We start from the raw sequence: 225,498 nt of genomic DNA, 5'->3' as shown, positions 1-225,498 counted from the left end.
TCCGGTTGCGCGGCGCGACCGGCTGGCGGGTCGGCATCCTGCTGCCCTACGCGGCGAGCCTGGTCGCGCTGGGGATCATTTTCGCGAACCTTTTCGGGCCGCGCTACGGTCTCGTCAACGGCGTGCTCCAGACGTTCGGGCTGTCCCCGGTGGACTGGCAGGCCAATCGGTTCGCCAGCCATGTCGCCATCGCGATCATGGTGAACTGGCGGTGGACCGGGTACAACGCGCTGATCGTTCTCGCTGCCATGCAAGCGATTCCGAAGGAATTGCACGAGGCCGCGCTGATCGACGGCGCGGGCACCGTGCGCCGGTTCACCCACGTGACGCTGCCGCTGCTCAAACCCACGCTGATCTTCGTCACCATCACCTCGACGATCGGCGGGCTGCAGATCTTCACCGAGCCCAAGCTGTTCGACGCGATGCCCGGGTCGAACAACGGCGGCTCCACGCATCAGTTCCAGACGGTGACGCTGTATCTGTACCAAAGCGCTTTCGAGAACTTCAATCTCGGCTACGCGTCCGCGATCGCCTGGGTGCTTTTCCTGATCATCATCGTGATCGCGCTCGTCAACTACTTCGTCACCGGACGGCTCGCGGGGAGGCGAAAATGACCGGGCTCGGCAAACCGCGCAGGGCGACCTACGGCGTGCTGATCGTGTTCGTGCTCGGCTCGCTCTTCCCGTTCTACTGGTCGTTTCTCGTCGCCAGCCGCGACAACGGAATGCTCACCGAACGGATCCCGCCGCTGCTGCCGGGCGGCAACTTCTTCGCCAACGCGGCGCGGGTGTTCGACACCGTGCCGTTCTGGCGGGCGCTGGCCAACAGCGTCATTGTGTCCGGCACGGTCACGCTCACCACGGTGTTGTTCTCGTCGCTGGCCGGGTTCGCCTTCGCCAAACTGCGCTTCCGCGGCCGCAACGGCTTGTTCGTATTCATCGTGGTGACGCTCGCGGTGCCGACCCAGCTCGGCATCATCCCGTTGTTCATCGCGATGTCGAAACTCGGCTGGGCGGGCGGACTGCAGTCGGTGATCGTGCCGAACCTGGTCACCGCGTTCGGCGTGTTCTGGATGCGGCAGTACACAGTGGACGCTCTGCCGTACGAACTGATCGAGGCCGCGCGCATGGACGGCTGCAGCATGATCCGGGTCTTCTGGAACGTGTGCCTGCCCGCGGTCCGCCCGGCCGCGGCGATCCTCGCGATGTTCACGTTCATGACGTCCTGGAACGATTTCCTGTGGCCGCTGGTGGTGCTCGACGCGGGCAATCCGACCGTGCAGGTGGCGCTGGAGAAACTGCAAAGCGGTTACTACGTCGACTATTCACTGGTGCTCGCGGGCACCACGCTGGCCACGATTCCGATCCTCATCGTCTTCCTCCTGCTCGGCCGCCAGATCGTGGCCGGGATCATGCAAGGCGCCGTGAAAGGGTGACCATGTCCGCACAGCCGATCCCCGACGTGCTCGCGTTCCCGGACGCGTTCGTCTGGGGCGCCGCCACGGCGGCCTTCCAGGTCGAAGGATCGACCACAGTGGACGGACGCGAGACGTCCGTCTGGGATACCTTCGCCGCGCGCCCGGGCGCGGTGGCCCGCGGCGACACCGGCGACCCGGCGGCCGACCATTACCGCCGCTACGCCGACGACGTGGCGCTGATGCAGTCGCTCGGGCTCACCGCGTACCGGTTTTCCCTGTCCTGGCCGAGAATCCTCCCGCACGGCACGCCGGAGCCGCGCGGACTGGACTTCTACGACCGGCTCGTGGACCGGCTGCTGGCCGCGGGCATCCAGCCGTGGGCGACGCTGTATCACTGGGATCTTCCGCAATCGCTGGAGGATCGAGGCGGCTGGACCACACGCGACACCGCGTACCGGTTCGCTGAATACGCCGAGGTCATCGCGGCCCGGCTCGGCGACCGGGTGGCCAGCTGGTCGACGCTCAACGAACCGTGGTGCGCGGCGATGCTCGGCTACGGTTCCGGCGTTCACGCGCCCGGCCGGACGTCCCCGGAAGCTGCTGTGGCGGCGGCGCATCACCTGCTGCTGGCGCACGGGCTGGCGATGGACGTGCTCCGGCAGCACACGAGCTCCCCGTCCGGGATCACGCTGAACCTGTACCCGGTCGTCGCGGACTCATCCGACGATGCCGACGCCGACGCCGCCCGGCGGATCGACGGACTGCAGAACCGGTTGTACCTCGACCCGTTGCTGCGCGGCGGCTACCCCGCTGACCTGCGCGAAGACCTGGCCCGGTTCGGCTTCGACGCCGTGGTGCAGGACGGCGACGAGGCGGTGCTCGGCAAGCCGATCGACTGGCTTGGCGTGAACTACTACCGCGGCTACCGGGTGGCCGGATCGGCGCGGCCGGGAAGCATCCCGGCGGGCCGGGAGTGGCCGGGAGCCGACCAGGTGCACTTCGTCCCGGACCCGGCCGCGCCGCGCACGGATTCCGGCTGGGAGGTGCGTCCCGGCGGGCTGGCCGAATCCCTGCTGCAAGTGCATCGGGACTATCCGCCGGTGCCGTTGTACGTCACGGAGAACGGCGCGGCGTATCCAGACCCGATCCGCGACGGCGAGGTCACCGACGACGACCGCATCGCTTTCCTCGACGCACATCTGCGGGCCGCACACGACGCACTGGCCCACGGAGTTGATCTCCGCGGGTACTTCTACTGGTCGCTGCTGGACAACTTCGAATGGGCCGAGGGGTACGCGAAACGCTTCGGCCTCGTGCACGTCGACTACCGCACTCAGCAGCGCACGCCGAAGCGCAGCGCACGGTGGTACGCGGAGGTGATCGCGCGCAACGCGTTGCGGTGACCTACTCCCGGGTTCACTAGCACCGCCGGGAAAGACTTTCTCTTCGGGTTTCGCGTCACGGGTTCCGGGCGCGGCCGTCGGACCAGTGCCGGGGCCGCCCCGAACGGCCCCGCGAGCGGAGACTGGAGTGTCCGATGACGGTGCGAAGCCGGGTGACCGACGAGGTCACCACGTGGCTGACCGGGGAATTCGCGGGCCGGGTGCCCGCCGAGGCGATCAAGGTGGTGGTGCGGGCGGCGGGCCGGGACCTCGACGGCAGGGTCGTCCCCGATGAGCACGGCGACCTGCTCTACCGCGTGGCGCGGGCCCGGCTGGTGCGGATGCTCTCCGCGCCGGACGAGCCGCACATCCCGCGTTCTCGCCGGTAAGGCGTTTGTTCCCCGGATCCGCACGGGTCCGGGGAACAGCTGTGTCCGGGCCCTTCGGTGGCCCGAGGTAACCGAGCGCGCGCCGACCGTGTTCGACGCGCGCCGGGGGCTGCTACGAGCCCGGCACCCGGCTGCTCAGCGGCGCGTGCGAACGCTCCGGCGGCCACCAGACCTGCGCGGGCGGCGGGGGAACGTCGTCGTCTGGAAGTTCGAGTGCGTCCGCGCCGCTCTGCCAGCGGTTCCAATGCACGGAGCACAGTCCGCGCCACAAGGAATCCTCCGTGCAGTCCCGCCGGCGACACCTGCGTACCTGCTGCCCGCTATCAATCACGTCCACGACTCCAAACCGCGCTCAACCTCCCCGCCGGCTCCAGTCTGCCTCGGCTCCGGCGGGAACGCCCCGTACTCGCGCCAACACAACCCTTGTGCAGCAACGGAACGAGAGATCTCACCCTACTCCAGGCACCTGCGCGCGCGCCGCGCGACCACAGTGCACTCTTTCAGCGGTTGACGCGTTCGCCGCCCGGCCTCAACGGTGAATCTCCTGTGCTGCAACGGAGAGTGCGCGCCCGACGGCGCACGGTAGGTATGTCCACAATGGATGATCAACGCCGCGGATGCTGAGCGTCGTACTCGTGCGCGGCGGTGCGCTGGGTGCGGGTGCGCAGAAGCTGCTCGTCCGGGGACTCGTCCACATCGGCCAGTCCGAGCGCGACCGCGCGGCGGATCTGCTCGCGGTTGTCGCGGACGACGGAGGAGAAGAAGTCGTCGATGCGCGGGTCCAGAAGGACTTCCAGCAGGACCCGGAAGGACGTGTCGACGGTGGCGCGGACGATCTCGTCGTGGAACGGCAGCCTGCGCAGTCTGCCCAACTGCGGGTCCTCGGAGATCTTTTCGGTGATGATGGCGCGGAGTTCGGTCTTGTTTTCGCTCAGGGACTTCGCGAGGTTCTCCGGGTAGTTCCCGGTTTCCAGCACCTTGACCACCTCGTCGAGGACGGCGATGGTGACGGGTTTTTTGATGGCGCGGACTATGGGCTCGGAGAGTTTGTCCACCAGGCGGTAGGTGAACTGCTCCCCCACCGCGCGGTCGGCGCCCCTTCCCAGGCGGATGATCAGCAGGATTACGCCGATGACGTGATGATTCGCGGTGAAGACCGGGTGGGCGACCGGGATCATCGCGAAGATTTCGTACCAGGTGCGGGCCAGGAAGGCGGCGCGCCAGCCTTGTTTGCGCCAGCGGTGGAGGAGTTCAAGGAAGAAGATGCCGCAGATGATGCAGTCGGCGAGGAAGAACCACTGGCTGATGTTGGGCGGGGGCGGGCCGATGAGGAGCCAGGCCAGCATGCCGGTGGAGACGACTGCCAGGGCGAGCATGATCCAGTCGTCGGCCCGGACGTTGCCGGGGAGGACGCCGCTGTTGAGTTCGGCTTGGGCCGGACGGCCGGTGGTCATGCTGGCTCCCTGGTGCTGGGGTGTTGCTGGGGGTGATGATTCCATGGGTCTTGGGTTGGGGCAGGGAGCGTGGGGGCGTTTTCGACTGCTCGTGCTTCGCACATCGCTCGATCTGTAGTGCGGTGGGGCACCCCGAAGCTTGATTGTGCTGACGGTCTGGGGTGGCTTGTCAAGGCGAGAAAGATGCCTTGACAAGCCACCCCAGACCGCAGGAGAGCTTCGTATCGGGGTGCGGGGGTGGTGTGGGTGCACCGACAGTTGCGTACACCGGCGGCGGTTTGCTTGGGGTGGAGGCTTGCGCCCCAATGTGGCATTGGGTGCATGCGACGCACCCAATGTGGCGTTCGGTGCATCTGACGCACCCAATGCCACATTGGGGCGGCATCCCGAGCAGGCGCGAGGCTGGGAGGCAGGCGAGCGGAGGGTCGTGAGGGGAACCCTCACGGAATCAGATTCCCTCAGGGCGACCCTCACGTACGCCAAAAGCCGTGAAGGGCTCCTTCAGGGAATCTAAGTCCCTCAAGGAGCCCCTCACGGACCGGCCGCGGGGAATCAGCGGCTGTGAGGGTGGCCCTCACGGAACGCTACGGAACCGGTTCACCTTCGAGTTCGGGGCCGGACATCTTGACACCAAACACCCGGTACAGCAGGCTTTTCTCACGCCGCCTAGTTAGGAAAGTTTACTAACAAGGAGACCCCGAAAATGCCCGCTTCCCGGAAGGTGGCGTTGTTCGCCGCCGCTTCCGTTTCGCTTACTGCTGCGTTGGCTGGTGCTGGGCCTGCCACTGCGGCGTCCGTCGCGCGTCCGTTTCCGGCGCACGTCACCTATCAGACTGGTGTTCGGCCTTCCGTCAGTCAGGCTGAGCAGGACAGCGCGGTCAAGAGACAGTACGACTCCTGGAAGAAAACTTACCTCCGCCAGGCTTGCGGCGGTTACCTCGTCTGGGCGACCGACGACGCGCCCAACAAGGGCACGGTTTCCGAGGCCCAGGGCTACGGGATGAACATCGTCCCGTTGATGGCGGGCTACGACGACCAGGCCAAGACGATTTTCGACGGGATGTGGAAGTTCGTCCAGGACCACCGGGACAGCAAGGGGCTCTTCCAGTGGGTGATCGACGGCAAGACCTGCAAGTACGCCGACGACGGCACCCCTGACTCGGCCACCGACGGCGATCTCGACGTCGGCTACGGGCTGATTCTCGCGGACAAGCAGTGGGGCGGCTACAGCACCGCCGCCAAGGACTGGCTTGCCAAGATTTACAAGTACGACGTCGCGTCTGACGGGCATCTCAAGATCGCCGACGACGCGGGCAACGACGACACCCGGCCCTCCGACTTCATGCTCGACCACCTGCGGGCGTTCGCGAAATACGACACCGCGCACGACTGGAACAAGGTCGTCACCCGGACCGAGCAGCTGATCACCCAGTTCACCAGCAAGTACTCGCCGAACGCGAATCTGCTGTCCGACTTCGTGGTCGGTGCGAACACCAACAGTCCGAAGCCCGCGCCTGCGGATCATCTGGAGAACCAGCCGGACAACATCGTCGGCTACAACTCCGTTCGGGTGCCTTGGCACATGGGCACCGACGCGCTGCTGTACGGCGGCAAGGTCGCGACCGAGGTCGCCAAGAAGGAATCGGCCAGCTACAAGAGCCACTCCGGCGCCAACCCGGCCAAGATTTATCCGCACACCAAATTGGACGGGACGCCGACCAAAACCAGTGACCAGTCCGAGGTCGCGGCGAATCCGGTGGGGGTCGCGGCGATGGTCGCGGGCGACCAGGCGTGGGCCGATTCGCTGTGGAAATACATGGCGGGCAACCCGTACGACGACACTTACTACGGCGAGACCATCAAACTGCTGGTCTACCTGGTGATGTCCGGCAACTACTGGGCCCCGTGACCCCAGCCGCCCGTACGGACGTCAACCGGCGGCGTCCGTACGGGTGGGCGGGCATTTACCGCCCGGGGTGGTCAGCAGTTCGAAGTGCCACATCTCGTTCGCGTACACCTGGCACAGGCCGTATTTCGCGCCGTGCTGGATGAGCCAGTCGTCGGCCCGGGTGGGGGCGACGTCGACCGCCTTGCCGGACACGTGCGTCGATTGTTCCGGCGTGTTCACATACTTCCGCGCCTTCTCCAGGCTGCCGTACTTTTCGATGCCCGCGTCGAGCAGTTTCTGCTGGTACTCCTTCGTCCGCCAGCCCGACGCGATCTGAATGTCCACATTGCGGCGACGCGCGTCCGTTGCCGCCTCCTGCAACGCTTTCCGCAACGCCGGATCGAGATTTCCGACGGCCGGGTAACTCGTGTCGGACGGCCTCAGCGTGACGCCTTCGGGAGCACCGCCTTGAGCCGGGTCGTGGTCCGGATCGCCGTCGAGCACCGGGAGGCCGGAGCACCCGGCGACGACGATCGCGGGCAGCACGAGCAGCACGATTTTGATCTTGTTCCGCAGCACGCCGCAACTATCGCGAGCGGGTATCCCCGGAAGGTTCGGCGAATGTCCGCGCTGCGTAACAAGACCGCATGATCAGGTAACGCCTCAGGCGGTCAGCCCGATCCCCGCCTCGGCGGTGTTGACCAGGAAGGTCAGCGTCTCGTAGAAGTACAGCTCCACAGTGGACGCGTCGTGGCTGGAGTACCCGATGGACAGATCCTGTCCGAAGTGGAGCTCGTAGTCGCCGCCGCGGGTGGACAGGACGCAGGCGCCGCTGATCGCGGGCGTGCGGATGAGTTCGCCGTCCACGATCTGCTTCAGGTGTTCCAGCACCGGATAACCGTGGTTCGCCGCCTCGTACGCAGCGGTGAACTCGTCGTCGCTCAGCAGAACGGTGTATGGACCGGCCACGCCCGCGTCGCGCAGTTCGGCGATCGCGTCGCCGATTGCCTTCGGGTAGCGCGGGGCCTCGGGCGGCAGCGCGATCGGCGAAAGCGACGAAGCCGGGCGGATGCCGGTGATGCCCGCTTCGGCGAAACCGTCGACCACGATCCGGTCCTCGGCGTACGCGATCTGCTGCGCGGCGTCCTTCACCGGCTGCCAGTCCGCGTCTTTCGCGCCCCACTCGACCGAATCGACTTCCTCGCGCGACACCGTGAACGGCACCCGCAGTTCCACGATCCGCTGTGCCGTGCGCAGGCTCGTCGCGACGCCGTCGAACTTGTCGCCGACGCGCTCGCGGCGTCCGGTCCCGATCGCGGCGAGCGCCGGGTCTCCGGTGACGACGACGTCGACCACCCGGCGCGCCGCGGCGAACTCGGCGAAGGTGCGCTTCGCCTCTTCCTCCAGGTCCGCCCACGCGGCGGCGGAGATCGGGGCGAGTTCGCGATGCAGGTTGTTCATGACCGAGTGCTCCTTCGCAGGCTTCCGATGCCCAGCGACGACCCGGCGGGCGTCGCGGCAGCCGGCGGTTCCGGCTCGGGCGGGGCGTCCGGCGGATCTTCGAGGAAGTCCGCGGTCGGCACGTAGAACAGCGCGCCGGTGTGAGGCGTGGAGAAGTCGAGAATCCGGTCGTAGGTGCCCGGCGGCGACCCGACGAACATGTTCTCCAGCATTTTCTCGATCACCGCCGGAGATTTGGTGTAGCCGATGAAATAGGTGCCGAACTCGTCGTGCCCCGGACGGCCGAACGGCATGTTGTCGCGCAGGATGTCGAGTTCGTTGCCCTCGTCGTCGGTGATCACGTTGAGCGCGATGTGCGCGTCGGCGGGCTTTTCCTCGTCCGACATCTCCACATCGGACAGTTTGCGCCGTCCGATCACCAGTTCCTGCTGCTCAGTGGTGAGCGCGTTCCACGCCGCCATGTCGTGCAGGTACTTCTGCACGACCACGTAGCTGCCGCGGTTGAACGGTTCGTCGTCGTCCACCAGCACCGCCTGGTTGACGCCGTTGCCGGTCGGGTTCTCCGTGCCGTCGACGAAGCCGAGCACGTCGCGCGCGTCGAAGTACCGGAAGCCCTGCACCTCGTCGAGCACCTTCACCGAACCGCGCAGCCGGTCCATGATCAGCGATTCCAGCTCGAAGCACAGGTCGAGCCGCTCGGCGCGGAGGTGGAACAGCAGGTCGGCCTCGGCGGTGAGGACGCTCGTGTGCTTGTCGCCGGAGAAAACCGGCAGCTCGTGCAGTTCCGCGGGCCGCGGACCGCCGTAGATCCGGTCCCACGCCGCCGACGAGATCCCGGCGACGCAGGTCAGCCCGGCCCCGGCGTCGCGGAAGCCGACCGCGCGCTGCAGCCCGGCGAGATCGGCGAGGAGGTCTTTCGCGACCTGCTCTGCACCGGCGTCGACCTGCACCATCAGGAAGATCGCCGCCCTGGTCAACGGTGCGGAAACGGCCTGCGGCTCAGGCGGTTCAAGGTCCCCCGCTTGCACGCTCGCGCACCCCTTCTCGCCCGGTGACCGTCCGAGCGCATCCTAACCACGGACGGGCGGGCGCACCCGGCATCGCCACTCCGGAGGGGTAACCGTCAGACGAAGTGCGTGAGCAGAGCCGCGACATCGGCCTCCAAGCCGTCCGCGGCCGCGTCCTGACCGGCGAGCCGCCGCAGCAAAGCGCGCTGGAACAGGCCGTCGAAGGCCGCGTACGCGACTTCTGGCGACACCTGGGCCGGCCGGCCGGTGAACTCGGCGTAGCGCCGCACGACGCGCCACACCATGTCCTGGCGCTGTTCGTCGATGTCGAGCACATCGTCGCGGAAAGACTCTTCGAACAGGCTCTGGTTGCGCAGGTCGTACCAGAGACGGTGCATCGCCGCGTCGGTCCGCAGCGTGCCTGCCATCGCCGCGCCGAAGCCGTGTTTCAGCTCCTCGGCCGAGCCCGCCTCCGCCACTACGTCGTCGTAGCGGGTCACGCAGACCTCTTCGAACTTGCGGACCGCGTAAGTGAGCAGCTCGACCTTGTCCGCGAAGTAGTAGTGCAGGACGCCGTGCGAGAAGTCGGATTTCTGGGCGATTTCGCGCAGGCTCGTGCGGGCATAGCCCAGCTCGGCCAGTGCCTGCAGCGCGGACTCGGCCAGCTGCTCGCGGCGCTGGGCGAACTTGTCCACGGCGCGGCGGGAGATGCGCTCCTTCGCCTGTGTCACACCCGGCAGTCTAGCGCGCCACGGTTTCTTGACGAGCGTCCAAGAAAATCTTGACGACTGTCCAGAATTAGCTACGGTGTGACCTACACCGCACTCGCGGCACGTCTCAAGGAGGAGATGTCGATGGGTTCGTACGACCTGACCGGGCGCACCGCGCTGGTCACCGGCGGCGCGCAGGGCCTTGGCCAGGGCATGGCCGAGGCGCTCGCGAAGGCAGGCGCGGCGGTGGTCGTCGCCGACGTCCAGGAGGACCTCGGCCGCCAGACCGCCGACGCGATCAAGCAGAGCGGGGCCAGCAGCGGATTCGTCCGGCTGGACGTCACCGACGACGACAACTGGGCGCGGGCTGTCGAGGCCGTGGTCGGCGAGCACGGCGGGCTCGACATCGTCGTGAACAACGCGGGCGTGGAAATCACCGGGCTCGTCGCCGACCTCGACCCGGCCGACGTGCGGAAGATGCTCGAAGTCAACGTGCTCGGCACCTCGCTCGGCGTGAAGCACGCGTTCCGCGCCATGCGTCCCGGCGGCGTCGCCGGACGCGGCGGCGCGGTCGTGAACATCGCCTCGGTGGCCGCGACCATCGCTTTCCCCGGCATCGCTGGCTATTCGGCGACGAAATCGGCGGTCGACCGGCTCACCCGCGTCGCGGCGATGGAGTCCGGGAAACTCGGCTACGGCGTACGAGTCAACTGCGTGTACCCGGGCCTGGTTCCGACGCAGATGGGCAACCAGCTCGCGGCCGACGTGGTCGACGTCGGGCTGTTCCCGAGCATCGAGGACGCGATCGGCGCGGTGGTCGCGCAGACCCCGGCCGGACGGCTCGGCGAGGTCGCGGACATGGCCGACGCCGTGGTGTTCCTCGCCTCCGACGCCGCCCGCTTCATCACCGGCGCTGGCCTCCCGGTCGACGGCGGCATGGGCATGTGAATCCCCTCCAGCGAAAGGAACACCAGTCGTGACCAAGCCCGTCGTCGTTTACGGCGCGTCCGGCTACACCGGCCGCCTGATCTGCGAATACCTCCGCGAGTACAACGTGGCATTCACCGCCGCCGGCCGGGACAAGGCCCGGGTCCAGGCCGCGCTCGACCACATTCCCGGCCTCGACACCGTGGACCACGAGGTGGTCGAGGTATCGCACGAAACCGGCCCGCTCACCGAGCTTTTCCAGGACGCGTCAGTCGTGTGCAACACCGTCGGCCCGTTCAGCGAGTACGGCCACGAGGTCGTCCAGGCTTGCCTCGAATCCGGGACGCACTATCTCGACACCACCGGCGAGCAGGATTGGCTGATCTCCGCCGAAGAGCGCTACGGCGCGGACATGGCCGCCAAGGGCCTGCTGCTCTCCCCCGGCATCGCGCAGATGTACACCACCGGCGAGATCGCGGCGAACCTCTGCCTCGAGACTCCCGGACTGGACACTTTGGACATCCTGGTGTTCTGGAAGGGTTACCCCACAGTCGCTTCCACGCAGACCATCCTGGTGAACGCCGCGCTGTCCGCCGCGTATTACCTGGAGCAGAACGAATACGCGGCCTGGCCTGCCGACGGCGGGCTGCAAGAGGTCACCGTGCCGGGGCACCACGAGATCGGGCTCGCGCTGCCGTGGGGCGGCACGTCGCATCCGGTGTGGTTCAAGAACGATCCGCGCGTGGCCAACGTGAAAGCGGTCGGCGGCGTGTTCGACCGGGCACTGATGCAAGGTGTGCCGCAGATTGTCGCGGCCGTCCTGGAGCAGGTGAAAGACCTGCAGCTGGAAGAAAAGCTCAAGGTGCTGCACGAGCAGGCGGCCGCGGTCCGGGACGAAATGCCGCCGAGGGAAAACCAGCGGATCAATACGTCGCTGGACTCGGTGCACGCGTCCGGCCCGCTCGGTCGCGCGCACTGCGTGATCTACGGGACCTGCAACTACAAGCAGACCGGGCTGATGCAGGCGTACGCGGCGTATTCGCTTCTGCAGCAACCCCCGCGGCGGGCCGGGTTCGCGTCGGCGTGCCAGGCGTTCGGGCACCGCGAACTGCTCGGCGTGCTGCGGTCGTTCGGGCTGGTCTCGAATCCGGTTCTGACGGTGCAGTCCTGAGACGGGGAGACGAGCGGTGCGACTGACCGACTATCTCGACAAGGGCGCCTCGCTGGGCCCGTCGGCCCCGTGTTTGACCACGGACGGCGGATCGCTCAGCTACGGCGAGGTCCAGCAGCTGTCCTGGCAGGTCGCCAGGGCGCTCGCCCGTTCCGGCGTGCGACCGGGCGACAAGGTGGCGATCCTCTCCGCCAACGACCCGGTGTCGTTCGGGTGCGTCTTCGGCATCAGCCGGGCAGGGGCGGTGTGGTGCCCGGTCAACCCGCGCAACGAAGCGGCGGAGAACCGGGAGCTGCTGGACCTGTTCGACTGCACGTGCCTGCTCGTGCAGGAGTCGTTCGCACCGCTCGTCTCCCGGATCGCCGATCAGCTGCCGAAGCTGACCACGGTGGTGTGCCTCGACGGCTCGTTCCCCGGCGCGATCCCGCTGGCCGAATGGCTCGACGGGCTTCCCGGCACGCCGTGGCAGGCCGGTCCGCCGGACGACACGGTGATGCTCGTGGGCACCGGCGGCACCACCGGGCGGCCGAAAGGCGTGGTGCTGACCGGGCACAACGTCGAAACCATGTCGGCGCTGACGTTGATGAGCTACCCGTTCCAGCCGCGCCCGCGCTACCTCGCGCTGGCTCCGCTCACGCACGCCGCCGGGGTGCTGTGTTTCCCAGTTCTGGCACTGGGCGGCGAAATCGTGGTCATGCCGTCGCCGGATCTCGGCCGGTTCCTCGAACTGATCGAGCGGCACCGGATTACCCACACCTTCCTGCCGCCGACGCTGATTTACCTGCTGCTGGACCATCCGGAACTGTCTGCGACGGACTTCAGTTCGCTGGAATGCCTGTGGTACGGGGCCGCGCCGATGTCCGCTGCCCGGCTGGAGGAAGCGATCGCCCGGATCGGGCCGGTGCTCGGACAGCTGTTCGGGCAAAGCGAAGCGCCGATGATGATCTCGACCCTGGCTCCCGCCGACCATTTCCATCCGGACGGTTCCCTGGCACGCGAACGCTTCACCTCAGCGGGTCGTCCGACGCCGCTGACGCAGGTGGCGATCATGGCCGAAGACGGAACCCTCCTGCCGCGCGGCGAACGCGGCGAGATCGTGGTGCGCGGACCGCTCGTAATGCCGGGGTACTACCGGAACCCCGACGCCACCGCGGAAGTCAGCAGGCACGGCTGGCACCACACCGGCGACATCGGCTACCTCGACGAGGAGAACTTCCTGTACGTCGTGGACCGGGCGAAAGACATGATCATCACCGGCGGGTTCAACGTCTACTCGGCCGAGGTGGAGCAGGCACTGATGACGCATCCGGCGGTGCAGGACTGCGCGGTGGTGGGCTTGCCGCACGAAAAGTGGGGCGAGCAGGTGACCGCGGTCGTCCAGCTGCACCAAGGACGTACCGCTGCCGCTGATGAACTGCGGGCCACGGTGAAGGAGCTGCTCGGCAGCGTGAAGACTCCGAAGGAGGTCTTGCTCTGGCCGGACCTGCCGCGGTCGAAGGTCGGAAAGGTACTGAAGACCGACGTGCGGACGCAACTGCTGGCCGAACGGCCGGGCGATTAGAACTGCCCGCCGCCGGCGTGCAGCGTCTGGCCGGTGACCCAGCGGGCCTGGTCCGACGCCAGGAACCCCACGATGTCCGCGATGTCGCCGGGTTCGGCGATCCGGCCGAGCGGCGTCTGCTTCGCGCTGTACTCGACCACGCCCGGCGGCCCGTCGGCGAGGAGCGCGTCCGTGCGGACCGCGCCCGGAAGCACGCTGTTCACCGTCACTCCGCGCGGGCCGAGTTCCTTCGCCAGCACGCGCACGAACTGGTCTCCGGCGGCCTTCGCGGCACCGTAGATCCCGGTGCCGGGCCGGGCTGTCTGGACCACTCCGCTCGACATCACGACGATCCGGCCGCCGTCGCGCACCCGCCGGGCCGCCTCGCGCAAAGCGACGAAGGTGGGTCGCAGGTTGGTGCCGAAGATCAGGTCGTAGATCTCGTCGGTAGCCTCGGCGAGCGGCACGAACCGGGCGATCCCCACGTTCGCGACGACCACGTCGAGACCGCCGAATTCCTGTTCCGTGCGGTCGAAAAGGCCACGCAGCTGGGCGTCGTCGGTGACGTCCGCGCGCAGGGCGACCGCCTGGCCGCCGTCCGCGCGGATCTTGGCGACGACAGCCTCTGCCGAGTCTTGATCGGAGCGATAGTTGACCGCGACCGAGAACCCGTCGGCACCCAGCCGTTCCGCGACCGCCCTGCCGATCCCGCGCGAACTCCCGGTGACCAACGCGACGCCCGTTCCCCTCTGCATGGCGCCAGTTTAGCGGTGCCCGAAGTGCTCGCCTTCGTCCGCGAAACCATGCATGGCAAGGAAAACCATCGCCGCTACGGCGAACATCAGCAGAATTCCGACCGCCAGCTTCCGCCGCGGCGGCGCGGCTCCGAAGTCTGTGACCAACTGGTGTCCGGCCAGCAGAAGCAGTGGCTGCCAGCTGGGCCTCGGCGCAGGTGCGGGCAGGTCCGCGACCACCGCGTCCAGCTCGTGCCGGTACTGCGCCGCGTAGACGACCGTGACCCGTTCCTCAACCTCGGCCAGGCTCAGCCGTCCTTCGCCCGCCGCGTTGTTCAGGGCTTTCGTCGTCTGCTCGCGTTCGGCGTCGGAGCAGCGGACGGGTCGATCGTCAGTCATGTTTTCCTCCCGGATACGACTGGAATCAGCCGAACCGCCACCTTCGCCAGCGGTTCGCGGACCACGAGCCCAAGCGCCCCGATTCCGGCCCCGACCACGAACCCGGCGAGCACGTCGTGCGGGTAATGCGCCCCGACGTACACCCGCGAAATCCCCATCAGCACCGCGAAAACGAGCGCCCAGAGTCCCCATTTGCGGTTGACCAGCAGCAACGCCACCGCGAACGCGGCGACGATGACCGTGTGGTTGCTGGGAAACGCGTAGTCGGCCGGCGGATCGCACGGCAGCAGCGTGTGCACGCCCGGAACCACGCGACACGGCCGGATCTCGGCGAAGACCGACTTCAGCACGGTGTCCACGGCGAGCGCCGCCGCGATCGCGGTCGGCACCCACGCCGCGGCCGCCAGCGCCGCCGGTCCCCTGGTCCGCGCTCGCCAGAGCAGCGCGAGGATCACCGGTGCCACCAGGAAAACCCCGTACTCGCTGAAGGTCGTCGCGATGCCCGCCAGCCAGTGTTGTGACCAGGCGAAATCCGTGACGTCGCGATACAGGCCAGCGTCGATCATCGCGTCACGCTCCGGCGGGCTCGGACGAGTTCGACCAGCAGCGGGCTCAGCGAAAGCAGCACCACCACGGCGATGATCGGCAGCAGGTACGTGTCGATATTGGGTACCGACGCCCCCAGCGCGTACCCGGCGAGCGTGACCCCGACCGTCCACAGCAGACCGCCGATCACCTGCCACAACGCGAATTTCGCGGCGGGCATCCCGGCGATGCCGACGAGCGGGTTCAGCACGGTCCGGACCACCGGGATGAACCGCGCCAGCACGACCGCCTTGCCCAGCCCGTACCGGCTGAGCAGCGCCGATCCGCGCGCGACGCCCTCGTGCAGGTGCTTGCTGCGCACGCGGACGAGCAGCGCGCCTCCCCCGCGCCGGCCGAGGACGAATCCGGCCTGCGCGCCGAGCAGTGCGCCGGCCGCCGCGGCGACGATGACGGCCGCGAGCGACAGGTGCAGTTTCGACGAGGCCGCCAGCACCCCGGCGGTGAACAACAGCGAATCGCCCGGCAGGAAGAAGCCCACGAGCAGGCCGGTCTCGGCGAACATCACCGCGAAGACGCCGAGCGGGCCGAACGCGGCCAGCAGCCACTTCGGGTCGAGCATGCCCACCTCCAACTACTACACAACTGTCGAAATTCTACATGAACGTAGTAGCGGGCTGGGCTGCTTCGACAAACCGGTAGAATTTGGGCCATGCGCAACGGACGGGGCGAGAGCGCCCGGCGGGCTCCCGGCGAGCTGGAGGCCGAGGTGCTCGCGGTGCTGTGGGAATCCGACGAGCCGATGTCGGCCGCCGGCGTGCAGGAACGGATTGGCGGCGGACTGGCCTACACCACCGTCGTGACGATCCTGTCCCGGTTGTTCGAGAAGGGCGTCGCGACGCGCGAGAAGCAGGGGCGCTCGTTCACCTACCGCGCCGCCGACGACGAACCCGGGCTCGCCGCCCGCCGGATGAGCAAGGTGCTCGACGCCGAAGCCGACCGGTCCAGCGTGCTGGCGAAATTCGTGTCGAACCTGTCCGAATCGGACGAGGCCGTGCTGCGCGACCTGCTGCACCAGAACGGCGGTTGACCGTGAACCTCGACCTGCTCGTTCCGCTGCTGCTGCCGCTGGCGTCCTGGCCGGTGGCGCGCTGGGTCGCGCCCCGGTTGTCGCCGCGGCTGGGCAGCTGGCTGCTCGCCGGTTCCGCGCTGGTGCTCGCCGTCGGCAGCACGGCGACGCTCGCGGTCCTCGCGGCGGCGGGGCTCGCGCAGCTGCCGTTCGTCGGCGAGCTGGGCGATTTCTCCGCGGTCGCGTTCCGCGGGGCCGACGCGGTGAACCTGCCGCTGGCGATCGCCAGCGGGGTCGCGCTCGTCGTCGCCGGGGTCGCGTTGACGCGGGCGGCGACGCAGCACGTGCGCTGGCACCGGAAGGTGCATGCCGAACTGAACGCGCACACCCGCGAGGCTGGCTTCGTGCTGCTGCCGGGCGAGGAACCGGTCGCGTTCGCGGTGGCTGGCGGGGGCGGCCGGATCGCGGTGTCCAGCGGGATGCTCGCGGCGCTGGAACCGCAGGAACGCCGCGCGTTGCTTGCCCACGAACGCGCGCATTTGCGGCTGCGGCACCACGTTTTCGCGGCGATCGTGACGGTGGCGACCACGGTCAACCCCGTGCTGCGCCCGCTCGGCGCGGCGGCCCGGTTCGCGCTGGAACGCTGGGCGGACGAGGCGGCCGCGGACCGCGTCGGCGACCGGAAACTGGTGGCCACGGCGGTCGCGAAGGCCGCGCTGGCCAGCCGGTCCCAGCCGTCGCTCGCGCTGGCCGCGACCGGCGGGCCGGTGCCGCAACGCGTGCGTGCGCTGCTTTCCGTCCCGTCGTCCGGTTCGCGGCGGAATCCGTTGGCGGCAGTGGCCGTGGCGGTCGTGCTGGGTGCGTGCGCCTGGTCAGCGGCCAGCACGCTCGACGCGGCGACCGATCTCCACTCCGGACTCGAGACCGCGCAGCACGCCGCTTGCGTGCTCGCGCAGGGGACCCACGGCGAACCCGCGCTCCCGGCATTCCGACACCAGCACCGGGACTGCGCCGAGCGCTGACCGCCACGCTCCCGGCGCGGCGGCGACGTCGGAGTCGTGCAGCAGAATCGTGCCGCCGCCGGTCAGCCTTCGGCACACGGTGCGCACGACCGAGCGCGGAGTGGCGCAACTGGTCCAGTCAAATCCCCAGGTGCTCCACAAAACGGGCTGAAGTCCGAGCACGCGCGCCGAGAGCAGGGCGCTCGCGCTGAACACTCCGTACGGCGCGCGCAACCACTGCGGTCTCGTGCCGGTGATGAGTTCGATCAGGTCGACGGTGTGCGCCAGTTCGTCGTGCAGGGCCTTCGGGGAGCGGCGCAGGAAGCAGCGGTGATCCCAGCCGTGGACTGCGACCTCATGCCCGGCGGCGGCGATCTCCCGGCCTAGTTCCGGTGCGGCGGCCAGTTCCCGGCCCAGTACGAAGAAGGTCGCGCGGATGTCCAGTTTTTCGAGGGTTCGGAGGAATTGCGGCGTGGACTCCGGGTTGGGGCCGTCGTCGAAAGTCAGCACCACGTGGCTGGGGTCGCCTCGTCCGGCGAGTTTTGCCGTCCGCAGCTGCGGTACGAACAATGCGGCTGGCGCTGCGTGTGCGACGGCTGCCGCGGCGAGTCCGCGGATCATCCCGCTGCCTTGACCGGTCGGCGCAGCAACCACTCGATCGCCTCGGTCAGTTCGCTCGGCGAATGGACCCACGGGACGATGCCGTCGTTGTGCAGCACGGCAGCGTTGGCTCGGCCGTGGCCGGGCAGGCAGCGGTAGGTCAGCACCGGGAGGCCGGTCGCGAGCGCCTCCGACGTCGTCAGCCCGCCCGCGTTCTGCACCACGACGTCGCACGCGCGCATCAGTTCCGGCATCCGGTCGACCCAGCCGAAAACGTGCCGATGTCCGGTTTTCCGTAATCGTTCCGCCAGCGCTCCGTTGCGGCCGCACACTACGACCGGTTCGACCAGGCCGGTCGCGAGGAGGTCGTCGGCGGTCTGTCCGATTTGGCCTACGCCCCAGGATCCGGCCACGACCAACGCGAGCGGGCCGTCGTGCGGAAGACCGAAGGTGAGCCGGAGCCGCAGCCGTTCGGTGATCCCGGCGGCGGGTCGGAAGGCGGGTGCGACCAGCGGACGCGAGACGAGCGTGCGACCGGCCCCGAGCGCTCGGGCTTGGCGGGCGGCGGTTTCGTTGGGAGCGACGGTGAGCGTCGCGTGCGGGCTCACGCACAGGCGGTGCACTGACGGGTCGGTGAGGTAGACGACCAGCGGCGCGGTCAGTTCGTTGGACCGCCGCAGCCGGGCGACCGCGTGCGTCGCAAGCGGATAGGTCGAGACGACGACGTCGGTGTTCTCCCCCAGCAGCTCACGCAGTCGCGGCGTAGCGAGGCCGGCGAACCGACGGGCGGCTCCGGCCAGCGCGGGGGTGCCCAGTGCGCTGAGCAGCCAGTCCCAGCTGCGCGGCACGGTGTTGAGCTGCCGGTAGTAGGCGCCGCAGAGCAGTTCGCCGAGTCTTCCCGGCAGCAGGTCCAGGAAATCGGCGCGGACGACGTGTGCGCCGCGGCTGGAAAACCACCGGTCCAGCTCCCTGGCGGCACCGTCGTGTCCCGCTCCGATCCGGGCGGACACGATCACCACGCGGGCCATCGGGCACCTCTTTCTGCTTCTACACGGCTGTAGTAAAACTACATCCCTGTAGAATGAGAGTCGAGGCCGGACCGCCCGCGGCGATACACCCTCGGTCCGACATTCCGGGCGCCCTCTCCGCAATTTGGGGTAAGCGGTAACCCGTCCAGGTGAGACGCCCGCTACCGTGGGTCTTTCGACCACCGGATGTGGCAGGAAGAGGAACCCCGATGCGTCGCAAGACTTCCAGCGCGCTCCGCGTCGCCCAGGTGCTCCTGGCCGTCGTCTCGCTGCTGGTCCTCGGCGGCACCGCGTTCGCGTGGTCGAAGCTGAACCAGATCACCGACGGCCTGACCAGGTCCGATGTGATCGGTTCCGGGTCGAACTCGCCGATGGACGAGCAGAACATCCTGATGGTCGGCCTCGACACGCGCACCGACGCGGAGGGCAATCCGCTGCCCGATGACGTACTCGACCAACTGCACGCGGGCGGCGCCGAGGACGGCGGCGACACGACGGACACGATGATCGTCGTGCACATCCCGGCGGGCGGCGGGAACGCCACGGCCATCTCGATCCCGCGTGACTCGTATGTCCAGCTTGCCGGGAAGTTCGGGAAGCACAAGATCAACTCGGCTTATACGTATGGGCAGACTGCTCGGAAGAACGAGCTGAAGGCTCAGGGGGAGTCTGGGCCTCAGCTGGAGACGGACTCGGCGCAGGCTGGGGCCAAGACGGCGATCGAGACTGTGCAGCAGTTGACCGGGCTGACCATTACGCACTATGCGGCGGTCAATCTGGCTGGGTTCTACTACGTGAGCCAGGCTGTGGGCGGAGTTCCGGTTTGCCTTAAGGCCCCGGTTCGGGATTCTTACTCTGGGGCTAATTTCCCTGCTGGGCCGCAGAATGTTGCCGGAGCGCAGGCGTTGCAGTTCGTGCGGCAGCGGCATGGGTTGCCCAATGGGGACTTGGATCGGATCAAGCGGCAGCAGGTCTTCATGGCGAGTATGGCTAAGACTATTCTTTCCGCTGGCACGTTGACGGATCCGGGTAAGTTGGATGCGTTGATCGGGGCGGTCAAGAAGGCTGTCGTTGTTGATACCAACTGGGATTTGCTCGGGTTTGCTCAGCAACTGCATGGGATGAGTGCTGGGAGTATCAACTTTGTCACCGTGCCGGTGGTTAGCATTACTTTGAAGACGCCTAATGACGGGGATGCCGTGCAGGTGGATCCTCAGCAGGTGCAGAAGTTTGTCCGGGAGCAGACCGGGGCTGCTACTTCTGCTCCGTCTTCTTCTGCGCCGCCGTCTTCGGCTGCTGGGGATCCTGCGTTGGCTTCTTATGTGGTGGATGTGCGGAACTCGTCTGGGGTGGACGGGTTGGCCAACCGGGTTGCGGACAAGCTTGCTGCTGCTGGGTATCAGCGGGGGTCTGTGACTAATAGTGCTACTCGGCGGACTTCTACCGTCTATTACGGGCGGGGGCAGCGTAGTCAGGCTGAGAGTATCGCGGCGAAGCTCGGTGGGGTTGCGGTGGCTTCGGATAGTTCTTTGGACAAGGATCATTTCCGGGTTTATTTAGGGCAGAAGTATTCGGATGATTCTGGGGTGCATCCGGCTTCTGCTCCGGCGGTTATGGAGCCTCCTGCCGGGGGTGCTCCGGAGATTACTGCTGATGGGGTTACTTGTGTGAACTGATCCGGCTCGTGCTTCGCACATCGCGGGTCGGGAGTGCGGTGGGACACCCCGAAGCTTGATTGTGATGACGGTCTGGGGTGGTGTGGGTGCACCGATCGTTGGGTGCATCGGCTGCGGGTTGGTGAGCAGGGTGCTTGGCTTGGGTGCGCCGGTTGCGAGCTGGTGGGTGGGGTGCGCGGCCTGAGCACATCGGCTGCGAATTGGCGGGCAGGGCGCATGGCTTGGGTGCACCGGTTGCGAGCTGGTCGGTGAGGCGCGCAGCTTGAGTGCACCGGCAGGGATTGGCGGGCGGGGCACGCGGCTTGAGCGCTTGGTGAGGATGAGTTCGCGACCGCCGGTTGTGGGGGTCGTGGAGCGCCCCAATGTGGCATTGGGTGCATCTGACGCACCCAATGTGGCGTTCGGTGCATGCGATGCAACCAATGCCACATTGGGGCGCATCCCGCGCGCTGGCGAACTGAGGAAAACGGGCGGTGCGTGAAGGGGCCCCTCACGGACGGCGGTGGGTCGTGAGGGGAACCCTGACGGAATCAGCGGACGTGAGGGTGGCCCTCACGGCACCTTGTCGTCCGTGAAGGGCTCCTTGAGGGAACCCAAGTCGGTGAAGGGGTCCCTCACGGACCGGACGCGCGTCGTGAGGGTGGCCCTCACGCACCGGCCGCGGGGGCGTGAAGGGCTCCCTGAGGGAATTAGATTCCCCCAAGGAGCCCTTCACGGACTTCCCAGGCGGGGAAGCAAAACGGGCCGGTCCTAATAGGACCGGCCCGTTGCTAAAGCAGGGTCAAGCAGAGTAAATCAGGCGTTGCTGCGACGACGGCGAACCACCAGGATCATCGCGCCGCCCGCGATGACCAGGGCTGCGCCGATTCCGATGGGCAGGGCGGCGTTCACGCCGGTGTTCGCCAGCGGGGTCTGGCCCGAGTTGTTGCCGGCCGCGGGGGCGGTCGTGGCGGGTGCGGTGGTGACCGGGCCCGTTTCGGTCCAGGTGCCGGTTGCGGCGGCCTCGACCGCGCTCTTCTGCGACTGTGCCACGATCAGCGACTGCGCCGGGTTGCTGTCGTAGTTCTTGGCCACGAACAGGCGGCCCGTGTTGACGTCGCCGGTGGCCTTGATCGCGAGTTCGGCCGTGCCGGGCTTCGCGTCCTTCGGGACGTCCAGGAACAGCTTCGTGCCGTTCTTGATCGCCGAGGACTTGATCTCCTCGCCGTTTTCGCCAACGACCTTCACACCCTCGGGGAGCTTGCTCGTGAAGTCGGTGACGCTGCCGGTGGTGGCGATGGTGAACGGGCCGATCTTGGTGCCCGCTTCGCCGGTCGCCTTCGCCGGGGTGATGCTCAGCGCCGGCTTCTTCTCCTCGACGCCGGTGTTGGCGTCGCCGGTGAGGTACTTGTACAGCGCGAGAACGTCGGCCGCTTCGTCCGGGGAGCCGTTGGCCAGCGGGTTCTCGGCGTCGAGGTCCTTCGCGTCGCTGTAGTGCCACACCGCGGCCTGGGTCGCGGTCAGCGCTTCCTTCGTGGACAGACCGTCGTGGAGCTCGACGCCCTTGCCGCTCAGCGCCTTCTCGATGGAGGCGACGTCCTGCGACGGGTAGCTGTGGTGCAGCACCCAGTTGATGTTCTTGTTGTTCTTGCGGAACGGCGACTTCGCGTCGGGGTAGTCGTTCCAGGCGTGCTCGACCATGGTCTCGCCGAAGCGTGCGCCGACCTCGATCTGCACGCAGTACATCTTCGAGATGGCGCCGTCGGACAGCTTGAAGTTGAACAGCGTCGTCTGGACCTTGCCCTTGTCGGCGATGTTGACGTCGAAGCCCGACGTGCCGCCGTACACCAGCTCGCCCGAGGCCGCGCCGCTGCGCGCCGTGGGGGCGTTGTCGTCCGCGAGGGCGACCGGCGCGGCGATCATGAGCGCCGCTGCCGCGGAAGCCGCCGCGGCCCCTCCCCGGACCAGAATTGACCTGCCGTGCATGCTTTCTCCCATCGAGTCCCGAACCACGAACGACGGACCGCGTGAGACCACATCTCCCCGACCACGGCGGCCACCAATTCGGGTGAAGAATCCACCCAGTCAAGCGATGGCGAAGCATACACAGGGCTCACATGTGCACTGTGGGTGGTCCCCTGAATGCGCTTCTGTACCTTCAGGGGGAGTCGTTCCTCCCCTTGCGTTGCTCTGGGTAGATATGCGAAGAGCTGCGGAAACCGAGAGAAAAGGCGCAGAACGTTGAACAAGCAACCATCGGCGGACGTGCTGGACGCGTTCGGCTGCGCCGAGGACCCGGTTCGGTTGGAGGGCGGGAAAGGCGAGACCTGGCGCGCCGGGGACGTCGTGCTGAAACCGGTGGAGTTCGCTCCGGAAACGCGATGGCGGGCGGCGGCGCTCGCCGAGGTGGCGGAATCGGCGGAGTTCCGGATCGCTCGTCCGCTTCAGGCTCGCGACGGGGAATGGATCGCGGGAACATCCGTCGGCCAGAATTCATCCGGCGGTCATCCGTCGCTCGGCTGGGAGGCGAGCCGGCTCGTCCCCGGCCGTCCGGACACTTCCCGGCCCGACGACGCGATTCGGGCCGGGATCGCGTTCCATCAAGCGATCGCGCACCTGCCGCGGCCGGATTTCCTCGATTTCCGCACTGACCCCTGGGCTATCGGAGACCGCGTCGCCTGGGCGGAATTGCCGCCCGAAGGCACGGCGCTCGCTCGTGACCTCCTCCGCCCGTTGCTCGAGGCGCGCCGTCCGGTCGAGCCGGCCGCGCAGGCGGTGCACGGCGACCTTCCCGGCAACGTCCTGTTCGCTCCGGGACAGCCGCCCGCGGTGATCGACTGGGCGGTCTACTGGCGTCCCCCGGCCTGGGCCGCCGCGGTGGCGGTCGCCGACGCGTTGTGCTGGTACGGCGCGACTCCCGGGCTGATCGACCGCTGGGCGCATCTGCTGGAATGGCGGCAGATGCTGATCCGCGCGCTCGTCTACCGGATCGTCACGCACGACATCTCCGGCTCCTGGACGCCCGACCAGATCGCCGCCTACCAGCCCGCGGTCGAGTCCGTGCTCAGTTGACGAGGTTCTCCAGCGGCTCGCCCTTCGCGTAGTGCGCGAGCTGGCGTTCAGCCAGCCGCTTCGCGCGCGGGTAGAACGAGTCCGAACCGCCGGCGATGTGCGGGGTGATGATCGCGCCGTCGAGGGTCCACAGAGGATGGTCGGCGGGCAGTGGTTCCGGGTCCACGACGTCGAGCGCGGCGCGCAGGCGACCGGCGGAAACCTCGGCGGTGAGCGCGTCGGTGTCCACAGCAGTGCCGCGGCCGACGTTCACGACCAGCGCGGTGTCCGGCAGCAGCGCCAGTTCCTTGGCCCCGAAGAGGCCGCGCGTCTGCGCAGTGTCGGGCAGGACCAGGACCACGATGTCCGCGGTCGGCAGGAGCTCCGGCAGTTCGTCGATGCCGTGCACGCCGGAGCGCGCGGTGCTGGCGACCCGGCCCACCTCGGCCTCGCCGGCCTCCAGGTACCGCTCGATGGCTTGTCCGATCGAGCCGTAGCCGACCAGCAGGACGCGGCAGTCGGCGAGCGAGCGCGTGTGCACCCGGTCCCACGAGCCCTTCTGCTGCTGCGCGAACCAGCGCGGGAAATACCGTTGCGCGGCAAGGATCAGCGCGAGCGTGTGCTCGGCGACGCTGAGGTCGTGCAGGCCCCGGCCGTTCGCCAGCTGCACGCCGGACGGGACGAGCGGCAGCAGATTGTCGTACCCGGCGGAAAGCGTCTGGACCGCGCGCAGCGACGGAAGTTCCGGGATGAGCTTCGCCGCCGCCGGGCCCTGGTCGTAGGGCAGGACGTAGAACTCGACGTCGTCGAGGCCGTCCGGCGGGGTGCCGCGGCCGTCCCAGACGACCGCGTTCAGTTCGGCCGGAACGGAAATGTCGGACCAGGGCACCAGTACACGCGCGGTCATGCTCGCCTTTCCTTCGTCTTCACCGGAACCGCGAGCACCAGCACCGCGGCTGCGGCCATTGTCCCCGCCAGCATCAGGAACGCGGCAGCCGTGCTGCCGGTGGCGGATTCGAGCCAGCCGACCAGGTAGGTCCCGAGGAACCCGCCGAGCGCGCCGGCGGCGTTGACCACGGCTACCGCCACCCCGGCGGTCCGCTGCGGCAGGAGTTCGGAAATCATCGCGAAGAACGGGCCGTACGGCGCGTACAAGGCGACCGCGGCGATCGCCAGCAGCACGAACGCCCACCAAAACTGCTGCTTGCCCAAGAGATACGAGCCGTAGAACGCGACCGCGCCGGCGAGCAGCCACGGCCACACGAACCGCCGCCGCGCCCCGGTCCGGTCCGAACCGCGCGAGTTGATCAGCATCGCCACCACGGCGAACGCGTACGGGATCGCCGACAGCAAACCGGTCGCGCCGATCCCGGCCGACGAGCCCGCCTTGACGATCGACGGCAGCCAGAACACGAAGCCGTACACGCCGATGCTCCACAACAGATACTGCGCGGCCAGCAGCAGAACCGCCTTGGACCGCAACACTTCCCGCACGGGCCGCTCAGCCGGTTCCGGCAGCTGCGCCTGCTCCGCGGCGATCGCGCTTTCGACCGCGGCACGGCCGGCCGGGTCGAGCCACGAAGTGTCGGCGGGCCGGTCGCGGACCTGCGCGCGGAAGACGAAAGCCCAGATCAGCGCCGGAATTCCCTCGATGATGAACATGCCGCGCCAGGACGTCGCCTCGATCAGATACCCGGACGCCGCCGACAGCCACATCACCGTCACCGGGTTGCCCAGGATCAGGAAAGCGTTGGCCCGGCCGCGTTCGGCCTTCGTGAACCACCGGGCGAGCAGCACGACGAGCGCGGGCAGCACCGCCGCTTCCACCGCGCCGAGCAGGAACCGGACCACGATCAGCACCGGCACCGAACTGAGCAGGCCCTGCGCGGTCGCCAGGACTCCCCACGCGAGCACCGACCAGAAGATCAGGCTCCGCACGCTGCGGCGGTCGGCGTAGAGCACGCCCGGGACCTGCAGCAGGAAGTAGCCGAGGAAGAACGACGCGGCGATCAGGCCGGACGTCGTGCTCGTGAGGTGCAGTTCCTCCGCCATGCCGCCCGCGGTCGCGATCGAGAAGTTCGACCGGTCGAGGTAGGCGAGGCTGTAGGTGACGAAGACGATCGGGATCAGCCGCAGCCAGCGCTGCCTCCCGAGCGTGCCCGCCTGCTCGACGGTGTTCATCCGGTACTCCTGTCGCCGCTGACCCAAGTCCTTGACGAGCTTTCCGTCATATGGAAAGCTATTCCGCAATGCGGTGAGAGGCAGTGTGCGTCGCCGCGCGCGGGACGTCAAGGGGGTCCGATGACGGACATGGTCGGCAAGGCTTTGCGGGTGCTGTCCCTGCTCGGCGGCTACCCCGAGGGCGTGCCGCTGTCCGAGCTCGCGCGCGCCGCCGGGTATCCGGTGAGCACCACGCATCGATTGCTCAGCTCCTTGCAGAGCGAGGGATTCGCGCGCAATGACCCGGTGTCGAAGCGGTATTCGCTGGGGCTGCGGCTGTTCGAGCTGGGCCAGTCGGTGTCGCAGGCGCGCGGGTTCGCCGGTGTCGCGCTGCCGGTGATGCAGAAGCTGTCCGCGGAGACCGGCGAGCCGACGCTGCTGGCCGTGCTGGACGGGCACAACCAGGTTTACGTGCACTCGGTGCAGGGGTCGCAGCGGCTGCAGATCCGCGGCGAACCGGGCGCGCGCGGGCCGTTGCACTGCACGTCGATGGGGAAATGCCTGGTCGCGTTCGCGCCGAACCGGGATGAACTGGTCGCTTCGCTTGGACTGCCCGCGCTGGGCCCGCGCACGATCACTTCGCGCGAGGCGTTCGCGGCGGAGATCGCGGCGGTGCGCGAACGTGGTTACGCGATCGCTGACGAGGAGCACGAGGAAGGCATCCGCGCGGTCGGCGTTCCGATCCGGACTCCGGACGGGACTGCGATCGCCGCGTTGTCCACCGCGGCACCGGCTTACCGGCTAAGCGTGGCTCAACTTGAGGAGTTCGTGCCCGCTTTGCGTGCTGCCGCGCGGGAATTGGCGGCGCTGTTGCCCCGGTGAGCGCTTACGCGCCGATCTCGCCCCGGATCCACGAGACGAGCTGGTCGACGCGCGCCGCGGTTTCGATGCCGGGCTGAGGACAGTCCGGTCCGAAGTTCTCGACCGCGATCAGCGTGTTCTTGCCCTTCACCGGCACGAAGAACGGCGAACCCGAGTCGTCCGGGCACGGGCTGTTCTCGACGGTGCGCTTCTTCAGCGGTTCGAGGGTGATCTCGTTCTTGCGCACTTCGTCGACCTGGAAGTCGCCGCGTTTGATGTGGTCGGTCTGCACGATGACCTTCGAGGACAGCGAACCCCAGCCGACGAACGTCGTGTGCTGCCCCGGATCCGGCGGGCCGTCCGGCAGCGCGAGCGGTTCGATGTCGGTGACCGGCTCGGACAGCTTGGCGAGCGCGAGGTCGTTCACCGCGGACTGGCGCGTGTCCACGATCTTCAGCACGTGCCCGCGCGGATCGGAGTCGGTGAGCTTCCCGATCGCGGCGGTCATCGTGTAGTCGGGTTTGCCGCTGACGCGCGTGCCGTCGAGGTCGTGGAAGCAGTGCCCCGCGGTGACGATCCACTGCGGGGCGATCAGCGACCCGCTGCACCCGCCGGTGCGGACGCCGCCGCCCTTCTCCGGAATGTCCTTTGAGGACAGTTTGACGCTGAACGGGGTCGGATGATCAGGCAGCGCGGGCGGCTGCGCGGAGGACTTGCCGCCGGTGTTGCCGGTGCCGCCGCTGACTGTGCTGCTGGCGTTGCCCGCGTTGCCGCCGGCGCTGCGCGCGACGGCGACGTTCGACACCGGTTTGGCCGTCTCCGCCTCCGCCGTCCGGTGCAGGCCGACGTAGGCCCCGGCGAGCCCGGCCCCCAGCACCGTGGCAGCCGCCACGGCGCCCAGCCGAAGGCTCGCCCGCTGAGCGGAACGTGACTTTGCGTGCACCACGGGGTCCAAGATAGCGAAGTTGTTAACCCGAATGAGTGAGAGTGCCCGATTAATCCGGTGACCAGGGTAGAAACTGACGGCCTCGATACGCCGGGTTCGGTGTTGGTCACGGAATGCTAACGGCGGCGGGGTGTTTTGCCTGGAGGCTGGGCCGTTTGGCGGCACGGGAGCGGATTGTGGGGGTTGCTCCCGATCAGCGGGACATCTGCGGGGCTGGCTCGGGCGGGCTCGGTTCGGGCGGGCTCAAGTGGGGCGGGCCCGGCTCAGGGAGGCCCGGGGCGGGCAAGGTCGGGCCGGGCGGGCTCGGCTCAGGCGGGCGCGGGTTGGGCGGGCCCGGCTCGGCGGGCTCGGGGCGGGTCGGGCAGGTTCGGGCCGACTCGGGTCGGGCGGGCTCGGCTCAGGCGGGCGCGGGTTGGGCGGTCTCGTCCGAGCGGCGTCGGGTTGGGCCGCCTCGATCGGGTTGCTCGGGTGCGCGGAGGGTGAGCAGGTGGCGGTGTCGGCCAGGGCGCTGCGGAGGACCGGCCGACGAAACGTGCCGGACGGCCCTCGCTCTCGCCGAAGTCCGTGAAGGGCTCCTTGAAGGAATCTGGTTCCCTCAAGGAGCCCTTCACGGACCACTGGCATCACGCGCCTGGTCCGCCGCGGCTGGGGCGCGCGCCGGATCTCGGCCGCTGCTGCACGATCTCCTCCCGCAGCCGGGAGCCCGGCGGCTAAGCAGCGGGCAAGTACCGCGGAGCATGCCGAGCGTGTGCCGCCTGCTCGTACGCGTAGGCGAAGTTGAGCAGCTGCGCATCGTGATACTTCGTGCCGAGGAACGAGACCCCGACCGGCAATGGACCCGCGAAGCCGGCTGGCACGGTGATGTTCGGGTAGCCCGCGACGGAAGTGTTCCGGGTGCTGCTCATGAACTTCGGGTCGCCTGGGCGGTCCAGCGGCGAAGCGGGCAAGCCGCTCAGGGTGATGATTGCGTCGAGGCTCTTCGAGGCAAGGACGTCGTCGATCGACCGTTGTGCGATGCCCGTCGCGGCGGCGCGCTGGCGGCGGTAGGTCTGGTCGGCCAGGTTGCCGTCCGCCTTGTTCGCTTCGATCAGCAGGCTTTGGTCGAACAGCGGCATTTCGACGTCGCGGTGCTGGTCGTTGTAGGCGATCAGCTCGGACAGGTTCCGCGGGTGGTTGCCGGGGGTCGCGCCGAGGTAGGCGTTCAGGTCGTGTTTGAACTCGGTCAGCAACGCCGGGAAGAGATCTGGTTTGACTGACCAGGAAATGTCCTCGACGTCCGCGCCCTCGACGACCGTCGCGCCCAGTGAGCGCAGAGTGTGCACTGTGGACTCGAAGACGCGGTCGGCCTGCTGATCGATGCCGGTATGGCCCTTTCGCCAGATGCCGATTCGCTTGCCGCGCAGGGCGTTTCGATCCAAATGCAGGTCCTTGGGAATCGCGGGCGCGGCGGCGACTGAGGCGGGATCAGCGGGGTCGGCACCGGTGATTACGGCGAGGATGAGTGCGGCGTCGGTGACGTTGCGGGCGATCGGGCCGGGGGTGTCGTGCTGGGTGGTGATCGGCACGACGCCGCTGCGGCTCACGACGCCTAGGCTGGTTTTCACGCCGACGGTCGAGGTCGCGGCCGCTGGGCACACGATCGAACCGTCGGTCTCGGTGCCGATGGCGACTGTCGCCAGACCGGCTGCGGCGGCGACTGCCGAGCCGCTCGAGGAGCCGCACGGGCTGCGGTCCAGTGCGTAGGGATTGCGGGTCTGGCCCGCGACTCCGCTCCAGCCTGGGATTTGCCCGCCTGAGCGGAAATTCGACCATTCCGACAGGTTCGCTTTGCCGAGCACGATCGCTCCGGCGGCACGCAGGCGCTGGACCAGGAACGCGTCTTTGGCGGGGCGTGAACCGAGCATCGCGGTGGATCCGGCGGTGGTGGTTTGCCGGTCTGCGGTATCGGTGTTTTCCTTCAGCAGAACCGGAATTCCTTCCAGAGCGCTGCGGGAGGAGTGGGTACGGCGGCGGGCGTCGCTTTCCTTCGCCGCTGCCAGTGCGTCCGGATTGGTTTGCACGACGGCGTGCAGTTTGGGGTTCAGTTCTTCGATCCGGCGCAGGTAACTGCGCGTCAGCTGTTCCGACGTCAGTTGCTTGCGGTCCATGGCGCGCTGCAAATCGGGAATGGTGGTCTGGTCGAGGAAACGAGCCGGCGAGGCGTCCGCCGCGGCGGGCAGGAGCAGGCCCGCCGCGGTGAGGGCCGCCACCGAAAGCCGTTTCAGCGAGGTGGTGCGCATGGGTTCTTCTTTCTTATTCGCGGAGGCCGATGGCGTCGATGGGCTTGGCGCGCAAGGTGACCCGAGTGGACAGTCCGAGCGAGACCAGGCTGAGCAGGAAGGCTCCGGCGATGATTCCGCCGAATACCGCGGGGGTTCCGGACGGGAGCGGAGTGTCGCGCAGGGCAAGATTGAGAATTGCCAACGGAATCGCCGCCACCACGGTGCCGATCAGCGCCGCGATGCCCGCGGTCGTCAACGCTTCCAGGCGCATCATCCGCACGACCTGCCCCCGGGTGGTGCCGATCAGCCGCAGCAGGGCGAATTCCCGCGAACGCTGCGCGGTGGTCATCACCAGCGTGTTGGCCACCGAGATCACCACGTAGCCGAGGATCACGCCGACCGCGACGAGGTTCAGGTAGAACTGCTGCTGGGCCGAAGCGCTTTCCAGCGCGGAAACCGTGGAACTCGGGGTCACAGTGAGGCCTGGGTAGCGAGCGCTGAGGTCGCGCAACGCGGCGGTCACCGCGGCCGGGTCCGCGTTCGGGTCTTGGCGCACCAGAACGGAACTGTCCATCCGGTCGCCCGTGTGCGCGCGGGCGAGATCGGCGGGCAGCACGTACTCGCCGAACGCCTGGTTGTGCGTGTAGACCGCGACCAGTTTCACCTTCGCGGGGCTGCCGTCACCGAACCAGAAGTCGACCTCGTCGCCGATTTTCTTGTCGTACCAATCGGCTTCGCTCTTGCTCATCGCGACGGTGTCGCCGCGCAGGTCGGCCAGATTCCCGGACACGACGCCGAGGTCGAGCACGCCGCGGACCTGGTCGCCGTTCAGCCCCTGCGCCGGGTACTTCATGACGCGCAGCCGCTGGTCCTCCTTGACCGTGGTGACGACGTCGGTGCGGATCACCGAGGTAGCGGCCGCGACTCCGGGGATGGCCCGCGCCGCCGCGGCGACCTCCGGGGACAGCGCGCCGGTCGTGCTCGTCAGGACGTGGTCCGCGGTCGTCGACCGGACCGCCTGCTCCCGCGTGGCGGCAGCGGACGACGTCTGGCTGTAGAACATCGAGATCGCGAACGCGACCGCCAGCATCACCGGGGTCACCGCCGAGGCGAGCCGCCGGGCGTTGGCCTGGTTGTTCGCCGCGGCGAGGTAGCCGCTGATCCGCGAGAAGCCGGAGTACAGCGGGCCGATGATCCGCGTCATGAAGGCGACCACCTTCGGCCCGAGCACCGAAAGCCCGATCACGACCACCAGCGCGGACATCGAGGAGGCGGCGAGCGCGCCCGGCCCGGTCACGTACATCGGGACGGTCGCGCCGCCGAAGCCGAGCGCCACCAGCACCCAGCCGACCACGAGGCGGGCCCGGCCGAGTTCGCGGCGTTCGACGGCCGCCTCGCCGAGCGCTTCGATCGGGCGGATCGACGACGGACGCCGTGCCGCCGACCACGCGGCCAGCCGGGCCGCGCCCAAGCCGAGCAGGAACGCGACGACGAGCGGGAGCGGGCCGATCGCGAGGCCGAAGTCCTGCGGGATCACGCCGACCGCGGCGAAGGAGTTGCGCAATCCGTAGCCGACGGCCACGCCGAGACCCGCGCCGAGCACCCCGGCGATCGTCGCGACCAGCATGGTTTCGGCACTGATCAGCTTGCGGATCTGCTTCGGGGTGGCGGCGATCGCCCGCAGCAGCGCGAATTCCCGCCGCCGCTGGTTGATCACCAGCGCCAGCGTGCTCGCCACGACGAACACCGCGACCAGGATCGCGTACCCGCCGAACGCGCCCGCGAGGATGAACAGCAGCATCCGGGTCTGGCTCACGTCGAGGAATTCGACCGTGCTGCGTTCCATCCCCGCGGTCACCGTGACCGGCTCGCCCTTGACCGCCGCGTTGACGCGGTCTTCCAGATCGCCCGCCGCGACCCCGGGAGCGGCGAGCACGCCGATCGCGTGGACCTGCCCGGGCTTCCCGGAAAGATCAGCGGCGCGCGCGGCGGAGAAGTACAGGGCCGACTGCCTGCTCAGCCCGCTGGCGGACTGGGGCGTGGCGATGCCGCTGACCCGGAACTCCATCGGCGTGGACCGGGTCGAGATCCGCACTGTGCCGCCGACCGAAACTCCGGCGCGGGCGGCGAGTTCCGCGTCGAGAACGACCTCGTTCGCAGCCTCGGGCGCGTGCCCGTCCCGGATGGAGAGCGGGGCCAGCACGGCCGCGTCCCAGTTGTGCCCGCGCGACTGGGTGCCGTTCGGGCCGGTGAGCACCTTGCCGCCGGACGTCACGACGTTCGCCGGGAAGTCCTGCTCCGGCACCGCCTGGCGCACCCCTGGCACCGACGCGATCCGGTTGACCAGCGTCTCCGGCACCGTGGTCTGTTCGGTGACCTGCTCGGACTCGCCGAAATCCGATCCCGGCGGTTTCGTGGTCTGCACCCCGCCGACCACCACGGACGCGTCGGCGTAGCGCTCGGTCGGGACTCCGGCCCGGAGACCGGATTCCATGAGGATGCCGCAGCCCGCGACGAGCGCGGTGCCGCAGAGAATCGCGATGAACGCGCCGACGAACCCGCTCAGCCGGGCCCTCGTCGTCTGCCAAGCCAACGACCACATGGCGGTCACCACTCCCCGAGGTGCGTCAGCCGCTGCGCGACCCGCTCGGGGGTCGGCTGCGCGAGGTGGCCGGCGAGCTTGCCGTCGGCGAGGAACAGCACTCCGTGCGCGGCGGACGCGGCGACCGGGTCGTGGGTGACCATCAACACGGTCTGGCCCATCTGGTCGACCACGGTGCGCAACAGGTCGAGCACCTGGCGCGCGGTGCGGGTGTCGAGCGCGCCGGTCGGTTCGTCGGCGAGCACGACCTCGGGCCGGGTGATCAGCGCGCGGGCGATCGCGACGCGCTGCTGCTGCCCGCCGGACAGTTCCGCCGGGCGGTGCTCGAGCCGCTTCGCGATGCCGACGCTGTCGACGATCTCGCGCAGCCAGCGCGCGTCGGGCTTCTTGCCCTCCAGGCGCATCGGCAGGGTGATGTTCTGCAGCACGTTCAGCGACGGCAGCAGGTTGTAGGCCTGGAAAATGAACCCGATCCGGGTCCGGCGCAATTCGGTGAGCGCGCGCTCGCGGAGTCCGCCGAGCTCGGTTTCGCCGAGCAGCACCTTTCCCGAACTCGGCCGGTCGAGCCCGGCCGCGCAGTGCAGGAAGGTGCTCTTGCCGGACCCGGACGGCCCCATCACCGCGGTGAACGAGCCTCGCTGGATCCCGACCGACACCCCGTCCAGCGCGGTGACCGCGCCGTCGCCGGAGCCGTAGATCTTGCGCACCGCTTCCAGCCTCAGGGCGTGTGTTCCGCCTGTGTTCATGTTCGTGTCGCTCCTCGGACCAGCAGATTTCTGTCTCTACGAAGCTATGGCGGCGGGGACGCGGAAACGATCCCGAGCGCGAGAGTCTTGGGGGTAGCGCAGGCACCACCACGCCCGGTGGGGAGGTCCTAATGGGACACTGTGCGGGTGAAAAGGTGGCTGCGCTCGTGGTGGTCCGGACTCCGCTATTTGCTGGTGGGAGCCGCGACCGCGTTTCTCGCGATGCTGCTCTTTTTCGCGATGGCCATCGTGCTCGCGACGTGTTTGATCGGCGTCGGGATTCCGGCGCTCCCGGTCGCGCTGAAACTGATCCGCTACCCGCTGCGATTCGAACGCCGCCGTGCCGGGCGCAGGCTCGGCGAGCCGATCGCGGAGCCGTACGCCAACGTTTCGCCCATTCGTGACCCAGCGAGCCTGCGCGACCTCGCGTGGCTCGCGGTGCACGCGGTGGTCGGCTTCCTCGTCGGGGTGCTCGCGTTCGGCTTGCCGCTCGGCGGACTGCGGCAGATCCTCACCGGCGTGTTCTGGTGGCTGGTGCCCGGCGGGATCCAGAGCTCGCTGGAGTTCATGGTGAACTCGTGGCCGTCGGCCGCGCTCTGCATCTTCAGCGGGATCGTCATGATCGCGCTCACCTTTTGGGCCGCGCCGCTGGCTCGCTGGCAAGCCCTGGCGACGCGGGCGCTTCTCGGCCCGCGGCCCGGCGCCTCGCTGACCGACCGGGTCGTCGAGCTGACCGCGACCCGCGCCGCCGCGCTGGAGGCACACGGCGCCGAACTCCGCCGTCTCGAACGCGATCTGCACGACGGGACGCAGGCGCGGCTGTCCGCGGTCGTGCTGCAACTCGGGATCGCCGATCAGCTTTTCGAGGGAAATCCGGCCAAGGCAAGGGAATTGCTCGGCAAGGCGCAGGACGCGGCGACCGAAGCGCTCGCCGAATTGCGCACGGTCGTACGGAGCATCCACCCGCCGCTGCTGACCGACCGCGGGCTCGACGGCGCGATCACCGCACTCGCCGACCGATGCGCGGTTCCGTGCACTGTGGACGTTCGCAGCTCCGCGCGCCGCCCGGCCGCGGTCGAGGCGGCGGTGTACTTCATCGTCGCCGAAACGCTCGCGAACGTGACCAAGCATTCGGGCGCGGAACACGCGTCGATTACGCTCGACGGCACCGTCGACACCGTGCGGATCGAAATCCGCGACGACGGCCGCGGCGGCGCGGACGAATCCCAGGGCAGCGGACTGGCCGGGATCCGGAAACGCGCCGAAGCTTTCGACGGGACGGTCACGCTGACGAGTCCGCCCGGTGGACCGACTGTTCTGGAAGTGGAGTTGCCATGCGGGTCGTGATCGTCGAGGACGACGCCCTGCTGCGAGAAGGTTTGGTGCTGCTGCTCGACACCTCGGGCATCGAGGTGGCCGCCGCTTTCGACCACACCGACGACTTCCTCGCGTTCGTCCGCGAGGACCGCCCGGACGCGGTGATCACCGACGTCCGGCTGCCTCCCACGCACACCGACGAGGGCCTGCGCGCGGCCGTGCAGGCGCGGCAGCTTCACCCCGGGCTGCCGGTGCTGGTGCTCTCCGCGCACGTCGAAACCCGCTACGCGGCGGAACTGCTCGCGGACGGCAAGGGCGCGGTCGGGTACCTGCTCAAGGAACGCGTCGGCAAGGTCGCCAAGTTCCTCGATTCGCTCCAACGGGTGGTCGAGGGCGGCACGGCGATGGACCCGGAGGTGGTGACCCAGCTGCTGGCCCACCGCCGCGACCCGCTCGACGCGCTGACCGCACGCGAACGCGAGGTGCTCGGGCTGATGGCGGAGGGCTACAACAACGCCACGATCGCGGAACTGCTGGTGGTCAGCGACGGAACGGTGCTCAAGCACATCCGCAACATCTTCGCGAAACTGGGACTGCCGGAGGACAACGGGCACCGGCGGGTGCTCGCTGTGCTGGCTTACCTGAACGGGAAGAGGTAGCGCAGGCGCTACCGTGAAGTTGGGTGCTTACGGCCTGTTTGCGCCCTTCGCCGCTGCATAGTGTTCTCGGCATGGAGACTTCCCGAAGCCGCACCGCCGGCGGCCCTGTTGTGACTACCTTGCTGTGGCTGGTTTTTCTCGTCGGCGCCGCTGCTAACTCGATCGGCCAGTTCGCTGGGTTGGAGGCGACTTACCGGTATATCGGCGGTGGGATAGCGGTGGCGTGTCTGGTGTTGCTGCTGGTGCGTTACCTGGCGCGCCGCAAGGACTGACCAGGGTTGAGGGGCCGGACGGCGAATGCCCGGCCCCTCAAGCCTCAGGACACCTTCGGCGTCGCCCGCGCGCCAAAGTGCATGTACGGCTCCCCCGTCGGCAGCGTGTAGAACAGCACCGGCGTCCAGAACTGTCCACCCGGCATGCGGAGCAGGAACAGCGTGTCCGAGACCGCCACCAGGTCGAACTCCTGGACCTTCTCCGGCATCAGTTCCGCCAGCGGTCCGGTCGTCGTGTACACGACGCGCAAACCACCTTCGCGCTCCACAACCTCGACATGCGCGCCAGCCCGTTCGTACACCCCGACGTGGCGGCTCGCGTCCACCGTGACCGGCGTGGCCGGGGGTTCGAGCGGGCGCGGCATGGCGACGTCGGCGAGTTCGGCGAAGATTTCCCGGTACAGCTCGGTGTACAGGTCCCGAGCGTGGCCGCCGTTCGTCAGCAGGGTGACCGCGAGGCCCGCGTCGGGCAGCAGGCGCAGGAACGCCGACTGGCCGATCGTGTTGCCGTCGTGGCCGATGATGCGGCGGCCGCCCCACTCGTCGCGGATCCAGCCGAGGCCCCACGAATCGCCGAGGGTGTGCTTGTCCGGGACGTCGGCCTGCTTGTCCGCCATGGCCGCGGCCGATTCCGCCGACAGGATCCGCGTGCCGTCCTCGGTCAGGCCGCCGGTGAGGTGCAGGCGGGCGAAGGCGAGGACGTCCTTCGTGCGCGAGGTGATCAGACCGGCCGGTCCGGCCGAACGGGGCAGCTGCCAGACCGGAGCCGGAGCCAGTTCTTCGCCGTCCGGCGCGTCGTGGCCGACGGCGGCGCGGAACAGCAGCGCCTCCTCCGGCAGCGTGACGGTGTGCGTGAGGCCGAGCGGCATGTACAGCTTGTCCCGCATCGCGGCGTCCCAGGTTTTCCCGGTGAGCTTCTCGATCACCCGGCCCATGAGGACGAAACCTGAGTTGCAGTAGGAGAAAGTCGCGCCGAGAGGATGGTTCTGCGCGGCGTCCTCCAGCAGGTCGACGAACTTCTCGACGCAGTCGTCGCCGCGGCCGGTGTCGGTGAAGATGTCGCCGTCGATGCCGCTGGTGTGCGTCAGCAGATGCCGCATGGTGACGCTCTTGGTCACCTCCGGATCGGACAGCCGCAGTTCGGGCAGCACGTCGACGATCGGGGCGTCGAGGTCGAGCAGCCCCTCGTCCACGAGCTGCATCACCACGGTCGACGTCCACACCTTGGAGATCGAGCCGATCTGGAACAGCGAATCCTCGGTGACCTCGACCTCGGTCGTCTTGCTCAGCACGCCGTGGGTCGCGAATACCTCCTCGCCGGTGTCGACGCGCAGGATTCCCAGCGACGCACCGGGAACGTCGTGCTTGCGCGCCAGTTCCGCCAGGCGGCGGCTCCAGTGCGCGGCCTCGATCGGCACCCGCGAACCCGCGTACTGCTCGACCCAGTCGACCACGCGCCGGTTGTAGTCGACGCGGTGCGACGGCGGACCGTCCAAAATGAACAGATGCGCGCCGCCTGGGTACAGCACCAGCCGGGACGGCACGTCGCGCTCGCGCAGTGCGGTGAACCACTGCTCGGCCTGCCCGACCGGGCACCGCACGTCCTCGCCGCCGTGCAGGATCAGCGTCGGGGTACGGACGTTCTCGACCTGCGCGTGCGGGGAGGAGTTCTCGTATTGTCCCGACGAGAGTCCGGCGAATTCGTTGACAGCCATGAAGTGTCCGCCGTCGGACGTCCCGGCAAGGCTGGTCAGGTCGCTGACCACGCCACCGGCCACCGCGGCGGCGAAACGGTCGTCACGGCTGGTCAGGTAGCAGGTCATGAAGCCGCCGTAGCTGTAACCCGTCACGGCGAGCCGGTCCGGGTCGGCGAGGCCTTCGGCGACGAGCTGGTCGATCGGTTCGAGGAAGTCCGGTGCGTCCGCCTGGCCCCACGCGCCGATCGCCGCGGTGTAGAACGCTTCGCCGTAACCGTCGCTGGCTCGCGGGTTGATCAGCAGCACTGCCCAGCCGCGTGCGGCGAGGGTCTGGTGGTACAGGTGAATCGAGTCCGCGGCACCGTTCCAGGCGTTGTGCGGACCGCCGTGGATGTCGATCAGCAGCGGCTGTGCGCCGGTGCGTTCGGTGTCGCGGATGAGCCAGCCCTGCACGACGGTGCCGTCGCTGATGGTGAATTCGCGCGATTCACGGGAGAACAATTCCGCTTCGGACACTGCGTCGCCGTGCTTCGTGCGCACGTCGACCTTGCCCGTGGTGCGGTCGACAACGGCGACCTCGCCGAAGGAATCGTTGGTAGCCAGCACAATCGCGGCCCGGTCGCCGACCAAGTCCATTCCGGACACTACGTTGCCGTCGCCGGTCAGCACCGCGCGAGGCTCGCCACCGGCAAGGTCCACTTCGTACAGATGCGTGCAGCCGCGGTCGCGGATCGCGAACACCACGACGTCGCCCGACTCGGTCAGCTGCGGCAGCGCGCCCGGGTAGCCGGGGCCGCCGGGCATCACGTTGCGGTCGAGACCGGCGGCCAGGTCGACCGTCTCGCCGCCGTCCAGCGGGACGCGCAGCAGGCCGAGGTGCCCGGTGGCGGTGTCGGTGCGGCCGACCACCAGGAGCGCCTTGCCGTCCTTGGTCCAGCCGACCGTGCCCGCCATGCCCTTGTCGGTGCCGACCAGGCGCGGTTCGGCGTTCCGCTCGGTGACGTCGAGAACGTAAGCTGCGGAACGGAAAGTGAGGTCGGCGTCGGCGTCCAGGGCCGCGGTGAACGCGACGTGCTTGCTGTCGGGCGACCAGGCGGGCTGGCCCGCGTGCCAGTCGCCGGAGGTGCGCTGCTGGACTTCGCCGGTCGCGACGTCGAGGACGTGCACGTGGCTGCGGAGCGTCTTCAGCAGGCCGGGGCCGTCGGACTTGTAGTCCAGCCGCTCGGCGACGATCGGCGTGTTCGCCGGCGGCGCTTCGACGACCGCGGCGAGATCGATCGCCGCGGAGAACGCGATCTTGCTGCCGTCCGGGCTCCACACCGGTGCGCCCGCGCCGAGCGGCAGCTTGGTGAGCTGCTCGGCCTCGCCGCCGTCCGCCGGGAGGATCCAGATCTGCGGCGGGCCGTCCTGGGCGCGCAGGAACGCGAGCCGGGAACCGTCCGGGGACCATTTCGGAGCCGCGTCCGCGTTGCCGCGCGTGAGCTGACGGGCTTCGCCGGAGGAGGCGCCGACCGTCCACAGCGCGTCGACGTTCCGGTCCTCCTCCCGGTCCGCGGTCCGGACCACGTAGGCGATCCGGCTGCCGTCCGGCGAAAGCGCGGGCTGGCTGGGCGCGGCGAGGTCGTAGAGGTCATCGATGCCGAGACGGCGGGTCATACGCTGGCTCCTTGGGAGATCGCGGGCTCGTGGCCCTCGGATTCGGCACTGTGCTGATCGTTCCTAATCCGGCCACAGCCACGGCCTAATGGCTTCTCAGCAACGGTTACGTGCCGAGTGGGGGGCGGCCTTCTTTTGGCCGGATTAGGAAATGGCAGGCCGATGCGTGCCGCCGGGGCGCGGCGTCCTCCGCCGGATCGGCCCGGAGGCAGATCTCGCGGTCGCTGCGCACCAGCGGGCCGACCGGGCAGCGCGGGTGGTACCGGCAGCCGGCGGGCGGATGGTGCGGATCCGGCGGTTCCGCGTCCGCGGTCGCGCCGGGTTCCTGGTCGAACAGCGACTTGTGCGCCGACGGGGCGGCGTCGAGCAGGTCGCGGGTGTAGGGATGCTGCGGATCGGTGAGCACCTGCTCGGCCGGTCCGGCTTCGACGATCCGGCCGAGGTACATCACCGCGACGAAATCGCTGAGATACCGGATCACGGCGAGGTTGTGCGAGATGAACAGCATCGACAGGCCGAGCTGCCGCTGCACGGAACGCACGAGGTTGAGCACCGCGCCCTGCACCGAAACGTCGAGCGCGGAGGTGATCTCGTCGGCGATCAGCGCCTGCGGCTGCCCCGCGAGCGCCCGGGCGAGCGCGACGCGTTGCCGCTGCCCGCCGGACAACTGCCCCGGCAGATGCGCGGCCCGCTCGGGATCGAGATTGACCAGTTCGAGCAACCGGGCGACCTCGGCCGAGCGGTCCGTCCCGCGCGGCATCGCTTCGGCGATCGATTCGCCGATGGTCATCCTCGGGTTGAGCGAGGAATACGGATCCTGGAACACCATCTGCAGCGGACGCCGACGTGGCAGCTTCCGCACGTCCACGCCGCCGAGCAGCACCCGGCCCGCACTCACCGGCGACAATCCGACGGCCGCCTTCGCGAGCGTCGACTTGCCCGAACCCGATTCGCCGACGAGCCCGACGACCTTGCCCGCCGGGACGGTCAGCGACACGCCGTCCACCGCGGTGAGCCCGCGCCGCCCGCCGTACCGGACGCTGACCGAATCGAAAACCAGCTCGCTCATTCCGCCCCTCCCGCCACTGCTTCGTTCCGCCCGGCGCGATGGTCCGTGAAGGACCTTGGCCAGCGGAGGTCAAGGTCGGTCATTTCGTGCCTCCCGAGGCGGCGGCAACTGCTTCTTCCGACAGTGCCGCATCCGGATGCCAGCACGCCACCCGGTGTTCCGGCGCGAGCACGGTCAGTTCCGGGTCCTCCTCGCGGCACCGGTCGGTCGCCACCGGGCAGCGGCTCGCGAACGCGCAGCCGGACGGCATCTGGTCCGGTTCCGGCGGACGGCCGGGGATCACCGCGAGCGGCGCGTCCGGGTCCGTCTCCAGGTCGAGTGTCGTGGCCAGCAGCGCCCGCGTGTACGGATGCCGCGGCGTGATGTCCGGTCCGGCAGCGGGCAGATCCTCCACGATCCGTCCGGCGTACATCACCAGGATTCGTTCGCACGTCTGGGAAACGACCGCGATGTCGTGACTGATCAGGATGATCGCGGTGTCCCGTTCGGCGCGGGTTTGGGCCAGCAACCGCAACAGCTGCCGTTGCACGGTCACGTCCAGTGCGGTCGTCGGTTCGTCGGCGATGATCAACCGCGGGTCGCCCATCAGGCCCATGCCGATCATCGCGCGTTGCCGCATGCCGCCGGAAAACTCGTGCGGGTACTGCTTCGCGCGCCGTTCCGCGGCCGGAATCCGTACCGCGCGCAGCCGGTCGATCGCCCGCTCGAACGCCTTCACCCGCGAAAGCCCTTGGTGCTGCTGCGAAACCTCGGCGAGCTGACGACCGATTCGCCGGGTCGGGTTGAACGACGTCATCGGGTCCTGGAACACCATCGCCAGCGACGTCCCGAGCAGCGTCCGCAATTCGCGTTCCGGTGTGGTGAGCACCGGGGTTCCGGCGAAGTCCAGCCGGTCCGCGGTCACCGAACCGGGCGATTCGATCAGCCGCGACACCGCGAGTCCGGTCAAGCTCTTGCCCGAACCGGATTCGCCGACGACCCCGATCGCCTCGCCCGCTCGCACGGTGAAGCTCACGCCGCGCACCGGAACCGTCCAGCCCGTCGGCCGCGGGAACGCGACTTCCAGGTTTTCGACCACCAGCACGGCATCGTCCGCGGAAATCGGGTCCACTTTGGACTTTCGCAGCACCCGAGGAGTCAACCGCGGCAACCGGGTCCGCACCCCGATCACTCCGGCGACGGTCTCCCCGAACAGGTTGAACGCGAGCCCCGCGAGGACCACCGCCACGCCGGGCGCGAGCGCCGCCGCCGGGTTGACGTAAATGCCGTTGAGACCTTCGTTGAGCAGCCGTCCCCAGTCGTAATCCGGGGCCTGCACGCCGATCCCGAGGAACGACAGGCCGGAGAACGCCAGGAGCGAACCACCGGCACCGATGGTGGCGTTGACCGCCAGCGGCTCGCCGATGTTCGGCAGGATGTGCCGGAACAGCAACCGGATCCGGCCCACTCCGGCGACGCGGGCGGCGGACACGAAGTCCCGTCCAGCCACCGAGGCCGACAACGTCTGGGTCAGCCGGGCGAACTGCGGGGCCACCGCGAACCCGATCGCCATCACCGCGCCTTGGGTGCCCACGCCGAAAATCACCGCGAAGAACAACACCAGCAGCAGCCCGGGGAACGCGACCGCGATGTTGATCGCCGCCGTCAGCAGTCTGCCGAGCGGACGCGGCAGCACCGCGGGCAGCATGCCGAGCACCAGGCCGGTCGCGACGCCGAGCGCCGCGGCGATCAGCGCCAGCAGCACCGAAAGCCGGGTCGCCACCAGCACGCGGTAGAAAATGTCGCGGCCCAGTTCGTCGGTGCCGACCAGATGGCCGGCCGACGGGCCCTGGCCGATCGCGTTCGTGTCGATCGCCGAAGCCGCGTCCTGCCACAGGATCGGGCCCAGCACCGCCACCGCGATCACCAGCACGAGCAGACCGGCCGAGAACGCGCCGAGCGGGGTGCGCACGGCGGCCAGCCACTGTTGTCCGCGCCGTTTCGCCATCTCAGTTCTCCCGGATCGTCGAACGCGGATCGAGGACCGCCAGCAGCAGGTCCACGATGAGGTTCACCAGCAGCACGCCGATGCCGTACACGAGCACGATTCCCTGCACCAGCGGGTAGTCCTTCTGCAGAATCGATTGCGAGATCGTCGAGCCGAGGCCGGGCCAGGCGAAGACGTTCTCCACCAGCACAGTGCCCGCGACGAGGCTGGTGAGCATCAGCCCGCCGAGCGTCAGGGTCGCGGTCAGCGCGTTCGGCAGCGCGTGCCGCAGGTAGACGATCCGCGCGGGAAGCCGTTTCGCCCGTGCGGTGCGGACGAAATCGTTGCCCAGCACGGAAAGCGTCTCCACCCGGACGATCCGGGAGAGCGTCGAGGCCGGGCCGAGCGCCAGCGCGATGACCGGCAGCACGAGCGAACCCGCGCCGTCGTGGCCTGCCACCGGGAACCAGCCGAGCTGCACCGCGAAGAACGCCACCAGCGCCACCGCGACCAGGAACTCCGGGATGGCGGCGAACAGCACGGTGGTCGAGGTGAACCCGAGTTCGGCGCCGCGATGCCGTCCGCCGCGGGTCAGCACCGCGAATGTCAGGCCGAGCGGGATCGCGAGCCCGATGACCACCGCGAACGCGGGCAGCGCCAGCTGCAGCGTCGCCGGGAGCCGGTCGGAGATGACGTCGCCGACCGGCTGCCCGGTCAGCATCGACGTGCCGAAATCGCCGCGGAACAGCCCGCCGAAATAGTCGAGGTACTGCTGCCACAGCGGATGGTCCAGGCCGAGCGCGGCGCGCCGGGCGTTGATCAGCTCGATCGGCGCGGTCAGGCCGAGCGCCGAGCGCACCGGGTCGCCGGGGATCAGCTGGATCATCAGGAACGCCATGGTGACCAGCACCCACAGCGACACCACGAACCGCCCGAGGCGGCGGGCGCCGAAGGCCAGCCAGGGGCTGACCTTCGGGCCCGCGACGGCGATCGCGCCGGTCATCAGGCGTACATCCGGATGGTGGCCGGCTTGAGGTAGCCGTTGACGATCTCGAACTTCGCGTTGCTGCCGAAGGTCGGGAGCACCGAGTTCGCGAACTGCACGACGTCCTGCTTCTCGTACAGCGCCGATTCCGCGGCCAGCCAGTCCGCGCAACCCGCTTGCCCGGCCTGGGTGGCCGCCTTGGTGACCAGCGCGTCGTACCGCGGGTTCTTGATGTGCGCGAAGTTCGTGCCCTCCGGCGGCTGCGCACCGGAGATGAACGGCACCAGCTCGCTGGGCACGGTGAGGCCGAGCGGAGCCAACGAGATGTCCCACTCGCCGGTGGCGAACAGCGCCTGGCTGATCCCCGGGCTGTCGAGGCCCTTGAGCTGGACGTCGACGCCGGCTGCCTTCCAGCCCTGCTGCATCAGCTCCGCGCCGGGAGCCATCGTCGGACCGGCCTGTGTTCCATAGATCGCGGTCAGCGACAGCCGCTTCCCGTCCTTGACGCGGATGCCGTCCGGTCCCGGTTTCCAGCCCGCCTGCTCCAGCGCCGCCTTGGCCGCGGCGACGTCGAAGCCGGGCATCTTCCCGGTGGCCGAATCGCCCTGGCAGGGCCGGGGTTCCATGGTGACCATGCCCCTGACCGGAGCACTGCCGTCGCGGGTCAGCACCTTCGCGACCTGCGGGAGGTCGATCGCCTGGGTCAGCGCGCGGCGCATCGCCTGGTCCGCGCCGAACCGGCCGGGCGCCTGGTTGAAGAACATTTCGCCGAACGGGGCGACGATGTCGGCGTGGTACAGCCGCTGTGCCTTGAGCCGCTGCTGGTCCTGCCCGAGCACCTGGGCGGCGTTGACCTCGCCGGACAGCAGCAGATTGGTCGTCGTCGTCATGTTCGGGACGACCCGGACGACGATCTTGTCCGGCAGGCCCTTCTGCTTCGGGTCGAACTGGCCGGGGCCCCAGGTGTAGTCCTTGCGCCGGGTCAGCGTGTAGTGGTCGTTCGGGACGATCTCGGACATGGCGAACATGCCGGTGCCGTTCTCGCCCTTGGCGAGCGTTTTCCGGTCGGCCAGCCCCTTGGCGCAGACGATCGGCAGACCGGCGATGTTGCGGAGCAGGAACGCGTCCGGCGCACCGCTGGTGATCTTGACCGTGCCCTCGCCGGCGACCGCTTTGGTGCCGCTCTTCACCGTGACGCCCGCCAGCGGTGACTTGTTCGCCGGGTCGCCGATGAAGTTGATGTTCGCCGCCACGTCGGCCGCGGTCAGCGGGCTGCCGTCGGAGCAGGTGACGCCCTTGCGCAGAGTGAAGGACGCCGTCGTCGTGGCGGCTTCCCACTTCTCCGCGAGCGCCGCCTCCGGCTCACCCTTGGAGTCGAGATTGATCAGGGCGTCGTAGAGGAACCCGTCGAGATTGCGAGCGGCCGACAACACGGTGATCGCCGGGTCGAGCGTTCCCGGATCGGTCGGCAGGGCAAAGGTGAAAGTCTTGCCGTCGACCAGTTTCTGGTTCGCGGTCCGGTCCGTCCCGGATTGCGCTGATCCCCCGCACGCGCTCACGGTCAAGGCCACCACGCCCGCCATCGCGGCGGTGAGCCGGGCAGTTTTCATGGGATTTCTCCTACGGGGTCGCGCTCTGGAGGTGGTCGACAGCCAGCCGGGCGGCGGCACCGATGGACGCGTCGACCGCGGGAACGCGGTCTTCGAGAGAATGCGCGCGAGTGAACACCGCGACCGCGAACCGGCGGCCGTCCCCCAAGGTCACCACGCCTGCTTCGTTGCGGATTCCGGGCAGCGTCCCGGTTTTCGCCGCGATCGCGACGCCGGACGGGAAGCCCGACGACAGCCGGTGCGGCCAGATCTGCTGCGCCATGATCGTGCGGACCCGTTCGCACGCTTCGGGTTCGCCCGCGCGCTCGGTCCAGATCGCGTCGAGCAATTCGGTGATCTCGCGCGGCGTGGACGACGTGGTGCGTTCCGGATCCCGGACCGCCAGTTTGTCCAACTGCTCCGGCGTGGCCCCGCCGAGCAGCGCCTCGAGATCGGACTCCGGCGTGCCGCCGAGATCGGAGACGACCGACGCGAACAGGTCCTCACAGCAGCCGATCAGCCGGGTGCGTTCGAGGCCGAGGTCGCTCAGCACCCGGTCCACCGTTTCCTGGCCGAGCCGGTGGTAGAGCACGTCGGTCGCGGCGTTGTCGCTCATCGTGAGCATGAAGTGCGCGAGGTCGCGCCAGCTCATCTCGACGTCGTCGGCGCAGCCCGCGGTGCCGATGCCGCCGATCCGGTACCGCGCGGTCACCTTCGTCCGTTCGGTGTCGTCCAGCCGTCCGGCGGCGACCTCGCGGGCGTAGGCGAGCGCCACCGGGATCTTGAACACCGACGCGAGGACGACCGGATCGTCCCCGCCCGCCGACACCTCCGGGCCCGGCACGCCGATTTCCCGGGCGTGCAGGAACCCTTCCGCGCCGGCGTCGGCGAAGACGGCCTCGATCCGCTCGCGGATCCCGCTCACTGGGAGACCCGTCGGTCCGCGCGTCCAGTGTGGAGGAACTGCGCGCGGCCGTTGCCGTCGTCGCCGACGAACGCGTGTGCCATGTAGACACCCGGCATCTGCTCGGTTTTCGCGACGAACGTGTCGCCCTGGCACGGCAGCAGTTCTTCCTTCCCCGAAGGCGCGCCGATCTCGGCGAAGATTCCCTTCGGGGTGCGCTTCATCCAGAGCTTGCCGTCTTCCTCGCTGACGACGGTGTCGGCGACCATGGACGAGTACTCGCCCACGTAGCGGGAAAAGTCGGCCGGGGCGGCCGCCGGGTTCGGCACGGGCAGCGGCGGGACCGTGACCCCGGCGAGCTCGTCGAGCAGCTTGCTGTAGATCTCGTGGTACACGTGCAGCGGGGCGCCGCCGTTGGTCAGCAGTGCGACCGCGACGCCGCGCTCGGGCACCACGCGCAGGAAGGCCGACTGGCCGATGGTGCCGCCGTCGTGGCCGATCACCTTGCCGCCGTCCCAGTCGAAGAGCATCCAGCCGAGGCCCCAGTGCGCGGCCATGATGCCGAGGTAGGGCACGTCGACCTGCGGTTCGCGCATCGCGAGCAGCGACTCCGGCTGCAGGACCTGGGTGCCGTCGTCGGCCTTGCCGTCGTTCAGGTGCATCCGGACGAAGGTCAGCAGGTCGCGCGGGCGCATCGCGAGCGTCGAGCCGGCGGGCGAGTTCGAGCGGGTGAGCGCCCAGACCGGCGCGGGCACCGGGTCGTCGCCCGGCTTCGGGGTGACGTGACCGATCGCGGCGCGGTAGCGGATCGCGTCGTACGGACCGGACGCCGCGTGGGTCAGGCCGAGCGGCGCGAAGAGGTGGTCGCGCACGCAGTCGTCCCAGCACTTGCCGCGCAGCACCTCGATGACGCGGCCGAGGACGCAGTAACCGGCGTTGTTGTAGGAGAACCGCTCAGCCGGCGGGAAGAGCTGCGGCACGTCGGACAGCGTCGCGACGAGCTTCTCCACACAGTCGTCGCCGGGTCCGGTGTCGGTGAAGATGTCGCCCTCGAAACCGGCGGTGTGACAGGTCAGCTGGCGGACGGTGATCGCCGCCGCGGCCTCGTCGTCGCCGAGCACGAACTCCGGCAGGTAATCCCGCACCGGCCGGTCGAGGTCCAGCTTGCCCTCGTCGACCAGCTGCATGGCCAGCGTGGTCGTCCACACCTTGGTGATCGACCCGATCTGGAATACCGAGTCCACAGTGGACTCCACGCCGGTGCCCTTGTTCACGACGCCCGCCGCGTGGTCGATCACCTCGCCGTCGGCGAGCACCGCGATCGCGGCTCCGGGAACCTGATGCTTGGCCAGCAAAGCGGCGAAATTCTCCTGAAGCCAGGTCTCGATTTCGGAAATTTTCGACATGTGCACCTTCTGTCCGAGGGATGGTGGACCGGCGTTTCGGAAATGCTAGGTCGGTGGCGGACGTCACTTGTTCGTCCGGACCGAGGAGAGCGCGAGGAAAGTTCCTCCGCTCCGACGAATCAGGCCGTGCGCAGCGACTCCACCGCCGTCGCGGCGGCGAAACCGATGAACGCGTCGCGCTCGGGCACCCGGGAGCGGGAGTCCTCGGCGCGGGTGAACACGGCGACGGAGTACCGGCCGCCGTCCGGGTACTCGACCACGCCGACCTCGTTGCGCACGGCGGGCAACGTGCCGGTTTTGCCGCTCGTGCGGATCCCGTCGTCCGGGAATCCGGAACGCAGGCGATGCGGCCACACCTGCAGTTCCATCCAGCGGCGGACGTCCGCGCACGCCTCCGGCGCGGCCGCTTCGCCGCGCCAGATCAGTCCCAGCAAGCGGGTCATTTCGGCGGCGGTGGTGCGGCAGGATTTTTCCGGTTGCAGCGCGCGCAACCCGGAAACCTGTTCGTAGGTCAGTTCGGCGAGCGCCCGTTCGTCGTCCTCGTAAGAGACGCCGAGATCTTCGCCGATCGTGGCGAGCAGTTCGCCGCAGTCCTGCGGCACAACGGTCTGCGTGAATCCCAGGCGGCGCAACGTGCTATTCACCGCGTCTTTGCCGACCTCGGCGAGAATCAGGTCGGTGGCGACGTTGTCGCTGATTCCGATCATCAGGATCGCCAAATCGTGCCAGGACATCCGGACTTCGTGGCGGAAGGTGGCGAGACCGTACGGACTCGGCGTCGGGTGCCCGGGTTCGACGGTGACGGGGGCGCCCAGATCGAGCGTTCCTTCGGCGGCCTGACGCGCCAGCTCCAGCGCGATCGGGACCTTGAACACCGACGCGGGGACGACCGGGACGTCCTCGCCGATGCCGAGACTTCGGGTCCCGTCGACCTCGGCGGCGTGCAGCCGGACCTCGACGCCGACCTCCTCGGCGCGGCGGGCGATCGTTTCGGATGCGGTAGCCATGACCCTCCTGTCTACAGTGGACACTTCGGGCAGGAAGTTCTTGGCGTGAACCGGGAATCGCCGCCTGCCGGTCTCCCATTGTCTCGGCGGGGCCGGGGCCGGGGTTGCTGCGTTCGCGGGAAGGTCGCGGTCCGTTTCCCGTCAGGAGAGCAAGACTCAGGCCTCTTCGGGCTTCTCGATGCGCGGCAGCAAGTGCAGTTGCACCATCGCCGCGAACCGGTCCCCCGGATCGTCGAGGTCGATCCCGCCGACCTCGGCGAGCCGGCGCAACCGGTACCGGAACGTGCTCGGATGCACGTACGCCGCCGCCGAAGCCGCGCTGATGTCCCCGAACGAATCGAGCCAGCACCGCAACGTGTGCACGAGCTGGGACTGATGTTTGGTGTCGTACTCCAGCAACCGCGCGATCGGCCCCGTCGCGACGTCGCCGCGCGCCGCGGAAAGGTCGGCCAGCTCCAGCATCAGCGCCTCGATGTGCGCGTCCTCGGCGGCGATCACCCGCTTCGAGCCGCCGTTGGTGAGCAGCACGCGCAACGCCCGGTCGGCCCCGTCGCGAGACGCGCGCAACCCGGATCCGTCGAGAGCCAGCGGGCCGATGCCGATCGCCGCCGCGACCCGGCGGCCGGTGCGTTCCAGGAAGGTCGACGCGACGCGTACCGAGCGTTCGCGGCAATCGCCGTGGTTCCCGGGCATCGGGACGATGCCGTAGGCGACGTCGCCGACGAGCGCTACCGCCGATCGGGGCTGGACCGCGCTGAGGTGCATGGCGAACGCGTCGGCGACCCGCTGGCGTTCCGCGACCAGCCGGAGGTCGTCGTCGGGCGCCTCGAGCAAGCCCATGGCGAGCACGATCGTCGGCTGCCCCAGCAACCCGAGCCGCGCGATGGCTTCCTGCGCGCCCGAGCCGCCTTCGAGCGCGGTGCTGACCAGATCGGCCCGCAACCGGCGTTCGACGTCGGCGCCCGCGCGGAGCCGAAGCATATGCAGCGCAACGATTTTCGAAGCGTCGATCAACGCCGCGGTACGTTCTTCGCTTAGCTCTTTGTCGACAGCGGCCCAAATCGACCCGAGGACTTCGTCACCGGCCCGGACCGCGAGCGCCGCGCGCGGCATGACGATCTTCTTGTCGTAGCCGTCTCCCGGATAGACGTAAACCGGGCCCTGATCGCGGTAGAGCCGCTCGAAAACGCCGTCCTTCTCCAGCTCGCGAGTGAACCGTTCGGGCACCTGGCGGCCGAGGATCGTCTCGACGCGCGAGGGGTCGGCCTCGTCCTGACGGCCGGAGAACGCGAGCACGCGCGAGTTGCGGTCCTCGATGGTGACCGGTGCGTCGAGCAGGGCGGCGATGGCGTTGGCGAGGGCGAAAAGGTCGCCGGACGGCATCCCGCCGAGCGTCTGCGGGGAAACATCGCCGACATCGCCCTCGGCGAGCAGCGTGCGGAGCATGGCGGCCAGCTGTGCCCAGGACGCGCCGCTGGCGAGCCCGAGCAGCGCGACCCCGGAGGAATTAGCCGCCCGCACGAGTTCCGTCGAGGCGGCGACCGGCGACCGCACGACCAGCGCGGTCGCCCCGCGCGCGGCGACGGCGTGCACGAGCTGCACGATCTCGTCGGATTCGCGGACCCCGACGCCGAGGACCACCGCCTGCGCCGGGAACTCCGCGTCGTCGTGCGGGTCGTGGATCACCACCCCGCCGAGGTGGCGGCGCGTGTCGCGGCCGACCGCGACCGGTTCGAGGAGCACGTCCCCGAGCGCTTCGAGGACGCGTCCCAGACTCGTGTGCGGCTTGCTCGGCACCGGTGTCAGCACCCCCCGAAGGTAGATCCGGCCTCGCCCGGACCGGCTGGTCCGATCCGACCAAATCTACCTCCGGAATTCGTAGCGGGCTACGAACCGATCCACACCTTTGCCGTGGTCACCTCGTCGAGCAGGTCCGGAATCGGCGCCACGCCGAGTCCCGGTCCGGTCGGCACCGGCAGGTGCCCGCCGTCCAGCACGAAGGGCTCGGTGATGTCGGTCCGGTAGAACCGGCCGGACGCCGAGGTGTCGCCGGGCAGGGTGAAGTTCGGCAGCGAGGCGAGCGCGACGTTCGCCGCCCGGCCGAGGCCGGTCTCGATCATCCCGCCGCACCACACCGGGATCCCGTGCGCCGCGCACACGTCGTGCACCCGCCGCGCTTCCAGGTAACCGCCGACGCGGCCCGGTTTGATGTTCACGATCTGGACCGCGCCCAGTTTGATCGCGTCCGCCGCCGCGCGCGCCGACACGATCGACTCGTCGAGGCAGATCGGCGTCTGGATCCGCCGGGCGAGTTCGGCGTGGCCGAGCACGTCCTCCTCCTCCAGCGGCTGCTCGATCAGCAGCAGGCCGAACGGGTCGAGCTTGGCCAGCTGCGGCGCGTCGCCGAGGGTGTAGGCGGTGTTCGCGTCGACCTGCAGCAGCACGTCGTCGCCGAAGCGTTCGCGGACCGCGCGCACCGGCTCGACGTCCCAGCCGGGTTCGATCTTGAGCTTGATCCGCACGTAGCCCTCGTCGAGGTACCCGCCCACGACGTCGATAAGCTGCGGAATGGTGTCCATGATCCCGACGGAAACGCCGCAGGGCACGGAATCGCGCACCGACCCGAGTTCGGCGGCGAACGACCGCTCGTGCGCGCGGAGTTCGGCGTCGAGTACCGCCATTTCCAACGCGCCCTTGGCCATCCGGTGACCCTTGAACTTCGCCAGCAACGGCGTCACCTTCGCCGCGGTGATGTCTTCCGCGGCCAGCAGCGCCGGGATCAAGTGGTGCCGCAGGACGTGTTCCGCGCCGTCGTTGTACTCCGACGAGTACACCGGCCCGGCCATCGTCACGCATTCGCCCCAGCCCTCGCCGGCCGGCGTGACCGCGCGCAGCAGCAACAGCTCGCGCACGGACTGGGTGCCGAACGAAGTCCGGAACGGGGCGACGAGCGGCATCTGCACCCGGCGCAGTTCCACACCGCTGAGTTTCACTGCTCCTCCTTGGAGATCACGTAGAAGCCGGCTCGGTCGAAGCCGGTCACCCGGCCGCCGTCGGCCATCAGCCCGCCGAGAGATTCGCGCAGCGCGGCCCGCCACGCGTCCGCCCGGCCGGGATCGGTGCTGCGCAAGCCTTCGATGTCCGGCGGGACGGCGACGAGCACCACCGGGGCGTCCGCTTTGCCGTCGGCCGGACCGCCGTCCGCGGCCACTTCGAGCGCTACTGCCGCGCCTTGGTCGAGCAAAACCTTCGCGTCCGTGCGGATCGGTTCGCCGAACGCGGCGGTCCGCACGGACGGACTGGCCAGGTCCCAGGACACCATCAGCCGGTCGGTGTCGCCGGAACCGTTGATGCCGTCCGCCATCGGCCCGTAGAAGTCCCGCAGATAACGCACCGGGAGCGCGCCGAGTTTGCCGAGGTTGAAATAGGCGTTGCGGCGCACCAGCGGATCGAAGGTCCATTTGATCGCCGAGACGTCCTGCGCCAGCGCCCAGCCGCGCTGATGCAATTTCAGCGCGTACCCGATTCCGCGACCGGCGCCTGCCTTGGAAACTCCGGCGATGTGACTGTGCAGGCTGCCTTTTCCGGGGTTTCCGAAAAAGCCGACGCAGGCGCCGAGCATTTCCCCGTCGGCGAACGCACCTGCCACGTAATTCCCCGCCGACGACAGCGCGCGCAGCAGTTCCGTGGTCACCGGCCGGGTTCCTGGCGCGGACCGCCAGATCGTCTCGAACAGCACCCCCACCGCGGTCATTTCCGCGATCTCGGTGATTTCCCGGACTTCGACCCCCGAAGCGGCGGCCGCCGCCTGAGCGGCCGCGACCGCCTCGTCGCACGTTTCCGCCGCGACGGGTCTTTCCGTGTTCATCGCAAGATTCGTCACGGGATGATCCTTTCCCGGCTTCCCCCGAAGAGTCACCGTCGTGCTCGACCAGAATCGTCCGCCGGATTCGTCGGAACCGACGGACTCCCCTTCGTCAGCACGTTCTCCACCAGCGCGGCCAGTAACGCCGTCCGCCGCGGCAATTCCTCGACCAGGACATGTTCGTGATCGGCGTGCGCGCCGCCGCCGACCGCGCCGAGACCGTCGAGCGTCGGCACGCCCAGTCCGGCGGTGTAATTGCCGTCCGATGCACCGCCGACGGCCGCTTCGGTCAATTCCGGCAAGCCCAGTTCCGCGGCCAACTCCTTGGCCAGGCCGTACAACGCGGCCGACGAGACCGCGTCCAGCGGCGGACGGTTGATCCCGCCGGTGACCCGAACTTGTGCGTCTTCCAACACCGGTTGCAACGCACGAACCGCACGGTCGACGCGGAGCTGCTCTTCCTCGTCCCACACGCGTACGTCGACCTCAACCGCGGCTGCGGCGGGAACGGTATTCACTGTGGTACCAGCCGAAAGCACCGTCGGCACGACGCTGGTTCCCCGCTCCGGGCTGGCGAGCGCGGCGACCGCGAGCACCTGATGCGCGATCTCGATCCCAGCGTTGATCCCCTTCTCCGGCTCGAGACCGGCGTGCGAGGCGCGTCCGATCACCTCGATCCGGTAGTGGGACACGCCTTTGCGCCGGGTCTTGATCGCGCCGCCGTCCGCCGAGGCCTCCAGCACGAACGCCGCCGCGCAGCCCTGCGCCTCTTCCTCGATCAATCCCCGCGACGACGGCGAACCCAGCTCCTCGTCACCGGTGACCAAAATGGACAGTCCACTTCGGTCTGCCAGCGAAGCCGCGACGTGCAGCGCCATCACGACGCCGGTCTTCATGTCGAAGCACCCCGGACCGCGCAAGACCCCGTCCTGCACGGAAAACGGATGCGTCTCCAGCGAGCCCATCGGCCAGACCGTGTCGTGGTGACCGAGCAGCAGCACCCGCGGCGGACCGTCACCGAACCGCCAGCGCAGATGCGTCCGTCCATCCAGGACAATTCGCTCCGGCGCCACGCCAAGCAATGTCTTGCCAACGCCGGTCAGCACGTCCGCGCTGTGCGCCACCGCGTCGAGGTCGGACGATGGGGATTCACAGCACACCAACGTTTCGATGTCGGCGAGCAGAGCGTCCACGTTGAACTCGGTCATCGCGGCTCACCTCGCAGCGGCTGGCCGGGGAACGCGTCGGTGAGCAGCTGCCCGTCACGCACCACCGGGGTGCCCGCGACGAACAGGTGCCGCACGCCGACCGCGGGCCGGGTCGCGTCGAAATACGTTGCGGTGTCGGTGATCGTGGCCGGATCGAGGACGACGATGTCCGCGTCCGCACCCACGTCCAACCGGCCCTTGGTCCGCGCACCGGGCGCGACCTCGTCAAGCACCCGCGCCGGCAGGTAGGAGCAGCGCCGGAACGCCTCCAGCCAGGTCCAGGCCCCAGCCTCGCGCACCATCAGCCGCAGCGACTTCGAGAACGTCCCCGCTGTCCGCGGATGCGTCGCCCCTCCCGGCGGCAACGGCCATTCAGTGGATTCGTTCGCCCCGTTCTGCCAGTACACCGGCATGGCGTCGCTCGCGACGATCGAGTCCGGGAAGGCCAGCGCCTGGTGCAGCAGAGTGCGGTCGACCGGGTCCTGCTCGTCGAGGAACTCGAGGATGCACGGCGCACCCGGCGTTTCGGCGCGAACCTGCAGCAACCGGCCCTCGTCCGCGATCCGCTCGCCGGTCTCCAGCAGGATCACCCGCGACGGGTTGAGGCCCTTCATCTTCAGCCGCTCCGGCGAGATGAAAGCCGCGCCGACCGCGGTGCTGCCCGCGCCGTACGGATAGGCCTCGACCGTCACCCGAGACCCGGCGGAGCGGCCCGACTCCAGCGCGGCGAGCACGCGGTCGATGTGCCGTCCGGAAGTGCTGTTGACGTGGCAGTGGTGCATCGCCGCACCGGTCTCGGCCGCGACGATCGCGATCTCCTCCGACCCGTCGGCAGGCGTGCCCGGATCGACCTCGACCAGCTCGCGGACGTGCGTGTACGTCGGTGCCTCGGCCTGTTTGGCGAGCTTCGCCAAGGCCAGGAACTCCGCCGGATCGCTGGCCGGCGCGTACCCGAGCAGCACGCCGACGCCGAGCGCGCCCGCCGCCAGCTCACCCTCCACAAGGGACAACCACGCGGCCAGCTCGGTCTTCGACGACGACCGCTGCCAGGCCGGATTGCCGAGCACGGAAAGCCCGGTGTTGATGTTCGCGTCCGGCTCGATGCCCGCGAGCACCTTCGCCCGCGCGGAACCCCACGAAGCCGAGAAGCCGTAGTGCAGCGGACGCCCCGCCGCGGCGGCCTCGGCGTAGGCCCGTTCGACCGGCATCAGCCCGGCCTCGAGGTCGAGCGCCGTCGTGACGCCGTCCATCGCCTGCAGCCGCTGTCCCGCGATCGAATGCACGTGGCTGTGCAGATCGATGAACCCCGGTCCCACGATGTACCCGGCGACGTCGATCTCGACCTGGTCGTCCGCGCTCGGCAGTCCCGGTCCGACCGCGACCACCTCGCCGTCGGATACCAGCACGTCAGCCGTACCGTCGAAGCCCGTAGCCGGGTCGATGACGCGACCGCCACGCAGCAGTGTCCGCATGCTTGCCTCCTCGCCTCGCTGCTGGCGACCCTAGGAGGTTTCCCGGGCAGTACGTTCGTGCGCGCGGACGAATCCGGGGCGGCAGATCTATCCGCGCGCACAAACCGGAATTCGCTGGGCCGGGGTGCGCGCGGGCCCTAAGCTCGCGCACATGGCCTGCCGGATCACCGAACTCGTCCTCGACTGCGCCGACCCGCAACGGATGGGTGATTTCTGGTGCGAAGTCCTCGGCTACGTCGAACTCGGCTGGGACGGCGAAGACCTCGAGATCGGCCCGCCCGAAGCCGGCTTCGGCGGCCCGCAGCCCACCTTGATCCTCAGCCGCAGCACCGACCCGAAACCGGCGAAACTGCCGCTGCACCTGGACGTGAACCCGACCGACCGGGACCAGGACGCCGAACTGGAACGCCTGCTCGCGGCCGGTGCGCGGCCCGCCGACGTCGGGCAGACCGGCGAGGAGTCGTGGCACGTGCTGGCGGACCCGGAGGGGAACGTGTTCTGCCTGCTCCGCCGCCGGGTCGACCCGGTACCCACCTGAGCGGCTACTCCCGGTAGCGGAGCTGCCCGGACCGGAGCAGATCGGCGGCGAACTCGAAGCCGTACCCGTCCCGGCCGCGCCGGACCCGCCCCGCCGAGGGGGCCGGGAAGTGCGTCGGGAGCAGGACCAAACCCTCTGCCTCCGCAAGCAGGCGGCTCCGGACCCGTGCCGCCTCCCCCGCATCAACGCAGTACCTCGTGCTCAGCTCCGGATGCCGGATCTGCACCCCGTGGTGCATCGTGTCGCCGGCAAGCAGCACAGTCCCGGCACTGCCGCGCACCCGCACGCACACGTTCCCCGGCGTATGCCCAGCAGCGGGTACGAGTTCGGCGTGCTTGCCGACCACCGCGTCCGGGGCGACAAAACTGAGCTGTCCAGCCTGCTCGATCGGCAGCACGCTGTCGGTCAGGTAGTCCCCAGTCCGGCGCATCGCCGCCCCGCCGGCTTCACTCGACCAGTACCGGAACTCCTCCTCGACCACGAAGTGCGGGGCGTCCGGAAACACCGGTTCCCGCTGCACAGTGACGGCCCCGACGTGATCGGTGTGCAAGTGGGTGAACACCACCGCGTCGACGTCCGCGGGCCGCAGCCCGGTCGCGAGGAACTGTCGCATCCACCGGTCCGGCAGCTGGTCGAACTCCGCGCGCTGACGGTCCTTCCCCGCCCCGACGCACGCGTCGACCACCAGCACCTCGTCCGCCGAGCAGACGAGGAACGACTGGATGACGAAGACCAGCTTCCCCGCCGCCCGGTCGAACCACGGCTCCTGGGCGTACCAGTCGGACAGGTCCGGTTCGAGTCCTGGGAAGAACTCCCCGGGCTCGATCAGCAGCCGCTCGTCCTCGACGAGGGGAACGACCGCGACGTCACCGAGATCGAACCAGTGCGCCATCGCGTTCCCTCCTCGCCTTCGTCCGCACCCGGCTCAACCCGACCGCGCAAGCGATTGCGACCAGCACCGGAACGGCGGTCACCAGGACGATCGTCTGCGCCGACAACGCCAGCGCGAGCAGCAACCCCGCGACGCCCGGTCCGACGATCGACCCGATCCGCCCCAGCGCCGCGGCCCAGCCGACGCCGGTGGTGCGAGTGTGGGCGGGGTAGATCGAAACCGCGAGGGTCAGCTGGCCGATCTGCCCGGCCGTGACCCCGAAACCGGCACCGGCCAGCAGCACGAACAGCAGCGTCTCGCCGACCGGCACAGTCGCGACGAGAACCATGCACACCGCCCCGATCGCGGGCATCAGGATCAGCGCGCGGGCGATCCCGATCCGTGCGGCCAGCGGAATGAGCACCAGGCCGCCCGCGATCCCGCCCAGGGTGAGGAACGCGAGTCCCAGCGGGGCCTTGCCAGCCGCGAAGCCGTATCCGGTGAGCAGCGTCGGAACCCAGGAAATCAGCACGTACGCGGTGATGAAGATGAGGAACGAGAACGCCCAGATGAGCGACGTCGGCAGGCGCAGTCCCGGGCCGAACAGCCTGCTCACCTTGGCTTCTTGCTTCGCGCTGCTCTCCACCGACGGCTCGCGGGCGGGCAGCACCACGGCCATGACCGCGGCCAGCACCAACGGAGCCAGCCCGGCGACGTAGAAGACCCCGGCGGACCCGACGCTGTGCAGCAGTTTCCCGCCGAAGAACCCGCCGAGGCTGCTCCCGGAAGCGAGCCCGAGGGTCACCGCCACCGAGACCAGTTCCCGGCGGCCTTCCGCGCTGTGTTTCGTCGCGAGCGACACCCCGGCGGGCAGCACCAGTCCGAGGCCCAGCCCCGTGACCAGGCGTGCCGCCGCGAAGACCGGCATGGACTTCAGGTGCAGGATCGCGGCGGTCAGCACGGTCGCGCCCGCGAAGATCAGGACGCCGGTGAGCACGACGGACCGCGCCTTCATCCGGGCACCGATGTAACCCGCGGCCAGGTATCCCATGACGACCCCGATGTTGGTCAGCACCAACGGCAGGGTGAAGGCGGCGGGAACCGCACCCCATTCATGCGACAGCGTCGGGATCGTGAACGACAGTGCGGCGGTGTCGAAGCCGTCCAACAGGACAGCGAGGAAGCAGAGCAGGACGACAGGCCAATGAATGCTCTTGCTCATGGCGTGTTCTCCAGTGTCTGAAGGGAATTCCCGATCCGGACGCCGCTCCGCGGTCCTGACGAGCCCGATCGCGCGAATTCCGTCCACCACAAGCGCATTTGGGCACCGAGGCGTTCGACCTCGGCCCAGCTGGTGTCGCCCAGCATCGGGCTCCCCTGCCAGGATTCCGGAGTGCCCAGCAGGAACGGCAGTTCGAGACAGTGGATCGCGCCGTAGCCGCCGTGTTCCGGAGCCCAGTCGAATTCGTAGGAGTACGCGCCGTACTGCTGTGCCAGCTCACGCGCCGGACGACCGAAAAGCGGATCGGTCTGGTCCAGGATCGCTTGCCGGATCCCCTCGTCCGGCAGCCCGATCGCGAACGCCGCGCACTCCCGCGTGGTGTATCCGATCATCAAGTCCGGCAACGGATCGGACAGTCGCACGTCCAGATCGACCAGCCCGAACGGCGGCCGGGTCGACGTCGGATCCTTCGCGGCGTTCCATCGGAGAGTGCGCAGCTGCGCGGCCAGCAATTGGTCCACTGAAGCGGTGGCCGGGTCGCCGTCGACCGCGTCGGCGAAATACTGGCCGATCTCCAGCGCCGTCGCACGTTTCTGAATGATCCCGGGGTCCGGAGAACTCTGGACGATCGCCCTGCGGATCAGCGGACGACTGTCCGGTTTGGACAACAAGGCGAGCGTCGACAGCGCGCCGGCGGACTGCCCGAAGAGGGTGACATTACCCGGGTCACCACCGAAGGCCGCGATGTTGTCGCGCACCCATTCAAGCGCGAGCGCCTGGTCCGCCAGGCCGAGATTGCCCTCGCTGACGCCGTCGCAGACCAGATAGCCGAACGCCCCGAGCCGGTAGTTGACCGACACGACCACCACGTCGCCGTCCGCGGCGAGCCGTCCCCCGTCGTACCAGGGAAGGGTGCCGCCTCCGCTCAGGAAACCGCCGCCGTGCAGCCACACCAGCACCGGACGTGAGCCGGTCAGCGCAGGCGTCACGACGGCAAGGTTGAGACAGTCCTCGGACTGCGGCGGTTCATCCCGCGGCGGCCCCATCGCGGCTTCCAGACGCGAGCCGAGCTGCGGGCAGATCGGCCCGGGCAGGCTGGCGTCGGAGCGAGGCGCGGCCGGCAGCGGCGGCTGGAACCGCTCGGCGGTGCCGTACCGCACGCCGCGGAACCGCAACAGACCGTCGTCGCTGTGCTCGCCGATGACCGGACCGGACGGCGGCTGGGCAGTGACAGGCTGGCATTCGGTCATCTCGGCTCTCCTTTGAGCGGGTGTCCGGCACCTTCGACCCGCTGTCAGGCTAAGAAAGTCCGGAATGCCTGACCAATGCTCTTTGCCGCCCGAGACATGTTTGCCCGGCTATACCTCACCGCCCCACGCGGCTCCCCGCCTCGGCCCGCGCCACCCGCGGCGCGGGCTCGACCCGCCTGCCGCCGCCGGAGAAGGCGTCCGAGAGCTTCCCGATCAGCATTCCGAGCAGCGGAAGCCAGATCGGGCACAGCATCAGCACCAGCAGTGGTCCCATGATCTTGAAAATCTCGAGGAATCCGTGCATGCCCTCACGCCTTCTCGGTCTCGGCCAGCAGCGTCGCGAGCGTGCGCACCGCGCGGTGCTGCAGCGCCCGGATGCTGTTGGGGTTCTTGTTCATCGTTTCGGCGACCTCGGCGACGGACAGTCCGGCGAAAAACCGGAGCCGCACGCACTCGCGCTGCGGTTCGCTGAGGTCGGCCAGGCACCGCCGCAGCGCCGCCGCTTCGATGCGGGCCAGCGCGAGCCGGTCGGCTCCGCCGCAGAGGTCCGGTCCGTCGTGGTCTTTTCCGTCGAGGAGTTCACGCCGGTAGCGGGCCGACTTGCGGTGGTCGCGCAGCAGGTTGTCGGCGATCGTGTACAGCCACCCGGTGAACGAGCCGACGTCCGGTCGGAAGTCCGGCAGTTTCCGCCACGCGCGCAGGAAAGCTTCGCTCGTCAGGTCTTCGGCGACCGTCGCCGTCGGCACCCGCAGCCGCAGGTAGCGGAAGACCGGCGGCGCGTGTTCCTGGTAGATGACGGCGAACGCGGCCTGGTCGCCAGACCGCGCCCGCCCGAGCAGCTCCGTCTCCACCGGGCCTCAATCCTGCAGCCGCAACGCCGCGACCGGACACGCGCGCACCGCCGCGTCGACGAAGTGCCGCTCCGCCTCGGGCGGGGTCTCGTCGAGGACCTGCACCACTCCGTCGTCGCCGACCTCGAAGAACTGGTCGGCCATCGCTTCGCACATGCCGAGGCCTTCGCATTTGCCGTGGTCCGCGAAGATCTTCATCACGCCGCCTCCCGCACCACGGGCACGAAGTCGACCTTGTCGCGCACGCCGCAATCGGGGCACGTCCAGTCGTCCGGGATCTCCGACCACGCGGTTCCCGCGGCGAAGCCCTCCAGCTCGTTGCCCTCCGCGACGCGGTAGATGTAGCCGCAGCCAGGGCACCGCGCGGCGTCCACGTCGTCGGCCAGCTTCGCCCGGGTGTCCGCGACGGGTTCGTCCGTGGCAGCGGCGACGACCGGGTATTTCTTCAGCAGCGACGGGAGTTTGCCCGGCTGCACGTTCGCCTGCCGGATGTCGCCGTCGAAGTGCCGGTAGACCCGCGGATCCATCACCTTGCGGAACCACGCCGGGACCAGCGCGACGACCATCATCCCGGTGTAGCCGGTCGGCAGAACCGGGCTTTCCTTGAAGTCGCGCAAAGTCTGGAACCGGCGCGTCGGGTTCGCGTGGTGATCGCTGTGCCGTTGCAGGTGGTACAGCAGCACATTCGTCGCGACGTTGTTGGAGTTCCAGGAATGCGCCGGAGTGACCCGCTCGTACCGGGTCTTGGCGCCGTGGGTCACCTGCTTGCGCAGCATCCCATAGTGCTCCATGTAATTCACGATCTCCAGCAGTGAGAACCCGAACACCGCCTGAATCACCAGATACGGCAGGATCCCGACGCCGAGCCAGGCGATCAGCACACCCCACAGCACCACGCTCATCAGCCACGCGTTGAGCACGTCATTGCCGAGGCGGAACGGGTGAGTTTGCTTGCGGGCGTACCGTTTCCGCTCGACACCCCAGGCGCTGCGCAGCGAACCGAAAACCGTGCGCGGCCAGAACCGGTAGAAGCTTTCGCCCAGCCGGCTCGACGCCGGATCCTCCGGAGTGGCGACGCGGACGTGGTGCCCGCGGTTGTGCTCGATGTAGAAATGCCCGTAGAAACACTGCGCCAGCGCGATTTTCGCGGCCCAGCGCTCGGTGCTTTCCCGTTTGTGGCCGAGTTCGTGCGCGGTGTTGATCGCGATTCCGGCGACCGTGCCCAGCGTGATCGCGAGGCCGATTTTGCCGCCGACGGACAGTTCGCCGCGCGCGAGCATCCACGCGCCCGCCACGAAACCGGCGTATTGCAACGGCAGGAACAGGTAGGTGATCCAGCGGTAATAGCGGTCTTCCTCCAGCGCCTCCATCACCTCGTCCGGCGGGTTGGTGTGGTCGTATCCGGCGACGAGGTCGATCAGCGGCACGAGGACCAGCACCACGAGCGGACCGAGCCACAGCACGGCGTCGGATCCGGTCGCGGCGTGCAGTCCGATCGCGCCGAACGGCAGCAGCGGCACCACGAGCCCGAGCAGCCACAGGTGCCGCTTCCGGTCGTGCCAGGCGGTTTCGCCGTTCGGTCCGGCGAGGCGGTACTTCTTCATGGCGGCCTCCACGCGGGTCTGTCGTTTTCCTGAAGGTAGGAATTCGCGAGCGGCGGGACACTGTGCGCGAAACCGAAACGCTCGGCTGCGTTGGGTCTCGGGCACGAACCGGGCGTACGGTGCTGCCTGTGACGTCGACGGCTGCCGCCACGCTGGCCAAGGTCGCGGACTCGGTCCTGGCCGAGCTCGCGCTGCTCCGCGCGCGGATCGTGGCGGAGGTCTCCGCCGAACTGCCCTCGCTGGCACCGGACGCGCAGGCCGCCGAGCTGCTGGACAGCACGGTGCGAGAGAACCTGGTCGCCGCGCTGAGCGTGCTGGGCGGCGCGACCGAACCGGTCGACGTCGGGGCGCCGCCGGTCGCGTTGGAGTTCGCCCGGCGGCTGGCCCAGCGGCGGGTGCCGATCACCGCGATGCTGCGCGCGTACCGCCTCGGCCAGGCGGCCTTCCAGCAGGAGATGATCGCCCGGATCGCCGCCGAGCCGGTGGAGGCCGCGGACGTCGCGGTCGCCGCCACCGAGCTGTCGCAGGTCGCCTTCACCTACATCGACAAGATCTCCGAGGAGGTCGTCGAGGCCTACCAGCTGGAACGCGACACCTGGCTGCGCCACCGCAACGCGGCCCGGCTCGCGAAGGTGCAGGCAGCGCTGTCCGGCAAGCCTGTCGACGTCGCCGACGTCGAGAAAACCCTCGGCTACGCGCTCTCGGACCGCCACGTCGGCGCGGTGCTGTGGTGCGGCCCTGAGCTGGACGAAAGCACCCGGCTGACCACCCTCGAACGGCATGCGGCCCTGCTCGCGAACGCCCTCGGCGCCACGCCCCTGGTCGTCGCCCCGGACGCCTCGACCGTGTGGGCCTGGTTCCCGGTCTCGACGCTCGACCTCGACGCGGTGTCCGCCGCGCTCGCCGGCTCACCCGATCCGGTGCGCGTCGCGCTGGGCGACCCCGGCGAGCGGGCTGGCCGGGTTCCGCACCACCCACCAGCAGGCCCGGCAAGCCGAAGCCGTCGCGCAGATGACCGAGCGAACCCAGCCACGCCCGGTCACCGCGGCGGCGCAACTCGGACCGTTGGCGCTGGTCGCGGCGGATCCGTCGGCGGTCGCCGGCTGGGTCCAGTCTGTGCTCGGCGCGCTGGCCGACGACGACGAGGGGCACCACCGGATGCGCGAGACGGTGTGGGCGTACCTGTCGAGCGGGAGCAGCCTGATGGTCGCCGCGCAGGAGCTCCACCTGCACAAGAACACCATCCAGTACCGGCTGCGCAAGGCCGAGCAGGAACGCGGCCGTCCCCTGTCCGAGGGACGGATCGACGTCGAAGTGGCACTGCTGGCGTGCCGGCTGCTCGGTCCGGCAGTGCTCCGGCCGGTCGACTGATTTTTGTGCCGCGGGACCAGTCGGGTCCCGGCCTCCCGGTCCGCGGACCGATGCCAGCACGCGACCTGGCGGGAAGACTCCCGGGCAACGAGTTCGCCACCGCGTCTGCGAGGACAACGATGAACGACCCCCGCGAAGAAACCGACGTCCTCGTGATCGGCTCCGGCTTCGGCGGCTCGGTAGCCGCACTGCGACTGTCCGAAAAGGACTACCGAGTCACCGTACTGGAAGCCGGACCTCGCCGTACCGAGGAGACGCTGCCCAAAACCTCTTGGGACGTCCGGAATTTCCTGTGGGCGCCGAGACTCGGCTGCTACGGAATCCAGCGCATCCACCTGCTCCGAGACGTCGTCATCCTCGGCGGCGCAGGCGTCGGCGGAGGTTCCCTGAACTACGCCAACACCCTCTACGAACCGCCCGCGCCGTTTTTCGAGGACCCGCAATGGGCGCACGTCACCGACTGGCAAGCCGAACTGAAACCGCACTACGACCAGGCCCGCCGAATGCTCGGCGTCACCCAGAACCCCACTGTCACCAAAGCTGACGAGATACTCCGCGAAGTCGCCGACGACCTGGGCGTCGGGTCGTCCTTCCGGCTCACCCCAGTCGGCGTTTTCTTCGGCGACAAGAACACCCCCGCCGGAACCGCCGTACCAGACCCATTCTTCGGCGGCGCCGGACCAGCCCGCAAAACCTGCACCGAATGCGGTTCCTGCATGACCGGCTGCCGCGTCGGCGCGAAGAACACGCTAGACCGCAATTACCTCTACCTAGCCGAAAAACGCGGCGCGAACATCATCCCCATGACCACAGTGCTCGACGTCCGCCCCACAGACGGCGGCTACCTCGTCACCGCAGTCCGCACCGGAAAATCGCCGCGCCGCCGCAAAAACGTGCGCACCTTCTTCGCCCGCGACGTGATCTTCAGCGCAGGCACCTACAACACGCAGAAACTACTCCACCAAGCTCGCGAAACCGGCGCACTGCCCCGGATCTCCGCCAGCCTAGGCCGATTGACCAGGACGAACTCGGAATCCATCCTGGGCGCGAAATCGAAACGCAAGGACGTCGACTTCACCCACGGCGTCGCGATCACCTCGTCCATCCACCCCGACGAGCACACGCACATCGAACCGTGCCGCTACGGCAAAGGCAGCAACGCGATGTCGCTGCTGCAAACCGCCCTCACCGACGGCGGCAAACCAGTCCCGCGCTGGCTCACCTGGCTCGGCACGTTCGCCAAAAACCCGCGCAACCTCACCTGGTTCTCGCCGCGCCGCTGGTCCGAACGCACCATCATCCTGCTGGTGATGCAAACCCTCGACAATTCCATCACGGTCTCGAACAAACGCACCCGCACCGGACGGCGCAAACTGACGTCGAGCCCCGGCCACGGAGAACCAAACCCCACCTGGATCCCCGCCGGAAACGATGCCGCCCGCCGCGTCGCGGAGAAAATCGACGGCATCGCCGGCGGCACCACCGGAGAAATCCTGAACATCCCCATGACCGCCCACTTCATCGGCGGCTGCGCCATCTCCACCGACCCGGCAACCGGTGTCCTCGACCCATACCACCGCATCCACGGCCACCCAGGCCTCCACGTCGTCGACGGCTCGGCAATCTCCGCGAACCTGGGCGTCAACCCATCCCTGACGATCACCGCCCAAGCCGAACGCGCGATGTCCCTGTGGCCCAACCACGGCGAGGAGGACCGGCGGCCTCCGTTGGGCGCACCGTATGTATGCGTCGAGCCGGTGGTGCCACGGAATCCGGTGGTTCCGGCTGGTGCTCCCGGTGCACTGATTCCATCCCGAAATGCGCGAAGCAGCAAGGAATCCCACGACAGGGCAACTCGTTGAGGGGCGCACGCTGAGTCTCTCTATCGGCGCTGGGCAGCAGCGTTAGGAAACTTCGGCCGCCAACGGTTCGACCGGCGGGTCGGCACCCGATTCTGCACAGCAGAAGTTCCTGTCCGAGGCGATGGCGGCGGGCGACAGTACCCGGCATGCCGGACAGCCGGCATCCTGCCCTCCCCGCGACTGATCGGGAGCCGATGAACCAGCCGCACGATCTCGCCCCGGCCGCGAGACCCTCGACGCCGAGCGACCCCTCGGCACCGGGCACCACCGCCCGCACCTCCGCACTGGTCGCCGTCCTCTGCTGGACCATGGTGGTCATCGAGGGCTACGACGTGATCGCCTTCAGCACCGTCGTTCCCGACCTGCTGCACGGAGCGGTCAGCGGCTTCACCGCGGCCAACACCGGCTGGGTCGCGGCGGCGGTGTTCGCCGGGTCGCTGGTCGGTGCGCTGTCGTCCGGCTGGCTGGCAGACCGGTTCGGGCGGCGACCGGTCGCGCTCGGATCGGTGGCCGTGTTCACCGTGTTCACCGTCGCGTGCGGGTTCGCCGCGGGGCCGGTTTCGTTCGCGGTCCTGCGATTCCTCGCCGGAATCGGGATCGGGGCGATCGTGCCTGCGGCGTCGGCGCTCACGCTCGAGTACGCCGTGCCCCGCCATCGCACGATCGTCTACACGCTGACGCTTTCCGGCGTCCCGTTCGGCGGTCTGCTGGCCGCGCTGGTCGCGATCCCGGTGCTGCCGCATCTCGGCTGGTCGTGGATGTTCTTCTTCGGCGGCATCCCCGGCCTGCTGTGCCTGCCGGTGATCGCCGCGCGCCTGCCCGAATCGACGGTCGTGCGGCAGCGCGTGACCAGCACGGCCACCGGGATTTTCGCGAAGGGCTACCGGCTGGTGTCAGCCCTGTTCGCACTCGCGACCTTCTGCGGCCTGTTCGCCTGGTTCGGGCTCGCCACGTGGGTTCCCGGCATCATGACCGGCGCGGGCTACGCCCTGAACTCCTCGCTCGTGTTCCTGCTCGTACTGACCCTCGGCGCGGTCGCCGGCTCGCTGATCATCGCCGCAGCCACGGACCGGTGGAAGAGCAAACCGGTCGTCGTGCTGACCTATCTGGCGATGGCCGCCGCGCTGGTCGCGCTCTCGGTCCGGATGCCGCAAACCGCTCTGCTGGCCGGAATCGCACTCGCCGGCGCGGGCGGACACGGCGGGCAGATCCTGGTGAACGCCTTCGTAGGCCGCTCGTATCCAGCGGAAACCCGCGCGAGAGCCCTCGGCTGGACACTCGGCATCGGCAGACTGGGCACGATCGCAGGCCCAGTGGTAATCGGCGAAGTCGCGACGGGCCGCGACCCGCTGCTCGGTTTCCTGGTCTTCGCCGCGATCGCCCTCACAGCGGCGGGACTGCTGGCGATCATGCCGCGCACCGCGGCGTTTCGCGCACAGGAGGGGCGCTAGGAGCCGGGCCGACGAAAGGCCGGGCCGGGCGTGTTCGCCGACCGCGCGGCGCTCGTACAGCACCCTCCAAAGCGAAAGCTCTCCGCCGTCGCCAGGGCTCCCAGACCCGATGATGTGACCACAATGCTCACCCGGCACTGCCAGCCAGAGCGTGCTGCGCGCGACTCTGCTGGCAGCTAGACTTCCGAACACGTTCCGAATACTATGGAGCCATGAGCCGCACAGCAGACCTCTCCGTGGCCACTCGGCGCTCCTCGGATCTGAGCAAGCACTCGGCCGAGGTCTTCGCTGAGGCCGAAGACCACCCCGTGACGGTGACTCGCCGCGACGGCGAGGCGCTGGTCTTGATGTCGAAGCGGGAGGCTGAAGGCCGCTCGCGGCTGCTCGACTTCGCAGCTCAGCTCATCACCGTCACTCTTGACGACCAGGGCACACTGGCTGACCGTATGGCCAAGGTTTTTCCGTGGATGCTGGCGCTCTCGCCTGCGGACCGGGCATCGTGCGCTCAGGACCTTGTCGACGCGGCGCGAGCATCCTTTTCGACCGATCAGCCGCATCTGGCGATCGCCGAGCTGACGTCCTGGAAGGAAACGGCTACGGCCGTCGCTGCAGGGCTCGGCCGCGCTGACCTCGAGTGGCTCGACGAGGATGAAACCGTGGAGCGTCCCTGACCGTGGCCGCCGCCAAGAAGGGGGAACTGGTCCCGCGCCCGCCCAAGAAGATCGAGTACGAGATCCGCTTCGCCACCACTGACGCGCTCAAGGGCTGGCGGGATCTCGTGGCCACCATTCGCAATGCGATGGCGGACACCTGGGACTTTCTGACGCGAACACCAGAGGCCACGACGCCAGCGAATTACCGCCTGAAGGGCGAACTGGGTACCGTCCAGCGTGGCGGTAAATCCTATGAGCGCTGGCAGCACAAGCCAACGGTAGGAGGGTCAGCTCGAATCTGGTTCTATATCTCAGAGCACACTGTCTATCTCGAGCAAGTGCATACGCATCATCCGAACGAGACCAAGTAACCGCACCTTCGCCAAGCCACAAGTTCGAGTCGGTCTGCTCGATCATCACTGATCGCCTCCTTGCCGACCGGCATGGTGCGCAGTACCGCGTACCGGCGGCCGCACTCGGCGGCTCGGCCATCGGTTGTCCTTGGGCATCCTCTACCCAGGCGTGTATCCGGACGGGGTCATCGGGCGGTCTAGTCGACCGCGCAAGACCGACCAATGCACTTTCGTTCCCCTGAACAACGCACCCGCCCGCTGCGGCAATGGCCCCTTACCCGGCCCTCAGGACGCGCCCGGACCTAGCGAAATCTTGTGACCTCACCGCCCTCGCGGCGACGTCGAGCAATCCGAACAGTCGCGAAAAGCCGCAGCTCACAACCGGAGCCGTCTTGTGAGGATGCTGGATGTGCCCCCGACGGGGTTCGAACCCGCACTGGGTCGATTTTAAGTCGACTGCCTCTGCCAATTGGGCTACGGGGGCCCACCCACCCTAGCGAACCCGCCCCCGCACACGACAAAGCCGGGCCGCCCGAAGACGACCCGGCTTCATCGGAAAACCGCTCAGCCCTTGCTGGCCCGGTTGAACTCTTCCTTCGGGTTGTTGATCTGCCCCAGCGAGATGACCTCGCGCCGGAACAGGCCGCCCAGCATCCAGTCGAACAGGATGCGGATCTTGCGGTTCCACGTGGGCATCGCCTTGAGGTGGTAGGCGCGGTGGAAGAGCCACGCCGGGAAGCCCTTGATCTTCAGGTTCAGCGCGTCCGCCACGCCCTTGTGCAGGCCGAGGCTCGCGACCGCGCCCAGGTTCTTGTGGAAGTAGTCCTTCGGCTGTCCGCCGCGGATCACCTTGATGATGTTCTTCGCCAGCAGGCGGGCCTGGCGGACCGCGTGCTGGGCGTTCGGCGGGCAGGTCGCCGTCGGGTCCTGTTCGGTGCGCGACAGGTCCGGGATGGCCGCGTTGTCGCCCGCGGTCCAGACGTCCGGGTGGCCGACCACCTGCATCGCTGCGGTGGCCTCGACGCGGCCGCGCTTGTCGAGCGGCAGGTCCGAGCCGGCGAGGACCGGGTTGGCCTTCACGCCCGCGGTCCAGATGATCGTGTCGGTGTCGAACTCGGTGCCGTCCGAGAGCACGACGTGGCCGTTTTCGAACGACTTCGCCGCGGTCGACAGGTAGACCTCGATGCCGCGCTTCTCCAGCTGCTGCACCGTGTACACGCCCAGCGTCTCGCGCACCTCGGGCAGGATCCGCCCGGCCGCCTCGACCATCACCCAGCGGATGTCCTCCGGCTTGATGTTCGGGTAGTAGTTCTCGACCGCGAAGCGGGTCATGTCCTCGAGCTCGGCCAGCGCCTCGATGCCCGCGAACCCGCCGCCGACCACGGTGAACGTGAGCAGGCGCTTGCGCAGCTCGGGGTCGAGCGTGCTGGCGGCCTCGTCCAGCTTGGTCATGATGTGGTTGCGCAGGTAGATCGCTTCGCCGATGGTCTTGAAGGCGATGCCCTCCTCGGCGAGGCCGGGGATCGGCAGGATCCGCGCGACGGCGCCGAGCGCGACCACGAGCACGTCGTAGTTCAGCGTCTCGATGTGGCCGTCGGCCGCTTCGACCGTGACGGCCTTGCGCTCGTTCTCGATCTTCGTGACCCGCGCGGTCAGCACGTGGCAGCGCTTCAGCACGCGGCGCAGCGGCACGACCACGTGCCGCGGCTCGATCGCGCCGGCCGCCGCCTCGGGCAGGAACGGGGCATAGGTCATGTGCGGCTGCGGGTCAACGACGGTCACGGAGGCCTCGTTGGCGCGCAGCATCTTCTGAAGCCCGTACGCGGTGTACAGGCCGACGTATCCACCACCGAGGACGAGGATCCGAGTCGGTTCCGACTTCGCAGCAGCCATGTACCTATAGTCGCACTTCCGAAGCGGCTCCGCTCGGGTACCCCACCCCGCTGTGACCAGCATCGCCACGCTGGTTGTCACGATTCAGATGAGCCCAGCCGCCGAGGCCGCGGCGGTGAACGCGCTCACCACCATGGGCTGTGTCACACGACCGGTCTGGACATTGCGCGGTGACACGTGGTAGCAGCCGAACACCGCAAGGTCGCCGACCTGCATCCGGGCGCCATGCGCGAAGGCCGGACGCGGTTTCGGCACCGGCCAGCCGGCGGCGGAAAGCACGGGCAGCAGCGCCTGCCAGCCGAACGCGCCGAGCACGACGATCGAGCGCAGGGTCGGGCGCAGCAGGTCCAGCTCGTCGGCCAGCCAGTGCCGACAGTTGTCCCGCTCAGCGGGGGTCGGCCGGTTCTCCGGCGGCGCGCAGCGGACCGGCGACACGAGCCGGGTGCCGCGCAGCGTGAGGCCGTCGCCGATGGCGGCGGACACCGGCTGGGACGCCAGACCGACCTCGTACAGCACGCGGAAGAGGAAGTCGCCGGACGGATCGCCGGTGAACATCCGGCCGGTGCGGTTGGCCCCGTGCGCGGACGGCGCGAGCCCGACGACGGCCAGCGCGGCGTCCTCCGCGCCGAAACCGGGCACCGGCCGCGCCCAGTACTCCTGCCCGGCGAACGCGGCCTTCGTCCCCGCCACGCCCTCGCGCCATTCGACGAGCCGCGGGCACGCGCGGCACCGCACCAGCTCCGCGTCGAGCTCGGCGAACGTGCGCATCGATCTCCTCCGCTTGGTGTGCTGCCACGGTAACGCGGGATAGGTTGGGGCCATGGCCGACACCACCGCGGACGAGACCGCCGAGAAGACCAAGGACGAGGAGACGAAGGCGGCGGAGCCCGTCGACGACCTCGTCACGACGCAGCACACGCTCACCGTCAAGCGGCGCAAGCTCGCATACACCGCCCAGACCGGCCGGATCGTGCTCCGCCAAGAGGTCAAGAAGGACGGCAAGTCCGAGGGCCACCAGGCCAAGGCCGAGGTTTTCCTCACCGCCTACACCCTCGACGACGCCGACCCCGGCACGCGACCGGTCACCTTCGCCTTCAACGGCGGCCCCGGTTCCTCCAGCATCTGGCTCCACATGGGCCTGCTCGGACCGCGCCGGGTGCTGTCCGGCGACGTCAACGACCCGGTGCCGCCGCCGTACGGGCTCGAGGACAACCCGGAAAGCCTGCTCGCGCACAGCGACCTGGTGTTCATCGACCCGGTCCAGACCGGCTACTCGCGGGTGACCGAGGGCGGCGAATCCCAGCCGTACACCGGTTTCCAGGGCGACGTCGAATCGGTCGCGGAGATCATCCGGCTGTGGGTTTCGCGCAACCAGCGCTGGCTGTCGCCGAAGTTCCTGGCCGGCGAGTCGTACGGCACGCTGCGCGCGGCCGCGCTGGCCGGGCATCTGCAGGAGCGCTACGGCCTGTACCTCAACGGCCTGATGCTCATCTCGTCCGTTTTGGACCTCGGGACGCTGCGGTTCCACGAGGGCAACGACCTGCCGTACTCGCTGTTCCTGCCCACGTACGCGGCGATCGCGCACTACCACGGCAGGCACGGCGAACGGCCCCTCGACGACGTGCTCGCCGACGCCGAGGACTTCGCCTCGAAGGAACTGCCGTGGGCGCTTTCCCGCGGCGCGCGGCTGTCCACTCAGGACCGCACCGAGGCGGTGCAGACGCTGGCGTCGCTCACCGGGCTCAGCGAGTCCTATGTGGACCGGGTGAACCTGCGGATCGAGCACGTCCGGTTCTTCACCGAACTGCTGCGCGACCAGGGCAAGACCGTCGGCCGGATGGACGGCCGGTTCACCACGTGGGAACCGGACGGCGGCGTCGAGCACATGAGCGACGACCCCTCGGTGTCGCGGATCATCGGCGCCTACTCCGCCGGGTTCAACCACTACGTGCGCGCCGAACTCGGCTACGAGAACGACCTGCCGTACGAGATCCTGTCCACCGAGGTGTTCAAGGCCTGGTCCTACAAGGAGTTCGAAGGCCGTTCGGTGTCCGTTGTGGACACCTTGAGCGCGGCGATGCGGGCGAACCCGCACCTGCAGGTCCATGTCGCGTTCGGACACTACGACGGCGCGACGGCGTACTACGCGTCCGAGTACGTGCTTTCGCAGCTGAAGATCCCGGAGGAACTGCGGGAGAACATCGACACGGCTTACTACCCGGCCGGGCACATGATGTACGTGCACGAACCGTCGCGGGTGCAGCAGTCGAAGGACCTGGGCAAGTTCGTGAAGAAGGCGTCCAACCGCTGACCTGGTGAAGTGCCTATGCCGGTGCTCACCGGCATAGGCACTCACAACCAGTCGTGCTCCCGCGCATACCGCGCCGCCTCGTGCCGCGTTCGCGTCTGCGTCTTCTGCATCGCGTTCGACAGGTAATTCCGCACCGTCCCCTCCGCCAGGTGCAGCTGCGTCGCGATGTCCGCGACCGAATACCCTTCCCGCGTCGCCCGCAGCACGTCGATTTCCCGCACGGTCAACGGACAATCGTCCACCACCGCGAGCGCCGAGACGTCCGGGTCGATCCAGCGTTTGCCCTCGTCCAGCGTCCGGATCACCGCCGCGATGTGCGCCGGCTCCGCCGATTTGCTGACGAACCCCTGCACACCGAGCTTCAACGCCTTGCGCAGCACACCCGGCCGCGCGTGCCGGGTCAGCATCAGGATCACCTGCTCCGGCCGTTCCCGCCGGATCCGCGCGACCGCGCCCAGACCGTCCACATTGGGCATCTCCAGGTCGATCACCAGCACGTCCGGCCGATGCTCCACAGTGGCCCGCACCGCCGCATCGCCGTCTTCCGCCTCGGCGAGCACGGTGATCTCGTCCTCCATCGGCAGCAACGCGGCCATCGCCTTGCGGAGCAGGGCTTCGTCGTCAGCTAGCACTACCGTCGTCATCGCTTCTCCGGGAAGGCCGCGGCCGTCACGAATCGGCCGTCCTTCTGCTCCACGGTCAATTCTCCGCCCTCGTCCGCCAGCCGGTCCGCCAAAGTGGACAGTCCACTCAGTACCGGCTCCTCGCGGTCCGGAACGCCGTCGTTGACGATGCTGATCCCCGTTTCGGTCAACGTGATCCGCACCTGCCGGGCTTGCGCGTGCCGGAGGATGTTCGTGGCGGTCTCGCGCAACACCTGGCCGAGCAGTTCGTCCGCCCCCGAACCGACCTCCGCGAGCCGTTCGACCCGCACGTGGATTCCCGCCGCCTCGAAGAGATTCTTCGCGTTCTCCAGTTCCGCGGACAGATTGAGCCTGCGCTGGGCGTAAGCGAGTTCCTTGGTCTGCACGATGGTTTCGCCGACCAGGGTGTGCACTTCGCGCAATTCCTCTTGCGCGCGTCCGAGATCCCGGTGCAGCAGCTTCTCCGCGAGCGCGACCTTCAGCTTGACCACGTGCAGCGTGTGCCCCTGGATGTCGTGCAGCTCGCTGGCGAACCGGACGCGCTCCCGGACCACCGCCAGCTCGGCTTCCTTCTCCCGGGACTCCTCCAGTTCCACGACGAGGTCGTAGAGCTTCTGGCTGGCGAACATGAACACGGTCGACAGCGCCGCGGCCAGGGCCGGGGCGACGACAAAAGCGAGCAGCCGCCCGCCGACCTTGTCGTCGTACACCAGCAGGTTCGTCGCGCCGATCGCGCCGGTCAGCACCGCGAGGCCGACCAGTGCCGCGAACCGGTGCCGCACCAGCGGCGGGATCAGGAACGACCCGACCATGGTCAGTCCGTAGAACGCCGCGCTCTTGTCGCTGAGCGCGCCGGCGAGCCAGACGAACGCGGTGAGCACCAGACACGGACGCGCGACGCGGAGGAAGTCGCCGGCGGTCCAGCGTTCCGCGGTCACCACGGCGGCCAGCAGCCCGATCACCTGGATGACGACGTGCCACCAGGTCTTCGACGCGAACACCACCAGCAGCAGCCCGACGAACACCAGCGGCGGCATCACCGTGATGAGGTTGAGCCGTCGCAGCCGGTCCTGGACCACGCTGCTGGCCCAGGCCGTGCGGCGAGTCCACGGAGGACGGATCTCGATCATGGTGCTCCAGCTTCGGCCACGGGATTCGGCCCCAGCATGCCGCAGCCGCCGAGGGCCCACCAGTGACGCAGTGTCATGTCTTCGGCTGACGTGGCCGCACTACTCCCGACCAGCGGATCCGGCTGGAATCGGAGCATGTCCACGACCCCAGTCATCGCAGTCGACCGGCTGAACCTCACTTACGGCGACTTCCAGGCCGTGCGCGATCTGTCGTTCCAGGTCGCCCGCGGCGAACTGTACGCGTTGCTCGGCACGAACGGCGCCGGGAAGACCTCGACGCTGGAGACCGTCGAAGGCCACCGCAAACCCAGCTCCGGCTCCGTGCGAGTGTTCGGCAAAGACCCGCGCGACCGCGCTTCGGTGCGTCCCCGGATGGGGATCATGCTGCAGGAAAGCGGCTTCTCACCGGACCTGACCGTGCGCGAGTCGATCCGGCTGATCGGCAGCCTGACCCAGCGCGACGACAACGTCGAGCGGCTGCTCGGCATTACCGACCTCACCCGCAAAGCCACCACCAGGGTGTCGCAGCTGTCCGGCGGCGAGAAGCGACGGCTCGACTTCGCGACCGCTGTGTACGGGACACCGGACCTGGTCTTCCTCGACGAGCCGACCACTGGTCTGGACATCCAGTCGCGCGACGCGCTCTGGGACGCCGTGGACCGGCTCCGCGAGGAAGGCACCACCATCGTCCTGACCACGCACTACCTCGAGGAAGCACAGCAGCGCGCCGACCGCATCGGCCTCATGCACCTGGGCACGCTCAACCGCGAAGGCACCGTCGCCGAACTGACCCGGACGCTGCCCGCGACCATCCGCTTTGGACTTCCGTCGCACGCTCCGGTACCGCCGCTGCAAGCGACCCGCGAAGAGGACGGCCGGTTCCTCATCGAGACCTTCGGACTGCAGAAAGACCTGCACACCCTGCTCGGCTGGGCAGCGGACTACGCCGTGGAACTAGCCGAACTAGAAGCCGGACCGACCCGGCTGGACGACGTCTTCCGCGCCATCAGCAACGCGTAATCACCGAAAGGCTTTCCCATGCTCTCGATCGCCCGCGGCGAACTGATCCAGCTCTTCCGGAATCGGCTGGTACTGGTCACTTCGTTGATCCTGCCCGTCGCCTTCAGCGCTTTCTTCATCTCTCGACACGAAATCTTCGCAAAACTCGGCAGCCTCGGCTACATCGCGGCACTGACGCTTTTCTTCATTACCGCGATCGGCCTGTACACCACCACCGTCACCACTCTCGCCGCCCGACGGCAGAACCTCTTCCTCAAACGCCTCCGCTCCACCGCAGCGAGCGACTCCGGCATTCTCGTCGGCCTGCTCCTGCCGATCACCGCGATCACCACGATCCAGGTCGGCGTCATCCTCGCCGTGCTCGCCGCGGTCACCGGCGCGCCGAAGAACCCGCTGCTGCTGGTCGTCGCGGTCGTCGCCACCATCGGCATGATGGTCGCGCTCGGCCTGGCCACCGCCGGTCTCACCAACTCCCCGGAGCACGCCCAGGTCACCACGCTGCCCATCACGATCGCGGTTCTCGCGGTAGCAAGTTGGATCGGAATCACCGGAACCGAACAGCTGCCCCTGCTGAAACGCCTTCTGCCCGGCGGCGCGGCCACCGAACTCGTATTGAATTCCTGGAATGGCGGAACCTCGGCAACCGGCTCGCTAGTCCTGCTCGGCCCGATCGCGGCGTGGCTGATTCTCAGCGTTACGCTGGCGACCCGGCTATTCCGCTGGGAACCGCGCCGCTGACCCCTTCCGGTGCCGAGGAGATCGGAGTAACGTCGGCGGCGTTCTGGATCATCGACGCGGCCGGGGGTCGGCCTGACCAGCGGTCGAACGTCCGCGAACACAGCTTTCGTGCATTTCCCTTCAGTTTCCTGAGTTCGCTTGTTCTCAGCAAAGGACGGAAACCCGTGCGAAAACAATTGCTCGCCGTACTGGCGGCCGCCGCGCTGACGGCGACCGCCGTTCCCGCCCACGCCTCCCCGGCGAAATCCACGGTGAACTGGGGCGCGTGCCCGGCCGACGTCGCGTCTCCCGGCTTGCAGTGCGCGTCGCTGGAAGTGCCGCTGGACTACCGGCATCCCGACGGGAAGAAGATCAGCCTCGCGATTTCCCGCCTGCCGAGCACCGACCCGGCCAAACGGCGCGGAATCCTGCTGTTCAACCCGGGCGTACCCGGCGAACCCGGGCTCGCCTTCCCGCCGACCTGGGCGCGGATCGGAGTGCCCGCGAGCCTGCTCGCCGAGTACGACCTGATCGGCTTCGATCCGCGCGGGGTCGCCCACAGCACGCCGGTGAGCTGCGATCTCGCTCCGGAGCAACTCGCCTTCACCCCGAAATACGCGCACAACCGCGAAGAAGTCGTGCAGGCCTCGACGGCCGCGAAGCAGATCGCCCGGCAATGCGCCGCTTCGGCGTCCGCGGCGATCCTGCCCTACGTCACCACCGCGAACACCGCCCGCGACATGGACCGGATCCGCGCCGCGCTCGGCGAGCAGAAGATCTCCTACTTCGGCCTGTCGTACGGCACCTACCTCGGCGGGGTCTACGCCTCGCTGTTCCCGGGCCAGACCGACCGCGTCGTGCTCGACAGCGTCGCCGGGCCGACCGGCGTCGACCTCACCACCGCCCGCCGGTTCGCCGAGGGAATGCAGGACCGCTTCCCGGACTTCGCGAAATGGGCCGCGGTGCGCGCTTCGACCTACGGCCTCGGCAGCACTCCCGCCGAGGTCACCGCGACCTTCTTCAAACTCGCGGACAAACTCGACCAGCACCCGGCCGCCGGCCTCGACGGCTCGCTCTTCCGGCTGGGCACGCACAGCCTCACCTACCAGACGCTGACCTTCCCCAGACTGGCCCAGACGTGGCAAGCCCTCCTCAACGACCAGCCCCCGCCCGGCTCGCTGCTGCCGCCCGCCACGGGGCAGGAACAGAGCGAGCGGGCGACCATGCTGTCGGTCCTGTGCGGCGACAACTCCTGGCCCCGGACGATTTCGACCTACCAGCGGAATGTCGTGGCGGACCGGGCCGCTTATCCGATGCTCGGCGGCGCGACCGCGAACGTCTGGCCGTGCGCGGCCTGGCCATACCAGCCCGTCGAACCAGCCGTGCAATTCAGCGACCAGGGACCGTCGAACCTATTGCTGGTCCAGAACATGCGCGACCCGGCGACCCCACTGTCCGGTGCCCTCGAGACCCGTGAGGCGTTCGGCGACCGGGCCCGAATGGTCACTGTGGACCAAGGCGGCCACGGCGTCGGACTCCCGTACCTGAACGGCTGCGGTTTCAACGCCGTCGCTGACTACCTGGTAAACGGAATCCGCCCGGCGACGGACAAATTATGCGGTGCCGAAGTGGGTGTCGAGTCGCTTACTCCGCAGCAACAGGAGGTCGCGAGCAAGCTGGCAGAGCGGCTGCGGCAGTACTGAACCGCCGTTCACCGGCGCACGACAGGGAGGAAGGAAAACGTGGGAAAACAATTGCTCGCCGTACTGGCGGCCGCCGCGCTCGCGGCAACTTCCGTTCCGGCGCACGCCTCCCCGGCGAAATCCACGGTGAACTGGGGCGCGTGCCCGGCCGACGTCGCTTCTCCGGGATTGCAATGCGCGGCCGTCGAAGTACCGCTGGACTACCGTAATCCGGACGGTAAGAAAATCAGCGTCGAAATCTCCCGGCTGCCGAGCACCGACCCGGCGAAACGGCGCGGAGTGCTGCTGTTCAACGCAGGCGGCCCCGGCAATCCGGGCTTGGCCTTCCCGCTCCAGCTCACCCAGCTCGGACTTCCGGCCAGCCTCCTCGCCGAATACGACCTCATCGGCTTCGACCCGCGCGGCGTCGACCACAGCAACCCGGTCACCTGCGACCTCGACCCTCAACTGTCGATCGGGCCGAAGTACGCGCACAACGCCGCCGAGGTCAGCGAGGCCGCGGCGCATGCGAAGCAGGTCGCGCAGCAGTGCGCCGCCTCGGGATCCGCGGCGGTTCTGCCGTACATCACCACCGCGAACACCGCGCGGGACATGGATCAGATCCGCGCCGCGCTCGGCGAGTCGAAGATCTCTTACTTCGGCCTGTCCTACGGCACCTATCTCGGCGGAGTGTACGCGTCGCTGTTCCCGGAACGCACCGATCGCGTGGTGCTCGACAGCATTCTCCGGCCCGGCGGCTACGACATCACCGCAGCCCGGCGGTTCGCCCAAGGATTGCAGGATCGCTTCCCGGACTTCGCGAAATGGGCGGCAGCACGCAATTCTTCCTACGGCCTTGGCAGCACTCCCGCCGAGGTCACCGCGACCTTCTTCAAACTCGCGGGCAAACTCGACCAGCATCCGATCGGGACCCTGGACGGATCGGCCTTCCGATACGTGACACACGGCCTGACCTATCAGACCACGGCCTTCCCGAGACTGGCGCAGCTGTGGCAATCAGCCCTCGCGGACCAGGCGCCCGATTCACTCCCGAGCACGGCCGGTTCGGAACAAAGCGAGATCGCCACCATGCTTTCGGTGATCTGCGGCGACAACGCGTGGCCCCGGCAGATCTCGACCTACCGGCGGAACGTCGCGCATGACCGGGTCACGTACCCGATGCTCGGCGGCGCGACCGCGAACGTCTGGCCGTGCGCAGCCTGGCCCTACCAACCACTGGAACCGGCCGTGCAATTCAGCGACCAGGGACCGTCAAACCTGTTGCTGGTCCAGAACATGCGCGACCCGGCGACCCCGCTGTCCGGCGCGCTGGACACCCGCGAAGCGTTCGGCGACCGGGCTCGAATGGTCACTGTGGACCAAGGCGGCCACGGCGTCGGACTCCCGTACCTGAACAGCTGCGGCTTCAACGCCGTCATCGATTACCTGGTAAACGGAATCCGCCCGGCGACGGACAAATTCTGCGGTGCCGAAGCGACCGTCAAGTCGCTTACCCCGCAACAACAACAGGCAGCCGACAAGATCATGGACCGGCTGCGGCAATACTGAAACAGGCGGTGGGGCGGAACACCCGCCCCACCGCCGCTCGTTCAGCGCAGGTACGCCGAACCCCGCGTCACCGAGGAATAGGCGTCCACCGAACCATGTCCGTAGAAACCGTTGAACGACGCGTCACCCAGGCAGGTCGCCGTGAACGAAGCGTCCCGGCCCTCCTTCAGGTAATCGACCGTCCGCGGCACGGGGCACGCGATCGGCGCGGCCGTGCCTTCCAGCACCCGCTGCACCGCGTCCGGATCCATCGACGCGGAATGCCCGGTCTTCTTGCCGTACTGTGAAACGATCAGCGCCGCGACACCAGTCGCATGGGGAGCTGCCATCGAAGTCCCTTGCAGCCACTGGTAATAGCCGACCCGGCCGTCCGCCGCCGTCGCCTTCTGCACGCCAAGCGCGACGCCAGCCGGAGTCACATTGCCCGCTGCGTCAATGTTTCCTTCCGCGACACCCACATTGCGCGGGTACGTCGACAGGATCTCGTTCTCCACCGTCCGGTACCACGGCGTGCCGTAACCGTCGCGGAAATACCCGCCCGGCGCGGAAACGGAGATCTGCTCGGTCCCGTAGTTGGAGTAGTCCGCCTTCGCCTGCGTCGGACCGAACGAACCGACACCGATGGTGTGCGGGCCTTCGACCGGCAGCGAGAAGCACGAAGAATTGTCGATCTTGCGCGGATGCGTCCCGTTCGCCGGATAGTCCGGGCTCGTGACGTCGTCGTGCGGCGCGGCCATTTCGTCGTGCTGGTTGCCGAGCGCGACCACCATCGTCACGCCCTTGCGGTGCGCGTAGTTCAACGCCCGCGTGGCCGCTTCGATGATCGTGCGCTGTTCTGCCTGCTCGGCAGAAGAATCCGCCGGGTTCGAACGGCAGTTGTAGAGCCACGGGTCCACGTAGAAGCTCATGTTGACGACGTCGAGTCCGGCGTCGCCGGAATACGTCAGCGCGTCGACCATCGGCTGGAGGAAGAAGTACCCGGAATCCTGCCCGGCACGGACGTTCACCAGCGTTACGTTCGGCGCCACCCCGGACACGCCGAATCCGTTGGCCGCCGCGGCGATCGTGCCGGCGACGTGCGTGCCGTGGCCGTTGTCGTCGTGGTCCGCCGGGTCGACGCAGCCCCGGTATTCGCACGGGCCGTCGACGACCGTGCCGTTGACGTCCGCGACGATGTCCTTGGTGAAGTTGCGCGAATCGGCTTTGTCGAAGTTCGGCGCGATGTCCGGGTGACTGCCGTCGACGCCGGTGTCGATGATGCCGACCTTCACCCGCTTGTCGCCAGCCTGCTTGGAGCGCGCGAGGTCGGAGCGAGTGGACTTGAGGCCCCAGAGCTGGTCGTCCAGCGGATCGGTGCCGACCGCCTTCTTCGCCGCGGCCTTGCGCGAAACGCTGCCGCGACCTTCCTTCTCGACCGCGTCCGGCTTCTCCTTCTTGCCCGCCTTCGGCGCGCTGCCGATCGCTTTCGCCTTCGCCGCACCGAATACCGCGCGGCTCGCCGAGACCCGCTCAGTGAAGCCGGCAGCGGGCGCGGTGGCGGTGATGAGCCCGACCGCCGTGTTGGTCGCGACGATCGTGCCGCCGGCGTCGCGCACCGCCTGCTGCGCGGCGGCGACGCTCTGGCCGTCCCGCGCCAGCACGCTGAATTCCGTTACCGGTCCGGCCGGTTGGGCCGACGCCGCTCCAACGGCGACGCCGGACACCGCACCGAACAATGGCACCGCGAGTGCCACAGCGAGCAATCTTGGTCTTTTCACGAGTCCTCCTGACCGAAACCGACAATGCAACGTACATAGCGGACACTGCGCACGGCAATCGGCAAACCGGAGGAATCGCCAGGTTACGGAACCACCGACTTCTCCTCGGCGAAGTGACAAGCCGACAGATGCCCGTCCGTCCTCGGTTCCAGCTTCGGCACCTCGGTCGCGCAAATATCCGCGGCCTTCCAGCAACGCGTGCGAAAACGGCAGCCCGACGGCGGGTCGATCGGGCTCGGCACGTCGCCCTCCAGCCGGATCACCTGCCGCTGCCCGCGCACCGCGGGGTCCGCGACCGGCACCGCGGACAGCAACGCCTGGGTGTACGGATGGGACGGTCGCTCGTAGATCTCGTCCTCAGTACCGATTTCGACGATCTTGCCCAGGTACATCACCGCGACCCGGGTCGACAGATGCCGCACCACCGAGAGGTCGTGCGCGATGAACACATAGGACAGTCCGAACTCGCCCTGGAGTTCCCCGAGCAGGTTCATCACCTGCGCCTGGATCGAAACGTCCAAAGCGGACACCGGCTCGTCGCAGATGATCACCTTGGGCCGCAACGCCAGCGCCCGCGCGATGCCGATGCGCTGCCGCTGCCCGCCGGAGAACTGGTGCGGATACCGGTTCACGTGCTCGGGGTTGAGCCCGACCACCTCCAGCAGTTCCTGCACCTTCTTCGCCCGCGACCCCTTCGGCGCGACGTCGGTGTGGATCTCGAACGGCTCGCCGACGATGTCGCCGACGGTCATCCGCGGATTCAGCGACGTGTACGGATCCTGCAGCACGATCTGGATTTCCCGGCGCATTCGCCGCAGTTCCGCACCGCGCAGCTTGAACAGGTCGCGGCCCTCGAAGGTCGCGCTGCCGCTGGTCGGCTCCTCCAGGCGCATCAGCACCTGGGCGAGCGTCGACTTGCCGCAGCCGGATTCCCCGACCACGCCGAGAGTTTCACCCGGCTGCAGGTCGAACGAAACGCCGTCGACGGCCTTCACCTGTCCGATGGTCCGTTTGAACAGCACACCGGTGCGCACCGGGAAATGCTTCACCAGTTCGCGCACGCTGAGAATCGGCTCACCCACGGCTCTCCACCACCTCCTCGGCGAAGTGACACGCACTGACCCGCCCGAACCCGAGCGCGTGCGACGACGGCCTCTCGTCGCGGCACCGTTGCTCGGCCCGCTTGCAACGCGGGTGGAACGGGCAGCCGGACGGAATGTCGAGCAGGCTCGGCGGCAGGCCCTTGATGGTTTCCAGGGTCTGTCCTTTGAGGTCCAGCCGGGGCAGCGAATCCATCAGCGCCGCGGTGTAGGGATGCCCCGGCGAACTGAACAATTCCCGTACGTCGGCCTGTTCCACGATCCGCCCGGCGTACATCACCGCGATCCGGTCCGCGACCTCTGCGACCACGCCGAGGTCGTGCGTGATGAGCACGAGCCCCATCCGCCGCTCCCGCTGGATGTCCGCGAGCAGGTCCATGATCTGCGCCTGCACGGTCACGTCCAGCGCGGTCGTCGGCTCGTCCGCGATGAGCAGATCCGGGTCGAGCGCGAGCGACATCGCGATCATCGCGCGCTGCCGCATCCCGCCGGAGAACTGGTGCGGGTAATCCTTCACCCGCCGTTCCGCGGCCGGTATCCGCACCAGGTCGAGCAGTTCGACCGCCCGCTTGCGCGCGTCCTTTTTGGACATGCCCAGCCGGACGCGCAGCTGCTCTTCGATCTGGAACCCGACGGTGAACACCGGGTTCAGCGCCGAGAGCGCGTCCTGGAAGATCATTGCGATCTCCGCGCCGCGCACCTGTCGGCGACGGTCCGCCGACGCGGTGAGCAGGTCCTCGCCGCGATACCGGATCGACCCTCCGGTGATCACGCCCGGCGGGGTGTCGAGGATTCCCATGATGGTTTGCGCGGTGACGCTCTTGCCGGAGCCCGATTCGCCGAGCACGGCAAGGGTTTCCCCGGCGTGCACCGAATAGCCGACGCCGTTGAGCACGTTGGCCACGCCGTCGGAGGTGCGGAACTCCACGTGCAGGTCTTCGACCTCGAGCAGCAGCTCGTGCTCCGTCGTCGGACCAGGTGAACTGGACACTGTGGACATTGCGGCTACCTCGACTTCGGGTCGAGCGCGTCGCGGATACCGTCGCCGAGCATCACGAACGCGAGCACGGTGATGGTGACGAACGCACCGGGGAACAGGAGCATGTGCGGGACCGCGCGGAAGTAGTCGCGCGCGTCGCTGATCATGACGCCCCACGACACCACCGGCGGCCGCACGCCGATGCCGAGGTACGCCAGCGTCGCCTCGGCGCCGATGGCCGCGCCGAGCGCGATCGTGGCGTACACGAGCACCGGCGCGAGCGTGTTCGGCAACAGGTGCCGGAACACGATCCGCGGCGTGCTCGCGCCGAGCGCACGGGCCGCCTTCACGTAGTCCAGCTGCTTGGCCACCAGCGTCGCGGACCGCATGATCCGCATCGCCACCGGCCAGGTCAGCACCGCGATCGAGCACACCACCTGAACGATGATGGTGACCTGTCCGGGATTCGTGCCGGGAGCGTTGAACGTGGTGAGAATGACGATCGCGCCCAGCACGAACGGCAGACCGGCGAAGATGTCGCCGAGCCGGGACAGCAGGCTGTCGACGATCCGGCCGTAGTAGCCCGCGACGATGCCGATCAACGATCCGAAAAGGACAGTCAGCAGCGTCGCGAAAACGCCGACCAGGAGCGATGCCCTGGCTCCGTAGATGGTCCGCGCGTACACGTCGTAGCCCTGGTTGTCGTAACCGAACCAGGCGTCCGCGGACGGGCCTTCGTTGGCGTGGGTCAGATCGTTGTATCCGGCGGGGCGGTGCGAGAACAATCCCGGCGCGATCGCGATGAGCACGATCAGCAGGATGATCACCGCGGAGATGACGAACGTCGGCTTGCGGCGCAGTTGCCGCCACGCGTCGCCCCACAGACTGCGCGGCTTCTTCGGGCCGGCGTCGGCCGAGCTGTCCACATGCGACAGCTGTGCCGCGTCGACCCCTCCGCCGCCGACGAGATTCGGGTCAGTCATAACGGATCCTCGGGTCGAGAACGGCGTAGAGCAGGTCCACGATCAGGCTCATCAGCAGATACACCAGCACCAGCAGCACGACGACGCCGACGACGGTCGCGCTTTCCCGGTTCTGGAGGCCGCGGAAGATCAGCCCGCCGAGACCGTTGATGTTGAACACGCCCTCGGTCACGATCGCACCGCCCATCAGGGCGCCGAGGTCGGTGCCGAGGAAGGTCAGCACCGGGATCACCGAGTTGCGCAGCAGGTGAATGCCGATGACGCGGCTGTTGGGCTGCCCTTTGGCGATGGCGGTGCGGATGTAGTCGGCGTGCCGGTTCTCCGCGATCGACGTTCTCGTCAACCTCGCGACGTAAGCCATCGAGAGGCTGCCGAGCGCGATGCCCGGCACGATCAGCTCGCCGAAGCTCGGATCGTCCGAAACGCTGGCGTCGATGATGCCCAGGTTCACGCCGAGCACGATCTGCAGCACGATCGCGGTGACGAACACCGGAAGCGAGATCAGGAACGTGGTCGAGACCAGCACCAGGTTGTCGAGGAAACCCTTGCCGCGCAAGCCGGTCAGTACGCCGGCACTCAGGCCGATGACCGCCTCGATGAGCACCGCGACGATCGCGAGGCGCAGCGTGATCGGGTAGGAGGTGGAGATCAGCTCGCCGACCGAGGAGCCGTTGAACGTCTCGCCCCAGTCGCCGCTGAACAGGCTCCCGAGGTATTTGAAGTACTGGACGAACAGGTTGTCGTTGAGGTGGAACTTCTCGGTCATCAAGTCGATATAGGCCTGCGGGCAGGCTTGCTGACCGCATTTGCCGGAGAACGGGTCCCCGGGCACGGCCCACACCAGTGCGTAGATCAGGAAGGTGGTGCCGAAGAACACCGGGATCAACTGGAGCAGGCGGCGCAGGACGTAGCGAATCATGCGTGGTTCCTAGGAGTGCGCGCCGGGCTCGTGAGCGCCGCGCCTGCTTGTGGCGGGCGCGGACGCTCACGAGCCGCGTGGTGGGAACGGACGAGTCAGCGCATCACTTCTTGAGGACCTCGACCGACGAGTAGTCCGCGCGGCGGCGGAAGTCGAGGACCACGGTCTTCGTGTGCTTCGACTTGGCCGCGACGCCCTTCTCGTCCCACACCGGGATCGAGGGCAGGTCCTTCGCGATCAAGTCCTCGGCCTGCTGGTACAGCTTGACCGCGGCGTCCTTGTCCGCCGTCGAGTCGGCCTGCTTCAGCAGAGCGTCGACCTGCGGGTTGGAGTACGTCGAGTCGTTCGACGAGGCCCCGGTCCGGTAGAGCGGGTTGAGGAAGTCCTCAATGGACGGATAGTCCGCCGACCAGTCCGAACGGCCCATGCCGGTCAGCTTGTGCCCGGTCACGATGCTGCGCCACTGGCCGAAGTCGGTCGCGGGCACGAAATCGCATTCGACGCCGAGCGTGTTCTTGATGCTGTTGCACGCGGCCACCAGCGGTTCCTTGCGGCCGCCGTCGGCGTTCGAGGCGATGGTGAGCTTGCCCTTGAACCCGGACTTCGCGAACAGTTCCTTCGCCTTCGCCGGGTTGAACTTGCAGTACTCGCCGCACACGCCCGGCCGGAAGCCCGCGATGCCTTGGGAGACATAGCTGTCGGCGGGAACGTAGGTGTCGTGCATGACCGTCTTGGTGATCTGCTCGCGGTCGATCGCCATCGAGATCGCCCGGCGCAGGTCGAGGTTGTTGTAGCCGGGCACGTAGTACGGCACCGCGATCGTGCTGATGCCGAGCAGGTGTCCGGTGACCAGGTTGTCCTTGAGATCGGTCTTGTACTTGTCCGCGGTGAGCGCGGACGGCGGCAGCGTCTCGATGAAGTCGAGCTTGTTGCTCAGCAGGTCCTGGTAGGCGGTTTCCTGGCTGGCGTAGATCTTGACGTCCAGGTCCTTGAACTTGACCTTGTCCGGGCCCTGGTAGTCGTCGAACCGGGTCAGCTTGATGTCGACGTTCGGCGTGCGGCTGACGAACTTCATCGGCCCGTTGCCGATCGGGTGCTTCGCGAACGCGGCGGGGTCCTTGAAGAAGGAGTCCGGCAGCGGCGCGAACGCGGTGTAGCCGATCTTGGTGGTGAACACGGAGAACGGCGCGTCCAGGGTCACCTGGAACTCGTAGTCGCCCTTGACCGCCAGACCGGACATCTTGTCCTTGGTCGGCTTCGCCGCCTTGTCGGCCGGGTGGACGTCGGCGTAGCCCGCGATGTTCTCGAAGAACGTGCTGTTGATCTGGCCGTTCGCCGAGTTGGCCCCGTAGTTCCAGGCGTCGACGAAGTTCTTCGCCTTGACCTCGGTGCCGTCGTGGAACTTCCAGCCGTGCTTGATCTTGATGTCGAAGACCTTGGAATCGGTCGTGGTGATCGACTCCGCCATCAGGTTGTACGGTTCGCCGCTGTCGCCCTTGTACGCGACGAGCCCGGAGAACATCGGGTCGACGGCCTTGGAACCGCCGAGCTCGTTGGTGTTCGTGGGGATCAGCGTGTTCTGCGGTTCCGTGCCGTAGACCGTGAAGGTCCCGTTCGGATCCGCTTCTCCCGACGACCCGCTGCTGGATCCGCCGCCCCCACAGGCGGTCAGGAGCAGTGACAAGGTTGTCACGACTGCGGCCGCGCTCCAGAGCCTGGATGAACCCCGCATGTCCCCTCCGTTTCTCGCGTCCGAATAGCGAGATGGAGGCTAGCTGGATCAGCGCTTCGTAACCGGATCACCGGGTTGCACCTGAATAACAACACCGTTCATCACCCGGTCAGCTCACAACTAACTGCGCTTGATGACTTTCGGTGGTTTTGGTACGGGTGCGCGCGGCTGGTGACCCCGGTGTTGCGGAGCGTTCAGGCGAGCGACAAAGCGATGCCGTCCAGGATGTCGTGCTCGCTGACCACCAGCTGGTCCGGACCACCGCGCGCGGCGAGTTCCTCCGCGAGCACCTGGACGACGACCGCGCCGCCGCCGATCACGTCGACCCGGCCGGGGTGGATCACCGGGTTCTCGGCACGGGTCGCGCGGTCGGCCGCGAGCAGCTGTCCGGCGAGCTGGTCGATCTCGCTGTGCGACAGCTTCGACAGGTGCACGCGCTCGGAGTCGTACTCGGGCAGGCCGAGCGAAACCGCTGACAACGTGGTCACGGTGCCGGCGACGCCGATCCACGTGCGGGCCTTCGCGACGTCCACGACGTCGAACGCCTCGGCGAGGATGCCGCGGGCCAATTCGCGGGCAGCGGCGATCTCGTCGGCGGTCGGCGGGTCGCCCTTCAGCGCGCGCTCGGTGATCCGGACGCAGCCGATGTCGACGGATTTCGCGGCGATCACCTCGGCCTCGCGGCCGTTCCAGGTGCCGAGGACCAGTTCGGTGGAGCCGCCGCCGACGTCGACGACCACGAACGGCCCGTCGTCCGGGTCCTGCTCGCCGACCGCGCCGGTGAAGGACAGCCGGGCTTCCTCGTCGCCGCTGATCACCTCGGCCTCGACGCCGAGCGTTTCGCGGGTCATCGCGAAGAACTCGTCGCGGTTGCTCGCGTCGCGGGTCGCGGAGGTGGCGACCATGCGCACCTTCTCGACGCCCTTGCGCCGCGCGGCGACGGTGTAGTCCGCGAGCGCGGCGCGGGTGCGTTCGAGCGCTTCCGGCGCGAGCCTGCCGGTGGCGTCGACGCCCTGGCCGAGCCGCACGATGCGCATCTCGCGGTGCAGGTCGCGCAGGTCGACCGTGCCGTCGTGGCGCGGCGTCAACTCGGCGACGAGCAGACGGATGGAGTTGGTCCCACAGTCGATCGCAGCTACCCGAGGCATGTCCCCGACCTTACTTGGTCTCCGGCGCTTCGCAGGCGCGACGGGCATAGGCGGGCCCTATGCCCCCTCGCCGACATTTGGTCTTTGCCTTTCCCGCTTTTCCGGCCGTACGGTTGACGTGTTCGCCGCATTTCTCTTCACGGCGGTTTTCTTCTTCTTTTATCGAGAGGTTTAGTGGCATGCCCGATTACGGGATTGCGGGAAAGCGCGCGGTAGTCACCGGCGGTTCCCGTGGAATCGGCGCGGCGATCGTGGCGCAATTGCTGGCCGCGGGCGCGACCGTGCTCACCACCGCCCGGTCGGCGGGTCCGGTGCCGGAAGGCGCGTCCTTCATCGAAGCCGACGTCCGCACGCAGGCCGGCGCCCAGACGGTCGCCACCGCTGCCCAGGAGGTCCTCGGCGGCGTCGACCTGCTGGTCCACAACGCGGGCGGCGCGCGTCCGCACCCCGGCGCGCTGGCGATCCCCGACGACGAATGGCAGGACGCGCTGTCGGTCAACCTGCTGGCCGCGGTCCGTCTGGACGCGCTGCTGGCCCCGGGCATGCGCGACCGCCGATCGGGCGCGATCGTGCACGTCTCCACCGCCGCGATCCGTCCGCCGTTCCCGCCGTTCCTGCACTACGTGGCGGCGAAAACGGCGCTGGAGGCCTACAGCCAGGGCCTGGCCGCCGAGCTGGCCCCGTCCGGCGTCCGCGTCAACACCGTGTCCCCCGGCCGGACCGCCACTCCCGGCGGTGTGGCGACGCGCGAGCAGTGGGCAAGCCAGTCGCCCGGCTTCGCTCTCCCCGACGTCCCGCTGGGCCGCGACGGCGAACCCGACGACATCGCCAACGCGGTGCTGTTCCTGCTGTCCGACCAGGCGAACTGGCTGACCGGAAGCGGACTGGCCGTCGACGGAGGCGAATACCCGCGATGAATGCTTATCAGGGCAAAACCGCGGTCATTACCGGCGGCAGCACCGGAATGGGTTTCGCCACCGCGAAATTGTTCGCCGACGGCGGAGCGCGGGTAATCATCACCGGCCGTTCCCAATCCCGCCTCGACGCGGCTTTGGCTCAACTCGGCGAGGACGCGCTGGCCGTCCGCGGCGATGTGGCGTTGCTCTCCGATCTCGACGCGCTGGCCGCCCAGGTGCCCGGCCCGGTCGACGCGCTGTTCGTCAACGCCGGGATGGCCCGGACGGCACCGTTCACGTCGGTCACCGAGGAGCAGTTCGATGCGGACTTCGCGGTGAACGTCAAAGGCGCGTACTTCACCGTGCAGAAGCTCGCGCCGCTGCTGCGCTCGGGAGCGGGCGTCGTGCTGACCACCTCGACGGCGAACGTCATGGGCTTGCCGGAAACGAGCGTCTACTCGGCAGGCAAGGCGGCGTTGCGTTCGATGGCCCGCACGCTCGCCGCCGAACTGCTCCCACGCGGCATCCGGGTCAACGCGATCAGCCCCGGTCCCATCGACACCGAGATCCTGGAAGCCGGGATGTCGGCCGAGGAAGCCGCGCAGTTCAAGGCCGCGCGAGCCGCCGCGAACCCGATGAAACGGCTGGGCACCCCCGAAGAGATCGCCCGCGCCGTCGCGTTCCTGGCCTTCGACGCCACCTTCACCACCGGCATCGAACTGGTCGTGGACGGCGGCGACACGCAGCTCTGAGCTTTCAGGCGGCCGGAGACACCGGCTGATACCAGGTTTCCTGCCGCAGAAACTCGAGCAACGCCATCTCCGCGGGCCCCGCTCCAGGCCGGACCGCCGCGACGACGGGCTGGGACACGACCGGAAACACCGGCCGGACGAGGTGCTCATGCCCTTCGGGCACCGCCGACGCCGGAACGAGCGTCACTCCCAGCCCGTGCGCGGCCCACCGCACCGCCGTCGAGGTCTGCGACACCCGCGCGACCGCGGTCGGCTTCAACCCGTTGTCGCGCAACACTTCGGTCAGGAAGCCTTCGAGCGCGCTGGCCGGGTCGAACCTGATCCACTGCTCTTCTTCCAGCTCCCGCAACGCGATCCGGTCCTTCTTGAGCAACCGGTGGCTGGCGCCGAGGACCACCACGAACTCCTCGTCGCCGAGGTGGTGCCCCTCGTACAGGCCCTCGTCGCACGCCGAGCCGAGCAACGCGAGATCCAGCACCCCGCGCCGGGCAAGCTGCTCCAGCTCAGCCGGATTCGGCTCCTCGAAAACGGTCACGGCCAGCCGCGGATACTTCCGCCGCAACGCGGCCAGCGCCCCCGGCAACTGCCGAGTCCCCAACCCCATCTGCGCCGAAACGAGCAACTCGCCGGCCAACTCGTCCGCCCCCGCCCGCGCGGTAGCCTGCGCCCGCCGCGCGGCCCGCACCGCGACCTCCGCGTCCCGGAGAAACGCCCGCCCGACGACGGTGGGCACGAGCCCGGTGGGCGTACGGGAGAAGAGCTGCACGCCGAGTTCCCGCTCGAGCCCTCAAATCTGCTGCGAAACGGACGGCTGAGCGACGTGCAGCACTTCAGCCGCAGCGGTCACCGACCCCGCCTCGGCGACCGCCAAGGCGTACTCGAACTGACGAAGACTCATCGTCTCCCCTGCGGTGTGGCGAGGTTTGTCATCGAGGCTACCTGTTTGTCAGCCAGGAGCCGTGGCACTGCTCGACGGATTGCCGTTCGACGACGAGGTACAGGTCGAAGTCGTCGACGGCGGTGTCGAGGTTGGCGTGGTCGAGGTACTGGATCCGCAGGTCGGAGTGCTGGAGTCGGTGCTCGGCGCACCGGACGTACTGCCCGGAGGCGTCCCGCTCGGACTGTTCTGCGGCGGCAACCCAGTAGGCGTCACCGACGGACCCCCCGTCGCAACCGGCGGCAAGTCGGTAGTCCTCGGCCGCTCCCCCGGACTCGCAGGCGGCGCGGAACTGGCCGTAGCCGGAACCGGACTGTCCGGCACCTGCTCGACCCCCTTGCGGTAAGCCTCGGCCCAGAGAATGACCGTGGTGACGTAGGCGTCGGAGTTGTTGTAGCGGTAGATCGCGGTCCTGAGCTGATCCGGATTGGCCAGGTCGAGCCCGCCGGAGCAGAGATAACGTGCCGCCGCGAGCGAGGAGTCGAAGAGATTGCCCGGGTCGGCTTTGCCGTCCCCGTTGCCGTCCGCCGCGTAGGTCCGCCAGGTCGCGGGGATGAACTGGAACGGCCCCACCGCGCGATCCCACACCGGGTCCTGGTCGAGAACGCCATGATCGGTATCGGGAATCGCCGCGAACGGCCCCGTACCATTGAGCTGCGGCCCAAGAATCGGCTGAAGCGTGGTCCCAGCGGCGTCGACGTACCCACCACGCGCGTGATCCGACTCGATCCGCCCGATACTCGCGACGAGCGCCCAGTCGATATGACACGCTGGCTGCTCTTTCCCCAAGACGTCCCCCGCATGCCGATACGCAGCAAGCGCAGTAGCCGGAATCCCGAGCGGCCCGTCCGGAAGGTCATACGCAGGCAGTGGAACCGGTGCAGGCGCGTCAGGCAACCGCCCGTCGACGGCTACGCCGCGAATGCCTGGGTCGTACCCCTGATCAGGCATAACGTCCGCCGAGTGCACGACGAGCATCCGCCCGACCCAGCCTACGACCACGCCCGCTCCGACGGTGGCCGGAAGAACTCCCAGCAGCCCGGTGAGTACCGCGACCGCCGTGCGATGCCGCGACGCCACCCGCCGAGCGCGATAACGCCCCCGCCGAGCCCGGATCCTGGCTCGGCCGATCAACCGCGCCTTCTCCGGCGGGGGCCCGATGAGGGGTGGGGTTCTTTTGGTTCGGGCCGGGTTCGCCTGAGCGGCTGCCGCTTCTGCGGTTTCTTCGGCGGTTAGTTCAGTGCTGCTTTCGCCATCCGCCGCATCGGCGATTGCTTCATCCGCGACGTCACCGTCGCTGCGGTCACCCCTTGCATCGGCGGCAACCGCTTCGCCAGCTAGTTCACCGCCGTTGCCCGCGTCGACAGCTCCAGCAGCCACCTCGCCGTCGCTGCTCTCGCCACCTGCAGCACTGCCACCCGCTTCACCAGCTATTTCAGCGCCGCTGCCCACGTCACCTGTATCGTCGGCAACCGCCACGTCGCCGCCATTGCCCGCACTCTCGGCAACCGCTCCACCCGCGACCTCACCGCCAGCGCCATCCACGCCGTCGGCAATCGCTCCGTCAGTCGCCTCGCCACCGATGCCCGCACCGTCGGCAACCGCTCCGCTCGTAGCGTCGCCACCGCCCGCAGCGTCAACTGCTGATTCCGCCGCTACCTCGCCGCCGCCCGCGCCAGCCAATTCGCGACCAGCCGCCTCGTCATCGAGGCTTCTCCCGCCAACTGCCTCGCCATCATCAACACCGCCGCCAACCGATTCGGCGAGACCGACTTCATCACCAGCCACCTCAGCACCAGCAGCCGCCGCACCGTCGGCAACCCGCTCACCCGCGCTACCGGCAACCCGCTCGCCCGCCCCGTCCGCGGCCGGCTCGCCCGCACCCTCCTCGATCGGCCCGTCCGCTACGTGCGCGATCGGCCCGCCCCCACCGTCCGCGACCGGCTCGGCCCGACTCGCTGCAGCAGAAGACCCCTCAGTGCGCACCGATCGCCGAGATCTGCGTGGCACCCGCACTTTCCGCCCCTCCCCGGCCCGCCCGGCGGTGCACTCGGGCTCGCCTGCTCGGTGTGAAGCTCCGGTGCGCGCCGCGAAGCATTCCCACCCAGGCGGGCGCCGGCCTCTGCTGTGCCTATCCGCGCCCGAGACCGGAGCGTTACCCGGCGCAGTCGCCCGTCGGCCAGCCCTGTTCGCGGACCCAGGCGAGGGTCTCGTCGCCGAACGGGTTCACCCCGGGTCCGGCCGCGAGCGTGTGCGCGAGGTGGACGTGCAGGCATTTCACCCGCCCGGGCATCCCGCCCGCGGTCACCTGCGTGCCGAGCGACTCGATGGCATCCCGCTCAGCGAGGTACGTCTCGTGCGTGCGCTGGTAGGTCGCCGCGAGTTCCGGGTCGGTGGTGAGCCGTTCGGTCATCTCCTTCATCACGCCGGACGCTTCCAGCGTGCCCACCATCGACGTCAACCGAGGGCAGGTCAAGTAGTACAACGTCGGGAACGGCGTCCCGTTCTCCAACCGCGGACTGGTCTGGACCACCGAAGGATGCCCGCTGGGACACCGCGCGGCCACCGCCCGCAAAGCCCGCGGCGGGCGTCCAAGCTGCTGCGCGATGACCTCCCGGTCGGCATCGGTGACGGGCTCGAATCGGGGTGTCTCCGTGCTGCTGTTCACGCTCTCCAGGCTAATGCCGCTGTCCGACCACCCCCTCGCGACCTCCGCCGAAACGGCCGAGTTGTCCACAACCGGCACACCGTGTGGACAACTCGCCGCACCGCCCTCCGCCGCCCTTCCGATGTGGTTAGCGTGGAAGGCAGTCGAAGCTTCGCCACGAAATCAAGCCATCGAAGAGAAAAGGAGAATCAGAAACGCCGATCGAAGATCAAAGCCTCAAGCACCGCGCAGATCTGCGCCTCGAGAATGACCGACACCCACGACCGTGAGGAGCGTGCCTAAGGACCCAACCGCCCAAGCCCCGAGAGCTGACTGGCTATCCGCCCGACCAGGAACCGCAACCGGCGAGCTCTCTGCCCAGCGATCTCACCCAGCCGACGATCCGCCTGACTCAGTCGGCAATCCGCCGGGCCAAGAAGCTCGCCAGCCAGCGACCCGCGCCTGATCAGCGAGCACGCCCAGCTCAACTCGGCCCGGCGGCCATCGCGCGCTGGCGGCGATCACATCGAAGCCTCGGCTCGCCCCGACAGTGATCACGCCACGCCAGCAATCACGCCCAAGCCTCAACCCACCGCGACAGCGATCAAGCATCCGGAAGGCGCGGAAGTCGTCCTGCACCTGGCCGAAAACGCCCCCGTCAACGGTCCAGCCCGGTCAACGACCACGCCAGGCCAGTGAGGCCCGCCCAGCCTTCAACCTCACCCAGCCAGTGAAGCCCTCCCACCAACCTCACCTAGCCAGGAAGGCCCGCCCAGCCGCCAACGTCAGCCGATCAGCAGCCTCAACCAACCGCCAGCAAGCACCGCGTGCAAGAACCGCACCCGGCCAGGCACCTCAACCCCCGGAAACCTGCGCCCACAGGTTCTCGTACCAAGGCGCCTGCGGAGCGGGCTGCTGCCCAGGCTGGGCAGCCGTCGGCGAACCGGGCTGGTCCTCGGGCAGCTGGACCATCCACGGGGTCTCGCCTGGTTTCACGTACCGGAGCCGGCGGCGGGCTTCCGCCTCGATCTGGGCCGGGTCGCTCAGCTGGGCTTTGCGGTCGCGCAGCTGAGCGACCTCGTGCTGGAGCTGGGCGAGTTGCGCTTCCTGGTCTCGGACCTCGGAGCGCTGGGAGAGGTAGGTGCGCAACGGGACCGCGACGGTGAACGCCAGTGCGCACACCACGATCGCCACCACGGCGGCGCGCCGGGTGGTGGACATGCCGAGCACTTTGGCCGCACCGGAGGCGCGTTTCGCCGCCAGGCCGCGGCGCAGCCGGGCCCTGGTCGTCTCCGTCGTGCCCGCGCCGGTGCGGCGCCGGGCCGACGCGGGACGGCGGGCCCTGCTGGACCCGCTTCCCGCTGCCCGGCCGCCGCGGCGGCTGCGCGCCCTCCCCCGGTCGGCCATGTGCCCCTCAGGCCTCCGCGCTGAACCGCGGGAAGGCGAGGTCGCCGGCGTAGCGCGCGGCGTCCGCGAGGGTTTCCTCGATGCGCAGGAGCTGGTTGTACTTCGCGATCCGCTCGCCGCGGGCCGGGGCGCCGGTCTTGATCTGGCCGACGCCGGTCGCGACCGCGAGGTCGGCGATGAAGGTGTCCTCGGTCTCGCCGGACCGGTGGCTCATCATCGACTTGTAGCCGTACGACGTGGCCAGCGACACCGCGTCCAGCGTCTCCGACAGCGTGCCGATCTGGTTGACCTTCACCAGCAGCGCGTTCGCCGCGCGGCGGGTGATGCCCTCCTCGAGCCGGTCCGGGTTGGTGACGAACAGGTCGTCGCCGACGAGCTGGACCTTGTCGCCGATCTCGGAGGTCAGCTGGACCCAGCCGTCCCAGTCGTCCTCGCTCAGCGGGTCCTCGATGGACACCAGCGGGTAGTCGCGCAGCAGTTCGCCGTAGTACGCGGACATCTGCTCCGCGCTGCGCTTCGAACCCTCGAAGGTGTAGGCGCCGTCGGAGTAGAACTCGGTCGCGGCGACGTCCAGCGCGAGCGCGACGTCACGGCCCGGCGCGTAGCCGGCCTTCTCGATCGCGGCGAGGATCAGGTCGAGCGCCTCGCGGTTGTTGGAGAGGCTCGGCGCGAAACCGCCCTCGTCGCCGAGGCCGGTGGCCAGGCCGCGGCTCTTCAGCACGCCCTTCAGCGCGTGGTACACCTCGGTGCCCCAGCGCAGCGCCTCGCGGAACGACTCCGCGCCGATCGGCGCGATCATGAATTCCTGGATGTCGACGTCGGTGTCGGCGTGTGCACCGCCGTTGAGGATGTTCAGCATCGGCACCGGCAGCACGTGCGCGTTCGGCCCGCCGAGGTAGCGGAACAGCTCCAGTTCGGACGATTCCGAGGCGGCCTTCGCGACGGCGAGCGAAACGCCGAGGATCGCGTTCGCGCCCAGCCGCGACTTCGCGGGCGTGCCGTCGAGGTCCACCAGCTTCTGGTCGACGATCCGCTGGTCGACCGCGTCGACGCCGACCAGGTCCGGGCCGATCTCGTCGAGCACCGCGGCGACCGCGCGCTCCACGCCCTTGCCGTTGTAGCGGCCGGTGTCCCCGTCGCGCAGTTCGACCGCTTCGTGCTCGCCGGTCGACGCCCCGGACGGCACCGCCGCTCGGGCCAGCGTGCCGTCGTCGAGCGCCACCTCCACCTCGACGGTCGGGTTCCCGCGCGAATCGAGAATCTCGCGCGCGCCTACCTGCTCGATGAGAGCCACGCTCTGCTCCTTGGTGGGTCGTGCCTGCGGTGACGCCGCCCAGAGTAACCGCCAAGCGGGTTCACCCGTTGGAGGCCAGGCCGGTGCGGGGCCGTTCCGCTGCGTGTTCTCCAGCTCAGCCGGGCACTTCGCCGGTCTCCTCGGCCTCCTGGTCCTCCGGCCGGACCTCGCGCCACCCCGACGGCAGCTCGACCTGATCGGTCACCTGCTGCCAGAACGTCCAGCTGTTGCCGCCCGGATCGGCCACGGTGAAGATCCGCGCGCCGTAAGGCTGGTCCTGGGGCGGTTCCGGCGCGGCGTCCTCGCCGAGCGCCGCGGACACGCGCTCGTGCTGCGCGTCGACGTCGGTCACGTACACGACGTTCAACTGCCCGACCGGCCCCTCGACGCCCTTGGCCTCCCAGTATTCGGGACCGACCCCGGCCAGCTGCAGACGCGCGTCGCCGGCGCGCAGCGTCGCCTGGAAAACCTCGCCGGACCCGTCCTCGAAGCGGACTTCCTCGGTGAAGCCGAACACCCTGGTCAGCCACGCGAGCGCGGCGGTCGCATCGCTGTAGTAGAGGTACGGCGCCAGTCCCACGTAATCGGGTTCCTGATCGCTGCTCATGGCGGAACAGTCCATCACGACTCGTCTGACGGTCGTGCAACGCCCTCCGCGCCGGTATCGTGAAGCGACCATGACGGACGCCGCAGCAGCCCCCGAACCCGACGGCGAATCGCGCTTCCGCAGGTTCCGCAACGCCGAGCATCTGGTCGCGCGGCGACGCCCGCTCGACGCGCTCAAAGAGCTGGAACCCCTGCTCGCCGACGAGCCAGACAAGCCGAGCGTGCAACTGCTCGCCGGGCGCGCGTACTTCCACTCCGCCCAGCTGCGCCGCGCCGAACGCGCCTTCACCCGCGTCCTGGAACTGGACCCCACCGATCACTACGCCCGGTTCGTGCTCGGCCGCACCCTCCAGCGCCTCGGCCGTTTGGCCGAGGCGCTCGCACAACTGCGGATGGCGTCGGCGATGAACCCGGTGCCGGAGTATCTCGAGGCGATCAGCGAGGTCAGGGCGAGGATCACGCTGAGCGACCGCTGAGCCCGCGTGTCCCGAACGTGCACCCGCGGAGGCACTCGCGTGCAACCACCGGATCCAGCACGGCCCCGGCGCGTCTTCTGAAGTGAACAGGGCAGCGGGGAAGCCTGGCCATCCGGCGACCCGGCTCGGCCAGTCGGCCGATCCGGGCAGACCGGGCGAAGCACGATCCTTGGTGTCATCACAGAGAGCGATTAGAGGAGGCCGACATGACCGCGCTGACCGTGATCGGAGCGACCGCCGGGCTGCTCGTGCTGGTGCTGATGGCGCTGGCGCCGGCGCTCGTGGAATTCAACGAACGCCACCCGGTCCAGCCGCGCAAGCAGCCCGTGCGCGCCGAGGCTCTGCCGCAGAAACCGGTGCGAGTGAGCGCCGCTCTGTCGACGCACTAACTGCCGATTTTGCCGAGCAGGCCCCGGTTTCGGCCGTTCGCCGGGACCGGATTGTTCTGAGGAAGCACGCGACGGGCCCGGAGGCAGGGCACGCTCGACCGCTAAGCGTGCCAGCACGGAGTGCCGCGCGCAGACAGGCCACGGGCGAGCTGCTTCGGCCGCCGATCAGCGACGGCCAGCCAGACGGCCCGTGCCGAATCGAGGCAGGCTGGCCGAACCGCTACCGACCCAGCCAGCTCAGGGCACCACATTCGCCGCCGCACAGGGAACCGGCCGAAGCGAACAAGCCTCCGCCGACCCACCCAGCCAGCTCAACGCTCCACACTCGCCGCCGCACAGGGAACCGGCCGAAGTGAAACAAGCCTCCGCCGACCGACGCAGGCAGCTCAGGGCGCCACGCTCTCGGCCGCATACGAGTCCGCCGCGGTGAAGACGTCCTGCACGTAGTTGACCGCCGGGTTGTAGAGCAGCATCGCTTTCCACCAGCCCGCTGGCGCACCCAGGTCGTCGTCGCCGGAGCAGAGGTAGCGGGCGGCAGTGAACGCCGCGTCGTCGAGGTTGCGGGGGTCCGCGGCTTTGCCGTCGCCGTTCGCTCGCTGGGCGTGTTTGTGCCAGGCGGCAGGCATGATCCGCAGCGGGCCGACGCGGTGGTCGGCGGTGCGGTCGCCGTCGAGTTTTCCGGTGTCGGTGTCCGGGCCTTCCGCGGGACCGGGGTTCACCGTCAACGTGCCGTCCGGGCCGGGTTTCTCCGCTCCGAAGGCCAGATTTCCGATCGCCGCGAGCGTCGCCCACGACAGGTGGCACGACGGTTTCTGCCGCTGCATCCACATTTCCGCCCGGCCGTACGCAGCGAGCACCCGCGCGTCCAGTCGCGTCTTTCCTGCGACCCGGGTCGCCCACGCGTCCAGTTCCGCTTGGTCGGACACGAGCGGGCGGTCCGGCGGCGCGGCCAAGCCGACTCGCGGGGCTTCGGAGCCGGGTTGCGGGCGCGGTTCCGCCTTGGTCGCCACCGGCGGCGGAGCGGCCGCGGCGGGAGGGGCGGGCGGGTTCGGGTTGCGGATCCCGATGGTCACCACCAGCACGACCCCGGTCAGGACCAGACCCAGCGCGAACGCGATCCGGCTCGGGTAGCGGCGCGGCGGAACCGCCGGAGACGGCGTAATAGTCGGCTGAGTGGTATCGGCCACTCGGACAGGTTACTGATGAACCCGCGCGGGGGACGCTGGACTGGGCGAATGGCAAGCGGATGGTTAACTCCCCGCTTGAGCCGCCCAGGTCACACAATTCGTTACGTGACCTGTCGGCGACGCTCTGACCTGCGGTTACCCTAACCTAACTCCCGCCAGAACGCCGTTTTGCGCATTTTGCCGGACCCACTCAGCGAACTTCCCTCTGGACTTACAGGCAAGCCTTACCTAAAAACATCAGGTCAGGTAGTCGAAGGAGGGCTGAACAGTGGTGTTTTCCAGCGCGCTCATCGGGCTGCGCGAAGGCCTCGAAGCCGCGCTTGTGGTCAGCATCCTGGTCGCTTTCCTGGTGAAGACCGAACGACGGCACGCGCTGCGGTTCGTGTGGCCGGGCGTCGGCGCGGCCGTACTGCTGTCGGTCGGTGTCGGCGCGATCCTCACCTACAGCACCGCGCAGCTGAGTTTCGAGCATCAGGAACTGCTCGGCGGAAGTCTTTCCATCGTCGCGGTCGTCTTCGTCACCGCGATGATCTTCTGGATGCGCAAGGCTTCCCGGCACATCGCGGCCGAGTTGCGCGGCAAGATGGAGGACGCGCTCAAGGTCGGTCCGGCGGCGGTGCTGCTGCTGTCGTTCCTCGCGGTGGGTCGCGAGGGGCTCGAAACCGCCGTGTTCTTCTACTCGGCCGTGCAGACCGCGCAGTCCGACACCCTGCAGCCGCTGATCGGGTTCGTGATCGGGATCGCCGCCGCGGTCGTGCTCGCCTACCTGCTCTACCGCGGCGCGGTGCGGTTCAACCTGGCGAAGTTCTTCACCATCACCGGCGTGCTGCTGGTGTTCGTCGCCGCCGGCGTCCTCGGCTACGGCCTGCACGACCTGCAGGAAGCCGGGTTCATCCCCGGGCTGACCACGCTCGCCTTCGACGCGTCGAGCACGCTGCCGGAAACCTCCTGGTACGGCGCGCTGCTCAAGGGGATCTTCAACTATTCGCAGCAAACCACTGTGCTGCAAGCGATCGCGTGGGTCGCCTACGTGGCGATCGTGCTGCCGCTGTTCCTCAAGCCTGCCCGCAAGAACAAGACCGAGGCGGCTCCGGCCGCCCCGGCCGCCGCCAAGGAGTGATCGTGCCCCAGTTCCGCAAAACCTCGACGGCTGTGCTCACCGGCCTCGGCGCCCTCGTCGCGCTGACCGCCTGCGACAGCACGAACTCCGCGTCCGGTCCCTCCGGCGCGGCCGCGGGCGGGCCGATCAAGGTCGAGGCGTCCGACACCGCCTGTTCGGTGTCGGCGACGACCGCTGCCGCGGGCAACCTGACCTTCGAGATCGCCAACAAGGGCAGCAAGGTCACCGAGTTCTACCTCTACGCCGAGGGCGACCGGATCATGGGCGAGGTCGAGAACATCGCGCCGGGGCTGAACCGGCGGCTCATCGTCGAGGTCCCGGACGCGGGCAAGTACCAGACGGCGTGCAAGCCGGGCATGGTCGGCAACGGCATCCGCGGCGACTTCACCGTCACCGGCGGCGCGCAGAGCCAGAACAGCGCCAGCGCGCAGAAGGCCGCTGCCACCAAGAGCTACGCGACCTACGTCGAGAACAACAGCTCGGCGCTGGAGACCGAAACGGCCAAGTTCGTCGCCGCGGTCAAGGCGGGCAAGGTCGACGAGGCGAAGGCCGAGTACGCGCGCACCCGCGTGTTCTACGAGCGGATCGAGCCGGTCGCGGAGAAGTTCGGCGACCTCGACCCGGCCGTCGACGCGCGCGAGGCCGACCTCGAACCCGGCCAGCAGTTCACCGGCTTCCACCGGCTGGAGAAAGACCTGTGGAGCACCGGGCTGAAGCCGGACAGCCCGCAGATCGCGGACAAGCTGCTCACCGACGTGAAGGCGCTGGTCGCCAAGGCGAAGACGCTGCAGCTGAGCGTGCTGGACCTGGCGAACGGCGCGAAGGGCCTGATGGACGAGGTCGCCACCGGCAAGATCACCGGCGAGGAGGAGACCTTCTCGCACACCGACCTGTGGGACTTCCAGGCCAACCTCGACGGTTCCAAGGGCGCGATCGCCGCGCTGCGGCCGATCATCCAGGAGCGCGACGCGGCCCTGGTGTCCACTTTGGACAAGGAGTTCGCGAACGTGCAGGGGCTGCTGGACAAGACCCGTTCCGGGGACGGTTTCAAGTACTACAACGAACTCTCCCAGGACCAGATCAAGGCGTTCGCCTCGGCGGTCGACGCGCTGAGCGAGCCGCTCAGCAAGGTCGCGGAGGTCGTGTCGAAGTGACCGAGGAGGGAACGCAGGTTTCCCGCCGGAAGCTGTTCGGGCTCGCCGGTGCCGGGGTCGCGCTGGCGGGCGCGGGCGCCGCGGCCGGCGTGGGCTTCGACCGGCTCGGCGGCGACACCCCTGCCGCGGCCGCGACGTCCACTGTGGACTTTCACGGCGAGCACCAGGCCGGGATCGACACGCCGACGCAGCAGAACCTGCACTTCGCCGCGCTCGACGTGACCACCAAGGACGTCAAGAAGCTCCGCGAACTGCTGCGCACCTGGACGGCCGCGGCACGGCGGATGACCGCGGGCCAGGACGTCGGCCCGAACGGCGCGCTCGGCGGGTCCGCGCAGGCCCCGCCGGACGACACCGGCGAGGCGCTCGACCTGCCCGCCTCCGACCTGACGCTGACGATCGGGTTCGGCCCCTCGCTCTTCGACGACCGGTTCGGCCTCGCCGCGAAACGCCCGCCGCAGCTGATCGACCTGCCCGCGTTCCCGAAGGACAAGCTCGACCCGGCCCGCAGCGGCGGCGACCTGTGCATCCAGGCCTGCGCGAACGATCCGCAGGTGGCGGTGCACGCGGTGCGCAACCTGGTGCGGCTGGGCTTCGGCGTCACCGAGGTGCGCTGGTCGCAGCTCGGGTTCGGCCGCAGTTCGTCGACCTCGCGCTCGCAGCAGACGCCGCGCAACCTGTTCGGTTTCAAGGACGGCACCAACAACATCAAGGCCGAGGACACCGACGTGCTCCGCGACCAGGTGTGGGCGCAGGCCGGCGACGGACAGGCGTGGATGGCGGGCGGCACGTACCTCGTCGCCCGCCGGATCCGGATGCACATCGAAACCTGGGACCGCGAAACGCTCGCCGGGCAGGAGCAGATTGTCGGGCGCACCAAGGGAAGCGGTGCCCCGCTCGGGCAGACCGGCGAGTTCGACCAGGTCGATCTGCAGGTCGGCGGCGCGGGCGGGACCCCGTTGATCGCCGAGGACGCGCACATCCGGCTGGCCTCGCGCCAGACCCGCAAGGGCGTGCAGATCCTGCGCCGCGGCTACAACTTCGTCGACGGCTCCGACGGAGTCGGGCACCTCGAGGCGGGGCTGTTCTTCCTCGCGTTCAACCGGGACACCCGCACGCAGTACGTCCCGATGCAGCAGGTGCTGTCGTCGAAGGACGCGATGATGGAGTACCTGCAGCACACCGGTTCCGCGCACTTCGCGATCCCGCCGGGCCTCACCCCGACCAGCAACTGGGGTGACGGGCTCTTCGCCTGACCAGTACAAACCTCCCCGCCCCGCCACTGCGTGGGACCGGTTGCCGGTGCCTTCCGGGCAGGCGACGGTGACCGCGTTCATCCGCGCGAGGTGAGGAGTTCGGTCGTGGTCGCTGTGGCACAGCCGCGGTTCGGGGTGTGGGCGGTCGTCTACGGGTCGTGGGGCCCGTTCGATCATCCGGACGATCCGGTGGACGCCAGCTGGGAGCGCAACCGGCGGCTGATCGTCGAGGCCGACCGGCTCGGCTTCGATTCGACGCTCATCGCGCAGCACGTCGTTAACCCGTTCGGCGACGAACTGGACCAGCTGGAGACGTGGACGTCCGCGGCGGCGCTCGCCGCGCTCACCGAGCGGATCGAGATCATCGCGGCGATCAAGCCGTATCTCGTGCACCCGGTGGTGCTGGCGAAACAGGCCCTGCAGATCCAGGAGATCAGCGGCGGCCGGTTCGGGCTGAACCTCGTCAACGCCTGGTACAAGCCGGAGCTGGCGCGGGCGGGCATTCCCTTCGCCGAGCACGACGAGCGGTACGAGTACGGCCGCGAATGGATCAGCGTCGTGCGCGAGCTGCTGGCCGGCGAGCGGGTTTCGTTCGAGGGCAAGCATTTCCAGGTCGACGGGTATCGGCTGCGACCCGCTGGTTCGGCGCCGACCGTGTACGTCGGCGGCGAATCCGACCCGGCGCGGGCGCTGGTCGCGGACAAGGCCGACGTGTGGTTCATCAACGGGCAGCCGAAGGAGAACGTCGCCGAACTGATCGCGGACGTCGCCGCCCGACCGCGCGCCGGTGCGCCAGTCCGATTTGGACTGTCCGCGTTCGTGGTGGCCCGCGAAACCGACGCCGAGGCGGAAGCGGAACTGGCGGCGCTGTGGGAACTGGCGGAGGCGGGCAAGGCGCGGTGGGAGGCGCTGGTCGCGGACGCCGATCCGAAGGCGGTGATGTTCCAGACGTTCGCGAAGTACCCGCACATCGGCACGAACGGCGGCACCGCAGCCGGTCTGGTCGGCAGCTACGACACCGTCGCCCGGCGGATCCGCGAGTGGGCTGACCTGGGAATCGAGACGTTTATGCTGCAATTTCAGCCCTTCGAAGCGGAGATGCGGCGGTTCGCCGAGCACGTGATTCCCCGCGTGCGCTTGACTTCAAGCAAGCTTGAACTTGCACGGTAGGTGCATGTTCACCGAAGCGGAACTCACCTACCTGGCCACCCAGCCGCTGGCCCGGGTCGCCACTCAGCAGCCGAACGGAACTCTGCAGGTCAGCCCGGTCGCGTTCACCTGGAACCCGGAGACGCAGACCATCGACGTCTCCGGGTACCACCTCACGAAAAGCCGGAAATACCGCAACGTCGAGGACAACGGCCAGGTCGCCATCGTGATCGACGACCAGCCCTCGACGAGCCCCATGCGCATCCGCTGCCTGGAGATCCGCGGCCGGGCGGAAGCGGTGCCGGACGCCTTCGAACCGGACGGCCACCTCGACGGAGCCGTCATCCGCATTCACCCGCAACGCATCATCAGCCTCGGCATCGAAGATCCCGACCGCGAGCCGCTGGAGGTGAAGCCGAACAACCGGAACGTCTGACGCCGCGCCGGTCCGCAGTCCCGCCCCTGCCCGGGGGAGGGACGGGACTGCGCCCGGCTCGACGTTCCGCTGGTTCATCTGCGCGCACCCGCCACCGTGTACGCCGCCGTTCCGACCGCGAACAGCAGGCCGGCCGTCCACCACGCCGTGGCGGAGGCTGCCGTCGCCATCGGCCAAGCCACGAAGTCGTAGGCCTGGCCGACGGCGCTCGGGACGAATATCGCCGTCATCGCCCACCCCAAGGGCAGCGTCCAGCCGAACTGGCCGCCGAACAACGTGGCCGCCAGCCCCGTCAGCCCGATGAGCCCGGCCGCGTTGCGGAGGATCCAGCCGGATTCCATGGGATGGTCGACAAAGCCTTGTGCCGCAATCATTACTCCACCGGCAACCGCACCGATCAGCAGCAGGTGCCCGAGCCGTCGGGGCGGCCAGCGGAAAGAGGCCGTGCGGTCCAGGTCGATGTCCTGTCCGCTGAGACCCACGCCTGCCACCGCGACCGCGGCACCGAGGGTGAAGGTCGCGAAGAGCGTCGCCCAGTTGTCGCCCAGCAGCGGCGGGAGAACGACGGCGCAGAGCAACACCGCCGCCAGCGACGCTGCGAGGTGGCGCGAACGCGCGTACAGCGCTGTCCACCGCATCAGCGGGCACCTTCCATGAGGACCTTCAGCGGGTCACCGGTGCAGGTCAGTTCCAGTTGCCGAGCGGCGGCCACGCGGGCGGTCTGCTCCGGCTCTGGTACTGCTTTGAGGGCTGCCCACGCTGAGTCCGTCCATGCCTGAGGCGCAACGTACGAAGACGGCGGAGAGTACGAGCCGGCCAGCCACTGCGCCATTACCCAGCGCGCAGCGTCCTCCCGGTCGTTTCGCTCACCTCCGTAGGACGCCGCGTGACATTGCGTTGTCCCGGCACCGCTAAGCAGCGTCATGGTGAGGCGGGGGCCGCTTTTGTCGGATAACACGTAGTTGTCCTTCTGCAGCAGCACCCGGGACGGATCTCGCGGGCCCACCTTGTTGTCCCGGTACGGCTCTGTCGATTCCACTACCCGAGTCGGGTGTTGCGGCAGCTTCTCCAGGCGCTGCAAGACTTCCTTGCCTGGACCGACCACAGTGGACAACCAGTCCTCGTGCAAGCGCGTCACGCATACCGGACCGTCGCAGACGAGAGCGGCCGCCGCCTCGTCCGGGACGTAGTTTTCGGCCGACGACGCGGGGAAGAGCGGCAAAGCCACCGCCAGCCCGGCCCCCACTGGGAGCAGCGCGAGCACCCGGATCCGCGCCGAACGGGCCAGCAGCAGCACGATTCCGGCCGCGGCGATCCCGAGCAGCCAGGCCAGCTGCCCGATCTCCACCGCGGGCTTCGGCAGATCGAACGGGCCATGCGGCGCCACTTGCCCGATCCCCAGCAACGCCACCGCGTTCGACGCTACCCCGTTCACCCCCGACACCTGCGTGAAGAGGCCGCCTGCCAGCACGAGCACGGCCAGCGCCGGTGCGGTGATCGGATACGGCAGAAGCCGCCCGACGCCGAGCCCGAGCGCGACACCGGCGAGCACGGACAGCACCCCGAGCACCAGTTGCGTCACCCATGCCGTGGTGAACAGTCCGCCCTTCGCCACGACCTGCCCGACCCCGGCGGCGACGAGCACCAGGTAGCCCACGGCTGCGGCGAGACCGAGGGCCAGGCCGAGCATGGCGGCTCGCTGCCCGGCTGGCCGGGGCGTGGAGCCGAACAGTTCGACGACACCCGCGCGAGCATCTCGCATGCCCTGGATCGCCGCGGCTCCGACGATGATCGGCCACATCAGCACCAGCAGATAGCGAGGCCACCGCACCGCAGTCAGCCAGGTCTCGTTCCAGGCTGCGGAACCGTGGCTCCACGGCCCGCGCGAGAACAGCAGCAGTCCCAGGCTGACCACGAGCATCGCGACGGGAACCCAGGGCGCGACGGTGCGCCGGAGTTCGATCCGGAACACGCTCATCACCAGGACCCCTTTCCCTGTGCGTGGCCGAGCAGCGCCGAATAGCCGCGCTCGATCGGGCTGTCGCCGACGTCCGCCTCGCCGCCCGCCGCGGCCAGATCGGCTGGCGTGCCTTGGAAAACCAGCTTCCCGCCGGCGAACAGGACGACGTCCGAGCACGCCGCGGCGACGTCTTCGACCAGGTGGGTGGACACGACGACGCACGCGTCCCTGCCGATTTCCTGCAGCAGCTCCCGGAAACGCAGCCGTTGCGCCGGATCGAGCCCGGCGGTGGGTTCGTCGAGCAGCAGGACCACCGGGTCGTTCACGATCGCCTGCGCGATGCCGACCCGGCGGATCATGCCGCCGGACAGGGTCTTCATTTTGTCCCCGGCGCGTTCGGCGAGACCGACCCGTTCGATCGCGCGCTGGACCGCGCCCGGCACCTCGCGCTTGGGCATTTCCTTGAGCCACGCCATGTATTCGACGAACTCGCGGACGGTAAACCGCTTGTAGTACCCGAAGGTTTGCGGCAGATAGCCGATCCGGCGGCGCAGGCCGCGCTGGTCGAAGTGCCCCCCGACGGGCTCTCCGAGCAGCGCCAGCTTGCCTTCCGTCGGCCGCAGCACCGTGGCCAGGGTGCGGATCAAGGTGGTCTTGCCCGCACCGTTCGGCCCGAGCAGCCCGTGCACGCCCATACCGAGCGCGAGGTCGAGGCCGTCGACCGCCATCTTTTTGCGGCCGACCCGCACTTTCAGTCCCTGTGCCTGGATTTCCCAGGCGTAGGTCGCCGGAGCGACCTCGGCGGCTTCCACAGCCCGCATCGGTGTCCCCTCTCGTTTCCGTCAGTGATGCGCAGCAAGCTGCGTGAAGGTGTTCCGGCGAAGCACTACGAACACGGTCGCGACGACCGCGGCCGCCAGCCAGCCCGGCCAGGCGACGTCCTGCAGCAGGACCGAACTCCCGAACGCGACGCTCGGCACCACCAGCGCGCCGAGCCACAGGCCGACCAGGATCGACGCCGCCCAGGCGACGCCGATGAACGTGCCGAGCGCGAGAGTCCCCGTGGTGAACGCGAGACTCGGCAGCAGCCCGAATCCCATCCGCGCGCCGACCAGCCAGCCGGCGGCGAGCAGCACCGCCAGCACCGGCACCACGACCGCCGTGGTCCGGCGCAGGATCAGCTCCAGCCCGGCGCGCGGGGTGGCCGCGGTGAGTTCGTACGACGGATCGAGCCCGCGCGTCCACGCCGCCGCCACCCCGAAGACCGGCAGCACCGGGGAAAGCAACTGCACGAACGACAGCCCGTCGTGCAGTGACCGGTCGAGGTAGACCGACAGCGCGCCGACCACGAGGACCATCAACAACCACGGCATCATCACCGGAGTCGCCCAGCAATGCAGCCACGCCGCGGCCCGGCGCGGCATCGGCTGCGGTGCCTGGGCGAGGTCCGGTTCCAGCCCGGCCCACACGGTGTCGAGCAGACCGGTCACCTCGGCGGTGGACGCGCCGGCGAGCCGCGCCCGGCACTGCGCGCAGTTCTCCAGGTGCCCTTCGATCGCCCATGCCTCGTCGCCCGGCAGGTCCTGGCCGGCGACGTAGCCGGCGAGCATCCGGTCGGATACGTGGTTCATGGCTTGACCTCCTTCAGACAGTCCTGGTTTCACGACAACGCCTCCCGCATCGCGATCCGGGCGCGGCGGGCCCGGGTTTTGACCGTGCCCTCGGGCAGGCCGAGCAGGATCGCGGTTTCCCGTACCGACAATCCGTCGAGCGCCATGGCTTGCAGGACCTCGCGCAGTTCGGGCGCGAGATTGCGCAAGGCGTCGCCCACCGAATCGCCGACCGTGCTCGCCAGCGCCTCCTCCTCGGCGGCGGGCGCGGACAGCGACTCGTGCACCCCGGGAGGCGGATGCGCGTGATGCGCCCGCCGCCGGAACGCGTCGATGAGGCGGCGCACCGCGATCGTCCACACCCAGCCCACGGCGGAACCACCGGCGACGACGCCCGCAAACGAACCCGCGGCGCGCCACACGGCGAGGTAGGTCTCCTGCATCACCTCCGCGATGATCTGGTCATCGGAGCAGCGGTGCCGCAGGCGTATCGCGAGCCACGGCGAGGTGCGGCGGTAGAGCTCTTCGAACGCCGCACGATCACCGCGGGCGGTGCGCCGGAGGAGGCGTTCCTCGTCCGGCTCCCTGGGTGGCTTGTGCTTCACACCCGGCAAGACGCCACCTCCGCGCTTACGGTTCTCTGAAATGAGTGATCTGTGTCACATTTCTCATCGGACTGCCGGACATCATCGTGGCGCGGGGGTGGTGGGGGTGTGGGTGGATGGGGCGGGGCTCCGTCGTTCGAGTGAGGGTGGCTATTCGGCGGGGGGGCGGCCGACGTGCGAGAAGCCGGAGTGGCGTGCGGGGTTGAGTGGGGAGCTTTGGCACGGGCGGCGTGGCTGGGGAAAGCCTGGTGGTTGCAACGGCGCAGGTGAGCGCGGGTGCGTGGGATGCGCGCGAGCAGAGGGCGCGCAGGAGTGAGGGGCTGGCAGTGCACGGCTGGGTTCTCGGGAGTGTTGATGCCGGTTGGAAGCCGCGTCGTCATTAGCGGACTCCGGGCAAGGGGCATGAGCAGCTGGTGCACGGCACGGCACGGCACGGCACGGCACGGCACGGCACGGCACGGCACGGCACGGCACGGCACGGCACGGCACGGCACGGCACGGCACGGCACGGCACGGCACGGCACGGCACGGCACGGCACGGCACGGCACGGCACGGCACGGCACGGCACGGCACGGCACGGCACGGCACGGCACGGCACGGCACGGCACGGCACGGCACGGCACGGCACGGCACGGCACGGCACGGCACGGCACGGCACGGCACGGCACGGGCGAGGATCGCAGCGGGCCCCGAGGAAAGCAAGCCGCGCACCAGACGCTCATCAGGCCCAGGAGAAAGCAAGCAGCGCGCGACATTCACGGCAAACCCGCCAGCCGTCGATCACGCTCTCGCCGCAAAACTCAAGCAGTGCAGCGAAACCGGCTCAAGCCGAAGGCCAGAACTTCCGCCAGCCTTCAGCCTCCAGCGTCGTCGGTTCGACCCCGGCTTTCCGGGCGGCCGTCTCCGCCGCGCGGATGTCGCGGGCGAACTGCTTCGCTACCGCCCGCAACTCGCCTTCGGGGTCCAAGCCGCCCCGGCGGGCGGTGGCTGCTGTTCGGAAGAGTTGGGCTGGGGCCGAGGAGTCTTGCGGGAACAGGTCCAGCGGGATGCCTGCCCGGCCGCTGCGCTGGCCCAGTTTTCCGGCCAGGGCGACCGCGGGCTGGCCCAGTGCGACGCCGTCCACAATGGACTTTCGTTGCTTCTCGGCCTGTTTCAGCTCTTCCCACTTCAGTTCCTGGTGCTCCGCCGAGGCGATGCGGGCCGCGTCGGCGAAGACGTTGGGGTGGCGGCCTACCAGTTTGTCCACCAGGTCGCTGGCAACATCGTCGATGGTGAAGGGCGCGCGGCCGTGTTCGGCGGCTACGCGGGCGTGGAACAAGACCTGCAGCAGGACGTCGCCCAGTTCCTCGCGCAGGGCCGTGCGGTCGTTGTCCTCGATGGCTTCCAGCAGTTCGTACGTTTCCTCGACCAGGTACTGGCGGAGGGATTCGTGCGTCTGCCGGGCGTCCCACGGGCAGCCGCCGGGTGAGCGCAGGCGGTCCATGACCTCGACCGCTTCGACGAGCGGGGGCACGGGGGTTTCGATCAACCGGGCACCGGCGGCGAGCATGGCGGCCGCGGTCGGTTCGGTGCGGGAAGCGGCTAGCAGCACGATGTCCGCGAAGGACTCACCGACCGGCGGGACACCGAACTGCGCGGGGTCGACGTCGGTCGCGGCGTACACGGCACTGGTGCGAAGCAGGGGCAGAGCGGCCGCGGGCAGGGTCGCGCCGCGGACCAGGATTACCGTGCCGGTCACTGCTGCGCCGGGGCACCGCCGCGCAGCGGCACGGCCACGCCCGTCACCTCGGCCGCGCTGGGGGCGAGGTTCATGCCGACTGCGTCCCACACGCCGTAGCGCGGGTTGATTTTGAAGTCCACGTTGCCAACGTACGGCTGAAGCATCCGCACGCCGATCGCACCCAGCTGAGCCGCGGTCGGCTGCTGGACCTGGTCGGTGGCGACCTTCGCGTCCGTCGTCCGCTTCCGCACCACGGCGGTGACCCACCAGGTCGGCGCGCTCGCCGGGTTCGGCTGGAACGCGATCGCGGTGTTCGCGGGCACGCCGAACAGCACGGTCGCGGCGTCCTGCGGCGACGACAGCGCGGGAGCCTGCTGGCCCACGTTGCCCTGCGCGCCGCTCTGGATGTCGGCCTGGATCTTGCCCGGGTCGCTCGCGTACTCCTCGGCCTTGGCGATGGCCTGGCTGCGCGCGGCCTTCGGATCGATCGACGGGGCCTGGCTCTCCGAGGTCGGCGCGCCGATGCTGGTGTAGTCGAAGTTCACCGAGAGCGTCGGGAGGTACTTCAGCGCGATCCGCTGCTGCAGGTACTGGTCGGTGATGGCCTCGCGGTGATCGCGCAGCCGCCAGACGAGCTGGGTGACGGCCGCGGACTGGTCCTGCGTGACGGCCTCGGGCACCGGCGACGCGAGCGGATCTTGTTGCATGGCCTCGCTGACGGTGGCCTCGTCGACGGCAATGCCTTCCTTCTGCGCGGCCTTCTCGACGACCTCGTGCAGCAGCGTCTGCCGGACGATCTCGCGCCCGACGAGGTCGAGCTGGTGCCGCGACGCGAGCTGCCGGGCGTACGGCTGCTCCTGCACGGCGCGGTCGAGCAGCGCCTGAATCTGGTCGATGGTGGTGACCTGACCGTCGACGACCGCGGCCATGCCCACCTGACTGGGGCCGGTACCGCATCCGGCGAGGAGGAAAGCTCCGGCGAGAACGGCGCCCAGCGCACGGCGGCGCCCCATGATCCGCATCACAGGCCCTACCCTCTCACATGGCCTCGAAACGCAACACCATCGAGGCATTCAGCGGGCTATTGTCGACATATGGACTCTTGGTTGTCGATCGAAGTCCTCGACGGGGCCTTCGCGGCGAGCGCGTGGCAACGTGCTCACGGCGACCGTCTGACCGAGGCCGCGCTGACCCACGGTGCCGAGCAGTGGACGTGGCACGTCCATCGCTGGGGCGTGACGCTGGAGATCGAGTTCGCGTCGGAGCAGGCACGAGATCGCTTCCGGCACCTGCCCGCGGTGACCGCCGCCCTCGACGCGGTGCCGGATCCGGAACGCGGCTTGCTTGTGTATCCGGGCCGCGGCGGCGGTTCGGGAGCCCGGGTCCCGCGACATCCCCGGCCGTTGCCGATGTCCGGGTGCGGGGCACTGCCTACGCCGCAGGAGGAAGTGGCGCTGCGGCTGGCCACGGCGCAACCGCCGGGGCTCGAGGTCTGCTCCGCCAGCTGACGCCTGGCCACGGAAAGCACGCCGCGGCCAGAGCGGCGGAAGCTCGCCAGGGGGACCGCCGCGCGCGCCGATTTCGTACGGCAGCACGGTGAGCGAGGCCCGCGGCGGCGGTTCGGGAGCCCGGGTGCCGCGACATCCGCGGCCGTTGCCGATGTCCGGACGCGGGGCACTGCCTACGCCGCAGGAGGACGTGGCACTGCGGCTGACCACGGCGCAACCGCCGGGGTTTCGGCTAGCTGACGCTTGGCCACGGAAAGCACGCCGCGGCCAGAGCGGCGGAACCTCGTCCGGCCGAAACCGCTCGGGGTTAGGTCCGCGGTTCGGGAGCCCGAGTGCCGCGGCGGTGCCTCGCCATCGAGACCGCCGCGGGCAGCGGCGGCGGATCAGGCGAGGCACGCCGCAGCGCTCACACCGCGGCTGGAGTTTTCGTCAACTGCGCCAACAGCTTCGTGCACCAGTCGAGCAGTTCCTGGTCCCGCAGCACCGGCGCGCCCATTCGGCCGCCGGCTGCGCCTTCGGTCGGCTTCGGCACCGACACCGTGTTGGTGATCGCCTTGTACAACGCCTTGGGGTACAAGCGTTTCAGCCGCACCAGCTGCGAGTCCATCAACGGCAGCGGTGCGAACCGGATCGTGTTGCCTTGTGCCGCGACCTCGGTGACGCCCGCGGCGCGGCAGGCGTGCCGGAACGCTGCGACTGCGAGCAGCCGGGTGACCGGGGCGGGTGGCTGGCCGTAGCGGTCGACCAGTTCCTCGCGTACCGCGTCGAGGGCCGCAGTGTCCGGAGCTGCGGCGATCTTGCGGTATGCCTCCAGCCGCAGCCGTTCGCCGGGGACGTAGTCGTGCGGGATGTGCGCGTCCACGGGCAGGTCGACGCGGACTTCGGCCAGTTCCTCGTCCTCCGCCGGCTCCGCGCCCGCGTGCCGCCGGAAGGCCTCGACCGCTTCGCCGACTAGCCGGACGTACAGGTCGAATCCGACGCCCGCGATGTGCCCGGACTGTTCCGCGCCCAGGATGTTGCCCGCGCCGCGGATTTCGAGGTCCTTCATCGCGACCGCCATGCCCGCGCCGAGTTCGGTGTTCTGCGCGATGGTGGCGAGCCGGTCGTGCGCGGTTTCGGTGAGCGGCGCTTCCGGCGGGTACAGGAAGTACGCGTACCCGCGTTCGCGGCCGCGCCCGACCCGGCCGCGCAGCTGGTGCAGCTGGGCGAGGCCGAGCATGTCGCCGCGTTCCACGATCAGCGTGTTGGCGTTGGAGATGTCCAAGCCGGTCTCGACGATCGTGGTGCAGACGAGGACGTCGTACTCGTTCTCCCAGAACCCCTGGATGATCTTTTCGAGCTTGTCCTCGTTCATCTGCCCGTGCGCGGTGACGACGCGCGCCTCCGGCACCAGCTCGCGGATCCGCTTCGCCGCCTTCTCGATCGACGACACCCGGTTGTGCACGTAGAACACCTGGCCGTCGCGCAGCAGCTCGCGCCGGACCGCCGCGCCGACCTGTTTGTCGTCGTACGCGCCGACGTAGGTCAGGATCGGGTGCCGGTCTTCCGGCGGGGTGAGGATGGTCGACATCTCGCGGATGCCCGCCAGCGACATCTCGAGCGTGCGCGGGATCGGCGTCGCCGACATCGTCAGCACGTCGACGTGCGTGCGCAGCGCCTTGATGTGTTCCTTGTGCTCCACGCCGAACCGCTGTTCCTCGTCGACGATCACGAGGCCGAGGTCCTTGTAGCGGATGCCGGTCTGCAGCAGCCGGTGCGTGCCGATGACGATGTCGACCTCGCCGTCGGCGAGCTGTTCGAGGATCCGGTCCGATTCGGCCTTGTGCGTGAACCGCGAAAGGCCCTTGATGGTGACCGGGAACGACCGCATGCGCTCGGTGAACGTGTTCAGGTGCTGCTGCGCGAGCAGCGTGGTCGGCACGAGCACGGCCACCTGCTTGCCGTCCTGCACCGCCTTGAACGCCGCGCGCACCGCGATCTCGGTCTTGCCGTAGCCGACGTCGCCGCAGATCACCCGGTCCATCGGGACGCCGCGTTCCATGTCCGACTTGACCTCGTCGATGGCCGCGAGCTGGTCGTTGGTCTCGGTGAACGGGAAGGCGTCTTCCAGCTCGGACTGCCACGGCGTGTCCGCGCCGAACGCGTGCCCGGGCGCGGCCTGCCGGGCGGCGTAGAGCTGCACCAGTTCCGCGGCGATCTCCTTGACCGCCTTTTTGGCCCGTGCCTTGGTGTTCTTCCAGTCCGAGCCGCCGAGCTTGTTGAGCGTGGGCAGTTCGCCGCCGACGTAGCGGGACACCTCGTCGAGCTGGTCGGTGGGCACGAACAGCCTGTCCCCGGGCTGACCGCGCTTGGACGACGCGTACTCCAGCAGCAGGTACTCGCGCGTCGCGCCGGCGACCGTGCGCTGCACCATCTCCACGAACCGGCCGATGCCGTGCTGGTCGTGCACCACGTAGTCGCCCGCCTTGAGCGCCAGCGGGTCGACCGCGCCGCGGCGGCGCGACGGCATCTTGGTGTTCAAGTCCTTTGTGGACGATCCGGCGGTGGCGCCGCGGCCGGTCAGGTCGGCCTCGGACAGCACCACGAGCGCGCGCTCCGGCGAGACGAAGCCCTCCGCGAGCCCGCCGCAGGTGACCGTGACGACGCCGGCCGGCGGGACGTCGGCGAGCACCTCGACGTGTTTCGCCGGGACCTCGGCGGCCATCAGCTGCTCGACCGCGCGGCTGGCGGTGCCCTGCCCGGCGACGACGAGCACGCCGGTGCCGCCGGACGCGAGGTGCGCGCGCAGGTCGGTCATCGCGCGTTCCAGCTCGCCCCGGTAGGCGGGCGCCGGCTCGATGCCGACGCGGTAGACATCCGGGTCTTCGCTGGTCAGCTGGGTGAGCGTCCACCACGGGCGCTTCGTCTCCTGCGCGTGCGACGCGATCTCGGCCAGATCGCGGTACGCCGACGCGCCGAGGTCGATCGGGGCCTGCCCGCCCGCCGCGGCGGTGGTCCAGGAGGCCTCGAGGAACTCCTGCCCGGTGCGGACGAGGTCGGCGGCGCGGGCGCGGATCTTCTCCGGATCGGCCAGCAGCACGTGACTGCCCTGCGGCATCGCGTCGGTGAGCAGCGCCAGCTCGCCTTCGCAGAGCACCGGGATGAGCGCTTCCATGCCCTCGACCGGGATGCCGCCGGACAGCTTGGTGAGCATTTCGGCCAGGTGCGCGTCGGCCTCGTACGTGGTGGCGAGCTCCGCCGCGCGCTCCTTGACGTCCGGCGTGAGCAGCAGCTCGCGGCACGGCGGCGCGGTGACCCGCTGGATCTCGCCGGGCAGCGAGCGCTGGTCGGACACCGCGAACGCGCGGATCTCGCTGACCTCGTCGCCCCAGAACTCGACGCGGACCGGATGCTGCGCGGTGGGCCCGAACAGGTCGAGGATGCCGCCGCGGACCGCGAACTCGCCGCGCTTCTCGACCATGTCCACGCGCGTGTACGCCAGCTCGACAAGCCGTTCGAGCAGGTCCTCGAAGCTCTGTTCCTCGCCGACGACCAGGTCGATCGGCGCGAGCGAGCCGAGCCCGGGCGCCATCGGCTGGATGAGGCTGCGCACGGTCGCGACCACGACCCGCAGTTCGTCGTCTCCGGTGTGCAGCCGGTGCAGCACTTCCAGCCGCCGCCCGACCGTGTCCGCGCGCGGCGAAAGGCGCTCGTGCGGCAGCGTCTCCCAGGACGGGAAGTCGGCCACGCGATCGGGGCCGAGCAGCGCGCCGAGCGACGCGGTGAGCTCGTCGGCCTCGCGTCCGGTGGCGGTGACGGCCAGCACCGGACGGCCCGCGCCGCCGCGCTCGGGGTCTTCGGCCAGCGCGGCGGCCACGAGCTGCCGTACGGCGACAGCGCCTTGCAGTTCGAGCAGTGGGGCCCCGGCGCGCTCGACAACGCCGCGCAGCGCCGGGTCGGGAAGGATGGCTTGGAGGAGTCCGGACAGTACAGCGTCGGTCACCATCCCAGCCTACGTCGCGGCACCGACAAGTTTTCGCTCCCCGGCGATCACCTCCGCCAACAGGGGCAGCTGCTGCTCGACCGCACCGGGTTCGAGGGAGCCGACGCGCAGCAGCACGTGCTCCGCTCCGGCCTCTGCGTAGCGGCGCACCGTCGCCGCGACCTCCGAGATCGGGCCGGTCACGGTCGCCTGGATGGTGCTGGTCTGCGCCAACGGACGCCGGTAGGTCGCCTGCGCGTAGTCCTCCAGAACGCGACGGCCGCGGCGCGGGTCAGGGTCGACGTAGACCGTCAAGAACAGCGACGGCGTGACCGGGCGATCGCTGGCGGCGCGGATCGTCGCGAGGCCCGACGCGTAGTCCGCGGGGTCCGGCGGATACGGGAGCCAGCCGTCGTAATGCAGCGCGGTTCGGCGGAGCGCGGCCGGCGTCGCGCCGCCCAGCCAGATCGGCGGACCACCGGGGCGCGCGGGCCGGACCGCCGACGGCAGCCAGTCGTAATGCAGCACCTTGCCGTGGAACGACTGCGGCTGCCCGGTCCACAGCTCGCGCCAGAGCGTGACGACGTCGTCCAGATGCGAGAACCGCGTCCGGAAATCGACCCCGGCCAGCTCGAACTCCCGCTCGCTGAAGCCGGGAAAGCCCGCTCCGACGCCGACCGCCAGCCGTCCTTCGGAGATGAGGTCGACGGACGCGAGCGTCATCGCGGTCTGCACCGGATTGCGGTGTGCGGGCAGCAGCACGGCAGTGCCGACGGTGACGCGTTCGGTGGCCTGCGCGACCGCGGTGAGCAGGGTGAGCGGTTCGATCCGGGGACGGGAAAGCGAGTCACCGGCCCAGATCGACGCGAATCCGAGCCGTTCGGCTTCGCGGGCCAATGCGACGAGGGCACGCGGGGTGCCGCCTGCTTCGAGCTGTGCCTGTCCGGCAGGAAGAAGAAGTCCGAATTCCACGCCGCCGACGATCCAGCGCGGCCGGGCGTCCCGGCAATTCCCTGCGGGGAATGGCAGGCGGACACGAGCACCGGCCAGAATCGCGCAGTGCCCACTTCGTTCGCCGACGCCTTGCGCGACGCCCGTTCCCACCGTCGGCTCAGCCAGCTCGACCTCGCGCTGAAAGCCGGGACGACCCAGCGCCACGTCAGCTTCATGGAACGCGGCCGTTCCCTTCCCGGCCGGGGCATGGTGGTGCGCGTCGCCGAGGCGCTCGGCCTGCCGCTGCGCGAGCGCAACGCCTTGCTGCTGACCGCCGGATACGCGCCGGTCTACCCCGAAACCCGGATGGACGACCCCGCGCTGACGCCGGTGCTGGAGTCGCTGCGCGCGCTGCTCGCCGGGCACGAGCCGTACCCGGCGCTGGTCGTGAATCGCTACGGGGATCTCGTCGCGGCGAACGACAGCTTCGGCCTGCTCACCGAGGATGTCGCGGCGGACCTGCTGGAACCGCCGGTCAACGTGCTGCGGCTGGCGTTGCACCCGCGCGGGATGGCGCCGCGGATCCAGAACTTCGCCGATTGGGCGCAGCACGTGCTCGAACGTCCGCGCCGAGGTCTGGCGAACGGACCCGACCCGCGCCATCAGGCGTTGCTGGACGAACTCACCGGCTACCTGCCGTCGCCCGGCGAACCGTCCGGCGACCACCTCGGGTTCGCAGTGCCGCTGCAGTTGTCCAGCTCGGCGGGCGAACTGCGCTTGCTCACCGCGATCACGCACTTCGCCACGGCGGTCGACGTGACGGTCGCCGAGCTGAGCCTCGAAACCTTCCTGCCCGCCGACGCTTCCACTGCGGAACTGCTCAAGGCGCGACCCACCCGGTGACCTGCCCCATCGTCAGCTCCACCCCCGCCCACAGCACTGCCGCGCACACGCTTCCGATGAAGAAGCGTCGGTACGACAGTCCGGCGGAACCGGCGACGCGCGGCACGAGAGTGCGTACGCCCGCGAGGCACCGCCCTAGGACGACTGCTGGCACGCCATAACGCGCGACGGTCGCTTCAGCCTTGTCCCACTTCGCTTCGCCGATCCGCTGTCCTACGCGCGACCGTCGCAGCTTCGGACCCCACAGTCGTCCCTCCCAGTACGCGAGCTGGTCCCCCGCTAACGCCGACACAACGCAGACCGTGAGCGCTGGCCACAGCTGTAAAGTCCCGCGCTGCACAAGGAAACCCATGAGCAGCAAGGTGGACAGCGTCGGCAGCACGATGCCGGGCAGCAGCGCCGTCTCGGCCATGATCACCAGCGCGCAGATCAGGTAGACGAGCGGCGCGGGAGCGTCAAGAAGCGGCTGAAGCAGGCTGTCCATAGCGGTCCAGTCCCGACCGCACCGGCAAAGCCGCGCGGTACACGTACGCCGGCGGCAGGTTCCGCCAAACCACACTGGTGCGTTCGACAACCGCGAAGCGGCTTCGCAGCAACCGTGCGAACCGGCGCGCTGGCGGAGTCCGGGCGGTGTGCGCGTACGCGAAGGTGGTGAAGCGGCCTTGTGGCGACAGCACTTCGCAGACGGCATTCAGTACCGCAGCCTGTGGTGCGGCGTGCATGGCTGTCCACGGCAGGCCGGAGACGACCACGTCGACCGGCATGGTCACGTACGCAGCGACGTGTTCCGCGGAGCCTTCCGCAACGTGCAGCGACGGGAAGCGCTCACGAAGCTCCTGTACGAGGTGCCTGTTGATTTCGACCGCGGTGAAATGCGCGTCGCGCTGAAGGATGCGAAGCAGCGCTTCGGTGAACACGCCTGTTCCCGGCCCTAGCTCCACGACGCTGTGCGCGCTTTCGACGCCCAGCCCGGCAGTCATCACTCCGGCCAGCCGTGCCGAGCTGGCGGCGATCGCGCCGGTACGCATCGGATGCCGGAAGAACTCCCTGGTAATCGACATGTTTTGTACGGTAGGAAGCGGCTCGGTCATCGCGGATCGACTCGGTCGGCGGGAAAAGTCGTCCGCTCGGAGGACCACCGCCATCCTCCGGAACGACGCGCGCGACGACGTGCGCGAGTTACGTTCGTTTCGTGCGTGGACTGGTGATGTGGGGACGCAAGCAGCGTTGGCTGCTCGACTTGCCGCTGTACGCCGTCTTCGCCGCCTTCGGTCCCAACATCGCGGATCAGGCGACCTGGCCGATCCGCATGGTTTCGATGCTGTTCCTGCTGCCGCTGTTGGTGCGTCGCCGCTATCCGCGCACTGTCGCGCTCCTGATCCTCATCGGAGTCGCTGTCGTCTATACGAACGAGATCTGGGCGTACGACCGCGGCCGCAGCGACCTCGCGATGGCAGTCATGCTGTACACACTCGTCAAAGCCGGCGACAGATGGTTCATCGGCTTCGCGGTAGCTGTCGTCGGCCTGGACACTTTCTGGGGATTTACCTGGGGCGCCAACACCCTGAACCCGACGCTCACCATCTTCGGCCCACTGCCGCTGTACCTGGCAGCGTGGGCGCTCGGCGCCTTCTTCCGCACGAAGGAGCAACTGTCCGAAGAAGAACGGTTGCGAGCGGAGCTAGCGGCGTCCGAGGAACAAGCCCGCAGTCGCGCTTCAGTCGCCGAAGAGCGCACACGGATCGCGCGCGAGCTTCACGACGTACTCGCACACAGCATGAGCGTGATCGTCCTGAACGCCGAAGGAGCGAAGCTCGCGCGCCATCACGATCCGGACGCTGTCGACCGTACGCTCGACACCATCAGCAAAACCGGCCGTTCCGCGCTCGCCGAACTACGGCGGCTGTTAGAAGTGATGCATGCTGGCGAACCCGCGCGTGCTCCGCAGCCGACGCTCGACCAGTTGCGCACGCTTGTCGCACAGTCCGGCCGCGACATCACGCTCGAAGTCGACGGCGACATCGCCGACCTGCCCGCCGGCGTCGCGCTTCAGGCGTACCGCATCGTTCAGGAGGCCTTGACCAACATGCTCAAACACGCGCCGCCCGACGCGACTGGCCGGGTCCGGGTCGCCTTCGCCGGTCCGGAAATCCGCGTCGAGGTGACCAACTCCGGCGGACGGCAACCGGCCGCGGCGGGACTGCCCGGGTCCGGGCGCGGGCTCACCGGCATGGCGCAGCGCGTCGCGATGTACCACGGCAAGCTCGAAACCGGCGCGCTGCCGGACGGCGGCTACCGCGTGGCGGCGACGCTGCGGACGGACGCCGCATGACGTCCGTGCTGATCTGCGACGACCAGGAACTCGTGCGCGTCGGGCTGCGGATGATCGTCGACAGCCAACCCGACCTGGAGGTGGTCGCCGAGGCGGGCGACGGCGCGGAAGCCGTCGAACTCGCCCGTGCGCGCCGGCCGGACCTCGTGCTGATGGACGTCCGGATGCCGGTGCTCGACGGCGTCGCGGCCACCGCGCAGATCTGCGCTGAACTGCCGGACACCTCGGTCCTGGTGATCACGACCTTCGACCTCGACGAGTACGCCTACTCCGCGCTGCGCGCCGGGGCCAGCGGCTTCCTGGTCAAGGACGCGCCGTCGGACGAGATGCTGGTGGCGATCCGCGGCGTGCTGCGCGGCGACGCGATGGTGTCGCCGTCGGTCACGAAACGCCTGCTCGACCGCTATCTCAGCGCGCACCGGACGCCGCTGGACGAGCAGAAACTGGAGACGCTGACCGAACGCGAGAAGGACGTGCTCGGCCTGATCGCGCGCGGACTGTCGAACACCGAGATCGCCGGGACGCTGTTCATCGGCGAGACGACGGTGAAAACGCACGTCGGCCGGTTGCTGAACAAGCTGGGGCTGCGCGACCGGGTGCACGCGGTCGTATTCGCGTATGAATCCGGATTGGTACGTCCCGGCGGCTGAATCGGGGCATGCTGGACCCATGCGTCTCGTCGCGGTGCTCGCCTCGGTCCTGCTGCTCGCCGCCTGCTCGGCGGCGCCGGCCTCGGCCCCCGCCCCGGCCAAGCCGGAGCAGGGCCGGTTCGCCGTGCAGGAGGTCGCGGACGGCCTCGAACACGCCTGGGACGTCGCCTTCCTGCCCGACGGTTCGCTCCTCGTGCCGCAGCGGCCCGGCAAGCTCGCGCTGGTCCGCGACGGCCGGACGACCGACGTGCGCGCCGATTTCTCCGACGTCCTCGTGCAGGGCGAAGGCGGCCTGATGGGTCTGGTGCTGGCGGCGGACTTCGCGACCTCGCGCGAGTTCACCACCTGCCAGACCCACCAGGAAAACGGCCGCGCGGTGGACGTCCGGCTCGTCACCTGGCGGCTCGCCGACGACGGCGCGAGCGCGGCGAAGGTGCGCGACCTGCTGACCGGGCTGCCGGTGAATCCGAGCGGACGCCATTCCGGCTGCCGCCCGACGCTCGCTCCCGACGGCGCGCTGCTCGTCGGCACCGGCGACACCGCGCGGTCCACGGTCGCGCAGGACCGGCACAGCCTCGGCGGCAAGGTGCTGCGGATCAACGCGAAGACCGGGGAGCCGTTGCCGGGCAACCCCTTCCTGTCCTCCTCCGACCCGAACGAGCGCCGGATCTACACCTACGGGCACCGCAACGTGCAGGGCGTCGCGATCCGGCCGGGCACCGGTCAGGTGATCACCTCCGAACACGGACCGGCATTCGACGACGAGGTGAATCTCCTGCGCCCAGGCGGGAATTACGGCTGGGATCCGTCGAAGGGCGGCACCGACCCCAGCTACGACGAGAGCGTGCCGATGACCGACACCAAGCGGTTCCCGGACGCGGTTCGTCCACTGTGGACAACTGGCCAGATCACCGAGGCGACCAGCGGCGACGCCTTCCTCACCGGCAAACAGTGGGGTGCGAACGAAGGCGCGCTGGTCGTGGTCGCGCTGAAGGGACAGAAACTCCTGCTGCTGCACCTGGACGCGGCCGCGAAGGTCACCGGAGTGACGCTGCCCGCGGAATTCAACGACAAATTCGGCCGATTGCGCGCGGCCCGAAGCGGACCCGACGGCTCGCTGTACGTGACGACCTCCAACGGCAGCAACGACAAAGTGCTGCGCGTGACCCCCGGCTGAGGTCAGCCGACGTACGCGCCGCCGTTCACGTGCACGACCTGGCCGGTGACGTGCCCGGCCTCCGGGGAAGCCAGGAACCGCACCACCTCGGCGACGTCCTCCGGCTTGCCCGCGCGCTTAGTCATCGTGTTCTCGATCAGCCGCTCCTGGCGTTCAGCGGAGAGCTTCCCGCGGAAGAATTCGGTGTCCACGATCAATCCCGGCGCGACGATGTTCGCCGTGATTCCACGCGGCCCGAATTGCCGGGCGGTTTCGGTATTCCACACCTCCACCGCGGCTTTCGCCCAGCCGTACGATTCGGCGCCGGTGTGCCCGGCGATCGAACCGATCGTGACGATGCGGCCGTTGTCGGCGAGCCGGTCCCGCAGCGCCGTCGTCACGAACGCCGCGCTGAACAGATTCGCGCGAAGATTGGCCGTCCAGGCAGCGTCGAGCGCTTTCAAGTCTCGGCTGTCTTCGTGCAGGAAATCCGTGTTGCCGCCAGCGTTGTTCACCAGCACGTCGATCCGTTCGGGCAGCTGGTCGCGCGCCGCCTCGACCGCCTCGGGATCGCTCGCGTCGAAACTCACCGCACGCGCGCCGAGCAGCGCCGCCGCCTCGGTGAGCACGTCCTCGCGCCGCCCGGTGATCGTGACCCGATCGCCCGCCCTGGCAAACGCCGCGGCGATCGCGTACCCAATTCCGGTGCCGCCCCCGGTTACTACCGCTTCCCGATTCATCCCCACGTCCTTTATTGCTAAAGTACCTCTGGTGGACGACGGTACCGGCGGCGGGGAAAACCCGTCAAGCGACGAGGTGGACGAGATTCAGCGGGCGTGGCTGCGGGAGCGGCCGGGCACGCCGGTGTCGTCCATCGGCGTGATCACGCGGATCTGGCACATCGCGAAACTGCTGGAGGACGACCGGCGCGCGACGATGCTCGAACTCGGGATGGACGCCTCCACCCGCACCCTGCTCAGCACGCTGCGCCGGGCCGGGCCGCCGTACCGGCTGAGTCCGGGCGAACTCGCGAAACGCTGCCGGGTCAGTCCCGGCGCGATCTCCCAGCAAACCGCGCGTGCCGAACGCGACGGGCACGTCCGCCGGGTGAAGTCCACTTCGGACCGTCGCGGGGTGTACGTCGAGCTCACCGACGCTGGCCACGAGCTGATCGAGCACACCGTCGGAGATCTGCTGGAGCACGAGGAAACCCTGGTGTCCGCGCTGTCCCCGGCGCAGCGCGATCAGCTCGCCGACCTCCTGCGCATCCTGCTCGCGGACCTCGACCGGCGGGCGCGGAGGTAGGGTGGCGGACATGCCCTCCATCGACAAAGTCGCCTGGCTGCACGTGGTCGACGGCAAGCTGCTCGCCGCGCGCTCGGCGGGCAAGGACACCTGGTACCTGCCCGGCGGGAAACGCGAGGAGGGCGAGTCGGACGTCGAGACGCTGGTCCGGGAGATCGCCGAGGAACTGAGCGTGACGCTGGATCCGGCTTCCGCGCAGCTGGCCGGAACCTGGGAAGCGCAGGCGCACGGCAAGGCGGACGGCGTCGTGGTGCGGATGACCTGCTACACCGCGAAGTACACCGGCGAACTGAAGCCGAGCAGCGAGATCGAATCGTTCGGCTGGCTCGCCCACGCCGATCGCGACCAGGTGTCGGCGACGGTCCAGCTGATCCTGGACGACCTGCACGCGCAAGGAAAACTGGTCTGATGCTGCGACTCGGGACAACGGTGCTCGGAGTCGCCGACGTCGAACGCGCGATGCGGTTCTGGTGCGAAGCGCTCGGGCTAGTCGAGGATCCGGAATGGGCGAGTGCGACGTGGAAGACGCTGGCCCACCCCGGCGGCGCGCACGCGCTCGGCCTCATGCGAAGCGACTCGCCCGCCGAACCCCTGCCGCGGCTGCACCTTGACCTCTACACCGACACCGCGGACGAACAGCGCGCCGAGGTGGAACGGCTCATCGGGCTAGGCGCGCAACGGGTCGACTGGCCGCATTACCCGCCCGAGCCGGACTTCGTCGTCCTCGCCGACCCGGACGGCAACCTGTTCTGCGTCGTGGATTTGAGCAACGCGCCGTCCGGAAGCTGAGGACTCAGCCGAGCAACCGGGGCTTGTTCTCCAAGTGGGACAACCCGTTCCAGGCGAGATTCACCAGATGCGCGGCGACCTCGTCCCGCTTCGGCTTGCGCGCGTCCAGCCACCACTGCCCGGTGAGCGCGACCATGCCGACCAGCGCCTGCGCGTAAAGCGCGGACAGCTTCTCCTCATACCCGCGCGCGGCGAACTGCTGCGCGAGGATGTGCTCGACCTGGCTCGCGATGTCGTTGAGCACCGTCGAGAAGGTGCCGGTGGAACTGGCGACCGGGGAATCGCGGACGAGAATCCGGAAACCGTCGTGGGAATCCTCGACGTAGCTCAGCAACGCGACGGCCGCCTGCTCCAGCATCACCCGCGGATGTCCACCGTGGAGGGTCGAGATCATCCGGTCGAGCAGCAGCTGCGTTTCCCGGTCGACGACGACGGCGTAAATGCCTTCCTTGCCGCCGAAGTGCTCGTAGACAACCGGTTTCGACACGTTCGCCCGCGCGGCGATCTCCTCGACCGAGGTGCCGTCGAACCCTTTTTCGGCGAACAATGCGCGTGCCACGTTGAGCAACTGCTGCCTGCGCTCGCTGCCGGTCATGCGCACCCGGGCGACCGGTGCGGCCGGCCGCGCGCCGGTGACCGCCGCTTCTCGTTTCGCCCGTCGTCTCCCCGCCATTCGCTGCAGGGTAGTCGTGCGGGGCAATGCCGGTTCTCACCGGCACTGACCGGCACTGCCATTCACACCGTTATTTGCTCTCGGCCGCGATCCGGGCCAGCCGCTGCGGGGTCGGCCACCGCACGTCGTGCACCCAGCCGAACTTCTCGAACATCCAGATCAGCCGCGCCGACATGTCGATCTGGCCGCGCTTCACGCCGTGCCGGGCCGAGGTCGGGTCGGCGTGGTGCAGGTTGTGCCAGGACTCGCCGAAGGAGAAGATCGCCAGCGGCCAGAAGTTCGCCGAACGGTCGCGCGCGGCGAACGGGCGCTCGCCGATCATGTGGCAGATCGAGTTGACCGACCAGGTGACGTGGTGCAGCACGCACACGCGGACCAGGCCCGCCCAGAAGAACGCGGTCACCGCGCCCCACAGCGACCACGAGATCAGGCCGCCCAGCAGCGCCGGCCCGAACAGGCTCACCAGCGACCACAGCCAGAACAGGTCGTCGACCTTGCGGATGGCCGGGTCCTTCACCAGATCCGGCGCGAACCGCGCCTGGTTGCTCTGGTCCCGGTCGAACAGCCAGCCCATGTGCGCGTGCCAGAAACCCTTGGCGATGGCCAGCGGCGAGGTGCCGTACGCCCACGGCGAGTGCGGGTCGCCGTCGCGGTCGGAGAACGCGTGGTGGCGCCGGTGGTCGGCCACCCAGGTGATCACCGGGCCCTGCAACGCGATGCTGCCCGCGATCGCCATCACGACGCGCAGCCACGGCTTGGCCTTGAACGAACCGTGGGTGAAGTAGCGGTGGTAGGCGACGGTGATGCCCAGCCCGCTGATCCCGTAGAACACGACGAAGAGCGCGACGTCCGTCCAGGTCAGCCCCCAGCCCCAGGCGAACGGAACCGCGACCAGCAGCGCCACGATCGGCAGCAGCACCCCGAAGTACACCGACAGCTGAACGCCGATCCCGCGCTGTCCGTCGATGATCGGCTTGGGGCCCTTCGGCGGGTCGCCCGCTGACTGAGAACGATCGAGGGTGGCCGTCATGCGCTCACTTCTTTCCTCTCACAACCCCTTGCGAAGGGTGCCCTTACCTACGGTGTCGTAAGTTACGGTACAGGAGGTTTCCGGCGCTGTGGAGGCCCGAAAAGTCCGATTGCCCGATGCCCGGGACGGGCCTGTGGCGCACGCCTCCCCCTCCTGGCGCCCCCGTCCTCGATCATCGCTATCCTGACCTGGACCGATCCGCCGTAGTGTAATCGGCAGCACTTCAGATTTTGGTTCTGACAGTTCAGGTTCGAATCCTGGCGGCGGAGCTGCACATCCGGCGAGGGCGATGGGAGTGGGGGCGGCTGAGCGAGGAACCGAGCGACCCCGCGGGCACCCGTCGCCCGACCCTGGTCGAAATGTCGGACGCGTGGCTGGTCGGGCGCGCGCGGGAACTCATCGCGGCCGTTCAGCGCCAGGAACACGAAAACCAGCTCGAGATCGTCAAGATCATGGACGAGCTGCTCGAGGAAACCCTCCGGCGGGGGGAACCCACGCTCGTCGCCCAGCTGCTGCGCGCCTCCGCGTTCTCCCGGCTCGTCACCCGCGGTCTCGCGGCCGAAGCGGAGCCCCGGCTCGACGAGATGCTCGCGCACACCCGGCGGCACGGCCTTTCGCTGCTGCGCGCGGACGCGCACGCGCTGCGCGGACGCCGGCTGGTGCTCGCCGCGCAGGAGGACGCCGCGCTCACCGAGATCGCCCGCGCGCTCGCGATCCTCGACGACTCCACGATCCCGGACCGCCAGGTCGGCGTCCGCAACTGGAACCGCATGCAGTCGATGGCGCTCATCGACTGCTGGATAGTGCTCAACCAGCTCGGCGTCTACGAGGCCGCCGAAGAGGTGATCGGCCGCGCGCACCAGGCGATCCGGGAAAGCGCGAGCCCGCACGAGATCACCCTGCAGCTGATGAACCGGGTCAAGATGCTGCTCGGCTGGGGTCTCCGGCTCGAGCGGATCGAGCAGTACGACGAATCGGCGGAGAAGTTCCGCACCGCCGCGTCGATGGCGGTCGCCGCCGAGGGCCCGTTCGCCGAATCGCTGTTCCCGCGCAAGATCGGCGTGTCCGCGGTCGACCAGGTCGGCGTGCTGGCCGCGGCGCTCGCGCTGCACGACCCGTCGGCCGAGCACGTCGAACGGTTGCAGGGCATGCATCTCGGCCACCACTACCCGCACGAGCAGGAACTGGTCGCGATCGCGCTGGCCCGCTGCCTCGACGCGGCCGGCCGCCGCTCCGACGCGCTGCAGGTGCTGCGCGAGTCCCGCGACGTGCTGGCCGAGGACGTCTCGCAGCCGTCGATGCGGCTCACCCTCTCCCGCGAGCTCGCCCGGCTCGACCCGGAAGCCGCGAGCCAGTCTTTGATCGACTACGCGACCGCGCTGGAAACCGAAATGTGGGCGCTGCGCGAATCGCAGATCGCCACGCTGAATGCGCGCCGCGAGCATGAACGGCTTTCCGCCGAGCACGGTGCGATCACCCAGCAGGCACTGCAGGATCCGCTGACCGGCCTGCCGAACCGCCGCGCGCTCGACGAACGCCTGCGCGCGCTGGCGTCGTCGGCGGACGCCCAGCCGCTCGCGGTCGCGCTGGTCGACCTCGACGGGTTCAAGGGCGTCAACGACAAGCAGTCGCACGCCGAGGGCGACAACGTTTTGCGTGTTGTCGCAAGCACTCTGCGCGACGCTCTGCGTGGCGACGACGTGGTGGCCCGTTACGGCGGCGACGAATTCATCGTGCTGCTGCCCGGCGCACCGGCGTCGGCGGCGAAGATGGCGCTCGGCCGCGCGGCCAAATCGGTCGCGACACTGCCGCATCACCTATCGCACGGTGTGACGTTGTCCATTGGCTTGGTGTCGCTGCGTCCGCAAGAGCGGGCCGAACAGGTGCTCGCACGCGCAGATGCGGCGATGTACGAAGCGAAACGCGGCGGTGGCAACCAGGTCGCGTCGGCCAACTCGATGGCTGGCGACGGCACGAGCGGCTGGCCAGGGGAAACGGCTCCGACCGACCCCGCGTGGAGCGCTGAGGACCCCACGTAGGATCGTTGGTGCTCGTCAACGCACCGGTGAATCGTTGGGAGACTCGTGAGCGGCCCGCTGAGCACGCTGATCCTCGCTGCGGGTGAGGGCACCCGCATGCGTTCCTCCACTCCTAAGGTGTTGCACCCGATCGCCGGAAGGCCGCTGGTGGAACACGCAGTGCGCGCCGCCGCCGGCCTCGCGCCGCAGCATCTGGTGGTCGTGATCGGACACGGCCGCGACGCCGTGCGCGCCGAACTCGACCGGGTCGGCAAGGCGCTCGGCCGCGAGGTCGCCACCGCCGTGCAGGAAGAGCAGAAGGGCACCGGGCACGCCGTTTCGTGCGCGCTCGCCGAACTGCCGGAAGGACTCACCGGCACCGTGGTCGTCAGCTACGGCGACGTTCCGCTGCTCGACACCGAAACCCTGGAATCCCTGCGGGCCGAGCACGCCAAGGCGGGCAACGCGGTCACCGTGCTCACCGCCGAGGTCGCCGACCCCACCGGCTACGGCCGGATCGTCCGCGGCGCCGACGGTTCGGTCAGCGCGATCGTCGAGCACAAGGACGCGACGCCGGACCAGCGCGCGATCACCGAAATCAACTCCGGCGTCTACGCCTTCGACGCGGCTGTCCTGATCGACGGCTTGTCACGGCTGTCGACGGACAACGCGCAGGGTGAGCTTTACCTCACCGACGTCCTCGGCATCGCCCGCGAGGACGGCAAGGGCGTCGGCGCGCTGGTGGTCGACGACCCGTGGGTCACCGAGGGCGTCAACGACCGCGTGCAGCTTTCGGTGCTCGGCGCCGAGTACAACCGCCGCATCGTGCGCCGCTGGCAGCGCGAGGGCGTCACGGTGATCGACCCGAACACCACCTGGATCGAGGCGGACGTCACGCTCTCCCGCGACGTGCTGATCGAGCCGAACACCCAGCTCAAGGGCCATTGCTCGGTCGGCGAGGGCTCCGTTGTGGGCCCGGACACCACGCTGACCGACGTGCGGATCGGCGCGGGCGCGTCGGTGGTCCGCGTGCACGGTTCGGGCTCTGAGCTGGGCGACGGCGTCAACGTCGGTCCGTACACGTACCTGCGGCCGGGCACGAAGCTCGGCGCGAAGGGCAAGCTGGGCGCGTTCGTCGAGACGAAGAACGCGCAAATCGGCACCGGGACGAAGGTGCCGCATCTCACGTACGTAGGCGACGCGATCGTCGGCGACCACAGCAACATCGGCTGTTCCAGCGTCTTCGTGAACTACGACGGGGTGAGCAAGCACCAGACCGTTGTCGGTTCGCATGTCCGGCTTGGGGCGGACAACACGCTGGTCGCGCCGGTGCGGATCGGGGACGGCGCTTACAGTGGAGCCGGTGCGGTCATCCGCGACGACGTTCCGCCGGGTTCACTGGCGCTGTCGGCCGGTCCGCAGCGCACCATCGAAGGCTGGGCGGTCCGGCGCAGGCCGGGGACGCCCGCGGCGGAGGCAGCGGAAGCTGCTCTCGCCGCCCAGCAGCAGGACACCGTTGTGTCCGAGTCAGCAGCAGGAACCGACGGGGAGTCGCCAGCATGAGTCCGAAGTCAGGTACGCCGAAGAAGAATCTGATGCTCTTCTCCGGCCGTGCGCACCACGAGCTCGCGGAAGAGGTCGCCAAGCACCTCAACGTGACGATCACCCCGCAGACCGCGCACACGTTCGCCAACGGCGAGCTGTTCGTGCGGTTCGAGGAGTCGGTGCGCGGTACCGACGCGTTTGTGATCCAGGCGCACACCACGCCCATCAACGAGTACGTGATGGAGCAGTTGATCATGGTGGACGCGCTCAAGCGCGCGAGCGCCAAGCGGATCACCGTGGTCATGCCGTTCTATCCGTACGCGCGGCAGGACAAGAAGCACAAGGGCCGCGAGCCGATCTCGGCGCGGCTCATCGCGGACCTGTTCAAGACCGCGGGCGCGGACCGGATCATGACGGTCGACCTGCACACCGCGCAGATCCAGGGCTTCTTCGACGGCCCGGTCGACCATCTGCTGGCCCAGTCGGTGCTCGCCGACCACATCAAGTCGACCTACGGCGACGCGGACATCACCGTCGTTTCGCCGGACTCGGGCCGCGTGCGCCTGGCCGAGAAGTGGGCGCAGCAGCTCGGCGACCGGCCGATCGCGTTCATCCACAAGACCCGCGACCCGGACAAGCCGAACCAGGCCGTCGCCAACCGCGTGGTCGGCAAGGTCGAGGGCAAGCTCTGCGTGCTGATCGACGACATGATCGACACCGGCGGCACGATCGTGAAGGCCACCGAGGCACTGCTCGAGGAAGGCGCGGCGGACGTGGTCATCGCGACCACCCACGGCATCCTCTCCGACCCGGCCACCGAGCGGCTCTCGCAGTGCAAGGCCCGCGAGGTCATCGTGACGAACTCGCTGCCGATCCCGGAAGAAAAGCGCTTCCCGGGACTGACAGTGCTGTCCATCGCGCCGATGCTGGCGGAAGCCATCCAGCAGGTCTTCGAGGACGGCTCGGTCACGTCGCTGTTCGACGGCAACGCCTGAGTTACAGCAGCTTCTGACGACGCGGCCCGGGTTGGCGTCGCGGCCTGGATCAGGTCGCAGCGGCTGGCTCGGGTCGCGTCGTTTGCTGACTGTGCCCGGTTGGCGGGGATGCTCGTCGGGCCCACACGCCCGGCACCGCACGCGGCAGAGGGCACGCGCAGCACCCGCACGGACCGCTCCGCACGCGGGCAGGGCCGCGCGCGGACGGCACGTCGTTCGGGCACAGCCGCACGCGCTCACCGCTGCACCCACGCTCGGCACCACGCCCGGGCGAAGAGCACACGGCCGATGCCGCACCAGGCCAGAGGGCACACGCGCTCGACGCCCCAAGCGAACCCACCGCACGCGAAGCAGCGCCGTGCGTGGGCAGCACGCCACTCCGGCAGAGCCACACGCACTTCAGCACCGCACGCGGGCAGCACACCACTCGGGCGCAGCGGCACGCATTTCAGCGCGCCACTTGGACCGACGGCACTCCGGCATAACCGCACGCATTCAGCACCGCACGCGAAGCAGCACCGCACGCGGACAGCACGCCACCCCGGCAGAGCCACACGCACTTCAGCACCGCACGCGGACAGACGGCACATGCGCTCGGCACCGCACGCATTCAGCCCCTCGCCCGCACGCGGCACCCCGCGCTCACCGCAGCACGCAAGCAGTCCCGCGCCGGCTCAGCGCCACCCGTCTCCGGCACGCGCTCCGAGCAGCCACCCCACTGTCGTCAGCCAAAAGCACCCCTCACCCTTCTCTCCTCCCCTCGCACCAGCATGACCTCACACCTCGCCCATATCCGCAGACAGCCACCTCTCCGGCCGCATATGGATCGCCATGTGCTCACCCAGCTGCGTCCGCTCGAACTCCACATACCCCGCCACCTTGTCGGCAGGCAGGTACCGCGCAGCCATCTCCCACGTCAGCTCGTGGCTGCCCGGGCGGGTCCGCACCACCGGGCCTTCCACTGACACGTACCGGACCGTCGGCTCGACTCGCTGCACCATCAGGCTGAACCGTCCCGCCGCCTGGATCGCCTTCGCCTTGCGCGATTCCGGCGGCGTGATCACCCACAACTCGCCGCCCGGCGTGTACTGGTACCAGATCGGCACCGTCAACGGCGCGCGGTCCGGGCGCTCGACCACCGAGAGCGCGCCGATGTGCGGTTCGGCCAGAAACTGTTCCCGTTCTTCACTCGACAACACCATGCCCTCGAAGCTAGCCACCAGGTACGACAAAAACCGGGTTCCGCCGGCGGCGAAAACCGGTGCGTCACCCGTCCGTGAGTGGCTAGCGTCCTAGCCATGGGGAAATTCGAATTCGGCGTCAGCCTGCGGCTCACGGCCAACGGCACTGAGTGGACCGAAAAATGCCGGCGGGCCGAGGAGCTCGGCTACGACCACCTGACCGTTCCCGACCATCTCGGGCCGGGGCGGCTGTCGCCGTTTCCCGCGCTCACGGCTGCCGCGGCGGTGACCGAGCGGGTGCGGGTCGGCACGTTGGTGTCCAATGTGCCTTTCTACAACCTCGCGCTCTTCGCCCGCGATGTCGCCACTACCAACAAACTCACCGAAGGCCGCTTCGAACTCGGTCTCGGCTCGGGCCACATGAAGCACGAGTTCGACGACGCCGGGTTGCCGTGGCGCAAAGCCGCCGACCGGATCACCTACCTCACCGAAGGTCTCGCCGAACTGCGCACGCGCGTCGAGGACGAGGGCGGCATGCCGAAGCTCCTCATCGCGGGCAACAGCGACGGCGTGCTCAAGCTCGCGGCGGAACAGGCGGACATCGTCGGATTCGCTGGTCTTCGCCAGGACCGCGGCCGTCCGCCGGGCACGTTCGTGCTCGACAACGACGTCGCGATGGACGAGCGAGTCGCGTATTTCCGTTCGCTGGCAGGGGATCGCGAGCTCGACTACAACATGCTGATCCAGCGCGTCGTGGTCACCGACGACCGGCGCGAGGCCGCGGCGGAATGGCACGCCGAGACCGAGGAACGCAGTGCGGCCGATGTCGACGAACTGCTCAACGCACCCCAGCTTCTCTTCGGCACGGTGGACGAGATGGTGCAGCAGCTGATCGCGCACCGCGAGCGGTACGGCTTCTCCTACTTCACCGTTTTCGAGGCGATGATGGAGACTTTCGCTCCGGTGGTGGCTGAACTGCGAGGTCGCTAGCCGCCTGCACCTTCGCGACGGCGTCTCCGGCGATGAGCGTGAGCACCCGGCCGAGGAGCCCGTCCGGCACGGCTTCGTCGTCGATTTCGGCTTCCACGGCCAAACCGTTGCTCAACGCGAGCAACACGACGGCGAATTCCTCTGCAGGCAACGGAAGTTCGAGGTCCAATCCCTCGGCGAGCCGGTTCAAGGCACGCGCGATCGTGTCGCGAACCTCCCGGCGGCGTCGGCGCAACGCGTCGCGCCGCCGGTCGTCTTGGTGCGCCATCGCGAAAAATTCGGCCAGCAGCCGGTGCCACACCGCGTCGGCGCGCATTTCGTACATCAGCACCGCGGCGACGTTAGCCAGCCCGGCACCGCCGTCGTCCGCTTCGGCGAAACTCGCCAAACTCGCTTCGAGCCGGTGCGCGGCGTGTTCCTCCATCAACGCCAGCACCAGCTCGTCTTTCGACGCGAAGCTCGAGTAGACCGCGCCTTTCGTCAGCCCGGCCGCCGCGGCCACCTCGGTCAGTTTCGTCGCGGCGATGCCCTGTTCCCCGAACACGGCGAAGGCGGCGTCGAGAATGCGCCGCCGGGTCTCCGCCCGCGTCGGCCGCGTCCGGCCGGTCATCGGCTGCTCCCTCATCCGGGGGTTGACACTGGATCAGCTCGCTCAATACCTTCAAGTATCCAATACCCACGGGTATCCAGTGTCAAGGACTCTGTCAAGGACGACAGGGAAGGACCGCTCCGATGAGGTTGCGCATCGTCCTGGCCGCCGCGGCATTGCTCACCGCCGCGTTCGCCGCCCCAGCCACGGCCGCCCCGACCGGCGGCGTCAACGATCCGGCGTGCCGGCCGAGCAGCGCACACCCGCGTCCGGTGGTGTTCCTGCACGGGCTCGGCGCGACGTCCTATGAGGACTTGAACTACCTGCAGGATCACGTCGCCGCCAAGGGATACTGCACCTTCAGCCGCACCTACGGCGCGTACCCGCAGTTCCCGGTCGTCGGCGGACTGCGCCCGATCGCCGACTCCGCAACGGAAATCAAGCAGTTCATCGGCGAGGTGCTGAACGAAACCGGTGCGGCGCAAGTGGATCTGATCGGCCACTCCGAGGGCGGATTCCAGACCTTGTACGTCACGAAAACCCAAGGCATCGCCGACCGCATCGGCTCCGTCGTCGCCATCGCGCCGCCCACGCACGGCACCACGTTCGCCAATCTGACGAAACTGGCGTACCTGCTGGGAATTCGCGATGAAGTCGGCAAGGCGCTCACCGCGTTCGGCTGCCCGGCTTGCGACAACCTGATCACCGACGGCAGCGCGGTCAAGACGCTCACGAACGGTCCCATCGCGCAGCCCGGCGTCCGCTACACCGTGCTGACGTCGCGGTTCGACGAACTGGTCACGCCCACCGAAACGTCTTTCGTGCGCGAACCGGGCGTCACGAACGAATACGTCCAGGACACCTGCCCGTTCGATCCCGTCGGGCACATCGGCGAGGCCTACGACCTCAACGTCTGGAACCTCGTCACCAACGCGCTCGACCCGGAGCACGCCACGAAATTCCTGTGCACGGCGGGATCTCCCGGCTGACGCGCGAGGCGGACCCGGTGGCGGCACGAGCGCCACCGGGTTCCGCGCTCAGTACGCCAGGGTGAACCGGGCGCGCGAGTGCTTCGGCTCTTCGATCTCGTCCACGAACGCGATCGCCAGGTCCGCGCCGCTGATGTGCGAGCGGCCGTCGGCGTCGCTGACCAGCACGTCGCCGCCGAGACGGAACTTGCCGGTGCGCTCGCCGGGGATCCAGGAACCGAACTCGGCCGCCGGGCTGACGTAGAACCAGTCGACGTCGTCCGGCAGCTCGCGCAGCGCCTCCAGGACGAGGACGTGGCTGCCCGCCTCCGGCTTGTACTCCTCCGGGAACTCCGGCGTGTCGATCACCCGCGGCCCGTCCTCGCTGACCCGCAGCGAACCGGCGCCGCCGACGACCGCCAGCCGCGCGCCGTTCGCGCGGGCCGCTTCCACCAGCGTCGGCAGGGCGTCCACCAGCCGGCGGCCCTGGTCGTCCGCACGGCCCGGCGTCGCGATCACGAGCACGTCCGCGCCCTTGGCCACCGACGCGACGAACTCCGCGTCATGCATGGACCCCGACCGCGCTTCGACCCCCGACGGCAACCCCTCGGCCTTGCGCGCGACCCCGGTCACGGAGTGCCCGCGCCGCAGCGCCTCGTCGGTGATCCGGCCACCGGCGAATCCCGTCGCGCCGAACACCACCAGCTTGCTCATTGCCGCTCCTCGCAAAGAAAATCCGTATCGACGCCACCGATGGTAAGGACCGGTCTTCGGCTACTTCAACGGAAGAAACGCACCTCGAGGTGAGCGTGCAGGTCAGCCGCCGAGCGCGGCGAAAGCGGTGGCCAGCTTCGCCTTCACCGCGTTCGCGTCGACCGGCGAACGCACCTCGGCGACCGCCGTCGGCTTCGCCAGCACCTGGTAGCTCGCGGTGCGGTTGGGCAGGGTGAATTTGACCGAGCAGGACATCGTAATGGTCGCGTCCGCGGCGGCGTCGCCTTCGGTGGCGCAGCTTTGCGAACCGAGCGTGTCCGCGCTGATCTCCACCGAAAGCTTGATGTGCACGGTCGGTTTCGAGCCCGGCTGATTGCCGACGACGCTGTTCGAAACGTCCACAGTGGTCTTGCAGGAACCGACGTAGTCCTGGCAGTCGAGTTTGTCGTTGAGGACCGTGACGCTCGCCTGCGCGAGCCCGTCGAACGGCTGCCCGATCGCGTCGACCGCCGCGTTGAAATCGGTGTGGAACTGCTTGATCTCGGCGTCGGACAGCGGCCGGACCCGGAACGCCGCGCCCAGCTTCGGGCCGCCGCGCGGATCGAGCAGCGCGGGCGCGAACCCGGTGACCCGGTGCGGTTCGGCGGTGGTCACCTGCAGCGCGCCGCCGAGGTCGTACACCTCGGTGCCGTCCGGCAGCTTCTGCTTTTGCGGCGCGCCGGTGCCGAGTCCGCCGAGTGCTTTGCGCAGTTCGCCGGCGAGCTTCGGCGGGGACATCCGCGCGGCCGGGTCGACCGGCAGTTCACTGCCGACGGTGTGCACCCATCCGCTGCCGAACTGGGTGCTGTTCTCCTCCAAGCCGTGCGACTTCCAGTAGTCCGCGTCGGCCGCGAGGTAGAGCTGCCCGTCCGGTTCGGTCAACCGCACCGACTTGCCCTCCAGCGGCAGCGCGCCGAAGCCGTTGCCGTCGCGCGCGACGCGGTACGTCAGCGTCGCCGGGTTGCCGGCGCCGTCCTTCAGCGTCGCGTCGTATTGCAGCGCCGGTGCTTGCTCCAGCGCCTGCAGCGCGGCATCGACCGCCGTCTGCTGCTGCGCACGCTGGGCAGCCAGCTGCCGGTCGGCATCGGACAGTCCCGCCGTGCCGGTCACCGCGACCTGGCAGCCCGCGAGAAGCCCACCAAGCAGCACCAGTGCTGTCGCAGTCCATCGAGCCCGCATGTCGGCCGCCCCTCTTTCCGCGGAAATCATGCCACTCCCACCAGATCGGCGGGCGGGACGGGATTTGTGTCGTCACCCACCCGCGCGGGGGAGACTGCCCGGACCCGGTGCGGGCCCGCGCGGACCGGCTGGTTTACACTTCTCGGGTTGTCTCGGCGAGGCGGGTGCGCCTGTAGGTGCCCGGCGTGATCGACGCGGCGGCTCGAGAAGCCCCGTGGTCCGCTCACGCCCGCAATCTCGCCGCCGTGCCAACCGCCCCGAGCAGAGATCGACGATCCCCGCCGCCCCCTGCCGCACGTCGTGTGATTTGAAGGAGTGCTAAACCGTGTCCGAGGTACGTCTTTCCGTCGAACCGCGCACCGAGTTCGGAAAGGGTGCCGCCCGCCGCACCCGTCGCGCCGGCAAAATCCCCGCGGTGCTCTACGGGCACGGCTCGGACCCGCGGCACTTCGCGCTGCCGGCCATCGAGTTCGCCCGCGTCGTCCGCGAGAACGGCACCAACGCCGTCATCACGCTGGACCTGCAGGGCAACGTCGAGCTGGCGCTGACCAAGACCATCGTGGTCCACCCGCTCAAGAACTACATCGAGCACGTCGACCTGCTGGTCGTCAAGCGCGGCGAGAAGGTCACCGTCGACGTCCCGGTCGTCGTCTCCGGCACCCCCGGCCCGGGCACCCTGGTCGCCCAGGACATCGACACGATCCAGGTCGAGGTCGAGGCGCTGCACATCCCGGAGCAGTTCGAGGTCTCCGTCGAGGGCATCGAGGCCGGCACCCAGATCACCGCGGGCCAGATCGAGCTGCCCGCAGGCGCCGAGCTGGTCACCGACGCCGAGGCGCTGGTCGTCGCCGTCAACGAGGCCCCGCGCGGCTCCGCTGACGAGGACGCCGAAGCCGAGGAAGCCACCACCGAAGCTGCCGAATAAACTCGCATTCGTGAGTGAAGACCTGCCCGGGGCCGGCGAGCTGATCCTGCTCGCCGGCCTTGGCAATCCAGGACCCCAGTACGCCGGGAACCGGCACAACGTGGGGTTCATGGTGCTCGACGAACTGGCCGGCCGGGTCGGTGGGAAGTTCAAGGCCCACCGCAGCGGCGCCGAGGTGCTCGAAGGCAGGCTCGCCGGTTCCCGCGTGGTGCTGGTGAAGCCGCGGTCGTTCATGAACCTCTCGGGCGGGCCGGTCGTCGGCGCGGCCCGGTTCTTCAAGGTGCCGCCGTCCGGCGTCGTGGTGGTGCACGACGAGCTGGACGTCGATTTCGGCGCGCTGAAGCTCAAGCTCGGCGGCGGCGACAACGGGCACAACGGACTCCGGTCCATCACCAAATCGCTCGGCACGCGTGACTACTACCGCGTGCGCTTCGGCATCGGGCGGCCGCCGGGCAGGCAGGATCCGGCGGATTTCGTGCTGAAGGACTTTTCGACGGTCGAGCGCAAGGAGCTCCCGTTCGAGGTCGACCGTTGCGCGGATGCGGTCGAGGCGCTGGTTTCGCGGGGCCTGGCTGCGGCGCAGAACGCGTTTCACGCTGCCTGACCTGCTGGTTTCGCCCCAATGTGGCATTGGGTGCGTCAGATGCACCGAATGCCACATTGGGTGCGTGCGATGCACCCAATGTGGCATTGGGGTTTCTCGGTAGCTGCTTGCGCGGCCTCGCTGCGGCGATGCGGCCGGGTCGCATGGTCCCGCTGACCCAGCCCGGCTGGGCTCCTCGGCCAGGGGCAGCTTCGCGCGGCCGCCCGTCTCTGCTGCGGCGAGTCCGGCGCGGTGGAGAGGTCCGTGAAGGGCTCCTTGAGGGAATCTGATTCCCTCAAGGAGCCCTTCACGGACCTCGACAGTCAGAAGCCGCACGGCGCGTCTCCTCGGCCGGTGCTCCCAGCGCCCTGACCAGCACCGCTAACGCGACCACGCCGCACGCCGCGCCACCGCCAAAACCCCGACATGGCATCCGGTGCCTCCCCGGCCCCCAGTGCGGCATTCGAGCCGATTGGGCCGTTGTGCCTGTGGGTGAGTCGTTGTGGCCCTGCGTGATGGATTTCTCACTCGATGGGCGTCTTCTGGGGCCCTGATCGAGTCGTCCGGGTGGGTGCGGGCTTCCCGGGGTGGCCGGGACCGGTTAGGACGGACTGCAGGAGTTCGCACCACCCCGACCCTGAATCGGAGAATGATCCATGCCGTTTACCGCCGAGGATCTCGCTGAGGTCGCTTTCGGTAACGCCCCGATCGGCCGCCGCGGCTACGCCAAGCAGGAGGTCGACGACTTCGTGCGGCGGATCGCCAAGACGATCGCCGACGAGGACGATCTCACCGCGGCCGAGGTCCACCACGTGCTGTTCTCCAAGCCGTTGATCGGCAAGCGCGGGTACGACGAGCGCGAGGTCGACGAGTTTCTCGACCAGGTGGAGACGCAGCTGGCCGACCGGTCCGGACGGCGGGCTCCGCTGATTCCAGGGAGCCGGGACCACACCGAGGCCACCGCGGGACGCGCCGCGTGGCCCGTCGTCACCGAGGCACCGGCGGAGCGGCTGCCCGGCCGATAATCCCCAGATCTTGCCGCGAAGGCCGCTTCGAGGATTCGAAGCGGCCTTCGTGCGTTCAAGCCCGGATCAATCGGCCGCGTTCTTGGCGATCTTGTCCGCGTACTGCACCGCGGTAGCGGCCCGCTTGACCTTGCCGGACGGGGTCTTGGGCAGGCTTCCAGCCGGAAGCACCACGACCGCGAAGGGGCGCATGTCCACGGCGTCCCGGACGCGCGCGGCGATTTCCTTGGCCAGGCGGTTTTCCTCAGCGGCGTCACCGGCCAGTTTGGACTCCACGACCACGGCGAAGCGCTCGCGGCGGCTGCCCGCGTCCAGGCGGACGGCGACCGCGTTGCCTGCCCGGACGCCCTCGACCGAACCGGCGGCGCGTTCGATGTCGGTCGGGTACAGGTTGCGGCCGCCCATGATGATGACGTCCTTGCGGCGGCCGCAGATCACGATCTGGCCGTCGACCAGGTAGCCGAGGTCGCCGGTCTTCATCCAGCCGTCCGCGTCCTGGGTGTCCAGCGGGCCGTCGACGGTCAGGTAGCCGGGCGTCACGGCCTCACCGCGCAGGCGGATCTCGCCGACCTGCCGTTCGCCCACCACGGAATCGGATTCGTCCACGATGTCCGCTTCCAAACCGTCCAGTGGACGGCCGAGCAGGGCGAACGAGCGGACCTCGTCCGTGCCGCGGCGGGGGTCGCCTTCCGGCACCGGCACCGCGCGGTTGTCGGCTTCCAGCGCGTCGGCTTCGACGACGTCCAGCGTGAGCCCGGTGAACAGCGGCGCGAACGAGACCGCCAGCGTCGCCTCCGCCATGCCGTACGCGGGGAACACGCACTCGGGCGGCATCTTGAACCGCTTGCCGGCGTCCACAAAGGTCTCGACGGCCGTCTCGTCGATCGGCTCCGCGCCATTGAGCGCGATCCGCAGCTTCGACAGGTCGTAGGCGTTGTCGTCCTCGACCCGGGCCATGCGCTTGCCGACGATGGCGTACGCGAAGTTCGGCGCGGCCGTCGTGGTGCCGCCGTACTTGCTGATCAGTTCCGGCCAGATCAGCGGGCCGGTCAAGAACTCGACCGGGGTGATCTTGACCAGTTCGACGCCGAACGTCATCGGCACGGTCAGGAAGCCGACCATGCCCATGTCGTGGAAGGTCGGCAGCCACGACACCATCACGTCGGTGTCGAACTCGAACTCGGCGCGGTCCACCATCGCCTTGACGTTGGTGTACAGGTTGCCGTAGGTGATCCGGACGGCCTTCGGCTCCGCGGTCGATCCGCTGGTGAGCTGCAGCAGCGCGGTGTCGCTCTCGGCCGTCCGCACGATCTCGGCCAGCGGTTCCGCGCCGGCGAGTTCGGAGATCAGCCGGTAGCTGATGCCCTTGCCTTCGAGCACCGGGGCGAGCTGGTCGAACGGTTCGCCCAGCACGACCAGCTCGGCCCCGATCATCTCGAGCACCTTGACCGTGTCCTCGGCCCATTCGGCGAGGTCCGTGCGCGGCGTCGGCTGGTGCAGCATCGTCACGCTGCCGCCGGTGAGCCACACCGCCTGCACGGTCGGCGCGATGAGCACCGGCGCGGCGGCCAGCACCGCCACCGCGCTTCCCGGCTTCAACCCGCCGCTGACCAGCCCGCCCGCGATCCGGCGCGCCTCGTCGTGCACCTGCGCCCAGGTCCGGCGCACCGGCTCCTTGGGCTCGCCGGTCACCATGCCGCGCCGTTGCCCCCGGTCCGCCGCGTTCCCGACGAGTGTGTCCACAAACCGACTCATGTGCGTCAGATTACTGTCCGGTTTTTCCGGCACTGCCCGCGGCGGCGTGAACAGCGGATGTCCGGCGGCAGGCGGGTTGCGGACGCACCCGGTCCTGATAGGCCTGCGGCAGCTCGGCGCGGGTCAGTTTCCGGAATTCCAGCGGTCCGGACGTGTAGGAATCCTCAGCGGTGATCAGGCCGTCCGCGTCGACTGGCCACACGATGAGCTGCCTGCTGACGTACAGGTAGTCCGCGTCCGGATCGGCGGCGGGGAAACCCATCTGCTGTGCGGTCGCGCCGGGGAGCAGCATGTGCAGGTCGCCCTCGGTGACCAGCGCATGATCGTCAACAACGAGCCGGTCCATCCGGTATTCGAGGTGATTCGCCTTGCTCGCCACGAATGCCGCGTAGTACTCGCGGACGCCGTCGTGGCCCTTCGGTCCGGTGTCGCCGCTGGTGCCCCAGAAGTGATATGCGGCATCCTGGCTGACCGTCGCCATCAGCCGGTCGAGATCGGGTTCTGCTTCGGCCTTCATGTGTTCGAGGACGATGCCGAGCACCTGCCGGTGCCGGGGGTTCGCGGTCGTCTCGAGCCGCTGTTCGAGCATCTGCCAGGTGCGGGTGGGGTCGATCATGGGCGTCCCTCCGGAAACGCGCGTCGTTGCGCGTGCTCGATCGTCGCTGGCGAGCCCCGGCGGGTCAGCCGACGCGCGTCGCCGGATCCGGCCGGTCCGGGCGACGGGCGTCGCCTACCCGACGTCGCCCAGCGTGCGATCCGAGGTCACCAACCGGCGCGCCAGCAGCGCGAACGTCGCTTGGAACCGGTCCATCGCGTCCTCGAGCCGCCAGCCGGTCGCCGCTTCGATCCGGTCCAGGCGAGCGGCGACGGTGCTGTGGTGGAGGTTCAGTTCGGTCGCCGTCCGCCGGAGCGCACCGAACACGCAGTACGACTCGAGCGCTTCGACGTCGAGCGCGCCGCCGGGGGTGCGGGCGTGGGCTTCGAGGGCCGCGACGCCGGGGGTCGCCGCGAGCCGGGACGGCGGCAGTTCCGCAAGCAGGACAAGGACTCCGAGCGGTCCGTACGGCACGGCCCGGCGACCGAACACAGTGGACGATGCGAAGCGCAGCGCGGTGCGGGCTTGCTGCCACGACACGGGTGCGTCGGCCGCCGCTGCTGGTTCGCCGAGGCCGATCCAGACGTCCACGGCTCGGTCCAGTCCGGTCGAGGCGGGATGGCGGGCGGCGAGGTCGTCGTGCAGGTGCCCGGCCAGTTCGCGCGGGGCTGGACCGCCTTGGGTCAGTGCGAGGGTCAGGCGGCCTAGGCGGTGGTGTTGCAGCCGTCCGGCACCGGCGCGGGCGAGCGCGTCCAGGCCTTCCTCCGGAGCACCGGCGAGGACGAGCGCGACGACGGGCTGATCCAGGTCGTAGCCGAGCAAATGCAGTGCGCGCAAGCGATCCCGGCGTTGTTCGCGGTCCGAGACGGCGATCTCCAGCAGACCGGGTTCGCCGAGCCGGAGAGGCGAGGTGGGCCGGGTCGCGCGCAGGGCGCGGCGGAGTTGGTCGAGCAGGACGACGTCGAGCGGATGCGGCGCTGGCCGGTCGATCTGGACGTCGTCCAATGGCGGGCCGGAAACCGGCAAACCCGCGCCGTCGAACCACACGCTCTCGCCGTCGATCACGGCACCGACCGAACAGCCCGCGACGAGCGCTGCCAACCGGACCACCGCGTCAGGCGCGAGGCCGGTCAACGCGTCGAAATACGCGATCAGCCGCAGCACCGACGTGGTGTCGGCGGGCAGCGTCGACAGCCGCGGAACGTCGTCGTCCATCCGCCGATTGTCACTCGGCGAGTTCGGACGTCTCCAGCCACCGCGCTTCGACGTCGTCCTTCTCGGCCAGGACGGCCTTCAGGTCGGTGTTCAGCTCGATCAGCTTCTCCGGGTCGGTCGCCGCCTCCGCCAGCGCGGCGTGCAGCTTCTCTTCGCGCTTCGCGAGCTGGTCCAGCTTCCGCTCCAACCGGCCCAATTCCTTTTGCGCCGCACGGGTTTCCGCCGCACTGCGCTTGGCCTCGGTCTTCTCCGCCGGAGGCGCCTCGCGACGCGGCGCGGCCTCCTTCGCGCGGGCGCGGCGCTGCAGGTACTCCTCGATTCCGCCCGGCAGGTGGGTGACCTTGCCGTCGCCGAGAAGCGCGTACGTGGCGTCGCAGACGCGCTCGACCAGGTACCGGTCGTGCGAGACCACCACCATCGTGCCCGGCCAGCCGTCGAGCAGGTCTTCGAGCTGTTGCAGGGTGTCGATGTCCAGGTCGTTCGTCGGCTCGTCCAGCAGTAGCACGTTCGGCTCGGCCATCAGCAACCGGCACAGCTGCAGCCGGCGGCGTTCGCCACCGGACAGGTCGCCGACCGGCGTCCATTGCCGAGCCGCCGGGAACCCGAGCTTCTCGCCGAGCTGCGACGCGGTCATCTCCTGCTTGCCGAACACGACGCGGCCGGAGATCTGCTCGATCGCTTGCAGCACGCGAAGATCGGCGGGCAGGTCGTCGAGTTCCTGGCGCAGGTGCGCGAGCGCGACCGTCTTGCCCTGCACCCGCCGTCCGGTCGGCGATTCGACGTCGCCGCCCAGCAGCTTCAGCAGCGTGGTCTTGCCGGAGCCGTTCACGCCGACGAGACCGATCCGGTCGCCAGGGCCGATCCGCCACGTGACGTGGTCGAGCAAGGTCCGGTCGCCGACCCGCAGCGACGCGTCTTCCAGCTCCAGCACCGTCTTGCCGAGCCGGCGTTTCGCGAACGCCATCAGCTCCACCGAATCGCGCGGCGGCGGCACGTCGGCGATCAGCGCCTCGGCGGCTTCGACGCGGTACCGCGGCTTCGAGGAACGCGCCTGCGGTCCGCGCCGCAGCCACGCCAATTCCTTGCGCGCCAGGTTCTGCCGCTTCTCCTCCGCGGTCGCGGCGAGGCGGGCGCGTTCGGCGCGCGCGAAAATCCAGTCGGCGTAACCGCCTTCGTACTGCTCGACCCGGCCGTTCGCGACCTCCCAGGTGAGGCTCGCGACGGTGTCGAGGAACCACCGGTCGTGGGTCACGACCACGACCGCGATCCGGCGGCCCAGCAGATGGTCGGCGAGCCAGCGCACGCCTTCGACGTCAAGGTGGTTGGTGGGCTCGTCGAGCACCACGAGGTCCAGTTCGCCGGTCAGCGCGGCGGCCAGCGCGACGCGGCGGCGTTCGCCGCCGGACAGGTTCGCGGTCGGGGTCTCGAGGCCGATCGCGGTGATGCCCAGACCGTCCACAATAGACCGGACGCGCGCGTCGGCGGCCCATTCGTGCTCGGCCCCGTAGCGCTGCAGCACCACGTCGCCGACCGTGCTGCCCGCGGGCAGTTCGGTGCGCTGGGTGACCACCGCCATCCGCAGGTCGCGCACCTGGCTCACCCGGCCGGAATCCGGCTCGCTCAGTCCGGAAAGGACTTCGAGCAGCGTCGTCTTGCCGCCGCCGTTGAGCCCGACGACGCCGATGCGCTGCCCCTCGGCGACGCCGAGGGAAACGTTGTCCAGCAACGGCTTCACGCCGTAGGACTTGCTCACCGATTCCAGGTTGACCAGGTTGGCCATCCGGATCCTTTCCACTGTGGACTGTTGATTCGAGCTTTCAGGCGTGCACGCGCGGCGGCGCGTTGCGCGGGGCGTCGTCGCCGCCGACCACCCGGGCCCCCGGCACCGGGCCGTGCGCGACCCGCACCGTCCGGCACACTCCCGCGCCGGACAGCTCAGCGGCCACCTCGACCGCGGTTTCCGCGTCGGAGCACAGGAACGCGCACGTCGGCCCGGAGCCGGACACGCATCCGGCGAGCGCTCCCGCGTTCACCCCGGCGCGCAGCGTGCGGCGCAGGCCGGGCCGCAGCGACACCGCGGCCGCCTGCAAGTCGTTGCCGAGCAACAGGGCTAGTTGGCGAGGATCACCCGACGCGAGCGCCTCCACGACCGGCGTGTGCGACCCGATCCGCGGCGGTTTGCCGTCGGCGCGCAGCCGGTCGAGTTCGCCGAACACCTTGGGCGTGGACAGGCCTTCCTCGTCGAAGGCCAGCACCCAGTGGAACGTGTGGCGCGCGAGCACCGGAACGAGCTGCTCGCCGCGGCCGGTGCCGAGCGCAGTGCCGCCGTACAGCGCGAAGGGCACGTCGCTGCCCAGCCGGCCGGCGATGGTGGCCAGCTCGTCGCGGGTGATGTCGAGCTTCCAGAGCGACGAGAGCCCGACCAGCGCCGCCGCCGCGTCCGCGCTCCCGCCCGCCATGCCGCCGGCGACCGGAATGCCCTTGCGCAGCACGATTCGCACCTTCGGCTCATCCGCGTCCGGCCGTCCGGCGTAGGAGGCCAGCTCGCGTGCCGCTCGCCAGGCGAGGTTGGCGCCGTCGGTGGGCACCGTGCGCTCCCCCTCGCCGTACACCTCGAGCCCTGGCTCGTCGGTGGCGGCGACGGTCACCTCGTCGGTGAGCGAAAGCGCCTGGAAGACGGTGACCAGCTCGTGGAACCCGTCCGCCCGCAGGTCGCCGACGGCCAGGTGCAGGTTGACCTTGGCCGGGACCCGGACGGTGACTGGTGGTGGTACGACGGCGAGCACCCGTCCAGCCTACGTGGCTGGCGCTGACCAGGTGTCGCCAGGAGAAAACGTCGGCACGGAAGTTCCCCCAACCGTCGCTCCGGAGTGGCCATCCGGACTAATTTGGAACTACTTTGGAACTATGCGCGCGCCGGAGGTCAACCTGTCCGAGCTGTCCCTGCACCCGCGCCGGGTCGTCGAGCGGCTCGAAGGTTCGCCGACCCGTTCGGTCCGGATTCGCCGACGGGAGAAGGACAAACCCGATCTGCTGCTCGTGACCGCCGAACGCGCCGAACAGGCGGCGGCCGGGTTTTCGGCGACCGTCACGATCCTCGCGGAACTGATGCGCCGCAGCGCCGAGACCGCCGCGCTCGCCGCCGAGGCGCTGCCCGCCGCGTTCCCGTGGGCGCGGTACCTGTCCGCGGAAGAAGTACGGACATTCGTCGGCGAACTGGCCGAAACCCTGGAGCGAGCCGAATCCCTCGGCAACCCGGTGCCGTTCGCCGCCCTCGTGACGAGGTGGAAACAGACCGCCGAGGCGCACGCGGATCCGGAGCTGGCGGAGATCCTGCGCCGGAACGACCACAATGGACAGAATGCAGGACACTTGTCCTGAAACTTTGACCCGGCGACCTGATTTCTCGGGCGACGCGTCCCGCGAACGCGGCGAGGGCCGCCCCATCGCATGGGACGGCCCTCGGAAAACCGCTCAGTTCAAGGGAAATCAGGCGGCGACGACGCTCTGCGGACCGCGAGCCGGCTGGCTCACGTGCGCGCCCCGGTCGGAGATCCAGGACAGCGCGGCGTCGGCCCGCTCGCCGCGGACGCCGAGGCGGAACCGGGCGATCGGGGTGTCCCCGATGCGGGTGAGGCCGCCGCCGATGGTGGCGAGCTCCACGTCGAACCGGCTGGCCGCCTCAGGCAGCAGGGCGCCCACCGAAGCGAAACCGATCAGCACGACGTCGACCGCGCGGTCGTACTTCGCGGACTGGGCGCGCGAGGTCTCGACTGACGGCAGCACCGCTTGCGCGGTCCAGCTGTCCGGCGTCGAGATGAGGTCGAGCACCGTGCCGCGCTCGACGATCGCGCCGTTGTCGAGCACCGCGACGTCGTCGCAGACCCGGCGGACGACGTCCGCGTCCGGCGTGGTGACGACGACCGTCACGCCCAGCTCGGCCCGCGCGCGGTCGAGCACAGCGAGCACCGCGCCCGCGTCCTCGGCCGCGACCCCGGCGGTCGGGTCGTCGGCGAGCAGCACAGCCGGTCCGGCGGCGAGCGCCCTGGCGACCGCGACCCGGCGGAGCTGGCCGTCGGTGAGTTCTTCCGGCTTCTGCCCGGCGCGGGCGGTGAGGCCGACGAGGTCGAGCAGCGAGCCGACCCGGCTGCGCCGCTGCGGGCCGTCGACGCCGAGCTGCTCCAGCGGGCTGGCGATGTTGCCCGCGATGGTGCGCTCGGCGATCAGCTCCGGCTTGGTCCCGACGACGCCCAGCTGGCGGCGGATCTCCCGCAGCCGCTTGCCGTCGAGCGTCGCGGTGTTGAGGCCGTCGAGCCGCACGACGCCGCGGTCGGGGCGCTCCTGCAGCGCGATGCAACGGGCGAGGGTCGACTTGCCGGAACCGGACGGACCCACGACCCCGAACAGCGAACCGGCTTGCACGTCGACACTCACATCGCGCAGCGCGGCGACCCGATTTCCGTGGAAGGGAAAGGACTTGGACACGTTTTCGACAGTGATCACGAAAGGGCTCCAGGCAAACGAGGCGCGGCGCCGATTCCGGGCGCGCCAGGCGTCATCGAATTACCGTCCACTGTGGACGGCGCAAGAAACTGCGGAAAAAACGATCAGGCGATGACCATGGAGCGTTGACACGCACATACCGAGCGGCGACCTTCGTCGACTACGCGCCGGCGGGTCAGCAGGAGCGGGCGGGTGACCCTCTTCATCGAAAACAGCCTCCATCGGTCCTGGCGGTAGCACCTGCCCTGCGGAGGGTGGTTGCTGCGACTTCGGCGAGCCAGGTCTCTCAGTCGCTCGGGATGGACGCTTTCGAGTAAAGCCGATCCCATTGGCTGAACGCAAGCGCGTTGGTGCAGATCACACGTCTGGTGGTGCCCGCATACCGGAACACCGCGTCCAAAAACCGGAAGCCCGGAACCTCGGCCGCCGAACAGTGCCTCGACCTGCGAAACGCTCGCCACGGGCACCGGCGGCGGACGGGTTTGTTCCACTGTGGACGATCAAGGATCTTTGTGGAACAAGAGTTTTCTCGTTGTCAAGGGGCGATGGTTCGCGGGCCTCGACGCGCGGTGCACCGGGGCCTCGACCGAGCCGAGATAGGTCAGCGAAGCGAAGCACCTCGGGTCAGCCCCGCGGAACAATCCCGGGCGTGGAGCAGTCCGACTCCCCCGAATGCCGAGCTGCTCGTCACAGGTGGGCGGCTGTTTCAGCCGTGCTCGCGTGGTCACCAAGCGTAGCCAAGCAGCAGGGAATGACCCACAATCAGCGACGACACAAGATCATCGGAGAACGCGGCGAAACCAGGGAATACCTGCTCCGACGCCGCCGTTGGAAGTCGCAGGGCGAGCACCCTGGGGGAGGTGGGTCACATTCCGGCAGCCGCGATCCGCGCGAAAGCGTGCACGTCCAACTGCTCCCCGCGCGTCTTCGGGTCGATCCCCGCCTCGGCGAGCAACTCGCCAGCCCGCTCGGCGGAACCAGCCCACCCGGCCAGCGCGGCCCGCAATGTCTTGCGCCGCTGGGAGAACGCCGCGTCGACCACCGCGAACAGCCGGGCCCGATCCACTCCGGAAACCGGGTCGGTCCGGGTGAACGAGACCAGAGCGGAATCGACGTTCGGCACCGGCCAGAACACCGCGCGCGGCACGGCGGCCACCTTGCGCGCGGGCCCGTACCAAGCGAGCTTCACGCTCGGCACGCCGTAAGTGCGGCTCCCTGGCCCGGCCACCATCCGGTCGGCGACCTCGGTCTGGACCATGACGAGCCCGCTGCGCAGCGACGGCAGCTCGGCCAGCAGGTGCAGCACCACCGGCACCGCGACGTTGTACGGCAGGTTCGCGACGATCGACACCGGCTCAGCGGGCAGATCAGCCGCCCGCACCCGGAGCGCGTCGGCGCCGACGACGGTCAGCCGGTCCGCGGCCTCAGGCGCGCGCTCGGCGACTGTGCGGGGCAGGCGGGCGGCCAGCACCGGATCGATCTCCACAGCGACGACCTGAGCGCCCGCGGCCAGCAGGCCGAGCGTCAGCGAGCCGAGACCGGGTCCGACCTCCAGGACGACGTCCCCCGGCTGCACGCCGCCGAGTTCGACGATGCGGCGGACCGTGTTGGGGTCGTGCACGAAGTTCTGCCCGAGTTTCTTCGTGGGCCGGACGTCGAGTTCGTCGGCCAGCCCGCGGATTTCGGCAGGCCCCAGCAGTTCCACCACCGGACGAGCCTACCCAGCGGCGGCGCGGCGGACGAAAACAGGCGGCCGGGAGCGCGAGGCTCCCGGCCGCCTGCCGGAAAATCAGAGCGTGGCTCAGGCCTTGTAGCCGCAGCCCCAGGCGCTGTAGCCGCCGCGGGCGTCGCGCACCTTCTCGGCGATCGCGATCTGCTGCTCGCGGGTCGCCTTGTCGGCGGTGGGGGCGTACTGCTGGCCGCCGTAGGCGTTCCAGGTCTGCCGGTCGAACTGCAGGCCGCCGTAGTAGCCGTTGCCGGTGTTGATCGACCAGTTGCCGCCCGACTCGCACTGCGCGATGCGGTCCCACGCGCCGGTGTCGCCGATGGCCGGGGCCGGCGGCTTCTTGGTGCCGACCTTGATGATCTTGGCCTTGGCCTCGACGAGGACCTTCTCCGAGACGTGCTCGCGCGCGATCTCTTCGCCGTTTTTCTTCGTGACCTTGTAGGTCACCAGCTTCTTGCCCGGCGTGCCCGGGTCCTCGACGCTCTGCTGGCCCTGCAGCTGCGTCGGGTCGTCGACCTTCTGCACCTCGGGGTCGATGGTCTCTTCCTGGTTGACCATCGACACGCCCATGCGGCTGACGTGGACCTCGGCGCCGTTCTTCAGGCTGACGTCGAGACCGCCCTCGATCGCGTCGTCCGGGCCGAGGTTCAGCTTCAGGTCGGAGGCGAGCTCCTTGGTGGTCACCGCGGTGGTGTCCACCTTGCGCGGCGCGTTGGTGCCGTCGAAAAGCGTGATGTGCTTGAGGGTCTTGACCTGGACGGTCGAGCCCTCCAGCGGCAGTTCGCCGGACGACGGCATCGACGTCCACGCGCCCTGGGAAAGCATGCTGCCCATGCCGAGCTGGTTCATGGCCTCGCCGAGCGTGGTCGCGCGGACCCAGGAGGGCCGGGACACGCCGTCCACGACGAGGTTCAGCTGACGGCCGCGCTCGAGCTTGATGACGCCGCCGTCGCCGACCGCCGCCTGCGGCGAGGGCGAAAGCGCGTCGTGCTCGCCGACCGAGAGGCCCGCGTCCTTGAGCACGTCGCCGACGGTGCCGCCGAAGCTGTGCACGGTCTGCTGGTGGCCGTCGACGTCGACGGTGATGCTCTTGTTCATCGCGAGCGCCGCCGCGCCGCCACCGCCGACGGTGACCAGCAGCGAGAGCACGGCGCCCTTGAGGAAGCGGCGCTTCCAGGTCTTGGTCGCCTCGCGCAGCCCTTCCTCGACCGCGGCCTTCTTGGCCTGCGGGGAGGCGGTGCGGTCCTGCTCGACCTCGTCCGGGAGGACGAGCGGCGGAAGCATCGTGGTTTCCGCGTTGATGAGGCGGATCAGCTCGTCGACGTCGACGTCGATTTCCGACATCAACAGGTCGGCGTCCGGGCCGAGCGCGGCGAGCACGTCCTGCTCGGTCACGCGAAGCTCGTCGGAGAAGTCAAGCTGCCCGTAGGCGGTGTCCTCGAGCTCGCGGTCGAGCACGGCCACCGAGGACTCGGAGGAGGAGAAATACGCCGAACCCGCGTCAAGACGCGAATCATCCTGCCGACTACCAGTCACCGGGTCGTTCCCTTTCCCAAGACATCGCGCGTCGTTCGCGCGTCGTCCTTCGTTCGCGACGCACCCTCGGGCGCGCCTCTCAAGTCCGACACCCCCAGCCAGCGCCATCGTCACGGTCCCAGGTCGTACCAACCCCGGTTCCGCTTCCCCGACGTGCACTGACGTGACTGGTGGGCGTATCAGCCGGTTCCGCTGCGCGGTACCGACCGGCACGATCACGGGACAGTAACGGGTGTCGGCAGGTTGCGCAAACACCCCCCGGAGTGTCGTGACTTGCGTCACTCATCAGGTGGACGAATGCGCGGTCTCGAATGTCGCAATCCGTGCAACCCGTTGTGACACTACGGAATCACGCAGGCAGCCGGTATGCGCGTTCGGCAGTGGTCCGGACCGCTTCGGCCACCTCGTGGACCGCTTCGCCGCGCAACTGAGCGAGGAAGCGAACGGTGTAGGCGGTGCAATACGGCTCGTTCGGCCGCCCACGGTAGGGATGAGGCGTCAGAAACGGCGCGTCAGTCTCCGCGAGAAACTGCCCACGCGGCACAAGACGCGCGGCCTCGTGCAGCCCGCGCGCGTTCTTAAAGGTGACCGTGCCCGCGAAGGACAGGATGTAGCCCTTGTCGACACAGCGGCGCGCGATGTGCTCGTCGCCGGAGAAGCAGTGGAAGACGACCGTCTCGGGCGCACCTTCCTCGTCGAGGATGCGAAGCACGTCCTCGTGCGCGTCGCGGTCGTGGATCATCAGCGCCTTGCCAAGCCGCTTCGCAAGGTCGATGTGCCAGCGAAACGCAGCCTGCTGCGCATCGTGCGGCGAGTAGTCCCAGTAGTAATCAAGCCCCGTCTCACCGACCGCGACGACCCGCTCCCCGCGCGCCAGACGCTCCACTTCGGACTGTTCGGCGGGCCCGAATTCCTTGGTACGCGTGGGATGGATAGCCACCGCAGCGAAGACCCGCGAGTCCCAGGTGGACGCTTCGGAAGCCCAGCGAGCAGCCGCGAGATCATCCGCGACAGTGACAACACGCGCAACGCCAGCCCGCTCGGCACGGTCGACCATCGCGGCGACATCAGCCGCAGTCTCGGCCCCGCACGCGTCGAGATGAGTGTGCGCGTCAACCACCGTCACCGGCAGCCGATCAGGAATCGGAGGAAGTTCGCGCTTTTCGGCACCCATGCTTCCAAGCTACTGCGCCCCCGCCTCGCGAATGCCGTGAGGGGAACCCTCACGTACCCAGATTCCCCCAGGGTTCCCCTCACGACCCGCGACGGCCGTGAGGGACCCCTTCACGGACTTAGATTCCCTCGATGAGCCCTTCACGGACCCGCCCCGCCCGCCACCTCAGTCTTGGGCCGGGTTGCCCGCCCCAATGTGGCGTTGGGTGCATCCCACGCACCGAACGCCACATTGGGTGCATCTGACGCACCCAATGCCACATTGGGGTTGTTTCATCGTGGTTTGTGCTGGTGGGGTGGGGTTGAGGGGGTGTGGTAGTGGTCAGGGTTGGTGGGGCTGGGCGGTGTCGCGGGTGCGTTGTTCGTGGTGGGTGAGCACGAGCAGGGCGCGCAGCAGTGTGGTGGCGTGGCGGGTGTGGAGCCGGAGTTTGTCGAGGATGCGCCAGTTTTTGAGGGCGGCGAAGCCGCCCTCGACCGCGCAGCGCATCGCGGCGAACGCCGCGTTCGCCTGTTTCTGGCCTTTCGTCAGCGGCCGGTTGGTTTCGGCTTTGAACGGGGTGAGCACGATCTGCTCGCAGGGCCCGCCGCAGTGCGGGCAGTCGCGGGCGGTGCGGACGTCTTTGTGCCAGCCGTGGAAGCCCTTGTCCCCGGCCGGGGACAGGCCGCGGGCGTGGAGCCGTTCGCGGATCCGCAGCCGGCGGGCGGCGGTGATGTCGGCGGTGCGGCCCGGCAGGACCGCGGAGATCCACAGCAGCCGGCCCGCCTCGTCGGTCAGCCCGAGCACGACCAGCCCGTGCTGTTTGTGCTTGCCGCTGTAATGGGCCCGGTTGGCGCGCCCGGCCCGGCGGCGGGTCCGGATCAGCGTTCCGTCCACCAGCGCCACCGCCGCGCCGCGGGCGGCCAGCCGGTCCAGGACCCGGTCCAGCCGGGCGGCGCGGGCGGCGAGCAGGCCGACGGTTTCCAGCACCCACCGGCGCACCGTGGAGGCCGAGACGCCGTGACCGCCGGCGATGTGCGCCAGCCGCGGATCGTGGCGCAACACCGCCAGCACCACCAAAGCCTGTCCGGCCGGGCCGGCTTTGCGCCAGCGGGACCGCAACCGCCGCCGGCGCCCGCGGATCAACTCGGCGACCAGCTGCAGGGTCTGCTGCGAAAGAGGAAGAACGACCTGGTAGGAAAGAGGGTCGAAGCCCTCGGCGGATGGTTGACTCACATCTCGATCCTGCCGAGGGCTTCACCCATGCCCACGCCGCCACGCCGGGCCCCGACAGCACTTCCCCTTGCCCCACAACCCAACCAACCCGCAACCACCGCCCCCACCAGCCACAACCACGATGAAACAACCCCATTGGGGCGCTAGCCCCTCGCCATCAACCACACCGCTCCGATGCACCCACGCATCGAAGGACCCAGCCGCAGCACCCAACCATCGAGACACCCCGCCGCACCCGGTGCACCCAACGATCAAGACACCCAACCGCAGCCGATGCACCCACGGCATCAACGCACCCAACCGCAGCCGATGCACCCGCTATCGAGGCACCCAGCCCCTCCCCCGCACCCCGATACGAAGCGCATCTGCGGTTCGGGGGTGCTTGTCAAGGCATCTTTCCCGCCTTGACAAGCACCCCCGAACCGTCAGCACAATCAAGCTTCGGGGTGCCCCACGCAACCACCAAACGATGTCGCCGCCAGGCGACGAGCCCCCAGTCAGTCAGTAACAATCGGAGCCCACTCAGGCCCAGTCTCCCCCAACTTCGGGTCCAGCTTCGTAAACAACGGCGTAGGCTTCGCCAACGGCCGCCCGACCTCAACCGGCTTCGACTCCCACCGAGCCTGCTCCCCGGCATAATCCCCGGTCAAAATCGGATTAACCCGATCCGGCACATCAAGATCCGGAACCTCCTGCAGCTCAGGCTGCGCAGCCCAAACCCCAGTCCCGCCAAGCGCCTCGTGCACCTTCTGCGCCGAGTGCGGCAGGAACGGCGTCAGCAACGTATTAGCGTCACTAACCACCTGCAACGCCGTATGCAGCACCGCATCCCGCCGATCCGGATCATCCTTGAGCTTCCAAGGCTCCTGATCCGACAGATACCGGTTAGCCGCCGTAACCACCCGCATCGCCTCAGCCGCAGCCAACTTGAACCGCGACCGAGCAAGATGCCCACCCGCAGTCTCAAACGCCTGCCGAGACAGCGCCTTCAACTCCTCATCCGCCGGAGCAGGCGCAGTCGGGGCAGGGATCGCCCCATTGTTCTTGTGCGCCATCGAGATCGACCGGTTGACGAGGTTCCCCCACTCGTTGGCCAGCTCGAAGTTGGTCCGCCGCACGAACTCGTCCCACGTGAAGTCCGTGTCCTGAGTCTCCGGCCCGGCCACCGAGATGAAGTACCGCAGCGCGTCCGGCCCGAACTCGCGCAGGAAGTCGTGCACGTAGATGACCGTGCCCCGCGAAGTCGAGAACTTCGACCCGCTCATGGTCAGGAACTCGCTGGACACGATCTCGTCCGGCAGGTGCAGCTTGCCGTACTTGCCCGGCTCGCCGCCGCGGTCGCCGTCGCCGTTCTGGCCGAGCAGCAGCGCGGGCCAGATCTGGGCGTGGAAGGTGATGTTGTCCTTGCCCATGAAGTAGTAGGCGCGCGCGTCGGGGTTGGCCCACCACTCCTGCCAGGCGTCCGGCGTGCCGTTGCGGCGCGCCCATTCGACACTGGCGGAGAAGTAGCCGATGACCGCGTCGAACCACACGTAGAACCGCTTGAGCGGCTGGTCGCGCCACCCGTCCAGCGGGATCTTCACGCCCCAGTCGAGGTCACGGGTGATCGGCCGCGGGCGCATGTCGTCGATCAGGTTCTTGGTGAAGTTGAGGACGTTCGGGCGCCAGTCGGTCTTGGTGCCCAGCCAGTCGCCGAGGGTCTGGGTGAACGCGGGCAGGTCAAGAAAGTAGTGCTCGGTCTCGACGAACTTCGGCGTCTCGCCGTTGATCCGCGACTTCGGGTTGATCAGCTCGGCGGCGTCGAGCTGGTTGCCGCAGTTGTCGCACTGGTCGCCGCGCGCGCCGTCGTAGCCGCAGATCGGGCAGGTGCCCTCGATGTAGCGGTCGGGCAGCGTGCGGCCGGTGGACGGGCTGATCGCGCCGCGGGTGGTCTTCGGGACGACGTAGCCGTTGCGGTTGAGCGCGAGGAAGATCTCCTGCGTGACCGCGGCGTGGTTGCCGGTGGTGGTGCGGGTGAACAGGTCGTAGGAGAGGCCGAGGCCACGCAGGTCCTCGTCGATCTGGCGGGTGTACTTGTCCGCGGTCTGCTGCGGGGTCATCCCCTCTTTGTCCGCCTGGACGGTGATCGGCGTGCCGTGTTCGTCGGTCCCGGACACCATGAGCACCCGGTTGCCGGCCATTCGCTGGTAGCGGGAGAAGACGTCGGACGGGACGCCGAATCCGGACACGTGGCCGATGTGGCGGGGGCCGTTGGCGTAGGGCCAGGCCACCGCGGTCAACACAGGGGTGCTCATACCTGTTTAGCCTACGGATGCGCTCCAGGGCGTTTCCTGGCGGTCGGGGAAGGGAGAGCCGGTGTCGGCGACGCGTCTGCTGGTGCTCGGGGTCGTGCGGATGTTCGGCCGCGCGCACGGCTACCAGGTGCGCCGCGAACTGCTGTCGTGGTCGGCGGACAAGTGGGCGAACGTCCAGCCCGGTTCGATCTACCACGCGCTCAAGAAGATGACCGCCGAGGACCTGCTGGAGAAGATCGACGTCGAACCGGGCGACGGCGGTCCGGATCGGGTCGCCTACCGGCTCACCCCGGACGGCGAACAGGAGTTCCAGACGCTGCTGGCGAAGGGCTTGTCCGATCCGAGTGCGAGCAACGCGGAGCTGTGCGCGGCGATCAGCCTGATGCCCGCGCTTCCCCGCAGGAACGTGATCAGCCTGCTCCGGCAGAACCTGATCCACTTCGAGGCCGAGGAACGCCGGTCGCGGCTGGGCCTTGAAGACGACACCTGGAACAAGCCGCCGCACGTGTCCGAGCTGTTCCGGCTGTGGGGCGGGATCGCCAAGGCCAGCCGGGAATGGCTCACCGGGTTGATCACCAGGCTCGAGGCGGGCGAATACGTGATGGCCGACGATCCGGGCTCGGCGTTCGGCCAGCCTGCCCAGTAATCAAATTTGACTAACTCGCTCTCGCTCGGGCACAGTGTGCGCGTCAACTAGTCAAGCTTGACTAGTTGATCTTCTGGGAGGAGAGGGGTTTCCATGATCACGGCACGCGGACTCGAGCGGCGGTTCCGCCGCAAGGGCCGAGCCGGTGGCGAGGTGCACGCGGTGAAGGGGGTCGACCTCGACGTCGAGGCGGGCGAGCTGGTCGGGTTCCTCGGCCCGAACGGGGCGGGCAAGACCACCACGCTGCGCATGCTCACCACCTTGCTGAAACCGACCGCGGGCACGGCGACCGTCGGCGGGCACGACCTGCTCACCGACGCGGCGGGGGTGCGCCGCAACATCGGGTACGTCGCCCAGGGCGGCGGGACCGCGCCCGAATCGCGCGTCGGCGAAGAGCTGGAGCTGCAGGGCAGGCTGTACCGGATGAGCAAGGCCGACGCGATCGCGCGCGGCAAGGTGCTCGCCGGCCAGCTCGACCTGACCGGGCTCGAACAGCGCGCCACGAAGACGCTGTCCGGGGGTCAGCGGCGCAGGCTCGACATCGCGCTGGGGCTGATCCATTCGCCCGGCCTGGTCTTCCTGGACGAACCGTCCACCGGGCTCGACCCGCAGAGCCGGGCGAACCTGTGGGAGCACATCCGGCGGTTGCGCGCCGAGCAGGGCGTCACGATCTTCCTGACCACGCATTACCTCGACGAGGCGGACGCGCTGGCCGACCGGCTGATCGTGATCGACGACGGCCGGATCGTCGCCGACGGGCATCCGGACGCGCTCAAGGAGCAGGTCTCCGGCGACGGCGTCGCGATCGAGGTCGATCCGGAATCCGCCGCGGCCGCCGCGGACCTGGCTCGGCAGCTGCCCGGCGCGCACGAGTTCGCGGTGCGCGAGGGGTCGATCCGGTTCCGGGTGCCGCGCGGCGACACCGCGATGCCGGAGCTGCTGCGCGCGCTCGACGCCAAGGAAATCGCGACGACCTCGATGCAGGTCACGCGACCGACCTTGGACGACGTGTTCCTCGCGCTCACCGGCCGGTCGCTGCGCGAGGCCGAGCAGCCCGCGCCGGCGGAACCGGAGGTGTCCGATGCTGCGTGACACCTGGCTGATCTTCCGTCGCGACATGGCGGCCGCGCTGCGGAATCCGGCGTGGCTGCTGATCGGGCTCGCCCAGCCGCTGCTGTACCTGTTCTTCTTCGGCCCGCTGCTGGTGAAGTCGCTCAGCGCGCAGGGGATGTCCGAGGTCGACGGCTGGATGGTGCTCACGCCCGCGCTGATCGCGCAGCTGGCGTTGTTCGGCAGTTCGTTCGTGGGCTTCGGGCTGCTGGCCGAGTTCCGGTCCGGCGTGGTCGAGCGGCTGCGCGTCACCCCGGTGCACCGGGCCGCGCTGCTGCTCGGGAAGGTGCTGGCGAACGCGTTGCAGGCGACCGTGCAATCGGTGCTGATCATCCTGCTCGCCTACCTGGTGTTCGACCTGAACGCGCCGTTCAGCGGCGTGCTGCTGAGTCTCGCGATCGTGTTCCTGCTCGCGCTCACGCTGGCGTCGTGCTCCTACGCGCTTGCGCTCACGCTCAAGAGCGAGGAGTCGTTCCCGGCGCTGCTCAACGCGGTGCTCATGCCGTTGCTGCTGCTGTCCGGGATCCTCATCCCGATCACCGCCGGACTGGCTCCGAAGTGGCTGTACACGATCTCGCAGATCAACCCGTTCCGGCACGTGGTCGACGTGGAGCGCAACAGCTTCCGCGGCGACTTCTCGATGGACGCGCTGTTCACCGGCAGCGTGGTCGTGCTGGTCATGGCCGTTTTGGCGATTTGGTGGGGAACGCGCACCTTCCAACGGGAAAACGCCTGATCAAAGCCCATCGACACGCCGGGAAAGGTCACCCCGCTCCGGAATTCCGGACGTAGGGTGGCCTTTCACCCGTCGTGGGGCTTGTCAGGGGTGCGAGGTGGCGGAACCGGAGAGTGGGCGCGGACTCACGCTCACTCATCGCGAGCAGGTGCTCGACTGGACGGCGGTGCGCGGCGCCGACGTGCGGTTCGCCTCGGTCACGATCAGTGAAAACGTCAACTGGAGCGATCCGGGCGCGGAGCGGATGCTCGCCGCGGCCCAGCACGCGGGCATCCACACCGGGGCCCGGCACTACGCCCGGCCCGGCGCGGTGCACGACCAGGCCGACCATTTCGTCCGGACGGCGAGCAGGCTCGGCGCGTTCGCGCCCGGATCGCTCGCCCCCGCGCTGGAGGTGGACGCGCAGAGCGTCGACGACCGGTTCGTGAAGGCGTGGATCAAGCACGTGCGGCACGCCGCGAAGATCAGCCGGGTGCTCGTGTACGCCGGGCACGACTGCTGGGCGCACCGGCTGCACCCGGACCGCTGGGCCGATTCCGAGGTCGTGCTGTGGCTCGTGCGGCACAACGGCATCCCCGGGCGGCCCGGGTGGTTCCATTCTCGGCTCGGGCTGCACCAGCACGCCTTCGCGCCGGACGTGCCCGGAGTCGACGGACCGGTGGCGCAGGACGCGGTGGTGTATCCGTTCGCCCTGTCCGATGTGCTGCTCTGATCACCTTTTCCGCTGGTCACCGCCGGTTTCCGGCACAATGGCGCGATGCGTTTCCAGCGGCTGCGGACCGACCTGACCCCTTCGCGGGCGCTCGTTCTGCTGTCCGCGTACGCCCGGGCCCACGGCCTGCCCGAACCCGCCGCGGTGTGCGGGAACTGGTTCGGATCGCGCGCGGTGGTGGCGCCGTTCGTGTCGGTGACTCCGCGACCGTTCCCGTCGGCTTTTTCCGCCTCGGGACCCTCAGGCCGGATCGGCGGCGGGTGGTTCGGATTTCTGGCTTACGACCAGGCCGATCCGTCAGGCCGATCCACCGGGGTTCCGGTGTCGGCCTGGGGCTGGGCGGATCACGTGCTGCGCTGGGACGCGGCGGGCGCGTGCTGGTTCGAGTCGCTCGAAGGCGACGCGGACGCGCAGCTCGCCGTGGTGGAGCGTGCGTTGGCCGGGTCCGCGGAGTTGTCGTGGTCCGCTAGTGCGCTGGACCGGCCGTCCGGGCACGAGCAGGCAGTGAAGGCGTGCGTACACGAGATCGAGGCGGGCGAACTGTTCCAGGCGAACGTCTGCTCGCGGTTCACCGGGACGTTCGAGGGCTCGCCCGCCGCGCTGTTCGCCGAGGGAGTGCGGCGGCTGGCTCCACAGCGGGCGGCTTACGTCACCGGTGAATGGGGTTCGGTGGTTTCGCTGTCGCCGGAGCTGTTTTTGGAACGCCACGGCCGCCGCGTGCGGTCGTCGCCGATCAAGGGCACCCTGCCCCGTCGCGGCCCGGCGGACGACGGCAACGCATCGCGGTTGCGGCAGTCGGCGAAGGACGTCGCGGAGAACGTGATGATCACCGACCTGGTGCGCAACGACCTCGGGCGGGTGTGCGAGGTCGGCAGCGTCGTGGTGCCGGAACTGCTCGCGGTGCACCCGGCTCCCGGAGTGTGGCATCTGGCGTCCACTGTGGAGGGTCTGCTCGCGGACGGGGTCACCGATGCCGGACTGCTGGCGGCGACGTTCCCGCCGGGGTCGGTTACCGGAGCCCCGAAGATCCGGGCGCTGGACCTGATCGCCGAGCTGGAACCGGCCGCGCGCGGCGTGTACACCGGCGCGGTCGGGTTGCTGTCGCCGTTGGCGGGGCTGGAGTTGAACGTGGCGATCCGGACCTTCGAGATCGCCGAAGGCCGGATCGCACTGGGGGTCGGCGGCGGGATCACGGCGGACTCGGACAGCGCCGCCGAGTGGCAGGAGTGCCTGCACAAAGCGGCGCCGTTGGAGTCCCTGCTCGCCAGCCCCCGGGAGTGCTAGCGCCGCGGGTCGAGCAGCAGTTTTCCAGTCGTGCCACGGGAACGCAGCGCTTCGTGGGCCTTCCGGGCGTCCGCCAGCGCGTACTCGCCGCCCGCGATCGCGCGGAGCTTCCCGTCCAGCACCATGGTGAACAGGTCGGCAAGCGCGGTGCCGAAAACGTTGCCCGGCAAGCGGAACACGTGCGGCAGCCACATCCCGGCGACGGTCGTGCTGTGGCCGAGCAGATTGCGCAACTCGATCGGCTTCGGCGAGCGGCGGCCGGCCATCCCGTAGAACACCAGACGGCCGAACGGAGCGAGCGCGGCGATGCTCTGGTCGGTCGTCGTGCCGCCGACCATGTCGAGAACGATGTCGACCCGCTTGCCGCCGTTGGCTTCCCGCAGGACTTCGGTCATGTTCTCGGCACGGGAATCGACCGCAACGTCCGCGCCGAGTTCGATCGCCAGCTCGCGCTTTTCCTCGCTGCTCGCGGTCGCGATGACGCGGCCCGCGCCCCACGCGTTCGCCAGCTGCACCGCGATCGACCCGACCCCGCCGGCCGCGGCGTGCACGACCACGGTCTCGCCGGGCTCGAGGTGGGCGTTCTTGCGCAGCATGATCCACGCGGTCGCGCCCTGGACCAGCATCGAAAGCGCGTTCAGGTCGTCGACGCCGTCCGGCACCGGGAACGTCATGGCTTCGTCGGCCGCGACGCGCTCGGCGTACCCGCCGCCGTCGTTGAGCAGCGCGACCACGCGCTTGCCGTCCGCCGTGCGCCCGACGACCTCGCCGCCCGGCACGAGCGGCAGTTTGCTCGGGGCGAGATACGAGTTCTCCGCCTGATGCGTATCCGCGTAATTCAGCCCGACGCGGTCGACCTCGATCAGCACCTGTCCCGGCCCGGCCACCGGATCGGGCAGCTCGACCGGCTTCAGCACCTCGGGACCGCCGAACTCGGTCACCTGCACAGCACGCATCTTCGCGGCTCCTCTCGCTCTTCGTGAGACATTCTGCCATATGTCTCATCGATGGAACACTTTCTGCTAACGTCTCACTCATCGATACGCCACTGTCCACCCGCACCTCGCGACCCGACGCCGTCGCGGCCTTCCGCCTCGCCCGCGCCCGGTTCCTCGCCGGAGACCGCGTCGACATGCGCGACCTGGCCGCCGACCTCGGCGTCAGCCGCGCGACCCTGCACCGCTGGGTCGGCAGCCGAGACCACCTGCTGAGCGAAATCCTGTGGGCGGAGACGGCCTCGGTGCTGGATAACGTCAGTTATGCAGGCCGCGGCGGCGACGGCATCGCGGAGGCGATCGGGGCGTTCGTGCGGACGGTCAACGCTTCCTCGCCGTTCCGAGCCTTCCTGCGCCGGGAGCCCGAGCGCGCGCTGCGGTTGCTGACGACCAAGGCGAGCTTGGTGCAGTCGCGGACCATCGAGAAGGTGCAGGCGTTGCTGTCCGACGAGGTCACGGCCGGGCGGCTGGAGTCTCCGTTGCCGGTAGCGGATCTGGCGTATCTGCTGGTGCGGGTCGGCGAGTCGTTCATCTACACCGACGCGATCACCGGCGAGGAGCCGGACGCGGAGAAGGCCTTAATAGCGGCCAAAATGCTGTTGCGCAGTCGCTAAAGTCTTCTGGTGACCGCTGTCCAGGCCATCGCCCGGATCCCCGCCGCTTCGATCGGCGAGCTGGTATCCCATCCGAAACTGCCGCTCGTCGCCGGGATCGACCAGGAGCGGCCCGCGGTGCATCTCTACTACGCCGAGAAAGTGCTGCGCGAAATCGGCGCGGTGGGGGCGGATTCCGCGGAGTACGGGAAGTTCGGCCGCTGGCCCGTCGTCGCCTGGCATCCGGAACGGCCGGAACTGGTCGTGCCCGGCAGCGGGGAAACGGTGCGCTGGACCCGGAACGGCACCTCCGTGCTGGATGTCGCCGTCTCTCTCGACGTGGCGTTCAGCCCGGACGGCCAGTCGCTGTGGACGTCGCCGACCCCACCCGAGCGCTACGACCGTTCGGACGTCATCGATCTCGACACCGGGGCCGTCATGCCTGCCCCGATGTGGGACGGCGGCATCGCCGCGCATCCGGCGGGAGGGCTGATCGCCACGAAGCAAAGCGACCAGGGCGCGAGCTTCGTGCTCTTCTCCCGTCCAGGCGACCGGCTGCGGTTCCTGGACCGGGCGCTGATTCTGGAGTCCAACTGCTGGGGCCTTCCGGTCTTCAGCTCCGACGGGCGGTACCTGGCGATTCGCGGCAACACCTACGAACACCAGGTCCTGGTATTCGAGTTCCCTTCGCTGCGCCGAATCCTGAAGACCTCGCTCAAAAGGTATTCCATCTCGTCCCAGCTCACCATCGCCTTCGGTGCACGGCCCGGCGCGCTGTGGATCGGGACGCCGTCCGGCACCTTGCTGGAGGTGGACGTCGAGCGCGACCGAACCAAGAAGCACAAACTGCTCCGCTCGGCAGTGACCGCGCTGGTCGCGACGTCGAACGGCGACCTCGTGGTCGCCGGAGACGGCGAACTCGCACTGGTGCCCGTTCCTTCTCCCCGCACCGTCGCGGATCCGGCCACCGTCGCCGAGTTCCTTGCCAGCACCAAGGAAATTCCCGACGACGGCCTGACGGAAGACCACGTCGTGCACACCGACGGTGTCGGCACTTGGCGGCCGGAGGAACTGGCCACGATCACGAAAACCGCGCCGGGCGACCCGCACTGGCTGCGGCTTCTAGCCGAAGGCAACGCCCGGAGGAGCTGACTCACTTCCGAGCCGCGAGCACCGCCGCGTAAAGCTCCTTCGTAGACACCCCGGCCGCACCAGCCACCTCGGCCGCGACGGTCTTCAGACGCTCCCCCGAGGCGACCCGCTCCGCCACCTCCGGCACCAAATCCGACACCGATGCCTGCCGAGGCGCCGCGCCCTCCAGCACCACCGAGACCTCGCCGCGCACCCCGTCCGCTGCCCACTCGGCAAGTTCCGCGAGCGTGCCGCGTTTGACCTCTTCGTACGTCTTCGTCAACTCCCGGCACACCGCGGCCCGCCGCGAACCGCCCAGTGCGGCGGCAGCGTCCGACAGCAGGGAAGCGATCCGGTGCGGCGATTCGAAGAACACGACAGTCCGGCGTTCGCTCACTAACTCCGCGAACCAATTCGACCGCTCGCCGGGCTTGCGCGGCGCGAAGCCCTCGAAGCAGAACCGGTCGCACGGCAGCCCCGACAACGCGAGTGCCGTCGTCACCGCCGACGGGCCGGGGAGGCAGGTGATCGGCAGGTCCTCCTCGACGCAAGCGGCCACGAGACGGAAGCCCGGATCGGACACGCTCGGCATCCCGGCGTCGGTCACCACCAGCACCGTCTCGCCCCCGTGCAGTGCCTCCAGCAGCTTCGGGAGCCGGGCGGTCTCGACGTCCTCGTAGAAGCTGACCACCCGCCCGGTCGGCGACACGCCGAGCGCGGAAGTGAGCCCGCGCAGGCGCCGGGTGTCCTCGGCCGCGATCACGTCCGCCGAGCCCAGCGCCTCGATCAGCCGGGCGGACGCGTCGCCGGGATCGCCCAGCGGGGTGGCGGCGAGGACGAGCCGTCCGGGCGCAGAAGTCATGGCAGTCAGCCTAACCAGACGCCGCCGGTGGATCAGGCCGTACTATCGGGCCCCGTGACCGCGCTGCTGACCCGTGCCGACGACGAGAGCGTGCGGCCGGACCCGGTCGACGCGCGCCGTCCCCCGACCGACCGCGAAGCCACCCTGCTCGGCCGGGCCATGCCCGCCGACCGGCTGCGCGGCTGGATCGTCACGATCGTGCTGACCGTGATCGGCGGCGTCGTCCGGCTGCAGAACCTTGGCCTGCCCACTGACCACGGCAGTCCCGTCTTCGACGAGAAGCACTACGTGCCCCAGGCCGCGCAGATGCTGCGCAACGGCGGGTACGAGGACAACGCCGGGTACGAGCTGATCGTGCACCCGCCGCTGGCCAAGGACTTCATCGCCTTCGGCGAGTGGCTCTTCGGCTACAACGGCTGGGGCTGGCGGCTGATGTCGGCGGTGGCAGGCACGCTGATCGTGCTGCTCACCGTGCGCGTCGCGCGCCGGCTGACCCGCTCGACGCTGCTCGGCGGCATCGCGGGCGTGCTGGTGATCTGCGACGGCGTGCTGCACCTGCAGTCGCGGATGGGGATGCTGGACATCTTCATCGCGTTCTTCGTGCTCGCCGCGTTCGCCTGCGTGCTCTGCGACCGCGACCAAGTGCGGCAGCGGCTGGCCGTCGCGGTGCGCGAGGGCTGGATCGGCGAATCGCAGTGGGGGCCGAAGCTCGGCTTCCGGTGGTGGCGGTTCGCGGCCGGGCTGATGATCGGCCTGACCTTCGGCGTCAAATGGTCGGCGCTGTACTACATCGCGGCGTTCGGCCTGCTCACCGTGTTCTTCGACGTCGCGGCCCGGCGCGCGGCGGGCGTGCAGCGGCCGTGGGTCGGGACGATCCGGCGCGACGTCGCGCCCGCGCTATGGGCGATCCTGGTCGTGCCGGTGCTGATGTACCTGGCGGCGTACTGGGCGTGGTTCGCCAGCGAGACCGCGACCGACCGGCACTACACCGAGATCAAGAACCTCGACCCGGGCATGTTCGGCTGGATCCCGCCCGCGCTGCGCTCGCTCGGCAGCTACACCGCCAACGTGCTGCATTTCCACGAAACCCTGCTGACGCCCAAGGACAATCCGCATCCGTGGGAGTCGAAGCCGTGGACCTGGCCGATGGGCCTGCGGCCGATGCTCTACTACTACGACGGCGACGTCACCGGCTGCGGCGAATCGCGCTGCCTCGGCGCGACGATGCTGATCGGCACGCCCGCGATGTGGTGGCTGGCCGTCCCGATGCTCGGCTGGGGCCTGTGGCGCTGGTTCTTCCGCGCGGACTGGCGCTACGCCGCCGTGCTCACCGGATACTTCGCCGGCTACCTGCCCTGGTTCACCAACATCGACCGGCAGATGTACTTCTTCTACGCCACGCCGATGGCCCCGTTCCTCGTGCTCGGGCTGGTGCTGGCGCTCGGGCAGATCCTCGGCAGCGCCAAACGCGGATTCGAACGCCGGGGCACCGGTCTGCTCGTCGTCTCGCTCTACGTCGGGCTGGTGGTCGCGAACTTCGCCTGGCTGTGGCCGATCCTCAACGGAATCCCGATCACGAACGCCCATTGGCAGGCGGAAATGTGGCTGCCTTCGTGGCGCTGAAGTAAGCGCCCGGCGGCACCCCCACCGCCCGGCGGAAGGCGGCGACGAACGCGCTGGCCGTCGCGTACCCGACCCGGTGCGCGACGGTCGTCATCGGCGTTCCCCGCGCCAGCAACGGCAACGCCGCGCGCAGCCGGGCTTGCGTGCGCCAGGTCCCGAACGTCATCCGGCAGTCGCGGACGAACGCGCGGGCCAGCGTCCGCTCGCTCGCGCCGACTTCGCGGCCCAGCTCGGCCAGGCTGCGCGAATCCGCGGGATCGGCGAGGACGGCGTCGGCGACGTCCCGCGCTCGCGGATCGGCCGGCGCGGGGACCACGATCGGCGCTACGTCCATCGGCTCCAGCAGATCGAACGCGACGGCTTCGGCACGGCGTCGGGCGGCGTCGCTGATTCCGTCCGCGGACAGGTGCTCCAGCAGCTCCCGCAGCAACGGCCGGACGATGACGATTCGCGGGGACGGCCAGTCGACCGGGCACTGTTCGGGATCGGCGTAGATGCCGCGCAGTTCGACGTTCCCAGCCGCGCCGGTGCGATGCCGGACCCCGGCCGGGATCCAGAGCGCGCGCGTGGACGGCAGCACCCACTGCGCGTCGCCGACCATCACCGCGGCGACCCCGCGCGCGGCCCAGACAAGCTGGTGCGCCGGATGTTCGTGCCAGGGGAACCAGGCTCCGGGCGCGATCGGGAGGTCACCGAGCAGCATCGCGCCGGTTTGACCGTACTGCGACATGAGGTGACAGCCTATCGTCTTCCGGTCAGCCAGGCTCGTCCCTAGCGTCGGGGCCATGCCGATGAACCTGATGCACCGCAAGCTCTGCAGCTCGGAAAAATGGGCCGCCGCGGTCGCCGAGGTGCTGCCGGACTGGCTCGCCCGTTTCGAGTTGGGCGACGACGTGCTCGAAATCGGACCGGGTTTCGGGGCCACCACGAGGGTGTTGATCGACGCTCTCCCACGGCTGACCGCGCTGGAAATCGACCCGGCGTCGACCCGGTTGTTGCGGGAGAAATACGGGAACCGGGCGGACATCGTGGAGGGCAGCGGTGCGGAGATGCCGTTCGAGGACGGCCGGTTCTCCGGGGTCGTGTGCTTCACGATGCTGCATCACGTGCCGACCGACGAACTGCAAGACCGGATCTTCGCGGAGGCGTTCCGGGTGCTGCGGCCCGGCGGCACCTATTGCGGCGTGGACAGCCAGCTCAGCTTCGGATTCCGGCTGCTGCACATTGGGGACACGATGAACGTCCTCGACGCGGGCACGCTGCCGGGACGGCTGGCGGCGGCCGGGTTTGAGCAGGTGCGGGTGGGGATCGAGCGCAAGCGGCTGGAGTTTTCCGCGGTGAAGCCGTCGTGAGCGGCTGCGCCGGTTAGAACCGGCTGCTCAGTCTCAGGACGTCGCGGACACTGACCGGCCTGTCGGCGTGGTGACCATGGTCTTTGTGGTGATCATGCGGCGACGGGCAGAGCAGGGTTTTCGATGGGATCCTGAGTTCGTCGCCGCGGTCGCCCGGGCGGCTTACGGCGAGAAGGTCAACGTGGTGCGGTTCTGCCGCGAGCACGGCCTGTCCCGGGACACGCACCTGGGCCGGACATACCGCCACCGTCTACTGGCAAGGCGACCGCGTCACCGTCATGACCGGTGGTGCCCTCGTCCGCCAGCTCACCGTCGGCAGATCAGTACGCTACCAACGCCTCACCAGCCAAAAACTGTCCGGAAAGTCCTGAGACAGGACAGCCGGTTAGAACCGGCGTAGCCGCTCACGAGACTCAGCGGGACGACCGGCGTGGCACGATCTGCGTGACCGGCCCGTCCAGTGCCTTGCCCTGCCGGCTCAGCCAGCCGTCGACCTCGCGCCGCACCGAGTTCAGCGTCGGGCGGCGGCGGGGCTCCGGGTCCAGCGACGCCGCCAGGATCCGGGCGTGCACCGAACGCTGCGGCAGGTGCGTGACCGGATCGGCCCGCGCCGCGGCCATCAGCGCGGCCATCGGCGTCTCGCGGGTGCCGCGCGGCGGCTGGCCGGACAGCGCGTAGCTGACCGTGGCGGCGAGCTGCCAGGCGTCCGACGCCGGGCTCGCCGGGGAACCCATCGCCTGTTCCGGCGCGACGAAATCGGGCGTGCCGATCATCATCCCGGTGGCGGTCATCTTGGAGTCGCCCTGGCTGCGGGCGATGCCGAAGTCGATGAGGTGCGCGATGCCCGCCGGGTCGAGGATGACGTTGGACGGCTTCACGTCGCGGTGCAGCACGCCCCGCTCGTGTGCCGCGACCAGCGCGCCCGCCATCGTGGACCACAGCCGGCCTGCGGCGACGTCGTCGATCGGGCCCTGTCCGTCGACCACCTCGGCGAGCGGGCGGCCCTGCAGGTACTCCATGACGAGCGCGAGCCCGTCCGGCTCCTCGACCAGGTCGTACACGCGGACGCAGTTGGGGTGGTTCACCACGGCCAGCGCCCGCGCCTCGCGCTGCATGCGCTCCTCGGTGTCGCGGTCGGGCGCGTGCGCGATCTTGAGCGCGACAGTCCGGTTGAGCTGCGTGTCGACGGCTTCCCAGACCGTGCCGAACCCGCCGTGCCCGAGCTGGCGGACGCGCCGGTACCGGCTGCTGCCCGCGTTGCGCGAACCGGGCGGCGGCGGGATCGCGCCGGGCGCGGCGGCCAGCATCCCGGCGGGCGGCGGCTCCGGAGCGGACGCCAGCGCGGTGGCCGGGTACTGCTTGTTCTGCGGCGGCGGGGGCGGCGGCAACTGCTCCCGGCGCGGCGGAGGCGGCGCGGCGGGCGGTTCGTCGCGGCGCGGCTCCGGCCGGTTGATCACCGACCACGGCGGCGGTCCGACCAGCGCGACCGGGATCAGCCCCAGGATGCTGAACGGCAGGAACCCGAGCCAGAAGTGCACGGCGGTGTTGGCCGACATGCCCGAGCTCGCGACCGCCATGACCACGAAGGGAATCCAGAAGAACCGCGACGGCCACTTCGGCCCGCGGCGGAACGCGGTGCGCGCCTGCAGCATCACGAACAGCAGCGAGCCGACCGGCAGCACGGTGAAGGCGAGCAGGTACAGCGCGTAGGACAGCTTGAGGCCGCGCGGGTAGAAGAGCGTCTCGAAGACGTTCGGTCCGCCGCCGAGGTAGGTCTTCTGCACGCCGATGAACGAGCAGTAGTTCGTGCTCAGCTTGGCGGTTTCGGAGGCGGACAGCCCGCTTACGCCGCCCGCGTTGGCCGCGCGGAAGGTCTCCGAGATGCCCGAGGCCATCAGCCACGGCAGCACCAGCACGCTGACCACGCCGATGAGCCCGAACACGGTGAGCGTCGTCGCGTCGTACCGGTTGCCGGTCCCCTTGCGGACGATCGCCACGATCAGCGCCCCGGCCGCCGGGAAGAGCGCGACGAGCGCACCCGCTGTGGTCGTCGCCCACACCCAGTCGCCGGGGCAGAACCCCGGGCCGAACAAGGTGTGCGCGAGCGAGAGCAGCGCGCTCGCGATTCCGCTCACCGGCTGGTTCCCCTCACTGTCAGTGTCGTCTTGGTGCCGCTGCGCGGCTGTTCCCCACGGTCCAGCTTAGGACGCACACGGCCTTCGCGGGGTTGCCGGGTCGCGCCGGGATCGTGATCCACTGCATCGTTCTCGCCTGACCTCGCTGACCTGCGTTCCGCCGGGGGAAAGGCCATCATGAGGGCAGATTCGGCCGTCGGAAGTCAAAGGAGACCTCGTGGGCGCGTACACCGAGACGTATCGACGCAGTCTGGACGACCCCGAGCGGTTCTGGCTCGAAGCGGCCCGGGCGATCGACTGGACGCAGCGGCCCACCCGCGCGCTCGACTCGTCCGCCGCGCCGTTCTACCGCTGGTATCCCGACGGCGAGCTGAACACCTCCTACAACGCGCTCGACCGGCACGCGGACGGCGGCCGCGGCGCGCAGGACGCGCTGATCTGGGATTCGCCGGTCACCGGCCGCAAACGCCGCTACACCTATGCCGAGTTGCGGGACGAGGTCGCGACCTTCGCCGGCGCGCTCGCGTCGCTCGGGGTGACCCGCGGCGACCGCGTGATCCTTTACCTGCCGATGATCCCGCAGGCCGTCATCGCGATGCTCGCCTGCGCGCGGATCGGCGCGGTGCACTCCGTGGTGTTCGGCGGGTTCGCGCCGAAGGAACTGGCCGCGCGGATCGAGGACGCCAAGCCGAAGCTGATCCTCGCCGCGTCGTGCGGGATCGAGCCGACGCGGGTCGTCGAGTACAAGCCGATCATCGACGCCGCTCTCGAGACCACCGAGCACCAGCCGGACCACGTCGTGGTGTTCCAGCGCGAGCAGGCGCGCGCGGAACTGTCCGGCGCCGACCTCGACTGGACCGAACTCGTCGCCGACGCCGACCCGGTCGATCCGGTTCCGGTGAAGGCGACCGACCCGCTGTACATCCTCTACACGTCCGGCACCACCGGGCGGCCGAAGGGCGTGGTCCGCGACGCGGGCGGGCACGCGGTCGCGCTGGCGTGGTCGATGGGCGCGCTGTACGACGTCCACGCCGGGGACGTGTGGTGGACGGCTTCCGACGTCGGCTGGGTCGTCGGGCATTCGTACATCGTCTACGCGCCGCTGCTGGTCGGCGCGACAACCGTGCTGTACGAAGGAAAACCCGTCGGAACCCCGGACGCGGGCGCGTTCTGGCGGGTCATCTCCGAGCACGGCGTGCAGGCGCTGTTCACCGCGCCGACGGCGTTGCGCGCGGTCAAGAAGATGGACCCGGACGCGGACGAGCTCAAAAAGTACGACCTGTCCCGGTTCCGCACCCTGTTCATGGCGGGCGAGCGGCTCGACCCGGAGACCTACCACTGGGCGCACGACATCCTCGGCACGCCGGTCGTCGACCACTGGTGGCAGACCGAAACCGGCTGGCCGATCGCGGCGAACCCGCGCGGGCTCGAACCGATGCCGGTCAAACCCGGGTCGGCGACGAAACCGGTGCCCGGCTGGGACGTGCGCATCCTCGACCAGGCGGGCGAGGAACTCCCGGCGGGCCGCGAGGGCGCGATCACGCTGAAACTGCCGCTGCCGCCGGGTTCGCTGCCGACGCTGTGGGGCGACGACGAGCGCTACCGCGAGGCGTACCTGTCGCGCTACCCCGGCTACTACCTGACCGGCGATTCGGGCTACCTCGACGAGGACGGCTACCTGTTCGTCATGGGCCGCACCGACGACGTGATCAACGTGGCCGGACACCGGCTGTCGACCGGCTCGATGGAAGCCGTGCTGGCCTCGCACCCGGCGGTCGCGGAGTGCGCGGTGATCGGGGTCGCGGACCAGCTGAAGGGGCAGGTACCGCGTGGTTTTGTCGTGCTGAAGTCCGGGGTGGAGGTGCCCGAGGAGCAGTTGCGGGACGAGTTGGTGGCGCTGGTTCGCCGGGACATCGGGCCGGTGGCGGCGTTCCGGGACGTCTCCGTGGTCAGCGCGTTGCCGAAGACACGCTCGGGGAAGATCTTGCGCAAGACGATGCGCGGGATCGCGGACGGACGCGACGAGGTGATTCCGTCGACTATCGAGGACCCGTCGGTGCTCGACGCGTTGCGGGCGATTCTGCGACCCTGAGGACCGACACGGAGAGGTTTTCTCAGCAGCGCGGTGTGTGGCGGGTTCGCGGTGGCGGTGTTTGCCGGGCGCTGCGGGCACCGGCCGCCGAGCCGCGCCGGACGGTTTCACTCCCGCTGAGTCCGTGAAGGGCTCCTTGAGGGAATCTGATTCCCGCAAGGAGCCCTTCACGGACTTCGCCAGCGCGTGCCAGCCCCACGAGCGCGGTGCGTGAAGCTGTCCCTAGCCGATGGGCGGGACCCGCCGCACACCACAGCTGCTGAAAACCCCCAATGCGGCATTGGGTGCATGCGACGCACCCAATGCGGCGTTCGGTGCGTCCAGCGCACCCAATGCGGCATTGGGGCGCCGCAGGCATCCCGGCGAACGGGACATCAGGTGCCAGCCGACCCTTTCGGGCGTTGTCAGCCCGCCCGGAGTGGTCTATACCTCTTGGAGTCCGCCTTCTCCGCGACGCGACCGGAGGTATGCCGTGAGGAAGACCCTGTCCAGGGCCGTGCTTGGGGTGACCGTGCTCGGGCTCGCCGCGGTGGGAGTGCCCGGGCCGGCCGCGGCGAGTCCCGCGCCCAGTGAACGGCAGGTCACCGACCTCGTACCGGTCCCGGTGCATGCCGTGGCGAAGGCGGACGCCACCTTCCGGCTCACTCCGCTGACGGTGATCCGCGCCGGGCACGGCACCGGCGACGTCGCCGGGTACCTGCGCGGCCTGTTGCGGCCCGCGACCGGGTTCCCGCTGCCGGTCGTCCCGGTGAGTCCGGGGCTGTCCGCGATCTCGCTCGACCTCGGCCACGCCGACCCGCGCGTCGGCGACGAGGGGTATCAGCTCGACGTCACGAAGAACGGCGTCCGGCTGCGCGCCAACACCTCCGCCGGGCTGTTCACCGGCGTCCAGTCGCTGCGGCAGCTGCTGCCGTCGGCGATCGAGGCGAAGACCGTGCAGCACCGCGCGTGGACGATCGCCGGCGGCAGCGTCCTCGACTACCCGCGCTTCGCCCACCGCGGCGCGATGCTCGACGTCGCGCGGCATTTCTTCACGCCGACGCAGGTGAAGAAGTACATCGACCAGATCGTCCAGTACAAGATCAACACGCTGCACCTGCACCTCAGCGACGACCAGGGCTGGCGCATCGAGATCAAGAGCTGGCCGCGCCTGGCGACCGAAGGCGGCAAGACCGCGGCCTACGGCGACCCGGGCGGTTACTACACCCAGGAGCAGTACCGCGACATCGTCGCCTACGCCGCGAGCCGGCACGTGACGGTCGTGCCGGAGATCGACATGCCCGGGCACACCAACGCAGCCCAGTCGGTCTACGCGGAGCTGAACTGCGACGGCGTCGCGGTCCCGCCGCGCACCGACATCGAGGTCGGTTACAGCTCGCTGTGCATCAATTCGCCCACCACGTACCGATTCGTGGAGGACGTGATCCGCGAACTCGCCGCGATCACGCCCGGCAAATACATCGGGATCGGCGGCGACGAAGCACATTCGACGCCCGCCGCGGACTACAAAACCTTCTACGAGAAGGTAAGCCCGATGGTCGCGAAGTACGGCAAGCTGATCACCGGCTGGCACGAAATCGCGAAGACTCCGTTGCCGACGTCCGCCGTGCCGCAGTACTGGGACCAGGGCGGCCCGAACGAGGACGTGGCCGCCGCCGCGGCGCGCGGGAACAAGTTCGTCATGTCGCCCGCCAACCACGCGTATCTCGACATGAAGTACACGGAATCGACAAAACTGGGCCAAGATTGGGCCGGCCTGGTCGAAGTCCGCGACGCCTACGAATGGGACCCGGCGACGCTCGTTCCGGGGGTCGAGGAGAAGTCCGTGGCCGGGGTCGAAGCTCCATTGTGGACGGAAACCATCCGGACCAATGACGACATCGAGTACATGGCCTTCCCGCGCCTGCCCGGCGTCGCGGAAATCGGCTGGTCGCCGCGAGCGTCCCGGACCTGGGACGGCTACCGGGACCGCATCGCCAAGCAGGCACCGCGCTGGGAGGCGCAGGGAATCGACTTCTACCGCTCACCCCAGGTCGACTGGAAGTAACCCCTTCGCCCGGTCCACTTTGGACTTAATGCCTTTGCGATAGCTTTCGGGCAGCGCGGTCGACGTCAGCACGCGCTCGGCCAGCTCCAGCATCGGCGCCGGGTCGGGCAACTGCGCGTAATTCGCCGAAGTGACCAGGAAGGTCTCCGCGACGGTCGGTCCCTCGGCCCGCTCCACGACCTCGAGCGGACCGGCCGTCGGGACCGTGCCCGGCCGCAGCACGCGCAGGTACCAGCCGCAGCGATTCGTGCTGATCATCGCGGGAACGACGTCCTTGCGCCCGGTCCGCATCGCGAGCTTGAAACACGGGTGCCGCGGCTGGGCGATCTGCACGAGCGCGTCGCCCCAGGCCCAGACGTCGCCGATCCGCGCGTCGGTCTCGAGCGCGCCTTCGACGGACAGGTTCTCGCCGAAGTCACCGTGCGCCACGGAGAACCCTTCCGCGGTCCACACCGAGTAGTGCTCGATCGGGTAGACGTAGACGGCTTTGTCGGGCCCGCCGTGCACGGAGAGGTCCGCTTGACGGTCCCCGGAGAGGTTGAGTTCGGACAGTGCCAGCTCTGGAGTGGCGACCCGGGTTTTCCGGATGGCGCTCAGAACGGGCTGGTCCCGCTGGTGGCCGAGGACGGTCGGCTCGCCTGCGTAGACGTCTTTCAGCGACAGCATGGGATGAACCTAGCAAGGGGTCCCGACTATTTCGACGGATCCGGGAAGCCAGAGGTCAGACTGCGCGCGTAGACCGTCTCCTCGATGCCCGGCTTCACGAATACCGAAAATTTCGCGTGGTACGGCGTCTCGAGGTGGGTGTACAGGTCAGCCTTCGCCTTGGGATCGTAGGTCCAGCCGAACTGCCGCATCTCGTCCGCGTCGAACGGAGGCCGCGGCTCGGGGTCTCTGACCGGCCACTTGCGGGTCGGGTTCGCCGGATCGTCGCCGTACTGCTTCAGGAACTTGTCCACGCAGGACTTCGACGCGACGAAGGCGAACGCGAGCCGTTCGGTGAGCCGCGGCTGGACGTCGAAATGGAACTCCTTGACCGCGGGTCCCGCTGGCCACCGCATCCGGCGACTACCGCGACGGAAAAGAGAATCGCGGCTATCGATTTCTTTGTCATTTTCCCTGCGACGATTACTAGTTCGGGTAACCGGTCGTCAGACTATAGGCGTACACCGTCTCCTCGGCACCCTGTTTGACGAACACCCAGAACGACGAGCCATTCGGTGTCCGGAAACCGTGGTACAGAGCGGAGCGCTGCTTCAAGTCATAGGTCCAGCCGTATCGCTCCGACTTGTCCGCTCCGAACGGCGGAAAGTTGTCGTCCCGAGGCCATTTCAGCCCCGGGTGAGCAGGGTCCGCACCGTACTTCGTCAAAAAGCCGTCCACGCAGGACTTCGATGCCACGAAAGTGAACACCAGATGGTCCCGAAGCCGGGGCTGCACGTCGAACCGGAAAGCCTTGGTCGGACACGACGGCAACGCGATCGCGTACCGCGCGGCAGCCTCTTCCCAGCTCACTCCGTCCTCGCTGCCGGGATACGCCCGAGGATCCGGCGGCCCGCTACACCCGGCCGCCACCAGGGCGAGAAGAACGACAACAGCACACTTCTTCTCGCAGAAATCAGTCAACCCCCGAACCACAAGGAAGCTTAATGGTGCGCTCAACCAGCCGTCAACAAACAAACGGCGGCACCCGGTGAGCGGGAAACACTCACCGGGTGCCGCCGTAGCGGACCTGTCCGGTTATCCGTTCAGCTCAGCCGACTCCTCGTCGCTGAGCAACCGGGACCGGATCAGGAACCGCACCCCCTCCGGAGCCTCCAAAGAGAACCCGCTCCCCCGTCCCGGCACCACGTCGATCGTCAGGTGCGTATGCCGCCAGTACTCGAATTGCGGACCGGACATCCATACCGGCACCGCGTCGATGCCCTCCACCGTCAGGTCGCCCAGATGGACGTCGCGAGCTCCGACCCGGAATTCGCCGGCCGGGTAGCACATCGGGGCGCTGCCGTCGCAGCATCCGCCGGACTGGTGGAACATCACCGGTCCGTGGACTGGCACCAGCCGCCGCAGGAGGTCGGCGGCGGCTGGGGTCAGGTCCACCCGCTGCGGCATCAGAAGAAGCCCAGCGCCTGGTCGGAGTAGGAGACCAGCATGTTCTTCGTCTGCTGGTAGTGGTCCAGCATCATCTTGTGGTTCTCGCGGCCGATGCCGGACGCCTTGTAGCCGCCGAAGGCCGCGTGTGCCGGGTAGGCGTGGTAGTTGTTCACCCACACGCGGCCGGCCTGGATGTCGCGGCCCGCGCGGTAGGCGGTGTTGCCGTCGCGGGACCAGACGCCGGCGCCGAGGCCGTACAGGGTGTCGTTGGCGATCTTCAGCGCGTCGTCGTAGTCGTCGAACTTCGCCACGGACACCACCGGGCCGAAGATCTCCTCCTGGAAGATGCGCATCTTGTTGTCGCCCTCGAACACCGTCGGCTGGACGTAGTAGCCGCCGGACAGGTCGCCGCCGAGGTCGGACTGCGCGCCGCCGGTCAGGACCTTCGCGCCCTCCTGCTTGCCGATGTCGATGTAGGACAGGATTTTCTCGAGCTGGTCGTTCGAGGCCTGCGCGCCGATCATCGTCTCGGTGTCGAGCGGGTTGCCCTGCTTGATCTTCTTCACGCGCTCGACCGCGTCGCCGAGGAACCGGTCGTAGATGCCGGACTGGATCAGCGCGCGCGACGGGCAGGTGCAGACCTCGCCCTGGTTCAGTGCGAAGAGCGCGAAGCCCTCCTGCGCCTTGTCGTAGAACGCGTCGTTGGCCGCGGCGACGTCGTCGAAGAAGATGTTCGGGCTCTTGCCGCCCAGCTCGACCGTCACCGGGATGATGTTTTCGCTGGCGTACTGCAGGATCAGCCGCCCGGTGGTGGTCTCGCCGGTGAACGCGACCTTGCGCACGCGGTTGCTCGACGCGAGCGGTTTGCCCGCCTCGACGCCGAAGCCGTTGACGATGTTCAGCACGCCCGGCGGGATCAGGTCGCCGATGATCGACAGCAGCAGGTGGATCGACGCCGGGGTCTGCTCGGCGGGCTTCAGCACGATCGCGTTGCCCGCGGCCAGCGCCGGGGCGAGCTTCCAGACCGCCATCAGCAGCGGGAAGTTCCACGGGATGATCTGCGCGACGACGCCCAGCGGCTCGTGGAAGTGGTAGGCGACGGTGTTGTCGTCGATCTGCGAGATGCCGCCCTCCTGGGCGCGCAGCGCGCCGGCGAAGTAGCGGAAGTGGTCGATCGCGAGCGGGATGTCCGCGGCGAGGGTCTCGCGGACCGGCTTGCCGTTCTCCCAGGACTCGGCGACCGCGATCTTCTCGAGGTTCTGCTCCATCCGGTCGGCGATCTTGAGCAGGATGTTCGCGCGCTCCTCGGGCGAGGTGCGGCCCCACGCGGGCGCGGCGCCCTCGGCCGCGTCGAGCGCCCGGTCGATGTCGGCCGCCGTCCCGCGGGCGATCTCGGTGAAGGTCTTCCCGGTCACCGGGGTCGGGTTCTCGAAGTACTGCCCGCCGGCCGGCGCGACGTATTCGCCGCCGATGTAGTGGTCGTAGCGGGTCTCGTAGTCGACGACGGAGCCGTCGGTGTTCGGTGCGGCGTATACGGCCATCTTGCCCTGCCTCGTTGCTGGTCGGTGACGGTCGGCGGCGACCGTAGGCCGGGCAACGTTGCGCCGACGTTGCAGCCTTGTGACCAGGGTCTCTACTCTCGTGGACGTGGCAGAGGCGCCCGAACCCGACCTGTTGCGCGATCCGGAGTCGTACGCGCGGCTGCTCCGGCATGTCCGCGAGGCGGTGCTGTCCGGGTCCACCTCGCCGCGTTCGCCGCGCTCGGTGGTGTCGGCGTCGTGGGAACGCTCGCTGGCCGCGCGCGTCGACCCGGACGCCGGCGAGGCCCCGCTGATCTGCGAGGCGGACGAGCTCTCCGACCTGCGCGCGGAGCATCCGCTGGCCCCGGTGCTGCCGCTGTTGCGCGAGATGCTGGTGAGCATCGCCGACGACGCCGAGCACATGATGATCGTGACCGACGCGAACGGGCTCATCCTGTGGCGGGAGGGCGCGACCGGCGTGCTGCTGCGCGCGGACCAGGTCGCGCTCACCGAGGGCACGCGGTGGAGCGAAGAGGCGATCGGCACGAACGCGATGGGCACCACGCTCGCGACCGGGCAGCCGGTGCAGATCTACTCCGCCGAACACCTCGTCCGCCGCTATCACACGTGGACCTGCGCGGCGGCCCCCGTACGCGATCCGGACACCGGCGCGTTGCTCGGTTCGATCGACGTCAGCGGACCTCTGCGCACGGTGCATCCGGCGATGTTGTCGCTGGTCACGGCCACCGCGCAGCTCGCCGAGGGGCGGTTGCGAGCGCAGCTGGCGGTCCGCGACGAGAAGGTGCGGCGGGCGAACATGCCGCACCTGGCGTCGTTGCGCGGACGCCCCGGCGCGCTCCTTTCAGCGGGCGGACGGGTGCTGGCCGCCGAAGCGTGCACCCTTCCGTCCACTGTGGAGGTACGGAAAGGCGGCGGCACCGTGACGCTCCCGGACGGCCGGATCGCCACCGTCGACCCGCTCGACGACGGCTACCTCCTGCGGATCGCCACGTCCGGCTCCGCGACCCGGCGGAAGTTGTCGCTCGAGTACCTCACCGATGGCCCTGGATCGACCACTGTGGACGGTCGGGACATCCCGTTCACCCTGCGGCACGCCGAATTGCTGACTCTGCTTGCGCTTCAGCCGCGCGGTTTGTCGGCGGAGAAGCTGGCGCTGCAGCTGTACGGCGAGACCGGCAATCCGGTGACCGTGCGCGCCGAGATCCACCGGTTGCGCACCCAGCTCGGCACCGGGGTGTTGCAGACGCGCCCGTACCGCCTCGCGGCCACGGTGGACGCGGATTTCCTGCGCGCCAAAGCAGCTCTGCGCGCCGGGGACGCCGCGGCGGCGGTCCGGTCGTTCCAGGGCCCGCTGCTCGCGGAGTCGGAATCGCCCGCGATCCTGGAGGAACGCGAGTCGATCAGCGCGCAGGTCCGGCAGCTCGCGTTGAACAGCCGGGACGCGGACACGTTGTGGGCGTTCTGGGAAACCTCCTGTGGTGTCGATGATCTGGCGATCCTGGACGCGCTGGCCTCGGTGCTCGAACCGTCGGATCCGCGGTTGGCGGCGGTGCGGACGCATCGGGCCCGGCTGGGTTGATTCTTACCGTGCCACAGCAGTCTCCCTGATCGCCTCGTCCACCGGAGCCGGGTAATTCAGCTCCAAATACAACTCCCGCAGCAACAAGCCGTCCATGTGCTGCACCGTCAGCCCCGGCTGTTTTCCGCTCAGCCCGTTGAGAAATCCGCCGAGCTTGAACGCACCGCGCACCGGCCAGGAGGGCATGGGCCGGACCCGGCGCGGTCGTCCCGCTGCTGCCGCCAGCCGGGCGAACATGTCCGCCCACTGGAGATTTTCCTCTGCTACCGGGACATCCGCGCCGGATGCTTGCTCCAGCGCGTCCACCGTCGCGACGCCAACGCCGCGCGCACTCGTCGCCGCGGTCCCGCCGGGAGGCGCGAAGAGCGGCGAGTTGGAACGGACCCACTTGACGATCGGCACCGACCACTGCGGCACCCGGTCCTCCGCAACGCCGAAGACAAACGGCACCTCGATCACCGCCACCGGCAACCCCGGCCCAGCCGTTTCGCGCGCGACGCGGGCCTGCTCCAGCCGACTACGCACGTACGGATGCTTCGCGGCCAACCCCCACTCAGGGTGTACGCGGTCGAAGTACGTGTAGTACGACCCGAGCACCGCCGCGCGCGTACAGCCTGCTTCGCGCGCCGCGCGCAACAACGCGGCGACAGGCGCGACGTTGCCCGCGCGCAGCCGAGGCTCGACCGGTCCGCGGCCGACCGCACGGTCGTCCATGCCACCGCCGAAGACGACACCGTCGTGTCCGTCGAGCGCCTCGCGCAACTCCGCGTGCGAAGCCTTCGAGACGTCGAGCGTCCGGTCGATGCCTGCACGCGCCGTCCGCGCGACGGCGGTCGTTTCGTGCCCGCGGTTCCGCAGTTCGTCGAGCACATGCTGGCCCAGCAGTCCGCTGCCGCCCACCACCAAGATCTTCATGGTCCGTTCCATTCGGGCTTGTCGTCAGCCGCACTGCATCAAGCAGCGGGCAGCGTCGAACCGGCCTGCCTTCAAATCGTCCGGCCGGATGAGCCAGTACAACATTCCGACGTCGCCCCACATCATGTCGGTTTCCTCGGCGCTGTCGAACTGGGCGAGCAGCACCCAGCGGGCCGCTTCCTCCTTGTGCCGCGGATCTTCCCACCCGCCCTCGAGCACTTCCGCCGCGATCTCGTTCTCCACGGCACCCTGGACTGGTGCGGCAAGGCCGCCGACCTGATGCCGCCGCGTGCCCTGGGCGACTTCCCACGTCATCTCCCCGAACACATCGGTGCCTGACCGCCCAGGACCGAGGACCGTCTTGACCGCTTCGGCCAGAGACTCTCCGCTCGCGATCGTGGTGTGGTCCAGCAGGAAGTGCTCTCGTTCCGGCGCGGTGGCCACGATTTCCGCGAAAACGTCCCGGCGCGGGTACGGATCGAGGCCGGACGGGGGCGTCCGTTCGGCGACGGGAGTGCCTGCGGGCACGAAGAGCACTCGGTACCCGTCGGCATCGCGGGGCAGATCGTGCTGGTAGCGATCGGGGGTGTAGCGGCCGTCGAAGCAGAAGAACAACAGCGTTCCGGCCTCCGGCAGCGGGATGGTCACGAACTCGCGCGGCAGCGTCGCGCAGTCCACCGCGGCGACGAACGTCAGCGGCCCATGGTCCGCCCAGGCAGGCCATTCCACCGCTTCCGGCAACGCCGGGTTTCCGCCGAGCTGCCCCACCCGTGGACCGGTGCCGCGGGACACCAGCCGGATTCCGGGTTGAAACAGCTCGATCCATTTCGCCGCCACCTCAGCGGGCAGCCGATCCTGAGCGAGAGCGCTGAGTCGATCTTTCCATGCCGTCACTCCGTCATGATGGCGCGGCACACCGACAAAAACGCTCGAGCAGCTTGCCCGGCAGAGGTCTTCGCTGCCCCTGCCGGGCCCCGCGATCAGCGGAAGATCACGTCCGAGCAGGAGTAGAAGGCCTCGCCGGAATCGGGCCAATGGCGTTGCCAGATCGAGTAAATCAAGTGCCGGCCGGTGCGCCCGCCGGGGATGTTCGCCTGGAGCTGGTAGGCGTTGCCCGCGATCGGCGGGTTGTCCTGCTTGTAGAACGGGGTGTCTTCGAGGTCGGACCACTTGAGCGGTTTCGTCGGGTCATAGCCCGGCTTGGTGACGTACAGCTCGAAGGTGCCCTCGTGCGCGGCGGTCAGCTGGTACTGGAAGGTGTACGGGCCGCTGCTCGGCAGCGTGGTCGCCGGCCAGTCGTCGCGGGCGAGGTCGAGCCCCTTGTACTTGTCCCGGCCGGCACTGCACAGCTTGCCGTCCGGAATGATCTCGCGGCTGCGGCCGCTGGCGTCGCCGATGTTGACCTCGTCCCAGTCGTAGATCGGCCAGCTGTCGCCGACCGCGATGGCGGCCTTGCACGCGGCGGACTGCGGATTCTCCGGACCCTCCTGGAAACACTGCATGATCCGGCTGATCGGGTTGCCCATCGAACCGTGCGCGAGTGCGGGAACGGCGGTGAACACCGAAACCGTCCCGAGCACGGCGGTCAGTATCCCGACTTTGACGGCGGAGCGGGAAAACTTCATCGCGGGTTCCTCTCATGAGAGGTCTAGACCAAACCCACGGTAAGGGCGCGGCAGCGGCGCGCTGTAGACCCGAAAGTCGGGCGCCCCCGAGGTAGACACCGTCTACCTACTTTGATAGACAGTGTCTACAAGATGAACCAGGGGTTACGGAGAGCGGAATGGGTTTCCACACGTTCGTCGCCGTCGGCGACAGCTGCGCGGAGGGGCTGGACGATCCCTACCCGGATCACAGCCGGTACCGCGGCTGGGCGGATTACGTCGCCGGGCGGCTCGCGCGCGACGAAACCGCGTTTCGCTACGCCAATCTCGCCGTTCGCGGGCGGCGGCTGGACCAGATCGCCGCGGAGCAGTTGCCCGCGGCCGAGCGGCACGAACCGGATCTGATCGCGTTGTTCGGCGGCGGCAATGACGTGATGAGCCGCGGCTGGGACGCTCGCACGGTCGCTCGGCGCGTCGACGCCGCGATCCGGCAGTGCACCCAGATCGCGCCCACCGTCGTCACCTTCACCTTGAGCGACATCGCGCATCGCATGCCGCTCGGCGGGCGGATGCGACAGCGGGTCACCGCGCTCAACGACGCCATCCGCGAGGCTTCGGTCAGCTACGGCGCGAAGCTCGTCGACCTGTGGCCGGACCAGGCCGCGCACGATTCGCGCTACTTCGGGCCGGACCGGCTGCACCTGTCGCAGGCCGGGCATCTGCGCGTCGCCGGGCACGTGCTCGACCGGCTCGGCGTCACGCACGACGGCAGCTGGCTGCGGCCGCTTCCTGGCGCTCCGGCCCAGGGCAGCGCGATCGCCGACCTGCGCTGGCTGTGGCAGGAGGTGCTGCCGGTCGGGATCACGCGGCTGCGCAACCGGCTCACCGGCCGGTCCCCTGGCGACGGCTTCGTGCCGAAGCGTCCGGAGCTGCTGCCGGTGGCCTTCTCCGAAGCTCAGGTATGAGCGCGCGACAGCGGTTGATCCGCACCGCAGCGGATCTCCTCGTCGGCTCCGGCGTCGAGGCCGTGACGTTGCGCGGTATCGCGAAGGCGGCAGGCGTGTCGCACGGTGCGCCGCTTCGCCACTTCTCGGGACGCGCGGAGTTGCTGTCCGCGGTAGCGACGCTTGGCTTCACACAGCTGCTCCATCGCGGCGCACAGTTGCCCGACGGCACCCCGCGCGAACGCGTCACGGCCGCCTGTCACGCGTACGTCGACTTCGCGGTGGCGAACCCCGCCATGTTCGAGCTGATGTTCCGTCGCGACCTCATCGACCCGGAGGAGCCAGGGCTGGTCGCGGCCAGCAGCGCCGTCTTCGACACCTTCGCCGAACTAGTGCGGCTCGACCGCGCCGAAGCGGACGACGATCGACTGCGTCCGGGTACGGATCCTCGGCTGGTCGCGGCGTCGCTGTGGGCAGCGCTGCACGGTCTCGCACAACTGTGGTTGTGGGGCGGGTTGGCCGGAGCCAGCTTCGCGCCTTCGCCGGAATCGGCGTTGGCGGTGACGCTCGACGCGTATCTGGGGTGAAGCTCAGCGGAGAGCCCGGAATCCTCCCCACCCCTGGCTCTCCGCCGAACAGCGGGAATGGATGACCATTCAAAAACGACCGTAACCGCTCGATCGCGTCCGCGGAATCCGCCCTTCGCCGCAGCCTCGGGTAAACCCTGGCGGTAGGCGGCCTGCCGCGATCGCGGTACGGAATTGGGAAACCGCCGGTCAGGCAGGTAGTTTCGGGCGCGTGATGCGGATCCTGCGGGCGCGGCCGCTGTGCACGGATTCGCTGCTGGCGGCTGCGGTCGGACTATTCCTTTTCGCCGGAGCGGCGGTCCACCACGGCTCCCTCGGCGATCGGCCGGGGCTGTTCGGGCTGCTGCTCGCCGCGGCGGGCGCGGTGCCGCTGGTGGTCCGCCGGCGCTACCCGATCACCGTGCTGCTCGCGGTGACCCTGCTGGTCGGCGCGTTCGCGCTGGCCGGGTACCGCGCGACGCTCGGCCGTCCTGACCTGCTGATCGCCGCGTACACCGTGTGGGCGCGCTATCCGGTCCGGCAAGCCTGGCCGCCGTCGCTGTTCGCGGTGGCCGGGTTCGATGTCACGATGCTCGTCGGCGACAGTTCGAATCCGATCGGCGACACGGTGATCGCGGTGCTGCAAGCGTCCGCGACCGTCCTTATTGGACACTCGGTCTACCTCCGCGGGCTCGCCCTGCACGCGACCGCGGAACGGGCCGACCGCGCCGAACTGGCGGTCGTCGAGGAGCGGCTGCGCATCGCCCGCGAGCTGCACGACGTTGTCTCGCACCATCTGTCGGTGATCTCCGTGCAGGCCAACCTCGCGCGGTACGTCTTCGAGTCCGCGCCGGACACCGCACGCGGCGCGCTCGACACGATCACCGGCACGACCACCGAGGCGCTGGACGAACTCCGCCGCCTGCTCAGCGTGCTGCGGCCGCCGCACCACGAGCCGGGCGAATACCGTCCACAGCCGGGTCTCGAAGAGCTTCCCTCGCTGGTCAGCCGGGTCCGCGAGGCCGGGCTGACCGTGCGGCTGCGCGTCGCCGGAACGCCGCGGACGTTGCCGTCGGGGCAGCAGCTGTGCGCGTACCGGGTCGCGCAAGAAGCGCTGACGAACGTCTTGAAGCACGCTCCGGAATCCTTCGCGACGCTGGACGTCGAGTACCTGTCCGACGCACTGCGGCTGAGCGTCGCCGACTCCGGCGGCGGACCGCGCTCCGACGGCAATCCCGCCGGTCACGGCCTCGTCGGCATGCGGGAACGGGCGCGTATGTACGGTGGCGAGATCGAAATCGGGCCTCGCGAACCGGCGGGGTTCGAGGTGGTGCTGACCCTCCCGTACTCGGACCGGACCGGCGGAGAACCGAAGTGACCAGTGTGCTCGTGGTGGACGACCAGGATCTCGTCCGCGCCGGGCTCGTCGCGCTGCTCAACGCCGCGCCGGGCGTCGAGGTCGTCGGCGAGGCGCGCGACGGGATCGAGGCCGTGCACGAGGCGGCGCGACTGCGGCCCGAGGTGATCCTGATGGACATCCGGCTGCCCGGTCTCGACGGCGTGTCGGCCACCGCCCGCATCCTCGCCGGGCCGGACCACCCGCGCGTACTGATCCTGACCGTCTTCGACCTCGACGAATACGTGTACCGCGCGCTGCGGGCCGGTGCGGCCGGATTCCTGCTGAAGGACAGCCCGCCGGAGACGCTGATCTCCGGCATCCAGGCAGTGGCGCGCGGGGACATGCTGTTCGGCCCGACGATCACGCGGCGGCTGGTCGAGGCTTACACGAGCGCGCCGCCCGCGGAGCCCGCGCCGGAACTGAGCGCGCTGACCGAACGCGAACGCGAGGTGCTCCGGCTGGTCGGCACGGGGATGCCGAACGCGGAGATCGCGGCCCGGCTGCTGGTCAGCGAGGCGACGGTGAAGACGCACCTCAACCGGCTGATGCCCAAACTCGGCATCTCCAGCCGAGCGCAGGCGGTCGTCGTCGCTTACGAAACCGGGTTGGTGCGGCCAGGGCGGTAGCCGAATCCACGGCGCAGCACGCGTTCTCCCCGGCTTTCGTCCCTCCAATGTGGACAGTAACCCTCGGCTGACAGCCGCGACCAGGCCGTTCGGACCCGAGCCGACCACGGCTGCGACGAACCGGGCGCCCAGTGTCACTCCCGAACATCTGATCGAATATTGTCGTACCCCACGCCTACCGTGCACCCCATGCCGGTCCGCACGGGCCGCGCCTGCTGGAGAGGGGGGGGGTCATGCCCGACCACGACACGTTGCTGGAGCGCGTGCGGAAGCTGCTGGCCAAGGCCGAGGACCCGGCCGTCACGCCCGCCGAAGCCGAGCTGTACAACACCAAAGCGGCGCAGCTGATCGCGCGGCACGGGATCGACAACGCGATGCTCGCCGCGTCCGGGCAAAGCGGCGACGACATCACGGTGCTGAAGCTGCCGATCTCCAATCCGTACAGCCGTGACAAAGCCAGCCTGCTCACCAGCATCGCGTACCCGTTGCGCTGCCGGACCTTGCTGCACCGGGTCGGCCAAGGGGTCGAAGAGGTCACCGTGTTCGGCTTCCGCACCGACCTCGCGCGGGTCGAGCTGCTGTTCACCAGCCTGTTGCTGCAGGCGAGCACGCAGCTCACGCGGGTGCGGCCGGAGGAACGGGTGTTCCGCGAATCGCTGGCGGCGTACCGGCGGACGTGGCTGCACGGTTTCGCACGTGCGGTGCACGAACGGCTGACCGCGGCGGAAGAGAACGCCGCGCGGACGTACTCCGATGTCGCCGGCGGGAAGTCTGCGGAACTGGTGGTGCGGGACCGGACGGCGCTGGTGCAGCAGGCCTTCGACCGCGAGTACGGCGACCTGCGCTCGGCGGCCCCGCGACGGTTGTCGGGGTCCGGATACCGGGAGGGGCACCGGGCCGGGACCCGGGCGAATCTCGACCCGGCGGCGCTGGGAAGGCGGCGGTCAGCGCTTCCGGTGCGCTGACCTGGAGGGTGTCGTGCTGCGCATCGAAGACCTCGCCGCCCGGCCGGACCTGCGCGTTCCCGCGCTCCAGCTGGGATTCGTCGGCGGGGAGTTCCTCGGCCAGGGCCTCACCGCCGGGCTGGCGAGCTCGAGGCGGATCGCCCCGGAGTTCTTCCTGGTCCTCCTCGACGAGGACGTACCGGTAGCGCGAGCGGCGGCGATTCCCGTCGCCTTCCCCACCCCGGAGCGAACTGAACTGCCTGACCACGGCTGGGACGGTGCTCTCGTCTGGGCCGCCGAAGACCACCTCGACAGACGGGCACCCACCACGCTGGTCGCGCTGGAGGTGTACGTCGCGGAATCCGCGCGCGGGCAAGGGATTGCCGCCCAAGCGCTCGTGGAGTTGCAGAACCGGGCGCGCCGGGCCGGGCTTTCCCGGCTGGTCGTGCCGGTGCGGCCCACCGGCAAACCGCCCTTGGAGTCCATTGTGGACTATCTCGGCCGGGGCACCGATCCGTGGCTGCGCAGTCACGAGCGGCTGGGCGCGAAGTTCCGGAAGATCGCGCCGTTCGCGATGACCGTCACCGGCACGCTCGCGCAGTGGGAGCAGTGGACCGGCATCCGGCTCGAAGACGGACACACCGTCGTGCCCGGCGGAATCGCCCCGGTGCTGGCGTCGACGGAACAGGATCTGGGCGTGTACGTCGAGCCGAACGTCTGGTACGAGCACCCGCTCTGACTACGCCTGCTCCCAGCCAGGCAGCCAAACCCCGTCCCCGGGTTCCTGCCCGGTCACCAGGTGATCGCGCAGTTTCCGCACGTCCGGATGCGCGGGCTCGCGCCGCCACAGCAGCGACATCGGGTACACCGGCGTCGGGTCGACCACCAGCACGCGGCGGAGGTCGTACTCGTCCGGCCAGAAGTAGCGCGAGCCAGCGCCCACGAACGTCGCCAGGTCCGGCGAGGTCGCCAGTTCGTCCAGCATCGTTTCGTTGCCGAAGACCGGGCCGGACACGTCGATGGTCAGGCCGAACGCCTCGGCCAGCTCCGCGTAGTACGCGCCCCATTCCATGCTCGCCGACAGCCCCGGCATCCAGATCCGATGGCCGACGAGTTTCGCGATCGGCACTGACGGCAGGTCGGCGAACGGATGGCGCGGGCCGACGAGCAGCTCGTGCGCGTCGTAGTCCACCACCTCGCTCGTCACGCCGCCCGGCAGGTCGCGCTTCGGCACCCCGCGGAACGCCGCGTCGACCGAACCAGCTGCGACCGCGGCGACGGCGGCGTCAAAGCTCAACTCGGCGCCGGTGGTCACGATCTCCAGCTCCACCTCCGGGAACGCTCGGTGGAAGCTCAGTGCCAGCTGCGCCGACTTGGTCCGCCGGTTGAGCACGTCCACCCGCAACGGCCGCTGCTCCGGGCGCACCGCGGCGAGCGCGCTTTTCTCGGCGTCGAGCAGCACCCGGGCATGCGGCAGGAACGCCTCGCCGTCGCTGCTCAACCGGGCCCCGCGCGCGGTGCGGGTGAACAACTGCACCCCTAGCTCGCGTTCCAGCGCGCCGACGCGTTTGGACACTGCTTGCTGCGTGATCCCCAGCTCCGCGGCCGCTTCCTGGAACTGCCCTCCGTCCACGACGGCGACGAAGGTCCGCACGAATTCCAGCTCCACGGGCCAATCCTAAGCGCTCGCGCCGCCCGCCGCGGCGAGTTGCCCCAACCCCACTACTTGTCTGAGGAGTTGTGCTACGCTCCGCCTCGATGTTCACGCGCTTCCTTCTCCTTCGCCGCCACGGCGGGGCCTGACCGGACCGGCCCCCCGCCGTGGGGCAAGCACGCGCGCCGGTCGGCTCCCGACCACTTGAAGGACCGCAGATGAACACCGTTTGGAACCGGCAGCGACCCTCTCGCATGCCGTCGTACCGCTACCGCGACGTCTACCAGCGCGTCGACGTCCCCAACACCGGCCGCGCCTGGCCCGGCAACCGGATCACCCAAGCCCCGCTCTGGGTGCCGGTCGACCTGCGCGACGGCAACCAGGCGCTGGCCGAACCGATGGACCCGGCGCGCAAACGCCGGTTCTTCGAGCTGATGATCAGCATGGGGTACAAGGAAATTGAGGTCGGCTACCCGTCCGCCTCGCAGACCGACTACGACTTCGTCCGGCTGCTCGCGGACACCGACCTGGCTCCGGAAGACGTCACCATCGTCGTGTTCACCCCGGCACGGCGCGACCTGATCGAGCGCACGGTCGAGTCCGTCCGCGGCATCCGCAACGACGTCGTGATCCACCTGTACACCGCCACCGCGCCGACCTGGCGCACAGTGGTCCTCGGCCACGATCGAGCGTCGCTGAAAGAACTGATCCTCGACGGTGCCCACGACGTTCTGCGCGCGGCCGGCGACCGGCCGAACATCCGCTTCGAGTTCTCCCCCGAGGTCTTCAACCTCACCGAACCCGACTACGTCCTGGAAGTCTGCGACGCGGTCACCGAAACCTGGCAGGCAAGCCCGGACCGTCCGGTGATCCTCAACCTGCCGGCGACCGTCGAGATCGCGACGCCCAACGTGTACGCCGACCAGATCGAGTACATGCACCGCAACCTCGCGCGCCGCGATTCGGTAATCCTCTCCGTGCACCCGCACAACGACCGCGGCACCGGCGTCGCCTGCGCCGAACTCGCCGTGCTGGCCGGGGCCGAGCGCGTCGAGGGCTGCATTTTCGGCAACGGCGAGCGCACCGGGAACGTCGACTTGGCGACGCTCGCGCTGAACCTGCACGCACAGGGCGTCGACCCGATGATCGACTTCTCGGACATCGACGAGATCCGCCGCACCGTCGAGTACTGCAACCGGATCGAGGTCCACGCGCGGCATCCGTACGTCGGCGACCTCGTGCACACCGCGTTCAGCGGCACCCATCAGGACGCGATCAAGAAGGGGTTCGCCGAACATCACGCGCGCGCCGCGGAAACCGGCGTGCCCGCCCACGATCTGGACTGGCGCGTCCCGTACCTGCCGATCGACCCCGCCGACCTCGGCCGCGACTACGCCGCCGTGATCCGGGTGAACTCGCAGTCCGGCAAGGGCGGAATCGCCTATCTGCTGAAAAACGAGTACGGCATCACGCTGCCGCGGCGGCTGCAGATCGACTTCGCGCGCCGCGTCCAAGGCCACACCGACGGCTCCGGACACGAGGTGACCGCGACCGAACTGTGGCAGCTCTTCGAAGCCGCCTACCTGCAGCCGAACCCGACGATCACGTTGTCCCGCTTCGAAAACTCAGCCGACGAGCACACCAGCATCACCCTGCGCGTCGACGGGATCGAGCACACCAGCACGCACACCGGAACCGGGCCGGTCGAAGCGCTCACCGCGGCGCTCGGCGAGCACGGGCGGAAGGTGGACATCGTGGCCTTGCACCAGACGAGCATCGGCTCCGGCAACGACAGCGAAGCGTTGACTCTGCTGGAATATCGCACTGACAGCGGTACACAATGGACAGCCGGGCGCGACCGTTCGGTGCTCGCGGCCAGCCTCACCGCGGTGGTAAACGCGGCCTAAAGCCCAGCGGTGCGAGCGCGACCTGCGCTCGCACCGCTTCAGCCGCCCCCGCGAAGAAAGGCCAGCACTGCCAGCACTCGACGGTTCCCGTCGTCCGTCGGCGGGAGGTCGAGTTTCGACAGGATGCTTCCGACGTGCTTGCCCACCGCGGCGTCGGACACCACCAGCCGCCGGGCGATCGACGCGTTCGAGTGCCCCTCGGCGATCAGCGACAGGACCTCCCTTTCCCGCGCCGACAGCCGGGCGAGCGGGTCGGCCCGGCGGCGCAGCAACTGGCGCACTACCTGCGGATCCACCGCCGTTCCGCCGTCGACGACCTGGCGCAGCGTCGCGACGAATTCCTCGACGTCGACCACCCGGTCCTTCAGCAGGTAGCCGACCCCGCGCCCCTCGGCGGAGTCGAGCAGCTCGGCCGCGTGGTGGTGTTCGACGTATTGGCTCAGCACCACCACAGCCAGCTCCGGCCGCGTGCGTCGCAGCTCGACCGCGGCGCGCAGGCCCTCGTCGGAATGGCCGGGCGGCATCCGGATGTCGGTGAGCACCAGGTCCGGACCGTGCTCGCGCACCGCGGCGTGCAACCCCTCGGCATCACCGACCGCGGCGACGACCTCGAAACCGAACCGCTCCAGCAACCCGCACAATCCCTCGCGCAGCAGCACCTCGTCTTCGGCGAGAACGACCCGCATCGACTCTCCCCTCAGCACGGCAGCTCCACTCGCACGACGGTCGGCCCGCCGACCGGACTGCGCACCCACATCCGGCCGCCCAGCACGGCGACCCGATCGCTCAACCCGGTGATCCCTGTGCCGCGCGACGGCTCAGCACCGCCCGCTCCGTTGTCCCATACCTCAATGGTAAGCACCCGACCGACAATTCCGGCGGTCACCGAGGCGCAACTGGCCGCGGAATGCTTGGCGACATTGGTCAGCGACTCGGCCACCACGAAGTACGCCGTGGACTCCACCGACTCCGGCAACCGCACCGGCACCGCCACGTCCACGGTGACCGGCACCGCGCATCCGTCGGCGAGCTCCTCCAACGCGGCAGGCAAGCCGAGTTCAGCGAGCGCGCGCGGATGGATGCCGTTGATCAGCTCGCGCAACTCGACCATCAGCTTCTTGGCCTGGTCATGCGCGTCCGACACCGCCTTCGCCGCCGCGGAATCCGGTGGCAGATCGACCTTCGCGAGCCCGAGCTGCAGGCTCAGCCCGACCAGCCGCTGCTGCGCGCCGTCGTGCAGATCGCGTTCGATGCGTTTGCGTTCCGCGTCGAACGCCGACAGCAGCCGGGTCCGCGATTGCGACACCTCGGTCAGCTCGCCGCGGAGCTTCTCGGCGGCCCCGTCGGTGAGCAGCGAACGCGCCAGCATCGCGTGCAGGCCAGCGAACCCGGACAGCAGATAGCCGGACAGAACGAGCAGCACCACCCCAGCCAACGCGTACGGCACCGCACCGCCCGGGGTGGAAACCTCAGTGAAGCCAACGGAAATCGTGTCGTTCTCGTTGACGAGCAGCGGACTCGCCACCAGAACGGCCGCGAACAACGCGACCATGCCAGCCACCGAGTACAGCGCGGGAATCGCGGTGCACAACAGCACCGCGTACCCGAGTTCACGCCACGCCGCCGGTTCGGTGTAGCGCGTCCGCATTCGGGGCCACCAGCCCGGTTCACTGATCGGTCCAAACGGGACGGTCACCGGGTTGAGGTCGACCATACGCAACCGCTGCCGTTCGACCCCGGCGACCACCGCCGCCCACGCCGGGCCCGCACTCAGGAACAGCAGCATGCCGAACACCGAGAACGCCGCGACCAGCCCCAGATCGGACGTCTGCCCGTGCACGACCCGGCTGACCAGCACCGCGAGCGGAAGCAGGCAGAACCCGAACGGAAGGCCGAACAGCAGCGCCATCGGGCCGGTGCTGAGCCCGTACAGCAGCGCCCGCCAAGGCCAGGAGGAAATCAGGAATTTCCGATGCGACAAAGCATCCAGCACAGTACGCGGTTTCGCGGTTGTCGAGACGGTAGCCACGAGATCCAGGTTAGCCAGCGTGCTGCCCGGTTTCGATCGGCTTGCCCGTAGTCTCGGAGGTAGGGCTAGGCATACCCGGCACGCGATCTCGGCATTGACTTCAAGTTAAGTTGAAGTTCTACCTTCGGCGTCGTGACCGAAACGACTGACGCCGGAGTGCGGCGCCCACCGAGATCTCTGCTGGCGACGTTGCTCGGCGTCAGCACCATGACCATCATGGCCAGTGCCACGATCACACCCGCGTTGCCAGGCATGCAGCAGCACTTCGCCGCTGAACCGCACGCGGAACTTCTCGTCCGGCTGGTGCTGACATTGCCGGGGCTGGCGATCATGGTCTCCGCGCCGTTGCTCGCCAAGCTGAGCGGCCGGACCGGACGCGTGCCGCTGCTGCTCGCCTGCCTCGCCCTCTACACCGTCGGCGGCGGGTCCGGTCTGCTGCTGGACTCGCTCCCCGCGCTGCTCGTCGGACGGGCCGTGCTCGGGATCGGCATCGCCGGGATCATGACCACGTCCACCGCGCTGATCGCCGACCACCATGACCCCGAGGAACACGGACGCGTGCTCGGATTGCAAGGCGCGGCAATGGGTTTCGGCGGCGTCGTGGCGCTGCTGCTCGGCGGCTTGCTGGCCGCGCTGGACTGGCGCGGGCCGTTCGCCATTTACCTGCTCGCGATTCCGATGCTGGTGCTCGTGCTGCGATTCGTGCCAGACGCGCCCGTTCAGCCGACCGATCCGGCGGACACCACCACGGCCGCGTCGCCGTGGCAACCACGGCTGCTCGGGCTGTACGCGCTGATCTTCATCGGCGTCGTCGTCTTCTACACCGTTCCGACACAGGCACCGTTCTGGCTGGCCGAAGTCGGCGGCGCGGGACCGGCGGTCGCGGGAGCCTTGATCGCCGCGGTCAATCTGGTGATGACCTTGGTGGGCCTGAACTTCCGCCGACTGCGGGCCCGTTGGTCCTTCCCCGCGCTGGCCATCGCGATGTTCGCCGCGTTCGCCGTCGGGCTGGTCGTCCTCGGTACCGCGAGTGCATTGTGGACGGCCGCGCTGGGCATGGTCGTAGTCGGACTTGGCATTGGGCTGCAGAACCCGACCGTGAACGGCTGGCTGGTTTCCACCGCGTCCCCCGGGGTACGGACCAGGGCGCTTGGATTGCTGACCTCCGCGTTGTTCCTCGGCCAGTTCTCCTCGCCGCTGATCGCGCAACCGGTGATCGACGCCGTCGGGATGGGGACGACGTTCGTCCTGGCCGGAGCGTTAGCCGCGGCGATCGGGATTGTCGTGGCTGTCATCCATCGGCGATGACACGTAATCGACGACCTGCGCGTGCGTCGCGAACCAAACCCCGTCGTGCGAAGCGATGTGCTCCAGCAACTCGGCGAGAATCGTGATGCGGGAACGATGCCCGATGATGTGCGGGTGCATCGTGAGCTGGAAGAGACCGCCCTCGGCCAAGGCGAGGTCGAACTCGTCGCGCCAGATCGGCAGCACTTCCCGCGGCGGGGTGTACGGACGCTGCGAGCCGAAGCGGTTCATCGTGAAGTACGGCGCGTCGTCGCGGATCCATTCCACCGGAAGCTCGACGATGCCAGTCGGTTCGCCGTCGGCGAGGATCTCGTAGCAGCCGTTGTCCGCCATCAACGAGGAGTCGTAGGCGAGGCCCAGTTCGCGGATGATCGCGAGGGAACTTTCGGAGAAGTCCCAGGACGGCGTGCGGATGCCGACCGGACGCGTGCCGGTGAGCCGCTCCAGCGTGTCGGCGGCCCGGAAGGTGAGGTCACGTTCAGCGGTGGGCGGCAGTTGGGCGTTGCTTTCGTGGATCCAGCCGTGCAACGCGACTTCGTGCCCAGCATCCACATAGGACTGTGCCTCGCCGTCGTGCAGCAACGCCGACACCGCGGGCATGAAGAACGTCGACGGCACCCCGAACCGCTCAAGCAGCTTCAACACCCGCGGCACGCCGACCCGCGAGCCGTACTCGCCTTGCGAGAGCTTGCCCGGCAGCACGTGGCCGTCGCGCAACGAGATCGTCTCGTGGTCGGAGTCGAACGACAACGCCACGGCCACTCGCGCCCCGCCCGGCCAGGAGTCCGGCCGCAGCGGCCGCCCGGCACGCACGCGCTCGACGTGACCCCGCCAGGTTTGCTCGCTCCACTGCCACGGTTCCGTCATGCTTCCTCCCCCTGCGCCGCGAGGCTTCATCGTATCGCTGTGCCACGATGAGGCACATGCACGACGAAGAGCCCGAGAAGCCAGCCAGCGGGGTCCGGACGATGAACAGCGTCCTCAGCACGCTGCGAGTCTTCGAGGAAGTCGCCCAGCGACAGCCCATCGGCGTCTCGGAGCTGGCGCGGTGCACGGAGATCCCGAAGAGCACCGTGCAGCGCGGGCTGATCACGCTTCAGCAGGCAGGATGGCTGAAAGTCGTGGACGCCGAACGCTCGCGCTGGGGTGTCGCGCCGCGCGTGCTGGCGCTCGGTCTGCGCGACTGCGGGAAGCCGGACCTCAAGGAGCTGGCCGACCCGGTCGTCAAACGGCTCGCCGCGGAGACGAACGAGACCGTCATGCTGGCCGAACGCGACGGCGACAACCTCGTCGTCATCGCCACTCAGCACACCGACCAGGTCGTGCGGGTCGTGCTGGATGTCGGCACGCGTGTCCCGCTGCTGGCCACCTCCGGCGGCACGGCGATCATGGCGCGGCTCGACGAATCCGAGGTCGAGGAGCTGTTCACCCACGAACTTCCCGAGTTCGCCCAGAACCCGGCACCGGATTTCGTCGCCCTCCGCCGCGACATCGCCTTGACCGCGAAACGCGGGTACGCGCTCAACGGGTCCTCGTCGTGGTACCGCCCGCAGGTGTCGTCGATTGGCGCGGCCATCACGGACCCGGCCGGACGGCCAGCTGCGACGATCACCCTCGCGATTCCTGACACGCGCTACACCCGCGCCCAGGAGAAGACCTTCGCGCCGCTGGTCGTGGCGGCAGCGGCCGAGGTCAGCCGCCTGCTCGCCGAAAGCTGACACAACACGTGCCGCATTGCGGAATGACGCGTACCGTGTTGTGGCATGAGTGAGTTCCCGGAGACGACTCCGTTGCGCTTGCGCGACGTCATCTTCCGCAACCGCGTCTGGATGTCCCCGATGGCGCAGTACGCGGCGGGCCCGGACGGGCTGCCGACCGAATGGCATCTGGCGCACTACGGCCCCCGCGCGATCGGCGGCGTCGGGCTAGTCATGGTCGAGGCCACCGCGATCAGCCCCGGCAACCGGTGCACCGCCGCCGACCTCGGACTCTGGAACGAGGAGCAGGCGCTCGCGCACCGGAAGCTGACTTCGTTCGTCGCCGGCCACGGCGCGGTGCCCGCGGTGCAGCTGAACGCCGTCGGCCGCAAGGGATCGCACCAGGTCCCGTGGGTCGGCGACGGGCAGAACGGACCGGTGCCGGTCGCCGACGGCGGCTGGGAGCTGATCGCGCCGTCGGCGATCCCGTTCGGCGACCTGGCGATGCCCCGCCCGGCCACTGCGGCCGACCTGGACCAGGTCGTCGAGGATTTCGCGCACGCGACCCGGATGGCCGAGCTGGCCGGTTACCAGGCTGTCGAAATCCACGCCTCGCACGGCTATCTGCTGCACCAGTTCCTGTCGCCGCTGTCCAATCAGCGCACCGACGAGTACGGCGGGAGCCCGCGGAACCGGATGCGCTTCCCGCTGCGCGTGGCCCGCGCCGTGCGGGAGGCGTTCCCGCAGGACAAACCGGTGTTCGTCCGCATCACCGCCACCGACTGGGTCGAGGACAGCATCGCGCTCGACGACGCCGCGGAGTTCGCCAAGGAACTGGCGGCGATCGGGATCGACCTGCTCGACGTGACCTCCGGCGTGCTCGTGCGCGATCGAGGCGCCCGGCCGCCGAACCGGGAAGGCGTGAACGTCGAGTTCGCCGCCGCGCTCAAGGAAGCGTCCGGGCTGGCGGTCGCGCCGGTCGGACAGATCACGGACTTGGCGGCCGCGGGCCAGATCATCCGCGAGGGCAAGGCCGATGCCGTGCTGATGGGCCGTTCGCTGCTGCGCGACCCGTACCTCGCCCTGCGCAACCAGTCCAAAGACGCCTGGCCCGTCCGCTACCACCGCGCTTTCTGAGGGACTACCCGTGAATCACGAAACCACCCGCCCGGACGGCACGAGAATCCATTACACCGCAACCGGTTCCGCCGACGGGCCCGCACTGACGCTCATCCACGGCTGGGGCTGCGACCGCGGGGACTTCGACGCGATCGTCAAGCACCTCCCGCCCGAGATCCGCGTGCTGGCCGTCGACCTCGCCGAACACGGCGACTCACGGTCGTCTCGCGACACGTGGACCATCGAGGAATTTGCTCGCGACGTAGCCGCTGTGCTGGCCGCCGAGTCAGTCGAATCCACTGTCGTAGCCGGGCATTCGCTTGGCGGAGCGGTCGCGGTCGAGACCGCCCGGCTGCTTCCGGACACGGTCACCCGGGTGCTCGCGCTCGATGCGTTGCACTACTTGGGCTTGTTCCCCGCACAGAGCGAGGAAGACGTCCAAGCGTTGCTGCAGCCGTTCCGCGAGGACTTCACCGGAGCGATGCGAGGAATGGTCGAAGCCGGTTCGCCAGAAGGCACCGATCCGTCCTTAGTGGACTCATATGTCAAGAAGATGGGCTCCGTACGTCAGCCCGCCGGTCTGCACGCGCTCGAAGGCCTCGCACGCTGGGACATGGACGCGGCGCTGCGCGAGATCGCCCCGCCGGTCGTGCTGTACGCCGTGCGCTCGATCATCGCCAAGGAGGCGATCGACCGCTATGGCGACCGGATCCGGATCGAACTGGTCGACCTCGGCAGCCATCACTTCCCCGTCGAATCCCCCGCGGAAACCGCCAAGCTCCTGGCCGACGAACTCTAGGCCCGTCGCCCGCCATCGACCGACAACGTCGTGCCGGTGACGTACGACGCGGCGTCCGAACAAAGCCAGACCACGGCCGCGGCGGCTTCTTCCGGAGTCGCCAGCCTGCCGAGCGGAGTGATCGCTTCCTGCCGGGCGATCATGCCGGGGTCGCCAGCCCACTTGTCGAACCCCGGCGTCCGCGTCGGCCCCGGGCACACCGCGTTGACGCGGATGCCGTGCGCCGCGTAGTCGACCGCCGCGACCTTGGTCAGGCCCACAATCCCGTGCTTCGACGCGACGTAAGCCGGCGCGTTCGGGATCGCGTACAACCCGCCGTTGGACGCGACGTTCACGATCGCGCCGCCCTTCAGGTGCGGCAGCTCGTACTTCATGCAGAGAAAGGTCCCGGACAGATTCACCTGCACGACGCGCTCGAACTCGGCGAGAGTCAGCTGGTCGACGCGCTTGTGCGACGACAACCCGGCGTTGTTCACCGCGAAGTCGAGCCCGCCGTACGCCTCGACCGTCTGCTTCACCCCGGCCTGCACTGAAGACTCGTCGCCGATGTCAACCTGGACCGCCAGCGCTTCCCCACCGTCCTTCTTGATCAACTCGACGGTTTCCGCCGCGGCCGCCGCGTCGATGTCCAGCACGGCCACCGCTGCCCCGGTGCGCGCGAACTCGATCGCCGCCGCGCGGCCGATCCCGCTGCCCGCCCCGGTGACGAGCCCGCGTCGCCGGTTCACGACAGCGACTCGTGGTTCGCCCAGGCCACGCGGTACGAATGCCGCGCCTGCCACTTCTCGATCACCTCGTGCAGTTCAGGTGCGGTGAAGCTCTTGGCCAGCGTGTCGAGGTCGGCGAGGGTGACCTGGACGATCGCCGTCGCGATCAGCGCCGGGATGGCGTCTTCCCCGGGGATCGGCAGGTGGCGGCGAGTTTCGACCGACTCGGCGAACCCGGTCGCCAGCATGGCCTGTTCGATATCGCTGAGGTACTGATCCAGCTCGCCGTCGGGTAGCGGCTGGTCGAACGAAACAATCATCGTGTGCGTGATCATGCTTCAAGTTTTGCCCGGGTTCCGGCTGGACGTCCAAGACCGATTCGCTATTTGGCGATAACCTGGAGGCATGGCTGAACTGGAGACGCGCGAACTCGAGTACTTCCTGGCAGTCGCCAGCGAGCTGCACTTCGGGCGGGCCGCGGTACGGCTGTCGATCGCCCAGCCGGCGCTCTCGAAGGCGATCCAACGCATCGAAACCCGGCTCGGCGTGCAGTTGTTCGCCCGCTCGAGCCGCCACGTCGAACTGACCGCGGCCGGCGAGGCACTCCAGGAACACGGACGGCACGCGCTCAACGCGGTCAGCGCCGCCGCCCGCAACGCCCGCCGCGCCGGTGAAAGCCACCTGCGCCTGGTGCTCAAACCGGGCGGCGACGCCGGACTGCTGTCCGGAATCCTCGCCGAATACTCCCACCATCCCGACGCCCACCAGGTCGACATCCTCTTCAGCGGCCCCGCCGACCGCGCCGACTTCCTCCTCAGCGGCCGCGCGGACGTCGGCCTCCTGTTCGTCCCGTTCGACGACCTGACCGGGCTTGCCCACGAAACCCTGCACGCCGAGGACCGCGTGGCCATCGTCCCCAGCACGCACCGGCTGGCTCAGCAGCCGTCGGTCCGGCTGTCCGATTTGGACGGAGAAACGCTGCCGTCGTGGAAAGGCGTGCCCGGCGTCGAGGGAACCGGCCCGGAGGTGGCTGACGTGGTCCAGCTGCTGCACCTCATCTCGCTGGAACGGATGGTCGGCGTACTGCCGCGGTCGCTCGTCGACCAGGTCCCGCCGGGCGTGGTCTGCGTGCCGATCGCGGACGCTCCGCCCAGCCAGCTGGTGCTCGCGTGGAACGAGCAGGACCGGCGGCCGCAGGTGGCTTCGTTCGTGAACGCGGCGCTGGATTCGGTCCGTTGACCCGCAGTTGAAGACCAGGCGCGCCGCCCCGAACACCGCAACCCCCACGACCGCGGGTGCGGGGACGGCTGCCTGCCCGGTCACCCGCACTACGCTAGGGCGACCGAACCGGCGAAACATCCGTCCGCGGTCGATCGCGGGTAGCCGTTGGTCTAATTGCGTTCAATCCCGCGGCCAGGAATGTCATGCTGGGTTGCGTGGAGGACATCATCGCAGCGGTCGGACCCCGGCTCCGCCACTTCCGGCGGCAACGCAACCGCACCCTGGACGAACTGTCGAACGCGACCGGCATCTCGATCAGCACCCTCTCCCGTCTCGAATCCGGCCAGCGCAAGGCCACCCTCGAACTGCTGCTGCCGATCGCCCGGGCGCACCGGGTCCCGCTGGACGAACTGGTCGGCACCGCCCCGCTGCAGCCGGTCACGCGCAGCGACCGGACCGTCGTGCCGCTCACCCAGCAGCCCGGGCAGTTCCAGTCGCTCAAGATGATCTTCGACGCCGCCCAGTGCGAACCCGATCCGCGCACGCATCCCGGCCACGAGTGGTTCTGCGTGCTCAGCGGCAAGGGCAGGCTCGTGCTCGGCGACCACGACGTCGTCCTCAAAGCTGGCGAGGTCGCCGAATTCGACACCCGGATCCCGCATTGGTTCGGCAGCACCGGCGAGGGCCCGGTCGAAATCCTCAGCATGTTCGGCAAGCAGGGCGAGCGCATCCGCGTCCGCGCCAAGACCCGCTGATTGCTCCACTTGGCGGTATAACCCCGGGCGTACGGGAAAACCTATGCCCGCGCTGAGCTGCGTTTATCGGAACACACCGTCGAAAGTCGGTGCCTAGCACCAAAAATCCCGACTTAATATCCGTGTCCCGCGGACGGACACCCTTTTCCCTCCGCGCGTTTCCTTCGCCCACGACGAGGAGATGCATCGATGCGGAAACTCTTTGCCCTGCTCACTTCCGCCCTGGCGGCCGCGGCCGTCGTCGCCGGCAGCCCGCCGGTTTCCGCGGCAACGGGCAGCGGGGTGGTGCCCGGGCTGACCGGTGCCGCCGCGAAAGCCGCCGCCGGGACCGCCGCGGACAAATTCCTCAAGCTGCGCCGCGAAAAAGCCGGCCGCTCCGTCAAACCGCGGATCGACGCGCAGCAGCACACTTTCTGGGGTCCCGAACCGCAATTGTCCAGCGGCGCGGACGGAATTCTCGTCACGCACAGTGTCGTCCCGGACCTGCGACTCTCGAACAGCGCGGACGTCGTCTACGCCCCGACGGTCAAGCCCACCGGCCATTCCTGTATCGAGGTTGTCACCGCGTACGGACTCGACCAAGGCGGTCAGGTCTGGGCTTGGGACTGGTGCGGAACGGTCGGCCCGGCGAAGGTAGTCCCGCTGGACAGCTCGTTCCTCTCCAACTACACATCCACAGTGGACGGACACCCGGCGTTCACCGTCCAGGAAGTCCAGACCGACGCGAGCGCCAACAGCTGGACGGCTTCGCTCTACAACGTGAAGACCGGCAAGTGGGACGACCTGTTCTCGCAAAGCGGCAGCGACCAGAGCACCCTCAACGAGGGCTGGGACATCTTCGAGCTGTACTCGACCGTCGACCCGTCGACCGGCCAGGCTTACTACTGCTCGGACGCCAAGGGCAAGGTCTTCGAATCCAGCCAGCTGCAGTTGCGCATCGGCGGCCAGTGGACCCCGGCGACGGAGTCGAACTCGCCCTTGCAGCCGACCGCCAACCCGAACCCTAGCGACTACAGCTGTTCGTCGCTGAACTTCGAGGTGCCGACGCCGAACAGCAACTGGCGCGTCACCGTCTAGGCCCCGGCCGGCAGGAGTGCGTGCCACCAGCGGTCGAACGCGGCACTGCACCCCTGCCGGTTGGCGTAATCACGGGCCACCTTCTGAGATATCTCGCCGGCCCGGTCCGCGACCACCGTGCCTGCCCGGTAACACAACCGCAGCTCCTGCCACAGCGGCGCGTCCTCGATCGCCCGCACGACGATCCCGTCCTGCCGGTCCTCCCGAGTCGCCAACGCCGGCGCGACCGCCATGCCCTCGCGCACCAGATCCAGCAAAGTAGCCAGACACTGCGGCCGATGCGGCTGATCCAGCACGACCCCGCGTTGTCGGCAGACCTCCTGCAAGTACGCCGACCACCGGGTCGTCCACGGCGGATCGTCCGCCCAGGGATACCCGGCGAGCTCCGCCAGCGGTATCTCCGCGCGAGAGGCCAGCGGATGCGCTTCGGCCAGAATCACGAAAACCGGCTCCCGCGCCTGCACGACGACACTCTCGACGCCGTCCGGAACAATCCGATCCGGAAGCGGCGCAAGGTAAACCAATGCGAGATCAAGGTCCCCGTCCGCGAGCGCCGCCAACGTCCGGGCCTCGTCCTGCTCCTCGTGCACCCGGACCGCGGGACACCACGGCTGATCCCGCAACCACCTCGCCAACGCGAGATGCAGAAACCCGCTGTACCCGCCGAGGCGAACCGCCCCAGCCGCTTCCCGCCGCGCCCCAGCCCGCTCGGTCAACGCCGACATCCCCGCCAGCACCGCCCGCGCGTCCGCGACGACGTCCTCCCCGAGCGCGGTCGGCACACATCCCGTCGGCGAGCGCGCGAACAAACTCCCGCCGACCGACCTTTCGACCCGCCGCAGCAATCCGGACAACGCCGGTTGAGAAACGTGCAACGCCTTGGCCGCGCGAACGAGACTGTGCGCGTCGGCGATGGCCACGAGCGCGCGCAGGTGGCGCAGTTCCAGCTCCATGACTCCTCCGGCCGCAACCCCTCTCGCCTGGCCACTGTAACGCCGAAGATCGTGGGGAATTACCGACGCGAGTCGGTACTCAGTCGCTCCCGGCGCAGCGCGTACAGCGCGATGCCGAGGCCAACCACGGTGAGGAGAGCGGCCAGCAGATAAATCGACTGCGGCGCACGGGCGATCACCTGCCCGCCCAGCAACCCCGCGACCGCGGCGGCCAGCTGGAACCCGGACGCGTTGACCGCTACCGCCAGCGTCGGAGCGCTGCTGCCCGCGGCGATCACCCGCGCCTGCATTCCCGGGACGATCCCGAAGGCAAGCATCCCGAGCACGAACACCAACCCGATCATCACCGGTTTGACCGGGCTGCCCAGCCACGCCGCTGCCAGCGCGACCACCAGGGCAGCCAGCATCCAGGCCAGCGACGGCAGCAGCGCCCGGTCCGCCCACCGCCCGCCGAGGTAGTTGCCCGCGACCGCGCCGATTCCGTAAAGAACCAGCAGCACCGGAAGCAGCTCGCTGCTGAATCCACTGACGTCGGTGAGCAATGGCGCGATATACGTAAAAACGGTCACCACGCCCACGTTGCCGAGCACGGTCAGGCCGATCGCCTGCCAGACGTTGCGATCAGCCAGTACCCGCAACTCCCCGCGCACCGACCCGGTCGCGGGCTGGGCCGGAACGAACCGCAGCACGAGCAACAACGCGATCCCACTGACCACGGCCACCGCCCCGAACGTCGCCCGCCAGCCAAGATGATGGCCGAGAACCGTGCCGAGCGGACTGCCCGCGACGATGCCCAGGTTCAGCCCCATGGTCACCTTTGCGATGGTCGAAACCGCCTTTCCCGGCGGAGCCATGGACACGACAGTCGCGATCGCGACCGCGAAGAACGTCGCCACCACCAGCCCGGCGACGAACCGCGACACCACCGCGAGCGCGTAGCCCGGAGCGAACGCCGACCCCAGATTGCCGGCCATGGACACCACGATCAGCCCAGCGATGAGCGGCTTGCGCGCCACCCGCGCGGTAGCCAGCGTGACCAGCGGCCCGCCGACGATCATCCCGATCGCGTAGGCGGTGACGAGCAGCCCGGCCGACCCGACCGAGACCGACAGTCCGGCGGCGACGTCGGGCAGGATGCCGGCGATCACGAACTCGCCGGTGGTGAGGCTGAAGACAACGAGCAGCAAGGAAAACACCGAGAGCGGCACGACACCCCACAGTAGTTCTAGTTCGAATGATTCGAACTAGAACTATCACAGCTCGAATCAGTTCCGCTAGACTCGGGCGCATGGCAGGGACTCCGGGCGTGGACCGCGACGTGTGCAAACTGGTCCACCACCTCGCGCACACACTGGACGTCCACGTGCGTCGCGTGGCGGAGCAGATGGGCCTGACGCCAAGCCAGGTGATCGCGTTGCGCGAGCTGTCCGAGCCGATCACCGCTCGTGAACTGGCCGCCCGAATGGTGTGCGAAGCGTCGAACGCCACCTTCGTCCTGGACCGGCTCGAAGAGCAGGACCTCATCCAGCGTCAGCCACACCCCGCGGACCGCCGGGCCAAGCAGATCGTGCTGACCCCGGCAGGCAAACGCCGCCGCACCGAAGCACTGCGCCACCTGGACGCGCGCTCCCCGCTGACGCCGCTCAGCCCGGCCCAGCAGGAATCCCTGCACGAACTGCTCCGCGCACTGATGCCGGACAGCACGGCCTAGTTCACCGGAAAGCCGACTTTCGTCGCCCCAATAGGTCTGGACAACTCCGCGAGTGGTCTAGACAATATGTGCTCAGGGGGTCGCATCGGACCGGAGGAACCGCAATGAAGCGTGCTCGTTTCCTCGTCGCGCTCCTGCTAGCCGCAGCCGGACTGGTCGTCGGCGGGCCAGCGCAGGCGGCGAACCTGCTCGCCAACCCCGGTTTCGAAGCCGGTTCGACCTCCGGCTGGACCTGCCCCGCAGGCGCGGCCGTGAAGACGCCAGTGCACTCGGGCAGCTACGCCCTAGCCGTCACCCCCGGTGCCTCTGACCAGGGCCAATGCACCCAAACAGTCTCCGTGCGCCCGAACACGACCTACACGGTTTCCGCCTGGGTCCAAGGCTCCCCGGTCTACCTGGGCGTCACCGGCGGCTCCTCCACCTGGACGAACGCCTCCGCGTACAGCCAGCTCTCACTGTCCTTCACCACCACCGCGAACCAGACGTCCGCCGAGCTGTACCTGCACGGCTGGTACGGCGCCGGCACGTACTACGCCGACGACGTAGTCCTCGACGGCCCAGACGGCGACACACCGGGTGCCCCCGGCGTCCCAGGCACGCCAACCGTCGGCACCGTCACCAACACGTCAATCGCCCTGAACTGGACCGCGGCCGCAGGCACCGTGACCGGCTACCGCGTCTACGAAGACAACACCCTGCGCGCCACCGTCACCGGAACCACCACGACGCTCTCCGGCCTGCCCCCTTGCACCTCGCACAGCTACTCGATCACCTCCTACAACGACAAGGCCGAATCCGCCCACACCCCAGCGGTTTCCGCCACGACCGGCGGCTGCACCAGCACCGGCCTGCCCAAACACGCACTGATCGGCTACGTCCACGCAAGCTTCGCGAACGGCTCGGGCTACCTGAAACTCGCCGACGTCCCCGCCGCGTGGGACATCATCGACCTGGCCTTCGCCGAACCCACGTCGGTAACTTCCGGCGACATCCGCTTCAACCGCTGCTCGGTTACCGAATGCCCCGGGGTAGAAAGCGACGCAGACTTCATCGCGGCGATCCGCGCGAAGCAGGCACAAGGCAAGAAGGTCCTGATCTCGATCGGCGGCCAAAACGGCGAAGTCCAGCTCACCACCACCGCCGCCCGCGACAACTTCGTCAACTCAGTCGCGGCGATCATCGACAAATACGGCCTCGACGGTCTGGACGTCGACTTCGAAAGCCAGTCCCTGTCCCTGAACTCGGGCGACACGGACTTCCACAACCCGACCACCCCGGTGATCGTCAACCTGATCTCGGCCCTGAAAACGTTGAAAGCCCGCTACGGAGCCAAATTCGTCCTGACGATGGCCCCCGAAACGTTCTTCGTCCAGGTGGGCTACCAGTTCTACGGAGGCGCAGGCGGCGGCGACAGCCGAACCGGCGCGTACCTGCCGGTGATCTACGCCTTGCGCGACTCACTGACGGTGCTGCATGTCCAGGACTACAACTCCGGCCCAGTCATGGGATTGGACAACCAGTACCACACCATGGGCGGCGCGGACTTCCTGATCGCGATGACCGACATGCTGAAGTCCGGCTTCAAGGTCGCGAACACCGGCCAGACCTTCCCGGGCCTCCGAGAAGACCAAATCGCCGTCGGCCTGCCCGCGGCTGTCAGTGCAGGAAACGGATACGTCTCCCCGGCGGAAGTCCAAACCGCCGTGACCTGCCTGGCCCACGGGACTGGCTGCGGGTCGTACACCTTGCGCGGTGGACCGTCGCCAGCGCTGCGGGGGTTGATGACTTGGTCGGTGAACTGGGATCGGTACTACGGCTGGGCTTTCCAGAACGCACACCGACCGTTCTTGGACGGTCTTGGCTGAGCCGTCGGCCAGGGGATCCGGTCTCGGACAGCGCGCCATCGCACTGATCTATACCGCCTATCGTGAAAATTGGCTTCCTTTACCGCGGGTGGAACGCCGAGCATTGACTGCGTGACAGTGCAATGGTGAAAGGCGCTCCATGCCCGGCGAGGTAAGCAGTTCCGTGTTTCCGACCGTGGACGTGCATGCGCACGCCTGGCTGCCGGAAGTCGAAGCGCTCGTGCGGAATCGTCCGGGATACGCGGCGTATGCGGATCTGGAAGAGCTGCGCGCGGGCCGGGAATCGAGCGCGGTGAGCAAGCGTCGTTTCGCTGAGCGGCGGGAGCGGCTGATCGATCCGCGCACCCGGATCGAGGTGATGACCGAGACCCAGGTTGAGGTTCAGGTCGTCTCGGTCTCGCCAACGCAATACCATTCCTGGGCGGATTCCGCGCTGGCGTGGGAGCTGGCCCAGGCCACCAACGAAGGCATCCGTACGCACTGCGCGGTCTATCCGGACCGGTTATGCGGTCTGGGAGTGGCTCCGCTGCGGCATCCCGAGGTCGCCGTGGCCGCCTTGGAGCACGCTGTGCGCAGCGGACTGCGCGGTGTCGAGATTTCCTCCCACGCACCGGATCAGCCGGACGGGACGATCGAGCTGTCCGATCCCAGGCTGGACCCGCTGTGGAAACGCGCCGAAGAGCTCGAAGCCGTCGTCTTCGTTCACCCCTGGGGTTGCACCCTCGACGCGCGCTTGGACCGTTGGTATCTGTCGAATTCCGTCGGGCAACTGGTGGAGCACGCGGTCGCTGTGTCGCACTTGATCTTCGGCGGTGTGCTGGATCGGTTTCCCCGGCTGCGTCTGCTTATCGCACATGGCGGCGGATATCTGCCAGCTTGTCTCGGGCGCAATGACCACGCCTGGCTCAACCGTCCCGAAGCCAGCGGATGTCGTGAGTTGCCGAGCACGTACCTGCGCCGGATGTGGTTCGACTCGCTGGTGTACACCCCGGAGTCGCTGCACGCCCTGATCCGTGCGGCAGGCCCCACCCAGCTCGTGCTCGGCTCCGATTATCCATTCGACATGGGCGTCGACGACCCCGTGCGGCGGGTCGACGAGGCGGTGTCCGACCCCGTCGTCGCCGCGGCCATCAGAGGTAGGAACGCGGCGAACCTCAACCTGCTGCCGCGTTCCGCCGCGTCGCCCGGAAACCCTGCGCCCGGCCACCGGTGACCGGTGGGCAATCACCCGTTGGACAAAGGAGGATTTCGTGTCCATGACATTTGGACCCGGTCAGGTGCTGCGCACCCGGTGGTCGTCGGAGGACGACGCTGATCAGTTCACTGTGGACAATCCGGCCACCGGGAAGCCGGTCGCGGTGATCCAGGGCGCCGGTGTGCACCAGGTGGATCAGGCGGTCCGTGCCGCGGATGAGGCGCAGGGCGCGTGGAAAGCCCGCACACCACGGGAGCGCGGGCGATGGCTCTGGAAAATCGCCCAGGCGGTGCGCGAGCATGGCGACGAGATCGCCGCGCTGGAGTCCAGCGACAATGGCAAGCCGGTGTCCCAGGCGCGCGGGTTCGACGTGGAAGCCGCTGTCGCGATCTTCGAACTGTTCGCCAGTCTCTGTGAAGCCATGCCCAACCAGGTGCGCGACGCGGGCAGCATTCTGGACGTCACCGTGCTGGAACCCTATGGCGTCATCGGTGCCATCGTGCCGTTCAACTGGCCGCCGCTGCACGCCGCCGGCAAGCTCGCCCCCGCGCTCGCGGCAGGAAACGCCGTGGTCATCAAGCCGCCAGAGCAGGCGCCGCTGTCAGTGCTGCGCGTCGTGGAACTGGCGCAGTCCGTACTTCCGGACGACGTCGTGCACGTCGTCCCAGGCACCGGCAAGATCGGTGCCGCATTGGCCGGACACAAGCTGGTCGGCAAGATCTCCTTCACTGGAGCTCCCGCCACCGGGACCGCAGTGATCAAGACGGCGGCGGACAATCTGACGCCCACTCTGATGGAACTCGGCGGCAAGAACGCACTGGTGCTCTTCGACGACGCCGACCTGGATTCGGCGCTGCCCTGGGCCGTGGAGGGTGGCTTTTTCAACCAGGGCGAAGCCTGCACCGCTGCGTCCCGTGTCCTCGTGCATGCCGATCTCTACGACGAGGTCTCCCGACGTTACGCCGCCGCTGTGAAACGGCTGAAAGTCGGCAATGGCGCCGACGCGGGCACCCACGTGGGTCCAATGGTGACACCGGCACAGCGCCAGCGGGTGCTGGACTACCTCGACATCGGTGTGGCCGAAGGCGCGACGATCGCGGCACAGGCGGCGCTGCCCACCGATCCAGGCCTGGCGGACGGGTTTTACGCACCGCCGACCCTGTTCACCGGCGTGACCCCGGACATGCGCATCGCCAAGGAGGAGATCTTCGGCCCGGTCGTGTGCTTGATCCCGTTCCGCGACGAGGCGGAAGCGATCACCATTGCCAACGGCACGGACTTCGGCCTGGTGGCCGGGGTCTTCACCCGTGATTCCGAGCGCGCTCTGCGGGTCAGCCGGGCGATCCGCGCGGGCATGGTGTTCGTCAACCACTACCACCGCGCGTTCACCGGGACCCCGTTCGGCGGGGTGGGCGCCAGCGGCTACGGCCGCGAACACGCTCTGGAAACGCTGCACGAGTTCGGCTACAGCAAGAGCCTCCGGCTGCCCTCCGGCACCGCGGAGATCCCGCGCTGGGCACCGTCCCTGGAAGTCATCGACGCGAACGATTCCTGATTCGCCGCCCGGCAGTCACGTTCAGGTGATCAGGGCGCTCGCCTCCGCGAGGAGGCCACGCAACCAGGCATGACCGGAATCCGGATCGTGCATCGGATGCCACCAGAACGCCTCGACGATGGGTACCGCGTCGAATGGGCAAGGCAGAATCCGCACCCCCGCCGCCTCGGCCATCCCGGCGGCGAGCTTGCGTTGCATCAGCGCGAGACCACCGCTACGGCGAACAAGTTGCAACATAGGCAGGAAGGACTCCGCGGTCGCGCACACGCGGGGCGTCACGCCGAGAAGTTCCATCTGACGCCACGCCGGCGTCCGCCCCAACGGGTCGCCGAAGGTGGTGACCCAGGGCAGGCGGCGCAGATCGTCCATGGTCAGCCGGTCTCCGACTTCCTGGTTGCCGGCAGCGACGACGCAGACCCACTGGTCCTGGAACAGATCCATCGACTGCGGCAGATCGATGTACCCGTGGGGCATGAAAACGCCGTCCACGGTCCGGTAGAAATCCGGGTCCCGGCTCAGCGCTTCCGGGGTCACCGCCTCGAAGCGAACCCCCGCGCCGGGCGCCCGCTTTTCCAGCAATCCCACCAGATACGCACCGGCGACGCTGATTCCGTAGTCCGAGGAAACAATGGTGAAAACCCGGCTGGAATTCGCCGGATCGAATTCCGGCTCCGCCGAGAACACTCGCTCGACCGCGGCCACGGCCACACTGACCAGCGGCCGCAACTGCTCCGCGAACGGGGTGAGCTGGTAGTGATTCCCGACCCGGGTCAGCAGATCATCGGAGAAATGGCGGCGCAACCGGGCCAGCGCGACCGACAACGTCGGCTGGGTACGGCCCAGACGGTGTGCCGCACCGGTGACCGTGCGCTCGGTCAGCAGCGCATGCAATGCGTGCAGGAGATTGTTGTCCAGGCTGTGCAGCTCAGCCGACTCAGAAACCACGATGAACTCCGACGGGCGACGGTGCGTTATCGCTTCACTCTATACTCCACATGGAGAGTATTTGCTTCCTTTGTTGTGAATGAGGGCGGACCATCGATCCCGTGGCCAGTGAGCCACCTCCAAGGCAAAGGATTACTCGTGGCGATGTCCGATTTGATCGATGTGCACGCGCATTTCACCCCGCCCACCACCCCCGAAGAACGGGAAGCACGATGGCGGTCGATGCGGGAGGCGCAATTCCTCGCGCCAGCGCCTTACCACTGGACTGTGGACGGGGCGTTGGACTACATGGATCGCGCCGGCGTCACGATGCAGTTCCTCAGCAACATCCCGAAGACGCCGGACGCCCTTCGCGCGTCTAACGACTACGGCGCGTCCCTCGTGTCGGATCACCCGACGAGGTTCGGTCTGCTCGCCGCACTGCCCACCGACGACCCGCCCGCCGCACTCGCCGAAATCGAGCGCGCCTCCCGCGACCTGTCGGCGGACGGATTCGCAGTGACCTGCGACTACAACGGCATCTCCCTCGGCGACGCAAGCCTGGAACCAGTGTGGGCCGAACTCGATCGCCGGCGCGCGACCGTGTTCGCCCACCCGGACGCCTACGCTCCCGCGTCCCTGGGCCGTCCGAGCCCGCTGCTGGAAGTCGCCTTCGAAACCGCGCGCACCATCGTCGACATGCTCTACGCGGGCATCTTCCGCAGATTCCCGAACATGCGGCTGATCGTCGCCCACTGCGGCGGCGCGCTGCCCGCCCTGTCCGGACGGCTGCGACTGCTGGGCACGGAAGCCTGGGTGCCGAACCTGAACCAGCTCGACCCCCGCGAGATCCGGGAGCACCTTGCCGGCCTGTATCTGGACACCGCCGCCACCGGCACCGCGCACTCTCTCGCCGCGGCTCTGGCCATGACCACCCCAGACCACATCGTCTATGGCTCCGACAGCGGTGTGCCGTGCAGCACGGAGGCAACGCTGGAAGCCAACAGACATGCCCTGGCGCACTTCGACGGACTGCCGCGCGATCAACTCGAAGCCATCGGCGGCAACGCGCTACGCCTATTCCCCGAAGCCGCCGCCCGACTCGGTCGGCAGGTTACGCCCGCCTGATCAGACTCCGTGCACCCGAACACGGCGGAGACCGTATTGCTACTGCAGCACTGACGAATAGGGAGGCGAAAGGCGCTGCCGTACTTTGCTGTACGGGCACGAAAAAGGCCCTTCCCGGTTACCCGGAAAGGGCCTTTGACTTGCTGTGGAGCTGAGGGGAATCGAACCCCTGACCTTCTCGATGCGAACGAGACGCGCTACCAACTGCGCTACAGCCCCTCAGGAGCGTGAGCCCCTGTTGTTCAGTGCTTGGAGAGCTTAGCAGCGCCCTCCAGGCACCGAACAACGGGGGGTCACTCTCCGACCGCCCGGCGGTACGGGCCCGCGGTGGGCTCGGCGAGTTCCTCGAAAGCCGGGTCTTCGTCGTCCAGGTCGACCACGACCGCCTGCCGGCGGATGCGGGACATCGGGGACGGTTTGCGCTCCACGATGTCGCGCGGCACCTCGGGTGCGACGACCTCGACGTCCTCCTCTTCCTCCTCCTCGAAGGAGTCGTACGCCTCGTAGGCAGGAGCGGGAGCCGTCGTCGCGTAGCGGGCCATCCGGCGCTGCCGGATCTCGTTCTCTATGCGGACCTGTCGGCGGAGGTACACGAGGTAGCCGACGAGGGCGACGTCCACCGCGGCGTGCGCCCACCACGCGAGCGAGATGGCGAATCCGGCGATCGCGGCCGTGACGACGGCGGCGATCAGCAGGATCACGACCACCCGCTGACGGAACGCGTACTTCGCCTTGGCCGCGATCTCCGCTGCCTCCGGGTCGAAGCCACCCCGGCCGGGCCGGTAGCTGCGGCGTTCGCGGCGCGGTTCGGCGGCCCGTTCCGCGCGCGAAGGCTGCGGAAGCGGCTCCGGTTCGGGTTCGGGCTCGGCGTCCAGGTCAGCGTCGAGTTCCGCCTCGAGTTCGGCGAGGTCATCCTCCACCGAAGGATTCGCATGGTCGGACATGGCGTCGTCCTCCTGTCCCTCGTTGCGAGCACTGCCCCTTCGCACTACCCGGGCGGCCAGCGCGGAGGTTGGCGTCCGCGCGACTTGCTGGCGTTTGCGAGCCACCATGGGCACGAGAACGACGAGCCATGCCGCGGCGAGCGCGACGATGATCACCGAACTGGGCATCTCCCGTCACCTCCCCCGATCCTCTGCTGTAGTCACGCTAGCCACAACAGTCACACAGGAGGCGCAGACTCGCCGGGTTCGATCACGAAAATGCATCACCGCATTAGGTGAATCTCACATGATGTGGTAACGCGTGATCGCACTGGGACGCGTAGTCACCGTCAGGCCAGCTCGGCGCGTCCGGACGCCACCAGCCGGGACACCAGGCCGTTGCCGGTCTCCTCTTTCGTCACGGCGAAACACAGGTGGTCACGCCAGGCGCCTGCGACATCGAGGTACCGCTCGAACAGCCCTTCCTGCCGATATCCGGCCTTGGTGAGCACGCGGATGCTGGCGTTGTTCTCCGGCCGCACGGTCGCTTCGAGCCGGTGCAGGCCGGCGACATCGAAAGCGTGATCTGTCACGAGCGCGGCGGCCGCGGTGGCCACGCCTCCCCGGACGATCTCGGACGACACCCAATACCCGATCCAGGCCGACCGGAGTGCGGCGCGGATCACATTACCGACAGTGATCTGCCCCGCGAACTTTCCGTCAACCGTGATCGTGAACGGCAGGCACTGCCCGCGCCGCGCGAGCCCGCGCAGCGCCGCCCACTGCGACGGCCACGACCAGAACGCGTTGCGGTCCGCCCACGGCCCGATCCCGGTCGGCTCCCACTCCTCGAGGTGCTCGCGGTCGCGCAGCCGGACGCGGCTCCACTCGCCGGCGTCGCGCAACCGCACCGGGCGCACGGCGAGCACGCCTGCCGGGATCCGCAGAGGGCCGAGCGTGGCGGGCCAGCCGGGGTGCCGGTTTTCGACCGAGTCGGCGAGTGCGGCCACGGATCAGGCGCGCTGGGCGAGGAAGGTGACCTTGACCTGGTCGCCCGCGGCCACCTCGGTGAGATCCTCCTCGACGGTGATGAGGCAGTTGGCCTCGGCCAGCGACGCGAGCAGGTGCGCACCCGACGTCCCGAGCGGCTGCACCAGGTACTCGCCGTTCGCCTCGTCGCGCAGCAGCTGGCCGCGCAGGTAGCCGCGGCGGCCCTTCGTCGAGGTGATCGACGAAAGCAGCCTCGCGCCGACCACCCGGCGGTGCGGGTTGCGCGTGCCGCGCGCGGTGCGGATCAGCGGCCGTACCAGCACCTCGAACACCACGAGCGCGCTCATCGGATTGCCCGGGATGAGGAAGGTCGGCACCGAGTCCGGGCCGAGCCTGCCGAAGCCCTGCACCGAGCCGGGGTGCATCGCGACCCTCGTCAGGTCGATGTGCCCGAGGTCGGACAGCGCGGCGTGCACCTCGTCGCCGGAAGACCCGCCTGCCCCTCCCGCGACGACCACGATCTCGGACATCAGCAGCCGTCCTTCGACGACCTCGCGCAGCCGTTTCGGGTCGCCCGGCACGATGCCGACCCGGCTCACCTCGGCACCCGCGTCGCGCGCAGCCGCAGCAAGCGCGTACGAGTTGACGTCGTAGACCTGGCCGACCGACGGCGTGCGGTCGATGTCCACGAGCTCGTCGCCGACCGACACGATCGAGACCCGCGGCCGGGGGTAGACCAGCACCTTCGCGCGGCCGACCGCGGCCAGCAGCCCGACCTGCGCGGAGCCGATGGTGTCGCCCTTGCGCACCGCGACGTCGCCGATCTGCACGTCCTCGCCGGTCCGGCGCACGTAGCCGGCCGACGGCACGGACCGGGTGATGGTGACCTTGGCCTGGTGGCCGTCGGTGTAAGCGGTCGGGACGACGGCGTCCGCGAGCGTGGGCAGCGGCGCGCCGGTGTCGACCCGCACCGCCTGGCCCGGCTGCAGCCGTCGCGGCTGACGCGAGCCAGCCGGGATCTCGCCGACGACCGGCAGCTGGACCGGTTCCTGTCCGGCGGTCTGCACGTCGACGCTCCGGACCGCGTAGCCGTCGATCGCTGCCTGGTCGAACCCGGGCAGCGCGTGCTCGGCGACGACCTCCTCAGCGCAGAGCAGACCCTGCGCTTCGGAGATCGCGACGCGAACCGGACGCGGGCGCACGGCGGCGTCGAGGGTCAGCGCGATCTGCTCGTCGACCGAGCGGAAATCACCGGTCTCGGCGGATTCTTCCGTCGAGGCAACGATTTCCGCCGATTCCGCCGCGGCGACGGCCTGAACCGTCGGTTCGGGCACGTCTTCGGTCGGGACGGCAGGGGTGGAATCGAGGGAGTCCGTCATGGGCGATCGTTTCCGATCCGTTCGGTCAGCCAGGTGCGCAGCGACGGCCCGTAATCCGGGTCCTCGAGCGCGAAATCGACGGCGGCGCGCAGGAATCCGCCCGGGTTGCCCAGGTCGTGCCGCCCGCCGCGGTGGACGACGATGTGCACGGGGTGCCCCTCCTGGATCAGCAGCGCGACGGCGTCGGTGAGCTGAAGCTCGCCGCCCGCACCGGGCTCGATCCGGCGCAGCGCGTCGAAAATCGCCCGGTCGAGCAGGTACCGCCCAGCCGCGGCGTAGGTCGACGGCGCGTCCTCCGGCTTGGGCTTCTCGACCATGCCGTGGACCTGCTTGACGTCCGGGTCGTCGGTGTCGGTGACGTCGAAGACGCCGTACGGGGAGATCTGCTCCTTCGGGATGTCGAAGGCGCAAAGCACGCTTCCGCCGTACTGGGCGCGGACGGCCGACATCCGGTCGAGGACCCCGGCGGGCAACACGAGGTCATCGGGCAGGAGAACGGCGACAGCGGTGTCCTCGTCGGTGAGGTTCGGCTCGGCCTGCGCGACCGCGTGCCCGAGCCCGAGTGCCTGCTCCTGGATCGCGACCTCGACGTCCAGCAACTCCGGCCCGCGGCGGACCTTCGCCAGCAGCTCGGTCTTGCCCTTGTCCTCGAGCGTCTTCTCCAGGTCCGGCTTCGCCTCGAAGTACCGGACGACAGCTTCCTTGTCCGGCGAGGTGACGATCACCAGCCGCTTCGCCCCCGCACTCGCCGCTTCGCTCGCGACGATCTCGATCCCCGGCGTGTCGACCACTGGCAGCAGCTCTTTGGGCACCGCTTTCGTGGTCGGCAGGAATCGCGTGCCGAGGCCTGCGGCAGGCACGATGGCGGTTCTGAAGGTCTGGGTGGTTGAGGCGCCCGTCATGGGCGCAAAGCCTAACCTGGTCTCATGCACGAGCCGGGCAATGAGACCCCGAGCAAGGCGGAGTGGCGGACACGAATCCTTCGCGCCCGCGCCGAACTGCCCCCCGAAGCCCATGCCCGCGAGGCAGCCGCCCTGGCGACCGCGGCGTCGTCGATCCACGTGGAAACGGTGTGCGCGTACCTCCCTTTCGGCACCGAGCCCGGTCAAATCTCCCTGGTGAATGCCCTGGCCGCGACGGGCGCGCGCGTCCTGCTGCCCGTCATCCCGGACACGCCGGGCCCGCTTGACTGGTCCGAGTACACCGGCCCGGACGCCCTGATCCCCGGACGCCTCCGCGGCGTCCTCGAACCCTCCGGCCCACGCCTGGGCACCGCCGCGGTGGCGTCGGCGCAGGTGCTGCTGATCCCAGCCCTGGCCGTCGACCGCCACGGCACCCGCCTCGGCCGCGGAGCGGGCTACTACGACCGCACCCTGACCGCCGCGCCCGACACCGCCCGCGTGGCCGTGGTGCGCGCAGAGGAAGTCGTCGACCGCCTCCCGGCCGAACCCCACGACGTGCCCATGACCGCCGTCCTGACGCCCTCCGGGCTCATCCAGCTGCCAACGGCTGCCGCTGCCAGGTGAGACACGGCCGCTCGGCGCGGCTCGGCTCGGCGGGACGCAGCGCGGGTTCAGCGCGACACGGCTCCGCTCGGCGCCTCAGCGCGACAGGGCTCGGCTCAGCTCCACGCGACGCCGCTCAAGGGCTCAACGGCGCGACGGCTCCACGCGACGCGGCACAGCTCGGCTCGACGGCTCCGCGCGGGGCGGCCCGCTCGGCGCGGCCCGCTCGGCGGCTCCACGCGGCACGACGCGGCGACGCAGCTCGGCGCGGCGACGCGGCACGGCGCGGCTCGGCCTGCCTCGGCTCGAAGGTGGTCAAGACCACTCAATCGGCCAGCCGTGTCCGTTACCGCCGCCGCCCAGGACGCCCTGACCAGCACTAACCCGCCACCACCCCTTCCTCGCCCGCACTGTGAGCAAGGGGTAATTGCGCTGAGGGAATGCTGTCCAGCACAATTGGGTTAGCACTCTTGTAGGTCGAGTGCCAGTGCATGAAGGAGCTTCAGTGCCCACGTACCAGTACGCCTGCAAGGAATGTGACCACCGCTTCGAGGCGGTGCAGTCCTTCTCCGACCCCAGCCTGACCGTCTGCCCGCAGTGCTCCGGCGCACTGCGCAAGGTCTTCAGTTCGGTCGGCGTGGTCTTCAAGGGCAGCGGGTTCTACCGCACGGATTCGCGTGATTCGAGCAAGTCGAGCACCTCCGCGACCCCGGCCAAGACCGAGAGCGCCAAGTCCGACTCGTCGTCCACCACCTCCTCTTCGTCGACGTCTTCTTCGTCCTCGAACACATCCTCCACGACGAGCACGACAAAAACGGCTTCCACGCCCTCCTGACCCCCGAGTTATCCACAAGGGGCCAGTTGTCCACAGGTTCGCGAATCGGCTCTTCCGGCCGGTTCGCGACGTCCTTAACGTCGGATTCGTGCGGCATCCCGCCGCACCGGAACCGACGAGGGGACAACCGTGAACACCTTGCTCAGCCGCCTTCCCGCGCTGCCTGATGTCCGTCTGCCGCGCGGGCGGCGAGCCCGGATGCTCCGCCGGTGTCTCGCGGCGGCCCTGCTCTTGGCCGGCCTGCTCGTCCTGTTTCTCCCGCCCTCCGCACGGGGCGCACCCGCCACCTCGACGGTGGTCTCCGCACGCGACCTGCCCGCGGGCTCAGTCCTGCGCGCTGCGGACGTGCGGACCGTGGCGCTGCCCGACAACCTCCGCCCGTCCGGCGCGCTCTCGGCGACCGACACGGCGGTGGGCCGGCTTCTGTCCGGCGCGGCGCGAGCCGGCGAGCCCATCACCGACGTCCGGCTTCTGGGCAACAACCTCCCCGTAACGGGTGAACCCGGCGCGGTCACCGTGGCCGTCCGGCTCGCGGACGCGGCCGTCGCCGAGTTGCTTCAGCCGGGCCAGCGCGTTGACGTCGTCGCGGGCGCGGATACCACAAATTCCGCGTCTGTGCTGGCCAGAGGGGCTTCGGTGGTCACCGTCCGGCGTTCCGACGACACCGGGAACCGCACTTTGGGCCCGCCGCAGAAGGGTCCGCTGGTGCTGCTCGCGCTGCCGGCGCAGGTTGCCACGCAGGTCGCTGCTTCCTCGCTCGAACGACCGGTAACGGTTACTCTCCGCTAACCCGACCCTGTTCCGACGGGCGACGGCTGTCTGAAGACGGCCAGACGCCCGTCCCGAATCCCCTGGGAGCAGCAGTGCTGAAAGGTTTCAAGGACTTCCTGATGCGCGGCAACGTCGTCGACCTCGCGGTCGCCGTCGTGATCGGCGCCGCGTTCACCGCGATCGTCACCGCGTTCACCAACGGCCTGATCAAGCCGCTGATCAGCGCGATCGGCGGTTCCGACGCGGCGCAGGGGCTCGGTTTCCGGATCCTCAAGGCAAACGGCGCGACCTTCATGGACTTCGGCGGCGTGATCAACGCGGCGATCAACTTCGTGATCGTGGCGGCGATCGTCTACTTCCTGGTCGTCCTGCCGGTGAAGCACCTGCAGGAGCGGCGGAAGCGCGGCCAGGAGCCCGGTCCCGCCGAGCCCACCGACGTCGAGCTGCTCATCGAAATCCGCGACCTGCTGCGCGCGCAGCAGGGCAACGGCCCCTCCAGCCGCGACAGCTGAGGGGTCACCGATCGTGATGCGGGGGCCGGTTCTCGAGATACCACGAATCCGGAGTGGTCTCCGGGCCCCGGCCCCGCTCATCGGACGTGGTCTCCGGCAGGACGTCGCCGAAGATCTCGTCGACCCGGCGGCGGCGCTGGGCCTCGTCTGTGCGGGGACGTCGTTCCTCGTGCGGCATGGGTCCATCGTCCCACCTGTTGTTTGACAAGTGCAGAGAGACATCCGCCGCGAAACGGCCGGGCTCAGACCTCTTCGAGGCCGGAAAGCTCGTCGATCACGTGCGGGACCAGCGAGGAGAGGGTCGCCATGCCGTCGCGCACAGCCGCGCGCGAGCCGGCCAGGTTGACCACCAGCGTGCTGCCCGAAACGCCGGCCAGGCCGCGGGAGATCCCGGCGTCGACCGCGCCCGCGGCCAGCCCCGAGGCGCGCAGAGCCTCGCCGATGCCCGGGATCGGGCGGTCGAGGACCCCGGCGGTCGCGTCCGGCGTGCGGTCGCGCGGCGACACTCCGGTGCCACCGACCGTGATCACCAGGTCAGCCCCGCCGATCACCGCCGTGTTGAGCGCGTTGCGGATGCCCGCGGTCTCGGCCTCGACCACCACGACGCCGTCGACGATGAACCCGGCCTCCTCGAGCAGCTCGGTGACGAGCGGCCCCGAGGTGTCCTCGTGCTCCCCGTGCGCGACCCGGTCGTCCACAATCACCACGAGTGCCCGGCCAAGCCGCTGTGCGCTCCGTTCCATGCCGACACCGTATCCGGTTCGGGGCCCGCTTCGCCGCCACGGGCCCGGTGATTTCTGACGATTCGGTGACGTGGTCCCCGCAGGCCGCGCGCACCCCGGGGCGGGCCGCCTAGCGTCGGCGGGGTGCGAGTGCTCATCACCGGCGGAGCCGGGTTCATCGGGTCCCGGATCGCCGATCAGCTGGCCGACGACGGCGCCGAGGTCGTCGTGCTGGACAACCTGCTGTCCACCGCGCACGGCTCCACCACGCCGCCCGAATACACCCAGCGGCACCGTTTCCTCCGCGGTGACGTCACCGACACCGAGATCGTCGCCGAGCTGCTCGACGGCGTCGACGCAGTCTGTCACCAGGCCGCGGTGGTCGGGCACGGCGTGGATCCCTCCGACGCGCCCTCGTATGCGCTGAACAACGACTACGGCACCGCCGTGCTGCTGGCCGCGATGCATGCGGCGAAGGTGCGAAAGCTCGTGCTCGCCTCGTCGATGGTGGTCTACGGAGAGGGGCGCTACGCGTGTGCGGAACACGGTGTCGTTCCGCCGTCACCCCGCCGGCAGTCCGATGTGGACGCCGGACGATTCGAACCCGCTTGCCCGCACTGCGGTGCCGAGTTGGGCTGGCAACTCGTGCCCGAAGACGCGCCGCTGTTGCCCCGGAGCACCTACGCGGCAACAAAACTGGCGCAAGAACATCTCGCGGGCGCATGGGCGCGGCAGACCGGCGGCACGGTCTGGGCGTTGCGCTACCACAACGTCTACGGCCCGCGGATGCCGCAGAACACGCCATACGCGGGCGTGGCGTCGCTGTTCCGCTCGGCATTGGAGCGCAGCGAAGCGCCGACCGTGCTGGAGGACGGGCGGCAGCAGCGGGATTTCGTGCACGTGGACGACGTGGCCCGAGCGAACGTCCTCGCGCTCCGAAGCGACGGTCCGGAGGCAGATCTCACGCCGCTGAACATCTGTTCCGGACAGCCGCACAGCGTCGGCGACCTGGCCCGGGAGCTCGCCCGCGCCTGCGGAGGGCCGGAGCCACGGATCGTCGGCGGTGCGCGGCCCGCGGACGTCCGGCACGTGGTCGCCGACCCGGCTCGAGCACGGGAACTGCTCGGGTTCCGGGCGGAAACGTCCTTCGCGGAGGGCATCGCCGCGTTCGCCACCGCGGAGCTGCGCGCCTCCGTCACCCGATGAGGTGAAGATCACGTTCCGGAATGAATCGGCCGTACCGGATCTTGATGCTGGGCATGCGTTCCATCGTGGTGGGGGACATTGAAATCCACGCGCTGACCGACGGACGGCTGCAACTGCCGTCGTCGTTCTTCCCGGGACTTCAGGGCAAGCGCTCGGCGCCGAGCACCGTGCCCGTGATCGTCGGCGCGTTCCTGATCCGGACGGGCGGCCGCACCGTGCTGGTCGACGCCGGTTTCGGACCGCGTGCGTCCGGCGAGCCGCACCTGCCGCAGCACTCCAAAGAGCAACTGCACCCCGTGGTCAGCGCCGCCGAGCCGGAGCACACCGGCGGCTTGCCCGCGGCGCTCGCTGAGGCCGGGGTTGCCCCCGCGGACATCGACACCGTGGTGCTGACTCATCTGCACGCCGACCACATCGGCTGGGTCACGCCGAACGGCGAGCCGTACTTCCCGAATGCCGAAGTGCGGTACGGCGCGCCCGACTGGGCAGCGTTCATCGAGCCAGCGGGGCGGCACGACCGCGGCCGCGTAGCGCTGGAAGCCCTTCGCGCCCAGGGCAAACTGCGACCGCTGCTTGACGGCGAAATGGTCGCTCCCGGCGTCACCGTCCGGCATGCGCCTGGACACACGCCAGGGCATTACGTGCTGGAAGTCGCGGACCAGGACCGTCGCGCTGTCCTGATCGGTGACGTCTTCCAGATTCCGGAGCAGATGGCTGATCCGGCGATCGGTGCTGCGTCCGACGCCAATCCCGGACAGGCGGAGCTGACCCGCCGCCGCTGGCTCGGCGAGGTGGTCGGTACCGGCACGATCGTCGCGGCCGCGCATTTCCCGGATGAGCCGTTCTTCCGGATCGCGGCCGACCACAGCGTGGAGCCGGTCGCGGCGGTTGCCGCTTCCTGACTGTCCACAATAGACGGCTCAGGAGGCCGCCAGCGGCAACCGCACCTCGAAGCGGCAACCGGGGCCGTGGTTCTGCACGCCGATCCGTCCCCGGTGTGCCTCCACCAGGCCCTTCGCGATCGCCAGGCCCAGTCCGCCGCCGCTGGTGGTGCCGCTGCGGTCGGGGGTGCGGGCTTGGGTGCCGCGGAAGGCGACGTCGAAGACCCGGCTGATCTCGTCGTCCGGAATCCCGCCGCAGCCGTCGTCCACGGCTAGCAGCGCCTGGTCGCCGTCGATGCCGATCTGCACAGCGACCGTGCCGTCCGGTGGGGTGTGCCGGATGGCATTGGACACGAGGTTCCGCACGATCCGCGCCAGCTCCGGATCGCTGCCGGACACCACTGGCCACGCCGACGCGTTTTCCAGCACCCGTACGCGTTTGCGGTCCGCCACCGGTGCCTGCGCGGCGACCGCGTCGCTCACCACGTCGCGCAGCGGCACCGCCGACATGCTCAGTTCGAGCGCTCCCGCGGTGATCCGGGACAGCTCGAAGAGATCCCCCACCATGCCGGACAGCCGGGTGGTCTCGCCGCTGATGCGCTGGGCGTAGTCGGCCACCTCGGCGCGCTCCGAAACCACGCCGTCGGCTAGCGCCTCGGCCATCGCCTGGATCCCGGCGAGCGGGCTGCGAAGGTCGTGGCTGATCCACGCGACCAGTTCGCGACGCGACGCCTCCGCCGCGCGTTCGCGGTCCCGCGCCTCGCGTTCCCACACACTGCGCCGCGCGATGACCCGGCCCAGCACCATCGCCGCGGGCACCGCCACCAGTGCCACGAGCAGGCACACCAGCAGTTCCGTGGTCAGGGCCTCGGTGAACATGAAGCCGCTCACGCCGAGGATCCCGACCAGCATCGCGGCGACCGGAGTCAGCACGAGCGTGGTCATCGTCGTGGCCAGCGACCGGTGCCGCAGCAGGTAAAGCGCGAGTCCGCCCAGTGCTGCCACCGGCAAGGCGAACAGCAAGGCGAGCGGCAGGATGTGCAGGACATGGACGAACATGTCCCACGCCGACTCGCCCGAGCCGATCACGGCTGTGTCCGGTCGTAGCGGTAGCCAACGCCCCACACCGTCGCGACGCGGACCGGTTTGGCCGGGTCACGTTCGATTTTCTCGCGCAGCCGGCGTACGTGGACAGTCACCGTGGACTGGTCGCCGAAGTCCCAGCCCCACACCTTTTCCAGCAGGTCGGCCCGGCTGAACGCGACGCCGGGGTGGGAGAGGAAGAACGCGAGGAGGTCGAACTCGCGCGTGGTCAGCGGAAGCGCCTCGCCGTCGAGCGTCGCCTGGCGGGCGGTCATCTGGAGCCGGAGGTTGCCGTCCGTCAGTTCAGCCGCGGGCGGCTCGGGCCTCGGCATCCGGGCCCGGCGCAGCACGGATGCCACGCGCAGGGTGAGTTCCTTGGGGCTGAACGGTTTGGTGACGTAGTCGTCGGCCCCCAACTGCAGTCCGGCGATGCGGTTTTCCTCCTCGCCGAGCGCGGTGAGCAGGACGATCGGCACCTGGCTCGTCTGCCGCAGCCGACGGCACACCTCCAGGCCGTTCAGCCCGGGCATCATCACGTCGAGCACCACCAGGTCCGGCGCCCGCTCGGCGAACCGGGCGAGCGCCGCCGTGCCGTCGCCGGCCAGGTCGACGGTGAAACCGGCGGTTTCGAGGTAGCGACGGACGACGTCGCGCACGGTCTCGTCGTCGTCTACCACGAGCACGCGACCCGCTTGGTCCTCCATGCCTCACCTCACCAGTTCGTCAGCAGCAGGTGGTTGACCGCGAGCGCGACCACCGCCTGTCCGGCCAGCCACCAGCGGCGGTGGCCCGCCGGGAGCAGCGCCGTGGCCGGGATCAGCCACGCGCCGAACGGTAGCCAGATCCGTTCTACCTCAGCCTTCGACAGGCCGGACGAATCAGCGAACACGATCGTGAGCAGAGCGGCCACCACGATCAGCAGCACCGGATCGCGCAGGATCGTCCGGCGGGAAGGCAAAAAGACCGCGTTGGCCACTCCCCGGCGAGCCGCTGCGACCACTGCGGGGCCGCACGCGACCGCCACCGCGGCCAGGTCGGCCCACACCCAGTAGGAATACGGCCGCACCAGCGCAACGCCCTGGTAGTAGCGCTCGACGACGAGGTGGTAGCCGTCGAACCACCAGAAACCGGCGAGCGCGAACACGGCGACCACTGCTAGTGCACCAAAGGCAGCGACGAGAGTGGCCCGCCATTGCCTGCCGAGCACGGCGATGGCGAGCGCGACCAAGCCGAGCAGGACGAGGCCGTAGGAGAGGAAGATGCCGAATCCGATGAGAATCCCGGCTGCTAACGCCGTCGGCCAGGCGTAACCGCGCTGTTCCCGGAAGCCCACCGACGCCAGGGCGAGCAGTACGATGCCGGTGGCGGTCACACCGGCGAAGAGGCCGTCCGCGGAAACGCCCAGCCACACCGCGCCTGGGCTGAGCACGGCGAACGGAAGCGCCGCGCGGGCGGCGTCGGGGCGACCGAGCAGGGCGATCGTCGCGGGTACCGCGGCCGCGACCAAAGCGGCCACCAGCACAACCGCGGTCGACGCCCAGGCACCGCCGTGGAGGCCGAGCCGGTCGAGCCAGACGAAGACGAGGGTCGCGCCGGGCGGGTGGCCGGACACGTGAGTGGTCCACGAGTTCGGCTGGAAATCGAGGATGCGCGAGGAGAATTCGCGGAGGAACCGCGGGATGTCCGTGATGCCGGGGACCTCGTGCAGGTACTCCTGCACAGTGGTCAGCCGGCCGGTGAAGCCGCGCGTCCAGCCGTCCACCATGGCGAGCGAGAAGATCCAGGCGAGGGAGGCCAGGTAACCCGCGGCCAGAGCGCGCCACCATCGCAGCCGGGCGGCCAGGGTCGGGCCGTACAGGACGACACCGGCAGCGATCAGGACGGCGAACACCGAGCCGGGGCCGACGTGTGGCAGCCAGTGCGCGAACAACGGCGGCGCGAACGCGTAGATCACCACGTCCGAGCCTGGCCGGTTGTAGTACACGCCAACCGCGGTCGCGGCGGCGACCACCACGAGGGTGACGCCGACCGTCACGAGATCGGCGCGGAACCGGGGACGGACGGGAACCGGGGACGGCGGCTCGGCGAGCCGGGCAGCCTTCGTCGACTCGCTCATCGCCGGTCACGATAACCCCGCGGGCGGGCGTCCGGCAGGGTTCCGGCGGATCCGTGAGAAGTCGGTAAGATCTGGGCGAACGTCAGGATTTGGTAAGCACAGCAAGGGTTCTGCACTGTCCTTTCCAGACCTACCGTACGCCTCGTGAACGAATTCGGAGTGGACGTCGTCCTCCCCTGCCTCGACGAGGCGGCCGCGCTGCCCGGCGTGCTCGCCGGTCTGCCGCCGGGGTATCGCGCGATCGTCGTGGACAACGGGTCGCGCGACGGTTCCCCTGATGTCGCGGCCGCGCACGGCGCGAAAGTCGTCGACGAGCCGCGGCGTGGTTACGGTGCCGCTGTCCACACCGGGTTGGAGAACGCGACCGCCGACATCGTCTGTTTCGCGGATGCCGACGGATCACTCGATCTGGCCGAGTTGCCGCGTCTGGTCGCCGCGGTTGTGGATGGTGCTGACCTCGCGGTCGGGCGCCGGGTGCCGGTTTCCCGGGCAGCTTGGCCGTGGCACGCAAGAGCAGGCAATGCCGTCCTCTCGCTGCTCTTGCGGTCCCGTGGGCTGCCGGTGCGGGACATCGCGCCGCTGCGGGCGGTGCGTCGTCGGGAGTTGCTGGCTCTCGGCGTCACGGACCGGGCTTTCGGCTACCCGCTTGAGCTGTTGGTGAAGGCCCAGCGCGCGGGCTGGACGGTCCGGGAGTTCGACGTCGCTTACCGGGAACGGGCGCGGGGCACGAAATCGAAGGTGTCCGGTTCGATGCGCGGCACGTTGCGAGCGGTGCGGGACTTCGGGCGGGTGCTCGCCCGATGACGTTCTGCCTGCTTGTGGTCGCGAAAGCCCCGGTGCCGGGGTTCGCGAAGACTCGGTTGTGCCCTCCGGCGACGCCAGAACAGGCCGCGGAGATCGCCGCCTCCGCGCTGTTGGACACGCTGGACGCTGCGTTCGCCACTGACGGCGCGATCACTGTCGTGGCGATGACGGGCGACCTCTCGGAGGCGGCGCGAGGCGGCGAAATCGGCCGGGCGTTGCGGAAGGCGACCGTGATTGCGCAGCGGGGCTGGGATTTCGGCACCCGGCTGGCCAACGCGCACTCCGACACCGCCGCGGTGCATGCCGGGTTGCCCGTGCTGCAGATCGGCATGGACACGCCGCAGGTCTCCCCCGTATTGCTGGCTTCAGCGATCAAGCAGGTCGTCGATGGAGACAGCCGCGCAGTGCTGGGCAGCGCGGAAGACGGGGGCTGGTGGGGACTCGGGCTGGCTGATCCGCGGCAGGCGCAAGTGCTTGCCGGAGTTCCGATGTCGCGTCCGGACACCGGATTCCGCACTCGAGCGGCATTGGAAGGATCCGGGCTCCGCGTCGGCGAGCTGCCGACACTGTCCGATGTGGACACCATGGAGGACGCGCTGCGGGTGGCCGCGATCCGGCCGGAGAGCAGGTTCGCGGCCGCGGTCGACGCGGTGGGAGTGGTGGCATGAAACTCGCGACTGGGCGGGAATTCGATCGCGGGCTGCTTGGCCATCACTGCTGGCTGGAGCTCGCGAACGGCGACCGGATCGAGCTGCCGGTCGGTCGTTGGGCGGACGGTTGCGGTGCGGGCGACGCCGTGCTGCTGGACGCGTGCGCGGGTCCGACTCTCGACGTCGGCTGCGGACCCGGTCGGCTTACTGCTGCGTTGACGCGTCGAGGTGTGGTGGCCCTCGGCGTGGACAGTTCGCCGGTCGCGGTGCGGCTGACCCGGCGACGCGGGGCGAGTGCGTTGCAGCGCAACGTTTTCACTCGCTTGCCTGGCGAGGGACGATGGAATCACGTGCTACTGGCTGACGGCAACATCGGGATCGGTGGTGATCCCGATGCGCTGCTGCGGCGAGTGCGCGAGTTGCTCACGCCCGATGGCGACGTGCTCGTGGAACTGGAGGAGCCGGGCCAGGGGGTGCGCCGCGACCACGTCCGCTTGCGGCCGGATCCCGCTGGTGGACGGTGGTTCACCTGGGCATGGGTCAGTGTCGACGCCATTGCGGAAATCGCGGTGCGGACTGGTTTTCGAGTGGTGTGGACGACCAGTCGCGGCCGCCGCTGGTTCGCGAAGCTGGCACGCGCATGAAACGGCTGGCAGCCGCGTGGCGCGAGCTCGACGCTCGGGTTTCCGCAGCACAGGCAAAGATCGGCGAACGGGCCCGTGCCGTCGATCGCCGGGTCCCGAAGGCGGAGCAGTTCAAGGGCGGTGCGCACGGCGAGCGTGCGACCGCCCGCGTCGGCAGCCTGCTCGGGCTCGCTTTCCTGATCTGCTTCATCACCGGACTGCTGAGCCATTTGATCCAGCATCCGCCCGAGTGGTTCTTCTGGCCGAGCCGTCCGGTGTGGCTGTATCGGGTGACGCAGGGCGCGCACGTGCTGTCCGGGATCGCGGCGATTCCGTTGCTGCTGGCCAAACTGTGGAGCGTCTACCCGAAGCTGTTCGAGCGGCCGCTGGTGCGTTCGGTGCCGCACGCCGTGGAGCGGCTGTCGATCCTTGTGCTGTCCGGCGCAGCGTTCTTCGAGCTGAGTTCGGGACTGCTGAACGTCGCGCAGAATTACCCGTGGAATTTCTACTTTCCGCAGGTGCACTATGCGGTGGCGTGGGTCGCGATCGGATCGATCTTCGTGCATGTCGCGGTGAAGCTCCCGGTGATCCGGCGGGCGCTGACGCGGGAGCGTGCGCCCGCTCAGCAGCCTGGCCCTGGGTTGTCGCGTCGGGGATTCCTGACCACCACGGGGATCGCGACCGGAGTTGCTGTGCTGGCGACCGCTGGGGCGACCGTTCCGGCGCTGCGGAACGTCTCCGGGTTGTCGTGGCGATCGGACAAGGGCACGCAGAAGCTGCCGGTCAACCGCACGGCCGTGGCAGCGCAGGTCACGCGGGCAGCGCAGGATCCTGGATGGCGGTTGTCCGTGGTGACTCCGGCAGGGGCCCGGCAGTTCACGCTGGCCGAGCTGCGGACGTTGCCGCAGACCACTGTGGACTTGCCGATCGCGTGCGTCGAAGGGTGGAGCCAGATGGCGACCTGGCGCGGCGTCTCGTTCCCGGACCTGCTGCGCGCGAGCGGGACTTCGCCCGGCGTGGACGTGCGGGTGTCGTCGCTGGAGAAGACCGGTTTGTACGGCGTCAGCGTGTTGCCCGGCGAGCACACGGCCGACCCGCTCACGTTGCTGGCGCTGGAACTGAACGGTGAGGTGCTGAATCTCGACCACGGGTATCCGTGCCGCGTGATCGCGCCCAGCCGGCCGGGCGTGTTGCAGACGAAGTGGGTCGAGAAGCTGGAGGTGCGGTGAAGACCGCGCAAATTCTGCTGGTGCTGCCCGGATTAGCGGCGTTGGCGTACGGGATCGTGCTGTTCCTCGACTATGCGGCGCCGGCGTGGCCGGACAGTTTCACGACGTTGCTGTGGATCGGCGGCGGTCCGATCGTCAACGACGCGGTGTTCGCTCCGATCGCGGGCGCGGTCGGCCTGCTGCTCGCTCGATTCCTGCCACCGCCGTGGCGAGGGCCAGTGCAGGTTGGTGCGGCGTTGACCGCGGTGCTGGGTTTCGTGGCGTTCCCGCTGCTGTGGCGTGCTTATGGCGTGCCGCCGAAGCCCGGTCTGCACGACGGGAACACGTGGCTGGGGCTGCTGGCGACGCTCGCCGTGGTGTGGAGTGCCGTCTTGGTCGTTTCGCTCGTCCGGATTGTCCGGGTACGGCGGCAGGCGGCGCGGAAAATTCGGCCGCGCGCACGTAGTTGACCTGGGTTTTCTTCCGGTACCGGAATTTTCCCGCGGATTCGGCGTTTGGGACAGCGTGCGCGTGGGCACCTCACCGCACGCGGAGAGGCTCTCCGTGCCGAGTCGGAGGCGGCACGGAGAGCCTCTTCGTGTTTCCGTGTGCGAGCTGGTTTTCGCGCGCTGGGCACAAAAACGGCCACGCGCGACCGGCTCTTGTGCTCCGGTCGCGCGCGGCCTGCAAAGGTTCGGCCCCAGCGCGGATAGGGGGTCGAGCCGTGGCTGGTCTCGGCCGCGCCTCGGCGGCCGAGCGAACTAGTTGGCCGGTACCGCCTGTCCGCCCAAGGTGACCTGCACCGTGCGTCCGTCGGCGAGGGTGAAGGTGGTCTGGTCGTTCGGGGCGCGGGTGCGGATCGCGGCGACGAGCGTGTTGGCGCTGTCGATGACGCGGTCGTCGATCTTGGTCACCACGTCGCCGGACTTCAGGCCCGCCTTCTCCGCCGGGCTGCCCGGCGTGATGTCGCCGAGCTGGGCACCGCCCTGGGGCGCGTCGGTGACCTTCGCGCCGATGAACGTCTGGGTCGCGTGCCCGGTCTTGATGATGTCCTGCGCGGTGCGGCGCGCCTGGTCGATCGGGATGGCGAAGCCGATGCCGACGTTGCCGCCCTCGCTGCCGCTGCCCTGGCCGCGGCCCGAGTTCGGGCTGTAGATGGCCGAGTTGATGCCGATGACCTGGCCGTTCATGTTCGACAGCGGACCGCCCGAGTTGCCGGGGTTGATCGCGGCGTCGGTCTGGATCGCGTCCATCACCGTGGTCTGGTCGGTTTCGTCGCCGCCTGCCTGCACCGGGCGGTGCAGGGAGCTGACGATGCCCGAGGTGACCGTGCCGGTCAGCTCGTACGGCGAACCGATGGCCACCACCTGCTGGCCGACCCGCAGGTCGTCGGAGCGGCCCAGTTCGACCGGCTTCAAGTTGCTGACGCCGGACACCTTGACCACGGCGATGTCCGTGGTCGGGTCACGGCCGACAACCTTCGCCGCGGCCTTCTTGCCGTCCTGGAACACGGCCTGGATCTGGCCGCCGTTCGCGGCGACCTGGACGACGTGGTTGTTGGTGAGGATGTAGCCGTCGCTGCTGATCACGAAGCCGGAGCCCTCGCCCGCCGCGGTCCGGCCGGACACCTGCAGCTCGACCACGCTCGGCGACAGCTTCTGCGCCACCGATTCGACCGAGCCGGCCGGCACGTTGCCGGTCTGCTGCGCGGGTTTCGGCGCGTCGAGCGCGCTCACCGACGAACCGGACCCGCCGGTCAGGTACCCGACGGTTCCGCCCGCCACGCCGCCGATCACGAGCGAGATCGCGGCGACGCTCGCGAGGAGCTTGCCCGCCGATCCCTTCTTCTCGCGCTGCGCGGGGACGCCGTACACCGAGGTTCCCGGTGCGCCGTAAGGATTGGCCGGGGCTCCGGCGGGCGGAGTGTGCGTGCCGCCGGGGTATTGGCTGCCGTAGGGCTGCTGTGCGCCGGGGATCGCGCCGCTCTGGGGCGCGCCAGTGTGCGGCGCGGCCGCGCCTTGGGCCGACCACGGATTCGGCGTGCTTCCAGCCGGAGCAGCGGCCCCGTACGTCGGAGCGGCGCCGTACTGCCCCGCAGGCGCTCCGTACGCACCGGAAGCGTCGCCGCTCGCCGTGCCGGTGCCAGACGTCCCCGCCGAGCCCTCAGCGGCCGAACCGTACGCGGCGGTCGAACCAGTGGCACCGGAAGCCGACTGGTTCGCGTCGCCGCCGGAAGAGGGTTGGTCCGGCTGAGCCGGGGTCTGCTGCCAGGCCGCCTGGCCTTCGGCGCCCGGCTGGGCGCCCGGGTCCTGGCGACCCGCCGCGGAGTCGGGCACGTGGGGGTCGTTCTCGGTCATGTCCTCACCTAAGCGGCTGGGCCTGAGAGGTTCCTGAGTCGAACCTGTGTTTCGTAGATGAGTATGCCGCGAGTTCCGGTCAGCCTGCCGAACGAAGCCGGTCCGCGATCTGTTCCGGGGTGGCGTCGTTGATCCAGACCGCCATGCCCGACTCGGATCCGGCCAGGTACTTCAGCTTGTCCTTGGCCCGCAGCACGGAGAACAGCTCCAGGTGCAGCCACGACAGCTCCCGGTCCCGCCGCACCGGAGCCTGGTGCCAGCCCGCGATGTACGGCAGCGGCCGGTCGTACAGCGCGTCACACCGGCGCAGCACGTCGAGGTACACGCGGGAAAAGTCGTCGCGCTCGGCGTCGGTGAGCGACGGGAGGTCCGGTGTCTGCCGGTGCGGCACGATCTGGACGTGCACCGGCCAGCGCGCGGCAGGCGGCACGAAAGCCGTCCAGTGCTCGCCGGTCGCGACCACGCGCTCGCCCGATTTCCGTTCCGCCGCCAGCACGTCGCCGAGCACCGAGCCGCCGTGCTCGCGCGCGACCGCCAGCATCCGCTCGGTCTTCGGCGTGACGAACGGGTAGCCGTAGATCTGGCCGTGCGGGTGCGAGAGCGTGACGCCGATTTCCTCGCCGCGGTTCTCGAACGGGAAGACCTGTTCCACGCCAGGCGTCTGCGCGAGCGCGGCAGTGCGGTCGGCCCAGGCGTCCACCACGAGGCGCACCTGTTCCGGGGTCAGCCGGGAGAACGCGCCGTCGTGGTCGCTGGTGAAGCACACGACCTCGCAGCGGCCGAGGCCCGGCGCGGTGGGGACGAGGCCCAAGCCGTCCACAGTGGACGGTTCGCCGGTCGCCTGCTGCGAGAACGACGGGAACCGGTTCTCGAAGACGACCACGTCATAGTCGGCTTCGGGGATTTCGCTCGGTTTGCCCGGACGGGTCGGGCAGAGCGGGCAGAGGTTGGCAGGCGGCTTGTACGTGCGCGTCTGGCGGTGCGCCGCCATCGCGACCCACTCGCCGGTCAGCGGGTCGCGGCGGATCTCCGAGGCCGCCGCGACCGGCGGCAGGTCCCGGGTGTCCTCGGCGAGCCGTTCGCGGTCGTCGGTGTGGTCGAAATAGATGATCTCCCGGCCGTCGGCCAGGTACCGCACAGTGCGTTTCACGCTTCTTCTGCCTCGAGGTTCTCCGCCGTTTCGGCGATCATGAGTTCTCCGACCCGCTCCGCGAGGTCTTCCCGCGCGCGGTCGTCCAGTCCGTCGTCGGTCACCACGACCTGTGCTTCTTCCAGGTCCGCGATCGTGGAAATGCCGACGGTGCCCCACTTCGTGTGGTCGGCGAGCACCACCAGCCGCCGTCCGGCCTCCACCAGCGCGCGGTCGGTTTCGCTCTCGGTGAGGTTCGGGGTGGTGAACCCGGGCCCCACCGCCATGCCGTGCACGCCGAGGAACACCAGGTCGAGATGCAGTGTCCGCAGGCTCTGCACGGCGACCGGTCCGACCAGCGCGTCCGAGGGGGTGCGCACCCCGCCGGTGAGGACCACCGTGCGGTCCGGCTGTCCCGCGTTGCGCAGCACATCGGCGACCTGGATCGAGTTGGTGACGATGGTGAGGCCCTCGACGCCGTCGAGCGCGTGCGCGAGCGTCCAGGTGGTGGTGCCCGCGGACAGGCCGATCGCGGTGCCCGGCTTGACGAGGGTGGCCGCCAGTTCGGCGATGGCTTCCTTCTGTGCGCGCTGGCGCACCGATTTCGCCTCGAAGCCCGGTTCATCGGTGCTCTTGCCGACCAGCGACGTCGCGCCGCCGTAGACCTTCTCGACCAGGCCGCGGCCCGCGAGCACGTCGAGGTCTCGGCGGACCGTCATGTCGGAGACGCCGAGCCTCGCGACGAGGTCACTGACCCGGACCGCACCGGTCCGGCGTGCTTCCTCGAGGATCACCGCCTGTCGCTGCCGCGCGAGCACCGCCACTCCCCAAGCACACCCATCAACTGCACAAAATCCTACACGATTCAACATCAGGTGTGCGCGACGTGCAGATCAAGCGTCCCCCTGCCGGGCGACAGCCATGCGTGGCGGGCCGCTCAGGCGACGGGCGCCCCTGGTAGCCGGATGGTGAGCAGAGCGCCGCCTTCCGGTGCCCGGTTGGCGTAAACCGTGCCGCCGTGCCGTTCGGCGGCGTGCTTCACGATCGCCAGCCCGAGGCCGGATCCGGGCAGGGTGCGTGCCTCCGAAGAGCGGTAGAAACGGTCGAACACCTTGGGCAGGTCTTCCTCGGCGATGCCCGGTCCGGAGTCCGCGACCTCGACCACCGCGGTGCCGTCGCCGAGCGGACGCAGCGTGACCCGCACCCGCGAACCCTGCGGCGAGAACTTCACCGCGTTGTCCAGCAGGTTCAGCACCGCCCGCTCGAGCGAGCTGTTGTCGCCGGTGAGCACCCACGGCTGCAGCGCGACCTCGAACTCGATCTCGCCCGCCCGACGGCGCGCCCGGTCGAGTGCGCGCTCGACCACGTCCATCAGGTCGACGC

215 protein-coding genes, 3 tRNA genes, 1 pseudogene and 1 riboswitch (2 of these 220 only partly in view) are annotated in these 225,498 nt (G+C 69.0%); of the genes and pseudogenes, 96 read left to right on the top strand and 123 right to left on the bottom strand.

The features are described 5' to 3' along the window. From DMP23_RS40325 to DMP23_RS40310, 4 genes are all read left to right on the top strand, one after another. Positions 1-614 carry the 3' portion of a carbohydrate ABC transporter permease gene (locus tag DMP23_RS40325; RefSeq protein WP_337824110.1) on the top strand. It extends 349 nt beyond the left edge of the window, so the window shows 614 of its 963 coding nt (coding positions 350-963); its start codon lies off the left edge, out of view; the stop codon is at positions 612-614. Further along, positions 611-1,435: a carbohydrate ABC transporter permease gene (locus DMP23_RS40320; RefSeq protein WP_134667461.1), complete on the top strand. Its 825-nt coding sequence runs from the start codon at positions 611-613 to the stop codon at positions 1,433-1,435. The genes DMP23_RS40325 and DMP23_RS40320 overlap by 4 nt, the downstream gene beginning before the upstream one ends. Before the next feature lie 2 nt (positions 1,436-1,437). Beyond that, a complete protein-coding gene (locus DMP23_RS40315; RefSeq protein ID WP_337824109.1) occupies positions 1,438-2,820 on the top strand; it encodes a GH1 family beta-glucosidase in 1,383 nt (460 codons plus the stop codon). 134 nt (positions 2,821-2,954) lie between these two features. Next, positions 2,955-3,188, top strand: coding sequence for a hypothetical protein (locus DMP23_RS40310; protein ID WP_134667463.1), 234 nt, complete (start codon positions 2,955-2,957; stop codon positions 3,186-3,188). A 605-nt stretch (positions 3,189-3,793) separates the two neighbouring features. Here DMP23_RS40310 and DMP23_RS40305 read toward each other — a convergent pair. Next, a complete protein-coding gene (locus DMP23_RS40305; RefSeq protein WP_337824108.1) occupies positions 3,794-4,642 on the bottom strand; it encodes an ion transporter in 849 nt (282 codons plus the stop codon). Between the two features lie 703 nt (positions 4,643-5,345). Here DMP23_RS40305 and DMP23_RS40300 point away from each other — a divergent pair. After that, a complete protein-coding gene (locus DMP23_RS40300) occupies positions 5,346-6,551 on the top strand; it encodes a glycosyl hydrolase family 8 (RefSeq protein WP_337824107.1) in 1,206 nt (401 codons plus the stop codon). Positions 6,552-6,572: 21 nt separating this feature from the next. Here the strand turns inward: DMP23_RS40300 and DMP23_RS40295 are convergent, their stop codons facing one another. The 4 genes from DMP23_RS40295 to DMP23_RS40280 form a co-directional block, all read right to left on the bottom strand. After that, positions 6,573-7,109 carry a D-alanyl-D-alanine carboxypeptidase family protein gene (locus DMP23_RS40295; RefSeq protein ID WP_051171630.1) on the bottom strand — a complete coding sequence of 179 codons (537 nt, stop codon included), beginning with the start codon at positions 7,107-7,109 and terminating at the stop codon, positions 6,573-6,575. Positions 7,110-7,193: 84 nt separating this feature from the next. Next, positions 7,194-7,991: a family 1 encapsulin nanocompartment shell protein gene (locus DMP23_RS40290; RefSeq protein ID WP_037816798.1), complete on the bottom strand. Its 798-nt coding sequence runs from the start codon at positions 7,989-7,991 to the stop codon at positions 7,194-7,196. Further along, positions 7,988-9,019 (bottom strand): Dyp-type peroxidase, encoded by a 1,032-nt coding sequence (locus DMP23_RS40285; protein WP_134667467.1) that lies wholly within the window; start codon positions 9,017-9,019, stop codon positions 7,988-7,990. The genes DMP23_RS40290 and DMP23_RS40285 overlap by 4 nt, the downstream gene beginning before the upstream one ends. Positions 9,020-9,114: 95 nt before the next feature. Then, positions 9,115-9,729 carry a TetR/AcrR family transcriptional regulator gene (locus DMP23_RS40280; protein ID WP_337824106.1) on the bottom strand — a complete coding sequence of 205 codons (615 nt, stop codon included), beginning with the start codon at positions 9,727-9,729 and terminating at the stop codon, positions 9,115-9,117. Positions 9,730-9,807: 78 nt separating this feature from the next. Here DMP23_RS40280 and DMP23_RS40275 point away from each other — a divergent pair, with 78 nt between their 5' ends. Genes DMP23_RS40275 through DMP23_RS40265 form a run of 3 tightly spaced genes read left to right on the top strand, consistent with a single transcriptional unit; the run spans position 9,808 to position 13,367 of the window. Further along, the gene (locus DMP23_RS40275) at positions 9,808-10,656 is read left to right on the top strand and encodes an SDR family NAD(P)-dependent oxidoreductase (RefSeq protein ID WP_235146591.1); all 849 of its coding nucleotides are present in this window, start codon (positions 9,808-9,810) and stop codon (positions 10,654-10,656) included. Positions 10,657-10,684: 28 nt separating this feature from the next. Next, on the top strand, positions 10,685-11,806 hold the full coding sequence (locus DMP23_RS40270; protein ID WP_337824105.1) for a DUF5938 domain-containing protein: 1,122 nt from the start codon (positions 10,685-10,687) through the stop codon (positions 11,804-11,806). Between the two features lie 16 nt (positions 11,807-11,822). Continuing rightward, positions 11,823-13,367 carry an acyl-CoA synthetase gene (locus DMP23_RS40265; RefSeq protein ID WP_134667470.1) on the top strand — a complete coding sequence of 515 codons (1,545 nt, stop codon included), beginning with the start codon at positions 11,823-11,825 and terminating at the stop codon, positions 13,365-13,367. On the opposite strand, the gene DMP23_RS40260 is transcribed toward DMP23_RS40265, so the two are convergent. Genes DMP23_RS40260 through DMP23_RS40245 form a run of 4 tightly spaced genes read right to left on the bottom strand, consistent with a single transcriptional unit; the run spans position 13,364 to position 15,644 of the window. Then, entirely contained in the window at positions 13,364-14,101 is a 738-nt protein-coding gene (locus tag DMP23_RS40260; protein WP_337824104.1) for an SDR family oxidoreductase, read from the bottom strand. The genes DMP23_RS40265 and DMP23_RS40260 overlap by 4 nt on opposite strands. Before the next feature lie 9 nt (positions 14,102-14,110). Continuing rightward, positions 14,111-14,479, bottom strand: a complete 369-nt coding sequence (locus DMP23_RS40255) for a DUF1707 SHOCT-like domain-containing protein (protein ID WP_134667472.1) — start codon at positions 14,477-14,479, stop codon at positions 14,111-14,113. Then, positions 14,476-15,045 carry a phosphatase PAP2 family protein gene (locus DMP23_RS40250; protein WP_337824103.1) on the bottom strand — a complete coding sequence of 190 codons (570 nt, stop codon included), beginning with the start codon at positions 15,043-15,045 and terminating at the stop codon, positions 14,476-14,478. Before DMP23_RS40250 ends, DMP23_RS40255 begins: the two co-directional genes overlap by 4 nt. Beyond that, positions 15,042-15,644, bottom strand: coding sequence for a DedA family protein (locus DMP23_RS40245; RefSeq protein ID WP_337824102.1), 603 nt, complete (start codon positions 15,642-15,644; stop codon positions 15,042-15,044). Before DMP23_RS40245 ends, DMP23_RS40250 begins: the two co-directional genes overlap by 4 nt. Positions 15,645-15,734: 90 nt before the next feature. Here DMP23_RS40245 and DMP23_RS40240 point away from each other — a divergent pair, with 90 nt between their 5' ends. After that, entirely contained in the window at positions 15,735-16,112 is a 378-nt protein-coding gene (locus tag DMP23_RS40240; protein WP_275294575.1) for a BlaI/MecI/CopY family transcriptional regulator, read from the top strand. Positions 16,113-16,114: 2 nt separating this feature from the next. Further along, entirely contained in the window at positions 16,115-17,113 is a 999-nt protein-coding gene (locus DMP23_RS40235) for a M48 family metalloprotease (protein ID WP_037816815.1), read from the top strand. A gap of 156 nt (positions 17,114-17,269) precedes the next feature. On the opposite strand, the pseudogene DMP23_RS40230 reads toward DMP23_RS40235, so the two are convergent. Both DMP23_RS40230 and DMP23_RS40225 read right to left on the bottom strand, forming a co-directional pair. Next, positions 17,270-17,713: pseudogene (locus DMP23_RS40230) on the bottom strand (polysaccharide deacetylase family protein); the annotation flags it as partial. After that, positions 17,710-18,720, bottom strand: a complete 1,011-nt coding sequence (locus tag DMP23_RS40225; protein ID WP_337824101.1) for an MGDG synthase family glycosyltransferase — start codon at positions 18,718-18,720, stop codon at positions 17,710-17,712. The pseudogene DMP23_RS40230 and the gene DMP23_RS40225, both read right to left, overlap by 4 nt. Positions 18,721-18,929: 209 nt before the next feature. Here DMP23_RS40225 and DMP23_RS40220 point away from each other — a divergent pair, with 209 nt between their 5' ends. After that, positions 18,930-20,396: an LCP family protein gene (locus DMP23_RS40220; RefSeq protein ID WP_337824100.1), complete on the top strand. Its 1,467-nt coding sequence runs from the start codon at positions 18,930-18,932 to the stop codon at positions 20,394-20,396. Positions 20,397-21,191: 795 nt separating this feature from the next. Here DMP23_RS40220 and DMP23_RS40215 read toward each other — a convergent pair. Beyond that, the gene (locus DMP23_RS40215; protein ID WP_337824099.1) at positions 21,192-22,361 is read right to left on the bottom strand and encodes a thioester domain-containing protein; all 1,170 of its coding nucleotides are present in this window, start codon (positions 22,359-22,361) and stop codon (positions 21,192-21,194) included. Positions 22,362-22,616: 255 nt separating this feature from the next. Here DMP23_RS40215 and DMP23_RS40210 point away from each other — a divergent pair, with 255 nt between their 5' ends. Further along, positions 22,617-23,447, top strand: a complete 831-nt coding sequence (locus tag DMP23_RS40210) for a TIGR02569 family protein (protein ID WP_337824098.1) — start codon at positions 22,617-22,619, stop codon at positions 23,445-23,447. Here DMP23_RS40210 and DMP23_RS40205 read toward each other — a convergent pair. Then, positions 23,440-24,333: a 2-hydroxyacid dehydrogenase gene (locus tag DMP23_RS40205; RefSeq protein ID WP_337824097.1), complete on the bottom strand. Its 894-nt coding sequence runs from the start codon at positions 24,331-24,333 to the stop codon at positions 23,440-23,442. The genes DMP23_RS40210 and DMP23_RS40205 overlap by 8 nt on opposite strands. Beyond that, the gene (locus DMP23_RS40200; protein ID WP_134732413.1) at positions 24,330-25,607 is read right to left on the bottom strand and encodes an MFS transporter; all 1,278 of its coding nucleotides are present in this window, start codon (positions 25,605-25,607) and stop codon (positions 24,330-24,332) included. The genes DMP23_RS40205 and DMP23_RS40200 overlap by 4 nt, the downstream gene beginning before the upstream one ends. A 120-nt stretch (positions 25,608-25,727) precedes the next feature. Here DMP23_RS40200 and DMP23_RS40195 point away from each other — a divergent pair, with 120 nt between their 5' ends. Then, on the top strand, positions 25,728-26,468 hold the full coding sequence (locus tag DMP23_RS40195) for an IclR family transcriptional regulator (protein ID WP_134732411.1): 741 nt from the start codon (positions 25,728-25,730) through the stop codon (positions 26,466-26,468). Between the two features lie 4 nt (positions 26,469-26,472). On the opposite strand, the gene DMP23_RS40190 is transcribed toward DMP23_RS40195, so the two are convergent. The 4 genes from DMP23_RS40190 to DMP23_RS40175 form a co-directional block, all read right to left on the bottom strand. Continuing rightward, positions 26,473-27,339, bottom strand: coding sequence for a S1 family peptidase (locus DMP23_RS40190; protein ID WP_337824096.1), 867 nt, complete (start codon positions 27,337-27,339; stop codon positions 26,473-26,475). A 764-nt stretch (positions 27,340-28,103) separates the two neighbouring features. Beyond that, positions 28,104-29,672, bottom strand: coding sequence for an amidase (locus DMP23_RS40185; protein WP_337824095.1), 1,569 nt, complete (start codon positions 29,670-29,672; stop codon positions 28,104-28,106). Positions 29,673-29,685: 13 nt separating this feature from the next. Continuing rightward, positions 29,686-32,256 carry an FtsX-like permease family protein gene (locus DMP23_RS40180; protein WP_337824500.1) on the bottom strand — a complete coding sequence of 857 codons (2,571 nt, stop codon included), beginning with the start codon at positions 32,254-32,256 and terminating at the stop codon, positions 29,686-29,688. Between the two features lie 5 nt (positions 32,257-32,261). Next, the gene (locus tag DMP23_RS40175) at positions 32,262-33,002 is read right to left on the bottom strand and encodes an ABC transporter ATP-binding protein (RefSeq protein WP_337824094.1); all 741 of its coding nucleotides are present in this window, start codon (positions 33,000-33,002) and stop codon (positions 32,262-32,264) included. Between the two features lie 147 nt (positions 33,003-33,149). Between DMP23_RS40175 and DMP23_RS40170 the strand changes: the two genes are divergently transcribed. The 3 genes from DMP23_RS40170 to DMP23_RS40160 all read left to right on the top strand — a co-directional run bounded on the left by DMP23_RS40170 (position 33,150) and on the right by DMP23_RS40160 (position 35,250). Next, positions 33,150-34,349, top strand: coding sequence for a sensor histidine kinase (locus DMP23_RS40170; RefSeq protein WP_337824093.1), 1,200 nt, complete (start codon positions 33,150-33,152; stop codon positions 34,347-34,349). After that, positions 34,337-34,978 carry a response regulator transcription factor gene (locus DMP23_RS40165; RefSeq protein WP_043836645.1) on the top strand — a complete coding sequence of 214 codons (642 nt, stop codon included), beginning with the start codon at positions 34,337-34,339 and terminating at the stop codon, positions 34,976-34,978. Before DMP23_RS40170 ends, DMP23_RS40165 begins: the two co-directional genes overlap by 13 nt. 71 nt (positions 34,979-35,049) lie before the next feature. After that, positions 35,050-35,250, top strand: coding sequence for a hypothetical protein (locus DMP23_RS40160; RefSeq protein ID WP_337824092.1), 201 nt, complete (start codon positions 35,050-35,052; stop codon positions 35,248-35,250). Between the two features lie 44 nt (positions 35,251-35,294). On the opposite strand, the gene DMP23_RS40155 is transcribed toward DMP23_RS40160, so the two are convergent. The 13 genes from DMP23_RS40155 to DMP23_RS40095 all read right to left on the bottom strand — a co-directional run bounded on the left by DMP23_RS40155 (position 35,295) and on the right by DMP23_RS40095 (position 54,074). After that, complete coding sequence (locus DMP23_RS40155; RefSeq protein WP_337824091.1) at positions 35,295-38,603, bottom strand: serine hydrolase; 3,309 nt, start codon at positions 38,601-38,603, stop codon at positions 35,295-35,297. Positions 38,604-38,709: 106 nt separating this feature from the next. Continuing rightward, the gene (locus DMP23_RS40150) at positions 38,710-39,672 is read right to left on the bottom strand and encodes an ABC transporter ATP-binding protein (protein WP_134732401.1); all 963 of its coding nucleotides are present in this window, start codon (positions 39,670-39,672) and stop codon (positions 38,710-38,712) included. Positions 39,673-39,751: 79 nt separating this feature from the next. Continuing rightward, positions 39,752-41,659 carry a dipeptide/oligopeptide/nickel ABC transporter permease/ATP-binding protein gene (locus tag DMP23_RS40145; RefSeq protein WP_337824090.1) on the bottom strand — a complete coding sequence of 636 codons (1,908 nt, stop codon included), beginning with the start codon at positions 41,657-41,659 and terminating at the stop codon, positions 39,752-39,754. A gap of 1 nt (position 41,660) precedes the next feature. Further along, the gene (locus DMP23_RS40140; protein ID WP_336157235.1) at positions 41,661-42,641 is read right to left on the bottom strand and encodes an ABC transporter permease; all 981 of its coding nucleotides are present in this window, start codon (positions 42,639-42,641) and stop codon (positions 41,661-41,663) included. Continuing rightward, on the bottom strand, positions 42,641-44,233 hold the full coding sequence (locus DMP23_RS40135; protein ID WP_337824089.1) for an ABC transporter substrate-binding protein: 1,593 nt from the start codon (positions 44,231-44,233) through the stop codon (positions 42,641-42,643). Before DMP23_RS40135 ends, DMP23_RS40140 begins: the two co-directional genes overlap by 1 nt. A 10-nt stretch (positions 44,234-44,243) precedes the next feature. After that, positions 44,244-45,137 (bottom strand): serine hydrolase, encoded by an 894-nt coding sequence (locus tag DMP23_RS40130; RefSeq protein WP_337824088.1) that lies wholly within the window; start codon positions 45,135-45,137, stop codon positions 44,244-44,246. Continuing rightward, positions 45,134-46,522, bottom strand: coding sequence for a serine hydrolase (locus tag DMP23_RS40125; RefSeq protein WP_037820418.1), 1,389 nt, complete (start codon positions 46,520-46,522; stop codon positions 45,134-45,136). Before DMP23_RS40125 ends, DMP23_RS40130 begins: the two co-directional genes overlap by 4 nt. A gap of 119 nt (positions 46,523-46,641) precedes the next feature. Continuing rightward, a complete protein-coding gene (locus tag DMP23_RS40120; protein ID WP_275294588.1) occupies positions 46,642-47,529 on the bottom strand; it encodes a serine hydrolase in 888 nt (295 codons plus the stop codon). A gap of 156 nt (positions 47,530-47,685) precedes the next feature. Next, positions 47,686-49,338 carry a PucR family transcriptional regulator gene (locus tag DMP23_RS40115; RefSeq protein ID WP_037820415.1) on the bottom strand — a complete coding sequence of 551 codons (1,653 nt, stop codon included), beginning with the start codon at positions 49,336-49,338 and terminating at the stop codon, positions 47,686-47,688. Positions 49,339-49,415: 77 nt separating this feature from the next. Then, the gene (menC, locus tag DMP23_RS40110) at positions 49,416-50,522 is read right to left on the bottom strand and encodes an o-succinylbenzoate synthase (RefSeq protein ID WP_275294590.1); all 1,107 of its coding nucleotides are present in this window, start codon (positions 50,520-50,522) and stop codon (positions 49,416-49,418) included. Continuing rightward, positions 50,519-51,397 carry a GNAT family N-acetyltransferase gene (locus DMP23_RS40105; protein ID WP_337824499.1) on the bottom strand — a complete coding sequence of 293 codons (879 nt, stop codon included), beginning with the start codon at positions 51,395-51,397 and terminating at the stop codon, positions 50,519-50,521. Before DMP23_RS40105 ends, menC begins: the two co-directional genes overlap by 4 nt. A gap of 47 nt (positions 51,398-51,444) precedes the next feature. Beyond that, positions 51,445-52,602, bottom strand: a complete 1,158-nt coding sequence (locus DMP23_RS40100) for a M20 family metallopeptidase (RefSeq protein ID WP_337824087.1) — start codon at positions 52,600-52,602, stop codon at positions 51,445-51,447. Beyond that, the gene (locus tag DMP23_RS40095) at positions 52,599-54,074 is read right to left on the bottom strand and encodes an amidohydrolase family protein (protein ID WP_337824086.1); all 1,476 of its coding nucleotides are present in this window, start codon (positions 54,072-54,074) and stop codon (positions 52,599-52,601) included. The genes DMP23_RS40100 and DMP23_RS40095 overlap by 4 nt, the downstream gene beginning before the upstream one ends. 151 nt (positions 54,075-54,225) lie before the next feature. Between DMP23_RS40095 and DMP23_RS40090 the strand changes: the two genes are divergently transcribed. Beyond that, positions 54,226-54,612 carry a VOC family protein gene (locus tag DMP23_RS40090; RefSeq protein ID WP_337824085.1) on the top strand — a complete coding sequence of 129 codons (387 nt, stop codon included), beginning with the start codon at positions 54,226-54,228 and terminating at the stop codon, positions 54,610-54,612. 4 nt (positions 54,613-54,616) lie between these two features. On the opposite strand, the gene DMP23_RS40085 is transcribed toward DMP23_RS40090, so the two are convergent. From DMP23_RS40085 to DMP23_RS48145, 8 genes are all read right to left on the bottom strand, one after another. Next, the gene (locus tag DMP23_RS40085; RefSeq protein ID WP_337824084.1) at positions 54,617-55,504 is read right to left on the bottom strand and encodes an MBL fold metallo-hydrolase; all 888 of its coding nucleotides are present in this window, start codon (positions 55,502-55,504) and stop codon (positions 54,617-54,619) included. Continuing rightward, on the bottom strand, positions 55,479-56,705 hold the full coding sequence (locus DMP23_RS40080) for an MFS transporter (protein ID WP_337824083.1): 1,227 nt from the start codon (positions 56,703-56,705) through the stop codon (positions 55,479-55,481). Before DMP23_RS40080 ends, DMP23_RS40085 begins: the two co-directional genes overlap by 26 nt. Next, on the bottom strand, positions 56,702-57,955 hold the full coding sequence (locus DMP23_RS40075; protein ID WP_337824082.1) for a carboxylesterase family protein: 1,254 nt from the start codon (positions 57,953-57,955) through the stop codon (positions 56,702-56,704). Before DMP23_RS40075 ends, DMP23_RS40080 begins: the two co-directional genes overlap by 4 nt. Positions 57,956-58,070: 115 nt before the next feature. After that, positions 58,071-58,259, bottom strand: a complete 189-nt coding sequence (locus DMP23_RS40070; protein ID WP_337824081.1) for a hypothetical protein — start codon at positions 58,257-58,259, stop codon at positions 58,071-58,073. Between the two features lie 4 nt (positions 58,260-58,263). Beyond that, positions 58,264-58,806: an RNA polymerase sigma factor gene (locus tag DMP23_RS40065; protein ID WP_337824080.1), complete on the bottom strand. Its 543-nt coding sequence runs from the start codon at positions 58,804-58,806 to the stop codon at positions 58,264-58,266. 6 nt (positions 58,807-58,812) lie between these two features. Next, the gene (locus DMP23_RS40060; protein WP_205670195.1) at positions 58,813-59,004 is read right to left on the bottom strand and encodes a ferredoxin; all 192 of its coding nucleotides are present in this window, start codon (positions 59,002-59,004) and stop codon (positions 58,813-58,815) included. Continuing rightward, the gene (locus tag DMP23_RS40055) at positions 59,004-60,410 is read right to left on the bottom strand and encodes a fatty acid desaturase (protein ID WP_337824079.1); all 1,407 of its coding nucleotides are present in this window, start codon (positions 60,408-60,410) and stop codon (positions 59,004-59,006) included. Before DMP23_RS40055 ends, DMP23_RS40060 begins: the two co-directional genes overlap by 1 nt. Further along, a complete protein-coding gene (locus DMP23_RS48145) occupies positions 60,407-61,192 on the bottom strand; it encodes a hypothetical protein (protein ID WP_443111320.1) in 786 nt (261 codons plus the stop codon). Before DMP23_RS48145 ends, DMP23_RS40055 begins: the two co-directional genes overlap by 4 nt. Here DMP23_RS48145 and DMP23_RS48140 point away from each other — a divergent pair. The 5 genes from DMP23_RS48140 (at position 61,191) to DMP23_RS40035 (ending at position 66,118) form a co-directional block, all read left to right on the top strand. After that, positions 61,191-61,781, top strand: a complete 591-nt coding sequence (locus DMP23_RS48140; RefSeq protein ID WP_443111319.1) for a PucR family transcriptional regulator — start codon at positions 61,191-61,193, stop codon at positions 61,779-61,781. The genes DMP23_RS48145 and DMP23_RS48140 overlap by 2 nt on opposite strands. A gap of 119 nt (positions 61,782-61,900) precedes the next feature. After that, positions 61,901-63,643, top strand: coding sequence for a GMC family oxidoreductase (locus DMP23_RS40050; protein ID WP_337824498.1), 1,743 nt, complete (start codon positions 61,901-61,903; stop codon positions 63,641-63,643). 146 nt (positions 63,644-63,789) lie between these two features. Next, entirely contained in the window at positions 63,790-65,094 is a 1,305-nt protein-coding gene (locus tag DMP23_RS40045; RefSeq protein WP_337824078.1) for an MFS transporter, read from the top strand. A gap of 212 nt (positions 65,095-65,306) precedes the next feature. Then, positions 65,307-65,765 (top strand): prevent-host-death protein, encoded by a 459-nt coding sequence (locus tag DMP23_RS40040; RefSeq protein ID WP_337824077.1) that lies wholly within the window; start codon positions 65,307-65,309, stop codon positions 65,763-65,765. A gap of 2 nt (positions 65,766-65,767) precedes the next feature. Beyond that, on the top strand, positions 65,768-66,118 hold the full coding sequence (locus tag DMP23_RS40035) for a hypothetical protein (RefSeq protein ID WP_337824076.1): 351 nt from the start codon (positions 65,768-65,770) through the stop codon (positions 66,116-66,118). 392 nt (positions 66,119-66,510) lie between these two features. Here the strand turns inward: DMP23_RS40035 and DMP23_RS40030 are convergent. The 3 genes from DMP23_RS40030 to DMP23_RS40020 form a co-directional block, all read right to left on the bottom strand. Further along, positions 66,511-66,584 (bottom strand) — tRNA-Leu (locus tag DMP23_RS40030). 80 nt (positions 66,585-66,664) lie between these two features. After that, a complete protein-coding gene (locus DMP23_RS40025) occupies positions 66,665-67,993 on the bottom strand; it encodes an NAD(P)/FAD-dependent oxidoreductase (protein ID WP_037820285.1) in 1,329 nt (442 codons plus the stop codon). Positions 67,994-68,077: 84 nt separating this feature from the next. Beyond that, on the bottom strand, positions 68,078-68,761 hold the full coding sequence (locus DMP23_RS40020) for a uracil-DNA glycosylase (protein WP_037820283.1): 684 nt from the start codon (positions 68,759-68,761) through the stop codon (positions 68,078-68,080). Between the two features lie 52 nt (positions 68,762-68,813). Here DMP23_RS40020 and DMP23_RS40015 point away from each other — a divergent pair, with 52 nt between their 5' ends. Continuing rightward, entirely contained in the window at positions 68,814-70,304 is a 1,491-nt protein-coding gene (locus DMP23_RS40015; RefSeq protein ID WP_043836594.1) for a S10 family peptidase, read from the top strand. Between the two features lie 41 nt (positions 70,305-70,345). On the opposite strand, the gene DMP23_RS40010 is transcribed toward DMP23_RS40015, so the two are convergent. Further along, positions 70,346-70,948: a response regulator transcription factor gene (locus tag DMP23_RS40010; RefSeq protein WP_337824075.1), complete on the bottom strand. Its 603-nt coding sequence runs from the start codon at positions 70,946-70,948 to the stop codon at positions 70,346-70,348. Further along, positions 70,945-72,078, bottom strand: coding sequence for a sensor histidine kinase (locus tag DMP23_RS40005; protein WP_337824074.1), 1,134 nt, complete (start codon positions 72,076-72,078; stop codon positions 70,945-70,947). Before DMP23_RS40005 ends, DMP23_RS40010 begins: the two co-directional genes overlap by 4 nt. 135 nt (positions 72,079-72,213) lie before the next feature. Between DMP23_RS40005 and DMP23_RS40000 the strand changes: the two genes are divergently transcribed. From DMP23_RS40000 to DMP23_RS39985, 4 genes are all read left to right on the top strand, one after another. Further along, positions 72,214-73,098, top strand: a complete 885-nt coding sequence (locus DMP23_RS40000) for an ABC transporter ATP-binding protein (protein WP_337824073.1) — start codon at positions 72,214-72,216, stop codon at positions 73,096-73,098. 18 nt (positions 73,099-73,116) lie between these two features. Beyond that, entirely contained in the window at positions 73,117-73,836 is a 720-nt protein-coding gene (locus DMP23_RS39995) for an ABC transporter permease (protein WP_337824072.1), read from the top strand. A 164-nt stretch (positions 73,837-74,000) separates the two neighbouring features. Further along, the gene (locus DMP23_RS39990; protein WP_337824071.1) at positions 74,001-75,518 is read left to right on the top strand and encodes an alpha/beta hydrolase; all 1,518 of its coding nucleotides are present in this window, start codon (positions 74,001-74,003) and stop codon (positions 75,516-75,518) included. Between the two features lie 39 nt (positions 75,519-75,557). Beyond that, a complete protein-coding gene (locus DMP23_RS39985; protein ID WP_443111318.1) occupies positions 75,558-77,066 on the top strand; it encodes an alpha/beta hydrolase in 1,509 nt (502 codons plus the stop codon). A 41-nt stretch (positions 77,067-77,107) separates the two neighbouring features. On the opposite strand, the gene DMP23_RS39980 is transcribed toward DMP23_RS39985, so the two are convergent. The 7 genes from DMP23_RS39980 to DMP23_RS39950 form a co-directional block, all read right to left on the bottom strand. Then, positions 77,108-78,823, bottom strand: a complete 1,716-nt coding sequence (locus DMP23_RS39980) for a S8 family serine peptidase (protein WP_337824070.1) — start codon at positions 78,821-78,823, stop codon at positions 77,108-77,110. A gap of 83 nt (positions 78,824-78,906) precedes the next feature. Beyond that, positions 78,907-79,905, bottom strand: coding sequence for an ABC transporter ATP-binding protein (locus tag DMP23_RS39975; RefSeq protein ID WP_037820267.1), 999 nt, complete (start codon positions 79,903-79,905; stop codon positions 78,907-78,909). Next, complete coding sequence (locus tag DMP23_RS39970; RefSeq protein ID WP_037820264.1) at positions 79,898-80,923, bottom strand: ABC transporter ATP-binding protein; 1,026 nt, start codon at positions 80,921-80,923, stop codon at positions 79,898-79,900. The genes DMP23_RS39975 and DMP23_RS39970 overlap by 8 nt, the downstream gene beginning before the upstream one ends. A gap of 5 nt (positions 80,924-80,928) precedes the next feature. After that, positions 80,929-81,885 carry an ABC transporter permease gene (locus DMP23_RS39965; protein WP_037820263.1) on the bottom strand — a complete coding sequence of 319 codons (957 nt, stop codon included), beginning with the start codon at positions 81,883-81,885 and terminating at the stop codon, positions 80,929-80,931. Further along, entirely contained in the window at positions 81,878-82,804 is a 927-nt protein-coding gene (locus DMP23_RS39960) for an ABC transporter permease (protein WP_337824069.1), read from the bottom strand. The genes DMP23_RS39965 and DMP23_RS39960 overlap by 8 nt, the downstream gene beginning before the upstream one ends. 103 nt (positions 82,805-82,907) lie before the next feature. Continuing rightward, entirely contained in the window at positions 82,908-84,536 is a 1,629-nt protein-coding gene (locus DMP23_RS39955) for a peptide ABC transporter substrate-binding protein (RefSeq protein ID WP_043836577.1), read from the bottom strand. A gap of 194 nt (positions 84,537-84,730) precedes the next feature. Continuing rightward, positions 84,731-85,684 (bottom strand): Ppx/GppA phosphatase family protein, encoded by a 954-nt coding sequence (locus tag DMP23_RS39950; RefSeq protein WP_037820259.1) that lies wholly within the window; start codon positions 85,682-85,684, stop codon positions 84,731-84,733. 179 nt (positions 85,685-85,863) lie between these two features. Here DMP23_RS39950 and DMP23_RS39945 point away from each other — a divergent pair, with 179 nt between their 5' ends. Then, the gene (locus DMP23_RS39945) at positions 85,864-86,601 is read left to right on the top strand and encodes an oxidoreductase (RefSeq protein ID WP_337824068.1); all 738 of its coding nucleotides are present in this window, start codon (positions 85,864-85,866) and stop codon (positions 86,599-86,601) included. Further along, a complete protein-coding gene (locus DMP23_RS39940; RefSeq protein ID WP_337824067.1) occupies positions 86,598-87,332 on the top strand; it encodes an SDR family oxidoreductase in 735 nt (244 codons plus the stop codon). Before DMP23_RS39945 ends, DMP23_RS39940 begins: the two co-directional genes overlap by 4 nt. A gap of 4 nt (positions 87,333-87,336) precedes the next feature. Here DMP23_RS39940 and DMP23_RS39935 read toward each other — a convergent pair whose 3' ends face one another. The 7 genes from DMP23_RS39935 to DMP23_RS39905 all read right to left on the bottom strand — a co-directional run bounded on the left by DMP23_RS39935 (position 87,337) and on the right by DMP23_RS39905 (position 94,224). Beyond that, complete coding sequence (locus DMP23_RS39935; RefSeq protein ID WP_337824066.1) at positions 87,337-88,098, bottom strand: LysR family transcriptional regulator substrate-binding protein; 762 nt, start codon at positions 88,096-88,098, stop codon at positions 87,337-87,339. 21 nt (positions 88,099-88,119) lie between these two features. Further along, positions 88,120-88,230 carry a LysR family transcriptional regulator gene (locus DMP23_RS39930; RefSeq protein WP_337824065.1) on the bottom strand — a complete coding sequence of 37 codons (111 nt, stop codon included), beginning with the start codon at positions 88,228-88,230 and terminating at the stop codon, positions 88,120-88,122. 48 nt (positions 88,231-88,278) lie between these two features. Next, the gene (locus DMP23_RS39925; protein ID WP_337824064.1) at positions 88,279-90,057 is read right to left on the bottom strand and encodes a lytic transglycosylase domain-containing protein; all 1,779 of its coding nucleotides are present in this window, start codon (positions 90,055-90,057) and stop codon (positions 88,279-88,281) included. 367 nt (positions 90,058-90,424) lie between these two features. Further along, entirely contained in the window at positions 90,425-90,946 is a 522-nt protein-coding gene (locus DMP23_RS39920; RefSeq protein ID WP_199818177.1) for a DUF501 domain-containing protein, read from the bottom strand. Positions 90,947-91,771: 825 nt separating this feature from the next. Beyond that, positions 91,772-92,137 carry a septum formation initiator family protein gene (locus DMP23_RS39915; protein WP_078870811.1) on the bottom strand — a complete coding sequence of 122 codons (366 nt, stop codon included), beginning with the start codon at positions 92,135-92,137 and terminating at the stop codon, positions 91,772-91,774. Between the two features lie 193 nt (positions 92,138-92,330). Continuing rightward, complete coding sequence (gene eno, locus DMP23_RS39910) at positions 92,331-93,617, bottom strand: phosphopyruvate hydratase (protein WP_037820247.1); 1,287 nt, start codon at positions 93,615-93,617, stop codon at positions 92,331-92,333. 115 nt (positions 93,618-93,732) lie between these two features. Next, a complete protein-coding gene (locus tag DMP23_RS39905; RefSeq protein ID WP_037820310.1) occupies positions 93,733-94,224 on the bottom strand; it encodes a VOC family protein in 492 nt (163 codons plus the stop codon). Between the two features lie 70 nt (positions 94,225-94,294). Between DMP23_RS39905 and DMP23_RS39900 the strand changes: the two genes are divergently transcribed. Continuing rightward, the gene (locus tag DMP23_RS39900) at positions 94,295-94,699 is read left to right on the top strand and encodes a tetratricopeptide repeat protein (protein ID WP_037820246.1); all 405 of its coding nucleotides are present in this window, start codon (positions 94,295-94,297) and stop codon (positions 94,697-94,699) included. A 206-nt stretch (positions 94,700-94,905) separates the two neighbouring features. After that, positions 94,906-95,088 (top strand): hypothetical protein, encoded by a 183-nt coding sequence (locus tag DMP23_RS39895; RefSeq protein WP_037820244.1) that lies wholly within the window; start codon positions 94,906-94,908, stop codon positions 95,086-95,088. A 386-nt stretch (positions 95,089-95,474) separates the two neighbouring features. Here DMP23_RS39895 and DMP23_RS39890 read toward each other — a convergent pair whose 3' ends face one another. Continuing rightward, entirely contained in the window at positions 95,475-96,275 is an 801-nt protein-coding gene (locus DMP23_RS39890) for a murein transglycosylase (protein ID WP_337824063.1), read from the bottom strand. A 268-nt stretch (positions 96,276-96,543) separates the two neighbouring features. Here DMP23_RS39890 and efeU point away from each other — a divergent pair, with 268 nt between their 5' ends. The 5 genes from efeU (at position 96,544) to DMP23_RS39865 (ending at position 101,390) form a co-directional block, all read left to right on the top strand. Further along, positions 96,544-97,395 (top strand): iron uptake transporter permease EfeU, encoded by an 852-nt coding sequence (efeU, locus tag DMP23_RS39885; RefSeq protein ID WP_037820241.1) that lies wholly within the window; start codon positions 96,544-96,546, stop codon positions 97,393-97,395. 2 nt (positions 97,396-97,397) lie between these two features. Next, positions 97,398-98,549, top strand: a complete 1,152-nt coding sequence (gene efeO / locus DMP23_RS39880) for an iron uptake system protein EfeO (protein ID WP_134667512.1) — start codon at positions 97,398-97,400, stop codon at positions 98,547-98,549. Further along, complete coding sequence (gene efeB / locus DMP23_RS39875; RefSeq protein ID WP_238604224.1) at positions 98,546-99,805, top strand: iron uptake transporter deferrochelatase/peroxidase subunit; 1,260 nt, start codon at positions 98,546-98,548, stop codon at positions 99,803-99,805. The genes efeO and efeB overlap by 4 nt, the downstream gene beginning before the upstream one ends. A 105-nt stretch (positions 99,806-99,910) precedes the next feature. Then, positions 99,911-100,975, top strand: a complete 1,065-nt coding sequence (locus DMP23_RS39870; RefSeq protein WP_337824062.1) for an LLM class flavin-dependent oxidoreductase — start codon at positions 99,911-99,913, stop codon at positions 100,973-100,975. 4 nt (positions 100,976-100,979) lie between these two features. Next, complete coding sequence (locus DMP23_RS39865) at positions 100,980-101,390, top strand: PPOX class F420-dependent oxidoreductase (RefSeq protein ID WP_037820238.1); 411 nt, start codon at positions 100,980-100,982, stop codon at positions 101,388-101,390. Positions 101,391-101,464: 74 nt separating this feature from the next. Here the strand turns inward: DMP23_RS39865 and DMP23_RS39860 are convergent, their stop codons facing one another. The 7 genes from DMP23_RS39860 to DMP23_RS39830 all read right to left on the bottom strand — a co-directional run bounded on the left by DMP23_RS39860 (position 101,465) and on the right by DMP23_RS39830 (position 108,299). Beyond that, positions 101,465-102,028: a hypothetical protein gene (locus DMP23_RS39860; protein WP_337824061.1), complete on the bottom strand. Its 564-nt coding sequence runs from the start codon at positions 102,026-102,028 to the stop codon at positions 101,465-101,467. Further along, on the bottom strand, positions 102,028-103,368 hold the full coding sequence (locus DMP23_RS39855; RefSeq protein ID WP_337824060.1) for a hypothetical protein: 1,341 nt from the start codon (positions 103,366-103,368) through the stop codon (positions 102,028-102,030). Before DMP23_RS39855 ends, DMP23_RS39860 begins: the two co-directional genes overlap by 1 nt. Next, positions 103,368-104,171, bottom strand: a complete 804-nt coding sequence (locus DMP23_RS39850) for an ABC transporter ATP-binding protein (protein WP_337824059.1) — start codon at positions 104,169-104,171, stop codon at positions 103,368-103,370. Before DMP23_RS39850 ends, DMP23_RS39855 begins: the two co-directional genes overlap by 1 nt. Positions 104,172-104,192: 21 nt before the next feature. Further along, the gene (locus tag DMP23_RS39845) at positions 104,193-104,981 is read right to left on the bottom strand and encodes a zf-HC2 domain-containing protein (RefSeq protein WP_337824058.1); all 789 of its coding nucleotides are present in this window, start codon (positions 104,979-104,981) and stop codon (positions 104,193-104,195) included. Positions 104,982-105,010: 29 nt separating this feature from the next. Next, on the bottom strand, positions 105,011-105,565 hold the full coding sequence (locus tag DMP23_RS39840; protein WP_337824496.1) for an RNA polymerase sigma factor: 555 nt from the start codon (positions 105,563-105,565) through the stop codon (positions 105,011-105,013). A gap of 824 nt (positions 105,566-106,389) precedes the next feature. Beyond that, positions 106,390-107,304, bottom strand: a complete 915-nt coding sequence (locus DMP23_RS39835) for a MazG family protein (RefSeq protein WP_134734430.1) — start codon at positions 107,302-107,304, stop codon at positions 106,390-106,392. Further along, the gene (locus DMP23_RS39830) at positions 107,301-108,299 is read right to left on the bottom strand and encodes a hypothetical protein (RefSeq protein ID WP_337824057.1); all 999 of its coding nucleotides are present in this window, start codon (positions 108,297-108,299) and stop codon (positions 107,301-107,303) included. The genes DMP23_RS39835 and DMP23_RS39830 overlap by 4 nt, the downstream gene beginning before the upstream one ends. 81 nt (positions 108,300-108,380) lie before the next feature. On the opposite strand from DMP23_RS39830, the gene DMP23_RS39825 reads away from it, so the two are divergent. Next, a complete protein-coding gene (locus DMP23_RS39825) occupies positions 108,381-108,794 on the top strand; it encodes a hypothetical protein (protein WP_337824056.1) in 414 nt (137 codons plus the stop codon). Between the two features lie 406 nt (positions 108,795-109,200). Here the strand turns inward: DMP23_RS39825 and mfd are convergent, their stop codons facing one another. Together mfd and DMP23_RS39815 are read right to left on the bottom strand one after the other, a co-directional pair. Further along, complete coding sequence (mfd, locus tag DMP23_RS39820; protein ID WP_337824055.1) at positions 109,201-112,779, bottom strand: transcription-repair coupling factor; 3,579 nt, start codon at positions 112,777-112,779, stop codon at positions 109,201-109,203. Positions 112,780-112,785: 6 nt separating this feature from the next. Next, the gene (locus tag DMP23_RS39815; RefSeq protein WP_337824054.1) at positions 112,786-113,727 is read right to left on the bottom strand and encodes an LLM class flavin-dependent oxidoreductase; all 942 of its coding nucleotides are present in this window, start codon (positions 113,725-113,727) and stop codon (positions 112,786-112,788) included. Between the two features lie 87 nt (positions 113,728-113,814). On the opposite strand from DMP23_RS39815, the gene DMP23_RS39810 reads away from it, so the two are divergent. Then, entirely contained in the window at positions 113,815-114,591 is a 777-nt protein-coding gene (locus DMP23_RS39810; RefSeq protein WP_337824053.1) for a helix-turn-helix transcriptional regulator, read from the top strand. On the opposite strand, the gene DMP23_RS39805 is transcribed toward DMP23_RS39810, so the two are convergent. Together DMP23_RS39805 and DMP23_RS39800 are read right to left on the bottom strand one after the other, a co-directional pair. Continuing rightward, positions 114,569-115,075, bottom strand: coding sequence for a DedA family protein (locus DMP23_RS39805; RefSeq protein WP_037820220.1), 507 nt, complete (start codon positions 115,073-115,075; stop codon positions 114,569-114,571). The genes DMP23_RS39810 and DMP23_RS39805 overlap by 23 nt on opposite strands. Continuing rightward, positions 115,047-115,682 (bottom strand): class I SAM-dependent methyltransferase, encoded by a 636-nt coding sequence (locus DMP23_RS39800; RefSeq protein ID WP_443111317.1) that lies wholly within the window; start codon positions 115,680-115,682, stop codon positions 115,047-115,049. The genes DMP23_RS39805 and DMP23_RS39800 overlap by 29 nt, the downstream gene beginning before the upstream one ends. Positions 115,683-115,798: 116 nt before the next feature. Between DMP23_RS39800 and DMP23_RS39795 the strand changes: the two genes are divergently transcribed. The 3 genes from DMP23_RS39795 to DMP23_RS39785 are packed head-to-tail and all read left to right on the top strand — an operon-like array spanning position 115,799 to position 118,750. After that, on the top strand, positions 115,799-116,923 hold the full coding sequence (locus DMP23_RS39795) for a sensor histidine kinase (RefSeq protein ID WP_078870808.1): 1,125 nt from the start codon (positions 115,799-115,801) through the stop codon (positions 116,921-116,923). Next, positions 116,920-117,573, top strand: a complete 654-nt coding sequence (locus tag DMP23_RS39790) for a response regulator (protein ID WP_037820214.1) — start codon at positions 116,920-116,922, stop codon at positions 117,571-117,573. Before DMP23_RS39795 ends, DMP23_RS39790 begins: the two co-directional genes overlap by 4 nt. Before the next feature lie 19 nt (positions 117,574-117,592). After that, positions 117,593-118,750 carry a PQQ-dependent sugar dehydrogenase gene (locus tag DMP23_RS39785; RefSeq protein ID WP_337824052.1) on the top strand — a complete coding sequence of 386 codons (1,158 nt, stop codon included), beginning with the start codon at positions 117,593-117,595 and terminating at the stop codon, positions 118,748-118,750. Positions 118,751-118,752: 2 nt separating this feature from the next. On the opposite strand, the gene DMP23_RS39780 is transcribed toward DMP23_RS39785, so the two are convergent. Next, on the bottom strand, positions 118,753-119,469 hold the full coding sequence (locus DMP23_RS39780) for an SDR family NAD(P)-dependent oxidoreductase (protein ID WP_337824051.1): 717 nt from the start codon (positions 119,467-119,469) through the stop codon (positions 118,753-118,755). Positions 119,470-119,500: 31 nt separating this feature from the next. On the opposite strand from DMP23_RS39780, the gene DMP23_RS39775 reads away from it, so the two are divergent. The 3 genes from DMP23_RS39775 to DMP23_RS39765 are packed head-to-tail and all read left to right on the top strand — an operon-like array spanning position 119,501 to position 120,823. Further along, positions 119,501-120,034 carry a MarR family winged helix-turn-helix transcriptional regulator gene (locus tag DMP23_RS39775; protein ID WP_337824050.1) on the top strand — a complete coding sequence of 178 codons (534 nt, stop codon included), beginning with the start codon at positions 119,501-119,503 and terminating at the stop codon, positions 120,032-120,034. A gap of 10 nt (positions 120,035-120,044) precedes the next feature. Continuing rightward, entirely contained in the window at positions 120,045-120,443 is a 399-nt protein-coding gene (locus tag DMP23_RS39770; protein WP_337824049.1) for an NUDIX hydrolase, read from the top strand. Continuing rightward, entirely contained in the window at positions 120,443-120,823 is a 381-nt protein-coding gene (locus DMP23_RS39765; RefSeq protein WP_134734439.1) for a VOC family protein, read from the top strand. The genes DMP23_RS39770 and DMP23_RS39765 overlap by 1 nt, the downstream gene beginning before the upstream one ends. A 4-nt stretch (positions 120,824-120,827) precedes the next feature. On the opposite strand, the gene DMP23_RS39760 is transcribed toward DMP23_RS39765, so the two are convergent. Together DMP23_RS39760 and DMP23_RS39755 are read right to left on the bottom strand one after the other, a co-directional pair. Then, complete coding sequence (locus tag DMP23_RS39760; RefSeq protein WP_134667546.1) at positions 120,828-121,418, bottom strand: TetR/AcrR family transcriptional regulator; 591 nt, start codon at positions 121,416-121,418, stop codon at positions 120,828-120,830. Positions 121,419-121,566: 148 nt separating this feature from the next. Then, the gene (locus tag DMP23_RS39755; protein ID WP_037820201.1) at positions 121,567-122,526 is read right to left on the bottom strand and encodes an acyl-CoA desaturase; all 960 of its coding nucleotides are present in this window, start codon (positions 122,524-122,526) and stop codon (positions 121,567-121,569) included. A gap of 197 nt (positions 122,527-122,723) precedes the next feature. Here DMP23_RS39755 and DMP23_RS39750 point away from each other — a divergent pair. The 4 genes from DMP23_RS39750 to DMP23_RS39735 all read left to right on the top strand — a co-directional run bounded on the left by DMP23_RS39750 (position 122,724) and on the right by DMP23_RS39735 (position 127,084). Beyond that, positions 122,724-122,795: transfer RNA gene (locus DMP23_RS39750), tRNA-Gln, on the top strand. Positions 122,796-122,885: 90 nt separating this feature from the next. Next, positions 122,886-124,565 (top strand): GGDEF domain-containing protein, encoded by a 1,680-nt coding sequence (locus DMP23_RS39745; RefSeq protein ID WP_238604216.1) that lies wholly within the window; start codon positions 122,886-122,888, stop codon positions 124,563-124,565. Between the two features lie 45 nt (positions 124,566-124,610). Continuing rightward, complete coding sequence (gene glmU / locus DMP23_RS39740; protein ID WP_238604215.1) at positions 124,611-126,107, top strand: bifunctional UDP-N-acetylglucosamine diphosphorylase/glucosamine-1-phosphate N-acetyltransferase GlmU; 1,497 nt, start codon at positions 124,611-124,613, stop codon at positions 126,105-126,107. Beyond that, positions 126,104-127,084, top strand: a complete 981-nt coding sequence (locus tag DMP23_RS39735) for a ribose-phosphate diphosphokinase (protein WP_037820198.1) — start codon at positions 126,104-126,106, stop codon at positions 127,082-127,084. Before glmU ends, DMP23_RS39735 begins: the two co-directional genes overlap by 4 nt. Before the next feature lie 776 nt (positions 127,085-127,860). Here DMP23_RS39735 and DMP23_RS39730 read toward each other — a convergent pair. After that, positions 127,861-128,286 (bottom strand): pyridoxamine 5'-phosphate oxidase family protein, encoded by a 426-nt coding sequence (locus DMP23_RS39730; RefSeq protein ID WP_337824048.1) that lies wholly within the window; start codon positions 128,284-128,286, stop codon positions 127,861-127,863. Between the two features lie 96 nt (positions 128,287-128,382). Between DMP23_RS39730 and DMP23_RS39725 the strand changes: the two genes are divergently transcribed. Beyond that, entirely contained in the window at positions 128,383-129,255 is an 873-nt protein-coding gene (locus DMP23_RS39725; RefSeq protein WP_337824047.1) for a TIGR03621 family F420-dependent LLM class oxidoreductase, read from the top strand. Here DMP23_RS39725 and DMP23_RS39720 read toward each other — a convergent pair. Continuing rightward, positions 129,191-129,865, bottom strand: coding sequence for a TetR/AcrR family transcriptional regulator (locus DMP23_RS39720; RefSeq protein WP_051729802.1), 675 nt, complete (start codon positions 129,863-129,865; stop codon positions 129,191-129,193). The two genes, DMP23_RS39725 and DMP23_RS39720, sit on opposite strands and share 65 nt — an antisense overlap. 122 nt (positions 129,866-129,987) lie before the next feature. Here DMP23_RS39720 and DMP23_RS39715 point away from each other — a divergent pair, with 122 nt between their 5' ends. After that, the gene (locus DMP23_RS39715; protein WP_337824046.1) at positions 129,988-130,833 is read left to right on the top strand and encodes an esterase/lipase family protein; all 846 of its coding nucleotides are present in this window, start codon (positions 129,988-129,990) and stop codon (positions 130,831-130,833) included. A 48-nt stretch (positions 130,834-130,881) separates the two neighbouring features. Here DMP23_RS39715 and DMP23_RS39710 read toward each other — a convergent pair whose 3' ends face one another. Further along, positions 130,882-131,526: an NAD(P)-dependent oxidoreductase gene (locus DMP23_RS39710; RefSeq protein WP_037820183.1), complete on the bottom strand. Its 645-nt coding sequence runs from the start codon at positions 131,524-131,526 to the stop codon at positions 130,882-130,884. A 102-nt stretch (positions 131,527-131,628) separates the two neighbouring features. After that, positions 131,629-132,744, bottom strand: a complete 1,116-nt coding sequence (locus DMP23_RS39705) for a hypothetical protein (protein ID WP_037820181.1) — start codon at positions 132,742-132,744, stop codon at positions 131,629-131,631. Between the two features lie 325 nt (positions 132,745-133,069). On the opposite strand from DMP23_RS39705, the gene DMP23_RS39700 reads away from it, so the two are divergent. The 3 genes from DMP23_RS39700 to DMP23_RS39690 all read left to right on the top strand — a co-directional run bounded on the left by DMP23_RS39700 (position 133,070) and on the right by DMP23_RS39690 (position 135,277). Beyond that, the gene (locus DMP23_RS39700; protein WP_037820179.1) at positions 133,070-133,669 is read left to right on the top strand and encodes a 50S ribosomal protein L25/general stress protein Ctc; all 600 of its coding nucleotides are present in this window, start codon (positions 133,070-133,072) and stop codon (positions 133,667-133,669) included. Positions 133,670-133,679: 10 nt separating this feature from the next. Beyond that, on the top strand, positions 133,680-134,273 hold the full coding sequence (pth, locus tag DMP23_RS39695; RefSeq protein WP_134670244.1) for an aminoacyl-tRNA hydrolase: 594 nt from the start codon (positions 133,680-133,682) through the stop codon (positions 134,271-134,273). 635 nt (positions 134,274-134,908) lie between these two features. Next, the gene (locus DMP23_RS39690) at positions 134,909-135,277 is read left to right on the top strand and encodes a DivIVA domain-containing protein (protein ID WP_043836513.1); all 369 of its coding nucleotides are present in this window, start codon (positions 134,909-134,911) and stop codon (positions 135,275-135,277) included. A gap of 66 nt (positions 135,278-135,343) precedes the next feature. Here DMP23_RS39690 and DMP23_RS39685 read toward each other — a convergent pair whose 3' ends face one another. The 5 genes from DMP23_RS39685 to DMP23_RS39665 form a co-directional block, all read right to left on the bottom strand. Beyond that, entirely contained in the window at positions 135,344-137,032 is a 1,689-nt protein-coding gene (locus DMP23_RS39685; protein ID WP_337824045.1) for a fatty acyl-AMP ligase, read from the bottom strand. Between the two features lie 10 nt (positions 137,033-137,042). After that, on the bottom strand, positions 137,043-137,648 hold the full coding sequence (locus DMP23_RS39680; protein ID WP_337824044.1) for a nuclear transport factor 2 family protein: 606 nt from the start codon (positions 137,646-137,648) through the stop codon (positions 137,043-137,045). Between the two features lie 114 nt (positions 137,649-137,762). Further along, entirely contained in the window at positions 137,763-138,842 is a 1,080-nt protein-coding gene (locus tag DMP23_RS39675; RefSeq protein ID WP_337824043.1) for a PucR family transcriptional regulator, read from the bottom strand. A 10-nt stretch (positions 138,843-138,852) separates the two neighbouring features. Then, the gene (locus tag DMP23_RS39670) at positions 138,853-140,622 is read right to left on the bottom strand and encodes an ABC-F family ATP-binding cassette domain-containing protein (protein ID WP_134670252.1); all 1,770 of its coding nucleotides are present in this window, start codon (positions 140,620-140,622) and stop codon (positions 138,853-138,855) included. Positions 140,623-140,659: 37 nt separating this feature from the next. After that, positions 140,660-141,628, bottom strand: coding sequence for a 4-(cytidine 5'-diphospho)-2-C-methyl-D-erythritol kinase (locus DMP23_RS39665; RefSeq protein ID WP_037820169.1), 969 nt, complete (start codon positions 141,626-141,628; stop codon positions 140,660-140,662). A gap of 121 nt (positions 141,629-141,749) precedes the next feature. Between DMP23_RS39665 and DMP23_RS39660 the strand changes: the two genes are divergently transcribed. After that, entirely contained in the window at positions 141,750-142,223 is a 474-nt protein-coding gene (locus DMP23_RS39660; protein WP_337824042.1) for a hypothetical protein, read from the top strand. Between the two features lie 108 nt (positions 142,224-142,331). Here DMP23_RS39660 and DMP23_RS39655 read toward each other — a convergent pair whose 3' ends face one another. From DMP23_RS39655 to metG, 6 genes are all read right to left on the bottom strand, one after another. Continuing rightward, the gene (locus DMP23_RS39655) at positions 142,332-143,345 is read right to left on the bottom strand and encodes a methionine ABC transporter ATP-binding protein (RefSeq protein WP_134670256.1); all 1,014 of its coding nucleotides are present in this window, start codon (positions 143,343-143,345) and stop codon (positions 142,332-142,334) included. A 215-nt stretch (positions 143,346-143,560) separates the two neighbouring features. Further along, a riboswitch (SAM riboswitch) is annotated at positions 143,561-143,651 on the bottom strand. A gap of 559 nt (positions 143,652-144,210) precedes the next feature. After that, positions 144,211-145,053, bottom strand: coding sequence for a 16S rRNA (adenine(1518)-N(6)/adenine(1519)-N(6))-dimethyltransferase RsmA (gene rsmA, locus DMP23_RS39650; protein ID WP_337824041.1), 843 nt, complete (start codon positions 145,051-145,053; stop codon positions 144,211-144,213). A 93-nt stretch (positions 145,054-145,146) separates the two neighbouring features. After that, on the bottom strand, positions 145,147-146,529 hold the full coding sequence (locus DMP23_RS39645) for a resuscitation-promoting factor (RefSeq protein WP_037820292.1): 1,383 nt from the start codon (positions 146,527-146,529) through the stop codon (positions 145,147-145,149). A gap of 427 nt (positions 146,530-146,956) precedes the next feature. Further along, a complete protein-coding gene (locus DMP23_RS39640) occupies positions 146,957-147,781 on the bottom strand; it encodes a TatD family hydrolase (RefSeq protein WP_134734475.1) in 825 nt (274 codons plus the stop codon). Positions 147,782-148,102: 321 nt separating this feature from the next. Continuing rightward, positions 148,103-148,993: a transposase family protein gene (locus DMP23_RS39635; protein ID WP_337824040.1), complete on the bottom strand. Its 891-nt coding sequence runs from the start codon at positions 148,991-148,993 to the stop codon at positions 148,103-148,105. A gap of 497 nt (positions 148,994-149,490) precedes the next feature. Further along, a complete protein-coding gene (gene metG, locus DMP23_RS39630; RefSeq protein WP_337824039.1) occupies positions 149,491-151,287 on the bottom strand; it encodes a methionine--tRNA ligase in 1,797 nt (598 codons plus the stop codon). 61 nt (positions 151,288-151,348) lie between these two features. On the opposite strand from metG, the gene DMP23_RS39625 reads away from it, so the two are divergent. The 5 genes from DMP23_RS39625 to DMP23_RS39605 all read left to right on the top strand — a co-directional run bounded on the left by DMP23_RS39625 (position 151,349) and on the right by DMP23_RS39605 (position 155,775). Then, complete coding sequence (locus DMP23_RS39625; RefSeq protein WP_037811196.1) at positions 151,349-151,933, top strand: PadR family transcriptional regulator; 585 nt, start codon at positions 151,349-151,351, stop codon at positions 151,931-151,933. A gap of 93 nt (positions 151,934-152,026) precedes the next feature. Beyond that, positions 152,027-153,025, top strand: a complete 999-nt coding sequence (locus DMP23_RS39620) for an ATP-binding cassette domain-containing protein (protein ID WP_037811194.1) — start codon at positions 152,027-152,029, stop codon at positions 153,023-153,025. Then, on the top strand, positions 153,015-153,779 hold the full coding sequence (locus DMP23_RS39615; RefSeq protein WP_037811192.1) for an ABC transporter permease: 765 nt from the start codon (positions 153,015-153,017) through the stop codon (positions 153,777-153,779). Before DMP23_RS39620 ends, DMP23_RS39615 begins: the two co-directional genes overlap by 11 nt. Before the next feature lie 97 nt (positions 153,780-153,876). After that, positions 153,877-154,491 (top strand): glycoside hydrolase family 25 protein, encoded by a 615-nt coding sequence (locus DMP23_RS39610; RefSeq protein WP_037811190.1) that lies wholly within the window; start codon positions 153,877-153,879, stop codon positions 154,489-154,491. A 45-nt stretch (positions 154,492-154,536) separates the two neighbouring features. Next, positions 154,537-155,775, top strand: a complete 1,239-nt coding sequence (locus DMP23_RS39605) for an aminodeoxychorismate synthase component I (RefSeq protein WP_238604203.1) — start codon at positions 154,537-154,539, stop codon at positions 155,773-155,775. On the opposite strand, the gene DMP23_RS39600 is transcribed toward DMP23_RS39605, so the two are convergent. Further along, positions 155,772-156,731, bottom strand: a complete 960-nt coding sequence (locus DMP23_RS39600; RefSeq protein ID WP_037811187.1) for a quinone oxidoreductase family protein — start codon at positions 156,729-156,731, stop codon at positions 155,772-155,774. The two genes, DMP23_RS39605 and DMP23_RS39600, sit on opposite strands and share 4 nt — an antisense overlap. Before the next feature lie 176 nt (positions 156,732-156,907). On the opposite strand from DMP23_RS39600, the gene DMP23_RS39595 reads away from it, so the two are divergent. Continuing rightward, a complete protein-coding gene (locus tag DMP23_RS39595; RefSeq protein WP_337824038.1) occupies positions 156,908-157,384 on the top strand; it encodes a QsdR family transcriptional regulator in 477 nt (158 codons plus the stop codon). Between the two features lie 9 nt (positions 157,385-157,393). Continuing rightward, the gene (locus DMP23_RS39590) at positions 157,394-158,515 is read left to right on the top strand and encodes a hypothetical protein (RefSeq protein WP_337824037.1); all 1,122 of its coding nucleotides are present in this window, start codon (positions 157,394-157,396) and stop codon (positions 158,513-158,515) included. Between the two features lies 1 nt (position 158,516). Here the strand turns inward: DMP23_RS39590 and rsmI are convergent, their stop codons facing one another. Continuing rightward, on the bottom strand, positions 158,517-159,356 hold the full coding sequence (rsmI, locus tag DMP23_RS39585; RefSeq protein ID WP_337824036.1) for a 16S rRNA (cytidine(1402)-2'-O)-methyltransferase: 840 nt from the start codon (positions 159,354-159,356) through the stop codon (positions 158,517-158,519). Between the two features lie 54 nt (positions 159,357-159,410). On the opposite strand from rsmI, the gene DMP23_RS39580 reads away from it, so the two are divergent. Then, entirely contained in the window at positions 159,411-160,979 is a 1,569-nt protein-coding gene (locus tag DMP23_RS39580) for a dolichyl-phosphate-mannose--protein mannosyltransferase (RefSeq protein ID WP_037811184.1), read from the top strand. Here the strand turns inward: DMP23_RS39580 and DMP23_RS39575 are convergent. Continuing rightward, positions 160,930-161,709 carry an AraC family transcriptional regulator gene (locus DMP23_RS39575; protein WP_199817531.1) on the bottom strand — a complete coding sequence of 260 codons (780 nt, stop codon included), beginning with the start codon at positions 161,707-161,709 and terminating at the stop codon, positions 160,930-160,932. The two genes, DMP23_RS39580 and DMP23_RS39575, sit on opposite strands and share 50 nt — an antisense overlap. 55 nt (positions 161,710-161,764) lie before the next feature. Here DMP23_RS39575 and DMP23_RS39570 point away from each other — a divergent pair, with 55 nt between their 5' ends. Beyond that, positions 161,765-162,331, top strand: coding sequence for a class I SAM-dependent methyltransferase (locus tag DMP23_RS39570; RefSeq protein ID WP_337824035.1), 567 nt, complete (start codon positions 161,765-161,767; stop codon positions 162,329-162,331). A 413-nt stretch (positions 162,332-162,744) separates the two neighbouring features. Here the strand turns inward: DMP23_RS39570 and DMP23_RS39565 are convergent, their stop codons facing one another. After that, on the bottom strand, positions 162,745-164,466 hold the full coding sequence (locus DMP23_RS39565) for a serine/threonine-protein kinase (protein ID WP_037811181.1): 1,722 nt from the start codon (positions 164,464-164,466) through the stop codon (positions 162,745-162,747). Positions 164,467-164,683: 217 nt separating this feature from the next. Between DMP23_RS39565 and DMP23_RS39560 the strand changes: the two genes are divergently transcribed. Both DMP23_RS39560 and DMP23_RS39555 read left to right on the top strand, forming a co-directional pair. Next, positions 164,684-166,558, top strand: a complete 1,875-nt coding sequence (locus DMP23_RS39560) for a propionyl-CoA synthetase (RefSeq protein ID WP_337824034.1) — start codon at positions 164,684-164,686, stop codon at positions 166,556-166,558. Between the two features lie 472 nt (positions 166,559-167,030). Next, positions 167,031-168,605, top strand: coding sequence for a beta-N-acetylhexosaminidase (locus DMP23_RS39555; protein WP_167754136.1), 1,575 nt, complete (start codon positions 167,031-167,033; stop codon positions 168,603-168,605). Here the strand turns inward: DMP23_RS39555 and DMP23_RS39550 are convergent. The 5 genes from DMP23_RS39550 to adh form a co-directional block, all read right to left on the bottom strand. Continuing rightward, positions 168,582-169,271, bottom strand: coding sequence for an MOSC domain-containing protein (locus DMP23_RS39550; RefSeq protein WP_107050992.1), 690 nt, complete (start codon positions 169,269-169,271; stop codon positions 168,582-168,584). The two genes, DMP23_RS39555 and DMP23_RS39550, sit on opposite strands and share 24 nt — an antisense overlap. A 26-nt stretch (positions 169,272-169,297) precedes the next feature. Beyond that, positions 169,298-169,666 (bottom strand): hypothetical protein, encoded by a 369-nt coding sequence (locus tag DMP23_RS39545; protein WP_037811177.1) that lies wholly within the window; start codon positions 169,664-169,666, stop codon positions 169,298-169,300. 70 nt (positions 169,667-169,736) lie between these two features. Next, positions 169,737-170,120, bottom strand: a complete 384-nt coding sequence (locus DMP23_RS39540; protein WP_037811176.1) for a hypothetical protein — start codon at positions 170,118-170,120, stop codon at positions 169,737-169,739. A 225-nt stretch (positions 170,121-170,345) separates the two neighbouring features. Then, positions 170,346-170,717 (bottom strand): DUF779 domain-containing protein, encoded by a 372-nt coding sequence (locus DMP23_RS39535; protein WP_037811174.1) that lies wholly within the window; start codon positions 170,715-170,717, stop codon positions 170,346-170,348. After that, on the bottom strand, positions 170,717-172,240 hold the full coding sequence (adh, locus tag DMP23_RS39530; RefSeq protein ID WP_037811172.1) for an aldehyde dehydrogenase: 1,524 nt from the start codon (positions 172,238-172,240) through the stop codon (positions 170,717-170,719). Before adh ends, DMP23_RS39535 begins: the two co-directional genes overlap by 1 nt. A gap of 100 nt (positions 172,241-172,340) precedes the next feature. On the opposite strand from adh, the gene DMP23_RS39525 reads away from it, so the two are divergent. Continuing rightward, entirely contained in the window at positions 172,341-173,819 is a 1,479-nt protein-coding gene (locus tag DMP23_RS39525; protein ID WP_238604193.1) for a helix-turn-helix domain-containing protein, read from the top strand. A gap of 3 nt (positions 173,820-173,822) precedes the next feature. On the opposite strand, the gene DMP23_RS39520 is transcribed toward DMP23_RS39525, so the two are convergent. The 3 genes from DMP23_RS39520 to DMP23_RS39510 all read right to left on the bottom strand — a co-directional run bounded on the left by DMP23_RS39520 (position 173,823) and on the right by DMP23_RS39510 (position 176,359). After that, positions 173,823-174,734 carry an NAD-dependent epimerase/dehydratase family protein gene (locus DMP23_RS39520; protein WP_037811239.1) on the bottom strand — a complete coding sequence of 304 codons (912 nt, stop codon included), beginning with the start codon at positions 174,732-174,734 and terminating at the stop codon, positions 173,823-173,825. A gap of 24 nt (positions 174,735-174,758) precedes the next feature. After that, the gene (locus DMP23_RS39515) at positions 174,759-175,628 is read right to left on the bottom strand and encodes a YwqG family protein (RefSeq protein ID WP_037811171.1); all 870 of its coding nucleotides are present in this window, start codon (positions 175,626-175,628) and stop codon (positions 174,759-174,761) included. 86 nt (positions 175,629-175,714) lie between these two features. Then, positions 175,715-176,359, bottom strand: coding sequence for a lytic polysaccharide monooxygenase auxiliary activity family 9 protein (locus DMP23_RS39510; protein ID WP_037811170.1), 645 nt, complete (start codon positions 176,357-176,359; stop codon positions 175,715-175,717). 158 nt (positions 176,360-176,517) lie between these two features. Between DMP23_RS39510 and DMP23_RS39505 the strand changes: the two genes are divergently transcribed. The 6 genes from DMP23_RS39505 (at position 176,518) to DMP23_RS39480 (ending at position 181,556) form a co-directional block, all read left to right on the top strand. After that, positions 176,518-177,303 (top strand): SGNH/GDSL hydrolase family protein, encoded by a 786-nt coding sequence (locus DMP23_RS39505; RefSeq protein ID WP_037811169.1) that lies wholly within the window; start codon positions 176,518-176,520, stop codon positions 177,301-177,303. After that, positions 177,300-177,869 carry a TetR/AcrR family transcriptional regulator gene (locus DMP23_RS39500; protein ID WP_009083495.1) on the top strand — a complete coding sequence of 190 codons (570 nt, stop codon included), beginning with the start codon at positions 177,300-177,302 and terminating at the stop codon, positions 177,867-177,869. Before DMP23_RS39505 ends, DMP23_RS39500 begins: the two co-directional genes overlap by 4 nt. A gap of 214 nt (positions 177,870-178,083) precedes the next feature. After that, positions 178,084-179,226, top strand: a complete 1,143-nt coding sequence (locus DMP23_RS39495; protein WP_337824494.1) for a sensor histidine kinase — start codon at positions 178,084-178,086, stop codon at positions 179,224-179,226. Further along, complete coding sequence (locus DMP23_RS39490; protein ID WP_037811166.1) at positions 179,223-179,873, top strand: response regulator; 651 nt, start codon at positions 179,223-179,225, stop codon at positions 179,871-179,873. The genes DMP23_RS39495 and DMP23_RS39490 overlap by 4 nt, the downstream gene beginning before the upstream one ends. A gap of 233 nt (positions 179,874-180,106) precedes the next feature. Continuing rightward, on the top strand, positions 180,107-180,838 hold the full coding sequence (locus DMP23_RS39485; RefSeq protein WP_037811165.1) for a DUF2786 domain-containing protein: 732 nt from the start codon (positions 180,107-180,109) through the stop codon (positions 180,836-180,838). A gap of 16 nt (positions 180,839-180,854) precedes the next feature. Then, positions 180,855-181,556 (top strand): GNAT family N-acetyltransferase, encoded by a 702-nt coding sequence (locus DMP23_RS39480; protein WP_037811237.1) that lies wholly within the window; start codon positions 180,855-180,857, stop codon positions 181,554-181,556. Here DMP23_RS39480 and DMP23_RS39475 read toward each other — a convergent pair whose 3' ends face one another. After that, the gene (locus DMP23_RS39475; protein ID WP_037811164.1) at positions 181,557-182,486 is read right to left on the bottom strand and encodes a LysR family transcriptional regulator; all 930 of its coding nucleotides are present in this window, start codon (positions 182,484-182,486) and stop codon (positions 181,557-181,559) included. Positions 182,487-182,689: 203 nt separating this feature from the next. Between DMP23_RS39475 and DMP23_RS39470 the strand changes: the two genes are divergently transcribed. Further along, positions 182,690-184,378: a 2-isopropylmalate synthase gene (locus tag DMP23_RS39470; RefSeq protein WP_051728833.1), complete on the top strand. Its 1,689-nt coding sequence runs from the start codon at positions 182,690-182,692 to the stop codon at positions 184,376-184,378. A gap of 38 nt (positions 184,379-184,416) precedes the next feature. Here the strand turns inward: DMP23_RS39470 and DMP23_RS39465 are convergent, their stop codons facing one another. Both DMP23_RS39465 and DMP23_RS39460 read right to left on the bottom strand, forming a co-directional pair. Further along, entirely contained in the window at positions 184,417-185,064 is a 648-nt protein-coding gene (locus DMP23_RS39465) for a response regulator (protein ID WP_037811162.1), read from the bottom strand. 11 nt (positions 185,065-185,075) lie between these two features. Beyond that, the gene (locus tag DMP23_RS39460) at positions 185,076-186,407 is read right to left on the bottom strand and encodes a sensor histidine kinase (protein WP_337824033.1); all 1,332 of its coding nucleotides are present in this window, start codon (positions 186,405-186,407) and stop codon (positions 185,076-185,078) included. Between the two features lie 132 nt (positions 186,408-186,539). On the opposite strand from DMP23_RS39460, the gene DMP23_RS39455 reads away from it, so the two are divergent. Then, positions 186,540-187,715: an MFS transporter gene (locus DMP23_RS39455; RefSeq protein ID WP_037811161.1), complete on the top strand. Its 1,176-nt coding sequence runs from the start codon at positions 186,540-186,542 to the stop codon at positions 187,713-187,715. On the opposite strand, the gene DMP23_RS39450 is transcribed toward DMP23_RS39455, so the two are convergent. After that, the gene (locus tag DMP23_RS39450) at positions 187,668-188,582 is read right to left on the bottom strand and encodes a polysaccharide deacetylase family protein (protein WP_337824032.1); all 915 of its coding nucleotides are present in this window, start codon (positions 188,580-188,582) and stop codon (positions 187,668-187,670) included. The genes DMP23_RS39455 and DMP23_RS39450 overlap by 48 nt on opposite strands. 56 nt (positions 188,583-188,638) lie before the next feature. Between DMP23_RS39450 and DMP23_RS39445 the strand changes: the two genes are divergently transcribed. The 3 genes from DMP23_RS39445 to DMP23_RS39435 are packed head-to-tail and all read left to right on the top strand — an operon-like array spanning position 188,639 to position 191,330. After that, positions 188,639-189,433 carry an IclR family transcriptional regulator gene (locus DMP23_RS39445; RefSeq protein ID WP_337824031.1) on the top strand — a complete coding sequence of 265 codons (795 nt, stop codon included), beginning with the start codon at positions 188,639-188,641 and terminating at the stop codon, positions 189,431-189,433. A gap of 45 nt (positions 189,434-189,478) precedes the next feature. Then, the gene (locus DMP23_RS39440; protein WP_337824030.1) at positions 189,479-190,549 is read left to right on the top strand and encodes an NADH:flavin oxidoreductase/NADH oxidase; all 1,071 of its coding nucleotides are present in this window, start codon (positions 189,479-189,481) and stop codon (positions 190,547-190,549) included. A 10-nt stretch (positions 190,550-190,559) separates the two neighbouring features. Further along, a complete protein-coding gene (locus tag DMP23_RS39435) occupies positions 190,560-191,330 on the top strand; it encodes an alpha/beta fold hydrolase (protein WP_337824029.1) in 771 nt (256 codons plus the stop codon). Here DMP23_RS39435 and DMP23_RS39430 read toward each other — a convergent pair. After that, positions 191,327-192,058 (bottom strand): SDR family NAD(P)-dependent oxidoreductase, encoded by a 732-nt coding sequence (locus tag DMP23_RS39430; RefSeq protein ID WP_337824028.1) that lies wholly within the window; start codon positions 192,056-192,058, stop codon positions 191,327-191,329. The genes DMP23_RS39435 and DMP23_RS39430 overlap by 4 nt on opposite strands. Next, positions 192,055-192,372 carry a hypothetical protein gene (locus DMP23_RS39425; protein WP_134665135.1) on the bottom strand — a complete coding sequence of 106 codons (318 nt, stop codon included), beginning with the start codon at positions 192,370-192,372 and terminating at the stop codon, positions 192,055-192,057. Before DMP23_RS39425 ends, DMP23_RS39430 begins: the two co-directional genes overlap by 4 nt. A gap of 70 nt (positions 192,373-192,442) precedes the next feature. On the opposite strand from DMP23_RS39425, the gene DMP23_RS39420 reads away from it, so the two are divergent. From DMP23_RS39420 to DMP23_RS39410, 3 genes are all read left to right on the top strand, one after another. Next, positions 192,443-193,276, top strand: a complete 834-nt coding sequence (locus tag DMP23_RS39420) for a LysR family transcriptional regulator (RefSeq protein WP_037811154.1) — start codon at positions 192,443-192,445, stop codon at positions 193,274-193,276. Between the two features lie 197 nt (positions 193,277-193,473). Next, positions 193,474-194,013 carry a helix-turn-helix domain-containing protein gene (locus DMP23_RS39415; protein WP_205670053.1) on the top strand — a complete coding sequence of 180 codons (540 nt, stop codon included), beginning with the start codon at positions 193,474-193,476 and terminating at the stop codon, positions 194,011-194,013. A gap of 189 nt (positions 194,014-194,202) precedes the next feature. Continuing rightward, positions 194,203-195,090 carry a carbohydrate-binding protein gene (locus DMP23_RS39410; RefSeq protein ID WP_337824027.1) on the top strand — a complete coding sequence of 296 codons (888 nt, stop codon included), beginning with the start codon at positions 194,203-194,205 and terminating at the stop codon, positions 195,088-195,090. Here the strand turns inward: DMP23_RS39410 and DMP23_RS39405 are convergent. Both DMP23_RS39405 and DMP23_RS39400 read right to left on the bottom strand, forming a co-directional pair. Continuing rightward, a complete protein-coding gene (locus DMP23_RS39405) occupies positions 195,087-196,043 on the bottom strand; it encodes a LysR family transcriptional regulator (RefSeq protein ID WP_337824026.1) in 957 nt (318 codons plus the stop codon). The two genes, DMP23_RS39410 and DMP23_RS39405, sit on opposite strands and share 4 nt — an antisense overlap. A gap of 59 nt (positions 196,044-196,102) precedes the next feature. Then, positions 196,103-197,251: an MFS transporter gene (locus DMP23_RS39400; protein ID WP_337824025.1), complete on the bottom strand. Its 1,149-nt coding sequence runs from the start codon at positions 197,249-197,251 to the stop codon at positions 196,103-196,105. An 80-nt stretch (positions 197,252-197,331) separates the two neighbouring features. On the opposite strand from DMP23_RS39400, the gene DMP23_RS39395 reads away from it, so the two are divergent. From DMP23_RS39395 to DMP23_RS39380, 4 genes are all read left to right on the top strand, one after another. Continuing rightward, a complete protein-coding gene (locus DMP23_RS39395) occupies positions 197,332-197,754 on the top strand; it encodes a MarR family winged helix-turn-helix transcriptional regulator (RefSeq protein WP_037811147.1) in 423 nt (140 codons plus the stop codon). 104 nt (positions 197,755-197,858) lie between these two features. After that, on the top strand, positions 197,859-199,619 hold the full coding sequence (locus DMP23_RS39390; protein ID WP_337824024.1) for a chitinase: 1,761 nt from the start codon (positions 197,859-197,861) through the stop codon (positions 199,617-199,619). Between the two features lie 163 nt (positions 199,620-199,782). Beyond that, positions 199,783-200,832, top strand: a complete 1,050-nt coding sequence (locus DMP23_RS39385) for an amidohydrolase family protein (RefSeq protein ID WP_337824023.1) — start codon at positions 199,783-199,785, stop codon at positions 200,830-200,832. 64 nt (positions 200,833-200,896) lie between these two features. Next, entirely contained in the window at positions 200,897-202,369 is a 1,473-nt protein-coding gene (locus DMP23_RS39380) for an aldehyde dehydrogenase family protein (RefSeq protein WP_337824022.1), read from the top strand. A gap of 21 nt (positions 202,370-202,390) precedes the next feature. Here the strand turns inward: DMP23_RS39380 and DMP23_RS39375 are convergent, their stop codons facing one another. Continuing rightward, the gene (locus DMP23_RS39375) at positions 202,391-203,314 is read right to left on the bottom strand and encodes a LysR family transcriptional regulator (protein WP_337824021.1); all 924 of its coding nucleotides are present in this window, start codon (positions 203,312-203,314) and stop codon (positions 202,391-202,393) included. A gap of 144 nt (positions 203,315-203,458) precedes the next feature. Between DMP23_RS39375 and DMP23_RS39370 the strand changes: the two genes are divergently transcribed. After that, positions 203,459-204,421: an amidohydrolase family protein gene (locus DMP23_RS39370; RefSeq protein ID WP_337824020.1), complete on the top strand. Its 963-nt coding sequence runs from the start codon at positions 203,459-203,461 to the stop codon at positions 204,419-204,421. Positions 204,422-204,567: 146 nt separating this feature from the next. On the opposite strand, the gene DMP23_RS39365 is transcribed toward DMP23_RS39370, so the two are convergent. The 5 genes from DMP23_RS39365 to DMP23_RS39345 form a co-directional block, all read right to left on the bottom strand. Continuing rightward, positions 204,568-204,640, bottom strand: a tRNA-Ala gene (locus DMP23_RS39365). Positions 204,641-204,714: 74 nt separating this feature from the next. Next, on the bottom strand, positions 204,715-205,533 hold the full coding sequence (gene sepX, locus DMP23_RS39360; protein WP_337824019.1) for a divisome protein SepX/GlpR: 819 nt from the start codon (positions 205,531-205,533) through the stop codon (positions 204,715-204,717). A gap of 161 nt (positions 205,534-205,694) precedes the next feature. Continuing rightward, positions 205,695-206,354, bottom strand: coding sequence for a GNAT family N-acetyltransferase (locus DMP23_RS39355; protein WP_337824018.1), 660 nt, complete (start codon positions 206,352-206,354; stop codon positions 205,695-205,697). Positions 206,355-206,357: 3 nt separating this feature from the next. Beyond that, on the bottom strand, positions 206,358-207,713 hold the full coding sequence (gene glp / locus DMP23_RS39350; RefSeq protein WP_337824017.1) for a molybdotransferase-like divisome protein Glp: 1,356 nt from the start codon (positions 207,711-207,713) through the stop codon (positions 206,358-206,360). After that, on the bottom strand, positions 207,710-208,615 hold the full coding sequence (locus tag DMP23_RS39345) for a UTP--glucose-1-phosphate uridylyltransferase (RefSeq protein WP_043830782.1): 906 nt from the start codon (positions 208,613-208,615) through the stop codon (positions 207,710-207,712). The genes glp and DMP23_RS39345 overlap by 4 nt, the downstream gene beginning before the upstream one ends. Before the next feature lie 24 nt (positions 208,616-208,639). Here DMP23_RS39345 and DMP23_RS39340 point away from each other — a divergent pair, with 24 nt between their 5' ends. From DMP23_RS39340 to mscL, 4 genes are all read left to right on the top strand, one after another. Further along, positions 208,640-209,239 carry a 5-formyltetrahydrofolate cyclo-ligase gene (locus DMP23_RS39340; protein ID WP_337824016.1) on the top strand — a complete coding sequence of 200 codons (600 nt, stop codon included), beginning with the start codon at positions 208,640-208,642 and terminating at the stop codon, positions 209,237-209,239. A 484-nt stretch (positions 209,240-209,723) separates the two neighbouring features. Next, on the top strand, positions 209,724-210,053 hold the full coding sequence (locus DMP23_RS39335; RefSeq protein WP_078870386.1) for an FmdB family zinc ribbon protein: 330 nt from the start codon (positions 209,724-209,726) through the stop codon (positions 210,051-210,053). Between the two features lie 129 nt (positions 210,054-210,182). Continuing rightward, complete coding sequence (locus DMP23_RS39330) at positions 210,183-210,842, top strand: SAF domain-containing protein (protein WP_235146677.1); 660 nt, start codon at positions 210,183-210,185, stop codon at positions 210,840-210,842. Between the two features lie 74 nt (positions 210,843-210,916). Then, positions 210,917-211,336 (top strand): large-conductance mechanosensitive channel protein MscL, encoded by a 420-nt coding sequence (mscL, locus tag DMP23_RS39325; protein ID WP_037811136.1) that lies wholly within the window; start codon positions 210,917-210,919, stop codon positions 211,334-211,336. 4 nt (positions 211,337-211,340) lie between these two features. Here mscL and DMP23_RS39320 read toward each other — a convergent pair whose 3' ends face one another. Together DMP23_RS39320 and DMP23_RS39315 are read right to left on the bottom strand one after the other, a co-directional pair. Further along, the gene (locus tag DMP23_RS39320; protein WP_162836035.1) at positions 211,341-211,514 is read right to left on the bottom strand and encodes a hypothetical protein; all 174 of its coding nucleotides are present in this window, start codon (positions 211,512-211,514) and stop codon (positions 211,341-211,343) included. A gap of 64 nt (positions 211,515-211,578) precedes the next feature. Then, the gene (locus DMP23_RS39315) at positions 211,579-212,079 is read right to left on the bottom strand and encodes a MogA/MoaB family molybdenum cofactor biosynthesis protein (RefSeq protein ID WP_009083558.1); all 501 of its coding nucleotides are present in this window, start codon (positions 212,077-212,079) and stop codon (positions 211,579-211,581) included. A 123-nt stretch (positions 212,080-212,202) separates the two neighbouring features. Between DMP23_RS39315 and DMP23_RS39310 the strand changes: the two genes are divergently transcribed. Both DMP23_RS39310 and DMP23_RS39305 read left to right on the top strand, forming a co-directional pair. Further along, on the top strand, positions 212,203-213,264 hold the full coding sequence (locus DMP23_RS39310) for an SDR family NAD(P)-dependent oxidoreductase (protein WP_337824015.1): 1,062 nt from the start codon (positions 212,203-212,205) through the stop codon (positions 213,262-213,264). A 53-nt stretch (positions 213,265-213,317) separates the two neighbouring features. Next, the gene (locus DMP23_RS39305) at positions 213,318-214,166 is read left to right on the top strand and encodes an MBL fold metallo-hydrolase (protein ID WP_337824014.1); all 849 of its coding nucleotides are present in this window, start codon (positions 213,318-213,320) and stop codon (positions 214,164-214,166) included. A gap of 18 nt (positions 214,167-214,184) precedes the next feature. Here the strand turns inward: DMP23_RS39305 and DMP23_RS39300 are convergent, their stop codons facing one another. The 3 genes from DMP23_RS39300 to DMP23_RS39290 are packed head-to-tail and all read right to left on the bottom strand — an operon-like array spanning position 214,185 to position 217,344. Continuing rightward, positions 214,185-215,234 (bottom strand): sensor histidine kinase, encoded by a 1,050-nt coding sequence (locus DMP23_RS39300; protein WP_037811134.1) that lies wholly within the window; start codon positions 215,232-215,234, stop codon positions 214,185-214,187. Then, entirely contained in the window at positions 215,231-215,932 is a 702-nt protein-coding gene (locus DMP23_RS39295) for a response regulator transcription factor (RefSeq protein ID WP_337824013.1), read from the bottom strand. The genes DMP23_RS39300 and DMP23_RS39295 overlap by 4 nt, the downstream gene beginning before the upstream one ends. 8 nt (positions 215,933-215,940) lie before the next feature. Beyond that, complete coding sequence (locus DMP23_RS39290) at positions 215,941-217,344, bottom strand: hypothetical protein (protein WP_337824012.1); 1,404 nt, start codon at positions 217,342-217,344, stop codon at positions 215,941-215,943. 159 nt (positions 217,345-217,503) lie between these two features. Here DMP23_RS39290 and DMP23_RS39285 point away from each other — a divergent pair, with 159 nt between their 5' ends. The 5 genes from DMP23_RS39285 to DMP23_RS39265 are packed head-to-tail and all read left to right on the top strand — an operon-like array spanning position 217,504 to position 221,099. After that, complete coding sequence (locus tag DMP23_RS39285; RefSeq protein ID WP_337824493.1) at positions 217,504-218,148, top strand: glycosyltransferase family 2 protein; 645 nt, start codon at positions 217,504-217,506, stop codon at positions 218,146-218,148. After that, positions 218,145-218,816: a TIGR04282 family arsenosugar biosynthesis glycosyltransferase gene (locus DMP23_RS39280; protein WP_337824011.1), complete on the top strand. Its 672-nt coding sequence runs from the start codon at positions 218,145-218,147 to the stop codon at positions 218,814-218,816. The genes DMP23_RS39285 and DMP23_RS39280 overlap by 4 nt, the downstream gene beginning before the upstream one ends. Further along, a complete protein-coding gene (locus DMP23_RS39275) occupies positions 218,813-219,442 on the top strand; it encodes a class I SAM-dependent methyltransferase (protein ID WP_337824010.1) in 630 nt (209 codons plus the stop codon). The genes DMP23_RS39280 and DMP23_RS39275 overlap by 4 nt, the downstream gene beginning before the upstream one ends. After that, positions 219,439-220,650, top strand: a complete 1,212-nt coding sequence (locus tag DMP23_RS39270) for a molybdopterin-dependent oxidoreductase (RefSeq protein WP_337824009.1) — start codon at positions 219,439-219,441, stop codon at positions 220,648-220,650. Before DMP23_RS39275 ends, DMP23_RS39270 begins: the two co-directional genes overlap by 4 nt. After that, positions 220,647-221,099: a hypothetical protein gene (locus DMP23_RS39265; RefSeq protein WP_337824008.1), complete on the top strand. Its 453-nt coding sequence runs from the start codon at positions 220,647-220,649 to the stop codon at positions 221,097-221,099. The genes DMP23_RS39270 and DMP23_RS39265 overlap by 4 nt, the downstream gene beginning before the upstream one ends. A gap of 291 nt (positions 221,100-221,390) precedes the next feature. On the opposite strand, the gene DMP23_RS39260 is transcribed toward DMP23_RS39265, so the two are convergent. The 4 genes from DMP23_RS39260 to DMP23_RS39245 form a co-directional block, all read right to left on the bottom strand. After that, entirely contained in the window at positions 221,391-222,986 is a 1,596-nt protein-coding gene (locus tag DMP23_RS39260; protein ID WP_337824007.1) for a trypsin-like peptidase domain-containing protein, read from the bottom strand. Between the two features lie 79 nt (positions 222,987-223,065). After that, positions 223,066-224,136 (bottom strand): galactose-1-phosphate uridylyltransferase, encoded by a 1,071-nt coding sequence (gene galT / locus DMP23_RS39255; RefSeq protein WP_337824006.1) that lies wholly within the window; start codon positions 224,134-224,136, stop codon positions 223,066-223,068. Continuing rightward, complete coding sequence (locus DMP23_RS39250; RefSeq protein ID WP_106961260.1) at positions 224,133-224,933, bottom strand: DeoR/GlpR family DNA-binding transcription regulator; 801 nt, start codon at positions 224,931-224,933, stop codon at positions 224,133-224,135. Before DMP23_RS39250 ends, galT begins: the two co-directional genes overlap by 4 nt. Positions 224,934-225,052: 119 nt before the next feature. Then, positions 225,053-225,498, bottom strand: the final stretch of a protein-coding gene (locus DMP23_RS39245) for a sensor histidine kinase (RefSeq protein ID WP_134665169.1). The gene runs 994 nt beyond the window's last position; 446 of the gene's 1,440 nt are visible here — the last part of the coding sequence; its start codon lies off the right edge, out of view; it ends in the stop codon at positions 225,053-225,055.

It is taken from the genome of Amycolatopsis sp. A1MSW2902, from assembly GCF_017312175.1.
Taxonomy (GTDB): domain Bacteria; phylum Actinomycetota; class Actinomycetes; order Mycobacteriales; family Pseudonocardiaceae; genus Amycolatopsis; species Amycolatopsis nivea.
This window is presented reverse-complemented; position numbering and strand designations above follow the sequence as displayed.

What these genes read in the sequence shown, in the direction of transcription:
- DMP23_RS40320 (WP_134667461.1), top strand. Translation starts at nt 611, where the DNA reads ATGACCGGGCTCGGCAAACCGCGCAGGGCGACCTACGGCGTGCTGATC.
- DMP23_RS40315 (WP_337824109.1), top strand. Translation starts at nt 1,438, where the DNA reads ATGTCCGCACAGCCGATCCCCGACGTGCTCGCGTTCCCGGACGCGTTC.
- DMP23_RS40310 (WP_134667463.1), top strand. Translation starts at nt 2,955, where the DNA reads ATGACGGTGCGAAGCCGGGTGACCGACGAGGTCACCACGTGGCTGACC.
- DMP23_RS40305 (WP_337824108.1), bottom strand. Translation starts at nt 4,642, where the DNA reads ATGACCACCGGCCGTCCGGCCCAAGCCGAACTCAACAGCGGCGTCCTC.
- DMP23_RS40300 (WP_337824107.1), top strand. Translation starts at nt 5,346, where the DNA reads ATGCCCGCTTCCCGGAAGGTGGCGTTGTTCGCCGCCGCTTCCGTTTCG.
- DMP23_RS40290 (WP_037816798.1), bottom strand. Translation starts at nt 7,991, where the DNA reads ATGAACAACCTGCATCGCGAACTCGCCCCGATCTCCGCCGCCGCGTGG.
- DMP23_RS40260 (WP_337824104.1), bottom strand. Translation starts at nt 14,101, where the DNA reads ATGCAGAGGGGAACGGGCGTCGCGTTGGTCACCGGGAGTTCGCGCGGG.
- DMP23_RS40255 (WP_134667472.1), bottom strand. Translation starts at nt 14,479, where the DNA reads ATGACTGACGATCGACCCGTCCGCTGCTCCGACGCCGAACGCGAGCAG.
- DMP23_RS40250 (WP_337824103.1), bottom strand. Translation starts at nt 15,045, where the DNA reads ATGATCGACGCTGGCCTGTATCGCGACGTCACGGATTTCGCCTGGTCA.
- DMP23_RS40245 (WP_337824102.1), bottom strand. Translation starts at nt 15,644, where the DNA reads ATGCTCGACCCGAAGTGGCTGCTGGCCGCGTTCGGCCCGCTCGGCGTC.
- DMP23_RS40240 (WP_275294575.1), top strand. Translation starts at nt 15,735, where the DNA reads ATGCGCAACGGACGGGGCGAGAGCGCCCGGCGGGCTCCCGGCGAGCTG.
- DMP23_RS40225 (WP_337824101.1), bottom strand. Translation starts at nt 18,720, where the DNA reads ATGGCCCGCGTGGTGATCGTGTCCGCCCGGATCGGAGCGGGACACGAC.
- DMP23_RS40220 (WP_337824100.1), top strand. Translation starts at nt 18,930, where the DNA reads ATGCGTCGCAAGACTTCCAGCGCGCTCCGCGTCGCCCAGGTGCTCCTG.
- DMP23_RS40215 (WP_337824099.1), bottom strand. Translation starts at nt 22,361, where the DNA reads ATGCACGGCAGGTCAATTCTGGTCCGGGGAGGGGCCGCGGCGGCTTCC.
- DMP23_RS40205 (WP_337824097.1), bottom strand. Translation starts at nt 24,333, where the DNA reads ATGACCGCGCGTGTACTGGTGCCCTGGTCCGACATTTCCGTTCCGGCC.
- DMP23_RS40200 (WP_134732413.1), bottom strand. Translation starts at nt 25,607, where the DNA reads ATGAACACCGTCGAGCAGGCGGGCACGCTCGGGAGGCAGCGCTGGCTG.
- DMP23_RS40195 (WP_134732411.1), top strand. Translation starts at nt 25,728, where the DNA reads ATGACGGACATGGTCGGCAAGGCTTTGCGGGTGCTGTCCCTGCTCGGC.
- DMP23_RS40185 (WP_337824095.1), bottom strand. Translation starts at nt 29,672, where the DNA reads ATGCGCACCACCTCGCTGAAACGGCTTTCGGTGGCGGCCCTCACCGCG.
- DMP23_RS40180 (WP_337824500.1), bottom strand. Translation starts at nt 32,256, where the DNA reads ATGTGGTCGTTGGCTTGGCAGACGACGAGGGCCCGGCTGAGCGGGTTC.
- DMP23_RS40175 (WP_337824094.1), bottom strand. Translation starts at nt 33,002, where the DNA reads ATGAACACAGGCGGAACACACGCCCTGAGGCTGGAAGCGGTGCGCAAG.
- DMP23_RS40165 (WP_043836645.1), top strand. Translation starts at nt 34,337, where the DNA reads ATGCGGGTCGTGATCGTCGAGGACGACGCCCTGCTGCGAGAAGGTTTG.
- DMP23_RS40160 (WP_337824092.1), top strand. Translation starts at nt 35,050, where the DNA reads ATGGAGACTTCCCGAAGCCGCACCGCCGGCGGCCCTGTTGTGACTACC.
- DMP23_RS40155 (WP_337824091.1), bottom strand. Translation starts at nt 38,603, where the DNA reads ATGACCCGCCGTCTCGGCATCGATGACCTCTACGACCTCGCCGCGCCC.
- DMP23_RS40150 (WP_134732401.1), bottom strand. Translation starts at nt 39,672, where the DNA reads ATGAGCGAGCTGGTTTTCGATTCGGTCAGCGTCCGGTACGGCGGGCGG.
- DMP23_RS40145 (WP_337824090.1), bottom strand. Translation starts at nt 41,659, where the DNA reads ATGGCGAAACGGCGCGGACAACAGTGGCTGGCCGCCGTGCGCACCCCG.
- DMP23_RS40140 (WP_336157235.1), bottom strand. Translation starts at nt 42,641, where the DNA reads ATGACCGGCGCGATCGCCGTCGCGGGCCCGAAGGTCAGCCCCTGGCTG.
- DMP23_RS40135 (WP_337824089.1), bottom strand. Translation starts at nt 44,233, where the DNA reads ATGAAAACTGCCCGGCTCACCGCCGCGATGGCGGGCGTGGTGGCCTTG.
- DMP23_RS40125 (WP_037820418.1), bottom strand. Translation starts at nt 46,522, where the DNA reads ATGTCGAAAATTTCCGAAATCGAGACCTGGCTTCAGGAGAATTTCGCC.
- DMP23_RS40120 (WP_275294588.1), bottom strand. Translation starts at nt 47,529, where the DNA reads ATGGCTACCGCATCCGAAACGATCGCCCGCCGCGCCGAGGAGGTCGGC.
- DMP23_RS40105 (WP_337824499.1), bottom strand. Translation starts at nt 51,397, where the DNA reads ATGAACACGGAAAGACCCGTCGCGGCGGAAACGTGCGACGAGGCGGTC.
- DMP23_RS40100 (WP_337824087.1), bottom strand. Translation starts at nt 52,602, where the DNA reads ATGACCGAGTTCAACGTGGACGCTCTGCTCGCCGACATCGAAACGTTG.
- DMP23_RS40095 (WP_337824086.1), bottom strand. Translation starts at nt 54,074, where the DNA reads ATGCGGACACTGCTGCGTGGCGGTCGCGTCATCGACCCGGCTACGGGC.
- DMP23_RS40090 (WP_337824085.1), top strand. Translation starts at nt 54,226, where the DNA reads ATGGCCTGCCGGATCACCGAACTCGTCCTCGACTGCGCCGACCCGCAA.
- DMP23_RS40085 (WP_337824084.1), bottom strand. Translation starts at nt 55,504, where the DNA reads ATGGCGCACTGGTTCGATCTCGGTGACGTCGCGGTCGTTCCCCTCGTC.
- DMP23_RS40080 (WP_337824083.1), bottom strand. Translation starts at nt 56,705, where the DNA reads ATGAGCAAGAGCATTCATTGGCCTGTCGTCCTGCTCTGCTTCCTCGCT.
- DMP23_RS40075 (WP_337824082.1), bottom strand. Translation starts at nt 57,955, where the DNA reads ATGACCGAATGCCAGCCTGTCACTGCCCAGCCGCCGTCCGGTCCGGTC.
- DMP23_RS40070 (WP_337824081.1), bottom strand. Translation starts at nt 58,259, where the DNA reads ATGCACGGATTCCTCGAGATTTTCAAGATCATGGGACCACTGCTGGTG.
- DMP23_RS40060 (WP_205670195.1), bottom strand. Translation starts at nt 59,004, where the DNA reads ATGAAGATCTTCGCGGACCACGGCAAATGCGAAGGCCTCGGCATGTGC.
- DMP23_RS40055 (WP_337824079.1), bottom strand. Translation starts at nt 60,410, where the DNA reads ATGAAGAAGTACCGCCTCGCCGGACCGAACGGCGAAACCGCCTGGCAC.
- DMP23_RS48140 (WP_443111319.1), top strand. Translation starts at nt 61,191, where the DNA reads ATGCGGCCCTGCTCGCGAACGCCCTCGGCGCCACGCCCCTGGTCGTCG.
- DMP23_RS48145 (WP_443111320.1), bottom strand. Translation starts at nt 61,192, where the DNA reads ATGCCGTTCGAGGGTGGTCAGCCGGGTGCTTTCGTCCAGCTCAGGGCC.
- DMP23_RS40050 (WP_337824498.1), top strand. Translation starts at nt 61,901, where the DNA reads ATGAACGACCCCCGCGAAGAAACCGACGTCCTCGTGATCGGCTCCGGC.
- DMP23_RS40045 (WP_337824078.1), top strand. Translation starts at nt 63,790, where the DNA reads ATGCCGGACAGCCGGCATCCTGCCCTCCCCGCGACTGATCGGGAGCCG.
- DMP23_RS40040 (WP_337824077.1), top strand. Translation starts at nt 65,307, where the DNA reads ATGAGCCGCACAGCAGACCTCTCCGTGGCCACTCGGCGCTCCTCGGAT.
- DMP23_RS40025 (WP_037820285.1), bottom strand. Translation starts at nt 67,993, where the DNA reads ATGGCTGCTGCGAAGTCGGAACCGACTCGGATCCTCGTCCTCGGTGGT.
- DMP23_RS40020 (WP_037820283.1), bottom strand. Translation starts at nt 68,761, where the DNA reads ATGCGCACGTTCGCCGAGCTCGACGCGGAGCTGGTGCGGTGCCGCGCG.
- DMP23_RS40015 (WP_043836594.1), top strand. Translation starts at nt 68,814, where the DNA reads ATGGCCGACACCACCGCGGACGAGACCGCCGAGAAGACCAAGGACGAG.
- DMP23_RS40010 (WP_337824075.1), bottom strand. Translation starts at nt 70,948, where the DNA reads ATGACGACGGTAGTGCTAGCTGACGACGAAGCCCTGCTCCGCAAGGCG.
- DMP23_RS40005 (WP_337824074.1), bottom strand. Translation starts at nt 72,078, where the DNA reads ATGATCGAGATCCGTCCTCCGTGGACTCGCCGCACGGCCTGGGCCAGC.
- DMP23_RS40000 (WP_337824073.1), top strand. Translation starts at nt 72,214, where the DNA reads ATGTCCACGACCCCAGTCATCGCAGTCGACCGGCTGAACCTCACTTAC.
- DMP23_RS39995 (WP_337824072.1), top strand. Translation starts at nt 73,117, where the DNA reads ATGCTCTCGATCGCCCGCGGCGAACTGATCCAGCTCTTCCGGAATCGG.
- DMP23_RS39970 (WP_037820264.1), bottom strand. Translation starts at nt 80,923, where the DNA reads ATGTCCACAGTGTCCAGTTCACCTGGTCCGACGACGGAGCACGAGCTG.
- DMP23_RS39965 (WP_037820263.1), bottom strand. Translation starts at nt 81,885, where the DNA reads ATGACTGACCCGAATCTCGTCGGCGGCGGAGGGGTCGACGCGGCACAG.
- DMP23_RS39960 (WP_337824069.1), bottom strand. Translation starts at nt 82,804, where the DNA reads ATGATTCGCTACGTCCTGCGCCGCCTGCTCCAGTTGATCCCGGTGTTC.
- DMP23_RS39955 (WP_043836577.1), bottom strand. Translation starts at nt 84,536, where the DNA reads ATGCGGGGTTCATCCAGGCTCTGGAGCGCGGCCGCAGTCGTGACAACC.
- DMP23_RS39950 (WP_037820259.1), bottom strand. Translation starts at nt 85,684, where the DNA reads ATGCCTCGGGTAGCTGCGATCGACTGTGGGACCAACTCCATCCGTCTG.
- DMP23_RS39945 (WP_337824068.1), top strand. Translation starts at nt 85,864, where the DNA reads ATGCCCGATTACGGGATTGCGGGAAAGCGCGCGGTAGTCACCGGCGGT.
- DMP23_RS39940 (WP_337824067.1), top strand. Translation starts at nt 86,598, where the DNA reads ATGAATGCTTATCAGGGCAAAACCGCGGTCATTACCGGCGGCAGCACC.
- DMP23_RS39930 (WP_337824065.1), bottom strand. Translation starts at nt 88,230, where the DNA reads ATGAGTCTTCGTCAGTTCGAGTACGCCTTGGCGGTCGCCGAGGCGGGG.
- DMP23_RS39915 (WP_078870811.1), bottom strand. Translation starts at nt 92,137, where the DNA reads ATGTCCACCACCCGGCGCGCCGCCGTGGTGGCGATCGTGGTGTGCGCA.
- DMP23_RS39905 (WP_037820310.1), bottom strand. Translation starts at nt 94,224, where the DNA reads ATGAGCAGCGATCAGGAACCCGATTACGTGGGACTGGCGCCGTACCTC.
- DMP23_RS39900 (WP_037820246.1), top strand. Translation starts at nt 94,295, where the DNA reads ATGACGGACGCCGCAGCAGCCCCCGAACCCGACGGCGAATCGCGCTTC.
- DMP23_RS39895 (WP_037820244.1), top strand. Translation starts at nt 94,906, where the DNA reads ATGACCGCGCTGACCGTGATCGGAGCGACCGCCGGGCTGCTCGTGCTG.
- DMP23_RS39865 (WP_037820238.1), top strand. Translation starts at nt 100,980, where the DNA reads ATGTTCACCGAAGCGGAACTCACCTACCTGGCCACCCAGCCGCTGGCC.
- DMP23_RS39860 (WP_337824061.1), bottom strand. Translation starts at nt 102,028, where the DNA reads ATGCGGTGGACAGCGCTGTACGCGCGTTCGCGCCACCTCGCAGCGTCG.
- DMP23_RS39855 (WP_337824060.1), bottom strand. Translation starts at nt 103,368, where the DNA reads ATGAGCGTGTTCCGGATCGAACTCCGGCGCACCGTCGCGCCCTGGGTT.
- DMP23_RS39850 (WP_337824059.1), bottom strand. Translation starts at nt 104,171, where the DNA reads ATGCGGGCTGTGGAAGCCGCCGAGGTCGCTCCGGCGACCTACGCCTGG.
- DMP23_RS39845 (WP_337824058.1), bottom strand. Translation starts at nt 104,981, where the DNA reads ATGAACCACGTATCCGACCGGATGCTCGCCGGCTACGTCGCCGGCCAG.
- DMP23_RS39830 (WP_337824057.1), bottom strand. Translation starts at nt 108,299, where the DNA reads ATGGGGCGCCGCCGTGCGCTGGGCGCCGTTCTCGCCGGAGCTTTCCTC.
- DMP23_RS39825 (WP_337824056.1), top strand. Translation starts at nt 108,381, where the DNA reads ATGGACTCTTGGTTGTCGATCGAAGTCCTCGACGGGGCCTTCGCGGCG.
- mfd (WP_337824055.1), bottom strand. Translation starts at nt 112,779, where the DNA reads ATGGTGACCGACGCTGTACTGTCCGGACTCCTCCAAGCCATCCTTCCC.
- DMP23_RS39805 (WP_037820220.1), bottom strand. Translation starts at nt 115,075, where the DNA reads ATGGACAGCCTGCTTCAGCCGCTTCTTGACGCTCCCGCGCCGCTCGTC.
- DMP23_RS39800 (WP_443111317.1), bottom strand. Translation starts at nt 115,682, where the DNA reads ATGACCGAGCCGCTTCCTACCGTACAAAACATGTCGATTACCAGGGAG.
- DMP23_RS39795 (WP_078870808.1), top strand. Translation starts at nt 115,799, where the DNA reads ATGTGGGGACGCAAGCAGCGTTGGCTGCTCGACTTGCCGCTGTACGCC.
- DMP23_RS39790 (WP_037820214.1), top strand. Translation starts at nt 116,920, where the DNA reads ATGACGTCCGTGCTGATCTGCGACGACCAGGAACTCGTGCGCGTCGGG.
- DMP23_RS39785 (WP_337824052.1), top strand. Translation starts at nt 117,593, where the DNA reads ATGCGTCTCGTCGCGGTGCTCGCCTCGGTCCTGCTGCTCGCCGCCTGC.
- DMP23_RS39780 (WP_337824051.1), bottom strand. Translation starts at nt 119,469, where the DNA reads ATGAATCGGGAAGCGGTAGTAACCGGGGGCGGCACCGGAATTGGGTAC.
- DMP23_RS39770 (WP_337824049.1), top strand. Translation starts at nt 120,045, where the DNA reads ATGCCCTCCATCGACAAAGTCGCCTGGCTGCACGTGGTCGACGGCAAG.
- DMP23_RS39765 (WP_134734439.1), top strand. Translation starts at nt 120,443, where the DNA reads ATGCTGCGACTCGGGACAACGGTGCTCGGAGTCGCCGACGTCGAACGC.
- DMP23_RS39760 (WP_134667546.1), bottom strand. Translation starts at nt 121,418, where the DNA reads ATGACCGGCAGCGAGCGCAGGCAGCAGTTGCTCAACGTGGCACGCGCA.
- DMP23_RS39755 (WP_037820201.1), bottom strand. Translation starts at nt 122,526, where the DNA reads ATGACGGCCACCCTCGATCGTTCTCAGTCAGCGGGCGACCCGCCGAAG.
- DMP23_RS39745 (WP_238604216.1), top strand. Translation starts at nt 122,886, where the DNA reads ATGTCGGACGCGTGGCTGGTCGGGCGCGCGCGGGAACTCATCGCGGCC.
- DMP23_RS39735 (WP_037820198.1), top strand. Translation starts at nt 126,104, where the DNA reads ATGAGTCCGAAGTCAGGTACGCCGAAGAAGAATCTGATGCTCTTCTCC.
- DMP23_RS39730 (WP_337824048.1), bottom strand. Translation starts at nt 128,286, where the DNA reads ATGGTGTTGTCGAGTGAAGAACGGGAACAGTTTCTGGCCGAACCGCAC.
- DMP23_RS39725 (WP_337824047.1), top strand. Translation starts at nt 128,383, where the DNA reads ATGGGGAAATTCGAATTCGGCGTCAGCCTGCGGCTCACGGCCAACGGC.
- DMP23_RS39720 (WP_051729802.1), bottom strand. Translation starts at nt 129,865, where the DNA reads ATGACCGGCCGGACGCGGCCGACGCGGGCGGAGACCCGGCGGCGCATT.
- DMP23_RS39715 (WP_337824046.1), top strand. Translation starts at nt 129,988, where the DNA reads ATGAGGTTGCGCATCGTCCTGGCCGCCGCGGCATTGCTCACCGCCGCG.
- DMP23_RS39710 (WP_037820183.1), bottom strand. Translation starts at nt 131,526, where the DNA reads ATGAGCAAGCTGGTGGTGTTCGGCGCGACGGGATTCGCCGGTGGCCGG.
- DMP23_RS39705 (WP_037820181.1), bottom strand. Translation starts at nt 132,744, where the DNA reads ATGCGGGCTCGATGGACTGCGACAGCACTGGTGCTGCTTGGTGGGCTT.
- DMP23_RS39690 (WP_043836513.1), top strand. Translation starts at nt 134,909, where the DNA reads ATGCCGTTTACCGCCGAGGATCTCGCTGAGGTCGCTTTCGGTAACGCC.
- DMP23_RS39685 (WP_337824045.1), bottom strand. Translation starts at nt 137,032, where the DNA reads ATGAGTCGGTTTGTGGACACACTCGTCGGGAACGCGGCGGACCGGGGG.
- DMP23_RS39680 (WP_337824044.1), bottom strand. Translation starts at nt 137,648, where the DNA reads ATGATCGACCCCACCCGCACCTGGCAGATGCTCGAACAGCGGCTCGAG.
- DMP23_RS39675 (WP_337824043.1), bottom strand. Translation starts at nt 138,842, where the DNA reads ATGGACGACGACGTTCCGCGGCTGTCGACGCTGCCCGCCGACACCACG.
- DMP23_RS39670 (WP_134670252.1), bottom strand. Translation starts at nt 140,622, where the DNA reads ATGGCCAACCTGGTCAACCTGGAATCGGTGAGCAAGTCCTACGGCGTG.
- DMP23_RS39660 (WP_337824042.1), top strand. Translation starts at nt 141,750, where the DNA reads ATGCGCGCGCCGGAGGTCAACCTGTCCGAGCTGTCCCTGCACCCGCGC.
- DMP23_RS39640 (WP_134734475.1), bottom strand. Translation starts at nt 147,781, where the DNA reads ATGGGTGCCGAAAAGCGCGAACTTCCTCCGATTCCTGATCGGCTGCCG.
- metG (WP_337824039.1), bottom strand. Translation starts at nt 151,287, where the DNA reads ATGAGCACCCCTGTGTTGACCGCGGTGGCCTGGCCCTACGCCAACGGC.
- DMP23_RS39620 (WP_037811194.1), top strand. Translation starts at nt 152,027, where the DNA reads ATGATCACGGCACGCGGACTCGAGCGGCGGTTCCGCCGCAAGGGCCGA.
- DMP23_RS39615 (WP_037811192.1), top strand. Translation starts at nt 153,015, where the DNA reads ATGCTGCGTGACACCTGGCTGATCTTCCGTCGCGACATGGCGGCCGCG.
- DMP23_RS39605 (WP_238604203.1), top strand. Translation starts at nt 154,537, where the DNA reads ATGCGTTTCCAGCGGCTGCGGACCGACCTGACCCCTTCGCGGGCGCTC.
- DMP23_RS39600 (WP_037811187.1), bottom strand. Translation starts at nt 156,731, where the DNA reads ATGCGTGCTGTGCAGGTGACCGAGTTCGGCGGTCCCGAGGTGCTGAAG.
- DMP23_RS39595 (WP_337824038.1), top strand. Translation starts at nt 156,908, where the DNA reads ATGCGCGACCTGGCCGCCGACCTCGGCGTCAGCCGCGCGACCCTGCAC.
- rsmI (WP_337824036.1), bottom strand. Translation starts at nt 159,356, where the DNA reads ATGACTTCTGCGCCCGGACGGCTCGTCCTCGCCGCCACCCCGCTGGGC.
- DMP23_RS39575 (WP_199817531.1), bottom strand. Translation starts at nt 161,709, where the DNA reads ATGTCGCAGTACGGTCAAACCGGCGCGATGCTGCTCGGTGACCTCCCG.
- DMP23_RS39570 (WP_337824035.1), top strand. Translation starts at nt 161,765, where the DNA reads ATGCCGATGAACCTGATGCACCGCAAGCTCTGCAGCTCGGAAAAATGG.
- DMP23_RS39550 (WP_107050992.1), bottom strand. Translation starts at nt 169,271, where the DNA reads ATGCTGTCGCTGAAAGACGTCTACGCAGGCGAGCCGACCGTCCTCGGC.
- DMP23_RS39545 (WP_037811177.1), bottom strand. Translation starts at nt 169,666, where the DNA reads ATGCGGTGGCCAGCGGGACCCGCGGTCAAGGAGTTCCATTTCGACGTC.
- DMP23_RS39535 (WP_037811174.1), bottom strand. Translation starts at nt 170,717, where the DNA reads ATGCCGCAGCGGGTGGACCTGACCCCAGCCGCCGCCGACCTCCTGCGG.
- adh (WP_037811172.1), bottom strand. Translation starts at nt 172,240, where the DNA reads ATGGCCGTATACGCCGCACCGAACACCGACGGCTCCGTCGTCGACTAC.
- DMP23_RS39520 (WP_037811239.1), bottom strand. Translation starts at nt 174,734, where the DNA reads ATGAAGATCTTGGTGGTGGGCGGCAGCGGACTGCTGGGCCAGCATGTG.
- DMP23_RS39510 (WP_037811170.1), bottom strand. Translation starts at nt 176,359, where the DNA reads ATGAAGTTTTCCCGCTCCGCCGTCAAAGTCGGGATACTGACCGCCGTG.
- DMP23_RS39505 (WP_037811169.1), top strand. Translation starts at nt 176,518, where the DNA reads ATGGGTTTCCACACGTTCGTCGCCGTCGGCGACAGCTGCGCGGAGGGG.
- DMP23_RS39500 (WP_009083495.1), top strand. Translation starts at nt 177,300, where the DNA reads ATGAGCGCGCGACAGCGGTTGATCCGCACCGCAGCGGATCTCCTCGTC.
- DMP23_RS39495 (WP_337824494.1), top strand. Translation starts at nt 178,084, where the DNA reads ATGCGGATCCTGCGGGCGCGGCCGCTGTGCACGGATTCGCTGCTGGCG.
- DMP23_RS39485 (WP_037811165.1), top strand. Translation starts at nt 180,107, where the DNA reads ATGCCCGACCACGACACGTTGCTGGAGCGCGTGCGGAAGCTGCTGGCC.
- DMP23_RS39470 (WP_051728833.1), top strand. Translation starts at nt 182,690, where the DNA reads ATGAACACCGTTTGGAACCGGCAGCGACCCTCTCGCATGCCGTCGTAC.
- DMP23_RS39465 (WP_037811162.1), bottom strand. Translation starts at nt 185,064, where the DNA reads ATGCGGGTCGTTCTCGCCGAAGACGAGGTGCTGCTGCGCGAGGGATTG.
- DMP23_RS39450 (WP_337824032.1), bottom strand. Translation starts at nt 188,582, where the DNA reads ATGACGGAACCGTGGCAGTGGAGCGAGCAAACCTGGCGGGGTCACGTC.
- DMP23_RS39445 (WP_337824031.1), top strand. Translation starts at nt 188,639, where the DNA reads ATGCACGACGAAGAGCCCGAGAAGCCAGCCAGCGGGGTCCGGACGATG.
- DMP23_RS39440 (WP_337824030.1), top strand. Translation starts at nt 189,479, where the DNA reads ATGAGTGAGTTCCCGGAGACGACTCCGTTGCGCTTGCGCGACGTCATC.
- DMP23_RS39425 (WP_134665135.1), bottom strand. Translation starts at nt 192,372, where the DNA reads ATGATCACGCACACGATGATTGTTTCGTTCGACCAGCCGCTACCCGAC.
- DMP23_RS39420 (WP_037811154.1), top strand. Translation starts at nt 192,443, where the DNA reads ATGGCTGAACTGGAGACGCGCGAACTCGAGTACTTCCTGGCAGTCGCC.
- DMP23_RS39410 (WP_337824027.1), top strand. Translation starts at nt 194,203, where the DNA reads ATGCGGAAACTCTTTGCCCTGCTCACTTCCGCCCTGGCGGCCGCGGCC.
- DMP23_RS39405 (WP_337824026.1), bottom strand. Translation starts at nt 196,043, where the DNA reads ATGGAGCTGGAACTGCGCCACCTGCGCGCGCTCGTGGCCATCGCCGAC.
- DMP23_RS39395 (WP_037811147.1), top strand. Translation starts at nt 197,332, where the DNA reads ATGGCAGGGACTCCGGGCGTGGACCGCGACGTGTGCAAACTGGTCCAC.
- DMP23_RS39390 (WP_337824024.1), top strand. Translation starts at nt 197,859, where the DNA reads ATGAAGCGTGCTCGTTTCCTCGTCGCGCTCCTGCTAGCCGCAGCCGGA.
- DMP23_RS39370 (WP_337824020.1), top strand. Translation starts at nt 203,459, where the DNA reads ATGTCCGATTTGATCGATGTGCACGCGCATTTCACCCCGCCCACCACC.
- sepX (WP_337824019.1), bottom strand. Translation starts at nt 205,533, where the DNA reads ATGCCCAGTTCGGTGATCATCGTCGCGCTCGCCGCGGCATGGCTCGTC.
- glp (WP_337824017.1), bottom strand. Translation starts at nt 207,713, where the DNA reads ATGACGGACTCCCTCGATTCCACCCCTGCCGTCCCGACCGAAGACGTG.
- DMP23_RS39345 (WP_043830782.1), bottom strand. Translation starts at nt 208,615, where the DNA reads ATGACGGGCGCCTCAACCACCCAGACCTTCAGAACCGCCATCGTGCCT.
- DMP23_RS39340 (WP_337824016.1), top strand. Translation starts at nt 208,640, where the DNA reads ATGCACGAGCCGGGCAATGAGACCCCGAGCAAGGCGGAGTGGCGGACA.
- DMP23_RS39320 (WP_162836035.1), bottom strand. Translation starts at nt 211,514, where the DNA reads ATGCCGCACGAGGAACGACGTCCCCGCACAGACGAGGCCCAGCGCCGC.
- DMP23_RS39315 (WP_009083558.1), bottom strand. Translation starts at nt 212,079, where the DNA reads ATGGAACGGAGCGCACAGCGGCTTGGCCGGGCACTCGTGGTGATTGTG.
- DMP23_RS39305 (WP_337824014.1), top strand. Translation starts at nt 213,318, where the DNA reads ATGCGTTCCATCGTGGTGGGGGACATTGAAATCCACGCGCTGACCGAC.
- DMP23_RS39295 (WP_337824013.1), bottom strand. Translation starts at nt 215,932, where the DNA reads ATGGAGGACCAAGCGGGTCGCGTGCTCGTGGTAGACGACGACGAGACC.
- DMP23_RS39290 (WP_337824012.1), bottom strand. Translation starts at nt 217,344, where the DNA reads ATGAGCGAGTCGACGAAGGCTGCCCGGCTCGCCGAGCCGCCGTCCCCG.
- DMP23_RS39280 (WP_337824011.1), top strand. Translation starts at nt 218,145, where the DNA reads ATGACGTTCTGCCTGCTTGTGGTCGCGAAAGCCCCGGTGCCGGGGTTC.
- DMP23_RS39275 (WP_337824010.1), top strand. Translation starts at nt 218,813, where the DNA reads ATGAAACTCGCGACTGGGCGGGAATTCGATCGCGGGCTGCTTGGCCAT.
- DMP23_RS39270 (WP_337824009.1), top strand. Translation starts at nt 219,439, where the DNA reads ATGAAACGGCTGGCAGCCGCGTGGCGCGAGCTCGACGCTCGGGTTTCC.
- DMP23_RS39260 (WP_337824007.1), bottom strand. Translation starts at nt 222,986, where the DNA reads ATGACCGAGAACGACCCCCACGTGCCCGACTCCGCGGCGGGTCGCCAG.